Here is a 230,686-nt window from a genome sequence, read left to right as displayed (position 1 = left end):
CCGGCCCAGCTGTCCAGGATGAGGTGGTCGATGTCGGTGAGGGCATCGAGGTCGATCAGGCCGGGCATGAGCAGCGCATCCCCCATGTGCCGTTCCTCGTCCACAGGACCGGTGAAGTCATGGCCCACGAAGTCGATGGTGTGGCCGCTGTAGACCACGCACGCGTTTTCCAGCAGCACGTGATGTCCGTTGTGGTGGCCCAGCACGTAGCGGGCGGTGACCTTTGTGCGCACGTCGTCTCCTGTTTCCTGTCCCGTCCGGACAACTCGTATTACTCTCTGGTATTCCAAACAGTACATTATTTGTGATTTACATCGCATGAATCCTGCTCTAGTCTATTTTGGTATACAAGAACTCCGGAGCAAGCTCCTGATCACGAAACGAGCAGAACCGTTGACCCAGATACAGTCCGTCGAACCAAGTACCGGCAGTCCGCCGCTGCCTCCGGCAACGACGCCGGAAGGCAAAGTGGCGGCACCTGCCGAAGCCCGCTCACTGCTCGCCACCGCATGGATGCGGATCCGACGCAGCAAGGTGGCACTTCTTAGCCTGTGCGTCGTGGTGGCAATCCTGTTGTTCGCCATCCTTGCCCCTGTGCTCAGCGCCATGTCCGGCAACGATCCCTACACGTCCAACACCAGCCCCGAAGTCCTGGACGACTTCCAAACACCCGGGCTGCCCCTCCCCGGGTTCATGTACCCCTCGGCGCAGCATTGGTTGGGTGTGGAGCCCGGACTGGGCCGGGACCTCTTCGCGCGGCTTGCCTACGGCGGCCAGGTCTCCCTGACCATTGCGCTGCTTTCCACTGCAGTCTCCGTGGTCCTCGGCACGGTCCTTGGCGCAGCCGCCGGCTACTTCGGCGGCAAGACAGACGCCATCATCAGCCGGATCATGGACCTGTTCCTCGCGTTCCCGCACCTGCTCCTGGTGCTCTCGCTGACGCCCATCCTGCAGTCACGGCTCCGCGATACCCCGCTGGGCGAAGGCAGCTTCCTGCCCATGGCCTCGCTGGTGATCATCCTGGGCTTCTTCGGCTGGGCCTACCTTGCACGCATCGTCCGCGGCCAGGTGCTGAGCCTCCGCGAGCGCGAATTCGTGGAAGCCGCCCGGTCCTTCGGTGCCTCCCACCTCAGCGTCCTCTTCCGGCAGATCATCCCCAACGTCATGGGAGTCGTCCTTGTGTACGCCACCATGCTGATCCCCACCAACATCTCCGCCGAAGCGGCACTGTCCTTCCTCGGCGTCGGTGTCAAGGACCCCACACCGTCGTGGGGCCAGATGCTCAACGCCGCCCAGTCCGGCAACTGGTACCTCAGCGACCCGTGGTTCCTGGCTGTACCGGGCATCATGCTCATCGTCACCGTGCTGGCCTTCAACCTCCTGGGCGACGCCGTCCGGGATGCGCTGGATCCCAAGTCCTCCCGCTGACAAAGAACCCCGCCGACAAATTCCGCACCATTCCCCGCATCGCCCCACCCTCTACAAGGAGCATCATGAAAACCCCCGCAAGAGCCCTTGCTCTTTCCGTGCTGATTGCCGTGGCAGCCACCGGCTGCGGCGCCGGCCAAAACCAGCCGGGCAACTCCAAGCCCGCGGAGTCCGTCACCGAACTGGCCCCCAATGTGGTCAAGTCCGGCTTCACTTCCAAGGGCGGAAACCTCAACGTCCTGATGTCCTCCGATTTCCAGACCCTGGACCCGGGCAACAGCAACTACGTCCAGACGGCCAACGTCGGCCAGCTGTACTACCGCACGCTCACCATGGCCAAGGAAACAGCGGGCCAGCCGCCAACGGTGGTCCCGGACCTCGCCACGGACACGGGCAAGGTCTCCGATGACGGCCTCAGCTGGACGTTCACCCTCAAGGACGGCGTGAAGTTCGAGGACGGAACACCGATCACCTCCGCCGACATCAAGTACGGAGTGGAACGCACCTTCGCCCAGGATGTCTTCACCCAGGCGCCGCAGGAGTTGAATGCAGCGCTCGACGCCGGCGGGTACAAGGGTCCGTACAAGGATCCTGCCGCTGTGCTTCAGGCTGTTGAAACGCCCGACGAGCGCACCGTGGTCTTCCACTTGAAGAAGCCCTTCGCCGAGTTCCCGGCCTTGGCGTCGCGCTCCAACACGGCTCCGGTCCCCAAAGCCAAGGACACCAAGCTGGACTACACCAACCACCCCGTTTCCTCGGGCCCGTACATGGTGGAGTCCTACAACCGCGGCAAGTCCCTCAAGCTGGTCCGCAATCCGCACTGGGATCCGGCAACCGACCCCAACCGCTCCGCCCTCCCGGACACTTTCAGCTTCTCCCTGTCCACGTCCCAGGCCACCATCAGCCAGCAGTTGCTTGCCGACTCGGACCCCAACGCCATCACGCTCGACTCCAACGGCGCGCTTCAAACCTCCGACTCCGCAAAGCTGGCAGATGCCAAGGTCAAGGACCGCGTAGCTTCGGGCCTGCTGGGCTGCAACGACGTCCTGAGCCTGAACACCCAGAAGATCAAGGACCCGGACGTCCGCAAGGCGATCGCCTTGGCCCTGGACCGCCAGTCCATCCTGGTCCAGTACGGCGGACGCCGCTTCGGCGAGATCACCCAGAGCCCGCTGAACTCCAAGATGCGCGGCTACGTGGAAACGGAGCTGGAACTGGACCCCACCGGCAAGCCCAAGCTCGAGGAAGCCAAGAAGCTCCTGGAAGGCAAGGACTACCCCAAGACCCTGACGTACGGCTACGCCAACAACCGGGACGCCTTCAAGAACACCGGCACAGTGGTCCAGCAGAACCTCAAGGCCCTGGGCATCGACGTGGAACTGGTTCCGATTCCCGCCCCGAACTACTACTCGGTCCTTGCCAGCGAACAGCTCCCGGACATGGGCCGCTCCGGCTGGTGCGGTGGCGCCGACCCGGCGTCGATCCGCACCTCCGCCGACCCTCTGTTGGGACCGAACAATGAGGGCACCAGCTATGGCTTCTCCAACACGTCCCGTTACTTCGACCCCGTTGTGTCCAAGGCAATGTTCGATCTGCGCAACACGGACGGCACCTCCGAGGAACTTGGCAAGAAGTGGGCAGAGGCCTTCGGTTCTGCCTTGAAGACCTACCCGATCGTCCCGCTTATCCGCAGCCACACGAACAGCGTGGTCGGTTCGAATGTCCGCAATGCCCAGGTGGGCTACTTCTTCGGCGGCATCGACCTCTCCATCGTCGGCGTCGAGCAGTAACCGGGCTTTGACAACCATTCGGGCATAGTCCAGAAGGAGAAGCGGGCCGCCTGCCCCGGCGGGCGGCCCGCAACCACCACCATGATGACTTTCATTCTTCGCCGGACCGGATCGCTGGTCCTGCTGCTTGCCGCCGTCAGTTTCATTACGTTCACGCTCTTCCAGCTCGGTCCGTCCGATCCCGCCGCCGCAGCCTGCGGCCAGGAGTGCACTCCCGAACGCGTGGCTGAAGCCCGCGTAGCCCTGGGCATGGACCAGCCATTCCTTATCCAGTACATCGACTACATCCGGGGCTTCTTCTCCTCGCGCATGATCGGCGCTCCGGGAGCCCAGACGCTTTGCGAATGGCCCTGCCTCGGCAAGTCGTTCCAAACCAATGAGAACGTTGCCGACATCATCGGCCGCTCGCTCCCCTACACCTTCTCCATGGCCATCGGCGCACTGGTCCTGTGGACCATCACCGGCGTCGGACTGGGTCTGCTGGCCGCCCTCCGCAAAGGAACGCCGGTGGACAAGTTCATCGTGGGTGCTGCCTCAGTGGGGGTCTCGCTGCCCATCCCGGTCACCGGCTTGTTTCTGCTGCTCCTGTTCGTCAACCAGCTGCATCTTCTGCCGTTCACCACCAACGAAATCAACAGCCCGTTCGGACCGCAGGGTCCCGGAGCCTGGGTGGCCAACTATCTGTTGCCGTGGATCGCCTTGGCTGTCCTGTTCAGCGCCTCTTACATCCGCGTCACCCGAACCAACATGATTGAAACCTTTGGCGAGGACTTCATCAGGACCGCCCGCGCGAAAGGACTGGCACCCCGGACGGTCACGTTCAAGCACGGCGTCCGTGCCGGCATCACCCCGGTTGTCACCATGCTCGGAATGGACATCGGCCTCCTTCTCGGGGGCGCGGTCCTCACTGAACAGATTTTCTCCGTCCCGGGCCTGGGCTTCACGGCAGTGCACGCCGCCATCTCCGGCGACCTTCCAGTCACCATGGCCATCACCATGCTGGCCGCGTTCTTCGTCATCGTTGCGAACGTCGCCGTGGACCTCGCCTACGCCGCCATCGATCCCCGAGTGAGGCTCCAATGACCCAGCTTCAGACCAACACCGCGAGCGCTACTGCCGGAAGTACAGCAACCGCTGCTTTCCTTGAAGTCCACGGCCTCACAGTGAAGTTCCCTACGGATGACGGCGTTGTCTCCGCAGTGAACGGCATGGACTTCGCCCTGGAACGTGGCGAGACCCTGGGCATCGTGGGTGAATCCGGATCCGGAAAGTCCGTCACCAGCCAGGCCTTGATGGGCCTGCTCAAAGGCACCTCCGCGCAGGTGACCGGGCAGGCCATGTTCCAAGGCAAGGACCTGGTGACGCTGCCCGAGTCCGCCATGCGCAAGCTCCGCGGCCGCAACATCGGAATGATCTTCCAGGATCCACTGTCGGCACTGCACCCCTTCTACACTGTGGGCCACCAGATTGCCGAGGCCTACCTGGTCCACAACAAGGCGAGCAAAAAGCAGGCCCGGGCAGCCGCCGTCGACATGCTGGGAAGGGTGGGTATCCCCAGCCCGGAGCAGCGCTTCGACGAGTACCCGCACCACTTCTCCGGTGGCATGCGCCAGCGCGCAATGATCGCGATGGCGCTGATCTGCGAGCCGGAGCTGCTGATTGCCGACGAACCCACCACCGCCCTGGACGTGACTGTCCAGGCGCAGATCCTGGACCTCATGTCAGAGCTCCAGGAGGAAACGAACTCTGCGCTGATCCTCATCACGCACGACCTCGGCGTAGTGGCCGAGGTCTGCGACAACGTGCTGGTCATGTACGGCGGCCAGTGCGTCGAGTCCGGGCCGGTGGACGACATCTTCTACGACACCCGGCATCCATATACCCTGGGCCTGCTCAACTCCATGCCCACGCTGAACAGCGCCGCGGGCCGGCTGAACCCGATACCCGGCCAGCCGCCGTCGCTCCTTGACCTGCCGAAGGGCTGCATCTTCAGCGCACGCTGCCAGTACGCCGAGCTCGTCGGCGACGGCGTCTGCGCCAAGCAGCGCCCGGAGCTGACAATCGACGACGGCCACGGCCAACGCTGCCACTTGAGCGGCCCGCAGATCATCACCATCCGGAATTCGCGTTAGGACCAGCCGTGGAACATGAACCAATTCTCCAGGTGGAGAACCTGCAAAAGCACTTCCCGCTGAAGGGCGGGTTGCTGCCGGGAGCCGCCAAGCGATCGGTCAAAGCGGTCGACGGCGTGTCCTTCAGTCTCGCCCGCGGCCAGACTTTGGGGCTCGTGGGTGAGTCCGGTTGCGGCAAGTCGACCACCGGCCGCATGGTGGCCCGGCTTATGGACCCGACGGCCGGGCGGATAGTGATCGACGGCGTGGACATCAGCCAGTTGCGGGGCCGGGAGCTGTACAACTTCCGCCGCAAGGTCCAGATGATCTTCCAGGATCCTTTCGCTTCCCTGAATCCGCGGCAGAGCGTGGGCACAGCCATTGCCGCTCCCATGGTGGCGCAGAAGATCAACCCGCCTGGCGGCCTTAAGAACCGGGTCAAGGAACTCCTGGACCAGGTTGGCCTGAAGCCGGAACACTACAACCGGTTCCCGCATGAATTCTCCGGCGGGCAACGCCAACGCGTGGGTATTGCCCGGGCCATTTCCCTGAACCCGTCGGTCATTGTGTGCGATGAGCCCGTCTCCGCGCTGGATGTCTCCGTGCAGGCCCAGGTGGTGAACCTCCTGCAGCAGATCCAGCAGGACACCGGCGTTTCCTACATTTTCATCGCCCACGATCTCTCCGTGGTCCGGCACATTTCCCACGAAGTTGCGGTGATGTACCTGGGCAAGATCGTGGAGCAGGGACCCCGCGACGAGCTCTTCCGGAACCCCCTGCATCCCTACACCAAGGCCCTGCTCTCGGCAGTGCCCCTGCCGGATCCAAGGGCTGCCCGGGAACAGGTGAAGATCCGGCTTCGAGGCGACCTGCCCTCTCCTGCCAATCCGCCCAGCGGCTGTGTCTTCCGGACCCGTTGCCCCTTGATCGGGACCCTCCCGGAAGAACAACGCCAGCGCTGCATCAACGAGATTCCAACACCGGCGACGCCCGCCGCGCCGGCCTGCCACCACGCGGGTATGGCCGCAACGGCCCTGGCGGGCGTGAAATAGACGCAGGCAATTGATCCACAACCAAAGGAGCAACCATTGAATACCCTGATCCGTGCCGTCCGCCCGTGGGGGCAAGCGCTCAGCGATGTCACCATCGTCGCGGGAGAAGCAGGCGGCAAGATCACCGGCGTCGAACCTCATGACCCGGACCGCGCCGTTCCAGCCGACGTGACCGTAGTGGAGGGACGCGGACGCTTGCTGCTGCCCTCCTTCTCCGACGTCCACGTCCACCTCGATTCCACCCGGATCGGTTTGCCGTTCCGCGAGCACACCGGCGGTCCGGGTGTGTGGACCATGATGATGAACGACCGGAAGAACTGGCGCAACGCCGAGGTGCCACTGCAGGATCGCGTGAACGACACCCTGGGGAGGATGATCGCGAGGGGCACCACCCGGGTCCGCTCCTACGCACAGGTTGACGTGGACTGCAGGCTGGAACGCTTCGACGCCGTTGCTGCCGCCAAGGAGAAGTTCGCCGGCCAGGCTTCGGTGGACATTATTGCTTTCCCCCAAGCCGGCTTGTTACTGGAGGAAGGGACGGTGGAACTCATGGAGGAAGCGCTCAAGGCCGGCGCCAACGTGATGGGTGGCATTGATCCCTGCACCCTGGACCGGGACCCTGCGAGGCACCTCGACATCGTGTTCGGCCTCGCCGAGAAGTACCAGGTCCCCATTGATATCCACCTTCACGAACCCGGCGAACTCGGCGTCTTCAGCACGGACCTGGTGCTGGAACGGACGCGGGCCCTGGGGATGCAGGGCAAGGTGACCATGTCCCACGCCTACCAACTGGGCAGCGTCAATGAGGCCACCACGCGCAGGCTGATTGACGCCTTCGCAGAGCTTGATGTCTCCCTGGCTTCGGTGGCTCCAGCTGCTGCCGGCCAGTTGCCCATCCCGCTGCTGACCGAGGCCGGGGTACGGCTTGGCCTGGGCGAGGACGGCCAGCGTGACTACTGGTCCCCCTACGGCAACACCGACATGCTGGACCGGACGTGGCAGCTCGCTTTTACCCATGGCTTCCGCAAGGACGAGTTGATCGAGCACTGCCTGGCCATCGCCACCATCGGCGGGGCGAGCATCCTGGACCCCGCCGCGACCCGGCTGAAGGACACGGCCCACCGTCCCGGCGTCGAGGTTGGCGATCCGGCGGAACTGCTCCTGGTGGACGGCGAAACTGTGGCGTCCACGGTGATGGACCGGGGCAGGGACCGCACGGTCATCCACGCCGGCAAGGTAGTGGCCGACCAGCTGGAACTCGTCTAGCCGGCACGAAACCCGCCCCTGACCAAGCTCCCGCCCCGCAAGGGGAAGAAGCCGGACAGGGGCGGGTTTCTTGGTTCGGCCTATTCGGCGCGGGCCGTGGAGGCGTTATCGAGCGGCGTCCACCAGGTCACGGCGGGAGTCACCGTGAAGCGCCGTCCCGTGACTTTGTTGGGCGTGATGCGGATGAACTGGTCCTTTTGCCCTGCCTCCCAGGGAAAGAGCAGGAGCCCGATGGTGTCCAGCACCTCCTGGGTCAGTTTCACGGCCGACGCCTGGCCTTTGACCACCACGCTCCACGCCACGCCGGTTTCGGCGTTGACCCCATCGGCTTCGATGGCCACTGGCGCGTCGCCGAGGGCAGCGTGGAGCTTGGTACCCTCGCCGGTCCGGAACACCATGGTGCCGTGGTCAACCTTGTAGTTCACGGGGAAGATGTCCGGGTGGTCGTCCACCCACACGGCAAGCCTGCCCACTGAGACGCCCCGGAGGAGCTCCCAACATTCGTTGGTTTCAAGGATTTCGGTGGCGGGTGTTGCTGGCTGGTTCGTCCCTGATGAGTTCGTCATAACGCCGAGGATACGCCGCGGGGGTGCGCCCCGACAGGCCCGGCCGGCTCCGGGGCTGACTCGGCTGATCCCACGCTGACCAATGGTCCGCGGATTGCGAAGAATCCAGCACCGGCCAGCACCACAGCTTCCGCGGCAAGCACGCAGAACGTCACCTCCCACCCTCCGGTCACCGCATGCAGCAACCCTGCCAGCAGCGGGCCGAGGGAGGCCAGGGCGAATCCGAAGCCCTGGCTCATGGCCGATCGCCGCCCGGCAGATTGCGGCCCGGCTGACCGGATCACTACCAGGGCCATGGCCAATCCGAAGCCTGCGCTCTGGACAACCCCCAAAACCCCGACGGCGATGAACTGCAGTTCCGTAGGTGCGGTGAGGACTCCCAGGAGGGCAACGGCCACCGACAACCCCAGTCCCGGCGCCATGACCCGCAGGATACGCGGGCGGCTGGCAAGGACCGGGGCCAGCAAACTGGCCGGGAGTCCCGCCAGGCTGAACCAAGCGAGCAATGCCGCAGAGTCGGCTGGCGAAAGACCCCGGGATACCAGGTACACGGCCAGCCACGACGTGATGGCGAAGTACAGCATCGCCTGAAGGCCGAAGAACGCCGTGACAGCCCACGCCGTGCGCTGTCTCCGCAGCGGTGTGGCTGCACCGGAGGCTCCGGAAACCGTACCCGCAGCGGCGGGTGCCGCCGTCGGCCGTCCTCCGGACCGATGGATCAGGAACGCGCCGATCAAAGCGGGCACCGCCCACACCGCGAGGGCTGAGGGCAGGTTTCCGCCAAAGGCCTGCTCCAGGGGCTGAACGAGTCCCGCGCCCAGCGCAGCGCCGAGACCGAATCCCATAGTGCACAGGCCAGTCCACCAGCCGGTGCCGCGATTGGCTTTGACGATCTGCGGTACCAGCACACTTGCGGTCATGATCGCCGAGCCCGCCAGGAATGTACCGGGCAACAGCAGCGCAGGCACCGTCGCACGAACGATCAGGGCCGCAGCCAGTACCAACAGGGCCACCGCAACGGCACGCCCGGTTCCGACCCGCCGGGCCAGCCAAGGCCCGATCGGACCCGAAATACCAAAGGCCAGCACCGGCAGGGTCCCCAGCAGCGGAAGCAGCGCAGGATCCAGCCCAAACACCCCGGGAACCTGGTTCAGCACCCCGGCGACGGTGGTAATGGCCGGCCGGAGATTGATGGAAACCATCACGAGAGCAAGCAACACGAGCCCCGTAGCGAGTCGGCCCCCACTCCCCGAAGGTAGGACACCAGCTCTGCGCCGTTCTTCCACGTCAATCTCCTCATAGCCACTTTGGTATACCAAGTAAGACTATGAGGTGATTGACGGAAAGTAAATGCAGGGAATCGGCGGGATGTAATAAGCGGTCGGTAAATTTTGGGATACCAGTGGGTGCTCAAGGCGCACCGGCCCAAAGGGCCGGAACGCGGCAGCGCGCGTCTAAGGGAGGCACGACCGAGCGCGCAGAGCGTTCTGGCCCTTTGGGCCGCCCACGCGCCCACGGACTGCCCTAGATAGCCTTCCCCGGATTCAGGATCCCCTGCGGATCGAACAACTCCTTGATCCGCCGCTGCAACTCACGCACCGGCTCAGGCTGCTCAAGCCCCAGCCAGCGGAGCTTGTACTGCCCGATCCCGTGCTCGCCCGTGATGGTCCCGCCCATTTCCAGGCCTACCCGGATGGATTCGTCGAGGGCGGCGTTGAGCCGGACCAGTGCGTCGGCATCCGTGGCGGGGTCTACCCGGTCCATCCAGAACGTGGGGTGGAGGTTGCCGTCGCCGGCGTGGGCCACTACTTTGAGGCGGACCTGGAAGCGTGCGGCCATGGCTTCCAGTTCGGCGACAAAGTCCACCAGGCGTGAACGCGGCACCGCGATGTCTTCCCCTACCCTGAACTCGTCGTCGACTTCCACGCCGCGGCTGTTGCGGCGCAGTTCCACCAGCATTTCCGCCTCGGCGCTGGCTTCGGTGGTGACTGTGGCGCCGCCCGCGGCGAGGACCTCCCGGACGACGTCGGCCTCCGCAGCGGCGCCGAAGCCGTCGGTCTGGATGAGGAGCAGGGACTTGCCGCGCTTTTGTAGGTCGCCTCCGTGCAATTCGTCCAATTGCTCAAGGGTCCCGTTGTCCAGGAGTTCCATGATGGCCGGTTGTACCCTCGCCCGGCCAACGGCCAGCACTCCGGCGGCAGCGTTGCGGAAGTCCTGGTAGAACGCAGCGATGGTGTGGACTTCGCACGGGAGGTACTTCAGCCGGACAGTTATCCCGACCACGATGCCCAGGGTTCCCTCGGAGCCCACCAGCAGCGCGGTCAGGTCGTAGCCTGCCACGCCCTTAAAGGTCTGGTGGCCGGTGTGCATGAGCGAACCGTCCGCCATCACGACATCCAGCGCCAGCACGGAATCGCGTGTCACGCCGTACTTGGCGCAGCGCAGGCCTCCAGCGTTCGTGGCCACGTTGCCGCCGATGGTGGACATTTTGTAGCTCGCCGGGTCGGGCGCGTACATGAGGCCGTGCGGGGCGGCGGCGGCGTTCAGCTCGGCGTTGATGACGCCCGGTTCGACGACGGCGGTCTCGTCATCGGGGTTGAGGTCCAGGATGCGGTTCATCCGTTCCAGGCTCAGGACGATGCAGCCTTCGGTGGCGTGCGCTCCTCCCGATACGCCGGTTCCCGCGCCACGGGCGACGATCGGCACGTGATGGGCGGCGCAGCTGCGAACCACGTGCTGGACATCCTCTACGGATTCTGCCCACACAACGGCCAATGGAAGGTGTCGCTCCACTGTGGGCCCTTGGTCGATTGAGTAGACCGTGAGGGTTTCTTCGTCCCGGGCGAGTTGGCGGTCTTCAAGGCCGTTGGCCAGTTCCGCCAGGAAGTCCCTTTGCGCGGCGGTGTGCCGTGCAGTTTCTGTTCCGCCGACTGTGCGGCTCCTGACGCTTTCTCCTGATGTTCCGGCGATAGCCGTTTCGTCCGACAAGACTTTCCCTCCACATGTGCACCGCGGACACGCCAAACCGGCAGTCTTCGCAGTGTTTTCTGTGGTGCCAGTCTAGCCAGACCGGCGTCGGCCGGCACGGAACCTGGCGCCCCCTACCGGCCCGGCACTGCGGTTCCCGGGAGCTCCCAGACGCCGGCCGACGGCCCTTCCGCCCTCAGCCGCACGCCGTCGACGCCGGTTGGTCCGGCCGGTGCCGACGTCACCGTCCCGGACTGGTGCCGTGGCGCGGCCAGCAGGGCCCGCAATTGCGGTTTGGACAGGACAGAGGAATCCATGACGACAGTGGCGTCGCACCTCGCGGCGAAGACCAGCGCTGAGGTCCCGGAGCATTCACGGATGAAGACCAGGGCATCCCCTTGGGCGTGGAGCCATCGGATCCCGCCGTCGCCCAGTGCCGGCAGCTCTTTGCGGAGCCGTCCCAGGGTGGCGTAAGCCGAACGCAAGTCCTTGCCCACCCGCTCCGGGGCGTCCCAGGGCATGGGGGTCCGGGAGTCTTCGCCGTTGAACCCTTCCAGGCCGAACTCATCGCCGGCGAACATGACGGGAACGCCCGGCAGGCAGAAGGCGAGTACTGCGCCCACTTCCGGGCCGCCGTCGATCATGACCGTTGCCGCCCGGGCGGTGTCGTGCGTGTTCAGGGCGTTCATGTTGTTTTGTCGCACACCCCAGCTAAATCCGGCGGACAGATCCTGGTGGGTGGCCAGGAGATCTTCCGCGCCGATCCTGTTTGGCCCTGTTTGGGGGGAGCCGAAGAAGTTCACATCCGGAGCGTCCTTGGCGAGCCAGGACCACAAGGGGCGGGTGAAGTTGGAGTACGTCATGGCACCCTGCCAGTGTTCACCGGTGACATCGGGGGCTGCGTCGGACGTGGACTCGGCCAGCAGGGCGGCGTTCGGGTTGATCTCGCGAACCCGGTCCGCGATGAGCCGGGCTACTTCGTGATTGAGGTCCACGGATCCGAGGCGCCCGGTCATGTTGCCGACGTCGATCCGCCAACCGTCCAGGCTGAATGGTGGCTTGAGCCAGCGCGCCACCACCGAGTCTTCGTCGGTGATGAAGCGTCGGCGCAGAGCATCCGAGGCCCAGTTGAACTTGGGCAGCGACGGCACTCCCCACCAGGACTCGTAGCTGGAACGGTCGGCGCTGAAGTAGTAGTAGCCTGCTTCCTCCGAGCCCGGATCTGCGAGCGCCTTGACGAACCACTCATGCGCAGCGCCCGAGTGGTTCGCGGTGAGGTCCCCCAGGACCTTGATCCCGCGTGCGTGCGCCGCTTCCACCAGCTGCACCAGGGCCTGGTCCCCGCCCAGGAGCGGGTCCACCGAGTCGAAAGTGGATGCGTCGTAACGGTGGTTGGAGCGGGCCGGAAAGAACGGAGTCAGGTACAGGACATCGACGCCCAGCTCCCGGAGGTGATCGAGCTTGCCCGTGATTCCCGGCAGGTCTCCCCCGTAGAACTGAGTAGCTGCCTGCCCGCCCGTCCCGACAACCGGCTCATCCCAGGAACATCCGATGGCCCAATCGGGAACAGGGTGGCCATCTGCCTGCTCCGAGCGGGCGAACCTGTCCGGGAACACCTGGTACATGGTTCCTCGGCGGAGCCACTCCGGCGCCGGGGCAAACGTTGTCGCCCTGAAATCGGCGGCGTCGGACACATCGCGCCGGAAAAGCCCTTGGGCGTTGAGGTTCCAGTAGCTCCGCCCCACCGTGCCGGATACCGCCGTGCCAGATGCCGCCGTGCCAGATACCGCCGTGCCGGCGGGAGCGCCGTCGTCGTGCGCTTCTGTGACTTCCAGCAGGAAGCGGTACTTGGCCACGGGGTTGGCTACCAGCATCGCCGCTTCCCACCATTCCCAGCCGTCGGCCGTGCCCAGCCGGATGGCGGCGTCGTAGCGCGGCTCGCCGTTCGGGACGGACCGGACCCAGACCTTCGACGCCGGACCCCACCCCTGGGGGACGCGTACCCGGAGGCGGACGGTATCGCCAAGGGATACGGACAGAGGGGAGGACGTGGAGACGAAGAGGCTGGAGCCGTCGTGATGCGGAAGCGCGATGGGCATGGTCAGCCTTTCACTGAGCCGGCGGTAAGTCCGCTGACAATGTATTTCTGCAGGAACAGGAACAGCGCCATGACAGGGATGGCCGCGATGACTGCGCCGGCTGCGAAGACTCCCCAGTTCTCCGAACGCTGCTGGGCCACGTAGGAGTAAAGCCCGACGGCGAGTGTCTGACTGTCGGGGTCTGTCAGGACCACGCTGGCGATGACGAATTCGCTGGAGATTCCAATGAATGCCAGCAGTCCCACGACAGCAAGGATCGGTGTCACCAGGCGGAGGATGATGCCGAAGAAGATCTGCACGTGGCTGGCGCCGTCGATCTTGGCGGCTTCGTCCAAGGATTGCGGGACAGTATTGAAGAACCCGTACATGAGATACGTGTTCACGCCCAACGCACCTCCGAGGTACACCATGATGAGGCCCAGTTGGCTGCCGAGCCCCAGGGCCGGGATCACCTGTGAGATGCCGCTCAGGAGCAGGAAGATCGCGACGACGGCCAACAGTTGCGGGAACATCTGCAGCAGGAGCAGCGTCAGCAGGCCCACCCGGCGGCCCTTGAAGCGCATCCGGGAGAAAGCGTACGCGGCCATGGCACCGAGGAACACCGTGGCGGCTGAGGTCACCACCCCCACCACCAGCGTGTTCACGAACCAGCGGCCGAATGGGCGGCTTGGATCGCTGAAGAGAGCCGTGAAGTTGCCGGTGTCGAATCTGGAGAACAGCCCGTTGGAACCTACCAGGGTGCCGTTGGAGTCCAGTGCCGCGGACAATACGTACAGGAGGGGGAACACTGCGAAGATCGTCGTGACGACTCCCACCACATGCCGCCACCCCTTGTCTTTGAACCAAACCCCGAACGGGCGGCGCTTGGGCACCAGCGGCGAGGGGCCGCCGTCGGACGCTGTTTCCTTGCTGGCGGCGAGAGTGCGTACGCTCATCAGTTCACGTCCTCGAGTGCTTTGGTCTGCTTGAAGCTGATGGCCGAGATCGTGGCCACGATGATGAAGATGATGATGGCCAGTGCGCTGGCCAACCCGTAATCACGGCCTGTTCCCTGGCCGAAAGCCACCTTGTAGACCAGGGTGATCAGGATGTCGGTGGCTCCGATGTCGCGATCGGTGTCCGCGAAGCGTGGCCCACCGCCAGTCAGCATGTAAATCACGTTGAAGTTGTTGAAGTTGAATGCGAAGGACGAAATGAGCAGGGGTGCCACGGACACCAGGAGCAGCGGCAGCTTGATGGAGCGGAACACCCGCCAGGCGGAGGCGCCGTCCATGCGTGCGGCCTCGTCAATTTCGGAGGGCAGTGACTGCAGCGCGCCGGTGCAGACGAGGAACATGTACGGGAAGCCGAGCCACACGTTGACCACCAGCACGCTGACCTTGGCCAGGACGGGGTCGGTCAGCCACCCGATGTTCGCACCGCCCAGCAGGGTCTGGTTGAGCCAGCCGAACTCGGGATTCAGGATGCCGGACCATACCAATCCGGAGAGGAAGGCCGGGAACGCGTAGGGCAGGATCATCAGTATCCGGTACACCTTCTTGCCACGGAGGTCCTCACGGTTGAACGTGATGGCCAGGAAGAGGCCCATGATGAAGGTCAGTGCCACCGATGCAATGGAGAAGGTGAAGGTCCAGATAATCACGCCGAGGAGCGGTCCGCGGAGGCTGGGATCGGTGAAGGCGCGGGCAAAGTTGTCCAGGCCGACGTCGATCTTCCAGCCGGTAGCCAGCGTTTCACCCTTGGAATCCGCGAACGCACCTTTGCCGTTGTCGGTGTACTGGGTACCGGTTTCAGTGTCCGTGAAGGTGTCCGTGCCGGCGTCATAGTGCAGGGCGGGCTTGAACTGGTAGGCCGTGCTGCCGTCCGCAGTGCGCAGCGTTCCGTCAGCGGGATCGCTGGAGACCGGGACCGCGATCTTCAGGATCTCCTGTTGATTGGCCACGATCTCCTGGAACTTGAGGGTCTCGTAGCCGGGCAGGGAGTTTGCTTTGCCGGTGGAATCCTTGCCCGCAGCCGTCGCGTCAGCGAGTGCTTGCCCGGTGCTGCCAATCTGCGCTTTCCCGGAGGGGTCCGTGAGCAGCAGGTAGAAATCACTGCCCTTGGTGAGCACGGATGCCTTGTAAGCGGGCGAATCCGGGACACGCTTCTGGGCAGTTAACTGGATGGCGGAGATGGCATCATCCTTGGTGCTGTTGTGGCCATCTCCGTAGTTGGTGAACGCGATGTAGCCGCTGAAAACCACCACCAGGACCTGGAAAACCAGCAGGAACAGCACACCGGGAGCGAGGTACTTGGCGGGCAGCCCACCCTTGCGGAGGTAGATCCAGTTGATGGCAACGACCACCAGGGCGGACACTCCCAGCGCAGCCCACGACTGGCTCAGGAAGAGCATCATCAGCACGTAGACGGCGAAGGCATCCACCAGGCCCAACAGGACAATCTTCAGGATGGTGCCCTTGAGGGAATCGGGGTGGTGCTTGCCCTGCATGCGGCGGGTATTGCCGCGACGCGGCCGGGGCGGTGCGGTGCTGGCGGCGGTTGCCGGGAGTTCTTGGAGGTCTGGGGTTGGCATTGTGGGTCCTTGCGTCAAGCGGATGGCGGCAGGCACGGGCCGGACGGTGGTGTGCCGCCCGGCCCTGGGCAGACCGGTGGAATCACCGGTGCGGGATCAGCCGCCGATCTTGGACTTGATGCTGGCGGCCATCTTGGCCCATGCCTCAGCCGGGTCGCCCTGGCCCTTGATAATGGCAAGCTCCGTAGCTCCCCAATCAGCCCACACTGCACTCATCTCGGGGATGGCAGGCATGGGAACGCCGGTGGCACCGATCTTGCCGAACGCTTCCACCACGGGATCGCTGGCAGCCTTCTCGAAGGAGGACTTGAGGGCCGGCGGACGGCCACCGGCTGCATACATGGAGTCCTGGGCAGATTCCGAGGTGAGGTAGTTGGTGACGAATTCGTTGGTGGCCAAGGCGTTGGCGCTCTTGGCACTGATGAAGAAGCCGTTGACGCCGATGAAAGGCTGGGCGGGTTCGCCACCGGCAGTCGGCAGTTCATCCACTGCGAACTTGATGCCCTTCTTCTGCACGTCCGGAACGTTCCACGGTCCGGTCAGGAAGTACGGGGATTCGCCGGCCAGGAACTTCTCCTTGGCGATGTCGCCGGTGATGTTGGAGTTGATGATCTTCTCGCCGGAATCGCCCCAAGCAGCCAGCTTCTTGGCAAATTCGACGCCGGCGGCGTCACCAATGAGGAGCTGCTTGGCGTCATAGCCACCATCGGCATTCTTGCCGAAGACCTGCGAACCCATGGAGGACTGCAATGGGTACAGGTGGTACGGGTCGCCCTGTTTGGGGTCCATGCCGACCAGGAACGGGAACGTGGCTTTACCGTCAGCAACGGCTTTCTTTCCGTTGGCCACAACTTCGTCCAAGGTGGCGGCTTTGCTGTCCACGATGCCGGTGTTACGAAGGAGCGCGATGTTCTCGATGGCGTACGGGACACCGTAAACAGCCCCGTTGTAGGTCATGGCCGTGATGGAGGAGTCCTGGAACTGGCCGGCCTTGTCGCCGAGTTCCACGGGTGCGATGACGCCGTTCTGGACGAATTTGCCGATCCAGTCATGGGGTCCAACAATGAGGTCCGGCCCCTGTCCGGTGGGCACCTGGGTAATGAAGTCGTCCCGGACCGCTGCGAAGTCCTTGACCACGAGCTTCACTTCGATGCCGGTGTCCGACTTGAATTTTTCGGTGATGTCCTTCAACGCCGGCGAGCGTTCGGCGTCTACCCACATGGTGATGACACCGGCTCCTGACGCTTTGAGGTCGGGCTTTGCGGCTTCGGAGGTGGGCGATGTGGAAGCGCTTCCGCCGCAAGCGCTCAGGGCCAGGGCTGCCACGGCAGAGATGGCTCCCGTGGTGAAAACGCGGCGGGTGGTTCGAGTCTCGAGGGTGTTGTGCACCTTCATTGGTGTCCCTTTCGTTCTTTTTCCTTCGACGGCAGGGGCTCTGGGCCCGGTCGCATCGCCGGTGACATGGCTCACAACTGCAAGCGCTTCCACACACTACAGTGCAATTGCTTCTTTTGAAAAGCGCGCTTGCGAGTCAGCCCGTAAAGAAAGCATCCTTAGGACTGGAAACGTTTACAATTTCGCGCTTTCTCTTCTACGATGACTCCATGTCCGTTGATTCCTTGCTCCAGGTTGCGGCCCACGAGCCGCCTGCAGCCTTCACACAGCTCACCCCGGTCCACGACGCCTCCACGGCTCACGGATGGTGGCGCTCCGCTGTGATTTACCAGATCTATCCACGCTCCTTCCGGGACCTGAACGGGGACGGTGTGGGAGACCTGGCGGGCATCACTGCCGAACTCAGCCAGTTGGCACGCTTAGGGGTCGACGCCGTCTGGCTGTCGCCCTTCTACCGCTCACCGCAGCGGGACGCCGGTTACGACGTCAGCGACTACTGCGACGTAGATCCACTGTTCGGGACCCTGACGGACTTCGATGCCCTTATCTCGGAGGCCAACAGGCTCAACCTCCGGGTCATCGCCGACATCGTTCCCAACCACTGCTCGGACCAGCACGTCGCCTTCCAGGCAGCGCTGGCCGCCGGCCCCAACAGCCCCGAGCGGGATGTTTTCATCTTCCGGGACGGTCTGGGACAAGACGGCAACGAGCCACCCAACAACTGGCAGTCGCACTTCGGCGGACCCGCCTGGACGCGGATCATCGAAGCCAACGGGCGGCCAGGACAGTGGTACCTCCACCTCTTCGATTCCTCGCAGCCCGACTTCAACTGGGACAACCCCGCAGTGCACGCCGAATTCGAACGCGTGCTCCGCTTCTGGCTGGACCGTGGAATCTCCGGCTTCAGGGTCGACGTCGCCCATGCCCTGGTCAAGGCCCCCGGCCTGCCCAACTGGGGTGGCCGGGCTGACGGCAACAGCACGGAAGGCTTCCCCGGCCAGGACGCCCCCATGTTCGGCCAGCCTGCCCTCCACGGGATCTACCGCCGCTGGCGGACCATCCTGGAAGAGTACGGTCCGGACCGCATCCTGTGCGCCGAAGCCAACGTGGACCCGCTCCCGCGCCTGGCCCAATGGGTACGTCCGGACGAAATGCACCAGGCGTTCAACTTCCCCTACCTGCACGCAGGTTTGGACCTCAACCGCCTGCGCCACATCATCACCGACTCCTTGGTCTCGCTGGACGCCGTAGGCGCCCCCAGCACCTGGGTCCTTTCGAACCACGACGTCGTCCGCCACGTCTCACGCTTCGGCTACGACGGCCCTGGTCCCCGTGACGGCGATGGCATCGGCCCTGACGACGTTCAGCCCAACGAACAGCTGGGACGACGCCGGGCTGCCGCGGCCACCATGTTCATGCTCGGCCTCCCGGGCGGTGCCTATCTCTACCAGGGCGAAGAGCTGGGCCTTCCCGATTCCTCCAGCATTCCCGGGAGCCTGCGTCAGGACCCCACCTTCGCGCGAACCGGCGGAGCCAGGATCGGACGCGACGGTTGCCGCGTACCCCTGCCGTGGCGTTCCGCGGAGCCCCATGCAGGATTCGGTCACGGTCGGGACCCCTGGCTTCCCCAGCCCGAGTCCTGGCCCGCACTGGCGAGGGACGCGCAGGAGTCTGATCCGGCGTCGCACCTTAACCTGTACCGGGCGTTGCTGGCGGAACGGGCACGGCTGCGGCTGGGCGCCGGGTCCCTCGCCTGGGTGGAGGACTACTGCACGCAGTCCACACTCGCGTACCTCAACGGGGAAACACTGGTGGTCATGAACGTCGGCGAAGAACCCCTTCCGCTTCCGGCGGGCGAGGTCATCCTGCGCAGTTCCGCGGCGGACGCCACCCATCCATTAGGCTCGGGGGAGACAATCTGGCTGTCAGCCAGCTAACTTTCCCACCAAGGAGCAGCATGACCGGCATCAAGGACGTAGCCGAGCGCGCAGGGCTGTCCGTTGCCACTGTTTCACGGGCCTTGAGCGGGAAGGGCCACGTGTCCCCCGCCAGCCGGGAACGCGCGCGGGCAGCAGCCGCGGAGCTCGGTTTCGTGTTGTCGTACCATGCCTCAAGCCTCGCTTCCGGCCGTACGCACAACGTTGGCCTGGTGGTGCCCTCGGTCCACCGCTGGTTCTTTTCAGCGGTGATCGAGGGCGCTTCGGCAGCCCTCCTCGAAGCCGGCTACGACCTCACCCTGTACAACATCGGTGAAAACCCGGCTCATCGGCACAGCGTCTTCAGTGACTTCCTGCTCCGCAAACGGGTGGACGCAGTGATCGCTGTTTCCCTGGAACTCAGCGAAGCCGAAATCCAGCAACTCCATGCCATGCACCGGCCCATTGTCGGCATTGGCGGCCCCCTTCCCGGGGCTTCGACCATCCGGATCAACGATGCCGCCATCGCAATGCAGGCCACCAATCATCTGCTGGGGCTTGGCCACACCAAGATTGCCCACATCACGGGAAGCGAAACCTACGACCAGGACTTCCAGCTGCCCGGAACCCGCCGCGGCGGTTTCGAAAAAGCAATGAACGACGCCGGCTGCCCGGTCAGGCCCGAATGGATCGTTACGGCGGACTTCACCATCGAAGGCTCCTACGCCGCTGCCCGGCAACTGCTGGCCAGTGCGCCCGAACGGCCCACCGCCGTGTTCGCAGCATCGGATGAGATGGCGATCGGCACCATCCTGGCCGCCCGCGATTTTGGGCTGCGGATTCCCGAGGACCTTTCCGTGATGGGCATCGACGGCCACGACCTGGGGAACGTCATGGGCCTGACCACGATCGACCAGGATGCCAAGGGGCAGGGGGCACTGGCGGTTCACACTCTGCTGGGTGCCATCAATAACGGCCTGGTACTGGAGCCCGAGGACGCCGAACACCCCACCAAACTGGTGGTGCGTACAAGCACGGCAGTGCCCAAGGTGGGCTCAGCCTAAGTTTGGGAGCGGCCTAGGAGAGCTTCCGCTCCATCACGAGCTCACGTTTGGTGGTGTCCTGCGGATAGGGCTTGCTGGCTCCGGTGGTTTCGAATCCGTGGCGTCTGTAGAAGGCCTGGGCGCGGGAGTTGTCCTCATGCACGCCCAGCTCCAGATAGCCGGCCCCGAGCTCGTTTGCCGCAGCTGCGCAGGCCTTCTGGAGAAGCTCGTCAGCCAGGCCCAGCCCACGATGCTCAGCTGCGACGTACACGCTGATGAGCATCGCCTGCAGTGGGCGCTCGGGATCTTGTGGATGCTTGGCCACTACCCGCATCAGGCCACAGAGTCTGGAGCCGTCCTCGCCGCCGTCAGCCACCAGGGTAACGCTGGAATCCCCGGACATGGCAGCGGCTCGTTCCCGCCACTGGCTGTCCGTCTGACGCCGCGCAGCTGCAAGGCTCTCCACGTACGCCATGGGGGTGTCGGCAAGCATCTCCAGCCGGACGTTCTTGAGCAGCAGCCAATCGCCTGTGTGGAGCCTGCGGACCCTAGGCAACTGCTCCGCCCATGAACCGGGCGTAGCGCTGGAGGACCCGAGGCCAGCCCTCGGCATAGGAGGCCCTGGAGGCCGCAGGATCTTCTGCGCCCTCCCAGCCATCGTGGATCAGGCGCACCTCCGTACCATTTTCGACGGCGCTGAACACCACCCGGATCTCGGTGGACCACAAGGGAGTTCCGGCGGGATACCAGCTGGCGTGGAAGGACAGCGGGGGCTGCCAGTCATCAATTGTTCCCCACACGGACGTCCGGCCGTCTTCAGCCGTCTCCAGGATGAGGTTCTCCTCGAACTCAACGTGGGAGCCCGCACCGTAGACGCTTTCCTCTTCCAAGGGCCACCAGAGATGCGGGTGGTCCGTGAATCCTTGGAAGGCGTGGGAGACGTTGCTGGGTACCACGACACAAACGATGAGCGGCTCGAGGTCGTTGCTGCCCTGTTGGGCCGACTCGGGCTCCGACTCGGGGTGGCTGAAGAGGTTTTCCATGACCACCAACTCTACCGGTGGACCGAGCCCAGACGCATTGTGGTCCTGAGGGCCAGTACGTGGGGAAGTTGAAGTGTGTGTTAAATGGAAGAGCCCCAACCGTGGTTGGGGCTCTTCGTTAATGGTTGTCCGGCGGTGTCCTACTCTCCCACACCCTCCCGGGTGCAGTACCATCGGCGCTGTGGGTCTTAGCTTCCGGGTTCGGAATGGGACCGGGCGTTTCCCCCACGCTATGACCGCCGTAACTCTGTTACCCGTCCCGACCCCGCGTTGGTGTGGGGGTGGGTGGGAAGCTTGTGGTTACAACTGTGGTGTTATGTAGTTGTTGTTGTTGTTGGTTCCTGGAACGGTTGTTGTTCGGGAACCACATAGTGGACGCGTGCAGTGTTTTGTGTGTGGTGTAAGTTGTTGGCCTATTAGTACCGGTCAGCTTCACGAGTCTTTAGTCCTCGCTTCCACATCCGGCCTATCAACCCAGTGGTCTGGCTGGGGGCCTCTCACACGTAATGTGTATGGAAATCTCATCTTGAAGCGAGCTTCCCGCTTAGATGCTTTCAGCGGTTATCCCATCCGAACGTAGCTAATCAGCGATGCACTTGGCAGTACAACTGACACACCAGAGGTTCGTCCGTCCCGGTCCTCTCGTACTAAGGACAGCCCTTCTCAAATTTCCTGCGCGCGCAGCGGATAGGGACCGAACTGTCTCACGACGTTCTAAACCCAGCTCGCGTACCGCTTTAATGGGCGAACAGCCCAACCCTTGGGACCTACTCCAGCCCCAGGATGCGACGAGCCGACATCGAGGTGCCAAACCATGCCGTCGATATGGACTCTTGGGCAAGATCAGCCTGTTATCCCCGAGGTACCTTTTATCCGTTGAGCGACGGCCATTCCACAATGTACCGCCGGATCACTAGTCCCGACTTTCGTCCCTGCTCGAGATGTCTCTCTCACAGTCAAGCTCCCTTGTGCACTTACACTCGACACCTGATTGCCAACCAGGCTGAGGGAACCTTTGGGCGCCTCCGTTACTTTTTAGGAGGCAACCGCCCCAGTTAAACTACCCATCAGGCACTGTCCCTGACCCGGATCACGGGCCGAAGTTAGATGTCCAAAGTGACCAGAGTGGTATTTCAACGATGACTCCACCCGAACTGGCGTCCGGGTTTCAACGTCTCCCACCTATCCTACACAAGCCACTCCGAACACCAATACCAAACTATAGTAAAGGTCTCGGGGTCTTTCCGTCCTGCTGCGCGTAACGAGCATCTTTACTCGTACTGCAATTTCGCCGAGTTTATGGTTGAGACAGCGGGGAAGTCGTTACTCCATTCGTGCAGGTCGGAACTTACCCGACAAGGAATTTCGCTACCTTAGGATGGTTATAGTTACCACCGCCGTTTACTGGGGCTTAAATTCTCAGCTTCGCCACAAGTGGCTAACCGGTCCTCTTAACCTTCCAGCACCGGGCAGGAGTCAGTCCGTATACATCGTCTTGCGACTTCGCACGGACCTGATGTCCCCGGAATACTGCCATGGCGGCGAGCCTGTGTTTTTAGTAAACAGTCGCTTCCCCCTGGTCTCTGCGGCCCACACCCGCTCACGGAGAGCAAGTCTCCATCACGGGGCAGGCCCCCCTTCTCCCGAAGTTACGGGGGCATTTTGCCGAGTTCCTTAACCATAATTCTCTCGATCGCCTTGGTATTCTCTACCTGATCACCTGTGTCGGTTTGGGGTACGGGCGGCTAAAACCTCGCGTCGATGCTTTTCTTGGCAGCATAGGATCACCGGATCCCCCCTTACGGGAGTCCCATCAGATCTCAGGAACGTGCTCGAAGCACACAGGAACGGATTTGCCTATCCCTGACCCTACATCCTTAGACCGGGGCAACCATCGCCCGGCCCGGCTACCTTCCTGCGTCACACCTGTTAATACGCTTACCTCCCGGGATCAGGTCCCGCGCTCGGCCAAAACCCACAACACCACAAGGGTGAGCGGGCAGGCTCCGGGCGGTTAGTATCCCCCGCTTGGCATGGGCGGTTTTTCGCCGGTACGGGAATATCAACCCGTTGTCCATCGACTACGCCTGTCGGCCTCGCCTTAGGTCCCGACTTACCCAGGGCAGATTAGCTTGACCCTGGAACCCTTGATCATTCGGCGGACGGGTTTCTCACCCGTCTTTCGCTACTCATGCCTGCATTCTCACTCGTGTAGGCTCCACCGCTGGTTTCCACCGCGACTTCACTGCCCACACGACGCTCCCCTACCACTCCACACCCCTGAACCACGAAGGCTAGGGTACTGTGTGAAATCCACAACTTCGGCGGTGTACTTGAGCCCCGCTACATTGTCGGCGCGGAATCACTTGACCAGTGAGCTATTACGCACTCTTTCAAGGATGGCTGCTTCTAAGCCAACCTCCTGGTTGTCTTCGCAACTCCACATCCTTTCCCACTTAGCACACGCTTAGGGGCCTTAGTTGGTGGTCTGGGCTGTTTCCCTCTCGACTATGAAGCTTATCCCCCACAGTCTCACTGCTGCGCTCTGACTTACCGGCATTCGGAGTTTGGCTGACGTCAGTAACCTTGTAGGGCCCATCGGCCATCCAGTAGCTCTACCTCCGGCAAGAAACACGCAACGCTGCACCTAAATGCATTTCGGGGAGAACCAGCTATCACGGAGTTTGATTGGCCTTTCACCCCTACCCACAGCTCATCCCCTCCATTTTCAACTGAAGTGGGTTCGGTCCTCCACGACGTCTTACCGTCGCTTCAACCTGGCCATGGGTAGATCACTCCGCTTCGGGTCTAGATCACGCCACTACACTCGCCCTATTCAGACTCGCTTTCGCTACGGCTACCCCACACGGGTTAACCTCGCGACGTAACACTAACTCGCAGGCTCATTCTTCAAAAGGCACGCCGTCACAGTAACAAGACTGCTCCGACGGATTGTAAGCACACGGTTTCAGGTACTGTTTCACTCCCCTCCCGGGGTACTTTTCACCTTTCCCTCACGGTACTGGTCCGCTATCGGTCATTAGGAAGTATTTAGGCTTATCAGGTGGTCCTGACAGATTCGCACGGGATTTCTCGGGCCCCGTGCTACTTGGGATACTCTCCAGGCGGCACACAACATTACGGTTACGGGGCTCACACCCTCTCTGGCCGGCCTTTCAAGACCGTTCACCTATGCACGCACTCTCACCTCACTGGCCCGGCAGAACCAGAACGGAAAGTCCCACAACCCCGCCCATGCAACGCCCGCCGGCTATCACACATGGAAACGGTTTAGCCTGATCCGCGTTCGCTCGCCACTACTAACGGAATCACTCTTGTTTTCTCTTCCTGCGGGTACTGAGATGTTTCACTTCCCCGCGTTCCCCCCACGCACCCTATGTGTTCAGATGCGGGTCACACAATCACCATGACAGCGTTGTGCGGGGTTTCCCCATTCGGACATCCTGGGATCAACGCTCGGTTATCAACTCCCCCAGGCTTATCGCAGATTCCTACGTCCTTCTTCGGCTCCTAATGCCAAGGCATCCACCGTGTGCCCTTAAAAACTTGACCACACAAACATGATCAAAAACTTACTCGAGAGAACCACGAGCCACTACGGCCCAAGGTTCATTCATAAGAAATTGCTGTATGGAACACACACACCAAAGCGTGTATGTCCCAGATGCTCGCGTCCACTATGTAGTTCTCAAACAACAACCCCATCAACCAACCCCCCAACCCGCCACAACCCACACACGCAGGCCGCAACACAAAGACCGGAGGAACCGGCTGCAGGAACAAAAGAAACACCAGAAGTGCCCCCCTGCATTGCTGCAAAAAGGTCCTGTTGCCTCAGGACCCAACAGTGCGCCAAACACAACCCCCACCAGCCGCACCCCGGACACGTTCCCAACAACCCACACCCCCACACAAAGCAGGAGCACGAACCGCCGTACTAGCACCAGGACACAACCACGAAAGCCATGCCAAAAAAATGATTCGTTGATATTCCACCCATGAGCACCCACCGCAGAACAAACGCCTGCGCAATGGGCAACACTGACAACAACCAGACACCCCATGCAGGGCACCAATCATTGCAAGCAGCTCCTTAGAAAGGAGGTGATCCAGCCGCACCTTCCGGTACGGCTACCTTGTTACGACTTAGTCCCAATCGCCGGTCCCACCTTCGACGGCTCCCCCCACAAGGGTTAGGCCACCGGCTTCGGGTGTTACCAACTTTCGTGACTTGACGGGCGGTGTGTACAAGGCCCGGGAACGTATTCACCGCAGCGTTGCTGATCTGCGATTACTAGCGACTCCGACTTCATGGGGTCGAGTTGCAGACCCCAATCCGAACTGAGACCGGCTTTTTGGGATTAGCTCCACCTCACAGTATCGCAACCCTTTGTACCGGCCATTGTAGCATGCGTGAAGCCCAAGACATAAGGGGCATGATGATTTGACGTCGTCCCCACCTTCCTCCGAGTTGACCCCGGCAGTCTCCTATGAGTCCCCGGCCGAACCGCTGGCAACATAGAACGAGGGTTGCGCTCGTTGCGGGACTTAACCCAACATCTCACGACACGAGCTGACGACAACCATGCACCACCTGTAAACCGACCGCAAGCGGGGCACCTGTTTCCAGGTCTTTCCGGTTCATGTCAAGCCTTGGTAAGGTTCTTCGCGTTGCATCGAATTAATCCGCATGCTCCGCCGCTTGTGCGGGCCCCCGTCAATTCCTTTGAGTTTTAGCCTTGCGGCCGTACTCCCCAGGCGGGGCACTTAATGCGTTAGCTACGGCGCGGAAAACGTGGAATGTCCCCCACACCTAGTGCCCAACGTTTACGGCATGGACTACCAGGGTATCTAATCCTGTTCGCTCCCCATGCTTTCGCTCCTCAGCGTCAGTTACAGCCCAGAGACCTGCCTTCGCCATCGGTGTTCCTCCTGATATCTGCGCATTTCACCGCTACACCAGGAATTCCAGTCTCCCCTACTGCACTCTAGTCTGCCCGTACCCACTGCAGAACCGGAGTTGAGCCCCGGTCTTTCACAGCAGACGCGACAAACCGCCTACGAGCTCTTTACGCCCAATAATTCCGGATAACGCTTGCGCCCTACGTATTACCGCGGCTGCTGGCACGTAGTTAGCCGGCGCTTCTTCTGCAGGTACCGTCACTTACGCTTCTTCCCTACTGAAAGAGGTTTACAACCCGAAGGCCGTCATCCCTCACGCGGCGTCGCTGCATCAGGCTTGCGCCCATTGTGCAATATTCCCCACTGCTGCCTCCCGTAGGAGTCTGGGCCGTGTCTCAGTCCCAGTGTGGCCGGTCACCCTCTCAGGCCGGCTACCCGTCGTCGCCTTGGTAGGCCATTACCCCACCAACAAGCTGATAGGCCGCGAGTCCATCCAAAACCACAAAAGCTTTCCACCCCCCACCATGCGATGAGGAGTCATATCCGGTATTAGACCCAGTTTCCCAGGCTTATCCCAGAGTCAAGGGCAGGTTACTCACGTGTTACTCACCCGTTCGCCACTAATCCCCCAGCAAGCTGGGATCATCGTTCGACTTGCATGTGTTAAGCACGCCGCCAGCGTTCATCCTGAGCCAGGATCAAACTCTCCGTTGAAGTAAAACAAAATCAAACAGACACAACCACACCCACCGGAAATAACGGCAAACACGGCTGCACAAAATTCGAAACCAGCTGAAAACCAGACCACCACACACGGGGGTGCGCAGCAACCTGGCAAAAATTCAACCAATCAATAAAACAATCGGTATCAACAAACTTGGCACACTATTGAGTTCTCAAACAACAGACACTACCGGCACCACCCACACCCCACAGGGTCCAGGATCGCTCCGGAGCAACTTTCCAAACCTACCGGCTGCTTCCCTCCGAGTCAAATCGGCAAGCTTGACTTGATTTTTCCTTGCGGTTTCTTGTCAGCTTGCGATCTCAACTCGTGGAGCAGCGCGGGTATTAACTATACACACACTCTGCCGGGTTGGCAAAGCCCCTCTCCGATGGACTCCCTGGCCCCAACGAAAGCAGGCAACGCTCCCCCGCCGCAGTGAGGGAGCGTTGCCTGGAAACACCGGTTATGTGAGCGGGCGTCAGGCCCAATCACGCGGGAACTGGAGGAGCGTTACTCAGCCGGCGTGAACCAGGATGCTCCGAGCGGCGGCAGCGTGACGGACAGCGCCGCCGGCTGCCCGTCCGTGCCGGGGGCAGTGGCCTTCAGCGAACCGGCGTTCACCACACCTGACCCGCCATATGCTTCGGCATCGGTGTTCAGGACTTCGGTCCACTCCCCCGCCAGCGGAACACCCAGGATGTATTCCTGGTGCGGACCGCCGGAGAAGTTCACCGCGCAGACCAACGGCTTGCCGTTGTTGCCCCAGCGGATGAAGGTGAGGACGTTATGGTCCGCGTCGCCACCGTTGATCCACTGGAACCCGCCGGCCTCGTTGTCCTTCTCGTAGAGCGCAGGAGTGGCGGCGTACACCTCGTTGAGGTCCTTGACCAGGAGCTGCAGGCCGCGGTGGGCCGGAATGTCCGAGAGGAACCAGTCCAGTCCGTACTGCTCGGACCACTCCGCTTCCTGGCCGAACTCAGTACCCATGAAGATGAGCTGCTTGCCGGGGTGCGACCACTGGTACGCGAAGAAGGCACGAAGGTTGGCCAGTTGCTGCCAGCGGTCGCCCGGCATCTTGCGCAGCATGGAGCCCTTCCCATGGACCACTTCGTCATGGCTGATGGGCAGGAGGAAGTTCTCCGTGAACGCATAAACCAGCGAGAAGGTGATGGTGCCGTGGTGCCACTTGCGGTTGATGGGGTCTTCGGAGATGTACTTCAGGGAGTCGTGCATCCAGCCCATGTTCCACTTCAGGCCAAAGCCCAGACCGCCGTGGTTGGTGGGTGCCGTAACGCCGGGGAATGCGGTGGACTCCTCGGCAATGACGATAGCGCCGGGGTGTGACTTGTAGACCGTCGCGTTGACTTCCTGCATGAAGGAGATGGCTTCCAGGTTCTCCCTGCCGCCGAACTTGTTCGGGCGCCACTGACCCTCCTCGCGGGAGTAGTCGAGGTAGATCATGGAGGCCACGGCGTCCACGCGCAAGCCGTCAATGTGGAACTCCTCCAGCCAATACAGCGCGTTGGCCACCAGGAAGTTCCGGACCTCGCTGCGGCCGAAGTCGAAAATCAGCGTGCCCCAGTCCGGGTGTTCGCCCAGCGCCGGATCGGAGTGCTCGTACAACGGCTGGCCGTCGAACTGGGCCAGGGCCCAGGAATCCTTGGGGAAGTGGGCAGGGACCCAGTCCAGAAGGACGCCGATACCGGCCTGATGGAGCGAGTCCACCAGGAACCGGAACTCATCCGGGTGCCCGAAGCGTGAGGTCGGGGCAAAGTATGACGTCACTTGGTAACCCCATGAGCCGCCGAACGGGTGCTCGGCGACGGGCATGAATTCAACGTGGGTGAAGCCAAGCCACTTCACGTACTCGACGAGTTCCTTGGCAAGTTCCTTGTACCCCAGACCCAACCGCCAGGAGCCCAGGTGGACTTCGTAGACGCTCATGGGCGAGTTGTGCGGATCCCGCTTGGCCCGGGCAGCCATCCAGTCCGCGTCCTTGAAGCGGTAGCTGGCGTCCACTACCCGCGATGCCGTGAGCGGAGGGACCTCGGTCCCGAAGGCCAGCGGGTCGGCTTTCTCGATCCACTGACCCGTCTTGGTCAGGATCTCGTATTTGTAGCACGCCCCTGCTACAACACCTGGAATGAAGAGCTCCCAGACGCCCGAGGACCCCAGCGAGCGCATTCCGTGCGAGCGTCCGTCCCAACCGTTGAAGTCACCCTTCACGCGGACAGCCTGCGCATTCGGCGCCCACACAGCGAAGGAAACACCATCCACGTCGCTCAAGGCGGACCGGTAGTGCTGGACGTGCGCACCCAGGACATCCCAGAGCCGTTCGTGGCGGCCTTCGCCGATCAGGTGCAGGTCAACCTCACCCACAGTGGGCAGGTAGTGGTAGGGGTCATCGATGGTGACGGGTTCGACGTCGTACACCACTTCCAAACGGTAGTCCGGCACATGCCCGGCCTGCAGCGGTTCCAGGACCGCAGTCCATACTCCGTGCGACTCGTGTTCCATGGGGGTGCGGCCCGTCTCCGTCACCACGGTGACGGACTTGGCCAGGTGCTTCACTGTCCTGATGGTCACGTGGCCGTGGTCATCTAGGTGGGCGCCAAGGACCGAATGCGGCGCGTGGTAAGCGCCGGCCGCCACGCGTTCCAAGGTCTCGGAGTCCACGTGCAAGGGAACTCGGGGCCGTTCGGTACGTGCTGAGCCAGTCATGTCATTACCTTCCGCTGTTGCTGCCGCATGCTTGCCGCGGCTTGTGTTGTCGAGGATCCGTCGGGATGCGTTCACCGGTATCGACAACCAGTCGGGCCGGTTACGCAGCTCGTACACCACCTCGTATAAGGCCTTGTCCAGCCACAATGCCACAAAGAGCGGCGACTGGAGGTCAATGGTTCCCGGGGTGACTTCGCTGTACCCCTCAAGGAAGGCGGCAGCACAGTCATCCACCCAGGTCTCCGGTACCTGCGCGTCAGGATTCTCCCTGGTCGCGGCACCGGCGGCGTAGTCGAACGAGCGCAACATGCCGGTGACATCGCGGAGCGGAAGATCAGGGGTGTTCCGCTCGTCGATCGTCCGCAGCGGCTCGCCCTCAAAGTCCAGGATCGCCCAGCGGCCCGGTTGCGCCCCGTTACCGGCAACCCGCAGGATCTGGCCCAGGTGGAGATCACCGTGGACGCGCTGCAGCTGTCCCACGGCCCGGGGCTCCAGGGCCGCCAGCAGTTCTTCAAGGTTTGCGTCATAGGGCCCGACGGCGGACGCCGCCTCAGCCCACGACTGCCGGACCCGCCGGGCAACAGTGGCGATGATGTCCGGGCCCTGCTCCTGGCCGTCATGGGTGCCGAAGGTTTCCGCCAGCCTGGCGTGAACCGTGGCGGTGGCGTTGCCGAGTCCCCGCGCTTCAGCCGTGAAGTCGTTGCCGGCCGCGGCGGCATCAACAGCCAGACGCCAGGCGTCCAGGCCGCCGAGCAGGAATTCGTGCGCGACTGTCAGCTCACCTGTGGCCACTGCACCGTCTTTCGACGCCGGTTCATTCCACGAGCCCGTGATCCAGCCCAGCGTCGCGGGAACCTCGCTGGTCCCTGCAGCGGTCAGCGCCGCACCCAGCTCAACCTCGGGATTCCGGCCGGGCGAAAGCACCCGGAAGATCTTGACGATCGCCGCCGAGTCACCGTCGTCGATAATGACGGACGTGTTGGACTGTTCGCCGGAAAGGACCCGCACGGACACTGGGTTTTCCGGAAGCGGGATGCGGCCACGGGTGAGGTGGCCGCGGGCTGAACCAACATTCCCTTCGCTGCGCATGAGCTGCAGCCACGCCGTGACGAATTCGGAGTCGTAAACGGCGTCGTACACCAAACGAAGGCCCAGTTCCGGATCCGTGTACTCGCCCAAAAGCGCCGAAGGCGCATCCACAAGCGGTTGGCTGTGGAAGCTCAACGGCACCTGGACCACATCGGTCCGGGGACCGCCGTCGGCCGTCCGGTGGGTGACGGCCAGCACCAGGACCTCCAACACAGCGTCGCCGCTGCCCTGAAGTCTGAAGCCGCCCACCTGCTCCAACGCGAAGTCGGGGCTCTTGACCGGGAACCAGCGTTTGCCGGGAAGCCAGGTCCGCAGAAGTCCTTCAATGGAGGGGTTCAAGTTTTCCTTGTTCATCTCATCCTTTGGAGGTCACCACTGGAATCGCCTGGGTAAAAGGCGACGAGGGATTCGAAAATGCCGAGCGTACCCGCAGCCAGTAGAAGCTGTGGCTGCCCAGCATCACGGTCAGGTGACCGTTGTCACCGACGGCCGGGAAAGGCTGGCCGCCAAAAATATCGCGCAAGCCGCGGCCTGCGAACTCGGGAATATCCAACGTTGCCGCGACCGGGTGCTGCGAGAGGTTGAAGACACAGAGAATGGTTTCCGCGTCTTCCCCTTCCGGGTTTCCTGCAGGAAGCTCACGGACGTAGGCCAACACCACCTCGTGGTCGGCCTCGATGTGCCGGAAACCGCCCAAGCCGAATACCGGGTGGTTCTTCCGGACACTAAGGATCTGCCGGGTCCACCGGAGCAGGGAGCCTGAGTGTGCGGCTTCGGCCTCGACGTTGGCCATGCTGTAGTTGTAGACCAGCGACTGGATTACCGGAAGATACAGCTTGCCCGGGTCCGCCGAGGAGAACCCGGCGTTGCGGTCCGGGTTCCACTGCATGGGGGTGCGGACGGCATCGCGGTCATCAAGCCAGATGTTGTCGCCCATGCCGATTTCGTCCCCGTAGTACAGGAACGGGCTGCCGGGCAGGGACAGCAGCAGCGCATTGATGAGCTCGATCTCGGAGCGGGAGTTGTCCAGGAGCGGTGCCAGACGGCGGCGGATACCGATGTTGGCCCGCATGCGTGGATCCGGCGCGTACCAGCCAAGCATGGCCGCACGCTCCTCCGCAGGCACCATCTCCAGAGTCAGCTCGTCGTGGTTCCGCAGGAAAGTACCCCACTGCGCACCCCGCGGGATTTCCGGCGTATCGCGCAGCGTGTCAATGATCGGCGCGGCTTTCTGGTCACGGAGTGCGTAATACAGCCTGGGCATGATCGGGAAGTGGAAAGCCATGTGGCATTCGGGCGCTTCTTCTGTCCCGAAATACTCCACCACTTCGTGCGGAGGCTGGTTGGCCTCCGCAATGATCACCCTGCCCGGATAGTTCGCATCCACCATCCGGCGCAGGTCCTGCAGGAAGGTGTGGGTCGCCGGCAGGTTCTCGCAATTAGTGCCCTCCTCTTCGAAGAGGTACGGAATGGCGTCAGCCCGGAAGCCGTCGATGCCCTGGTCCAGCCAGAACCTGATGACGTCGTAGAGAGCCTCGATGACCTTTGGGTTTTCGAAGTTCAGGTCCGGCTGGTGGCTGAAGAACCGGTGCCAAAAGAACTGCCGACGGATGGGATCGAAGGTCCAGTTCGATTCCTCCGTGTCAACGAAGATGATGCGGGCGTCCTGGTACTTCTCGTCCGTGTCGCTCCACACATAGAAATCACCGTAGGGACCGGTGGGATCCTTGCGGGACTCCTGGAACCAGGGGTGCTGGTCAGACGTGTGGTTCAGCGGAAGGTCGATGATCACCCGGACGCCACGGGCGTGGGCCTCGGCCACCAGCCGTTTGAAGTCGCTGATGGTACCGAATTCGTCCAGCACCGAGGTGTAGTCCGCGATGTCGTAGCCGCCATCGCGCAACGGGGAATGGAAGAACGGCGGCAGCCAGAGGCAGTCAACGCCCAGCCACTGGAGGTAGTCCAGTTTGTCGATCAGGCCTTGGAAGTCGCCGGAACCATCCCCGTTGGCATCCGCAAAAGCCCGCACCAGTACCTCGTAGAAGACTGCCTTCCGGTACCAGAGCGGATCATGCTGGAGGCCGGGGGCGTTCAACTCGAAGGTGTTCTTCGGGGTGAAGTACTGGCTGGGATTCTGCGGAGAAAAACTCACTAAGGCTGCCTCCGGATGCTCAGGACGTGTGCCGGTTCAACGTGGGCATCGAGGCGGACATAGTTGTGCTCGCCCCACCACCAGCTCTGGCCGCTGATGAGGTCGTCAACACGGAAGAGCCCGTCTTCGTTGAGATCGGCCGGGTCAAGGTCCAAGGCCGCCAGATCCAGTGAAACGGTGCTTTCACGGGCACTGTGCGGATCCACGTTGACCACCGTGATCAAGGTGTCCTTGGTACCGTCAGCCAACGTCTTGTGCTTGGAGTAGACGATCGTGGCGTCATCGGTGCTGCGGTGGATGGTCAGGTTCTGCAGGTCACCCAGCGCCAAGTGGTCCTTGCGGATGGTGTTGAGGCGTGTGATGTACGGGGCCAGCGTCCGGCCGGATTCGGCGGCACCTTCCCAGTCCCGGGCTTTGTACTCGTACTTCTCGTTGTCGATGTACTCTTCCGCGCCGGGACGGGCCACGTGTTCGTACAGCTCGTAGCCGGCGTAGACGCCCCACAGCGGGCTGGCCGTCGCTGCAAGGACGGCCCGGATGCGGAAGGCCGCGGGTCCGCCGTACTGCAGGTACTCGGTAAGGATGTCCGGGGTGTTGACGAAGAAGTTCGGACGGAAGTATGCCGGGCTCACGTGGCTGACTTCGTGGAAGTACTCCTCCAGCTCGGTCTTGGTGTTCCGCCAGGTGAAGTACGTGTAGGACTGCTGGAATCCGGCCCTGCCCAAGGCATGCATCATGGGCGGGCGTGTGAAGGCCTCCGCAAGGAACACGACTTCGGGGTTCTTCTTATTGATCTTGCCGATCAGCCATTCCCAGAACCACACCGGCTTGGTGTGCGGGTTGTCCACACGGAAAATCTTGACCCCGTGGCTGATCCACAACTGCACGATGCGCAGGATCTCCTTGGAGAGACCCGCGGGGTCGTTGTCGAAGTTCAGGGGGTAGATGTCCTGGTACTTCTTTGGCGGGTTCTCGGCGTAGGCGATCGAGCCGTCCACGCGGGTGGTGAACCATTCCGGGTTTGACGTGACCCAGGGGTGGTCCGGAGCTGCCTGCAACGCCAAATCCAGGGCCACTTCCAGGCCAAGCTCATTGGCCCGGGCCACGAAAGCGTCAAAGTCCTCGAAGGTTCCGAGCTCCGGGTGGATCGCGTCGTGTCCGCCGTCCTTGGAACCAATCGCCCATGGCGAACCGGGATCCTGCGGCCCCGGAGTCAAGGTGTTGTTACGGCCCTTGCGGTGCTGGACACCGATCGGGTGGATGGGCGGCAGGTAGATGACGTCGAAGCCCATGTCCGCGACGGCGTCGAGCCTCTTGGCCGCCGTGCGGAAGTTGCCGGACGTCCACACCCCGGTGGAGTGGTCCAGGACGGCGCCTTCAGAACGCGGGAAGAACTCGTACCAGGAACCACGCCCCGCCAGGTCGCGCTCCACTTGAAGCGGAAAGCGCTCCGAAACGGTCACCAGCTCGCGGATGGGAAGACGCCCGACGGCGGCCAGCACCTCAGGGCTGAAGCCGGCGCCAAGGCGCTCCTCGGCCGTCTTGGTGGTATCGGAAAGCACGACGGAAGCGGCGCGCAGGGTGCGCTTTTCAGCGCCGGTGCGACCGGCGTCGTCGGCTGCTCCCGCGAGGAGGGCCGCGCCTTCGGCGAGCATCAACTCAACGTCAATGCCCGCGGCGACCTTCACCTCGGCATTGTGGTGCCAGGTGCCGTAGCGGTCATGCCATGCCTCAATGACGAAGGACCAGGCGCCGGTGCCGCTGGGGGTGATCAGGCCCTCCCAGCGGTCCAGGCCCTTCCACTGCTCGCCTTGGGCCGGGTGCAGTCGCACGCGCTGGCGCTCCCTGCCCCGGGGATCGAGAAGCACGGCGGAGACGCCCAGCTGGTCATGCCCCTCTCGGAAGACGGTGGCTCCGACCACCAGATCCTCGCCAGGCAACGCTTTCGCGGGGAAACGGCCACCCTCAACCACCGGCTGCACGGCAGTGATGGGGAACCGCCCGAAGCGAAGGCCGGCGGTGATGTCCGAGGTCGTCTTGGAATTCAGAACGGTGGTGGTTCGCGCAGTTTTCGTCACAACCACGACGTTAGCGACAAAAATCACAGAATGCTAAGCAAACGAGGTTTCTCCTTGACGCAAGATGACTTTTACCTAAAAGAAACCCAATGCAGTTCCGGCTGCCATGGGAGTCCGTTAGTGTGGCGCTCGTGAAGGCTATTCGAAGGTTTACAGTCCGTACCGTCCTCCCCGAGCCCATCCGGCCGCTGGCCCGATTGGCGACCAATTTGCGCTGGTCATGGCACCGGCCAACAAGGGAACTTTTCGCGAGCCTTAACCCGGCTCTTTGGGAGGCCTCGCAGCACGACCCCATCGCTCTCCTGGGATCAATCAGCCGCGAGCAGCTACAGGATCTGGCCAACAACGGCGAGGTAGTGGACCGCGTACAGCACGCCGCAGCCGACCTGGACCGCTACCTCAGCGAACCGCGCTGGTACCAGGGCCTCGGCGAAGATGCACCGGCCTGCATCGCCTACTTCTCCCCCGAATTCGGCATCACCGAAGTTCTCCCCCAGTACTCCGGCGGCCTAGGCATCCTCGCCGGCGACCACCTCAAAGCCGCCTCCGACCTCGGTGTGCCCCTGATCGGCGTCGGGCTCCTCTACCAGGCCGGCTACTTCAAGCAGTCACTGTCCCGCGATGCATGGCAGCAGGAAACCTACCCCGTGCTGGACCCCGATGGTCTCCCCCTGACCCTGCTCCGCCACCCGGCCAAGGACGGCGCCCAAGGCAAGCCGGTGCAGATCTCCCTCCCGCTGCCCAACGGCCGCGAGCTTCACGCGCACGTGTGGCGTGCCGACGTCGGACGCGTTCCGCTGCTGCTGCTGGACTCCAACGTCCCTTCGAACGATGAAGCCGCCCGCGGCATCACCGACCGCCTCTACGGCGGCGGCGGCGACCACCGCCTGCAGCAGGAACTCCTGCTGGGCATGGGCGGGGTCAAGGCCCTGCGCGTCTACCAGGCACTCACCGGCACGCCCGCGCCCGAGGTCTTCCACACCAACGAAGGCCACGCAGGGTTCCTGGGGATCGAACGCATCCAGGAAGCCATGTCCGACCCCAACGAGCCCCTCACCTGGGACGAAGCCCTCGCAGCCGGCCGTGCGTCCACCGTTTTCACGACGCACACGCCGGTGCCGGCCGGGATCGACCGTTTTGAGTCCCTCCAGATCAAGCACTTCTTCGACGCCGGACTGGCACCTGCCGTCCCCACCGAACGCATCCTGGAACTCGGCCGCGAAAACTACGACGGCGGCAACCCCTCCGTGTTCAACATGGCCGTGATGGGCCTGCGCCTGGCGCAGCGCGCCAACGGTGTGGCAAAGCTCCACGGCGTGGTCTCCCGCGAAATGTTCTCCGGACTGTGGCCGGGATTCGACCATTCCGAAATTCCCATCACCTCCGTGACCAACGGCGTCCACGTCCCCACCTGGGTGGACCCGCGGATCTCCTCCCTGGCCCGGCACCAGTTCGGCGCCGAAGCTGAGGCGATGGGACGCTGGGACCTGGCCTACAACGTCAGCGACGAAGACGTCTGGAGCCTCCGGCGCGAACTGCGGGCACAGCTCATCGAGGACGTCCGACGCCGGCTCCGGGCTTCGTGGAAAAAGCGCGGCGCCGCCGATGCCGAGCTCGGTTGGACGGACTCCGTCCTGGATCCGGACGTACTCACCATCGGCTTCGCACGCCGGGTACCCACGTACAAGAGGCTCACCCTCATGCTGCGCGACCCCGCCCGGTTGAAGGCCCTGCTGCTGGATCCGAAGCATCCCATCCAGCTGGTCATCGCCGGCAAGTCACACCCTGCCGACGACGCCGGCAAGAAGATGATCCAGGACCTGGTCCGCTTCACCGACGACCCCGAGGTCCGGCACCGGATCGTGTTCCTGCCGAACTACGACATCGCCATGGCACGCACCCTGTTCCCCGGCTGCGACGTCTGGCTCAACAACCCGCTGCGCCCGCTCGAAGCCTGCGGCACGTCCGGCATGAAGGCCGCCATCAACGGCTCCCTCAACCTCTCCGTCCTGGACGGCTGGTGGGATGAAATGTACGACGGCGAAAACGGCTGGGCCATCCCGACGGCCAACAACGGCGCATCCGCCGACGAACGCGACGACATCGAGGCCTCGGCACTGTACGAGCTCCTGGAAACCCAAGTGGCACCACGCTTCTACGGCACCACCGTCGCCCAGGGCGCAGGAGCAGCAGGCCCGTCCGAGTCCAGCCAGGAAACCGTGCCGACCCACTGGGTGTCCATGATCAAGCACACCCTCGCCAACCTCGGCCCGGCCGTCTCCGCCGAGCGGATGCTGCACGACTACGTCAACAACCTCTACTGCCCCGCCGCCGTCTCCGGACGCCGGGCGGTTGCGGAATCATTCAAGGAAGCCAAGGAGCTCGCAGCCTGGACGTCCAAGGTCCGCAGCGCATGGCCCGAGGTCGTAGTGGAACACGTGGACTCCGTCGGTGTGTCCGAGGAACCCCAGGTCGGCGACAGCCTCCAGGTCAACGCCTACGTCGCCCTGAACAACCTCACTCCGGACGATGTCTCCGTGGAGGTGGCCTTCGGCCGCGCCGAGGAATCCGACGAGCTCGAGGACATCGTAGTGGCGGAACTGGACTCCGTGGAGGACCTCGGCAACGGCCGGCACCTCTTCAACGGCTCCTTGGTCATCAACCGCTCGGGCTCGTTCGGCTACACCGTCCGCGTGTTCCCGAAGCACTCCGCGCTGGCGTCCAAAGCTGAACTTGGGTTGATCGCGAACGCTTAGTCCCAATCACGTCGGTGACCCGCTTTCCCGTTGTTGGGTAACAACGGGAAAGCGGGCCACCGACGTTTTAACAGGGCACAGGGATCTTAGCCTTAGCGAATTCTTGGGGCTTGCTAGCCGCGAATAGCAATAGCGGGATCCTTGCGGCTGGCGACCCAAGCCGGGTAAATGGCGCTCACAATACCGGTAGCCGTACCCAGAAGGATTCCAACCAGCCATAGCCCTGAGGGCAACACAGGTGGCCAGGCCTGGATCCAAGACACAGAAAGCGTCGTGATGGTTCCGATGACCCCGCCTAGAGAACCCGCTGTTATTCCGACGATGAAGCCCTCAAGGATGAAGGATCGGCAAATTAGCCATCGACTAGAGCCGATCGCTCGTCGTAGGGCTATCTCGGCCGACCGGTTTTGGACGGTCAGGTACATCGAGGAAGCCGCAGTGATAATGGCCAGGAGTATGAGAACGAGGGATAACAAAGCGATGAGTGACCCGAGATCATTTGACACACCCTGTCTGATCGACTGAATATCGGACGTGACGTCGACCCTAGCCTTACCAGGGTCGCTCGGCGAGTACGCCAGCGGTGCTACTTGGGCGATCGCCCCCGAAAAGCCCTTTTCGGTTCGAACCTGAATTTTAAGGTCCGCCCTGGAGACTGCACGCATGATGCTGGCGTCTACGAATACAGAGTTGGAGTACTCCGGGAAATTAGTACCGGGATCGAATACACCGACAACCGGTACAAGTCGGTCCTCGATCCATATGCTCGCACCGGCCACAGGCCCAGTTTTCTGACTGAACGGTATGTTGAGCGCCGTTGCTGCCTTCATCGACACCACTGCGAGTGGTCCGGCTCGTGGGTCGTCGAAGGCACTCCGGCTGTTCTGGGGAATCAGCTTGATGTCGAAGTCCTTGAAGTAGTCCTTAGAGGAGGAATGAAGCGACAAGGGCGTTTCAGGTTCGGGGTCGGAAGGTCCAACTCTAGTAATACGTACGTCTGCCGGAACTGCTGAGTACACAAAGGACGCGCCAACTACGTGAGGAACGCGGGTAATGCGGTCTACCCCGGCACGAAGCTCGTCGAAATCATCACGAAGTACAGAAGGACCGTCTCCGACGGTGATGGCCAGCCTTTCCTGTGCCGCGATCGCCAGCCGATTATTGATTGCATTCGAAGTCGTCGAACTAATACCCAGGGCACCCGTCATCCCGCCAATAGCAATCGCAAATGCAAGGATGAGGAGCATTGTTCGGAGGGTCCGGGTGGACAACGCGTTAAGTGCATCACCCCAATCGTCCACGAGGGAACGGACGAAGCAAGACACCCATGACTGCCGCTTTCGCGCCAGTGTAGGCTCTGCGTGGGCCGAAATCTGAGAGGGCCGCTTGGGATGACTATTGGTGCCTACGTCACTCGTGATTCGACCATCTCGAATCTGAATTCGGCGGTCCGCTTGGTTCGCGACCTCGGAGTCATGGGTGATGACAATTACGGTGACACCCTCGGAGTTGAGCTTCCGAAGATATTCAATGATCCGTCTGCTGTTGTTTGAATCAAGATTGCCTGTCGGTTCGTCCGCAAGGATGATCCGCGGTTGCGTCGCAATTGCGCGTGCTATTGCAAGCCGTTGCCGCTCGCCGCCCGACAGGAGCTTAGCTTGGCTCCCGTACTTATGCTCAAGCCCAACGAACTTCAGCGCGTCCAGGGCAATCGCTGCACGCGCATCCATCGGCACGCCCTGGACCCGCAAACCTATAGCAGCATTGCTGATTACGCTTTCGTCACCGAGGACGTTTGAAGACTGGAAAACAAACCCGATCAGATGCAGTCGCATCCTGTCAAGGCTTCGCTCTGAAGCGGATTCGACAACCTGACCACGAATAGCGATACGGCCGGAGCTGGCCCTGTCCAACAGGCCCATGATGTTCAAAAGCGTCGATTTTCCGGAGCCCGAAGGGCCCACAACGGACACGAACTCGCCCGCTTCAATTTTCAGTGAGACGTCAATTAATGCGGAGGACTCGGCACCCGGATATGTGCGCGATATTCCTTCCAAGCTGATGGCCAATGCGTCCTCGGAGCCCGCATCTTTCGCTTTAGGTTTGAGGGCCACTGGCCGCACAATCCTCACGATATCTGGACCTTGTCTCCCTGGCTGAGTTCACCGGAAATTGCGGCAAACCCTCCCCCCGACCGAAGAACAGTGACGGGAACACGTGTAATGGGGGCCTTCGACGTTGCGTTCCCGCCAGAGGCTTTGAGGACGTAGGTCCCTTCGGCATCCTGCCGAATACCAGATAACGGCACCGCGAGGGCCTGGGCCGCACCACCCTGACCAGCCACAGTGACGCTCAAATTGGGAGTAAACAGGACGACATCCGCCCTGTTTACCGGCTCTACCGTCACGGGATGTCCCGCACGTTGGCCATTCCCCGCATCCGTGAATGGGCCTATCCCAGTTATCCGTCCAGTCAGTTGCTTCTCCGATACCCTGACAGTAACCTCCTGCCCAGGTTTGAGTGACTCAGCTTGCTGGATCTCAGCGACAAACTCAACGTAGTTGTCGTCGGTTTGGAACGTGGCGAGAGGGGTTTGGGCCGTGACTTTTTGCCCCATCTCCAGGGCGGTGGATACAGTCACGTTGGCTACGGGGAGTGTAAGTAGCTGCTTGAATGGGATCGACAGCGAGGGGGAAATCGCCCCGTCCGGTGCCAGCTTTTCCGGTGTAGCTCCAAGTTCCGGTTCGCGGCTTGTCTCGGTGGTCTTTCGTCCGCTGCCCAAGGTGAATCCTTCGCTGGCAAAGAAAGAGGACGCAGCTTTCAAGGTCGCGCCGTCTACGTGACCAGTTTCGGGGCTGATGTACCCCATCTGGACAAGCGCCCGTTGGAGAGCCAACACGTCGTCTCCCGCATCTCCTTGCGAAAGATCGCGGTACAACGGGAGCGGACCCGGTAGAACGAAATAGGGCTTGCCAGAAACCACACCCACAAGATCGCCCCACTTTAACGTAGCTCCCGCCCGAAGTGTTTGCCGCACGACAATCGGCTCTTGTCCCTCCAAATCGATGAGTATCGGCACTGTGGGGCCAGCCTTCACAACTCCGGCAAACGTAAGGCGGTCGTCGACGATACGGTTTTCAACCGTCGCATAGACAGGAACTTCAGCCAGAGAATCCTCGGGACGAATAATTTCTGACTGATCAAAGATTCGGCCAGCCACCAGGCCCACCCCAGCGGAAATGATTGCGGTCACTGCCACCAGAATGATCAGCCACCGTCGCGAAAGCCTGCTCAAGCCAGCGGTCGCGATCGCTTTCTCCTGGGGCTGGACATCATTCACTGCATCTCTTTCAACAACTTCTCAGCGGCGTCTACGTACTGCTGGCTCTTCTTCTTGAGTTCCGTAAGTACCGCCTCATCCTGCCTGATGAGCGGCAACTGGTAGCTTGCTTGAATATCACCGAGCGTTTGGGTTAGTCGTACTTCCTGATTGCATTCGGCTTCAATCGTGGCGAGTCGGACGCCCTCAGCAGCGTCCGACTTCGACGGGTTACGCTGATCTATCCTCCCCTGCAGATCAAATGACTGCTGGCTGGACCACTTCGCTTTGGTGGGGTCTTGTCCCGGCGTCAAGCCGGCAGCCGAGATGCAATCGTCCCAATCGCCTTTTGCATCGTTCCAGGCATCAGTTTCTGATGCCATACTCAAACTTTTTAAGGCAATCGCTGCTGCGGCACCACCGTTCATTAAATCGTCTGGCGGAGTAACTTCATCCATCTTGCTCTTTTCACTCGAAAGACACTCGTACCTGGCCTCCCCCCAAGGGCCCGCCTCATCGTGTACCTGGCTCGATTGCGCCTCCTCGCCAATAAGCCGGAAGCCGTACTTCCTCACACGATCAACATTCCATACGCCAAAGTTTCGATTCTCTGGCTCAGGATATGCTGCATTCGGATCATCATTGAAGCCAAACTTCCGCATGCAATTGGTCATGATCACTTCTCTTGCAAGAAGAATTCGAGAACGATCATGGGCTGATATTCTATACGCGTCAACTGGGAATACAATCAGGGAATTTTCGTAATCCAGATTTACTCTTCCAGCTGGGTCCGGGGTGATTGAACTACCAGGGGCCCCGGAACAGGCTGAAACAATCAAAGCGACGCCCAAAGCCAGCGGGCCGACCACACTTCGTGCCAAGCGCACCCTTCGCACAGGAATTCTTCGCGTCACTGTGACGCCTCCAATCTCATCTCTTGCGCCTCGACCGAGCAGCCAGGCCTCCTATCGGACAGCAACTTTGACCTGTCGATACTCTGATCGACAGGTCAAAGCGTGGTGCTACTCGCTCTATGACAAGCGAACAATGGGTTAGGTTCAGCCCCGGTGGAAGCTGCTGATATTGTCGTTCCACGTACCAAGGAAGGGCACATACCAACCCATGGCGCTATAGTCGTTCGCGCTGCCGAAGCCAGCTCCGCCGTAGTTGATGTCCTGCCACCAGGTTACGTAGTAGCCGAAGTTCTTTACCGAACTTGCCTGTTGTCAAACGACCCCATCCAAGTCGAATAGTCAGCTCCGTACGTAGCGCCGCCGTAATCATTGTTTTCATAAAAGATACTGGCATTCGCTGACTGGCTGGCGGTAAAGAGTGCCCCGGCGGACAGCGCGGCCACAGCAGCCACCCGTGTAATCTTTCTCATATCTTGATCCTCATTTGGCTAGTGCGATATGAGGTCAGCAATTGACTCGGCGCGTTCCCCAATACGCAAGTGACGAGGCACACAGTCGCCTCTCCCAAAACGTATTAGCTCAGGATGCTTAAATACAAACTTTCGAAACAAAGAAAAATTCGATCGAAATATTCAATTTTTCGCGTCACGATTAGCTTGCGCGGGCAACTTAACCTTTTATGGACGGTTGTAACAACGCGCGTGGGAACCGATACCCACTACGTCGGTTCCCTGCATGGTCATTCCGGGCGGTTCCTGTCCGGGCGGTGGCCGGCACGGAAGGTACGTCCGCGCAGTTAGTGCTCGAAGACTGCAATGACGGCCAGGTCGCGGCCGGCGTAGCGCTCTGCGTCTTGCAGGATTTCGCACACGACACCGAAGGAGCGGTCAGTGCGGTAGGCCGCGGGGACCTGCCAGATCATCGTGACGGGGCTGCCGTCGTCCTCCGACAGGGCATCCGCAAAGTCGTGGAGGGAGTCGTTCAGGGCATCCAGGTTCACGCCGTAATACTCGGGGAAATCCAGGACTTGGCCGAAGACCTCAAGGACCGCCTGCTTGGTGGTCGCAGGTGGGACCATGACGGTCCTGCGGCCGGCGTCGGACACCTGCTCCTGCAGTTCTTCCAGGGTCCAGGTGTCTGCGGAATAGATCTTCATGGGCTCCTACTTGTCCTCGACGATGAACTTGAACGACTCGTAATGATCCGGCGTGTAGTACTTCGCAGCGTCCTTGCCAACAATGATCCGCCGTGCGCCGCGATCCGACTCTCCCGGGGTGGGCACGGTGTACTCCTTGTAAAAGCCGCCGGACTTCTTGGGCAGCAGGCCCTCGAAATTGCCGAAGTTCACGCCGTCCCGGTCGTAGGGATACGGGCCGCCTTTGGCGATCAGGGCCAGGGTTTGGCGGGCTTCCTTCGGCAGTTGGGAGGCATTGATCGACGGCAGGCCCGACGGGTTCTCCACAGCTGCCGCCGCCGTCGTCCGGCTTGGCACGGCGGCGGGTGAGGTCGGCACCAAGCCTGCGGACGGCGTCGTGGTTTGGACGCCGGCACCTGGTGTGGAAGAGGGCGCCGTCAGCGCGCCTCCACCCACCATCGCGACCACCAGCACGACGACGGCGATCACCAAACCCGCGAATGCCGCGAGTTTGCTGCGGCTGCGGTTCATGCGGAGTTCTCCTGTGTGGTTGGTGCCTACGTGCGGTAAATGTTGATCGTATTGGCTTGCAGGATATCCCGCTCCCCGGAGGCAACCAACGCGCCCTTGCGGCGGTCGTGCAGCACCGACGTGGTGAACCGGAGTTCGAACATGCGCTTGCCGATCCCTGTTTCACTCAGGATCTCCGGAAGCACCATCTTCACGTCCTGGTTGCTGCCGTTCACGACGATCAGGCCACGGATTTCGCTGTCCTCGTGACCCATCAACAGCTGGACCGCACGAACGCCCGGATCGTTCCACCGTGCCGGTGTCATCCGCTTGCCCTTGTCATCAAACCACTGAAGGCTTGAATCGTTGGCCTGGCCCGGAAAGCTCTCGGGCTGGTGCCGAAGGAACCAGCGGCGGAGCCTGACAAGCTCCCGGGTGGTCCGGAACATGGCGTTGGCTTCCTGCGTGCGGCTCCAGTCAAGCCATGCCGTCGGGTTGTCCTGGCAGTAGGCATTGTTGTTGCCCTGCTGGGTGCGGCCGAGCTCGTCCCCGGCCGTGATCATGGGCACGCCGATGGAAATCAGCAGCGTGGCCATCAAATTCCGGATGGACAACGCCCGCGCCGCCACAATGGCCTCGTTCTCGCTGCGGCCTTCCACACCGTGGTTGTAGCTGCGATTGTCGCCGTGACCATCACGGTTCTGCTCGCCGTTGGCCTCATTGTGCTTGCGGTCGTAACTGACAAGGTCTTTGAGGGTGAAGCCGTCGTGGGCCGTGATGAAGTTCACCGACGCGAGCCGGGTGCGGCCAGAGGACGCAAAGAGGTTCGCGGAACCGGCCATCAGCTCAGCCAACGACGCCACCGACCCTCCTTGGCCACCGGCTTCGATGGCCGCGCGGTCCGAAAGCCAGAAGCTGCGGACGCCATCCCGGAAATGGTCATTCCAGTCCGACCATCCCTGCGGGAACCGGCCCGTCTGCCAGCCGCCGTAGCCCACGTCCCAGGGCTCGGAGATGAGTTTGACTGCCGACAACACCGGATCCTCGGCGATGGCCTGCAGGAAGGGGTGCTGGGGATCGAAGGTGTTTCCGGCGTCACGGCACAAGGTCACGGCGAGGTCGAAGCGGAATCCGTCCACGTGGAACTCGTTGACCCAGTAACGCAACGAGTCCAGCGCGAGGTCCACCACTACGGGGTCGCTGAAATCCAAGGTGTTGCCGCAGCCAGTGGTGTCCAGGTAACGGCCATGCGCGTCATGACGGTAGTAGCGTTTCTCCCCGAGTCCCCGGAAGCTCAGCGCCGGCCCGTCAGGACCGGCCTCGGCAGTGTGGTTATAGACCACGTCCAGGATGACTTCGATCCCGGCCGCGTGCAGGAGCTTGACCATGCCCTTGAGTTCGTCCTGAACAGCGTGGGGACCTGCGTTGCGGGCAGCTTCCGTGGCGTAGTCCGAATGCGGGGCGAAAAAGGCCGCGGTGTTGTAACCCCAGTAATTGGTCATGCCAAGGTCCTGGAGGTGCGATTCATCCAAGTGGAAATGGATGGGCAGCAGCTGCACGGCGGTAATGCCCAGCTCGGTGAGGTGCTGGATCATCACAGGGTGCGCCATCCCGGCATACGTGCCGCGGAGGTGCTCGGGAATTTCCGGGTGAAGCATCGTCTGGCCGCGGACGTGGGCCTCATAAATGACCGAAGTCCGCATGGGGGTCCGGGGCGGTTTGTCCTCACCCCAGTCAAAGCCGGTGTCCACGTGGACACTCGTCAGGAACTCGCCATGCTGATCCACGGCGCGACCGTAGGGATCGAGCAGGAGCCGCTGTCCGCCGTCGTCATCCGGGTCCAGCGCCGGAACCGACATGGGCAGCACGTCTTCCAAGGGCGCCGCGCGGAAACCATAGCGCGTGCCCGGAGGGAAGCCGCCCACCAGCCCGAAATGCACGTCGTCTTCGATGTTGGGAAGTATCCGGGCGCGCCACGGTTCGCCCGGCGCTTGGAATACGATCTCCACCCGTTCCAGGTCGGGCGCGAAGACTGCGACGTTTACTTCCTGGTTTTGCGTTCTCTCCGCATCCGTAAGACCGGGCTGGGGCGTGCTCAGTCCGAGGGGTCGTGGCCGCGACGCGTCGACGGCAGCTGCTGTGTCAAAGATAGGCATAACCATTGAAGGCAAGTTTAGTTCCACGCCCGGTATGTGCAGTGCCCGCAGCCCATATGACGACGTTCGAGGCAGCGATTTTGTGTTCCTTGGCATACTGGGAGGCAGAGAAGTGGAGGTTCTATCGTGCGCGTGGCACTCGCCCAAGTCATCTCAGGCCGCGACCTGGCCGAAAACCTGCGTCTCCTGGAGGAGTACGCGCGGCGTGCCAAGGATGGTGGGGCCGGCCTGGTGGTCTTCCCCGAGGCGATGATGCGCGCGTTCGGCAATTCACTGTTGGACATCGCGGAACCTTTGGACGGTCCCTGGGCAGGCCGTGTTCGTGCCATCGCCGAGGAGCTGCAGCTGGTCATCGTGGCGGGCATGTTCACGCCCGGCGCTGCTGCGGAGTCCGGGGCGCCGCGTGTGCGCAACACCCTTCTCGCCACCGGGCCCGGCGTCGACGCCAGCTACGACAAGATCCACCTTTTCGATGCGTTCGGCTTCGCTGAATCGGACACCGTTGAGGCCGGTACAGAACCCGTGACGTTCGACGCCGGCGGCCTCACCTTTGGTTTGGCCACCTGCTACGACATCCGTTTCCCCGCCCTGTTCACTGCCAACGCCCAGCGCGGTGCCGTGGTGAACATCGTTTCGGCGTCCTGGGGAGCTGGTCCGGGGAAGGCCGATCAGTGGCAGCTCCTGGCACGTGCCCGCGCAGTGGACACCACTACGTTCGTCCTCGCCTGCGGCCAGGGTGATCCAGCCACTCAGGGAATTGAAGCCAAGGGTGCCGCCCCCACGGGAGTCGGGTACTCCGCCGTCGTGTCCCCCTTCGGCCAAGTTCTGGAAGCCCTCGAAGGTGAGCCGGGCCTGATCTTCGCCGACCTCGACGCCTCAGTAGTGGACGACGCCCGGCAGAAGCTCCCCGTCCTGGCCAACCGCCGCGACTTCTGACCCTCGCTCACATCCCTAAGGCTTCCCGCCGACGCTCCCTCACATCCCCCGTGCTTCCAGCCGACGCTCCCTCACATCCCCCGTGCTTCACATCGACGCTCACTCACATCCCCCGTGCTTCACATCGACGCTCACTCACATCCCTAAGGCTTCCCGCCAACCCTCCCTCAACTTTTGGCTGTGGGGCCAATGCTGCCTTTGGTCTATTCGCGGTCAGGAATCGAACCGCTAAAAGGCAGGACGCCAGGCGGTCTACGTCCGAGCGATTGGCGCTCAGGCGGGTGGACAAACCGAGGCCGCTGTCGCCGTCGTGATTCCAGAGCGGCCTAAAGGGTGAGAACGTGAGCAAGCATCAGGCTCAAGCACGCGGAACGTGAGCAAGCGACCGGCCCAAACACGCGGAACGTGAGCAAGCGACCGGCCCAAACACCCGGAACGTGAGCAAGCATCACAAGCGGGACGTGAGCAAGCATCAGGCTCAAGCACGCGGAACGTGAGCAAGCATCAGGCTCAAGCACGCGGAACGTGAGCAAGCGACCGGCCCAAACACCCGGAACGTGAGCAAGCGACCGGCCCAAACACGCGGAACATGAGCAAGCGTCGGGCATGCGAAAGGCGGCGGTCGCGTCTGCGACCACCGCCTTGGGCACTGCTTACTGGGCGGAGCGTTGCCTCGACACTTCGTACAGCGAGATGCCGACGGCCATGGATGCGTTGAGAGACTCCATGGCGGAGTCGATCGGGATGGAGACGATCTGGTCGCAGTTTTCGCGCACGAGCCTGCTGAGGCCCTTGCCTTCGGAACCAACCACGATGCAGACCGGTTCGGTGGCGACCGTGAGGTCGGGCAGCGAGACGTCGCCGTCGCCGTCCAGTCCCAGGACGTAGATGCCCATGTTCTTGAACTGCTTGAGCGCGTTGTTGAGGTTCGACGCGCGGGCCACCGGTACGCGGACAGCGGCACCGGCGCTGGTCTTCCATGCGGACGCGGTGACGCCCACGGAACGACGCTCGGGTACGATCACGCCGTGCCCGCTGAACGCGGAGACGGAGCGGATGATGGCGCCGAGGTTGCGGGGATCGGTAATGCCGTCCAAAGCCACGAAGATCGGCGCATTGGAAATGTGCCCCTTCTTCCACTTGGCGAGGGTCTGCTCGGCGAGGTCGTAGGCGTCCTCGTATTCGTACGGCGGGATCTGCAGCACGAGTCCTTGGTGGACGGCGTCCTCTGTCATGCGGTCCAGCTCGGGCTTGCCGGTTTCCAGCAGCGGGATGCCGCGCTCGGCCGCGAGCTTGAGGGACTCCTTGACGCGGTCATCCATTTCAATCCGGATGGCTACGTGCAGTGCCTTGGCAGGGATGCCGGCGCGCAGGGCTTCGACCACGGAGTTACGGCCGGTGACCAGTTCCTCGGTGGCGCGGCCCTTGGGGCCGGAGCGGGCGCCGGCGCCGCCCGCACGTGCCGGTCCGCGCTTGGCGGCCGAGCGTTCAGCGAGCTGCTTGTTCTTGTACGCCTTGTGGTAGGTGCGGTCCTCCGCCTTGGGCGTGGGACCCTTGCCTTCCAGGGCCTTGCGGCCATGGCCACCGGTTCCGGTGGAGGGGCCCTTCTTGTTCTTGACCGACCGGCGACCATTGTTGGCCATGAGATTCCATCCTTGATTTTGTGAGTAAGTCTGGAATCAAGTCTACTGACCCGATGCAATTCGGCCGCAGCGCCCGTTTGTCAGTCGCGTTTGAGGCTCCAGGTGGCCCCGTCCGCACCATCTTCGACGACGACGCCGGCGGCGGCGAGTGTGTCGCGGATCGCGTCGGAGGCTGCCCAGTCCTTGTTGGCCCTTGCGGCAGCGCGGGCCTGGAGCTGTGCGTCCACGAGGACCTTCAGCGCCGCATGCTCACGGCCCTGCACGGCTTCGGGTTGCTTCACTGCGTCCAGCCCCAGCACCTCGGTCATGGACAGCACGCTGTAAAGGGCCGCCTTGGCGCCGTCCAGGTCACCGCTCGCTAGGGCTGTGTTGCCCGCGCGGACGGTTTCGTGCAGCACACCGAGGGCTTGCGGGACGTTGAGGTCGTCATCCATGGCAGCAGTGAACGCGGCGGGCATGTTGGCCTGCGGTGCCACGTCCGCGCCTGACCTGCCGGGAACTTTGGCGGACGCTTTCGAGATGAATCCGTCAATACGTTCGACGGCGGCCGCGGCCTCCTGCAGCGACGTGGGCCGGTAATCGAGCACCGAGCGGTAGTGTGCCTGGCCGAGGTAGTAGCGGACGACCCGGGGTGAGGCGAGGTCGAGCATCTCTGCCGGGCTCACGGTGTTGCCGATGGACTTGGACATCTTTTCGCCCTCGTACGTGACCATGCCGTTGTGCATCCAGAAGTTGGCGAATTCGTCGCCGGCGGCCTGCGACTGGGCCATCTCGTTCTCGTGGTGCGGGAAGCGCAGGTCCAATCCCCCGCCGTGGATGTCGAAGCGCGCACCAAGGTACTTGGTGACCATCGCGGAGCATTCAAGGTGCCATCCGGGACGGCCCGCACCCCACGGCGACGCCCAGCTCGCGGACTCCGGTTCGCCTTCCTTGTAGCCCTTCCACAGTGCGAAGTCGCGGGGATCGCGCTTCCTGCTGACGAACTGGGCTTCAACGTCGGGGGCGCCCTGCATGTCGTCGATGTTCTGCCGCGTCAGGGAGCCGTACTTGCTCCACGAGCGCACGTCGAAGTAGACATCGCCCGAGTCGTCCGGCGCGGGGTAGGCGTGGCCCCGGTCGATGAGGCGCTGGATCAGCGCGTGCATTTCCGGGATGTGTCCGGTGGCCCGCGGCTCGTAGGTGGGGCTTTGGACGCCGAGGGATTCGTAGGCGTTCTCGAATTCCTGCTCGTAGCGGTAGGCCAGGGCCCACCATTCTTCGTTCTGCCGTGCGGAGGGTTCGGCGTCCCAGTCCGGGCCGAACGACTGGGCGGACTTGGCCAGGATCTTGTCGTCGATGTCGGTGACGTTGCGCACCACGGTGACACGGAGGCCACGGAATTCGAGCCAACGGGTCAGCTGGTCGAAGGCGATCGCGGACCGCACGTGGCCCACGTGGGGCATTCCCTGGACGGTGGCCCCGCAGTAGTACACGCTGGCCTTGCCGTCTTCGAGGGGAACGAAGTCGCGGACTTCGGCGGAAGCGGTGTCATAAAAGCGCAGGGTCACCGCTCCAGATTAGCCGATGACGCGGCGTGACCTGCCTACTTGCAGTATTCGCCGATCTTATTGAACTGCACCTTGAGTTTTTCCTGCTGCTCCTGGGTGGCCGCGCCCAGCGACGACGCTGCAGCCTTATCCATGATCGCGGCCATCTCCTTGATGGGGTCGCCGATCTCCGGAGCCAGCTTGTCCGCGATCTGGTGGTAATGCTCAGCGATCTGCTTGGATTGCTGCTGCTGGTTGCCGTCCGGTTTGAAGGCGTCGTTGTTGAGGAAATCGCAGCTGGCTTTCACGTCCATCTTCGGCGTACCGGCACAACCGCCCAGCAGGAGCGCTGCCGCCAGGGCCGCCGGCAGCAGGACAGCGGAACGCACGACGCCGGCACCTGGCTTACGCATGCGGCGCCCCTTTCGCGGGCCCAGGCACTGCGGCGGGTACCTCGTGGCCGGGCATCGGGTAGACCAAGGCTGTGGCGACGGCAGAGATGCCCTCTCCACGTCCGGTGAAGCCCAATCCGTCGCTGGTGGTGGCCGTGACGGTCACGGGAGCGTTGGCGGCTTCGGAGAGGACCCGCTGGGATTCTTCCCGACGCGGAGCAAACTTGGGGCGGTTGGCCACGAACTGCACAGCTACGTTGCCGATCTCGAAGCCGGCAGCACGGACAAGCCGCGCTGCCTCTGCGAGGAGTTTGACGCCCGATGCGCCGGCGTACTCGGGACGGTCCGTACCGAAGTGCGTGCCAAGATCCCCGATGCCGCTGGCGGAGAATAGCGCATCAGCGGCTGCATGGGCGACGCAATCGCCGTCGGAATGGCCGGAGAGTCCCTGTTCGCCTTCCCAGAAGAGGCCACCCAACCAGAGCGGCTGGGGGTCGTCTTCTGGCGCGAAGGCGTGGACGTCCATCCCGATGCCGGTGCGTGGCAGGATCATGTTTTCCGGGGCCACTATCCCTCCACCCAACGAATCCCAAGGGGGCCTTCCAGGAGGCCTTCGGCGATGATGAGGTCCAGCGGCGTGGTGATCTTGAGGGATTGGCTTGCCCCGCGGACGGCGTGGACCGGGACGCCAAGGAGTTCCACCAGCATGGCGTCGTCGGTGACCGCGGCGGCTTGCTTGTCGTCAAAGAGTTCTGCGGCCTCATGTGCCCGCCGCAGGGTGGCGAGTTCGAAGCCCTGGGGGGTTTGGACGGCGCGGAGCTGTTCGCGCGGTGCCGTGCCGGTGACAACCTCGGGGGCTATGGAGGCGTCCTGGACATCCGTTTCTGCGACGGTCTTGATGGTGTCCACCACCGGCATTGCGGGTATGACCGCCTTGGCGCCGGACGACAACGCATCGGCGACCCGCTGGAAGACCCGTTCAGGGGTGAGCGCCCGGGCTGCGTCGTGGACGAGGACGAATTCCGTTCCGTCTTCCAAGGCAGCCAGGGCAGCGCGGACGGAATCCGCGCGGGAGGAACCGCCGTCGACGACTGTGACCTCAGGGCCACCATCCACCAGGTCGACTGTGAAGTCCGCGATGGACTCGCGCAGGACGGTGTCGCCCTTGGGCACGGCTACGCAGATCTGGCGTGCGACGTCGGACGAAACAACTCCGCGCAGGGCGTGCATCAGGATGGTCTCGCCGCCCAGCGGAACCTGGGCTTTGGGCATGCCGTAGCCGAGCCGCTCACCGGAGCCGGCGGCAACCACGATCACGGCCGTGACGGCGCGCTTGGAAGGAATACTCATGGTCACCAGAGTACTGCGAGGCATCAGGGGTGATTTGTGGCAAAAAGAAACCCGGCGGCGCTTTCGCACCACCGGGGCTCAATTCTTAGGAAGCCAAGACCTCGTCAAGAACGCTTGCAGCCTTCTCTTCGTCCGTCTTCTCAGCCAGGGCCAGTTCTGAAATCAGAATCTGCCGTGCCTTGGCCAGCATTCGCTTCTCGCCTGCCGAAAGGCCGCGATCGTGATCGCGGCGCCAAAGATCGCGAACGACCTCTGCCACCTTGATGACATCGCCGGAAGCAAGCTTCTCCAGGTTCGCCTTGTAACGACGTGACCAGTTGGTAGGCTCTTCAGTGAACTCGGCGCGGAGAACGTCAAAAACGTGCTCCAAGCCTTCTTTGCCCACTACGTCCCGGACCCCAACAAGGTCAACGTTCTCTGCTGGAACTTCAATGGTCAGATCACCCTGAGCCACCTTGAGCTTGAGATACATCTTCTCTTCGCCCTTGATGGTGCGCATCTTGATTTCCTCAATTTTTGCTGCACCGTGGTGAGGGTAAACTACTGTCTCGCCGACCTCAAAAACCATGTGGACTTTCCCCTTTCCCGCAGATTAGTCTATCACGATTAAGGCATACGACTGGCACCCAAAGGCCTCCTCACCCGCGCCAATACAGGGAAACAGGCCTTAAACGGGTTCATCCAACCTCTTGACGTATTCGCCGAAAGATGCATCAGGCACCCAGTGTGAGCGGCCGGGCTTCTCCACCGACTCCGCCACAAAGCCCTCCCGAATCCTTGTTTTGGACCGTTTGCCGATAGGCTATGGCTGAAAAAGTTTCCAATGACTCTAGGAGTAGGTGTCGTGCGCATTTCTGCGATGAACACTGTCCAGCGCGGCAAGCTGGCAATTGCGGCCGCTGCAATCGGCGTCGGCCTTCTGTCCGTCACCGGCTGTGGCTTCGTCAACGCCCAGCAGACTTCGCACCAGTATTCGGCTTCAGACGGGGTCAAGGCCGACCTCGGCAAGCTGCAGCTGCGCAACATGCTGATTGTTGCTTCCGGCGAAAACCAGCCTGGCCGCGTCATCGGTGCGGTCTTCAACCAGTCGAACTCCGACGCCACGCTGTCGATCAGCGGCGCCAACGGCTCCCAGACCGAGATCCCGGTCAAGGCAATGTCCGAGACTTATCTCAACGACGCTGCCGACCCCGCCATCCTCAGCAGCGCTGGAGTCATTCCCGGCGGGCTGACTCCCGTGACGATCCGCAGCGGCTCCGACTCCGCCACGATCAACGTCCCGGTGGTTGACGGCACCCTCCCCGAGTACGCCAAGTACCTCCCGAGCCCCAGCCCTTCGGCCAGCCCGAGCGGTTCGGCAACTCCCGGCGCAACGGGCACCGAGACCAGCTCGGCCACCCCGTCGGCTACCTCCACGAGCTCCGCAGCCGGCCACTAAGGGCCCCTGCCAAGAACCACACAAAAGGAAGGGTCCCGCCGCGGCGGGACCCTTCCTTTTTGCCCCCTCTGGAGTTTTTGTACAGATAACGCCCTTTAGAAGGCTTCTAAAGGGCGTTATCCGTACAAAAACTCCGACAGGGGTTACGGCTCGAACTTGTAGCCCAGGCCGCGCACGGTCACCAGGTAGCGCGGCGCTGACGGATCCGGCTCGATCTTGCTGCGCAGGCGCTTCACGTGGACATCCAGGGTCTTGGTATCCCCCACGTAGTCGGAGCCCCACACACGGTCGATGAGCTGTCCACGCGTCAGGACGCGGCCCGAGTTCCGGAGCAGCATCTCCAGCAACTCGAATTCCTTCAAGGGCAGGGAAACCTGCTCGCCGTTGACACTGACCACGTGGCGTTCGATGTCCATCCGGACAGGACCGGCCTGGACTGTGGAGGTGATGAGCTCCTCGGGCTCCCCTTGCCGGCGGAGGACCGCGCGGACACGGGCCACCAACTCGCGGGAGGAATACGGCTTGGTGACGTAGTCGTCGGCTCCGAGTTCGAGCCCCACAACTTTGTCGATCTCCGAGTCCTTGGCTGTCAGCATAATTACCGGGACGCTGGAGCGTTGGCGCAACTGGCGGCACACCTCTGTTCCCGGCGTTCCGGGCAGCTGCAGGTCGAGGAGGACGAGGTCGGCGCCGTTCCGGTCGAACTCCACCAGGGCATCGCTGCCGTTGTCCACTACCTCGACGTCGAACCCCTCTTTGCCCAAAAGATAGGACAGAGGGTCGCTGAAGGACTCTTCGTCCTCCACTATCAAAATCCGGCTCAAGCGCTGGCTCCTTGCTCTCGGGCGCCAGTGGCGCCCCCTTGGTGGTTCACGTGGTGGGGTTGCCGGGCAGCAATTCCAGGTTCGACGGCGGCACCAGCCGTTGCGGGCCCGGACGGAAGCGCCGCCGTGGCAGCCGAAGGCGGGAGGCCGGCGTCGTCGTCCTGGCCTTCCATCTCGGGCAGTCGGATGGTGAAGGTGGAACCCTGGCCGGGCTGCGACCAGACGGTCACTTCGCCGCCGTGGTTGGAGACAACGTGCTTGACGATACTGAGGCCAAGGCCGGTGCCGCCGGTGTGCCGCGAACGTGCTGCGTCGACGCGGTAGAAGCGTTCGAACACCCGTTCCTGGTCCTCGGGCGTCAATCCCTCGCCCTGATCCGTGACGGAGACGGCAACCACGCCTTCCCGGGTCCGGACACCCACGCCCACGCGGGTGTTTTCAGGGGAGTAACGGATGGCGTTGTCGATCAGGTTGCGCAGGGCAGTGACCAGGAGGTCGCGGTCACCGAAGACCAGGGAATCGGAGTGGCCGCCCACCACGATCTGGATGTTCTTGCTCTCGGCGGGAAGCTGCGAACGGTCCACGGCTTCGGTGATCACCGTGTTGATGTCCACAGCGTGGCCCTGCTGGGCGACGTTGGCGCCTTGGAGCCGAGAGAGTTCGATGATGTCCTGGACCAGGGCCGCCAGCCGGCCGGACTCCTTGTGCATGCGCTTGGCGAAGCGGCGCACCGCTTCTTCGTCGTCGGGCGATGCTTCCAAGGCCTCGGCCAGGAGCGAGATCGCGCCGACGGGGGTTTTGAGTTCGTGGGACACGTTGGCCACGAAGTCGTTGCGGATCTCCTCGGTGCGGGTGATCTCGGTCCGGTCATCGGCCAGGAGGACGATATATTCCCAGCCGAGCATGGCGGCCCGTACCTGCACCACGATGGTGCCTTTGCCGAGCGGCCCGCGGGGAAGTTCGTATTGTTCCTCCAGGATCACACCGTCGCGGCGGACCTTGGCGGTCATGTCCAGGAGCTGCTTATGCACTACCGTGTGGCCGCGGACCAGCCCGTAGGCGTAAGCGGCGGGGCTCGCACGGACCACGCCGTCGATCGCGTCGACCACGACGAACGCACGCCCGACGACGGCAAGGACTTCCGCTGCCCCCTCAGGGAGGAGGGGCTCGGCGACGTCGAGGTCCACGATGCTGCGCTGCCGTTCGCTGATCCTGAAAGCGAGCATGCCAAAGACGCCCAGCGACAAGCCAACGAGGCCTGCAATGACACCTATGAGCAACGGATCCACGTGTCCAGCTTATGCTGTGGAATCAGGGCGGAGCATTGATCCGGCGCCAAATGCCGACGGTTCAACTAACGTTCATCTAAAGGTGCCAAACAGTTCACGGGGCCCTGACACAGTTACTGGTTGGACTGCCAATGTTTTTGAAGTCCTGTCCCTTCAGGGGGCTCGGGATTTCCAAGGAAAGGACGCCTTAGTGCGCAAGGTTTTTCAGGAGGAGCTCACCCAGGTAGGTGACGACCTCATCGAGATCTCCAAGCTGGTTCACGAAGCGATCACGAAGGCCACGACGTCGTTCGAAGGCGCCGATGTGGACCTTGCACAGGATGTCATTGCGGCAGATGCCAGGATCGATTTCCTGCAGAACAGCCTTGATGAGCGCGCCATCGACATCCTGGCATTGCAGGGTCCCGTGGCCAGCGACCTCCGCATGATCGTGGGTTCGCTCCGCATGAGCGCTTCCCTGGAGCGCATGGGCGACCTCGCCCGCCACGTGGCCCAGCTGGCCCGCTTGCGCTACCCGGCAACCGTGATTCCTGCTTCGCTGACCCAGACCTTCAAGGCCATGGCCCAGCACGACATCGACATCACCGCGAAGGTCATCGAGCTCCTCGAGACGCGCGACCTTGAAGTTGCCCGCGATATCCTCAAGATCAACATCGCCGTGGACGACCTCCACCTCAGCGTCTTCAAGGCCATTGCCTCCCCCGAATGGAACGAGAACCCCGCCACCACGGTGGATGTTGCCTTGGCCAGCCGCTACTTCGAGCGCTTCGCCGACCACGGCGTCTCGGTTGCCCGCAAGGTCACCTACCTGGTGACGGGCGAATGGCAGCCTGAGGGCTTCTAACGCACCAACCGCAGAACATACGACGGCGGCCGGTCACCTGAGGTGACCGGCCGCCGTCGTTAGTCTGGGGCGAAGAACCGCGAAGCCCTATTTCTTGCCCTGGTTCGCTACCGCGAGGATGGCCTCAGCAGCTGCGTCGGGATCCAGGTAGGTTCCACCGGGCTTGATCGGCTGGAAGTCCTCGTCCAGTTCGTAAGCCAGCGGGATGCCGGTGGGGATGTTCAGGCCGGCGATGGCGTCGTCGCTGATGCCGTCCAGGTGCTTGACCAGGGCTCGCAGGGAGTTGCCGTGGGCCGTGACCAGAACGGTCTTGCCAGCCTTGAGGTCTTCCTTGATGTCCGATTCCCAGTAAGGGAGGAGGCGGACCAGGACGTCCTTGAGGCATTCGGTGCGGGGCAGGGCGTCGCCGAGGTCCTTGTAACGGACATCGTGCGCCTGGGAGAACTCGCTGTCATCGGACAGCGGCGGCGGCGGTGTGTCGTAGCTGCGGCGCCATTCCATGAACTGCTCTTCGCCGAATTCGGCGAGGGTCTGGGCCTTGTCCTTGCCCTGCAACGCACCGTAGTGGCGTTCATTGAGGCGCCAGTCGCGCTTGACGGGGATCCAGCCACGGTCGGCCTTGTCCAAAGCCATGTTGGCCGTGTTGATGGCACGCTTCAGCAGGGAGGTGTAGAGGATATCCGGGAGGATGTTGTTCTCTACCAGGAGCTCCCCGCCGCGTACTGCTTCTTTGCGGCCTTGGTCGTTCAGGTCAACGTCCACCCAACCGGTGAACAGGTTCTTGGCGTTCCATTCGCTGTGGCCATGGCGCAGCAGAATCAGCTTGTAAGTCATGGTTCTCATCCTAGCCGAGGGCTCCGGTGCCCTGCCCGGCGTTACGAACAGCAACGTGGGCTCAGTCACGGTCCATCAGACGCCATCGAACGGGCAATAAGAGACCCAGGGTTGCAGGATAAAGTGGGGCCGTGGTGCAAAAGGCGGAACGGGTGGGCTCTCCCCGCAGTCGGGGCGGCAACCCGTTACGCAAACCGATCGGCAATATTACCCGCGGCACCACCAACCCCAACCGGATGCGGCGGCTGGACCGCTGGCTGGCCGGCCCGCAGGCATGGCGGCTGCGCACCGCCGTCGAGCCTTTGGTAGTGGACCTGGGCTATGGCGCCTCGCCGGCCACCGCCGTGGAGCTTTTCGAGCGGCTGCAGGCCGTCCGCCCGGATGTACAGGTCCGTGGAATCGAGATTGAACCGGAGCGTGTCCGCAGCGCCAAGGCCCTGGAAAGACCCGGACTCAGCTTCTCGGTAGGCGGTTTCGAAGTTCCGGTGCCGGGCAATCCCGTGCTGGTCCGGGCATTCAACGTGCTCCGGCAATATGAAGAAGCGGACGTCGCCGCGATCTGGGCCCTGGTGCAGTCCCGCCTGGCGCCGAACGGACTGTTCATTGACGGCACGTGCGACGAAATCGGCCGCCGTGTCACCTGGGTGGCCCTGGATCCGGAGCGTCCGCTGAGCCTGAGTTTTTCTGTCCGGTTCGGAAGCTTCGAGCTGCCTTCCGAGGTTGCCGAGCGGCTGCCCAAGGCGCTCATTCACCGTAACGTGCCGGGTGAGCCGATCCACGCGTTCCTGCAGGCAATGGACAAGGCCTGGCTGGAGGCGGCGCCGTTGGCTTCGTTCGGCAACAGGCAGCGCTGGACCGGGATGTGCCGTTCACTGCGCGACGCCGGGTGGCCGCTTCAGGATGGTCCTTCGCGGTGGCGCCTTGGAGAAATGACGGTGGCGTGGGACGCGGTGGCGCCCGGCCAGCGCTGATACAGCAGGGGCTGGGTCTACCAGGGTCCGTACGGGCCGACGTTGCGGTTTCCGCCGCTGCCAGCCTCGCGGACTGCCGGCCGGACATCGGCGAGGTAGACGCAGGAGGCTGTGACTGCGGCGATGCCGAAGAGGCCAAGGCTGCCGCCGCCGGTGAGCATCGTCAGTCCACCGATGGCGAGAGCCACGCCGGTGAGGGCCAACCAGAACGTCTTGGTCCGCTTGGAAGCGGCCACAAACAGGGTGGGTCGGTGGCGCAGGCAATCAACGAATGCCCACAGTTCCAAGGCAAGGGCCACCAGTCCCAGGATTATGTAGACCCCGGAGGTGACGTACGCGATCAAGATTTTTCCGTCCACGTCCTCCAGCCTAGCTGTCCAACGCCTTCAGTGCTTGCTCAAGGTCGGACCAGAGGTCTTCCACGTTCTCAATTCCGACGCTCAAGCGGACCAGGTTCTCCGGAACGCTCAGCGGCTCGGCGGTGTGCCGGCGTCGTCGCTCAATCAGCGACTCAACTCCGCCCAGTGATGTTGCCGGGAGCCAGAGCTGCAACGCGCGGACCAGTTCGTCAGCAGCTTCGGCGCCGCTGCGGGTGTTGTCACCGGCGATCTGGATGCACAGGATCGAGCCGAAACCCTTCATCTGGGCCTTCGCGCGCTCATGGCCCGGATCCGTGGGAAGGCCGGGGAACCGGATGGCTTCCACGCGTGGATGGGTGCTGAGCCTTTCAGCGAGCGTGGCTGCGGAGGCCTGCGAGCGCTCGATCCTCAACGCCAGGGTACGCAGGCCGCGAAGAGCCAGCCAGGCCTCGAACGGCCCGGCGATTCCGCCGTGGATGATGCGGTGGTGAAGGAGCGTGGCGCGCAGCTCAGGGTTGGACGTCACCAGAGCCCCGAGGACGACGTCCGAATGCCCGGCCAGGTATTTGGTCACCGAGTGAAGCACGACGTCGGAGCCCAGGCTGAGGGGCTGCTGCACCAGGGGCGTGGAGAAGGTATTGTCCGTGACCACGAGGGCGCCCACGGCGTGGGCGGCATCAGTGAGCGCGCGGATATCTGCGATTCCGAGCATGGGATTGGTGGGGCTTTCCAGCCACAACAGGTCAGCTTTTTTGCCGTCCTCAGGGCTGATCAGGGCCTTCACCGCCTCCGTGTCCGTGATGTCCACGGTGCGGAGTTCCAGGAAGCCTTTCTCCGCCAGCTCCGTGGCCATGACAAGCGAACCTGCGTAGCTGTGGGACGGCATCACCACGACGCCCCCGGCGGGAACCAGGGAGAGCGCCGAACTCACTGCGGCCAGCCCGGATGCGTAAAGCAGTCCCGGCAGGGAGGCGCCTTCAAGTTTGGCCAGCGCGTCCTCGAAGGGGTCCCAGGTGGGGTTGGCGTAGCGGCCATAGCCCCGGTCGCCGTCGCCCAGGCTGCCTGTACCGAAGTATGTGGAGGACAGGACGATGGGTGGATTCACCGGTTCGTCGTGGGCGCGTTCAGGACGACCGGCAGCAACCACAACGGTTTCAGGCGACAATTCGGCGGCGTGCTGATCGGAAAGGCTCATGCTTTCAGCGTAGTCGCGGGGAATGCTGTGGATGAAAGGCATTACGCGCCTTTGCTGTCAGGGAAGCTCGGTAGGCTAGACGCGTGAGTATTCAGAGCACAGGTCTTTTCATCGCGTTCGAAGGCGGGGACGGAGCGGGCAAGTCCACACAGGCCGCCCGGCTCTCCGACGCCCTCGAATCCCGGGGGCTCACCGTACTGCGCACCCGGGAACCGGGCGGCACCCCTATTGGCGAGAAACTGCGCTCCCTTGTGCTTGACCATGGCCACGGCACCATCGATGCCCGTACCGAGGCCCTGATGTTTGCCGCTGCCCGCGCGGCCCACGCGCACCAGGTCATCCGCCCGGCTTTGGCTCAGGGAACGGTGGTCATCACGGACCGCTATGTTGATTCCTCCGTCGCCTATCAGGGTGTTGGCCGCGGCCTGGGCGCTGAAGGCGTTTTGTCCCTCAACGAATGGGCCACCGAAGGCCTCCATCCGCACCTGACGGTACTGCTCGACGTCGACCCCGCCCATGGCCGCCGACGCCGCACCGCAGGGGACACCGCCGAGGACCGGTTGGAATCCGAGCCTGACGAGTTCCATTCAGCCATCCGCCACGCTTTCCTGGATCTGGCCGAGGCCGCACCATCGAGCTATCTGGTCCTGCCGGCCGGCGAGGAAATCGAGGCCTTGGCTGCCCGGATCCTTGAGCGCGTGGAGTCACTGTTGGGTGACCGGGTTCCCGGTTCACGCCAGTGAGCGTCTGGGACGACCTCCAGGGCCAGACCCCGGTTGTCGCACAACTGAAGCAAGCGGCGCAGGGCGACACGGGCCTCACCCACGCGTGGCTCTTCACCGGTCCCCCCGGCTCCGGCCGTTCAAATGCGGCCAAAGCGTTCGCCGCGGCACTGAACTGTGAGCAGGATGATGTCACGCAGCGTGGCTGTGGTGTCTGCGCAGCGTGCCACACCATCCTCGGCGAGACCCACTCCGATGTGACCTTCGTGCGGACGGAAAAAGTCACCATCACCATCGATGAAGCCCGCGAGCTTGTTTCCAAGGCCGGAGACCGTCCGGCCACCGGCCGCTGGCGGATCATCGTGGTGGAGGACGCGGACCGCATGGCCGAGCGCACCACCAATGTCCTGTTGAAGGCCATCGAAGAACCGACCCCGCGCACCATCTGGATGCTGTGTGCCCCTTCGCCGGCCGACGTCCTGGTCACCATCCGTTCGCGCTGCCGTCCGGTGAGCCTGCGGCTTCCGCCGGCTGCCGACGTCGCGGACCTCTTGGTGAGGCGCGACGGCGTCGAGCGCCAGCTTGCGGATCGGGCGGCGCGGGCGGCCCAGAGCCATATCGGCATTGCCCGCCGCCTCGCCCGCGACGCGGATGCCCGGGAGCGCCGCCTGGAGACCGTTCGGATCCCCTTGGGCCTGCGGGGAGTCACGGCCGCTGTGATGATGGCCGAGAAGCTGGTCAAGATCGCCACGGAGGAAGCCAACAGCTCCAACGATGAACGGGACGCCGCTGAGAAAATAGCGCTGCTCGCGAGTCTTGGCGCCCCCGAGTCCGGGACTCTGCCGCCCTCCATGCGCAGCCAGGTCAAGCAGCTTGAGGATGACCAGAAGCGTCGCGCCAAACGCTCCATCACGGACTCCCTGGACCGTACCCTGACGGATCTGTTGTCCTTTTACCGGGACGTACTGATCATCCAATTGGGGAACGCCGTTGAACTGGTCAACGTTGAGCTGAAGGGTGATCTGGAAGAATACGCAGGCCGTTCAACGCCGGAAACCACCCTGGCCCGGATGGACGCCATCAACAAAGCCCGGGTCCGTATCACCACCACCAACGTGGCCCCGCTGTTGGCGGTCGAGTCCATGGCAACCAGCCTCATCCAGCAATAGGAGAACGCATGACGTCCGCACCCCGCCGGCCAGCCGGCAACCCTTCAAGGGACCGGTCTGCCCGGCTGTCTGCGGGTGGTGCCGTTCCTCGGGGGGCTGCACGACGTGGAACCCGCAGCCGCGGGTTCGCGGCGATGTGCGTGGCATTGGCGTCAATGCTGGTCCTCAGCGCCTGCACGGTGCCGTTCCTGCCGGCGCCCACCGCGAAGCCCTCCACCAGCACTGTGGATCCCTCCATCGCGGCCTCGGCCCCCAAGGGCCTGGAGAAGTTCTACTCGCAGTCCGTGGAATGGAGCTCTTGCGGAGACGGACTGCAGTGCGGCAAGATCCAGGTCCCCATGGATTACGCGCAGCCGGGTTCCGCGGAGATAACCCTCGCGGCCATCAAGCTGCCCAGCACCGGAGACAAAAAGGGCTCCATCCTGGTCAACCCCGGGGGTCCCGGGGGCTCGGGGGTGGACTTCATCAAAGATGCAGGCACCACGCACTTCACAGAAAAACTCCGGGCGAATTACGACGTCGTGGGCTTCGACCCCCGTGGCGTGAAGAACTCCGCGCCGGTCAAGTGCATGACCGACGCCGAGCGTGATGCCGCCAGGGCAAAGGTGTTCCGCAAGAACACCGACGAAGGCCTGGCCGCGGCCATAGCGTTCAACAAGTCTTTTGCCGAGCAGTGCGCCCAGCAGACAGGGCCCGTCCTCGGACACATTGATACCGTCAGCGCGGCCAAGGACCTCGACATCCTGCGTGCCGTGGTGAACGACGCCAAGCTCAACTACCTGGGCTTTTCCTATGGGACGTTCCTTGGGTCCACCTACGCTTCGCTCTTCCCGGACAACGTTGGCCGGCTGGTCCTCGATGGAGCGGTGGACCCGTCCATCAGCAATGAGGAGCTGACCGCAGGCCAGGCCAAGGCGTTCGAAAAGGCAATTCACACCTACGTAGCCAGCTGCCAGAAGCAGAACCAGTGCCCTATGAGCGGGTCGGTGGAAAACGGTGTGCAGGAAATCAGGGACCTCATCAGCGCCGTGGACGAGAACCCGCAAACCGCCAAGGACGGCCGGTTGGTTACCGGCAACGACTTCGTCAACGGCCTCATCCTGCCCCTCTACAACGACCAGAGCTGGCCGGCACTGACCCAGGCCCTGGACAGTGCCTTCTCCGGCGACGTTTCGCAGATGATGCGGCTCGCCGACCTTGGCGCGGACCGCGAACCCAACGGAACGTACAGCTCCAACTCCGCTTTCGCTTTCCAAGCCATCAACTGCCTGGACTACCCCATGGTCATGGACACCGCAGGCATGCGTGCGGAGGAGGCCAGGCTCATCCAGGACTCCCCCACGTTCGGTGCATTCTTTGCCTACGGCGGCGTGAACTGCAAGGACTGGCCGTACCCGAACACCCGGACACCGGCGCCCGTCAAGTACAGCGGTGAAGCTCCCATCGTGGTGGTGGGCACCACGGGAGACCCCGCCACTCCCCTGGCGTGGTCGCAGTCGCTGCGCAAGCAGCTCGAGAACGCTTCCCTCGTCACGTGGGAAGGCGAGGGGCACACCGCCTACGGCCGCTCGAACTCATGCGTCAGCTCCGCCGTCGACGACTACTTTGTTGACGGAAAGCTGCCGCAGGACGGCCTCACCTGCTAGAGGTGCCGACGCCCGCTAAAGGTGCCTGGCTTCGCGTTTCTCCACCAGGAGCGGGATCTGCTTGATGGAATCGACGACGGCGGTGGCGCCGGCCGCGCGCAGGGTTGCCTCTGAGTGTGAGCCGGTCAGCACCCCCGCGACGAGTGAGGCCCCCGAACGGACGCCCGAGAGCATGTCCGAGCTGGTGTCGCCCACCACGGCGACTTCGCGCACGTCATCGAGGTCGAGTGCGAGCACTGCGGTGAGGATCATGTCCGGGTAGGGTCGTCCGCGTCCGGCATCCGCCGGGCACAGACTGAGATCGGCCAGGCCCATCCACCCCAATGATTCGAGCACCATGTTCTGGGTGTGGCGTCCGAAGCCGGTGGCCAGGCAGACCTGCATCCCGGCCTCACGCATCCACAAGATGGCGTCTTCCGCTCCGGGAATGGGGCGGACGCCGCCGTCGGCAATCATGTCGTCGTACGCCCGTTCGAAGACGTTGTTGGCACTCCGGGCCACGGCAGGGTCCTCGAACAAGTGGCTGAAAACCGTCATCTTGGAGAAGCCCATGGTGTCCCGGGCATAGCCGAGCATGCTCTCGAAACGGCTGCTGCCCGGTTCAATCCCGTGTTCCACCAGCGCCCGGGACATAGCCTGCCCGGTCCGGCCATCGTCGGTGATGGTAGTCCCCGCCATGTCCACGACCGCCAGCTTCAGCCGGTTGGGTGTGTGGTTGGCGTCCCTGGTCAGTGCGTCCCCGGTCATTGAGCGGCTCCTTCGGCTGTGCTTCGCGGCGAGTGGACCGCGCCGCAGTTGATTCCCCAGCTTCCGGCGAGCGGGAAACCGCAGCCTGAACCGGGCCCGACGCCCGGGTGAACATCCCCGCAACGGCCGCCACCGTGCTCGTTTTGACCCGGGCGCGGTGCCTCTATTACAGTTATGTCTTGCGTGATCGCCCGGGAAACCGGGGATGAACGCGGTGCTTCCTTAGCTCAGTCGGTAGAGCGTTTCACTCGTAATGAAAAGGTCATCAGTTCGATTCTGATAGGAAGCTCAGACAAGGAACCCCCGGAAATCATGTGATTTCCGGGGGTTTTCTTTTGCCCTTAGACGCCTCGGCGATGGTCGAAATATCGAACATATCCGCCAACGGGTCGATATGTTCGAAATATTGATCAAAGGGGGATTTTGAGGTGGCACTGGTACCGCGCTTCTCCAAGCTTCAGGTTCGCCCATGACCCGCCGGAAGACGCTCGCAACCTAGCCGATCAGCGCCCGATACTTGGACCGCCGTGCCTGCAAACCGGGCGCACCCCGCCGCGCCAGGCCTTGAAGCTCGACGGCGATCACCTCACCCATCCGGTGGCAGAACTCCACCGGGGCGGCCGCCGCATCCGGGACTTCCTCCACCACCACGTCCACTATTCCCCGGCCTGCAAGCACAGAGGCAGTGATGCCTTGGCTCTCGGCGAGCGCGGGAGCCTGGGACGTGGTCCTGTGCACGATCGCTGACGCCCCTTCCGGGGGCAGGGGTGCCAACCACGCATGCTGGGCTGCGATCGTACGGTCTGCCGGGAGCAAGGCCAGCGCCCCTCCCCCGGTTCCTTGACCCAGCAGGACTGATAACGTAGCTGTTCCCACTCCGAGGAGGTCGTACAACGAGCGGGCGATCTCGGCGGCGAGCCCGCCTTCTTCGGCCTCCCGGGAGAGGGAGGCCCCCGGTGTGTCGATAACGGTGACCAGCGGCAGCCGCAGTTCCTTTGCCAGACGCATCCCGCTCCGTGCATCCCGCAGCGAGGCCGGTCCCATCGCGTTGTTCCGTTGATGCCCCACCAGCACGCACGAGGTGGCGCCGAATCGGGCAAGGGCCACCAGCATGCCGTGGTCTTTGGTGCCATCACCCGCCCCACGCAGCAACACAACGCTGCCCGCGGCATGCCGCAGGAGTTCAGCAGTGGATGGCCGCAGGGGATCCCGGGAACGGAGGACGGACTCCCAAGCAGTCTGCCCGGCTGCCCCGGCCGTGGCGGACCTGGTGGACGGCAGCGCACCGCCGCCCACCACGTGCCCGGGCTCAAGCAGATCCAGCACCCGCCCAAAGTAGTCCCCCAACCCTTCAGGCGGAACCACGGCGTCCACCAATCCGTGGTCGAAGAGGTTCTCCGCCGTTTGGACACCTGAGGGGAAAGCCTCTCCATGCAGTGCCTCATAGACGCGCGGGCCCAGGAAACCCAGGAGAGCACCCGGCTCGGCAGCAGTCACGTGCCCGAGCGAACCCCACGATGCCATGACTCCCCCTGTGGTCGGATGCCGGAGGTACACCAAGTACGGCAGGCCCGCGGTTCGATGTGCCTGCACGGCCGCCACGATTTCCACCATTCCCAGGAACGCAGGGGTTCCCTCCTGCATGCGCGTCCCCCCGGATGCCGGCATGGCGATGAGAGGCAAGCCCTGTTTGGTGGCGCGTTCGACGGCGGACACCAACCTTTGGGCGGCATCGCGCCCGATGGACCCGGCCAGGAAAGCGAAGTCGGAAACCACGACGGCGACCCGATGGTTCCGTATCCGGCCCTCCCCGGTGAGAACGGATTCGTCGCTGCCGGACTTGCCCCGGGCCGCTGCCAGGTCGGCCGCATACCCGGTGTTTCGGGTCCCGTCGCCTGCCACCCCGCGAACCGGGGCGTCCCACGAAAGGTAGCTCCCGGCGTCGAGCATGTAATCCAGCAGTTCGCGCGCGCCGAGGCGCCGTCGCGTAGCCGTTTCAGTCATCAATGTCCTCCCTCGCGAGCCAGCCCCGGATCTCCTCGTTGTGCTGGTTGAGCACCGGAGGCGCACAATGGGCTCGCCGGGTGGCTTCCGCCCCGGAGACGTTGTCGAAGAAACGCAGCGGCGGTCCGGGCAGCGTGACAGCTCCGAGCACCGGGTGGTCAACGTCGATCAGCAGGCCTTGCGAAGCCAGTTGCGGCCACTCATAGACCTCTTTCAAGGACCGCACCTTCCCGGCGGGAATTCCCGCGCCGGCAAGTTTCGCCAGCAACGGTTCGGCGTCGTAGTCGGCAAACGCTGTTTCGACTACGTCGATCACGTGCATGCGGTTCCGCACCCGATCAGCGTTGGTGGCAACGCCGTCGGCCGTGGGATCAAGGCCAAAGGCGGAGGTGAACGCAGCCCACAGCTTCTGGCTGCCGACACTGATCTGCACACTCCCGTTCCGGCAACGGAAGAGCCCATACGGCGCGATGGAGGGGTGGTGGTTGCCCTGGGCTTCAGGCGACTCCCCCGCAACCGTCACCTTGGTCCCTTGGAAAGCATGGACCCCCACCAGTGATGCCAGTAGCGACGTCCGCACCACCTGTCCACGGCCGGTTTGTTCGCGTTCCAGCAATGCCGCGACCACCCCGTATGCCCCGTACATGCCGGAGAGCAGGTCCGCGATGGGCACCCCCACGCGTTGTGGATCATCGGGTCCCGAGCCCGTCAGCGACATGAGCCCGGCCTCACCCTGGAGGATCTGGTCGTAACCGCTGCGCTGTGATTCGGGACCATCGTGGCCAAATCCGGTGATGGACAGGATCACCAGGCGCGGGTTGATGGCGTGCATGGCGTCGGTGCTGAAACCAAGCCGCTCAAGCACGCCCGGCCGGAAGTTCTCCACCACCACGTCCGCACGTTCCAGTAGTTGGCGCAGGATTGTCCGGCCGTCGTCGCTCTTGAGGTCCAGGGCCAGGGACTCCTTGTTGCGGTTGCAGGAGAGGAAGTAGGTGGCCTGTGGATCGTCCTCGGGGCCGACGAAAGGCGGACCCCACCCGCGGGTGTCATCCCCCGTGCCAGGATTCTCGATCTTGATGACCCGTGCACCGAGGTCGCCCATCATCATGGCCGCATGCGGGCCTGCGAGCGCCCGGCTGAGGTCCACCACGAGCCTGCCGGAAAGCGGGCCGCCGGTGTCCTGAAGCGCAGGTGCCGGTTCGGTCAATGCTGAAGTCATGGGGACGCTCCTTGCAGCTCAGTTGCCCAGGCGGGACAGGAGGACGGCGACGGCGGCAGAGATTCCCCCGGCCAGGGAACCTTCCAGCTCGGGGGCGAAGAAGGGCGAATGGTTGACCGGGACAGGTCCCGGACCGTCGAACACAGCACCCGGCGTACCGCCGAACATCCAGAACACGGAAGGGACGCCAATGGCCGTACCCAGGTGTCCAAAGTCTTCGCTGCCCATCATGGGCGGGGTCACCTCGACAGACTCAGCCCCCAACGCATCTCGCAGTGCCTCCAAAACAGCAGGAACGGCGTCGGGGTCGTTGTAGCACTGCGGGAAGCGGTACAGCTCTTCGATCTTCGGGCCCGGTGCTCCGGAGGCAGCTGCCTCGGCCTCAATGATGCGTCGGACGGCGGTCAGGACCTGGCCTCGGACCTCTTCGTCGAAGGTGCGGATGTTGAGGGTAAACTCCGCGGAAGCCGGGATGATGTTCTCCTTCAGGCCGGCGTGGAAGGTTCCAACCGTTACGACGGCGGACTTCCGGGGATCCAGCTCGCGGGACACGATGGTCTGCAGCCGGGTAACCATGTGGGCTGCCATGACGATGGGATCGATGGAGTCCTGGGGCTGCGAGCCGTGCGACTGCTGTCCGTGGACCGTCACGCGGAGGGAATCGGCCATTGCTGCCACCGGACCGCTGGAAATCGATACTGTGCCCACGGGCCGTGGCATGACGTGCTGCCCGAACACGACCTCCGGGCGGGGAGCCCTGTCCCAGAGCCCGTCCTCCAGCATGGCCAGCGCCCCGGCGGCCGTTTCTTCACCGGGCTGGAAAATCAGCACCAGCGTCCCTGACCAGGCGTCCTGGTTTCCGGCGAGGATTTCCGCAGCTCCCAACAGGCTGGCCACGTGGGTGTCGTGGCCGCAGCCGTGCATCACCGGAACCTCGGAACCGTCCAGCATCCCCGTGTCCGTGCTGGCGTAGTCCAGGCCTGTGGCCTCTTCGATGGGCAGCCCATCCGTGTCCGCGCGGAACGCGACGACGGGCCCCTCACCGTTGCGCAGGATGCCGACCACTCCTGTCCGGCCGCAGCGGAAGTGGTCCGCACCGAGCCGGTCCAGCTGTTCCTCGATAAGGGCAGCCGTGGCGTGCTCCTGCATGGAGAGTTCGGGGTGTGCGTGGAGCCTGCGGTACAGCTCGTGGAGCGCCGTGGTCTGTTCGGTATCGAGCTGGAGGACAGTGGCGGTTTGGGTCATGGTCTTCTTCTTTCTGCTGCGTTCTGACGGTGTGGGGGGCGGCGGCTACTACTCGATGTGGACCGGTGTGGCGGCTGCAACCTGCTTTCCGCGGAAGAACCACGCCAGCAGGATGGTCCCCAGCACGGCGATCGCGGTGGACACCATGGCAAGCGACGGCACCAGGGGCAGCACCACGAAGACGACGACGGCGGACACCACCAGTGCGAACACGGTGGTGCGGGGCTGCTTCATGGAGACGATGGCCTGGACCAGCACCGCGCCGAGGACGGTGGGCAGGACGTACAGCCGGGTAACGGTCAGCACCGACGGCGGAATGACGCTGATGAGCCAGCTGCCCAGGAGGCCGACGAAGATGGTGAGCGAGACCAGGTGCACCACTGCGGCTCCGCAGATGGCAACAACGGCGGCCAGCTCGGCCCGCTTGCTTCCCGGCTTTGCGCCGATGTTGGTTTGGGCAATCAACGCCGCGGGCAGGAGCTTGTTGGAAATATTGCCGATCATGAATGCTTGGTACATAGCTGCAGGGCCGAGGATCGGGAAGTAGGTCAGCGGCTCGACGATCCAGATGATGCCGAATGTTGCGGCGACCGCGGCAAAGGCGATCCAGAGTTGGGCCGGTGCGATGTCCAAGCCGCCGGCGAAGACCAGGTACAAGGGACCGGCCACTGAGATGAGGAGTCCGGCGATCATGGTGATCTGCCCCCAGCGGGACGTGGTCCGGTTGAAGTCCACCATGGCATTCGTGGTGGCTGAGGTGGTGAGGGTGGAGGTCATGATGTTGTTCCTTTCGTGTCCCTGACGGACTCTCAGGCGGCCAGTCCGGGCGCGGCGGCCAGGAAAGCGGCACCAAGGCCAATGACGATTGAGAAGCCCAGGCCCCATTCGCGCAACCAGCTCTTGCCGAGCCGTTTGGCCAGCAGCAAGCAGAGCCCCATGACGGCGGCAGAGACGACGAAGGAGAGGACGTGGATGCCGGACTTGGGAAGTTCCGTGAGGCCAAGGCAGGAGAACGCACCGATCAATGCTGCTGCCGGGACAATCGCCATGGCGGCCGGATTCACCGAACGGATCTTGGCGTCACCCTTACGGAGGATTGGAGTGAGGATGAGGGTGGCCAGCATCCACATGGCTCCGCCGATGCTCATGGCGAAGAAGGCCACCGCGAAGACGCTTTGGGTGTAGCTGGCATCGCCGAGTTTGGCCCCCATGGACCCGGCAGCGATGCCCGCGGCCGAGACGTCGTAAGCTGCGGAGCCGATGAGGCCGATCCTGGAGAGGACCGCCGGTGCGCCGAACAGACCAAGGAGGGCGATGGCTACGAGGGAGACGGCGAGAGAAGGGCCGATCGCCGAAACCGCCCCGGACCGGAACGACGTCCGGATGTCTTGGCTGCTCATCTCCACGGAGGGGGCAGCACGTCGGGCCGCCTTCATGAAGATGACGGACTGGATGATGATGACGCCGAACACGCCTGCAACGCAGATCCAGAGAACCGGGTTGTTGGCTATGGCCAGGATGTCGCTGGAGCTGCCGGCAGCCAACGGCTGCGCTGTCAGGGGCTGAAATGCCTGGGGTTGGAACATGGAAACCTCCGCGTGAAAGCCCCTCCTGCAGTTCCCAACCGGACGACGTTGTGCGGCGCGGGCTACAGCTTGGGGCGGGTCCATGCCCATCGACCGGATCGGCCAGTGGGTTAGCAACACCTTCTGCTATGAGCCGGATCACACACAATAGCTGACGGAATCCGCCAAATATCTGGCCGAAACAGTCAAACGATGCCGCTTGGGTGGGGCGCCCTTCCGGGGTGCGATGTGACTCGGCACACTTTCAGCAAGCGAATATCCAGCAAAGGAGCACCATGTCCAGCACCATTGGCGAGCTGTCCGCCGTCGAACTCACCGCGGCGATCCGCAGCAAGGAAATCTCGGCGCGCGAAGCCCTGGACGATCATCTCCAGCGGATTTCGGATGTGAACCCGGTGATCAACGCCGTGGTGACGTTGGATGCCGAAGGCGCACGTGCCCTGGCGCTCAATGCCGATCAGCTGACGGCGTCCGGGGCCGAACTGCCTCCCCTGCATGGCCTGCCCATGACCCATAAGGACACGAACAACACTGCGGGCATGCGCACCACCCAAGGCTCCCTGGCGTTGCGCGACTTCGTGCCCGACGCCGACGACCTCATCATTGCGCGGCTCAAGTCGGCGGGCGTCGTCAGCACCGGCAAGTCCAACGTTCCCGAGTTCGGAGCCGGATCACACACGTTCAACGACCTCTTCGGAACCACCACCAACCCGTACGCGCCCGCCCTGAGCGCCGGGGGCAGCAGTGGCGGGGTGGCCGCCGTCGTCGCTTCCCGGATCCAGGCGATCGGCGACGGCAGCGACATGGGCGGTTCGCTCCGGATCCCGGCTTCGTTCTGCAACGTGGTGGGCTTCCGGCCGTCGACGGCGGTGATCCCCATGCCGTCCGACGTCAACGCCTATGCGTGGCTGGGAAGGACTGGGCCTATGGCCCGCAGCGTGGAGGACATTGCGTTGTTCATGTCCGTGACCGCAGGCAGTGATCCCCGGGTACCGCACCCCGAAGGGCTGGATCCCAAGGTTTTCCGCTCCAGCTTGGAGACGGACATGCGGGGTGTGCGGATCGGCTGGTCCCGGGATTTCGGGATCGGCGTGCCGGTGGAACCGGAGATCCTGGAGCACCTGGAACGGCAGTTGTCGGTGTTCGCAGACCTGGGTGCGATCGTGGAGGAAGCAACGCCGGACTTCAGCGAGGCTGACCTCGTTTTCGGGAACACCCGGGCCATGGACTTCGCCGCAGGACTGGGCCCGATCCTGGAGCGTTCCGGTGACGTCATCAAGCCGGAAGTGCATTGGAACGTGAACAAGGGGTTCGCGCTGACTGCCCGGGACCTCATCGAAACCACGGCTGCCAGGACTCGCCTGGAACGCAGCGTGCAGGAGTTCTTCGGCCGCTTCGATCTCTTCGCAAGCCCCTGCGCCCAGGTCCTTCCCTTCGACGCTACGCTTCGTTATCCCGACGACGTCGCGGGCGTTGCCTCCGAAACCTACCTGGACTGGATGCGCTCGGCGTGCCTGTTGTCCGCTACGGGGCTCCCCGTCCTCAGCGTCCCCGCCGGCTTCAGCTCCGCCGGGCTGCCCATCGGGCTTCAACTCGCTTCCAACCACTACACCGATATGCAGCTTCTCCGCTATGGGCGCGCCTTCGAGCAGCAGACGGGGTACGCCGCCGTCGCCCCTGTTGTCACAGCAGAACCGGCACGGCTTACGACGGTGAGCGCATGAGCCGACCACCGCGCTTGCGGGCATCGAGCAGGATGGAAACGTCCACGCCAGCGGCGTTCCGGGCCCATTCCGAATCGGTGATGAAGCGATAGAGGGACGACATGTCCTCCACAGTGACGTCGGCCATGATCTGATAGTCGCCGGCAATTGCCGCAGCATAGCGGACAGTGGGGAGCTCCGCGAGGCTCTTGCCCACCGGCTCGACCTGGTGCGGCGACGCCCGGATCCACAGCAGGGCCTCGACACCAAGACCGATAGCGGCAGGCTCAACGATCGCCCGCAAGTGGACCTGGTTGTTGGTCAGCAGCCATTCGCTGCGCCGACGCGCCGTAGCCTCGGAAACACCAACCCGGCGCCCCAGCGCTTCGAAACTCATCCGGCCGTCGGCGCACAGCGCATCGATGAGCTCGTTGTCCTGGCGGCTGAGCTCCTGCCGCGGAACCAGGACGCCCGAATCAGGGGTCAGGGCTGAACGGAATGCCTCTACCCGGTCAGCGGTGAGGATCTCAGGCCGCCAACCTCGGATAGTGCGGAAGTACCGAAGGACGGGATAGCTGGTGGAATCGCGTAAACCAATAGTGGACGGCAACTCATCGGACAGGACGGTGCCCATACGGGACGGTTCGGTGAGGATCTCGGCCACACAGTCGCCGGTTCCCGTGGTGGTGTAGACGAACGTAGTGTCATTGCGCTGCGACAAGGCCTGAGCGGCGGCACGGACCGTTCCAGGCATGCATCGCATCTGCACCAGCACTACAGCGGGCCTGGGGCGAATCCCGACAACGGCCACCGCACCGGATTCCAGCAGCTGCGATCCACGGCGCGCCACTGTCCGCTCGGCCTCCCCGAGCACCGCGGCCATCTTGCGCCACGGGCAGCGGGGGTCCAACTGCAAGGCGGCAACGATCTGCCGTTCCAAGGGGTCAAACAGCACCATGCGCGCTCCGTCCGCTCCGGTTCATGGGTACGGGTCAATTTGACCACGGACTCCCGGAGCGGCGGAGCGCGGCGACGGTCAGCGTTCGGGGCTGAGCACCTTCGAGAACACCGCAGCTCCATTGGCGTTGCGCAGACTCACGGTGAACGAATCATCCGAACCGAGTTCCACATGCCCGAAGAACTGGTTCTCCCCGTTGCGCGGGGACTCACCCGGGAACCGGCCCGCCTTGGAAAACACGACGTCCGGCCCGAAGGTCCCGTCCATGTCGTTCGGGCCGAAGGAGCCGGCGTTGATGGGCCCCGCAACGAACTCCCAGAATGGCTGGAAGTCCTTGAAGGATGCCCGCTCCGGAGAATAGTGATGGGCGGCGCAGTAGTGGACGTCGGCGGTGAGCCACACCGTGTTCTTCACGCCATACTTCTTGAAGGCGCTCAAAACCCCGGCGATCTCCAGTTCCCGGCCCAGCGGCGCACCATTGTCCCGGTTGGACAGGCTCTCCTGGTTCACGGGACCGTCAGGCACCACGATGCCCAAGGGCAGGTCCGCGGCGATGACCTTCCAGGTGGCCTTGGACTGCCGGACTTCCTTGATCAGCCAGTCCACCTGCTCCTGGCCCAGGATGTTGGTGGTGTAGGGCTCCTTGCCGTCGGTGTTCGGCGACTTGTACGTCCGCATGTCCAGGCAGAAGATGTCCAGTTGCGGGCCGCGTGGAATCTTGCGGTAGATGCGTGCGGGCTGGTACTGGCCGGCGTCGTAGGTTCCGGGGCGCCACAGCGCCGCCGAGTCCGCGATCGGCATGTTCTCCTGCCACGCCTGCCGCCCGCGCGCGGCGAGGACGTTGGCGTTGCGTTCGGTATAGCGCGCGTCGTCCAGGACCTGGCCCGGGTACCAGTTGTTGTGCGTTTCGTGGTCGTCCCACTGCGCGATGACCGGCACGTCGGCGAACAAGGAACGCATGTTGGCGTCGAGGGAGTTGTAGCGGTGCCGGCCCCGGAATTCCTTGAGGGTTTCGGCTACTTTGGAGACTTCCTCGGTGACGATGTTGCGCCAGACCTGGCCGTCCTTCTCAATTACTGATTCCGCGATGGGGCCGTCGGCGTAGATGGTATCTCCCGAATGGATGAAGAAGTCCGGCCGCACGTCATGCATGGCCTTGTAACCGCGCATGCCGCCGATCTCCTCGTTGATGCCCCAGCCTTGGCCGGCGGTATCGCCGGTCCAGACGAAGGACTGGGAGGACGACGCCGGCCTGCCGCCTCCGCGGCCTCCCGACGGGTCGCCGTCGTTGGGTTCCTTGTTTCCGGGCGCCGTGCTGAAAGTGCCTTGCCCGGCTTCGCCCATGCCGTTCTCATTCTCAAAGTTCAGCTCCAGCCTGAACCTGGTGCCCGCAGGCAGTCCCTTGGCGTGGATTTTCGCGGTGAAGTCACTGGCTTCCGTGGCCAGGGGTCCACGAATGGTTCGGCTGAACCCGTAGCGTCCACGCAGGAGCTCCCCGGCGTCGTCGATGGCGTTGAGGGTGGCGGTGAGACGTCCGGGTCCTGAGGCGCGCGACCACAGGACGGCCGAATCCGTGGTGACGTCCCCGGTCGCAATGCCCGTGGGGAGCGTGAGTCGCTTGCGGACCAGCGGGATGGCTGCAGGTGCTGCGCCGGCCGGGCCGGCGGCCCCTACGGTGAGGCCGGCCAGCGTAAGGCCGGCGAGGGAGGACTTGACGAGGGTGCGTCGTGAAAAGTCGGTCATGGCATCCACCCTTTCCGGCCGTCATGAACGGAATGTGAGGGTGGGGTGAAGATTTTCGTGGGTTGCCAGTCCTGAAGGGAGCACACCTTGCGGGCCCGGATCCCGGGGTGGGGTGCCGATCTCGACCCCGCCGACCGCCCCTCCTACCCCCGCGAACAGCCAGGCATCGAGACTGGCGCGCACTGGGACTTCCCCGAGCGCCAGCCTGAGAAATGGCCCCGGGAAGCGAAGGCCGGATCGTCCGCTGGCTGCTGCTCGTTGCAGGCGCCGTCGTCGTGTTCAGGTCCCTACGGAAGGTCCGCTCAAGCTGACCTGTCCGCAGGACCCTGAAGGCTAGGTATCTCTTCCTGAATTGCGTGTTGCCCGCGTGGAACTTTCGCGCACAACAAGGGTGGGCGAAATCGGGGTGCGGTCAACCTCCCGCCCCTCCATGGCGCCCAGGAGGACCTCCATGCTCATGTGCGCCAGGGCTGTGAAGTCCTGGCGCACAGTGGTCAGCGGGGGCAGGAAAAAGTCTGAACCTTCGATGTCGTCGAAGCCCACCACACTGACGTCCTCCGGGACACGGATTCCATTTTCGGTCAAGGCCCGTATGAGTCCGAGTGCCGTATGGTCGCTGGCTGCAAAAATGGCCTGGGGAACCTTTCCCTCCCGGACAAGGCGGAGGCCGGTTTCATAGGCCCATCGGGGACTCCAATCGCCCTCCACGCACAGCCCCGGCGGAAGTCCGGCGTCACCCAGGGCTGCCTCCCAGCCGCGCTTACGCACGCGCCCGTCAAACCAGTCCATGGAGCCTGCCAAGTGCGCGATGTCGGTGTGGCCGAGGTCGATGAGGTGCTGGGTGGCGAGCCGGGCCCCGAGTTCCTGGTTTTCCGAGTAGGTGAAGACATTCGGAGTTGATGACGCTCCTGCCGCGATCATCTCCACCGGTACCCGGCAGGAGGCATTCCAGACAGCCGACGCCATGTCGACCAAGGGTGCGACGACGATGATGCCCCCAACGCCGGTGTCGTCCAGAGTGTCCAAGGCCGCCTGCACGGACTCGTCGTAGGGTTTATCCACGCTGATGACTGTTGTGGCATACCCCTTCTTCCGTGCAACGGTTTCCAGGGCCATGAGTGTCCCTACCGGACCGAACCGCGGGGAACCATCAGAGAGCAGCCCGATGGATGTTGACCGGTTGGTGACAAGGGCAGTGGCTGCCCGGTTCCTGCGGTAGCCGATGTCCTTTATGGCCTGCAGGACGCGTTCCCGGGTGGCCGCACTCACGTCCGGGGCGTCGTTCAGGACGCGGGAGACAGTACCAACGGACACGCCCGCAATCTCCGCCACATCGTTGATGGTCGGCTTCCGCCGCAACGTGGCTCCTGTTTGCCCGTTCGCTCCACGTGGAACCGTTATGCCTGACACGCTCTCTCCTGTCCCCACACCGTCCAACCGGGCCGATGCGTACCAATACTACGTGCGCCCGTCCCATCCGGTTACTTCGAAATGGGCGGGGCGTGATGTTTGACACTCTCTACCGTAAACGTTTACGATCGGTTCCGTAAACGTTCACGGAACTCCCGTTAGCGATTACGGTCCGGGTTCACCAAGGATGAAGCGGACCGCCCCCGCAGACTCTTCGGCGTCCACCATCGACGGTTCCGCCGAGAAGGGTCCGTCCGCCCTAACACCGGTTGCAGGCGCGCTCGTTCCCGCCCTCCACCACCACATCCCCTCATAAGCACTGGAGAACAATGATGATCCGCAGGCTTCCCCTCGTGGCTTTGGCCGCTGTCCTGTCACTTTCCGTAGCCTCGTGCAGCAGCTCGGCGGCGAGCACGTCGAACGCACCCGACGCCGGCGTGTCCGAAAAGGCCCAGCAGGCCCTCGACAAGATCAAGGGCCAGGTCCTGAGCAAGGGCCCCAACGGCGAATCCCCCTCCCCGGCATCCGTGTCAGATCTGACGCCGGAGGAGATCGAGAAGATCAAGGCACTCAACGCCAAGGCAGCAATCGTGATGCACTACGGCGGCAACGACTGGGCAACGGCCCAGGTCAACGGCCTCAAGAGTGAATTCGAAAAGCTCGGCATCAAGGTCATCGCGACGACGGACGCGAATTTCAAGCCGGACAAGCAGGTTTCGGATATCGAGACCGTCATGACGCAGGACCCGGATGTCATCGTCTCCATCCCCACGGACCCGGTGGCCACGGCCTCCGCGTACAAAAAGGCTGCGGCTGCCGGCACAAAGCTCGTCTTCATGGACAACGTCCCCCAGGGTCTGACTCCCGGCACGGACTACGTTTCAGTTGTTTCGGCTGACAACTACGGCAACGGCGTCGTCTCCGCTCACCAGATGGCCAAAGCCCTGGGCGGCAAGGGAAAGATCGGCCTCGTGTTTCACCAAGCCGACTTCTTCGTGACCAAGCAGCGACACGAAGGGTTCAAGGAGACTATCGCCAAGGAATACCCCGACATCCAGATCGTCGAAGAAAAGGGCATCGCGGGCCCGGACTTCGCTGGAGACGCACAGGCTGCTGCCAACGCGATGATCAGCAAGTACCCTGACCTGGCCGGCATCTGGGCCGTGTGGGACGTCCCGGCTGAAGGCGTCATGGCGGCGGCCCGCGCGGCCGGCCGGCAGGACCTGAAAATCGCCACGGAAGACCTCGGCAAGAACGTGGCCATCGCCCTGGCCAAGGACGAACTCGTCGTCGGCCTCGGCGCCCAGGTTCCGTTCGACCAGGGTGTCACCGAAGCCCGGCTCGCGGCAGGAGCACTTCTCGGCAAGCAAGCACCTCCGTACGTGGCCCTGAGCGCCCTCCCTGTTGACCACTCGAACGTCCTTGAAGCCTGGAAGCAGGTCTACCACGAGGACGCTCCCAAGGACATCCAGGACTCCTACAAGAAGTAGCCAGATCCTACGGTGCGGGGGCCCAGGCCCCCGCACCGCGCCGAAAGGGCGGGAAATGAACACCGCAGACAATGTCGTCGAGATGCGCTCGATATCCAAGGCCTTCAACGGCGTGTCCGTTCTGAAGGATGTCGGCTTCGATGTCCGCAAGGGCGAGGTCCACGCACTGGCCGGGGGCAACGGGGCCGGCAAGTCCACCCTCATGAAGATCCTCCAGGGCGTCTACCAGACGGATGCCGGAGAAATCCTCATTGGCGGCAAACCGGCCGCCATCAACTCGATCCAGGATGCGAAGTCCGCCGGAATCGGGATGGTTTTCCAGGAATTCACCCTCGTACCCAGCCTTACCGTTGCCCAGAACATCTTCCTTGGCGCAGAGCCGCTCGGCCGGGGCGGCCTCATCGATGACCGCGCCGCGGTGCGACGGGCCAAGGAAGTCTTCGCCGAGATGGAGGTCGACGTCGACGCCGGCGCCCAGGTCTCGCGGCTTGGCACCGCCTATTGGCAGCTGACCGAGATCGCCAAAGCCCTCGCACAGAACGCACAAGTGCTGATCATGGATGAGCCCACGGCAAGTTTGGCCCGGCACGAGTCCGAGGCGCTCTTCGAATTGATCGACCGCCTCAAGCAGCGCGGAATCTCCATCATCTACATCTCCCACCGCATGGATGAGGTGTACAGGTTGGCGGACCGGATCACCATCCTGCGCGATGGAAGGCACCTCTTCACCGAGCCACTGACGGAGGTCACTCCCGAACAAATCGTCGAAGGAATCGTGGGCAAGAAGGTCGAGGGCCAACTTTCCTATCGGGCGCGGAACGATGTGGGCACCGACGTCGAGCCACTGTTGGAAGTGCGCGGGCTGAACGCGGGCCTACGGGTCCGGGACGTTTCTTTCGCACTGCGGCCCGGCGAAATCCTCGGCCTGGCCGGGCTCATGGGCAGCGGGCGGACAGAACTCGCGCGGGCACTTTTCGGCATCGACAAACTGGACAGCGGGCAGGTCCTCATCCGGGGCAGGAAAGTTACCCTGGCATCTCCGCAGCAGGCCATCAACGCCGGTATCGCCCTTGTCCCGGAGGATCGCAGGGCACAAGGCCTCGTCCTGGAACACTCCGTCCAGGACAACCTGCTGCTGCCGCTCCTGAAGCACATTCAGCGTGGCCCCCTTCTTGATGGCGCCAAGGGCAACGAGTTGTCCGCGTCGTTGATCAAGAGGTTCGCAGTCAAGGTCGCCCACCCCCACCGGCCCGTGCGGCTGCTCTCGGGCGGCAACCAACAAAAGGTGGTCATCGCCAAGTGGCTGGGCACCGATCCCGACATCCTGATCCTCGATGAGCCGACGGCCGGCGTCGACATTGGCACCAAGAGCGAAATCCTGGACATGATCCGCGAACTGGCAAGCGATGGCAAAGCCATCATCGTCATCTCCTCCGAGTATCCCGAACTACTCGCGGTCAGCGACCGCGTCCTCGTCCTCAAGGACGGCTCCATCATCCGCGACATCCCCCGCAGCGACATTGCTGACGAGGAATATCTACAACTTGCAGTCCAGGGAGTCTGAACAGTGAGCAAGACAAACACCATCGCGCCACGGGACACCGGGGCACCCCGCAACGTCGGCACCATCCTGAAGGACCTCGACTGGCGGCGCTACGTCATTTACATCGGCTTCGTCGTCGTCTTCCTGATCTTCGCGGTCCTGCTGCGCGACCAGGGATTCATGTCACCGAACAACCTGCTGAACATCTTCCGGCAGACGGCCACCATCACCGTCATCGCAGTGGGCATGACGTACGTCATCGCCTGCGCCGAGATCGACCTGAGCGTGGGATCCGTCGCCGGCCTCTCCAGCGTCTGCACCGCTATGGCCCTGTCCCAATGGGGCCTGGTCCCTGGCATACTTGCCGGACTGGCCGTGGGCCTCGTGGTCGGATCGGTCAACGGCGCACTGGTCAGCCTCCTGGGCATCCCTTCCTTCCTCGTGACACTCGGCATGCTCGGCATTGCCGTGGGCGTCGCGCAGTGGATCACCGCCTCAGCGCCCCAGCCCATCCTGGACGACACCTTCAACGCGGTGTTCGGATCCGGGAACTTCGGACCCATTCCGGGCCTTGTGGTGTGGAGCGGCATCTTCGTAGCCATCGGCGCCGTCGTGCTTAACCGGACCAAATTCGGCCGGCAGGTCCTGGCAACGGGTGGCAACCGCAACGCCTCCGAATTCACTGGCATCAATACAAAGCGCATCAAGTTCCAGGTGCTGCTGATCTCCGGCATGGTTGCCAGTGTTGCCGGAATGCTCTACGCCGGCCGCCTCCAGTCCGGACGGTTCCAGTGGGGCGCCGGTGACGAACTCTCAGCCATCGCTGCGGTCATCCTCGGCGGGACCAGCCTCTTCGGCGGATTCGGCTCCATCATCGGAACCCTTTTCGGCGCCCTGTTGATCGGCCTGATCAACAACGGACTGATCCTTGCAGGCCTCGACAGCAGCCAGCAGCAAGTAGTGCGCGGAGCCATCATCATCCTTGCAGTCGCCCTCGCCCGGAAGAAGTGACAGTCCATGGCCTCCACACCACGTGCCGGGATTATCGGCACAGGATTCATGGGCACAGTCCACTCCCATGCCGTCCTGGCCGCAGGAAGCACGGTCAGTGCAGTAGCCGGGAGTAGTTTGGCCAGTGCCGAGGCCGCTGTGGCCCGATTGGGTGCACAGGCCGCGGCCGGCTCCCCCGAAGCCCTGATTGCCCGCGATGACGTGGACGTCGTCCACATCTGCACCCCAAACGCCACCCATGCGGACCTTGCACGTTTGGCCATCGCCGCCGGCAAGGCCGTCATCTGCGAGAAACCCCTGGCCACCACCATCGAGGACGCCAAGGAATTGACGGACCTTGCAGAACAGGCAAATGTGGTCACCGCCGTGCCCTTCGTCTACAGGTTCTATCCGGCAGTCCGGGAGGCCCGCGAGCGCATCCACAACGGGGAGGCAGGCCGCCTCTGGCTGCTGCACGGATCCTATCTGCAGGACTGGCTGGCAGGTGCAGCGGCAACAAACTGGCGGGTCGACTCCAAGCTCGGAGGAGCGTCCAGGGCCTTCGGTGACATCGGAGTGCACTGGTGCGACCTGATGGAGTTCACCACGGGACACCGCATCTCCAGGATCATCGCCAGTACCAGCCGGGCCCATGAACAACGCGAAAGCCTTGGCCAGTTGTCCCCGGTATCAACTGAGGACGGGGCAACACTGCTCTTCGAAACCGACAAGGGGGCCGCCGGTTCGTTGGTGGTGAGCCAAGTTAGTCCAGGAAGAAAAAACCGCCTCTGGTTCTCTTTCGATGGAACTGCGGCATCGTTCAGCTTCAACCAGGAAACACCAGACACCCTGCACATCGGACGCGTGGATTCCACTTCGCACATTCCTGTGGGGCCGGAGACCCTTTCCACCCCGGGCGGCGGGCGCTACGCCAAGCTCCCTGCGGGTCACCCGCAGGGATACCAGGACAGCTTCAACGCTTTCGTCGCTGACACCTACGCAGCTGTCCAAGGACACGAACCCGAGGGCCTGCCCACCTTCCGGGATGGCCTCCGGGCAGCACTCCTCACGGACGCAGTGGTTACCTCCGCGGCACGACAGTCATGGGTGGACGTTCCCACCGGCAACCTCTTCGATTTTCCCAGCTCTTCTCCGGCAGTTGAAAGGCAAATGCAATGAAACTCGGTTACTGTTCCATCACCTGGGGCGGGGTCGTCGGACACCCGCAAGGCGTGACCAGCGTCAAGGACCTTTTCTACATGACCCACGGATCCATGCGCGACGCCGTGCGTGACATCGCCGCCGTCGGCTATGAGGGCGTGGAGATGTTCGACGGAAACCTGGTCGAATATGTCGACAAGCCGGAGGAACTCAAAGAGATCCTCAGCAGCAACGGAGTCGTGCTGACGAGTGTCTACACGGGGGCCAACTTCATCTACGCCGACATCCTTCCCGACGAGATGCACCGAATCCACAAGGCCGCAGAACTGGCTGCGAACTTCGGAGCTGAACGGCTGGTGGTTGGCGGCGGCGCGCGCCGGGCTGCTGGAACCACCGAACAGGACTATTACCTGCTGGGCCAGGCGCTGGACCGCGTAGCGGACATCGCGGAGAGCTTCGGCCTGTCCGCGAGCTACCACCCGCACCTCAGCACCATCGTGGAGAGCCCGGACGAGCTGGAAAAGCTCATGCCGCTGACCAGGATCGGGTTCTGCCCGGACACGGCGCACCTTGCGGCAGGCGGGGCGGACCCGGCCGCGGTTATCCGCAAGTACTCCGACAGAATCCAGCATGTCCACCTCAAGGACTTCCAACAAGACCCGTTCAACTTCCTCCCCCTGGGCGAAGGTGAGCTCGATTTCCCGGACATCATCGCTGCGATCCGGGAGAGCGCCTACGACAGCTGGCTCATGGTCGAACTCGACAACTACGACGGCGACCCCGCCGAAGCAGCAAAAATCAGCAAGAAATACCTCGAGACACTCCTCTAAGCAATCCTTACGGAAGGACCTGATCCACATGCAAAACCTCAACGTTGGCCTCATTGGTGGAGGCTTCATGGGCAAGGCCCACTCCTTGGCCTATGCCGCCATGCCCATGTTCTTCTGGCCTGCCCCGGCATTGCCGGTCCGCAAAGTCATCGCCGAGGCGAACCCCGAGCTGGCCGCAGAAGCCGCCAGGCGCTTCGGTTTCGAGAACTCGACCTCGGACTGGCGGTCCATCATCGACGATCCCGACATTCACGTCGTCGACATCGCGACGCCGAACCACCTTCACGCCGAAATCGCCATCGCCGCCGCCGAGGCGGGCAAGCACATCATTTGCGAGAAGCCCCTCGCACGCACCGGCGAAGAGTCCAAGGCCATGTATGACGCCGTCAAGGACAAGGACATCGTCCACATGGTCGCCTTCAACTACCGGCGCACCCCAGCCGTTGCACTGGCAAAGAAGTACATCGAAGAAGGTGCCATTGGCCAGATCCTCAGCTTCCGCGGAACCTATCTCCAGGACTGGAGCGCCGACCCGAACTCGCCGCTGTCATGGCGGTTCCAGAAGTCCATCGCAGGTTCCGGCGCGCTTGGCGATATCGCGACCCACGTCATAGACATGGCGCGGTACCTCGTGGGAGAGTTCAGGGCCGTCAACGCAGTCCTGTCGACGTGGATCCCCGAGCGGCCACTCCAATCCGGCGGGGCCGATGCCCTCGGCACCGTGCGCGGCGGAGAGGGCCCGAAGGGCCCGGTTGACGTCGACGACGAAGTGATGACCATGATCCGTTTCGCAAATGGAGCGGTTGGATCGGTCGAAGCCACACGCAACGCGCACGGCAGGAACAACTACATCACCTTCGAAATCCATGGAACCGAAGGCAGCATCGTCTTCAACTACGAGCGGCGCGACGAGCTCCAGGTTTGCTTCGCTTCAGACCAAGCAGACCGTCGCGGGTTCCGGACCATCTACACAGGCCCGGCCCACCCCTACGGTGAGGGGCTGTGGCCCATTCCGGCCCTGGGCATCGGCTATGGAGAGACCAAGATCATCGAGGCCCATGACTTCTTCAAAGCCATCGCCGAAGGCGGAAGCGTTAGCCCCAACTTCGCCGACGGCTACCAAGTCGCCCTCATCGATGACGCGATCGTCGAATCCGCGGCCAAAGAGTCCTGGGTTGAGGTTCCACAAATCACCGATTGATCCCTTTCGGGAGGGACGGCGAAGTTCCGTCCCTCCCGGCCCCTCCGGCCCATCATCAAGGAAACAAGAATGACCAGCCCAACCCACAAAGAGCCCGCAGAAGTGTGGCTCATGCCGGTATTTATCGCCAAAGCAGGACGCGAAAGCGAGCTGCAAGGAGTCCTCAGCTCACTGCAGACGAACAGCCGCAAGGACCAGGGCTGCCTGGAGTACACCGTTTTCGCCGATGGGCAGCAGCCCGGCACCTTCGTCATGTTTGAAGGCTGGGCAAGTGCCGAGGATCTCGAAGCCCACAACCGGCAACAGCATGTGAAGGACTTTGTGGAAGCGGTAAAGACATTGCTGGAAGTGCCCTTCTCAGTGACCACCCTCGCGCCCATCAGGTGAAACGCCAGGTGCCCCGCCCCCGGAAGGGAGCGGGGCACCTGAGTAAGGCGCGGGGCCTAGGCGAAGTCGGAGACTGCCGGGTCCGGGCCGATGCGGCCTTCAGCGCCGCGGTCCAGGCTGTTGATGGCCTCGACGTCGGTGGCGTCCAGCGTGACGTCCAGGGCTGCGAAGTTCTCCTGGATGCGGGACTCCGTGACCGACTTGGGGATCACGACGTTGCCGATGGCCAAGTGCCATGCGATGACAACCTGCGCCGGCGTGGCACCATGCTTGGCTGCGATCTCAGCAATCGTGGCGCTCTCCAGGAGCTCGCCACCCTGGCCCAGCGGGGACCATGCCTGCGTGAGGATGCCCTTGGAGGCGTTGAATTCGCGCAATTCGGCCTGGTTGAAGAAGGGGTGCAGTTCAACCTGGTTGATGGCCGGAACGACGCCGGTTTCATCGATGATGTGCTGCAGGCCTTCCTTGGTGAAGTTGGAGACACCAATGGACTTCACCCGTCCGCGCTTCTTGAGCTCGATGAGGGCCTTCCAGGTATCGACGTACTTCTCCTGCTTGGGCTGCTGCCAGTGGATGAGGTAGAGGTCCAGGGTTTCCAGGCCAAGGCGGTCGAGCGACTTCTCGAAGGCCTCCAGGGTGGATTCGTAGCCCTGGTCCGCGTTCCAGAGCTTGGTGGTGATGAAAATTTCTTCGGCGGAGAGGCCCGAAGAGGCGATGGCACGGCCAACGCCGGCCTCGTTGCCGTAGATCTTTGCGGTATCGATGTGGCGGAACCCGGCGTCGAAAGCCTGGCGTACTACCTTTTCGGCTACATCGTCTTCAACCTGCCATACCCCGTAGCCGAGCTGGGGGATGGTGTTGCCGTCGTTAAAAGTAAGTTCTGGTGACGAAGTCATGGTTGTCATCCTGCCAGCTACCGCCTGGGTCATGGGCCGATTATGACGAAGATCAGCTATCCGCTTAACTTCTTGCATGCAGGGAATAGGGGCGCACGCGTGTAGTTGTCAACGCCTGCCTTATTTCCGGATTACTCCGGATTACTTAGTTTCCGGATCAGGGATTGAGTTGGCGCTCCGCGTCGGCCACCTGCTCGAAGACGGACTCAGCACGGCGCCGCACGGATAATGCACCGACCGGTACAGGACCTACAGCCAGACGCAACATCGCCGCAGCCTCAGCCGTGGTGGCGAGCGAGTTGCCGGCTTTGGACAGCGCCCTGTGCACGCCCGCGAGCGCTCCTGGCACGTCCAGCCCATCGCTGGGCGAGCGCTTTTGCGCCTCTACGCAGATGCTCCGCACCCGTGGGGACAACTCCGCCAGTTCATTGGCGATCTCCACAAGCTCGTTGTAGAGCTGCTCGTCGTCCACGCCTTCAAGGACCTGGTGATAACGGTCTAGCCCGCGATGGAAGCGGTCGTGGGCGCGGCGCCACAGGCCCTTGCCGAGCTCAAGATCGTCCTTCCGTCCCTGCCGGACGGCCCCAAAGAAACCCACCCGCGAACTCAGAGGTACTGGCCCGGGCCGTGGTCGGGATCTTCCGGGCGTCCATTGGAAGCAGCACCCGAAGCCCCGGGCGCAGCAGCCCGCTGCGGTTGCCCGTTTTCGCCAATGATGATGCCCGGCGCGATGACCGTACCCGGGGGCAGCTGCCGAAGCTGCATTTGCGCGGCAGCGTGTTCTTTCGCTGCCTGCTGGGCGGCAATGGCTGCCTGGATGCCATGGAACAGCCCTTCCAACCAGCCCACCAGCTGGGCCTGTGCGATGCGAAGCTCAGCGTCCGAGGGGGCCTTGTCCTCGGGAAACGGGAGGCTGATGCGTTCCAACTCGTCAATGAGCTCAGGTGCCAACCCATCTTCGAGCTCCTTGATGGACCGCTCGTGGATCTCGGCGAGGCGACCGCGCGCTGCATCATCAAGCGGGGCGCTCTTAACTTCTTCCAGAAGCTGACGGATCATCGTGCCGATCCGCATCACCTTGGCAGGCTCGTCCACCAGTTCCTGAAGGTTGCTGGGCTTGGGCTTGACGTCGTTCGCTGCCTCGCCCTGCGGGGATTGCCCGCCATTGGGCGCAGCCGCATCCCCGTCCAGTGTGGTTCCTTCCACGGGAGTGTCGTCCGAAGCCTCATCCGTGGGCTGAATGTCGTTCAGATCGCTCATTAGTTCATACTCTCATGTGCTTCCCGTGAACCTCCGGCCACAGCCGGATTTTGGACTTCGTTCGTAGCGAAACTACAGCTCAGCAGCAGCGGCCCTGGGGATTGCTGTCCTGCCGGTCCATCCGGTCCCGCCAAAACTCGCGTTCGGTCATGGCGGGACCGGCGTGGCCGGAGGCGGTGAAGTGCTCAAGGTATTTCGTGTACGCGTCAGCGCCCATAAGCGAACCCATGTATGCGGCAAAGCCACGAAAGCCCCTGGTGACCGCGTTCATCAGTGGTGCCCCGCTTTGTGGGTGCGCTTGTCAGCAGGCAACGCGTTCCATTCGGCGAGCAGCGCTTTCTCGGCCGGGGTGAGAAGGAGTCCTGCAGGAGCAAACACCTTGGACGGCACGGCAGGATCTTCATGATCCTGTCCCCCACCGGCCCGGATGGCCTTGACGGTGGCGATCAGCGCCGTGAGGATCACGATGATGCTCAAGACAACAAAGATCACCGACAACCATCCCTGAATGGCCGTATTCCGGACGACAGCTTCCATGGCCGCGACGCTCTTGGCCGTGCCGAACTCCGTCTTGCCATCAGCAAGTGCCTTGGAGAATGCCTGGTTGTTGGCGAAATAGCCTACGGCCGGTACCGGGGAGAAGATCTTGTGGAAGCTGGCAGTGATGGTGACGACAGCTGCGAAAGCCAGCGGGACGGCCACGATCCACAGCCACTTGAACGTGCCCCGCTTGGCCACGATGGCCAAGCACACCGCCAGGGCGATGGCTGCCAGCAGTTGGTTGGCGATGCCGAACAGCGGGAACAGCGTATTGATGCCGCCCAGCGGATCCGTCACACCCATCAACAGCACAGCGCCCCAGGCACCCACCATGATGGCCGTGCAGAGCCAGGCACCGGGGCGCCATGAAGCTTCCTTGAACTTGGGAACAAAGTTGCCGATGGAATCCTGCAGCATGAACCGGGCAACGCGGGTTCCGGCGTCCACGGCGGTAAGGATGAAGAGCGCCTCGAACATGATGGCGAAGTGGTACCAGAACGCCATCATGGCGGGACCGCCGATGAACTGCTGCATGATGTGCGCCAAGCCAACGGCCAGCGTCGGGGCACCGCCGGAGCGGGAGATGATGCTTTCCTCGCCCACGTCCTTGGCCGTCTGGGCCAGCACGTCCGGGGTGATGTTCACGTTGGCCAGGCCCAGGCTGTTCACCCAGGTGGCGGCTGACTCCACCGTGCCGCCGGTCAGTGCCAGGGGCGCGTTCATGGCGAAGTAGATGCCGCGGTCAATCGAGATTGCAGCCACGAGCGCCATGATGGCCACGAACGACTCCATCAGCATGCCGCCGTACCCGATGAAACGGGTCTGGCGTTCCTTCTCGATCAACTTGGGGGTGGTCCCCGAGGAAATGAGGGCGTGGAAACCGGACAAGGCACCACAGGCAATCGTGACGAACAGGAACGGGAACAGCGCGCCGGAGAACACCGGGCCGTTCTCGCGGCCCGCGAACTCGCTGAAGGCAGGGACGGTGATTTCCGGCCGCACAACGATGATGGCGAGGGCCAGCATCACGATCACGCCGATTTTCATGAACGTGGAAAGGTAGTCGCGCGGCGCGAGCAGCAGCCACACGGGCAGGATCGCGGCAATGAATCCGTAGATGATCAGTCCCCAGGCGATGGTCACCTTATCCAGGTGGAAGAATGCCGCACCCCACTCGGTACCAGCCACAGCACCGCCGCCGATGATGGCCGCCATGAGCAGCACGAAACCAATGATGGAAACCTCCATCACCTTGCCGGGCCGGATGAACCGAAGGTACACGCCCATGAACAGCGCAATCGGGATGGTCATTCCAACGGAGAAGACGCCCCACGGGCTCTCACCCAGGGCATTGACCACTACCAGCGCAAGGATGGCCACGATGATGATCATGATCAGCAACGTTGCGATCAAGGCCGCTGTACCGCCAATGACTCCCAGTTCCTCACGGGCCATCTGGCCCAGGGACCGGCCGCCTCGACGCATCGAGAAGAACATCACCAGATAGTCCTGCACGGCACCGGCAAACACGACGCCGATGATGATCCAGATGGTGCCTGGAAGGTAACCCATCTGCGCCGCGATGACCGGGCCCACCAAGGGGCCTGCACCGGCGATCGCCGCGAAGTGGTGCCCGAACAGGACGTTCCGGTCCGTGCGGACGTAGTCCTTGCCGTCGGCCTTATACTCGGCGGGCGTAGCCCTTCGGTCATCCGGCTTCAGCAGGTAGCGTTCAATGACCTTGGAATAGAAGCGGTAGCCGATGAGGTAGGTACAGACAGCGGCGAAGACAAACCAGATGGCATTCACCGTCTCGCCGCGAACCAGGGCGAGCATGAACCACGCCACTGCACCGAGCAGCGAAATCGCCACCCAAAGACCGATTTTCGCCGGAGTCCATTTGCGTTCCTCGGCGTCCCGGGCGGAACGGTCCACCGCGGGTGCAGGCAGCGTAGGATCGAGTCCTTCCATGAGTCCGGTCTGGTCAGGGTTCTTGCCCATATCTCCTCCTTGAGAACTGCTGCGCTGCCTTGGCTCGGACGTGCGTCACGGGCAAGTTAGCAATAAGGTTCCCCGGGAAGTGTCCGTACTCACCGCCGGGTCCGTTGGCTGCGCTGAGCGGTAGCCTGCCTGCGGCAAACGGTGGGCCGGTTGTACAGCTAGCTGGCACCAGCGGTGCTTGACCCGCCCTTGCCCAGGCTCTGCACCATGCGGGCTTCGCACAGGTCCAGCCACCGGACTTCGGCCTCTGCCTGGAACACCAGGGAATCGAGCACCAGCAGGAACGCCGTGTCTGCTGAGCGCTGGTTGGCCGAGACCGCTTTGCGCGCCTGGGTGTGCTCCTGCAGCGCCTTGACGGAAACTTCACGCTGGGACTGGATCACCGCAGCGGCATCCACCCCGGGCATGGTCACGGCGAGCGCCAGTTTGATGGCGATCTCGTTCCGCGGCGGATTTCCCCGGTCGACAGCCCCGGAAAACCACGCCGCGACTTCCTCGACCCCAGCGTCAGTGATGCTGTAGATGACGTGCCCGCCGCCGTCGTCGCCGTCCTTGCTGACCAGGCCGTCGCGCTCAAGCCGGTCCAAGGTGGTGTAAACCTGGCCGATGTTCAGCGGCCAGGCGGCGCCGGTCCGGTCCTCGAATTCGACACGCAACTCATAGCCATACCTGGGCTGGTCCTGGAGCAGGGCCAGAAGGCTGTGCCGGATGGACATGGAGCTCCTTGCTGCGGGTTGGCTGGAATGTCAGAGGAGCAAGAGGACCTTGCCCACGTGCTCCCCCGAGTCGAAGTACTCATGCGCTTCGCGGACCTGGTCCAGCGGGAAAGTCTTGGCGACGAGCGGCGTGATACGACCGTCGGTGACCATGGGCCACACGGACTCGCGCACCGCCGTCATGATGATGCCTTTTTCGGCAACCGAACGGGGCCGGAGGGCTGTGCCGATCACGGCTGCACGCTTGCTGAGGAGCTGGCCCAGGTTGATCTCCGCCTTGGCGCCGCCCTGCAGCCCGATGATGATGAGCCTGCCGTACTCAGCGAGCGCGTCGACGTTCTGCTGGAGGTACTTGGCACCCACGACGTCGAGGATAACGTCCGCGCCTTTGCCGCCGTTTTGTGCCTTGAGGCTTTCAACGAAGTCTTCTTCGGTGTAGTTGATGGCGATGTCGGCCCCGAGGAACGCCTTGGCCGTGCCGACTTTTTCATCCGACCCCGCAGTTGCCGCAACTGTGGCACCGTAGGCTTTCGCGAGCTGGATGGCCATGGTGCCTATTCCGCCGGTGGCGCCGTGGATGAGCACCGTCTCTCCGGGTTGCAGCTGGGCCGTCATGATGAGGTTCGAATACACGGTCGCGGCAACCTCCGGCAGGGCAGCTGCGGTGATCAGGTCCACGCCTTCAGGAACGCGAAGTACCTGTTCGGCAGGAACCGCCACCTGTTGGGCGTAGCCGCCGCCGGAAAGCAGCGCCACTACCTTGTCCCCCACGGAGAAGGCCTTGGTAACGCCGGGGCCGAAGGCGGAGATCCGACCGGAAACCTCGAGTCCGGGGATTTCCGATGCCCCGGGCGGCGGTGGATAGAAGCCGCGGCGCTGCTGGACGTCCGCACGGTTCAGGCCCGCAGCAACGACGTCGATCAGTACCTCGCCATCGCCCGGCACCGGGGAGGGGACCTCGCGGACCTCGAGGACTTCGGGCCCGCCCGGCTCTGGGATAAAGACGGCTTTCATGACGAACTCCCGGTTTCTTGCTTGTCCGCCGGCCCCGGGACGGGGACTGGTGGACGTGATGTTTTGGAACAGCCAACTCCCTATGAAACACTACTAGGCGAGGAAGGTTGTCCGAGCGGCCTAAGGAGCTGGTCTTGAAAACCAGTGTGCGGTAACCCCGTACCAAGGGTTCAAATCCCTTACCTTCCGCCAACGAATGCCCCGGGTTCTTCAACCCGGGGCATTTTTGTTGCTTCCAGTACCTGCTCGCCCCCCGCTCCGGGAACCGGCTTCCGGCAGATCATTGAAAGTGTCAGACCCCCGGCATAGTGTTCTGACTGTCTCCACACGACCGACATCAGACGCGGTTTTCATCGCGGAACAACAACAGGAGCCTCACCTATGCCAACCCCTGACATCGCTCCGGGAGCACCTTGCTGGATCGACCTGATGACCTCCGATACCGAACAGGCGAAGTCTTTCTACGGCACCCTTTTCGGTTGGACGTTCGAGACCGGCGACCAGGAGAAGTACGGCGGCTACATCACAGCGTCCAAGGACGGCCGGATGGTTGCAGGGATCATGCAGAAGCAGGAGGACATGGGAGCCATGCCGGATGTGTGGTCCACTTACCTGCGCACCGATGACATCAAGGCAACCACGGAAGCCGCAGCTGCCAACGGCGGCCAGGTGTACCTGGAACCGATGGAGGTTCCCGAGCAAGGCAGCATGGCCATGTACGGTGACTCTTCGGGTGCCTCGATCGGTGCTTGGCAATTCGGGGAGATGAAGGGCTATGAGATCGCAGCCGAGGCCGGCGCTCCAGCTTGGCATGAGCTCCTCTCCAAGGACTACGACTCCGCGGTCGCCTTTTACCAGAAGGTGTTCGGCTGGGAAACGGACGTCATGAGCGACACCCCTGAGTTCCGGTACACCACCCTCGGCTCGGGAGACAACGCACAGGCCGGCATCATGGATGCCTCCGGCTTCCTCCCCCCGCAGGTCCCTTCCATGTGGAGCGTGTACTTCGCGGTGGCGGACACCGATGCCACCGTTGAGCAGGCTGCGGCCTTGGGCGCCACCGTCATGGAACCCGCCGAAGAGACGCCCTTCGGCCGCCTGGCAACGTTGTCCGATCCCACGGGTGCCGTCTTCAAGGTGATCCAGGAGCAGGGCCAGACGGCCTAGACTATGAAAATTCGGGTCCAGCCGGTCTGCCTCCTACCCAGGGGCAGTCCGGCCGGAGCCTCTCATCGTCGGCCTTGGGGGATCGACCGGCGTGGGAATACCTTGTTGGGTCCCTCATCGTTGACCACAGTGCCTTTCCGATCAGGAATCCTGTGCTCCTTCTGGAATGAGGACCAGAATGCTCCACCTTTCAAAGACCCTCAGGGCTGCTGCCGTGCTGACCATGGGATCGCTGGCACTGGCGGGATGTTCGCTCATCAGCAGCGGGGACGCCAAGCGGGATGAATCCGGCAAAGCAACGGAATCGTCCAAAGCAGACGCCTTCAAAGTGAAACTGGGCGACTGCATCGCCAACCCTGATACCCAGGAAGTCGTGGACGTCACCATCATTCCGTGCGACCAGAGCCACGACCTCGAGGCCTACGCCGTCACCAAAATGGACACGTCCGCGTTCCCCGGTGACACCGAAGTGGGCACCAAGGCAGAGGAGTTCTGCGGTGCCCAGTTCGCAACTTTCGTAGGCGTACCCTTCGAAGAGTCCGCCCTGGATGTCACTTTCCTCCACCCCACCAGCGATTCCTGGAAGACCGGCGATCGTGAGATCGTCTGCCTGATCGGCGCTGCTGCTGGAGCCGCAACCACCGGAACCCTCAAGGGCGCGGCCAAATAGGAGCCTCGGTGGCCGGGAGAACCTTCCGGCCACCGATGCGCCACCTCCCATTCATCCGTTCGTGTTCAGCTATGCCCGAGGCAGCTTTACCCCGGAGTAACTTCCGGGCATATCGCCCACTTCACAAGACAGCGGGCGTCGTCCACAGGGCCCCACAGGGCTCCCTAATGAAAGTTAGAGCGGATGCAACATCAATATTGGAAATCAGCTGCGGGAACGGTCCTGTCAGTCGGGTTGCTTGCAGCCCCGCTGACCGCGGCACCCGCGTTCGCGGCGGACGATCCGGCAGCACCCACCGGCACTTCGCCTGTGGTAATCACTGAGGCGTACCTCAGCGGCGGCAGTACCGGCGCCGCCTTCAAGAACAAGTTCGTGGAGCTCTACAACTCCTCGGACACTCCCGTCAGCCTGGCTGGATGGTCCCTGCAGTACAGATCAGCCACCGCCACTACGGCACCTACCGGCATCACTCCCTTGACGGGCAGCATCCCGGCCAAGGGCTACTACCTGGTTCAGGGAGCCACGAACAACGGCAGTTCCACGGCCCCGAACCTCCCCACGCCCGATGTGCAGGCAACCGGCACCCTGAATCCCAGCGGCACCACGGGAACCCTGGTCCTGGCCAAGCAAGCCAACGCGGTCTCACCGCTCCCTGCCGGCTCGGTCACCGGAAACCCCGCCATTGCCGACCTCCTTGGCTACGGCACCTCCAACACCTTCGAGACCGCCCCAGCCAGCGCACCTGCCAGCAACGCAGACGTCAAGAGCCTGAATCGAACCAACGGTGTGGACACCGACTCCAACGCCGCCGATTTCAGCCTCAGCACCACCATCACCCCGACAGGTTCCAACGGCGGAACCCCGCCCACGGACCCCGGTCCGCAGCCCGGCGTCAAGACCATCGCAGAGATCCAAGGCACCGGCACGGCAAGCCCGTTCGTAGGCAGCACCGTCACGACGCGCGGCAAGGTCACGGCCGTCTACGCAACCGGCGGATTCAACGGCTACTACGTCCAGACCCCCGGAACCGGCGGCGACGCCGGCGGGGCGGCCAGGACGGCGTCGGACGCTTTGTTCGTCTACTCGCCTACGACGGCGGCAACGGTACAGCCGGGTGACTACCTGGAACTCACCGGAGCGGTGAGCGAATTCGCCAACCAGACGCAGATCACGGTCGAAGCCGCAGGCTTGAAGAAGCTCAGCGAGGCTGCGCCCGAGGTCAAGTCCACCCCGTTCTCCCTGCCGGCCAATGAAGCCGCCCGTGAGAGCCTGGAGGGCATGCTCGTCGCTCCGCAGGGCGAGTTCACCGTCACGGACAACTACTCCCTCAACCAGTACGGCGAGGTCGGCCTGGCGGCCGGCACATCACCACTGGTGCAGCCGACGGCAGTGGCCACTTACGGTTCGCCGGAGTACGCCGCTGTGGTTGCCGATAACGCCCTGCGGGCCATCAAGCTCGACGACGGCGCGTCCACGAACTTCCTCAAGGACGCCACCACCAAGGCACAACAACTGCCCTACCTGAGCACCTCTGATCCGGTGCGGGTGGGATCGCCGGCACACTTCCGCACCGACGTGATCCTGGGCTACGGCAACAACTCCTGGAAATTCCAGCCACTGGCCGCGCTGACCCCGGCCAACGCGGACTCAGTCCAGCCTGCGTCGTTCACCTCCACCCGGCCCGACGGTCCGGCCAACGTTGGTGGAAACCTTAAACTGGCGTCCTTCAACGTGCTCAATTACTTCCCCACCACCGGTGACCAGCTGAGCGGCTGCGTCTTCTACACCGACCGCGAGGGCAACCCGATTACGGTCAAGGAAGGCTGCAACGCCCGCGGAGCCGCCAACGCGGAGAACTTCGAGCGCCAGCAGGCCAAGATCGTAGCAGCCATCACCAAGTCCGGCGCGGACGTCATATCCCTTGAAGAGATCGAGAACTCGGCACAGTTCGGCAAGAACCGCGACGATGCCCTGTCCAAGCTGGTTGACGCGCTCAACGTCAAGACTCCGGGTGTTTGGGACTACGTGCGGACTCCGGCCAACGCTCCCCCGCTGAGCGATGAGGACATGATCCGCACCGCGTTCATCTACAAGAAGGCCGCTGCCGAGCCCGTGGGCGAGTCCATCATCCACAACGACACCGTGGCCTTCGCAAGTGCCCGCAAACCGCTGGCACAGGTGTTCAAGCCTGTGGGCGCTGCCGACGACAAGAAGTTCATAGCAATCGTGAACCACTTCAAGTCCAAGGGTTCCGCGGCCACCCCGGACGATACCGACAAGGGCCAGGGTGCCTCCAATATCGCCCGCACCAAGCAGGCCGAATCGTTGCTCGCATTCTCCAAGGACCTGCAGGCTTCCAAGGGCACGGACAAGGTCTTCCTCATCGGTGACTTCAACGCCTACGCCAAGGAAGATCCCATCAGCGTCCTGACGGGCGCCGGCTACACCGACCTTGAGGCCGGCACCGGCAAACACTCCTACCTGTTCGGTGGCATGGTGGGTTCGCTCGACCACATCCTCGCTTCCCCGGCGGCTGCGGAAAAAGTCACCGGGACCGACATCTGGAACATCAACTCCGTAGAGTCCGTCGCGCTGGAATACAGCAGGTATAACAACAACGTGACCAACTACTACGCCGCGGACGAATTCCGGGCCAGCGACCACGACCCCGTGGTGGTTGGACTGAACCTGACTCCCGACGCGCCGGCCACCGTTGACCTGCAGTTCCTGGGCATCAACGACTTCCACGGCCGCATCGACACCAACACCGTGCTCTTCGCAGGAACCGTGGAGAAACTCCGTGCCGCTGCAGCACCGGGCGCAACGGCGTTCATCTCCGCTGGTGACAACATCGGCGCTTCCTTGTTCGCGTCGTCAGTGGCGAAGGACCAGCCCACCATCGATGTCCTCAACGCACTGGAGCTGCAGGCTTCCGCTGTGGGCAACCACGAGTTCGACGGCGGTTGGCAGGACTTGCACGAGCGAGTCATCGCGGGAGGAACCAACGCGAAGTTCGCCTACTTGGGTGCGAACGTCTACCAGAAAGGCACCACCACCCCGGTCCTGCCGGAGTACAAGGTACTGGACATGAACGGGATGCGCGTGGCTGTGATCGGCACCGTCACCCAGGAAGTTCCCTCCTTGGTAACTCCGGCCGGAATTGCCGATCTTGAGTTTGGGGACCCCGTGGAAGCCATCAACCGGGTGGCGGCAAAAATCAAGGCTGAGAACCTGGCAGACCTGATCATTGTGGAGAACCACGACGGCGCCGCTTCCGGTACGCCCGAAGGCGCCACTTTGGAACAGGAAGTCGCAGCAGGCGGACCGTTCGCCAAACTGGTCAACGAAACCACTCCTGACGTCGCTGCCATCTTCACCGGCCACACGCACAAGGAGTACGCCTGGGACGCACCGGTCCTGGACGCCAACGGCCAGCCCACAGGCAAGACCCGGCCGATCGTGCAGACCGGCAACTACGGCGAAAACGTGGGCAGCGTGACGCTCACGGTAGACACCGCAAGCAAGTCCGTCACTGCCTACAAGGCCGCTGTGGTGGACCGGACGACCGATACCGCCGAGAGCCTCGTGGCCAGCTACCCGCGGGTGGCGGCAGTGAAGACCATCGTGGACAAGGCCCTTGCCCATGCTGCCGAGATCGGCAACCAGCCGGTGGGTGCAGTGACCGCTGATATCACCACCGCTTTCACCCCGGACCCCGCCGGCGGGGCTCCCAAGCGTGACGACCGCGCGAGCGAGTCCACGCTGGGAAACCTGGTGGCGGACTCACTGGTGGACACGCTCAAGGCGCCTGAACTGGGCTCGGCGGAGATCGGCGTCGTAAATCCCGGCGGCCTGCGCAACGAGCTCTATTACGCACCGGACGGCACCATCACCTACGCCGAGGCCAACGCGGTGCTGCCGTTCGTGAACAACCTCTGGACTACGTCCCTGACCGGCACGCAGTTCAAGACACTTCTTGAACAGCAGTGGCAGACCAACCCGGACGGCACTGTTCCCAGCCGCCCGTACCAGCAGCTGGGTCTGTCCAAGAACGTCAACTACACCTACGACGCCGCCCGCCCTGCAGGTGACCGCATCACCGGCATCTGGGTAAACGGCGCCGTGATCGACCCCGCCAAGCTGTACAGGATCGGCACCTTCAGCTTCCTGGCAACCGGCGGTGACAACTTCCGGGTCTTCAAGGAAGGCAGCAACACCAAGGACACCGGCCTGGTGGACCGTGATGCGTGGATCAAGTACCTGCGCGAACACAACCCGGTGTCCCCGGACTTCGGGCGCCGTTCGGTTGCCGTCGCCAACTCGACGGCGGCCCAGGTGAAGTCCGGTGAGCCAATCACCCTGGCTGTTTCCAAGCTGAACCTGACGTCGATCGGCAGCCCGGCCAACGCCTCGCTGAACGCCGTCTTCGTGGACAGCAAGGGCGCCGCTGTGGCGCTCGGTTCCGTGCCGGTGACGGCAGGCGCGGCAACGGTGAACCTCAAGGTTCCCGCGGCGGCAGCTGCAGGTACCGGCACCCTGGTGCTGACCGCCGTCGAAAGTGGAACGGTGGTGAAGGCTCTGATCACTGTGGCGGACAGCGGACCGCAACCGCCCCAGTGCACCCCACCCACCAAGCCGTCCAAGTGGTACGACATCGCGGGCTGGCTGCGGTATGCCTTCGCCTGGTTGGACTACCAGAAGTGCTTGAGGGGCTGACCACTCCCGGCAAAAGCAACATAAGCAGGGCCCTTCACGCAGCCAGCGTGAAGGGCCCTGCTTATGCGTTCGGGAAGCCTACTTGGTGGCCGGCTCCGGCTCGGCCGTCCTCTCAGCATCCCGCTGCAATTCGGCCTGGAACGCCGCGTAGCGTGCCAGGTGCGCGGGCCGGCGCCGAAGGATGATCCACGCGACCCCCAGAATCACAAACCACACGGGGGTGGCGAGCAAGGCAATCAGGGTGTCCGGCTGGGTGGTAAGGGCCCACAGCACGAAAGCGAAGAACGCGAACACCACCCACACCATCACCACGCCACCGGGCATCTTGAACGCTGACGACTCGTGCAGGTGTGGCCGGCGCTTCCTGAAGGCAAGGTAGCTGGCCAGGATGATCGACCAAACGAACACGAAGCACACCGCGGACACTGTGGTCACCATGTCGAAGGCCTTGCCAACGTCCTGGCCGGCGTACATGAGCACGACGCCGGACAGCAGCAGGACGCAGGACAGGAACAGGGCGTTGCGGGGTACTTTGCGTCCGGAGAGGGCGCCAAACACCTTGGGCGCGTCGCCCTCCTGGGCGAGACCAAACACCATGCGGGACGTGGAATAGATGCCGGAGTTGGCAGAGGACATGGCCGATGTCAGCACCACGAGGTTGACGATGGTGGCCGCTGCGCCGAGGCCTGCCAGGGAAAACATCGCGATAAACGGGCTGTGGCCGGCGGCGAACTGCGTCCACGGAGTGACGGACATGAGGATGATGAGGGCACCGACGTAGAACAGCAGAACCCGGATGGGGATCGAGTTGATGGCCTTGGGGAGGTTCTTCTCCGGGTCCTTGGCTTCGGCAGCGGTGGTGCCCACCAGTTCGATGCCCACGAACGCGAACACGGCGATCTGGAAACCGGCCACGAAGCCCATGAACTCGTTCGGGAAGAAGCCGCCATGGCTCCACAGGTTGGAGAAACCGGCCGGACCGGCGTCGGACTCGAAGCCGCTGAAGATCATGAACAGGCCAACAATGATGAGCGCAGCGATAGCCACGATCTTGATGAGCGCGAACCAGAACTCCGTCTCACCGAAGGCCTTCACGGTGGCCAGGTTCAGGAGCAGGAGAATGCCGATGGTGATGAGTCCCGGAACCCACAAGGGCAGGGAAGGCCACAATTCCTTGGAATAGCCGGCGATGGCGATCACGTCGGCGATCCCGGTAATGACCCAGCAGAACCAGTAGGTCCAGCCGGTGAAGAACCCGGCCCAAGGGCCCAGGAGGTCAGCGGCGAAATCGCTGAAGGACTTGTAGTTCAGGTTGCTGAGGAGCAGTTCGCCCATGGCACGCATGACGAAGAACAGCATGAAGCCGATGATCATGTACACAAAAATGACGGATGGGCCGGCTGCGGAAATGGTCTTTCCCGAGCCCATGAAAAGGCCGGTGCCAATCGCTCCACCGATGGCTATGAGCTGGATGTGGCGGTTGCTGAGCTGGCGTTCGAGATGGGGTGAACCGGCACTCGCGGAAGGATGAATCGTCAAAGGAACTCCGTCGTTCAGGCGGCACAAGGTGCCGCATTGATTCGGGTTCCTCCCCGCTCTGTACGTGGACCTGAGAGTTTCCGCGGGCATGGGCCTGCTTGCACCTTCGGTGAGTCCGGTGTGGCCGGACTGCTTTCCAGAGTTGCCTCGCCGCGGCGGTACATGGGCCTGAGAGATTCCTGGGGAGGGTTTGCTCCTACGGCGCCTGACGGGATGTACCGGCAGGACTCTCCCGCCGCAGATCAAAAGCGCGCACACCCTTGCGGGTGATGCAGCTCACACAGTAACGAAGGCTGGCAGGCAACGCAAGCCTGTGACGGCTAGAGGCCCAGGATGCTGCGGGCGATCTCGTCAGCGTCGCGCAAGGTCCGCTGGCCGCTGGCATAGGCCCGCCCGGAGCGGGGACGGGCTTCGGCGGCAATGGCATTGCCCCACTGCGACGCGGACAACTGCAAGCCCAGAACGTACATGTTTTCCGTGATGGATCCGTTGGCGGCAATGGGACGGTAAGGGTGCGGCTCAACGTCCAGGCCGGTGGTTTGCATGGGCGTCCCCTCCACACTCATCATGATCTTGGTCCGCACCAGGCCGTCGGCCATGAGCTGCTCGAGCAGCGGAGAAATGTTGATGCCCACCCTGTTGGCGGGTGACATCGCTTCGATCAGGGTGCGTGCTTCAGCGGGTCCCTCGTGGACCCAGGGTGACGCCGCCCGGAACACTTTGGCGCCACGATCGACGCTGAACTTGGGGTCCGGTCCCACAAAACTCACGACGCCGGCACGCGCCAAGGCGGCCAGCTGCTCCGAACGCAGCGCAGGAGGTCCGCTGGCCAACCCTTCGACAAACGACTCGAACCAGCCGCGCAGCCCTGCCAGCCAGGACTCGTCGGTGATGCCGCCGTCGGCTACAACGGTCTTGAGGATGGCACGGCCGGTGTGGAGCGCGCCGATGGCCATCTTCACGGGGTCCGATTCGCCCAGCGCCGAACGCCGCGCGTCGTCGTCCAGGTACGCGGTGATCGCAGCATCCAGGTCACGCCGTGACGCGAACGTCCGGCCCGCCAACGGCGCCGCGAGCCCGCGCAGGTTCAAACGCCGTGATGCCGCCACATGCTTTTCAACCAGGACCTCCACGTCGCTTTCCCAGTTTGCCGTGGTGTGGGCATGCGGTTGGAGCGCGTCTTCGAGGTCGGCCAGGAACTGCGCCGGGTCCTTGATCGCGGCCGGCTGGGACCGGGCCAGCGTCGAATAATAGGCCCACAGCGCGTCCCGGTGCAGCAAGGGCCACAGGTCATGGTCGAAGCCGGGCTGGATGCCTGCGGCCCGGAACCGGTCCACTGCGTCCTCGGTCAGGTAGCGCATGGTGATGCTGCGCGGGTAATAGCCCTCCAAACCGGCCTTCGCCCGGTACGGCGTTCCCCTGCGTGACGCGGCGATGATCCTGGGCTCCCGGCCCGAGGCCCGGTACTCCAACACCCCGGCACCGGGAGTTCCGGCTTCAAGGAACTTGCCGCCGCGGCCTTCGGTCAGCTGGCCCATCACATCAAAGAAGTTCAAGCCCATGCCGCGGACAAGAACCGGCTCAGTGTCCGGCACAACCTGCCAGTCAACGTCGGCGGGCGGTGCCGGCGGGAAGTACAGCAGGCCCAACTCGTCAGCTGCGCGCTTGAATGATTTCTGCTCCGGATTCAGCCTTGACTCGATGTGCCCCAGAGCCAGCACCACCGAATCGACGGTGAGCGTGCCGCCGTCGGCCAGTTCGACGTCGAACATCCCGTCCACGGGCCGGGCCGCAACGGCGAGCGTTTCATGGAAGGTGACTTCCACGCCGTCGGGCTTCCGCTCCAGCAACCCGGCCAGGGTTTGGCGCAGGTACCGCCCGTACAGCGCACGGCTGGGGAAGTCGTGGGACTCGAGCGTGGCCAGCTCTGCCTTTTCGGCGTCGTTCAGCCCGGCACCGTCGCGACGCCGGGCCTCGCGCCACTGGTCGAAGGAACCACCCGCCAACGGTGCCGCCAATCCGGAATCCTCGGGGATGAGGGTGGGATAGAACGACTGGGTGTTCATCAGGTAGAGGCGCGACTGTTCCGGCTGCCACACGTGTCCGGAGCCGGCGGGGTACGGATCCACCACATGGATCTGCAGGGTGGCGCCTTCAGCTCTCTTCGCAGCCCAATTCGCGAGCAACCGTTCGAGGACACTGGTGCCCCGAGGGCCTGCCCCCACAAGGGCAACACGGTTGATTTGGGATTTAGCCACGCTCCAGCCTAACTTCTGCGTGACTTGCTTACCGTCGAAGTGTGTTGCTTGGATGGGGCGATGACCACCACAGAAGCTGATCCGTCGCCACTTTCCGGGAATGACACCGCGCCGGCCTCCGGACCGCGCCACGCGGCGGAGTCCGCACCTGAGCCCACGGATGAAAACGCCTGGCTTGAGGACATCCACGGCGAAGAGCAGTTGGCCTGGGTCAGGGAACAGAACGCCCGCACCGAGGAACTGCTCGAAGACGCCGATTACGCGGCGGTCGAGTCCGGCATCCTGGAAGTCCTGGACTCCACGGACCGGATCGCCATGGTCAACAAACGCGGCGATTTCTACTACAACTTCTGGAAGGACCAGGAGCACCCCAAGGGCCTTTGGCGCCGCACCACCTGGGAGAGCTACCTCACCGAGGATCCCGAGTGGGATGTACTGCTCGACGTCGATGCCCTTGCCGCTGCTGAAGGTGTTGAGTGGGTGTTCCACGGTGCCGGTTTCCTCCGTCCTTCGGACGGCGCGGAGTACCGCTTTGCCATGGTTTCGCTCTCCCCCGACGGGGGCGACGCCGACCGCCACCGCGAGTTCGACGTCGAAACGCGAACCTTCGTGGACCCGGCAGCAGGTGGCTTCGACATTCCCACAGCCAAAGGCAACATCAGCTGGTTGGATGCCGACACCCTTCTCGTGTCCAGCACAGCTGAAGGCTTGCCCGCCACGTCGTCCTCCTATGCACGGACCGGCGTCAAGCTTCGCCGCGGGCAGTCGCTAGCGGACGCTGAGCGCCTGTTCGAAATTCCGGAGAACCACATGCTGGCCATGGTGGCGCACGATTCCACGCCCGGTTTCGAGCGGACCTTCGCCGTTGACTACATCGACTTCTACAACCGCAGTACGTGGCTGCTGCGCGACGACTCGTGGGTGGCCATTGACGTGCCTACCGATGTCAACATCAGCGTCCACCGCGATTGGCTGCTTTTCCGACCCCAGGGCGACTGGGAAGCAGCGGGGGTCACGTACCCGGCCGGCTCCCTGCTGGCCGCAGATTTCGAAAGCTACCTGGCTGGCCCGGCTGAGCTGCTGGTCCTGTTCACCCCTGATGCGCACACGTCATTGCAGTCCTGGAGCTGGACCAAGGATTACCTGCTGCTGAACCTCCTCCGGGACGTCTCCTCCGAGATCAGGGTCCTGGATCCGTCGGCTGTTGACGCCTCAGGCTCGTGGGCCTCCACCGTCCTGGACGCCTGCCCTCCCCTGCATGACGTCAATGCCTACGCCGTGGATGATGAGGACGTCTCCGACTCCGGTGCCGGGAACGACTTCTGGTTGGTGGCCACAGGCTTCACGACACCCACCACTTTGACCCGGGGTACGCTTTCGCCTGCAGCAGCGCAGGACACGGCCGACGGTGACGTGGCTGACGGTGGCGTGGTGAGCGGTGGCGTGGTGAGCCGGCACACCGAGGTGAAGCGGTCGCCGTCGTTCTTCAACGAAGCCGCCTACGAGGTCCAGCAGCACTTCGCGGTTTCCTTGGATGGCACCAAGGTTCCGTACTTCCAGGTGGCCTCCAAGGACCTGGTACTGGACGGGGAGAACCCCACCCAGCTCTCCGGCTACGGCGGGTTCGAAGTTTCCCGTACCCCGGCGTACAGCGGGACGATCGGGCGCGCCTGGCTGGAGCGCCGTACTGCGGGCATAGCGTCCGACGACGGGGCTGCCGCCCACTCACGCGGCGGCGTGTACGTGGTTGCCAACATCCGCGGCGGCGGGGAGTATGGCCCCTCGTGGCACCGTGCAGCACTCCAGGAGAACCGTCACCGTGCCTACGAGGACTTCGCCGCAGTAGCCAAGGACCTGATCTCGCGTGGCGTGACCAGTCGTCGTCGCCTTGGCTGCGTGGGCGGCTCCAATGGTGGCCTGCTGGTGGGCAACATGCTGACCCAGTACCCGGAACTGTTTGGCGCTGTCTCCTGCGGTGTGCCCCTCCTGGACATGCGCCGGTACACCAAGCTCTCGGCGGGCTACTCCTGGATTGCCGAGTACGGTGACCCGGATGTGCCGGAACAATGGGATTTCATCCGGACTTTCTCGCCGTACCACCTGCTTCGGGACGGCGTGGAGTACCCCGAAACCTTCATCTGGACAGCAACCTCTGACGACCGGGTGGGGCCGGTGCAGGCCCGGAAGATGGCGGCACGGATGCAGGCCATGGGGATTCCGAACGTCTGGTTCCACGAAGCCCTCGAAGGTGGGCACGCGGGAGCCTCGGACAACCGGCAGGCTGCAGCACTGCAGGCACGGAGCAACCACTTCCTGTGGGTTTCCCTGGCCGGAAGCAACTGACGCCTGTTTCGATGGTTCCCTGCGCACAAGGCCACGCGCACGGCACGAATAGCAGCGGGACATCGAAACGGACACCCGGCTTTGGCGTGTTTTGCGCTGGACGGCAGGTTCTGCGTATCCTTGGTGGGCTAGCAATAGCAAAGGGAGACGTGCCAGAGCGGCCGAATGGGCTTCACTGCTAATGAAGTGTGGGGCACAACTCCACCGGGGGTTCAAATCCCCCCGTCTCCGCGAACAGGCCCCGGTTTTCGAACCGGGGCCTTTTGCGTTTAAGCGAGCCAATGGCCGTGGCAGCGCCCGTGGCGGCGGCCGTGGCAGCGCCAGTGTCAGCACCCGTGGCAGCGCCAGCGACCAAGCCGGGACGCCCGCCGGCAGGGTTCAGGCGCGCTTTGCCCCGGCTGAGGTACCGCTGACCTCGGCTCCTGCGTGACGGTGGAGGGTCAGGCTGTCCACCGTGCTGATGAGCATCAGGACGGCCATGGCGATGAAAGCACCCTTGTATGCCCCCACCTGGTCCGTCCCGAAAAGACCCGTGGCTTCGAAGAGGCGCAGGAACAAAGCTCCCACCGCGATCCCGGCCGCGGCTGCCAACTGAACGAGGGTTGCCGAGATGGCGTTGGCCGAGGGCAGCTGCCCCGGGACGATGTCCGCATATTGCACCGAAGCGTAGGCGGAAAAACCGATGGAGCGGAAGGCGCCGCTGAACAGCAGCAAAGCGAAAATCAGCGGTTCCGGTGTTTGGGCGTCAAGGAACGCGCACAAAGCGAACGTTACGGCGGAAGCGAACGACGCGAAGACAAGCACGGCTTTGAACCCGAAGCGCCTGATCAGTGGCGTGGTGGCAGGTTTGATCCCGATATTGCCGACGAAGACTGCCGCCACCATGACGCCGGCCTTCAGCGGGTCCCAGCCGAATCCAGCCTGGAACATCAGGGGCAACAAGAAGGGGACCGAACTGATGGTCAGCCGGTAGATGAAGCCACCGGTTGAGGTCGCCCGGAAAGTCCTGGTCCCGAAGACGCTGAGGTTGAACAGTGGTACTTTCGCTTTCCCCATCCACCAGACCGCCCCTGCCAAGGACAGCACTCCGGCGGTTACCACCACTACAGCGAGGACATTGGATGCGTGGCCGCCCAAGGTTTCCAGCCCCACCACCAACGCCCCGACGCCAAGGGTGGTCAGCATCAGCCCGAACCAGTCAAGGCGGCGCTTTCCATCGAATTGCGTCCGAGGCACCAGCCGAAGTGCAGCGATGAAGGCTGCCAGGCCCAGCGGGATGTTGATGAGGAAGATCCAATGCCAGGAAAGGAACGTTGTGAGGGCGCCACCGACCATCGGCGCAAGTACCGGTGCGAGGAGCCCGGGCCAGACCAGATAGGCCGTTGCCCGGAGGAGCTCGGATTTCGGCGTACCCCGCAGGACCACCAGTGTCCCGACAGGAACCATCATGGCCCCGCCCATCCCTTGGGCCACCCGGCTGAGTGTGAGCATGGTCAGGTCGGTGCTCACGGCGCAGAGCAGGGAAGCAATGGTGAAAACGGCTATGGCCAGGCAGAAGATCCGGCGAGCGCCGAACCGTTCAGCGAGCCAACTGCTCAGTGGGATTCCCATCGCGACCGTCACCAAGTAGGCCGTCATGGTGATGTTGATGTCGGCCGGTGCGACTCGGAAGTCGGACGCAATGCTCGGAATAGCGGTGGTCAGGATAGTCCCGTCAAGGAACTCCATGAAAAACGTCGCGGCCACCAACAAGGCCAAGCGGGGACGCCAACTGGTCTCACTGGCTTCTTCGATGCCTGCGCTGGGTCTTATGGTCATGGCTCCGGTCCAAGTTCGTCGCTGGTGCTCCACGAAGGCAGCAGGGGGCGTTTCCTCGATCCTATAGACCTGATGTGGGAGCGATCACAAAATGACGCTTTCCTACCTTCCGCTACCCCGCTTGCGCCAATGCAAGCGGGAGGACCGCTGCTGCGCCTGCCTGCCGCAAAGCCCGCGCCGATACCGTCATCGTCCAGCGGCTGTCGACCAGATCGTCCACCAACAACACAGGCTGGCTCCCGATATCGGCCAGGGCCTGGGAAAGTTCAGGCGCGACCACCAGCCGGTCCCACACGCCGGCGAGCCTGTAGGCGCTGTTGCCGCCACGCGCGCCGGTTGGACCACCGTGAGCGGGCTGGAGCTGCCCCAGGTACGGCATTCTGCCTATTCCGGCTATCCCCTGGGCCAGGGAATCCACGAGTTGCGGTTTGCTTCGCGACGGGATGCTGACGACGGCCACCGGGCGTCCGACGCCGCTCCACGGCGTTCCACCCTCGGCGCCTGACCACTCCCTCAGGACCTGCACGCATGCCTGCAGCATCCCCGGATCCACGGCCCGGTCCGGCGCACCGGCAGCAAACAGTTCACGGAGGGCGCCGCCCCAGCCCAGGTCTGTCAGCCTGGCCAGCACACGTCCCTCTGCAACGCTTTCGTCGGGTTTGATCTTTCCCTTGACGGCAACACCGAGCCGGTCCATTCCGCTGGGCCATTGAAGGCGCGGCTCTATTGCGATTCCTGCTCGGCGAAGAGTCTGGCCTGCCGCTTCCACCGCCGAGTCCGCCACATCCACGGGGAACCATCGGCCCGCACAGTTGTCACAACGTCTACAGGCGGCAGCAGTTTCATCATCAAGCACCGAGGTGATGTACTCCATCCGGCAACCGGCCGTGTCCTGGTAGACCACCATGGAATCCTGCTCATCCACCCGCGCCTCGGCAATGCGCGCATAGCGTTCGGCGTCGTAATTCCATGGCCGGCCGGTTGACCGCCAACCGCCGCCAACGCGCTCGACGGCACCATCCACCGCCAAAACCTTCAAGAGCAATTCCAGTGGCGTCCGGCGAAGGTCCACGCGGGCTTCCAATGCGACGGTGGACATGGCTGTGCCGGCATCGCCGAGGACAGCCAGCACGGCAGCTGCCTTCTCCTCGGACGGCATGGATGCTGTAGCGAAGTATTGCCAGATCTCGCGGTCTTCCGACCCAGGAAGGAGCAGTACATCGGCATTGGCGGCGCCACGGCCCGCGCGGCCGACTTGCTGGTAGTAGGCGACCGGTGATGATGGCGCCCCAAGGTGGATCACGAAGCCGAGGTCGGGTTTGTCGAAGCCCATGCCCAGGGCAGAGGTTGCCACCAGCGCCTTCACCTGATTGTCCTTGAGCAGTTGCTCTGCCCGCTCCCGGTCAGCGGGATCGGTCCTGCCTGTGTAAGAGAGCACGTTGTGTCCGGCTCCGGCAAGCAACCGCGCAGTGTCCTCGGCCGCAGAGACGGTGAGCGTATAAATGATGCCGCTCCCCGGCATGTCTGCAAGGTGGGTCAGCAGCCAGCCCAGCCGGTCCTTGGAGTCGGAGAGATTAAGGACCCCAAGACGCAGCGACTCCCGCCCCAAGCCCCCGCGGATGGTCAGCACTCCTGCGCCGAGCTGCTCTTCAATGTCATGGACCACCCTGGAGTTGGCAGTAGCAGTGGTTGCCAGGACTGGAACGGTCTCCGGCAACTGGGCGATGAGGTCGGAGATGCGGCGGTAATCGGGCCGGAAGTCGTGTCCCCAGTCGGAAATACAGTGGGCTTCGTCGATCACCAGAAGCCCTGTCCTCCGGATAAGCTCCGGAAGCTGGTTCTCCCGGAAGGACGGATTGGTCAGGCGCTCGGGAGACACGAGGAGAACGTCGACCTCGTCTGCCGCCAACTGGGCCAGGACTGTGTCCCATTCAAGGGCGTTGGCGGAATTGATGGCCACAGCACGGACACCTGCACGCGCAGCGGCGGCCACCTGGTCACGCATGAGCGCCAGCAGGGGTGAGACGATCAGGGTTGGTCCGGCTCCCCTGCGGCGCAAGAGCAAGGATGAAACGAAGTAGACGGCGGACTTTCCCCAGCCGGTGCGCTGGACCACGAGTGCCCTTCGGCCGGCATCCACCAAAGCCTCGATCGCTTCGAACTGGCCATCGTGGAACTGCGCCTCAGGGTGGCCTACAAGTTCGCGAAGGCAAGCCAGCGCCTCCTGCTGGGTTGTCGGTTGCACGGGAGCGGCAGTGTTTGGGGAGTTGTTGGCCATGACCCCAGTATTCCAGTCGCCCCTGACAGCAAGACCGGAGCAGATCAGCTATGTGGATAAACAGCCGGTGGATGACTGCTATCCACATGGGGAGGCCCCCGGTTCATGCCGTGCTGGGTAGCCACAGTAGGATTGAGCCCGTGACTAGCGAGCAGAACAAGACATTCGACCTCTCGGCATCCTTCAAGGCGTACGACGTCCGGGGGATCGTGGGTGAATCCATCACGTCTGAAATCGTCGAGGCAGTCGGCGCTGCCTTCATCGACGTCCTGGGCCTTGAGGGCGAAACTGTCCTGGTCGGTGGCGACATGCGTCCTTCGTCACCGGAGTTCAGCCAGGCCTTCGCCAACGGCGCGGCCACGCGTGGGGCCAATGTACAACTCCTGGACCTGATCTCCACCGATGAGCTCTACTACGCATGCGGCGCCCTGAATGCAGCCGGCGCCACGTTCACCGCCAGCCACAACCCCGCCGAATACAACGGCATCAAGATGGCCAAGGCCGGCGCCCAACCCATTTCTTCCGAAAGCGGATTGAAAGAGATCCAGGCACTCGCGGAGCAGTACCTGAACGCAGGCACCATCCCGTCCGCAGCGACGCGCGGCGAGATCGGTGTCCATGATGTCTTGAAGGACTACTCCGAGTACCTGCGCAAGCTGGTGGACCTTTCCGGTTGCCGGCCGCTGAAGATCGTGGTCGACGCCGGCAACGGCATGGCCGGCCTCACCACCCCTGCCGTCCTGGGAGACAAGTTGCTCCCGGCCCTGCCCTTCGAGATCATCCCGCTCTACTTCGAACTGGACGGTTCCTTCCCGAACCACCCCGCCAACCCGCTGGAACCGGAAAACCTCCGCGATCTCCAGGCGGCGGTCGTCAAGCACGGCGCGGACATCGGCCTGGCGTTCGACGGCGACGCCGACCGCTGCTTCGTGATCGACGAAAAGGGCGAGCCCGTGTCCCCGTCGGCCATCACTGGCATGGTTGCCCGCCGCGAGATCGCCCGGGCACGGAAGGCCGGGGAAGAAACTCCAGTCATCATCCACAATCTCCTGACCTCAAAGGCCGTTCCCGAACTCGTGGCAAAGGACGGCGGCCGTGCCGTCCGGACCCGTGTGGGGCACTCCTTCATCAAGGCCGTCATGGCGAAGGAAGGTGCGGTCTTCGGCGGGGAGCACTCCGCGCACTTCTACTTCAGGGACTTCTGGAACGCAGACACCGGCATGCTCGCAGCCATGCACGTACTCGCTGCCCTCGGAGAGCAGGACGGCCCGCTCTCCGAACTCGGCCGCCAATACGAACCCTACGTTTCGTCGGGCGAAATCAACTCCGAGATCGAAGACAAAGCCGGCGCCGTAGAGCGTGTCCGCGTCGACTTTGAAAGCGAAGACATCGAGATCGACCACATGGACGGCAGCACCTTCACCGCGAAGGACGGCAGCTGGTGGTTCAACCTCCGCCCGTCCAACACCGAGCCCTTCCTGCGGTTGAACGCCGAGGCCAAGGACCAGCCCACCATGGAGAAGATCCGCGACCGCGTCCTGGCGCTGGTACGCGGCTAGGCTTACAGCCGTGACGCAGCTTTCGCCCGAGGAACGGACCTCTCCCGAATCCGAATTGGCCGCTGTCGTGGCCGAGGCCTTGAAACTGGCCGACGCTCAATTGGTCCTCAACAAGAGCTTCGCCCCGTTCGTCTTCATGCTCGACGCTGAGGGCGCCGTCCACCGCGGCGAGGTCCCCCAGGAAATCCGGGGGACCATGCCCTCGGACCCGGAGGTGTCCGTTAAGCTGACCGTCGATCTCTTTTCGGGCTATGCCGAAAACCTCTTCGCGATGGTCGCTGTATTGGATCCGGAGTCGGGCAAGAACGAGGACACGCTCCACCTCTGGGCCGAACACCGCAGTGGCATTGCCCAGCTCATCCGGGTGGACTTCACCCGCAAGAAATTCCTGAAGCACCCCACATTCAGCGAACCCCGGGTCGAGGCCCAGGCTGCCCACCTGTGGAATGGCGAAACGGCCTCACCCGCGGAGGAATGGTGGCACCAAGGACTTTCGGAGCAGGCCATCCAGGATGTTTTCAAGCTTGTGGGTGTCGCAGTTCCGTTCGCCGAGGATCAGCTGTCCAGGAACGGCGGTCTGGCCCCGTACGGGATCACCACCGACCTCGCCGGCGAGTTGGGGCATCACATGGCCTACCATGAGGCCAACGCAGACGGCGAAGTAGATTCTGCGGAGTCCGTTCAGATGATGGCCGAGGGCTTCCGCAACAAAAAAGACACGCTGAGGGGAACCTGCATCCTGTCAGACGTTCTGGTTCAGGTTGAAGACGGTGGGGCCGTGGACGCAGTCCGACTGCACATCGAACACTCCGAAGGACTGTCCATGAACATCTTGAAGCCGTACGAGATTGACGGGCAATCCAGAGCGGTCATTTTCGGTGATTCGGCGGTTATCCCTACCGACGCCCAGGTGTGGTCAGTATGAGCGAACAACCAAACGACAGCACCCTGCCGGAAGAATCGGAAGAATCAGCCCAGGACCGCGAGCTCCGGGAGACCCTGGGCACTGGCCTCGGAACCGCCCAGGAGCATCTCCAGCAGAATGGCGGCTTCTTCCCCTTCGGCATCACGCTCGGGAGTGATGGCGAACTCCGGATCGTCATGGTGACTCCCGGGGAACCTGACGAGGATGGCCAGGTAGATGCCGGTCAGATGCTGACCGATCTTCACGAACTCTTGCGCCAAGGCCGGGATGAATACCGTGCGGTTGCCATCGTCAGCGATGTCAGTTTGCCCGAACATGGTTCAGACGGCATTCACGGCGCGGCGGAGCACCGTGATGGTGCTGTCCTGGCCGCCATCATTCCGTATGTCCCGGGAGCTGAGGGATTTACCTTCGCTGCCATGGAACCGGACACCCACGAGCCATCCATCTGGGTGGACTAGACCTACGATCTAGACTGATTCCATGAAAATCAACGCCTTCGCAGATGTGAGCCTTCGGGCCATCATGGTGTTGGCCGCAGCTCCCGAGGGTGCACTGCTGACCACCCAGGCAGTGGCAGATGCTGTTGGAACTCCGTACAACCACGTCAGCAAGGCCATGGTCCGCTTGCGTTCACTTGGGCTGATCGACGTCGAACGAGGCCGGCTGGGTGGGTCCCGGTTGAACGAAGCCGGGCGGAAAGCCACTGTGGGCGAGGTGCTGCGCCATTTGGACAGCCGGCAGGACCCGGCAGAGTGCCAGTCCCCCACCAAGAACTGCCCCCTCATCACCGAGTGCGGACTCCGTCACGCCATGACGCGCGCCAGGGAGGCGTTCTACCGTGAGCTCGATGCGGTGGTCATCTCATCCCTTCCCCACGCCCGGCAGATGAACCCGGTGTTCCAGTCAATCGGTCTTCGGCCTGAGATCCGGATGCCTGCAGCGCAGTAGCGGCCCATAGCCTCGCGCAAAAGGCCTTCACGGAGCCTCCCGCTTCATAATTTGCACATGATTTCTACGAGGTGTAGAACTTGGAGTAATACATGCATTCGAAATGCGTGTATTTATCCGGCCGGACAGAAGGCCCGGCCTCAACCGCCAGGAGAACCATGCTCTCGGAAAAATTCCGTCCCGTTATTGAAGCCACCCTGCCATTGGTCGGATCCCGGATAGGCGAAATCACCGCGGATTTCTACAACCGCCTCTTTACCGCGCACCCCGGACTGTTGGACGGCCTGTTCAGCCGCTCCAACCAGCGTTCAGGCGAACAACAGAAGGCACTTGCCGGGAGCATCGCCGCTTTCGCCTCGCACCTGCTCACTAACCCGGACTCCCTGCCCGAGAAGGTCCTCTCCCGCATCGCTCACAAACACGCTTCCCTGGGCATCACCGAGGAACAGTACGACGTGGTCTACAAGCACCTGTTCGCAGCAATCGCGGCGGATCTGGCCGACGTCATTACCCCGGAAATTGCCGAGGCCTGGACCGAGGTCTACTGGCTCATGGCCGATGCCCTGATAAAGCTCGAGAAGGACCTCTACGCTAGCCAGGCAAACGACCGGATGTGGATGCCGTGGCGCGTGGTCTCAAAGGAACCCGCGGGCAAGGATTCCATTACTTTCACCTTGGAACCCGCGGATGAAACCCCGGTCACCGAAGCCAAACCGGGCCAGTACGTCAGCGTCAAAGTGACGCTCGCCGACGGCCTCCGACAGGTCCGTCAGTATTCGCTGTCCGGCGATGCCGGCACCAGCCGGATTTTCACCACCAAGCTCAACGACGGCGGTGAGGTGTCCACCGTCCTGCATGCCGACGTCGAACCCGGTGACATCCTGGAAATCTCGAATCCCTATGGTGAGATCACCCTCAAGGATGGCGAGGGACCGGTGATTCTCGCCTCGGCAGGCATCGGCTGCACTCCCACCGCATCCATCCTGCGTTCACTCGCCGAATCCGGCACGGATCGCGAGGTCATCGTGCTCCACGCCGAAAAGGCCATGGACAACTGGGCACTCAGCGGCCAGATGACCCAGGACGCATCCAGGATCGACGCCAAACTCGAGCTCTGGCTGGAGACGCCGCACGCCGGAGCCAAGGAGGGATTTATGTCCCTTCGCGAAATGGACCTGCCGGCTGACGCGTCACTTTACCTCTGCGGCCCGCTCCCTTTCATGAAGTCCATCCGCGACGAAGCAATCGACGCCGGGATTCCGGCCACCCGGATCCACTACGAAGTCTTTGGACCGGACGTCTGGCTCGCAAACTAACGCCGGACCGCCAGGGAAACTTGCAGCCCAGGGACTCCAGCACCAAGCACGACGGCGGCCCGCCACCTTTCCAACGAAAGGTGACGGGCCGTCGTCGTTCACTTAAGAACGCCGTTGTTCCTAAGAGGTCTAGCCCAGACGGGTCTTGAGGCCGTCCAGCTCGGACTGCAGTGCCGCCGGGAGTGACTCGCCGAAGTTGGCGAACCATTCCTCGATGGATGCCAGCTCGGTTGCCCACTCTGCAGGGTCGACGCGCACCGCGGACTCAACCTCAGCCGGAGTCATGTCCAGGCCTTCGAGATCGATGGACTCGCCGGTCGGAACGAAACCGATCGGAGTTTCCACAGCGTCGGCCTTGCCTTCGAGGCGCTCGATGGCCCACTTGAGCACACGGGCGTTGTCGCCGAAGCCAGGCCAGGCGAAGCCGCCTTCAGCCGTGCGACGGAACCAGTTGACCAGGAAGATCTTGGGCAGCCGCTCCGGGTTGGCCTTGGCAGACAGATTAACCCAGTGGTTCAGGTAATCGCCTGCGTCGTAGCCGATGAACGGGAGCATGGCCATGGGATCGCGGCGCACAACGCCGACTGCACCGGCGGCAGCAGCAGTGGTTTCCGAGGACAGCGTGGAGCCCATGAAAATGCCGTTGGACCAGCTGCGGGCTTCGGTCACCAGGGGGATGGTGGTCTTGCGGCGGCCGCCGAACAGGATCGCGGACAGCTCCACGCCTTCCGGGCTGAAGTATTCTTCGGCCAGCATGTCGATCTGGTCGATCGGCGTGCAGAAGCGGGAGTTGGGGTGCGCTGCCGGGGTATCGGAGTCCGGAGTCCAGGACTCGCCACGCCAGTCGGTCAGGTGCGCCGGAGTTTCCTCGGTCATACCTTCCCACCAGACGCCTCCGTCATCTGTCAGGGCAACGTTGGTGAAGATGCTGTTGCCCTTGGCGATGGCGCGCATGGCGTTGGGGTTGGTGCCCCAACCGGTGCCGGGTGCGACGCCGAACAGGCCGGCCTCGGGGTTGACGGCGCGGAGTTCGCCTTCCTTGCCGAAGCGCATCCAGGTGATGTCGTCTCCGAGGGTCTCGACCTTCCAGCCCTTGATGGTGGGATCCAGCAGGGCGAGGTTGGTTTTGCCGCAAGCGGAGGGGAACGCAGCGGAGACGTAGTAGGTCTTCTGCTCGGGGGAGGTCAGCTTCAGGATGAGCATGTGCTCGGCGAGCCAGCCTTCATCGCGGGCCATGACCGATGCGATGCGCAGTGCGTAGCACTTCTTGCCGAGGAGGGCGTTTCCGCCGTAGCCGGAGCCGAAGGACCAGATGGAGCGCTCTTCGGGGAAGTGGACGATCCACTTGTCCGGGTTGCAGGGCCAGGCGACGTCGGCCTGGCCGGCTTCCAGAGGTGCGCCCAGCGAGTGGAGGGCGGGAACGAAGAACGCGTCGGTCTGGGTAATGCGGTCCAGGACGTCGGTGCCGATGCGGGCCATGATGCGCATGGAGGCTACGACGTAGGCGGAGTCAGTGATCTCGACGCCGAATTTGGGGTCCTCTGCGTCAAGGTGGCCCATGACGAACGGGATGACGTACATGGTGCGGCCACGCATGGAGCCGGCGAACAGGCCGCGCAGCTTCTGCTTCATCTCGGCCGGAGCCATCCAGTTGTTGGTGAAGCCTGCGTCGCGTTCGTTTTCGGAGCAGATGAAGGTCTGCTCTTCCACGCGGGCAACGTCAGCGGGGTCGGAGAACGCCGCGAAGGAATTCGGGAACGTTTCCGGGTTGAGCCGCTTCAGCGTGCCGGCCTCGACGAGTTCGTCGGTGAGCTTCTTGTTTTCTGCTTCGCTGCCATCAACCCAGTGGATGCGGTCCGGCTGTGTCAGCTCGGCAACTTCCTCAACCCAAGCCAGCAGGCGTGCATGCGTAGTAGGTGCCTTCTCAAGCAGCGGCAGTCGCGCCAGATCGCCCATTGCGGTTCCCTTCCTCGGGTTCAGTGGTGTGTCCTAAACGATAGGGGCCGCGGACCAGACCATTCCCCTGTCAGACATCGGACATCCACCTACTCGAAAAGTAAAAACCCCTAAAAATCAACGATTCGGATTGAGGACTCGGCGATTTAAGTGACTAAGGTCACGTAGACCGGTCTAGTTGCGCAGATTACAGCTTTTCGATTTGGAACTTCACATGAACTTCTGTAAAGTTTATTGAGGTTCGAGGGGGTCAGAGAAACAGACCGCCGAGAATCACGCGAAATGCGCCCATAGCTCAGCTGGATAGAGCGTCTGTCTACGGAACAGAAGGTCAGGGGTTCGAATCCCTTTGGGCGCACAAATCAAGACCCGCACCGGTTCGCCGGTGCGGGTCTTTTTTATGCCCGGAACAGCGGCAGGCGAGCCGTCCCGAAAACCGCAAGGGCCGCCGTCGGGCTTCTTCAGAAGATTCGACGGCGGCCCTTGGCATCCGCTCAAGCGTCCGGAATAAACGGCAACGGCGGTGCGTACACGCGCCGCCGGGCCTTGGGGACCTCATGGACAGGGGCCGCGCGGCCCACAAGGTTGGTCAAAGTACCCAGACGCTCCACCGTCAGGCTCACAACATCGCCTCGTTCCAGCGGCGGCGGGGTCATGGCCCCGTACCATCCCCAAAATTCAGCCAGGCAGCCGCCCCCGCTGGTCCCGGATCCCAGGATGTCACCGCGACGGACCCAGGTTCCCCTGCTGGCGTAGGCCACAAGCTCCGCGAAGGTCCACGCCATGTTGGCCAGCGAATCCGTGGCAAGAACCCGTCCATTGACAGAAACGCTCATGGAGAGATTCAAGAAGCCGTCAGAAGTAACGTCGGCGAGTTCATTCTTGGTCACGAAGACCGGGCCCAGGGACGTGGCGGTGTCCTTGCCCTTGGCCGGCCCCAGCCCCACGGTCATCTCGCCGCGCTGAAGATCCCTTGCGGACCAGTCGTTCAGGATCATGTACCCGGCGATGTGCTCCGCGGCTTCCTCCACCGAGAGGTTGTAGCCGTCCGCACCAATGACCGCCGCAACCTCCAGCTCAAAGTCGAATTGCCCGGTACCTGGAGCCATCGCGACCGTGGCGTTGTGTCCGGTCACCGCGTGCGGGTTGGTGAAATAGAACGACGGCGCGTCATACCAGGCGGAGGGAATGCCCTTCCCTGCGGCTACTGAACGCAGGGCTCCGACGGTGTGCTGCTCGAAGGTGATGAAGTCCCGGATGGTCGGAGCCACGACGGGAGGCAGCAGTTCCACCGCCGCGAAATCCAGGGGCTCACCCTCCGTTGCTGTCCAGGGGCGGTCCAGCACGTCGAAGGCATCGAGCCCTGCCGGGTACAGGCGGCCTGACACCAAGTCGTCGTCGGCTTGACCAAGACGCGGTACGCCGTCAATGAGGAGTCTGAAGAATTTCACGCGGCCGCCCCGGAATCAAGAATGGCTACAGCACGGGTCCAGCCGGCGGAGGCTCCATGGATCTTCACCGGGAAGCACGAAATGTTGAACCCGGTGGCCGGGAGCGCTTCCAGATTGTGCAGTTTCTCGATGTGGCAGTAACCGATCTCCATCCCGGCTTTGTGGCCTTCCCAGATCAACGTGTTATCGCCGGATTCCGCATACCGCTTGGCGGTGTGGATGAAGGGGGCGTCCCAACTCCAGGCATCGGTGCCGGTGACGCGGACGCCCCGGCTGGTAAGGAAAAGAGTGGCTTCGCGTCCCATCCCGCAACCCTTGGAAAGGTAATCGTCAAAGCCGTACCGGGTGCCGGCAGAGGTGTTGACCACCACGATGTCTCCCGGGACCAGCTCGTGCCCGATCCGGTGAAGCTCGGCCTCGACGTCGGCGGCCGTGGCAACGTAGCCGTCTTCGAATCCACGGAAGTCCAGTTTCACCCCGCGGCCGAAGCACCACTCCAAGGGAACTTCGTCAATGGTGATGGCGCGCGCTCCCCCGTCCATGGTGGAAGCGTAATGATAGGGAGCATCCAGGTGTGTACCGGTATGGGTCGTGGCACTGATGCGCTCAATGGCCCAGCCTTCTTCCCCTGGAAGGTCCTCTTCGCCCATCCCCGGAAAGTAGGACACCAGGTCCTTGGCCGTTTCCTTGTGGGTGTAGTAGTCAATATGCGGCGTCATTCCGGGTGGATCAGAGGCGATACCGGCTCGGAGGCTGACGGAAAGGTCTATCAGGTCAGGCATTCTTGATGGATTCCTTCTCAAAATGGAAGTCGGTTGCGGAGTTGTCCGTGGAGGCGCCGCGGTGGGTATGGGGAAGGAGCAGCATGAGGGCAGCACCGGCCAGGAACACTGCTCCGGACAGGATCAGCCCGGTCGAGAATCCCCAGGAGGCTGCAATCCCACCCATCGCCAGGGGTGCGAACGCCGCCACTCCGCGTCCGATGTTGAAGCAGAAACCGGCGCCGGTGGTACGGATCCTGGTGGGGTACAGCTCCCCGAGGTACGAACCAAAAAGTCCGGCAAAGGTCATGAAGAAGGCGTACAGCGGTCCCATCCACAAGAGGACCGACTGGTTGGTGACCAGGCCGTACAGCGGCATCAACAGTCCGGTGCCGGCCAGGGAGAGCAGGATGGCGTTGCGCCTGCCAATCCGGTCGGCGATCCAGCCGAACACTATGTAGCCGGCAAACATGCCCAGGTTGAGGACGGTCATGAAGAGGCTGACCTGCCGGGGATCGAGGCCCCGCTCGGTGGAGAGGTAGCTGGGCATCCACGTTGAGGCTCCGTAGAAACCTACGAATGCGCAGACTGCCACCACGGTGGCGATGACTGTGCGGCGGCGATAAGTACCGGTGAAGAGTTCTTTGACGGTGACGTTGCCCTTCTGTTGCCGTGCGCGTTCTTCCAGCCAGGCCCTGGATTCGGGGAAGAAGAACACAACCATGAGCAAGGGCAGCAGTGCCGACAAACCGGTAACCAGGAAAAGGAGCCGCCAATCGGGCATGAAAGCGCCTGCAATCAGCGCCGCGGCCGCCCCGCCCAAGGGGTAGGCGGCCAGCACGAACGCCACGGCCCGCCCCCTTTGTTCGGCGGGCCAGGTCTCCACAATGTACGTGGACAGCACTGACCAGACTCCGCCAAGGCCTATGCCGGCCAGGAAGCGGAGGGCGACGAACACGCCATAGTTCGGCACCACGAAGAGCGCCGACGTCAGGGCAACGAACACCGCCATGGAGCCGATGAGCGCGATGCGGCGGCCGCGGTTGTCGGCCACCCACCCGGTCACGACGCTGGAACAACCCATGCCAAGCAGCGTGGCGGTAGCCAGGAGGCCGCCGGCAACCGGGGTCAGCTTCAGTTCGGCACTGATGGCCGGCAGCGCGAACGACAGCACTGCGATTTCCAGTGCATCAAACAGATAAATGATGAACGACCCAACAAGGATGAACCACTTGGTTCCACGTTTCATGGGATCCCTTTCGATGGGGGCATCGTTGCCCGGAACAGAAAGAGAACTTTGACACCCGTTCAGTTTCTGCTGGAATAGAATTTATACACCCATTCAATTTGTGTCAACGCTCACAGCTCCGACCAGCAAGGAGGCCGATAAGGTGGGACTCATGTCCACGGAAGTACAGGGAAATACCGCCGGAACCCGCCGCCGGGAGCAGATCTTGGATGTCGCGGTGGAAATGTTTGCCAACCGCGGCTTTGAAAGCACCACCATGCGGGCGGTTGCGGAGGAAACCGGCACAACGGCACCCCTGGTGATCTACCATTTCGCCACCAAGCTGGAGCTCTACAGGGCCGTCTTCGCCCGGTACCAGTACCTCAATGAGGAACGCCGCCGGCAGGTCCTCGCGTTGGATCCTTCGGCGGCCGACGCCGTCGAACGCATTGTGGACGCTTTCCTGATGCCGACCCTGAAAGCGCAGGAAACCGCGGACGGAAAGCTGTTCGCCCGCCTCGTCCTTCGGGAGGCCTCGGACCCGTCAGCCCACGACCGCGGAATCCTTGCCGAATACTTCGATCCCATGGCCAGGGACTTCATCCAGGTGATGCGCAAAGCCCTTCCGGACAAACCACCGGGGTTCCACGAGTGGGCCTATATGTTCGGCGTGGGCGCACTGACCGGCACCGCACTCCCCCACCGCATCGCTTCCCTGTCGGAGCTGCCGAACATCAACGACTTCCGCTACGACTACCTCCGGACAGTCCTCGTCGACGGCTGGCGCGGCCACTGACCCGCGAAGCTGAGCCGCGCCGTTAACGGCAAGGGCCGCCGTCGTACTTCCGGTGAAAGCACGACGGCGGCCCTTGGGTGGAGTGCGTTACTCGCCGACAGCCTCGCTGATTCGGCGGCGAATGCCATCGAAATGCCGGTTGAGCAGCTCAGCGGCCGCTACCTTGTCCCCGGCGGCAACGGCGGCGTAGATGTCGCGGTGCATCGCTGCGGTTTTGACGAGGTCCTCGTTGCCCGGGCCGATCTCCACGTGGATCTTGCGGTAGACCTTCCAAAAGACGCCCATGAGGTTGATGAGGAGCTCGTTGTTGAGGGGTTCAAAAAGGCGTCGGTGGAACTCGGCGTCGGCGGCAACGAAGTTCTCGCCGGCTCCTGCCAATTCCTCCATCTGCTTGACCGATTCTTCGATGGACGCCAACTGCTCCTTGGTCATCACGTCCATGGAGGAACCAATCAGTCCCGACTCAAGGGCCTGGCGTACGTCCACCAACTGCAGCGCCTCGAGTCCCTGGTGACGCAGCGAGAGCCTGCCGCGGAAGGTCAGCCCATCGGCGAGCGCGTCGAAGTTGCTCGGCGCGACGAACATCCCGAACCCGTGGCGGATTTCGATGACGCCCAACGCCTGGAGCACCTTCAGTGACTCACGGAGGGTGTTGCGCCCAACGCCGAGGGCTACCGACAGTTCGCTTTCCGTGGGCAAGGGATCGCCGGCCTCAAGCTCGCGCTCAAGGATCAATTCCATAATGTCCGACTGCAATGCGCGCAGCCGGGCCTGTGCGCTGAACCGCGCCTGCGGAACCACACCGGAAGTTGTCATGGCTTTCTCCTTGCCGTGCACCGGCCCCAAGTGTTTGAAGTGGTGCGGTGTTAATATTGAGGCGAGCTTAGCGCTCACCACAGAATGAGTAGCTCGCAACATACAATATCGGATGTCCCACCTCCCTGATAGACATGGAGTGCGATTTCCCCGGATATCCCTGAGATTTCCGCCACGAACCGGCCGTAGCCGGATAACCGCAAGGCGCGCGGACTGCGCCCCGGCCGCTTAATCTCACTTGACGTTCCGCTGTGACCGCCCTTACAGTTTCCATACGAGCATCGGACGTCCTACATCCGATAACCCACGAAACTCGAATGGTGAGGCACCCTATGAGCAAGACGATCCAAAGCCCGCCGCTGGTCAACGATGCCAGCCGCCGGAACTTCCTGAAGCTGAGCGGCGCAGTTGGTGCAGCAGCCGCCTTCACGGCAACCCTTTCTGCGTGCGGCGGCGCTGCCAGCACCACGACCGGCAACGCAACGAACACAGCTGCAGTGAACAAGGACCTCATCATCGAGGCAGGCATTTCCTATGCACTCTCCACAGGCTTCGACCCCCTGAGCTCCTCGGGTGCGACCCCGATGGCAGCCAACCTGCACATCTTCGAAGGACTCATCGAGCTGCACCCGGCTACCCGCCAGCCGTACAACGCCCTGGCGGCAGCGGACCCCAAGAAGGTCAACGACACCACCTACCAGGTGACCATCCGCGACGGCGCGAAGTTCCACGACGGCTCCCCCGTCACCACCGAAGACGTTGCCTTCTCCTTCACCCGCGTCATGGACCCGGCGAACAAGTCCCTCTTCTCCCAGTTCATCCCCTTCATCCAGGCCGTGAAGCCGCTGGATGAGAAGACGGTTGAATTCACGCTCAAGTACGCTTTCCCGGGCTTCGGTCCACGCATCTCCGTAGTGAAGATCGTCCCCAAGGCCCTCGCCACCGACCTGAAGGCCTTCGACGCCAAGCCGGTCGGCTCGGGCCCCTACAAGCTGGTCTCCGCCGTCAAGGACGACAAGATCGTCTTCGAGGCATTTGCCGACTACAACGGCCCCAAGCCCGCCCTGGCAAAGGGCATGACCTGGCTTCTCCTTTCCGATGCAGCAGCACGCGTCACCGCCGTCCAGTCCGGCCGAGTCCAGGCAATCGAGGACGTTCCGTACCTGGATGTCGACGGTTTGAAGTCCAAGGTGAAGGTCGAATCCGTCCAGTCCTTCGGCCTGCTGTTCCTCATGTTCAACTGCGCCAAAGCACCGTTCGACAACAAGCTGGTCCGCCAGGCCCTGCACTACGGCCTGGACAAGGAAGCCATCATCAAGAAGGCACTGTTCGGCAACGCCAAGGCAGCCACGTCCTACTTCCAGGAAGGCCACCCGGATTACGTCAAGGCCAAGAACGTCTATGGCTTTGATACCTCCAAGGCCGCGGACCTCCTGAAGCAGGCCGGCGTCACCAACCTGGAATTCGAGCTGCTCACCACGGACACCGCCTGGGTCAAGGATGTGGCCCCGCTGATCCTCGAATCCTGGAACAAGATCCCCGGTGTCAAGGTGACGGTCAAGAGCCTCCAGTCCGGTGCTTTGTACAGCGACCGCGTGGGCAAGGGCGACTACTCCGTGGTCGCAGCACCCGGCGACCCCTCAGTCTTCGGCAACGACGCGGACCTCCTCCTGAGCTGGTTCTACTCCGGCGCAACCTGGATGGACAAGCGCGCGTTCTGGACCACCCCGGAGCGCATCAAACTACAGGACCTCATGGACAAGGGCTCCCAGGCCTCCGGTGATGCAGCCAAGAAGATCGTGGGCGAAATCGTGGACATGGTCTCGGACGAGGTTCCCCTGTACCCGGTCTTCCATCGCCAGCTCCCCAGCGCCTGGGACGAGAAGAAGCTCAACGGCTTCCAGCCTCTGCCCACCACCGGCCTGTCCTTCATCGACGTCGGACGCACGGCCTAAGCACCCCTCGCGTTGCGGGGCCTGCTCTGCGGCCTGAAACCCCCACAGAGCCCGCAGAGCAGGCCCCGCAACCAGCACCACCAACCTACCGGAGAACAAATTGGTCACGATATTGCGTCTGCTTGGCCGCAGGCTTGCAGCATTGCCATTGATGATCCTGGGCATCACGTTGCTCGTCTTCCTCGTCCTGCAGGCCGCTCCCGGAGACCAGGCAAGCTCCGCCCTCGGTGACGGCGCCAGCGAAGAAGCGAAGCAGCAGTACCGCCAGGACAATGGCCTCAACGATCCCCTGGTCCTGCAGTACTTCCGATTCCTCGGCAAGCTCCTGCAGTTCGACCTTGGCACCACCACCCCGCCGGCCAAGTCCGTGGCTTCCATGATCGGCTCGGCTTTCCCACTGACGCTCCAGCTCACTTTCCTGGGCGTCCTCATCGCCATCGTGCTCTCGCTGGCGTTCGGCATCCTCGGCGCGCTCTACCGCGACAAGTGGCAGGACCAGTTGGTCCGCGTCTTCTCCATCGCCGCGATCGCCACGCCCTCGTTCTGGTTGGGCATCCTGCTCATCCAGTGGTTCGCGCTCGGCGAGAACCCGATGTTCCCCTCGGGCGGAATTGCGACGCCGGAGTCCGGCTTCGGCGGTTGGCTCAACTCGATGGCCCTCCCGGCCCTCGCCCTCGGCATTCCCGTGTCCGCCTCGCTGATCCGCGTGGTCCGCACCTCGATGGTGGAAGAACTGGACCGCGACTACGTCCGAACCGCCATCGGCAATGGTGTCCCCTACCGTGAGGTCGTCTCCAAGAACGTCCTCCGCAACGCTCTCGTCACCCCGGTGACCGTGCTGGGACTGCGCGTCGGCTACCTGCTGGGCGGCGCCGTCGTGATTGAAATGATCTTCGCCCTGCCCGGCATGGGCCAGCTGATCCTCAACGGCATCACCAACCTGGACGTCAACCTGGTCCAGGGCGTGGTGCTCACCATCTCCGTCACCTTCGTTCTGGTGAACATCGTGGTGGACCTTCTTTACCTGCTCATCAACCCCCGAATCAGGACGGTATAGCTCATGCGCAGCAAGCTCGCAGAACGGCTAAGTGCCCCGGGCATTCGTTTCAAGGCCCTGCCCTGGGGCTCCCGTATCGCCCTGCTCTTCCTCATCGTGATTGTCCTGGCCGCGGTCTTCGCGCCGGTCATTGCCCCGCACGATCCGCTGGAAACCTTCATTCCAGCCACACCGCCCGGCGCCGAGCACTTCTTCGGTACCGACCGCCTAGGCCGCGACATCTTCTCCCGGCTCCTGTTCGGCGCACAATCGTCGCTGATGATCGGCCTCGGTGCAGTGGCTCTGGCCATCCTCGCCGGCGCTCTCCTGGGCTCCTTCGCGGCGACCTCCAGCAAGTCCGTGAACGAAATCATCATGCGGCTCATGGACATCCTCATGGCGTTCCCGGGCATCGCCCTGGCCGCCGTGCTGCTGGCAGCATTCGGCAACTCGGTCCCGACCATCATCATCGCGATCGCCATCATCTACACCCCGCAGCTGGCCCGCGTGGTCCGCGCCAACGTGCTGGCACAGTACGGCGAAGACTACGTCCGAGCCGAACGGGTGATCGGTGCCGGACGCTTCTACATCCTGGTCAAGCACATCGTCCGCAACACCGCCGCTCCGGTGCTGGTGTTCGCTACGGTCATGGTGGCAGACGCCATCATCCTGGAAGCTTCCCTGTCCTTCCTCGGCGCCGGCGTGCAGGATCCCGCCCCGTCGTGGGGCAACGTGATCTCCTACGGACGCAATCTGGTGCTGTCCGGCGGCTGGTGGGCCACCACCTTCGCCGGCCTGACCATCCTCCTGACCGTTCTGTCCCTGAACATCCTCGCCGAGGGCCTCACGGATGCGATGGTGAACCCGAAACTCCGCCGTGCGCCCGTAGTAAAGGACGACGACGGATCCGCCGCAGTTGTGGCCGTTGACACTGAGGTGGCAACCTCAGTTGCCCAGCCTTCGGTGGTTGAGGAACATGAGCTCGACGGCGTCCTTGCGGCTTCCGGTGACGGATCCGCTTCTGATGTGGCCACTTCAGCCGTGCTCACCGACGTCCGACTCGCAGCCGCGAACCCACACCTCCTGCTGGACCGTGAGCTGGAACTGCTCGCAGCCATCGAAGCGAAGCGCACCGACCGCCTCCCCCAGGTTTCGGCCGGCGCACGCAACGTCCTTGAAGTGAAGAACCTGTCCATCCGTTTCCCGGGCCGCTTCGGCGACATCGCGATCGTGGACAACGTGTCTTTCACCGTCCGCGAAGGCGAAACGATGGGCCTGGTGGGCGAATCCGGTTGCGGCAAGTCCATCACCTCGCTGGCCGTCATGGGCCTTCTTCCCAAAACAGCCCAGGTCACCGGTTCCATCATGTTCGACGGTAAGGAACTCCTGGACGCCAAGACGCAGCACAGCAATCCCAAGGCGTACGAGGGCCTCCGCGGTGAGCAGATTGCCATGGTCTACCAGGACGCCCTGAGCTCCCTGAACCCGTCCATGAAGATCAAGGACCAGCTGGAGCAGCTCACCAAACGCGGCGGACGGAAGACGCCCACCGAGCTCCTTGAAATGGTGAAACTGGACCCTGTCCGGACCCTCGCCAGCTACCCGCATGAGCTCTCCGGCGGCCAGCGTCAGCGTGTGCTGATCGCCATGGCCCTGTCCCGTTCGCCGAAGATCGTGGTTGCCGACGAGCCCACGACAGCCTTGGATGTCACCGTCCAGAAGCAGGTTGTGGATCTCCTCAACGAACTGCGCGAACAGCTCGGCTTCGCGATGGTATTCGTCAGCCACGACCTCGCGCTGGTGGCTTCCTTGGCGCATCGCATCACCGTCATGTACGCCGGCCAGGTGGTGGAATCCGCACGAGCCTCCGAACTCCTGCAAAACCCCAAACACGAGTACACCCGGGGTCTGCTGGGCGCCGTCCTTTCCATTGAGGCCGACGCCGTCCGGCTGCACCAGATTCCCGGCACCGTCCCGTCGCCCCGGGACTTCGCAACGGGCGACCGCTTCGCGGCCCGCTCACTGCGACCCGACGCCGATCCCCACCAGAAGCTGGTCCTCACCACGGTTTCTTCGGTTGACTCCGCAAACGGTGACGATGCCGACCACTACTGGGCCAGCCACTTGAAGGAGGACGCGAAATGAGCGAGTCAACCGGCAAGCCGGTCATCGAACTCAAGGACGTCAAGGTCTACCACCACGCACGGACCGGTGGCCTGTTCCGGCCGAACATCGTCAAAGCCGTGGACGGCGTGGACTTCACCATCAGCCGCGGCGAAACCGTGGGCATCGTCGGTGAGTCCGGCTGCGGCAAGTCCACGCTCGCGTCAGTGCTCGTGGGACTGCAGCCGCCGACGTCGGGCCAGGTCATGTTCCACGGAAAGCCTGCCATCAAACGGAACGCCGCCATGCGCAAGCAGTTCGGCCGCTCCGTCTCCGTGGTCTTCCAGGACCCGGCAACGGCACTGAACCCGCGCATGACCATCCAGGACATCCTCACGGATCCTTTGCAGATCCACGGCATTGGTAACGCGTCATCACGCGCCGCCAAGGTCAAGGAACTGTTGGCGCTGGTTGGCTTGCCGCAATCGGCAGCCGAAGTAACGCCGTCGCAGGTTTCCGGCGGCCAGCGCCAGCGTGTGGCGATCGCCCGCGCACTGGCCCTGGACCCGGACATCATCGTGGCGGATGAGCCGACGTCGGCCTTGGACGTTTCAGTCCGTGCGCAGGTCCTGAACCTGCTGTCCGACCTGAAGACCCAGCTGAACCTCGGCATGGTGTTCATTTCGCACGACATCCAAACCGTCCGGTACGTCTCGGACCGCATCTGCGTCATGTACTTCGGCAAGATCGTCGAGCAGGGCACAGCCGCGCAGGTCTTCGACAACCCGAGCAACGACTACACCAAGAAACTGCTGGGCGCCGCGCCGAGCCTGCTTCACATCTAGTTTTTCCCTTCACAAGTTACAAACAACGGAGAATTCTGTGTCCACTCAGTTCCAGGGCGTCATCCCCCCGGTCATCACCCCCCGCCACGCTGACGGCAGCATCGACACCGCGTCGCTGAAAAACGTCACCAAGCACCTGATCGACGGCGGCGTGTCCGGCCTCTTCGTCCTGGGCTCCTCCGGCGAAGTCCCGTACCTCAGCAACGACGAGCGTGAGCTGGTGGTCTCCACCATCGCCGACGCCAACGCCAGCGCGGTTCCGCTGATCGTGGGCGCCAACGAGCAGACCACCAACCGCGTGATCGAAGAAGCGCGCAAGGTGGTTGACCTGGGCGCTGACGCGATCGTAGTCACCTCCATGTACTACGCAATCGGCAACGCAGCGGAAACCGAAACGCACTTCCGCAGCATCCACGCCGCCATCGACAAGCCGATTTTCGCTTACGACGTCCCGGTCCGCACGCATTTCAAGCTGCCCACCGACCTCCTGGTCCGCCTCGGCCGTGACGGCGTCATTGCCGGTGTCAAGGATTCCTCGGGCGACGACGTTTCCTTCCGCCAGCTGCTCCTCGCAGCCAAGGACATCCCCGACTTCGACATCTTCACCGGTCACGAAGTTGTGGTGGACGGCGCCCTCCTGGGCGGCGCGCAAGGCGTTGTTCCGGGCCTTGGCAACGTTGACCCGGCAGGCTACCGCCGCCTGTTCGACGCCGCGCAGGCAGGCGACTGGGCAGGTGCGGCCCGCGAGCAGGACCGCTTGGCCGACGTCTTCGAGATCGTCTACACCCCCAACGGACGTGTCTCCGGCGGTGCCGCCGGCCTGGGTGCCTTCAAGACCGCGCTGCAGGTGATGGGCGTGATCGAGTCCAACACCATGAGCTCGCCCATGCTGTCCCTGAATGAATCCGAGACTGCTGCGATCCGCGAAATCCTTGAACGGAACGGGCTGGTCTAAGCATTCATGACCGCTCCCCTAGCCCAAGCGACCCACGTGATCGGCGTTGACCTCGGCGGCACCAAAACCGCTGCCGGGGTTGTTGACTCCACTGGTGTTGTGCTGATGTCGGAGACCATTCCGACGTTGAACCGGGCAGGTGGTGAAGCGATCCTCGACGCCACCTCTGCGCTGATCGCGGGCTTGGTGGAGCGCGCTGCCGACGCCGGACATACCGTGTCCGGCGTCGGTGTCGGCTCCGCAGGGGTTATCGACGCCGCTTCAGGGACCGTGGTGTCGGCAACGGATGCCATCCTCGGCTGGGCTGGGACGGCGCTTGCCGCAGGCTTGTCGGCGCGCCTCGGCCTGGGCGTGCGTGCCGTCAACGACGTCCACGCCCATGCCCTCGGCGAAGCCTGGCTGGGTGCCGCCGCGGGATCGTCGAGTTCCCTCATGGTGGCCTTCGGGACCGGCGTCGGAGGCAGCTTTGTCCTGGACGGCACCCCTGTTCTTGGCCACCGGTTTGTCGGCGGGCATGTAGGGCACTTCGCTTCGCCTTACGCCACGTTCGACGGCGTTCCCCTGGCCTGCGTCTGTGGCGCTGCCGGGCACGTGGAGGCGATCGCTTCCGGACCTGCCATCCACGAGTCCTACCTCCGCTTGGGGGGTTCTGCCCTGGATGCCGCTGACACCCGTGGCGTGTTCGCGCTGGCCGAACCTGACAGCAACGCCGAGGGAGCCACCGCGAGCACCCTCGCGGCGGCCCAAGCCGTTGAACTCGGCGCTGCCGCCGCCGGGCAAGCCGTCGGTGGCCTCATCAATATCCTGGACCCTGAAACCGTCGTGGTCTCCGGCGGCCTTGCCGACGCGGGCGGCCTCTGGTGGAAACCCATGGAGATTGCCTTGCGCCGGGAACTGCTCTCGCCGCTGCTTTCCGTGCCGGTAGTCCGGGCAACCCTCGGCAACAGCGCTGCCATTGTTGGTGCTGCGAAACTCGTCCTTCAGTAAGGAAGACATCTTGATCCTCACTCCAGCAGGCCTCGAAGGCCTCCGTGCCCAACTGATCGTCTCCTGCCAGGCCTACCCGGGCGAGCCCATGCGCGATCCCCGGACCACCGGGCAGGTGGCCGCTTCGGCCGTGATCGGCGGGGCTGCGGCGATCCGTGTCCAGGGGTTGGCCGACGTGCAGTTCACGCGCACCGCCGTCGAGGTCCCTGTCATTGGCTTGTGGAAGGACGGCCACGACGGTGTCTTCATCACTCCCACACTGCGGCACGCCCTCGCTGTGGCCAATGCCGGTGCACACGTTGTAGCCATTGACGGGACACGGCGTTCCCGACCGGATGGGCTTTCCCTCGCCGGGACCGTTGCCGGAATCCATGCGGAATCCCATGCTTTGGTCATGGCTGATTGCGGTTCGTTCGACGACGCCGTCGCCGCCGTTGAGGCGGGCGCGGACCTGATCGGGACCACCTTGGCCGGCTACACCGGCGAGCGCCCCAAGACCGACGGGCCGGACCTGGAGCTCCTGCAACGGATCGCTTCTGCCGGCTTGGGAAAGCCCTTGATCGCCGAGGGCCGCATCCACACCCCCGCCCAAGCCCGCCAAGCCCTCGACGCCGGCGCCTTCGCCGTGGTTGTCGGGACCGCCATCACCCACCCGGCCAGCATCACGGGCTGGTTCAAGGGTGCGATGCACGCGTAGCTGCATTTTCTGCTGGATCATTCCGTGGACCCACCCTGTGTGTGCCCCGCATGGCGCGGGTTACCCCGCTCGGGACGGCGATGATCCAGCAGAATCTCCACGGACCTGTCCCCAGGACGTCTCCACCGGCCTGTCCAGCGCCTGTCCGTACTGGGACCACCCGCCGACAAACAGCTTGCCGCGGCCCATTCCCAGGTGCTCCATCATCAGCAGGTTGTGGCAGGCAGTCACCCCGGAGCCGCAGTAGGAAATGGTGTTGTCTGCGGAGTTGATGCCTGCCCGTTCGAAGTTTGTACGGATCCGGAGTTCGGGCAGCAACTGCCCGGATGGGTCGAGGTTGCCGCGGCAAGGGACGTTGACGGCTCCGGGAATGTGGCCCGGACGAGGATCGATGGGGTCCTGTTTGCCCTCGAAACGGTCACGGTTCCTGGCATCCACCGTCACGTACCTCCCGGAAGCAGCGTCCGAGATATCGGCGAGATGGCCCGCCGGCCATGCCCGGGCCGTGAAGTTCCCTCGCGGCCTTGGCGCGGTTTCATCGGTGACTCGGCCTGGATGGGAGTCCATCCCTCCCTGCAGGACCGCTGCCTTGTGCCCCGTCGACCTGAGCATCCACACGAGCCTGGCCGCGATGACTCCACCGGCGTCGTCGTAGGCAACTACTGTGTCCGCGTCATTGATACCGGCGGCCCGCATCCCCTCGGCGAACACTTCGGGATCGGGCAGCGGGTTCCGCCCGGCCTCAGGGGACGCCGGACCGGATAGCCAGCGGTCCAGATCGATGAACACCGCGCCAGGGAGATGCCCGCGCAAGTACTCGTCCTTCCCGGACGAGCCGTCGAGATACCATCGGGTGTCCGCCAGGACGATGCCCTCACGGCGCCCCGCACACCACTTCCAATCAACAAACGGCCTCAGGTGTTCGTTCATGTTCGGCAGCCTAATCAATCAATCCATATTTTGAGATATGGATATCAATATATGGACAATGCAAAACTCCTTCCCTCACAACGCCAGCGGAGCGGTTGTAGGCTTTCCCCATGACTGCCGAGAGCTCCCGCGAATACGACGTAATAGTGATCGGCGCAGGCGCCGTTGGGGAAAACGTGGCGGACCGGGTGGTTCGGGGCGGCCTCTCGGCAGTGATCATTGAAAGCGAATTGGTTGGCGGCGAATGCTCGTATTGGGCCTGCATCCCCTCCAAGGCACTTCTCCGCCCCGGCAGCGTCCTCCATGCCGCCCAGGGAATTCCGGGTGCGACGGAGGCCGTTACCGGGACAATTGATGCCAACGCAGCTTTGAAGCACCGGGACTGGTTCACCAACAATTGGCAGGATGGCAGCCAGGTTGAATGGCTGGACAGCGCCGGCATTGACCTGATTCGCGGGCGCGGCCGGATAACCGGCCCCCGCGAGGTTCACGTGGATGGGCTTGACGGCAACAGCTACGCCCTCAAGGCCCACCACGCCGTAGTGGTCGCCACCGGCTCGAAGCCCACCGTCCCGGGCATCGAAGGCCTGCAGGACGTACCTTTCTGGACCACCAGGGAGGCCACAGCAGCCAAGGAAGTCCCGAAGCGGTTCGTCGTCCTCGGCGGCGGCGTGGCCGGTGTCGAACTGGCCCAGGCATTCGCCCGCTTGGGTTCCAACGTCACGCTGGTGGCGCGGGGGCGGTTGCTGAGCAGCTATGCGGAGGAAGCAGCGAACCTGGTCCTGGCCGGCCTTCGCGCCGATGGCGTCGCGGTCCACCTCCATAGCGACGTCCACAAGGTGGAGAAGAACGACGACGGTTCCATCACCGTGGCGCTCGACGGCAAAACACTCGTTGCCGACCAGCTGCTGGTCGCCTCTGGACGGCATCCCGCCCTGGCCAGTCTGGGCTTGGAAAGCGTTGGCCTTGAAGCCCGGGACGGCAAAGCGCTCCGGCTCACGACGGATGCCAGCGGGCTCGTCGAGGGCCCATCCGGCGGCGAAAGCAACGGACCGTGGCTCTATGCCGCCGGAGACGCTGCCGGAAAGGTGCTCCTGACACACCAAGGCAAATACGAAGCGAGGGCAACAGGGGACGCCATCGTGGCCCGGGCCAAGGGCGAACTGAAAGGCAGTCCGCAGCCGTGGAGCCCCTGGGCGCATACCGCCAATGATCACGCGGTGCCCAGCGTCGTCTTCACCGACCCCGAGGTTGCGTCCGTGGGTCAGGGCCTTGAGCAGGCACTCCTGCAGGGCAAGAACGTTACGGGGGTAGAACTTCCCATCAACGTCAGCGGCTCACAGTTGTACTCCCCGGACTACAAGGGGTGGGCCCAGATTGTGGTGGATGAGGACAGGAAGGTGATCCTGGGAGCGACGTTCGCAGGTCCCGGCGTCGCCGAACTCCTCCATTCGGCGACGATCGCCATCGTTGGGGAGGTGCCGCTTGACCGGCTCTGGCATGCGGTTCCGTCGTATCCGACCATCAGCGAGGTATGGCTGCGGCTTATGGAAAAATATGGCCTCTGATTCTTATTTGAACTGACCAGTCAGTTCAGTTAGACTTTCAGCAGACAACAGTTCTGCGAAAGGCTTCATTGTGCTGTCCGTACAGCAACTCCAGATCAACGGCCGCCGGGACGATCTCCTCCCGGCAACCTCGCTCCAGGTGCACCGCGGCGAACTCCTCCTGGTTGCAGGGGAAGGCCAGGACCAGCGGACCGCCCTCGCTTTGGCCCTGAGCGGCCGCATGAAGCCCAGCAACGGCGTCCTCAGCTGGGACAACACCACCAAAACAAAGAAGATCAGGCTTGCCAGCGCCCTGGTGGACTCCCCCGGAGTCAACGAACCGGAGCAGCACCTCAGCGTCCGCGACCTCGTCACCGAAGACCTTTCCCTTATCCCGCGACGCTACCGCGGTGCGCTGCTGAGCAAACCCTGGCTCAAAGTGAACAGCTTCGAGGACATCGCCGGCCTCTGGATCGAACAACTTCCCGCCGGCCGACGCCTTGAACTGCTGACGGCCCTCGCCCTGGCAGACCCTGCCACGGACCTCCTGGTCATCGACTCCCCCGACCGACACAGCGCGGATCCTGAGACCTGGTTGCCCCGGCTCCAGGCATTGGCGTCCGACGCCGGGCGGCCGCTTGCCGTCGTCGCCGTCGTCGGTGCCCTCCCGGACAACTGGACGGGCGCCGCAGCCGTGATCGGCAACTCAGTGACCCATCCCCCTGAACGGGAAGCGGAGCCCGCGCCGGCACCGGCCGAGCCGGCCGCCGTCGTCGAACCGGCGGTCGAACCCAAAGCCAAGCACGCCGCCGGCGCAACGCCGGACGTGACCGAAGAACCTGAAACCGAAAACCTCCAAAGGACTGCAAAGTGACTGTTCTGCGGCTTGCCCGCTCCGAACTCAAGCGCATGACCGGCGGGCTCCTGCCCAAGCTGACCATCCTCGCCCTGACCATGGTTCCGTTGCTGTACGGCGCCGTGTACCTGTACGCGAACTGGGATCCGTACGGCAACCTGAACCAGATCGACGCTGCCTTGGTGGTCGAAGATACCGGAGCGACGTCGAAGGACGGCACCGAGCTGCAGGCCGGCAAGAAGGTGGCCGACAGCCTGGAAGAAGGCCATGTCTTCAACTGGAAGCAGGTCTCCAGCGCGGAAGAAGCCGACGCCGGCGTCCGGACGGGCGAATACGCCTTCGCATTGCGGATCCCCAAGGATTTCTCAGCAAACCTGGTCTCGCCCGGCAGCTTCGACGCCGCAAACCAGGCCATGCTGCACGTCACCACCAACGACGCCAACAACTACCTCCTGAGCACCATCGTGGACAAACTCACCACTGCCGTGCACTCGACGGTGGCCAAGGAAGTAGGCGAGGAAACGGCCAACCAGCTCCTCACCGGTTTCGGCACCATTCACGCGTCGATCGTGAAGGCAGCCGACGGCGCGTCCGAGCTGGCCACGGGCGTCGGAAAACTCAGCGACGGCGCCGCGACCCTCCACACGGGCACCGGCCAGCTGGTCACCGGCGCGGATCAGCTCGTGTCCGGCCAAACCCAGCTGCGGGATGGCGCTGTGCAACTGAACACGGGTGCCGGCCAGCTGAGTTCCGGCCTCACGGAATTGAAGAACAAAACCGCCACTTTGCCTGCCGATTCGCAGAAACTCGCGGACGGTGCAGCCCAGGTGGCCGCTGGAAATGCGGAGCTGAACGCCAAGGTCCAGGAGGTCGTCGGACAGTTGGACGCCGCCGACAAGGGCCTGCGCAACCGCGTCGTGGAGTCGAACGCACGGCTCGTCACGGCGGGCGTGCTGACACAGGAGCAGGCCGATAAGGTCCTGGCAGATTTCGATGCCGCCGCAGCATCCAGCCCGGTCACCGATGCCAAGGCGAAGATCTCCGGTGATGCGGCCAAGATCCAGCAGCTCTCGGACGGTTCGGCAGCAGTGAGCGCAGGCGCCCAGAAGCTTGCCGGCGCCACGCCGACGCTGACCGATGCCATCTCGCAGGCTGCGGCTGGTGCCGGGCAGCTGAATTCCGGCGCAGCAACCCTGGCCGCCGGCCAGCAGACCGCTTTGGACGGCGCAGTAAAGCTCGACGACGGCGCCCGCCAACTGGACGACGGCGCGGGACAACTTGCCAGTGGTGCAGTGACCGCTTCCGATGGCTCGCACACGCTGGCCACGGAGCTCGCCAAGGGTGCGGGTGAGATCCCCAACCCGAACGATGAACAAAAGAGCAACGTCTCCAAGGTCATCGCCGACCCCGTTTCGGTGAACAACGTCTCCCAGGCGAAGGCAGGTTCCTACGGCGCTGGATTGGCGCCCTTCTTCCTGACCTTGGCCCTGTGGATCGGTGTCTTCATGCTGGTCCAGGCCATGCGGCCAATCACCCAGCGGGCCCTGGCGTCGAACGCCCCCGCCTGGAAAATCGCCGTCGGAGGCTGGCTGCCGTTCTTCGTGGTCTCGGTGCTGCAGGCCACCATCCTCACCCTGGTGGTGGACCTCGGACTTGGCTTGAATCCGGCCCATCCGATCGGGATGTGGCTGTTCATGCTGGCCGCGGTGATGGCGTTCAGTGCCAGCATCCAGGGCATCGTGGCGCTGATGGGTACGCCCGGCAAGTTCGTTGTGCTGATCCTGCTGGTCCTGCAGCTGGTCTCCTCCGGTGGTACCTTCCCCTGGCAGACCACCCCCATGCCGCTTCATGTGGTGCATGAGGTCCTGCCCATGGGTTACGTCGTCACTGGCATGCGGCACCTGATCTATGGCGGTGAACTCAGCATGATCTGGCCGACGGTTCTGGGCCTGCTTGGATACACTTTGCTCGGAGCGGCGCTGTCCACCCTGGCAGTCCGCAAGCACAAGATGTGGACCCTGAAGACCCTGAAGCCGGAGATCGCAGTATGAGCACCACCCAGCCATCCGATTCCGGCGATACCGGAAAGAAATTGCGCCCGGGTCGCACCAACGCCACCAAGCAGCGCCTGTTCGAAGCGTCCATGGAGCTGATCGGCGAACGTGGTGCAGCGGGAGTGACGGTTGACGAGATCGCGGCCGCCGCAGGAGTGTCCAAGGGGACTGTGTATTACAACTTCGGCAGCAAGTCGGACCTGATCGCGCAGCTCCTGCGGCACGGCGTGGACATCATGCTGGTCAGGCTCCAGGACGTCCAGGGGCAAAGCAGTGATCCGCTGGAATCCATGAAGAACATGGTGGCACAGGCCATGGAATTCATGGACGACTACCCGTCCTTCGCCCGGCTGTGGGTCAGCGAAAACTGGCGGACACCCGGCGAGTGGAGCGCTGTGTTCACCGAACTCCGCGCAGAGCTGCTGGCCGTGATCGGTTCCGCAGTTGAGCGCGTCGCCGCCGGCTACAAGGTTGACCAGAGCATTGTCCGAGGCAGCCTGGAAGCAGCCATCTTCGGGGCCATCTTCGTGGTGGGCCTGGACCGGCAAACGTACAACCCGGAGCGGACCCGCGAGCAAAGCGTGGCCGCAGTGATGACCATCATGCACGGCTACGTGATCAAGTAGCTTCAAGCACGTTGTGAGGCCCGGTCTGCGTGGCATGACGCGCTCATAGCCTGCTCAGCGGGCCCCGCAACGGTATGCAACTGCAATGTACGACGGCGTGGCGCGGCCACATGGTCGGCGATGATTAACCTCATGCGTCACATGGGGAACAGCGGGAAGCTTGCGGTGGTGGCCGCCTTTGTGTCCCTGGGACTCTTGGTCATGGCCGCCGTCGTGCTCGAGGAATTGGTGCTGTACCTGTTCCTGGGCAGCGTGCTGCTCTGCTACCTGGCTTCCCTGGTCCAGGTCTTCAACCGGCGGCGGTACTTTGTGATCCTGCTGGGCGCCATCGGAACGAGCCTGTTCATCGGCTGCAGCATCGCCTTCCTGCGGATGTGGGGCATCGCGTTCACCCAGGATGCCAACGCTTTGGGCAGTGCGGTGAGCACCAAGGACTCTGACATCTATTTCTACTTAGCGGTGGCCGCCGGGGTGGGAACACTGGCCGTCATGTTCCTCGGAGCCGTGGTGCCTTCGTTTGGTTCGCGGGCTGCAGCTCCCGCGAAACGGCCCGTCCCTGCGGCAAGGAAACGGCCGGCAGGGCGCACGCCAACTTCCCGCCAGGCGACGCAGTCCAAGCGTCCGGTTGTGCCGGCCCAACGCCCCGCGGGCACTGCAAAGCCGGCTGCCCCTAAGCGCCCCGCACCATCCCGGACGCCGACCACGGCAGCCAAGCGGCCGGCGTCGAACGCTCCAAACCAACGCAAGGCAGCGCCCAAACGCTAACGCCCCTGCGTTGCGAGGCCCGCTCTACGCGCTTACGCCAGGTTTAGACGCGCAGAGCGGGCCCCGCAACGGGAACATCCGGGCGTTTCCGTGGGATTCCCAGCACCGCCGTCGCGACGCCGAGTAGCAGGATCAGGCCACCCATGACTTCGGCGGGCGTGGGAATTTCGTTCAGGACCAGCCACGCAGCCGTCATGCCCACCACCGGAACCAGCAGCGTAAAAGGCACGACGTCGGAGCTCGGGTACAGCGACAACAGCCGGTTCCAGATGCCGTAACCCACCAACGAGGCAAACACCGCCGTGTAGACCGCGCTCAGGATCGTGGCCGGCTGGAGATCGGTGAGCGTGCCCCACACGACCCCGGGCCCGTCCACCAGCAGCGACAACCCGGCCAACGGCAGCGGCACCACAGCGCCGGACCACACCACCAGCCCCAGGCCCGATGCAGCTTTGGAATGACGCGCCACCACGTTCCCCACGGCCCAGGACAATGCCGCCGCGAGCACAATCATGAGCGGCAGCACGGGCGCCACGGCACTGCGTCCCAGCGCCACGACGGCCAGGCCTGCGATACCGAGCGCCACACCGGCCAGTTGCCTCCGGCTTGGCTTTTCGCCAAGGAAACGCGCGGCGAGCAGCACCGTAAACAGCACCTGCGCCTGCAGTACCAGGGACGCCAGGCCTGCAGGCATCCCCAGCGCCATGCCGAGGTACAGCAGACCGAACTGCCCGGCACTCATGAAGAGTCCGACGCCGATAATCGCCTTCCAGCCGACGTCCGCTTTCCGGATGAAGAAGATGAAAGGAAAGACCACCAGGAGGAAGCGCATGGCCACGAAGAGCAGCGGCGGGACGTCCCGGCCGTTCGTGTGGAGTCCGAGGTCGATTGCGACGAAGTTGATGCCCCAGAGGACGGCGACAAGCACGGCAAGGAAGGAGTGGCGAAGGTTCACAAGTACACTCTGACGCCCTTTTCCTTGAAGCACCAGCGTTGAATTCAGCAATAAACCAAGTAGATTTGCTTCATGATCGATATCTCGGCTTTGCGCGCACTGGTCGCCGTGGAACAGCACGGTTCCGTAGTGGCTGCCTCGGACGTCATGGGCTACAGCCCCTCAGCGGTTTCCCAGCAGATCAAGAAATTGGAGAAGCAGACAGGCGTGGCCGTCCTGGAGCGGAACGGCCGTGGAGTGCTGCTGACTGAGCGGGGGCTGGCGCTGGCAGGGTACGGCCGGCGGATCATGGGCGAACTTGAGGAACTCCAGGCAACCCTCCTCGCCGATCCCGCCAAACCGTCTGGGCTGCTGCGGTTGGTGGCTTTCTCCACGGCCTGCCGGGGCCTGGTAGGACCGGTCCTCGGACGAATGGCGGCCGCACATTCCGCGCTGGACATCACCGTCCTGGCGGAGGATCCCCGGGAAGCCGTGCAGCGGGTGGCATCGGGCGAAGCCGAACTGGCGGTGGTCCACAACTGGAACTCCGTTCCGCTGGTGATACCGGATAACGTCGTGCACGAGGACCTGTGTGTCGACCAGGCCGATGTCCTGGTCAACAGCACGCACCCGCTTGCGGCGCGTACCGCCGTCGAGCGTGAGGACCTGCTGGACGAGACGTGGATCAGCACCCCGGCAGGAGCCATCTGCAATGAGGCTCTTTTGCAGATCTTCGCCGGACTGGGCCGCGTCCCGGACATTCGCGTTTACGATCCCGATTTCTCTACCCACATCGCCATGGTCGAACAGGGGGTGGCGATTGCGCTGGTGCCCCGCCTGGGCAGGCCTACCCTGCCGCCCGGCGTGGTGGCCATTCCCGTGGTCAGGCCTGCCCAGCAGCGATCCGTGGGAATCGTGTACAGGAAGACCATGACGGCCAGCCCCAACATCCGGCACGTTGTCCGCTTGCTGCGTGAAGTGGCCGCTGAGGAATTGACTGAATAGCGGCAGCTAGTGGCGGGGCACAGTGAAGTGCGTCAGCCGCGCATCCTGCCCGTCGAGCTCAGCCCAGGACTTTTCCGTTTCCATGACCGTCAACGCGCTGGTTGGGTAGCGGGTGGCGGCATCCATGTAGGCGTCGTGATCCGAATCCCGGGAGGCCAGGTGCATGGCGAGATCCTGCACCCCCGGCATGTGCGAGATAACCATGAGCGTTGTCACCGTGTCCGGCACGTGGTTGATGACCGTCAGCATGCGGTTGGCCGAGGCGGAATACAGGCCGTCCTCAAGTTTGGGCGTGGGCGCCTTCTCGCCGAGCTCGTCGCACACCCAGGTACAGGTCTGGCGCGTCCTCAGGGCTGAGGAGCAGAGGATGAAGTCCGGAACAACACCGTTTTCGAGCAACCACTTGCCGGCCAGCGGCGCCTCGCGGTGTCCGCGTTCCTCCAGTGGACGCTCATGATCCGGCACACCCGTGGGCCAGTCGGCCTTGGCATGGCGCATGATCACAAGCCGCTTGATGTGGTGGTCACTCATAGATCAACCCTATCCGTCCCCTTGACCGTGGAGGCCAATTCTCACTGGCCGGACAACGCGAAAGCGCCCGCCCTGGAGGGCGGACGCTTTCGCAGTCAAAAGATTAGATCGAGTATTCCGGAGCGGCCCAGACGATGACCTCGGGGTGCTCGTAGAAGCGGTAACCCTGTCCACGGACTGTACGCACGGTGTTCGCCAGGCGGCCCAGCTTGGAGCGGAGGCGGCGGATGTGGACGTCGATGGTGCGCTCGTTCGGCACCTCTTCGGCGTTGCGCCACAGGCCTTCCAGCAGCTCGTCGCGGCCCACGGTGCGGGTGCCGTTTTCGACGAGGTAGTTGAGAAGCTCGAACTCCTTGAACGTCAGGTTCAACGACTCGCCATCCAGGTGCACTTCGCGACGGGCAAGATCGATCAGCACGCCTGAGGGGCGGGCTTCCTGCTGCGGAGCCGGACGTGCCGCTTCCGCACGCTGGCGGGAGGCTACGGTGGGGTCGCCGAAGGTGGAACGCACGACGTCGAGCGCGGACCCGGGTGCCCCGGCGGGAGCGACGGCCACGGCCGCGTAGCTCTCGGCGCCTGTCACCAAGGACTGCGCGTAGGCACGGATTTCCTGGGCCAACTTGGCAATGGAGGTTCCAGCCGCAGCTGCGGTCTCTTCGTCAATACCCATGTAGAGCACGAAACCGCGGGCTACGTTGTCGTTGGCGACGGGGCGCAGCCTGTCCGACTGGGCGATCACCGGGGTGGGCGCAGTCATGGGTGCCGGCTCGGCGGCAGGTACTGCACGCAACTGGCCGTAGGAGTTGGGGTTGTAGCCCTGCGGCACGTACCCGGGAGCCTGCTGGCCGGCGCCTTGCTGGGCGGGGGCGTAGCCGGGGCGGTTGCCGAAACCGGGGCGGAGCCCTGCGTTCGACGCGGCCTTGTTGGCGTTACGGACGGAGATGTGGACGTATCCAGATGCAACTGACATGGAGTGCTTACCTCAAAAGTGAATAGCCGTCATCGCGGCTTCGAATGCTGAATGTCCCCGCAATGAGTTTGGGGAGGGGCGCCCAACGCTGGGCTAGGGGGCGAATGCCTGAAACTTCTTGGGGTGGAAAGTTAGGCTTGCATTCGACAACAGCGGTCATCATGGCCAGCGGGTGTGCTGGACCAGGTTGCTGCGGCTGCAGGTGCTGTTGAGTTCTTGTTCACATTGGAAGTGTGCAACGTAACAATGGCAACACGCAAGTAACAAAGCGCCGAACCGTCCACATTTTGAGACGTAGAGGTCTATTGTGCTGCAAATCACAATTCCGTGGACCCCTAAAATGAACGCCATTTCATTCGTTGCGAGGAAGAAATATTAGCCTTCCAGTGAATTTTCTTCGGCTGATCGGGCATGATTCGCACTCTCGTGTTCGCGATCGCAGCTGATTCGGAATCTCACGTTCTGAAACACTTGTTGTCCAATCGTCGGCCGGCAACTTCTCGAATTTTTTGTCCGGAATCTGGTAGAGACGGCGAAATCGTCCCCCGTTTCAGGACCAAGTGCCACCCCGGGCCGGGTCCCACCTCGCTAGTGTTGACTTCACAGCGTCTTCACAGGACCGGCAAAGCGCTGGCAAACCAGCAGAACAGAGAGTTGTCCCATGGCCTCCTCGCACTCCATGACCAACAACCTTCCCCAGCTCACCCATCCTGACGGGTCCCCCATCCGTGCACTGGTGGTGGACGACGAACCCAGCCTTGCCGAACTCATGAGCATGGGCCTCCGCATGGCCGGCTGGTCCGTAGCCGTGGCTGCCGACGGTCCCGGGGCGGTAAAGCTTGCCAAAGAATTCCGACCCGACGTGCTGGTGCTCGATGTCATGCTGCCCGGTTTCGACGGCGTCGAGGTCCTCAACCGCATCCGTGCTTTCGCCCCGGAAGTTCCCGCCCTGTTCCTCACCGCCAAGGACGCCGTCCAGGACCGCATCGTTGGCTTGGCGGCCGGGGGCGACGACTACGTCACCAAACCTTTCAGCATGGAAGAAGTCCTCCTCCGCCTCCACCGGCTGGTCCAGCGTTCCGGCGTCGCTGCCATGGACACCGCCGAACTGGTGGTGGGAGACCTGACCTTGAACGTGGACACCCGGGAGGTAACAAGGGCCGGCGAGGACATCACCCTCACCGCCACGCAGTTCGAACTCCTGCGCTACCTCATGGAAAATCCCAAGCGCGTCGTCAGCAAGGCCCAGATCCTGGACCGCGTCTGGGACTACGACTTTGGCGGCCAGGCCAACATCGTGGAGCTCTACATTTCGTATCTCCGCAAGAAGATCGAGGCGAACCACCCACCCATGATCCACACCATCCGTGGTGCCGGCTACGTCATCAAACCCGCGGACTAGGCATTGGGCACCCTTTCAGGAGTTGCCAGGAGCTCCCGGCGCAGCTGGCTCAATCCCTCCACCTGGCATTTGCGCACCCGCCTGGTGCTGGTAGCCATGGCCTTGCTGGTAGCAATCTGCAGCGCCGTCGGAATCGTCAGCTACGCCTCCATGGACGCGGTGTTCAACAAGCAACTGGACCAGCAGCTTCAACAGGCCTCCAGCCGCGCGAACGAGTTCGGCAGGCCGCCGTCGAGCTTTCCGAACGCACCGTCCGGGAGGCCGGATCCGCTGGAGGCCCGCGGCCAGGCCGCCGGGACGCTGAACGCCCGGATCGACGGATCAACTGTTCGGAGTTCAGGCCTGATCGACGCCCAGGGCAAGAGGGTCTCCCTTTCGGACGCTGACGAGCAGGTACTTCTGACACTCCCCCGGGACAGCCGCCCTGTGGACCGTTCCCTGTCCAACGGCGACTACCGCCTGGTGGCCGTGACAACAAACTACGACGACGTGATCGTGACGGGTCTGCCGCTGGCGGACAAGCAGACCGCCGAGGCGTCCCTGGTCTGGACCATGGTGCTGGTATCGCTGGGCGGTCTGGTGGTGATCGGCCTGGTTGGCACGGTGATTATCCGGCGAACCATGCGGCCGCTTGAGCAGCTCTCCGAAGTCGCCACCAAGGTTTCACGCCTCCCTCTCGACGCCGGCGAGGTGGCACTTGCGGTGCGGGTCCCGGCGTCGGCCTCCCATCCCGGCACTGAAGTAGGGAGCGTCGGCTACGCCCTGAATCAGATGCTGAACAACGTATCCAGCGCGCTGGAGGCCCGGCAGGAAAGCGAAACCAAGGTGCGGCAGTTCGTCGCCGACGCCTCCCATGAACTGCGTACCCCGCTGACCGCCATCCGCGGCTACACCGAGTTGCTGCGGATGACCGAAAACTTCACGGACGACGGCAGGAAGTCGCTGGCCAGGGTCCAAAGCCAGTCCGAGCGCATGACCACGCTGGTCGAGGACCTCCTGTTGCTTGCACGGCTGGATGAAGGCCAACCGGTCAAGGTCACCGATGTGGACCTGACCCAGCTTGTGGTTGAGACAGTGAGCGACGAGAAAGTCATGGCCCCGGACCACATCTGGCAGCTCTCGTTGCCTGATGAACCCATCACCGTCCGCGGCGATGCCACGCAGCTCCACCAGGTGCTGGCCAATCTGCTCTCGAACGCCAGGAAGCACACAGATCCCGGAACTACGGTTGTCACCGGCGTGATGCTCTCGGCCGACGGCAGTGCAGTGGTGACCGTGACGGACAACGGGCCCGGCATTCCGGACGATTTCCAAGGCCGGATCTTCTCCCGCTTTGCCCGGGCCGACGCAGCGCGGTCGGGGTCGGAGGGGACGTCGGGGCTGGGCCTGTCGATCGTGGAATCCATAGTGGAAGCGCATGGTGGAAGCGTCGAAGTGACCTCCCGTCCGGGTCGTACGGAGTTCGCCGTGAGGCTTCCAACCGTGAGCGGCGGACAACTGTAACGATCCCGGCAAGGCGACTCACCGTCGTCGTGATCTCTGTTACCTAAATGTGACTTCTGCGGAAACCTCCTGTACCGTCGAAAGGGTGGGTCGCCCCAACTGGCCCGCATCCGGGATGCGCCGAGCTCTGCCACTTCCCGGAGTCCGTACTTTCTCCGAGGCAGAGACGGGGGACCCAGAGTCTCCGGGCCCAGGCATTTATTGCCGGCCCTTGGGGTGAAGCCGCAGCGTGATGCGCGGCCGGATGACCTCATCCGAACCCGACAGCTAACTCCGCAGGCGCTGAGAGGTAATCACACATGTCTGAATTTAACGATCAGACGCGCCCTTCCGCGCGTCACCGCGACCATAACGACAACCCGTCGACCAAGTCGCAGTCAGTCCTCAAGAAGGCAGCCCGTGACGGCAAGTCCGGTGCACGCATGTCCGTAGTAGCCGGCGTTATCGCCGCTGCACTGGGCGTTGCATCGCTCGGAACCGCCGCCAACGCAGCTCTTACTCTCCCTGAGGCAAGCCGCGTGGCCGAAGCCCGGACCGCCGCCGAGGCCAGCAACAACAAGGCCGCTGAGGAAGCCGCAGCAGCCAAGAAGGCCGCAGCTGAGAAGGCTGCCGCCGACAAGGCCGCAGCTGACAAAGCCGCCGCCGACAAGGCCGCAGCTGACAAAGCCGCCGCCGATAAAGCCGCTGCAGATCAGGCCGCCGCCGCACAAGCAGCAGCCGACCAGGCCGCCGCAGAAAAGGCTGCCGCCGAAAAGGCCGCCGCTGACGCTGCCGCAAAGCAGGCAGCCGACGCCGCTGCTGCCGCCGCCGCAGAAGCCGCAGCCGCCGCAGCTGCTCCCAAGGCTGTGGATGACCCCGCTGCTGCCAAGGCCTACGCCGCCAGCATTCTGGGCAGCTACGGCTGGAGCGCCGCCGAAATGACGGCACTGAACACGCTGTGGGAGAAGGAATCCAACTGGAAGACCACTGCCACCAACGCCTCCAGCGGCGCCTACGGCATTGTCCAGTCCCTTCCGGCCGGCAAGATGGCTTCTGCCGGCGCTGACTGGCAGACCAACTACCAGACCCAGATCAAGTGGGGCCTGAACTACATCAAGGAACGCTACGGATCCCCGTCAGCTGCCCTGGCCTTCCACCTGGCCAACAACTGGTACTAAGCCAAGCTGTTTGATTGCCGCCCCGGCTTCCGCCGTTTGCCTCAGTTCTTACTGGAGCGGATGGCGGAAACCGGGGCGGCTTCTTTCGTTTTCACAGGTGCTTGCCGGGGCTCACAGTAGTGTCACAGCTTCCGCCTAAAGCGTTCATAATCTGATCCTTCATTCTGGATCCATGACCATCACGGATCCAGGGACCGTAGTCCACCACCCGCAGGACCCGGGCGTGGGCGTCCCCGCCCGGGTTCCTGTCCTGGACCTCACCGTGCCCGTCTGCGACGAGGAAGCGCGGCTAGAGGCGAACCTCCGCCGGTTGCACAGCCACCTCATGGAGTCACTGCCGCACGCGTTCCGGATCACTGTTGCCGACAACGCCAGTACGGACGGTACGCTTCGGATAGCCGAGCGCCTGGCCCGGGAACTGCCCGAACTTCTCGTCGTCCGATTCCAGGACAGAGGCCGTGGGAACGCACTCCGCCAGGTCTGGCAAAACTCGCCGTCGCCCATTCTGGCCTACATGGAAGCCGAGCTGCCGGCGGACCTTTCCGCTTTGGCACCCTTGCTGGCCCCGCTGCTCTCCGGGCACTCGGATGTCGCTGTCGGCACCCGGCTGTCACCGGCCTCGCACACGAACCTGAGCCCGCAGCGGCAGATCATTTCCCGCAGCTACAACGCCCTGCTGCGGACCCTCATGGGCGCCCACGTCTCCGATGCCCAGTGCGCTTTCAAAGCCATCCGGGCCGACGCCGCACGCAAGCTCCTCCCCTACATCAAAGACGACCGCTGGTTCTTTGACACTGAACTCATGATCGACGCCGAGCTCTGCGGTTTGCGCGTCCACGAGGTCCCCGTGGACTGGACTGACGATCCCAACTCAAGCGTCGACGTCGTACGGACAGCCTTTGCCGATCTGCGCGGTATGGCGCGGTTGATGCGCGACCTCGCCCGGGGACGGGTCCCCGTCCGTGAGCTTAGGAGGGAGCTCGGTGCGGTGGCGGAAACGGGAAGCGGTATTCCCGGCAGAGTACTTCGCGCCCTGGGGTGGGCTGCGGTCTTCGTCGTTGTGGTCCTGCTGACGTCCAATCCCCTCGGTTTATTGCCGGGCGCCCTGACCGCGCTGGTTCTGACGGGATCGGCCGCCCGGGTGGCCGCAGGGTTACGCGTCGTCCTGCGCGGGCAGAAGTCCGCCCACCGTCCCCACAGCATTGAGCTGCCGCAGGCCAGGGCACAGTAACGGGCGTCTATTCTTCAGGTTCCGCCTCAACCGCGCCACGGACGGCTGCGATGGACGCTGCAACGTCCCCGGCGTCCGTGGTCCAGTTGCTCACCGAGATCCTGAGGATTTCCCGGCCGCGCCAGGAAGATCCGGACATCCACACCGCCCCCTCGGCCATGAGCCGCTGCGTGATCCTGTGGGTCCGGTTATCGCTGCCGAAGCTCACAGAGACTTGGGTGAACACCACATCATTGAGGATCTCAACCCCAGGGATAGCGGCCAGGCCTTCCGCCAACGCCCGTGCGTTCGCTGCGAGCCTGTCCACCATGGCGATCACACCGGAGCGGCCCAGCTGCCGCAACGCAGCCCACACCGGGATACCGCGTGCGCGGCGGGACATCTCAGGAACCTTCTCCAACGGATCCCCCAGGCCTGTTTCCGTGGCGATCAGGTAGCTGGTGTGGACACTGAACGCGCGGCGGAGGGATTCCGGCCGCGAGACGATCGCCAATCCGCAGTCATAGGGAACGTTCAGGGTTTTGTGGGCATCCGTTGCCCAGGAATCTGCCTCCTCGACGCCGGCCAGCCTCGGCCTCAGGGTGGGGCTGACGGCTGCCCACAAACCAAAAGCACCATCAACATGGACCCACGCTCCGCGGTCGTGGGCCACCGCGATGGCTTCTTCCATCGGGTCGAAAGCGCCTGAGTGCAGGTTGCCCGCCTGCAGGCAGACCAGCGACGGTCCGGGCTGCTCATCCATGGCCGCAGCCAAAGCTTCGGGAACGATCCTTCCCTGCCGGTCCGCTTCAACAGGGACGCATGCTCCCAAACCCAGGTACCGCAGCGCCAGGTCCACGGCGGCGTGGCGCTCCCTGCCGGCAAAGGTGGTGATGCGCGGCCCACCGTTGAGTCCCAACGATTCCAGGTCCCAGCCTGCCTCATCCATCAAAAACTGTCGTCCCGCTGCCAGGCCCACGAAGTTGGCGGTGGTGGCACCGGTAGTGAATCCGACGTCGGACGTTGCCGGAAGGTGGAGAAGGTCCAGCAGCCAGGCAGCCGCGGATTCCTCGATGGCGGCCGCCGCCGGTGTGGCGAAGCGGAGTCCGGTGTTCTGGTCCCATGCCGACACGAGCCAATCGGCGGCCATGGCTGCGGGCAGGGTCCCGCCCATGACCCATCCGAAGAACCGGCCGGACTGGATGGCCATGAGGCCGGGTTCAGCCAAAGCGGCGAGTTCATCCACTACCTCGGCGGCATCGGTGGCCTCATCAGGCAGCCGCGGCAGGATGCTTTTAGCCACCTGGTCGGCGTCGGACGAAGGACGGACAGGGCGGGTAGGCACTGACGTGAGCCAAGCACCGGCATGGACCATGGCCCGTTCCAATGCAGCACCGTAAGCCTCCGGCATCGCAGACATGCGCACAGCCTACGCCCGGTTAACGGGCTGGAACAGTACGAATTGAAAGCTAGAGGGTCAGCGTCAGGAGGTGGCCGCCGTCGTCATCCTTCACGACGGTGACCGTCACGGCTGAGTAGTCCAGGATCCGCCACATGCCAGGCTCAAGGCCGCCGCCTGCGTCGCCCACCACAACAGTCCGCATCCCCGCGGCCCGCGCAGCCGCGATACCTGCCGGTGCGTCTTCGAAAACCACGACGTCGGCCGGCTCGGCTCCCAGCAGCGCGGCCGCTTTGAGGTAGCCCTCCGGATGCGGCTTGCCCCGGGTGACGGACTCTGCGGTGACGGTGGTGGACGGCATGGGGAGCCCGGCGGCCTGCATGCGGATTTCTGCCAGGATGCGGTCTGCGGAGGTAACCAACGCAATGGCCTCGTCCGGCAGGCCAGCCAAGAGCGCTTCGGCGCCGGGCAGCGCGATCACACCGTCCGTCCGGGACCGCTCCATTGCACCGAGCTCGGCAGTCAGCGCCTCCATGTCGGAACCCGCGGGAGCATAGCGGCGCACAGTATCGCCTGCCTGGACGCCGTGGGACGTGCGGAGGATCTCGTCGAAGTCCAGGCCATAGCGTTGGGCGAACTCCAGCCACACCTGTTCCACGATGGCCGTGGAATCGACCAGGGTGCCGTCCATGTCGAAAAGGACGGCACGGGCATTCAGCACCGGCGGGGAGGCAGGCTCGGCAGGATGGCTCATGGTTCCATCCTGCCGCACCCGCGGGACGTGGTGCTGCTGTGTGACTTAGCCGTTCGGCCGCTGCGGCAAGTACTGGAGGGCCCACTTGTTTCCGTCGGGGTCGGCGAAGTACACAAAGTGGCCCCAGTCCTGGATGTCGACATCGCTGACGTCCACGCCGTTTGCCTTGAGCTGATCGTGGGCTTTGTTGATGTCGCTCACCACCACCTGCAGGTTAGGGGCGGTACCTGGAGGAGCATCTGACAAGCCCTCGCCGATAGCGATGGAGCAGGCCGAACCCGGCGGGGTCAGTTGCACGAAGCGAATGCCGTCCATGGGACGCTCGTCAAAGTCGGCGTTGAAACCGACCTTGTTGACGTAGAAATCCTTCGCGCGGTCGACGTCGGACACAGGGACAAATACCAGTTCAAGTTTCCAGTCCATGCGCCACAGGCTAACGGGGCCGCCGGGAAACCGGTAGGGGTGTGAGTCAGCCAGCCACGCCGTAGAGGCGGTCGCCGGCGTCGCCCAGGCCGGGCACGATGTAAGACTTTTCGTTGAGTTTCTCGTCGATCGAGGCCAGGACGATCTTCACGTTGGCGTCGGACAGCTCTTCTTCAAGCTTGGACAGGCCTTCGGGGGCTGCGAGGAGGCAGATGCACGTGACATCCGAGGCGCCGCGCTTGAAGAGGAACTTGATGGCTTCCCGGAGCGTACCGCCGGTTGCCAGCATGGGATCCAGGACAAAGATCTGCCTGCCTGTGAGGTCCTCGGGGAGGCGCTCGGCGTAGGTGATGATATCCAGTGTTTCTTCATCGCGGGCCATGCCCAGGAAACCGACCTCGGCCGTGGGAACCAGCTTGGTCATGCCCTCCAGCATGCCCAGCCCTGCGCGCAGGATGGGGACCACCAGCGGCGTGGGCTTGGTGAAAGCCGTGCCGATGGTCTTGGTGACGGGGGTCTCGATCTCTACTGGCTGGACCTTGACCTCGCGGGTGGCTTCATAAGCCAGCAAGGTGACCAGTTCTTCGGTGAGTTGCCGGAAGACCGGTGAAGGGGTGTTCTTGTCCCGCAGAACGGTGAGCTTGTGAGCGACCAGCGGGTGGTCCACGACGAGTGTGCGCATCCCCCAAAACTATCATTGAGACATGAGCGCCACCGAGCCGTATCACGCAGGACACCTGGCCTGGATGGGCCTTGCCCTGGACGAAGCCCGGTTGGCGTTGAAAACCGACGACGTCCCGATCGGCGCCGTGGTGCTGGGGCCCGACGGCGTCGTGCTGGGTTCCGGACGCAACGAACGGGAGGCGCACGGTGACCCGACCGCCCATGCCGAGGTGGTGGCGATCCGCCAGGCGGCCGCCGCGCTGCAACGGCACGCGCTTGAATTGGGCGAAGGCGGCGACGGTTGGCGGCTCGAGGACTGCACCCTGGTGGTCACCCTGGAGCCGTGCGCCATGTGTGCCGGGGCGATCGTCCTGGCCCGCATTCCCCGCGTCGTTTTCGGCGCGTGGGACGAGAAAGCAGGAGCGGCGGGATCCGTGTTCGATATCCTCCGCGAGCGCCGCCTCAATCACTGGGTGGAGGTCTACGCCGGGGTCCGCGAGCAAGAATGTGCGGCGCTCCTCAAGGACTTCTTCGCCTCGCATCGCGCTCCGGCAGGACACGCTCCGGCGGAACACGCTGTAGAGCACCGCCCATCCTGATCCCTTCCTTCACGGGAGCAAGCCATGACAGTTTCGTTCAATCACACCATCGTTTACGCCACGGACAAGCAGCGATCCGCAGAGTTCCTTGCCCGGATCTTCGGGCTCCCGGCACCGAAGCCCATGTGGTCCTTCGTCACGGTGTCCTTCGAGAACGGCGTGACACTGGATTTCCTGGACGCGGACGGGGACATCACACCCCAGCACTATGCCTTCCTGGTCAGTGAAAAAGAGTTCGACCAGATCTTCCTCAGGATCACCGCAGAACACGTGCCCTACTGGGCCGACCCTGCACGTTCCCGCGGGCAACAGATCAACCACAACGACGGCGGCCGCGGCATCTATTTCGCGGACCCCGACGGACATTTCCTGGAGGCGATCACCCGGCCGTACGGTTCGGGCTGATGGTGCCCTACCGCCCTGCCGCCGCGTCCAACGCGTCGATCCGCACCTGACGTGATGCCGGGGAGTCCAGGCTGAACGAACGGAAATCGCCGAGTTCATCGCGGATCCAGGCCTCCACCTCGGCGATCCGTTGGCTCACAGCTGCAGTGGGAGCGTCAAAAGTCCACGCCGCGATCCGTTCCTTACCGGGATCGTATTGCCATAGTCCGATGATCCGCCCGCGATCCAGGATGGGGTGGTCCGGCAGGTCGGCCTGAAGTGCCAGCGTGGTGTCCAGGACCTTCTTTCCCTTGTCCTCATCGGCGAACATGTCCCCCGAATTGCGCCTGTGGAGGACCAATGAGTCTGTGCCTGCCAACAGCTGGATTTGTTCGTCACCCGGCTCTTCGAAGTCCGCCAAACGCTCGACGTCGGAAGGCAGCATCCAGAGCACGTCTCCACTGGCCGTGGTCACCTCCATGGCACCAATGGAGGCGAGCGCTGCCTTGCTCTGGGCCACCGTAAAGGCAGTGAACCACTGGGTCTGCTTGAACGTCGCTCCCCCGGTCCAGCGCAAGTACCGTTCCAGCAGCAGGCGGCGGGCGCCGTCGTCGTCCATATCGCTGGGCGGCAGGCCCCAATTCGTGTAGGCGTAGCGCTGTTGGTCCAGGCGGCCGTTGACCGGGACGCGACGGATGCGGCCTTCCGCCTGCAGTAGCCCCAGGGCGGTGGGCAGCGTGGTGGAGGCGCCCTTCTTCTTGCCTTCCTCACCCAGGCTGCGGACCGAATCGCCCAGCACGTCCCTGAGTTGTTTGGGGTCCATTGGCTCACTGGACTCTTTGAGGGCGTGTTCCACTTCGCCCTCCAGGAGGGTGATCTCGCCACGTTCCACGCCGAGCCGTGCCAGCACCTTGAACGGGGCAATCGCGGCGTCGCGGCCGATCTGGAGAGCCCACGGGTAGTCACTTTGGCCCAGGACATACGTGCATCCGCGGGCGGTCGGGAGTTCGTGGATTCTGAGCGCCCTGACGTCCTTGTCAGCTTGTTCGCGACTGGTTCCTGCCCTGGCGAACAGAGTCAGGTACGGGTTGGCGCCGCCTACGGATCGGGCCCAACCGGCGTGGTCCAAGACTTCCTCTGAGGTTTTGCCTTGGAGCGAACCGTCCAGGCCCTGCTTGTGCCAGGCCCAGGCCCGGAGCCGTTCAGGGGTCAGGGTGTCTGCGGCAGGCGCGATGCTGGTCATGGCCCCATTCTGCACCCGGTTATCAGGGCGAAGCTGTCACGGCTTTCAAAACAATCGCAGCAGTGTTGTCCCAGCCCGAAAGGTTGTCGCGGGCCCGGATGGCGTTTTCATGCCAGGACCCTTGGATTTCGACGTCCGTCAGCCAGCTCCGGAGAGTGTCCGCGAGAGCTTCCCGGATATCCCACGCCGCGCCCGCTCCGGTACCGCCCAGTGCCTCCACTGCACCTGTCCCTTGCCGGACAAGGACCGGGACACCATGTGCCAACGATTCGGTCACCACCATCCCAAAGGACTCGGAGTGCGAAAGCAGGACGCTGAGGTCGGCTTGGTGCCACTGCTCTTCGAGTGCGGTGCCGGTTAGCTCGCCGGTGACACGGATGCGGTTTTGCAGCGCGTGATGTTCGACGGCGGCCCTCACCTCGGCCGCGTACGCCGGGTCAGCTTCCTCCGAACCGATGAGCGCTGCGGTCCAGGGCAGGTCCTTTATCTGGCTCAGGGCCTCTACCAAATGTGCTTGGTCCTTGTTGGGCAGCAACGCCGCGACAGCAACGATGTGCTTGGGCTGTGAACCTGCGCTGAGGTCTGCTGGTTCCGCGCCGGGGGTGGCCACCGCTATGTCCAGGGAGCCGTGTTTAGCCTGCAATTCAGCGGCGGAGTGGAGGCTCGGGCAGATAATCCCGGTCGCGGCCGCCAACGCCTTCGACTCAAGGTCACCGTGCTCCGCCAATGCCATGTGCGAGAGGATCCAGACCTTGGTTCCGGCTTTGACCGCGCCGGCGATCTCCTCCGGAGCCCCACTCGCTACCAAGCCGTCGGCAATCACGGTGGTGCCGCCGTCGAGCGCTTGCGCGAACCGCTGCCGGTCCGCCGGGCTGCCAACCGGCCAGTCGCCGTCGACGGTTACCGTCTCAACCGAGGCGCCGAGGGCCGTCAGGTGCTCGGCGAGTTTGGCGTTGTATTTGTTGCCGCCGGAGCCGTGCCTGACGTTCCCCGGAACCAGGAAGCGGATGTGCACTTACTTGGCCGGAAGCTCCAGCGAGTAGCCCGCCCAGGCGTCGGGGTTCTCGCGAAGGACGACATCGATGCCAGCGAGCGCGGGCCCGTCTTCGGTGTCCTGGATCCGGGTGGCCATGGCGTCTGCGATGTGCTTTGCGAGTGCCTCGGTGGTGGAAAGTTTGCCCTTGAACGCGGGGTGTTCGTCCAGGTTCTTGTAGTTCAGGTCTTCAAGGATTTCCTCGAGGATGCCGCCTGCTGCGCCGATGTCCAGGACGATTGCGTCGTCGTTGAGGTTCTGGCGGCGGAAGCTGACTTCGGCAACGAACGTGGCCCCGTGGAGGCCCTGCGCCGGGCCGAACGCTTCACGGGGAAGGCTGTGGGCGATCATGAAATGGCGTCGGACGGTCAGGCTGAACATGTACTAATCCTCCGGGTTTGGGTACGCGACCACATGGCAGAAACCGCCGGGCCGTTCGAACAACTTAACAAGTGTGGTGGGCAGGTTCTGGAACTGACATTCGCTGCTGAGGAACGTATCGAACAGCGGATCCTTGAGCTGGTTGACCGCTTCCTGAAGCCGCTGGGCGTTGGTGCGCCGGTGCCTCCTGGGGAGAGCGACGGCGCCCACCTGGCTGGAGCGGATGTTCAGCCTGCGGGCGTGGAAGTCCTCGCCGAGCGGGAGCGTCACTTCCTTGTCCGCGAACCAGGAAAGTTCGATGACGTCCGAATCATCACCGGCCAGTTGCAGGCTCAGCTTCAGGCCGTCGTTGGAGGCGGAGCAGTGGAAGACGATGTCGTTGTCGTTGGCTGCGTCCTCAGGCTCGGCGAATTCGATGCTGAGCTTTTCGGCGAGGTTGCGCTTCTCCGGGTCGGCATCCACCAGTTGCAGACGGCCCAGCGGATACTTCCGCAGGAGCGTCGCCAGGACGCCACCCACCAAGCCACCACCGACGACGGCGACCCGGTCTCCCAGCCTCGGTCCGGCTTCCCAGAGGGCATTGATGGCAACCTCGACGATGCCGGTCAGTACGGCGCGGCGGGCCGGGACGTCCGCGGGGATAGCCGTGAGCTGGCTGGTGGGAACGATGTAAAAGTCCTGGTGCGGGTGGAGGCTGAAGACAGTCTTTCCCCGCCATTCCTCCGGGCCCTCTTCGACGGTGCCAACGCTCAGGTACCCGTACTTCACCGGGCCGGGGAAGTCGCCTTCCTGGTGCGGAGCCTGCATCAGATCGGCGACCCGCTCCGGGACGCGGCCTTCATGGACCACGCGCTCGGTTCCGCGGCTGACTCCTGAGTACAGCGTCCTGACCAGGGCTTCTTCCTTTTGCCTCGGCGGCAAGGACTCAGGGCGTAGTTCGCCATCGCCTGACTTGGTGACCCAGTAGGCGTGGGCTTCGTGCACTTGATCGCGAGGAATAGTCATGATGCTTATGAATCTATCGGTGGGTTGCTTCGGATGGAAGTTGACCTTGTTTCGCGGGGCTTGGGGTGGTTCTGCCGACGGCTTCCCGCGGGCCCGTTTTGGGGAACCGGCCCCGACTCCGGTACCCTATTTCAGTTGGTGACGTGTCCGAGCGGCCGAAGGTGCAACACTCGAAATGTTGTTTGGTGTAAAAGCCAACGTGGGTTCAAATCCCACCGTCACCGCCAATGAAAACCCCCGGGAAACCGGGGGTTTTCTGTATTCTCAGCGTCTTTGTGGTGTATTTTTCGAGCAGTGGTCGTCCACCAATAAGCCATTTCGGAAAGGCCACTGCCGCCATCGAAACAAGGGGAATCCACATGCGTCGACGCATCGTGTTGGCCGCATTGGCGGTCTTCTGTGCGGGAATGGCCACATCCTGCGCCGGCTCCGCTCCTCTTCAGTTGGATGCCGGCACCACAACTGTCGAGTACAGCTTCCGCGACAGCTCCGTCCCGCCCCAGTACCACCGCAGCTACGTGATCAAAGCTTCGAAAAACGAGGCATCCATCACCGTGGACTCATATGGCGACGTGCTGGGCCAGGAAACCAGTGTCATGCCGGCTGATACGTGGACCCAGGTCTTGGACTCGGCAAAAACCCTGCCCTCCCGTGCCGCCAAGATCAGCGAACCCCAACCCGGTTGCACGGGAGGCACGGGATCGAAAATCACCATCCGGGACAGCGGCGGGGAGCGCTACTCCAAGTCAGTTGAAAACTGCGGTGGCCGATCCGACCAGCCTCTGACCGAGACCGCGGGCCTCCTTGAAGCCCTGTTCGACATGGACAAACTGCTGAAAACCGGCAAATAGCGCGTCGAGGGGCGAGGTTTCGGGACTTTCGTGAAGGCAAAGAGCCGGGATCTAACCCTTCGCCGCGGCCAGGAGTAGATTTAGGCCGGATGCCGCATGGCACCCTCGGAACCTCACGGACCGTGGAGGCGGCAATGGCCAGGTCATCACAGCAAAAAGGCAAAAGCACGGACTACGAGTTCGTCACCGTGTGGCGAGTGGCCGGCACACGTGAGGAAGTCGTGGACATCCTCGGCGACGCCGGAACCCTCACCGAGTGGTGGCCGTCGGTCTACCTCACTGTCACACCGGTAGCCCGAGGAGGCCCCGACGGCGTGGGTGCTTCCTTCGACCTCTACACCAAGGGATGGCTCCCCTACACCTTGCGGTGGCGGCTCACCATCACCGAACCGGTCACCCTTGACGGCTTCGCACTCACAGCCAAGGGCGACCTGAACGGAACCGGCCGCTGGACGTTCGAAACCGACGGCCCCGAAGTTGTCATCACCTACGACTGGCGCGTCAGCACAGCCAAACCGCTACTACGCAGACTGAGCTGGCTTCTGAAACCGGCCTTCTCCGCCAACCATCACTGGGCCATGGCCCGAGGTGAGGAAAGCTTGAAACTTGAGCTTCGCCGTCGTAGGTCCACAGCCGATCCGGCCCGCGTCCCGGCACCGCCGGGTCCGACCTTCACTCCGCGGCGCAAAGCAACGCCCGGGCAAAGCAGTTGACATTCTTTCAGCTCGCCCTGATCTCGGCAGCGGCCCTCTTGGGGCCGCTGCTCGCGTTGCCACGGAAATGGCATTTGCCTGTTGTCCTGGGCCAATTGCTGGCGGGCATCGTCATTGGCCGGACAGGCCTGCAGGCAGTGGACCCCGGGGACCCTGCGTTTACGTTGATGGCCGATGTCGGCTTCGCGCTGATCATGTTCGTTGCCGGCACGCACGTCCCTATACGGGACAAAGCGATCAGGGCCGCCGTGGGCGGCGGCGCGACCAGAGCGGGGGCCGCGGCACTACTGGCCGTCGTGACGGGTTTGGGGATCGCTGCCGTTTTCGGAACCGGCCATGCGCCCGTGTACATCGTGTTGCTGGCGTCGTCTTCGGCCGCCTTGGTGCTGCCGATCGTCGATTCCTTGGGACTGCGCGGACCGAAGGTACTGACCATGACCGCCCAGGTGGCGATAGCCGACATAGCCTGCATCGTGGCACTCCCCCTGACGGTCGATCCGCCCAACGCGGGCCGCGCAGCTCTGGGCGCCGCCGCGGTAGCGGTCAGCGCGCTGCTCCTGTACGTCATCCTCCGCGCCTTGGAACGCCGCGGCACACGCGGCCGCCTGCACGACGTTTCCGAAGACAGAAAGTTCGCGCTGGAGCTACGAATCCAGTTGACCTTGTTGTTTGCCTTGGCAGGTCTGGCCGTTTTTGGGCACGTGTCCGTGATGCTGGCCGGCTTCTCCTTTGGCCTTGTCGTGGCAGCCGTGGGTGAACCCCGGCGGCTTGCCCATCAGCTTTTCGCAGTGAGTGACGGTTTCCTGGGACCGATCTTCTTCGTATGGCTTGGCGCGTCCTTGAACCTGAACGACCTCGGATCGAACCCCCAAATGATTCTCCTGGGCCTCTGCCTTGGCGCGGGCACCCTTTTGGTTCACGCCGCCATGCGGCTCCTTGGACAGCCTCTGCCGCTGGCCGTCCTCTCGGCATCCCAACTCGGCGTTCCCGTGGCGGCCGTAACCATCGGCGCACAGTCGCACCTTCTTCAACCGGGCGAGGGCGCGGCGATGCTTTTGGGCGCGCTCATCACCATTGCGGCCAGCGCAATCGCGGGGCGGACGGCAGCCGCCGCCCAAGACGCGGCAGCGAACCCATCCGGGACCAGACCGGCGTCGAACTCCCGATAGAATCGAAGCCGTTGCCGTCCACGTCGACAAGCCAACACAAGCAAGAAGAAAGGGAGGACCCGTGCGCACTTCACAGCCCCGGGCACCCTTCCACGCCTTGCGGTCCGGCGCGATCGCGCTGGTCATCCTTGGCTTGGCTGCCGGAGCCCACGTCATTGGCGGCGGATTGCTGCCTATGGCCCCGGTGCTCCTGGCCTTGCTCGCGCTGACGGCGCTGGCCACCACGCTGGCCACCCGGTTCCGGCTGAACGCCGTCACCATGGCAGCGCTGCTTGGCGCAGGACAACTCGCACTCCATGAGGCTTTCACTGCCCTCGGGCCCGTTGCTGCCGACTCACCAGGAACAGCCCACCACCTCGGCAACGAATCACTGAACCCTGCCCTGCAAACGGTGACAGAACATACCCACGAGCTTGGTTCCACCGTGGGCGTCCTGATGCTGATGGCGCACGTCGCGGCTACCCTGGAGTCTGCCCTGGTCCTGGCCAAGGGCGAGGATGCGCTCTGGCAGCTGGCCGCGTGGCTCCGACCGCTGGTTGCCCTGCCCACGCTGCTGTTCAGGCCCGACGCCGGTGCGTCTCCTGTCGCAGTAGGCGCACCTGACGTTTTCATCCCCCGCCCCTGGCGGAACCTAAGGCAAGACAGCCGCCGCGGCCCGCCCGCCGTCGTCGTCCTTAGCTAGTTCCGCCCGGCACCCAAGCTGCAAAGCACCAATGCTGCAAAGCCAGCAAACGCCTTTGCACGGTGACGGGCTCCCAAACCCGTACCCCAGCGCCCCCTCACTTGGCGCACCCGAAAGGCAACCCCATGAAGAAGTCCTCGCTTCGCCGTACCCTGTCCGCTACCGCCGTTGCCGGTGGAACCGCTGCCCTGATGATGGCCGGTATCGCAGGGGCGTCGGCCCACGTCGGCGTCGACCCCAACAAGACCGCGGCAAACTCCTACGCTCTGTTGACGTTCAGCGTTCCCCACGGCTGCGGCACGTCCGGCACCACCAAGATTGCCATCAGCCTCCCCGAGGAACTGACCGACGCAACCCCCACCGTCAACCCGAACTGGAACGTGGAGAAGGTGACGGAAAACCTCGCCGAGCCCAAGAAGCTGGACGACGGCACGTCCATCACCAAGCGCACCAGCCAGATCGTGTACACGGCCAAGGCGCCACTGGATCCGCACATGCGCGATGCCCTGGTCCTCTCGGTGAAGCTGCCTGACGCTGCCGGCAAGACCATCTACTTCCCCACGTTCCAGACGTGCGAAACGGGAAAGACGGACTGGATCGAGATTCCAAAGGACGGCCAGAGCGAGGATGACCTGAAGTCGCCCGCTCCGGCCATCGCCATCACCCCGGCGGACGCTGCGGGAGACCACCACGCTGCCGCCAGCGTCTCCACCGAGCAGGCGTCCTCGGTAACCGACGACGGGTCGCAGACCCGGAGCTGGGCCGGCCTGATCGCAGGCATCGCGGGCCTCGGACTCGGTGGCGCGGCGTTCTTCCGCAGCCGCTCGGCCAAGCCCGCCGCAGTGAAGGCAGACACCAAGTAAATCAGTGCAGGTGGCGCCCGGAAGATCACGATCCGGGCGCCAATCTGCCCTGTAACCCGTGGCTGAATTGACTAGCGCCACCGCCGAAGCAAGGCTGGTGCCCATGTGGACTCAGCGCATCAAAACCGGTCTTGTGACGACGACGGCGGCCGCCTCGCTGCTGCTTCTTGCGGCTTGCGGGCCAAGCCCCAGCCCGGCGGAATCAAGCAGTGCCCCGCCAAGTTCTTCCACTCCATCGGCATCGTCGACGTCGGCCTCCCCCTCCGCGACGGCCTCCACGACGCCTTCGCAGTCTCCCACCCCGACCACCACGTCCGCGCCTCCTGCAGCCGTTGGACAGTGCAAGGCCGCAAGCCTGACTGCGGCCACCGATGCCACTGGTGGCGGAGCTGCCGGCAGTGTCTACGAGAAGCTGATCCTGACCAACTCGGGAACGGCTCCGTGCATTGTTGAGGGCTTCGCCGGGGTATCCCTGACGGCAGACGCCAATGGCGAACCGATCGGCGAACCGGCGACCCGCGAAACCACCACCCCGGTGACCAAGATCGAGCTGGCTCCGGGCAAGTCGGCGTGGGCGGAAATCCGCTACACGCAGGCGGGCAACTACGGCGACTGCACCAAGGTTCCTGCGGCCGGGCTGCGCATCTACCCGCCGAATGACACTGCCTCGCTGTTTGTCGCCGAACAGCACGATGCGTGCAGCAACGCCGGGATCAAGCTGCTGACAGTCACTGCCTTCCAGGCTGTTTGACCGCTCCCCCACGGTTCCGGCTTATTCTGTCGGAGCCGTGGGGCATGATGGATGAATGCAGGAGCCGCAGACGTCCGTTGGCGCCATCAGCCGTTTCAGCCAGGCAACCAGGGAATGGTTCCTCGGCGCTTTTTCCGAGCCCACGCCTGCGCAGGACGGCGCCTGGAATGCCATCTCTTCGGGTTCCCATGCCTTGGTCGTAGCGCCCACCGGATCCGGTAAAACGCTCGCCGCCTTCCTGTGGGCCCTGGACAGACTCCACGCAACCCCCACTGACACGCTGCCCGGGCTGGAGAGCGTGCCGGCGAACGGCAAGGGGCGGGCCAAGCGTCCGAAAACCAAAACACGCGTCCTCTATATCTCACCGCTTAAGGCGCTGGGTGTCGACGTCGAACGAAACCTCCGGTCACCGCTGATCGGCATCACGCAGACCGCCAAGCGCTTGGGATTGCCGGCACCACTGGTGACGGTGGGCGTTCGCTCCGGAGATACGACGGCGGCGGATCGCCGCACGCTGCTGACCAACCCTCCGGACATCCTCATCACCACCCCGGAATCCCTGTTCCTTATGCTGACGTCCCGTGCCCGGGAGACGCTCAGCGAAGTGGACACCATCATCATTGACGAAGTGCACGCCGTTGCGGGTACCAAGCGTGGGGCACACCTGGCTGTCTCCCTTGAGCGCTTGGATGCGTTGCTTCCCAAACCCGCGCAGCGCATCGGGCTCTCTGCCACGGTCCAGCCCCGCGAGTTGGTGGCCCAGTTCCTGGCCGGCCAGGCTCCCGTCGAAATCGTCGCTCCGCCGTCAAAGAAGAACTGGAACCTCACGGTCACTGTGCCTGTGGAGGACATGTCGGACCTGCAGGGTGCTGCCGGAGCGTTCGATTCCGGCCCTGCGTCAGGGCTGCAACCGCAGGCGTCGATCTGGCCGCATGTGGAGGAACAGATCGTGGATCTGGTCCTGTCCAAGCAATCCACCATTGTCTTTGCAAACTCCCGACGCCTTTCGGAACGCCTGACGGCCCGCTTGAATGAGATCTATGCCGAACGCCAGTTGATGGCAGTGGGAGGTGGGGAATGGGCGGCCCCCGAGTCCAACGCGGGCGAGCCCAACCCTGCCGTTCCGGCCTCCACGTCAACCCCCGCGCACATGATGGCCCAGGCAGGCAGTACCACCGGCGCGGATCCTGTCCTCGCCCGCGCCCACCACGGCTCGGTTTCCAAGGACCAGCGCGCCATGATCGAGGACGACCTCAAGTCGGGCAGGCTGCGTTGCGTCGTTGCCACGTCCTCCTTGGAACTGGGCATCGACATGGGTGCCGTGGACCTCGTGATCCAGGTGGAATCGCCGCCGTCGGTAGCCAGCGGACTGCAGCGCGTGGGACGTGCCGGCCACCAGGTGGGCGAGATCTCCGAAGGCGTGTTGTTCCCCAAGCACCGGGCTGACCTCCTGCACACCAGCGTCACCGTCGAGCGGATGCTCAGTGGCCAGATCGAGCGGCTGAGCATACCTACCAATCCTTTGGACATCCTGGCCCAGCAGACGGTCGCAGCCACGGCATTGGGAAGCATCGACGTCGAAGAGTGGTTCAGCACGGTGCGTCGTTCGGCGCCGTTCGCCAGCCTTCCACGCTCAGCGTTCGAGGCCACCTTGGACCTGTTGGCAGGCCGCTACCCCTCGGACGAATTTGCTGAGCTCCGGCCACGCATCATCTGGGATCGGCACGCAGGAACCATCGAAGGCCGGCCCGGCGCCCAACGCCTGGCGGTAACCTCCGGCGGTACCATCCCGGACCGTGGCCTCTTTGGCGTCTACATCATCGGCACAGAAGTTGAGGGCTCGTCCTCCCCGGCCAGTGCGGACGGCAGTGAACCCACGGCCTCTGCCCGCGCAGCGAAGGGCGGACGCCGCGTCGGCGAGCTCGACGAAGAGATGGTGTACGAGTCCCGGGTAGGCGATGTCTTCGCCCTCGGTGCCACCAGTTGGAAGATCGAGGACATCACCCACGATCGCGTGCTGGTCTCCCCCGCTTTCGGCCAGCCCGGGAAGCTTCCTTTCTGGAAGGGTGATTCCCTGGGCCGTCCTGTTGATTTGGGCAAAGCACTGGGCGCCTTCATCCGGGAACTCTCAGCTGCCGATGATGCCCCCGCCATGGAACGCTGCCAAGCCAGCGGCCTGGATGCCTTTGCCGCCAGCAACCTGCTGCAATACCTCCGGGAACAAAAGGAAGCCACGGAAATCGTTCCCAGTGACCGGACCCTGGTGGTGGAGCGTTTCCACGATGAACTCGGAGACTGGCGGGTGGTCCTGCACAGCCCCTTCGGCATGCCGGTCCACGCCCCGTGGGCCCTCGCCGTCGGACAACGCCTGCAGCAACGCTACGGCCTGGATGGCTCGGCCATGGCCGCTGACGACGGGATTGTCCTCCGCGTGCCCATGATGGAAGACGAACCACCCGGAGCTGAGCTGTTCCTCTTCGACCCCGAAGAACTTGAACAGATTGTCACGGCAGAGGTCGGTGGCAGCGCACTGTTCGCCTCACGATTCCGCGAGTGCGCCGCCAGGGCCCTGCTCCTCCCCCGGCAGAATCCCGCAAAGCGTCAACCCCTGTGGCAGCAACGGCAGCGCTCGGCCCAGTTGCTGGATGTCGCCCGGAAATACCCTTCTTTCCCCATCGTGCTCGAAACGGTGCGGGAATGCCTGCAGGATGTTTACGATCTGCCGGCGCTGAAAGACATTGCAGCATCCGTGGAGCGCCGCGAACTACGGATCGTGGAAACCACCACCCAGCAGCCCTCGCCTTTCGCAAAGTCACTCCTGTTCGGATACGTAGCCCAGTTCCTCTACGAGGGCGACTCCCCCTTGGCCGAGCGCCGGGCTGCCGCCCTTGCACTGGACTCGACGCTGCTCAACGAACTCCTGGGCCGCGTGGAACTGCGCGAACTCCTGGACGCCGCGGTCATCGACGCAACCGAAATGGAGCTGCAACGGCTTGCACCGGACCGCCGGGTCCGTGGGATGGAAGGAGTCGCTGACCTGCTGCGACTCCTCGGCCCACTCAGCATCGACGAGGTGGCCGAGCGGCTGCAAGGGATGGAACAGCCGGAGGCTTCACTGCAACCGGCCACGCCGGACCAGCCGCTGGACCATCCGTTGGACCCGGACGATCCGGACCACGTTGAGGAAACACCTCCGGCCGCTCCCCACGGCACAGTGTTCGACGCCGAATCCCACCTCGCTGCGCTGCAGAAAGCCAACCGCGCACTCAAGGTGACAATCGGCGGCGTCGAACGCTTTGCTGCGGTGGAGGACGCGGCCCGGCTCCGCGACGCCATCGGTGTCCCGCTGCCCATGGGCGTTCCGCTGGCCTTCATCGAACCGGTCAGCGATCCCCTGGGCGATCTCGTTTCCCGCTACGCCCGCACCCACGGGCCCTTCACAGCCGCGGAGGCAGCATCGAGGCTGGGTCTGGGCGTCGCTGTCGTCAATACCGCCCTGAAACGCCTGGCCGGGGATGGCCGCGTGGTGGAAGGCGAGTTCCGGCCGCACGCTGTGGCGGAGCAGCCCACCGAAGCCGTTGAACCGGAACTGATGACCCTTGATGCACCGCCCTCCAGCGAGTGGTGCGATGCCGAGGTCCTCAGGAAGCTCCGGCGTCGTTCCCTCGCCGCGCTGCGCGCCGAAGTGGAACCCGTGGACACAGCAGCCTACGGACGGTTCCTTCCTGCATGGCAGAACGTGACCACCCCCGGAAAGTCCCGCAGCCAGGCGCTCCGCGGACTCGACGGCATCATCACGGCCGTGGACCAGCTCTCCGGAGTACCCATCCCGGCGTCCGCGTGGGAACCGCTGGTGCTGGCGAGCCGCGTGGCTGACTACAAACCAGCCATGCTCGATGAACTGATGGCGGCCGGTGAACTCCTCTGGTCCGGGGCCGGGTCGCTGCCAGGAAACGACGGCTGGATCAGCCTGCACGTGGCCGATTCCGCAGAACTGACCCTCAACCCCGCACCTGACTTTGAACCGGGCGACGCGCAGCAGCGGCTCCTGGAACACTTCAGCGCCGGAGGCGGCTACTTCTTCCGGCAACTTACCGAAGTGGCAGGGGGCATGGACGCAGTACTCAGCGACGACGCCGTCGTGACGGCCCTGTGGGACCTGGTGTGGGCCGGCCGCGTCACCGGAGACACCTTCGCCCCCGTGCGGGCCATGATCTCCGGCGGCAAGACAGCCCACCGGCAAGTTGCCAAGGCCCCCAGGGCGAGGACTCCGCGGATGAGCAGGCTTGGCCGCTCGCACGGGACCGGACTGCTGGGCTCGCCCGGTCTCACCGGCGGACGCTACGGCTCGGTTAGCGGCGGCGTTGCACCGGCACCACCCTCGGCTGTGGGCCGGTGGTCGGCGTTGCCTGCGCCCGAACTGGACTCCACCATCCATGCCCGGGGCACCGCTGAGCTGCTGCTAGACAGGTACGGTGTGGTGACCCGCGGTTCGGTCATGTCGGAGAACATCATCGGCGGCTTCGGCCTCATGTACAAAGTCCTTGCACGGCTCGAAGAAGCCGGGCGGTGCCGCCGCGGTTACTTCATCGAGCACCTCGGAGCGGCCCAGTTCGCCGTCCCCGCGACGGTGGACCGGCTGCGGTCATTCACTGAAGACGCCCGCATCTCCAAGGCGGAGCCCGTTGCCCTTGCACTGGCCGCAACCGATCCCGCGAACCCGTACGGTGCAGCGCTCCCTTGGCCGGCCCTGTCCGTCGACGCCGGGTCCGGCCACCGGCCCGGACGCAAGGCGGGGGCGCTGGTGGTCATGGTCGACGGCGCCCTGGTCCTTTACGTCGAACGCGGCGGCAAGACGCTGCTCACCTTCAACCAGGAAGAGCCCGTGTTGGCTGTTGCCGCCCAGGCGCTGGTTGATGTGGTGCGTCGCGGAGCCGTAGACAAGCTCTTCATGGAGAAAGTCAACGGCCACGACCTCCTGGACACCCCGATTGCCGCTGCTTTGGCGTCCGCGGGGGCCTACTCCACTCCGAAGGGACTACGGATCCGTGCCTGAAGGCGATTCCATTTGGCGGGCCGCCAACCGGCTCAACGAGGCCTTGGCGGGCAAAGTCATCACAGCTTCCGACTTCCGCGTGCCCCGTTTCGCCACCCTCAACCTGACTGGCTGGACCATGACCGAAGTGGTCCCCAGGGGCAAGCACCTGCTCATGCGCTTGACCGGCCCCGTTGACGACGAGCCCGGTGCCAGCAGGAAACCCCGGGCACTGACCATCCACTCCCACCTCAAAATGGAGGGTAACTGGATGATTTACCCGCCGGGTGGTCGATGGACCAAGCCGGGCCACACGGCACGTTGCGTCCTTCGCACGGCAGTTGCCGACGCGGTCGGGTTCTCCCTGGGCATCCTGGAAGTCGTGCCCACCGCCGAGGAAGACAAGATCGTGGGACACCTCGGCCCCGACCTCCTGGGGCCGGACTGGGACGAGGAAGAAGCCCTGCGCAGGCTGAAGGCCGAGCCGGACGTTACGGTCGGCTTCGCCTTGCTGGACCAACGGAAACTGGCAGGGATCGGCAACATTTACCGCTGCGAGGCATGCTACCTTTCGGGCATCCACCCGGCCCTGCCTGTCGGAGAAGTCCCGGATCTGGCCAAGACCGTCAACGACGCCAAACGCCTCCTGGGCGAAAACCTTGGACCTGGCCGCCGGACCACTTTGGGCCCACGAGCCCTGCGTCCCGGTTACTGGGTTTACGGCCGGGAACGCCAACCCTGCAGGCGATGCGGCGCCACGATCCGCCGTGGCCTGCTGTCAGGACCGGACGGAACCGAAGAACGCGACATCTACTTCTGTCCGCGCTGCCAACCCGCTCCCTAGAAGCCGGCTGCCTGGAGACCAAGTCCCTGGAGATCGGCTCTTGCCAGCCCACTTCCCGGACACCTGGCCGTGAAACCGTGGCCCGGCCGGAGACGTCGGAGTCGCCCCGGCCGGGCACAGCGGCAACCGCCGCGACGGCGCCGCGCCCCATGCAAACCCCGCCGACTACTCCAGGAAGCTCCCCAGCCGCCCCAGCAATAGTCGTCGGATCCGCGCTGGCTGCGCGTCGCCGTCGGACGTTTTCTACACCGTCCGCCACCATTTCTGGTTGGCGGACCCGGCGCAATCCCATAACTGCAGGCGTGAACCATTCGACCACGACCAGTCGGCTACGTCCACGCATTTGTTCGCCTGGGGGTTCACCAGATCTCCGGCAGAGTTCAGCACGAACTGCTGCGCGGCGTTTCCGTTGCACGTGGCCAGCTGGACGCGGGCGCCGTTACTGGTGGAACCCCAGGCCACGTCCATGCATTTGCCCAACGACTGCACCGTGCCGTTGGAAGCGAAGGTCCATTGTTCGGAGGCAGCCGCCTCACAGTCCCACAGTTGCAGCTGGGCACCGTCGGTGGCCTGGCGTCCGGCAACATCGATGCATTTGCCCGCGTAGCCCTGGATCCTGGCACTGGCGGGAGCCGCTGACGGAGCCGCAGCGAGCTCGTACACACGGACGTAGTCGACCAGGAGCGACTGCGGAAAAGTGGTGCCTGAATCCGGCGCTCCGGGCCAATAACCACCCACGGCCAGGTTCAGCAGCAGGAAAAAGTTGTGGTCGAATACCCATGGCCCGGGTGTGTTGGCCTTGGTCTTGTGTGAGTACGGGACCCCGTCGATGTACCAAGTGATTGAATCCGCCGCCCAATCCACGGTGAACGTGTGGAAAGCGTCCCCCAACGCGGCACCGTGCGGCAAGGTGTAGCTGGCGTTGGCGGCGTTTGCACCTGAATACCCGGGACCGTGGATGCTTCCCCACGTTGTCCCGGGTTCCTTGCCGACGTTTTCCATGACGTCGAGCTCGCCGCTGTTGGGCCAGCCATCAGTGAAAACGTTGTCGCCCAACATCCAGAACGCGGGCCACATTCCTTGTCCTTTGGGCAGTTTGAGCCGGGCTTCGAACCGGCCCTGGGTGCGGCTGAACTTCCCCGCCGTCAAGAGGCGCGCGGAGGTGTACTGACATGCCCCGTAATGGCATTGATATCCGGCCGGGTTTTCCCGCCGCGCGGTGATGGCAAGGTTGCCCTGCCCGTCGGCGGCGGCGTTCCGCGTGCTGGCGGTGTAGTACTGAAGTTCGCCGTTACCCCACCCCGATCCTCCGGTGTCGTGGACCCATTTGGCGGAGTCCGGAGCTGTTCCGGCGGGTCCGTTGAATTCATCGCTCCACACCAACGCCCCGGGAGCCGGCATGCCGGCCGCTGCCAGCGCCGGCGGTTCAGGAGCGATGAGTGTCGCTGAGACGGCCAGTCCGACGATGACCACCACCAAAGGCATGAGTCTTCGCTTCATGGTTGCCACTCTGACCGTCTTTTCGCCACGCACGCAAGGCTTTTTGTAGCGACACGCAAAACGTCACTGCGAGGAAATATTGCGCGCGAAATTACTTATCAAGTCCGTAACGGCGACGAAATGTGAGCGGGCGAAAGTGGGATAAGGACAGGTAAATTCCGTTCGCAACGTATTTCCTTCCTCTGAGCATCGACGATGCATGCTCCAGGCGCGTCAGCCGTGTCTTCCCAACTTTCGCCTAGCGGCGTCCGGACAGACTGACGTGCCTTTGCCTTTTCCCCAGCAGTTACCCGGAGGCTAAAAATGGGCATTCGTAAGCAGATTTTGGTAAGGATCCTTGCCGTCCTGGTGGTTTCCTTTGGATTGATCTACATCAGTTGGCGCTGGTCGGGCACCGTTGCGTGGGACGCATGGTGGATTTCCCTGCCCCTCGTTGCGGCGGAAACGTACAGTCTGGGCGAATCGGCGTTGTACGCGGCCACCATGTGGAATGCACGACGGCGCCCGCCTCCCCCTCCTGCCCTGCCGGGCAGGACCGTGGACGTTTTCATCGCCACCTATAACGAGCCGCTCGACCTCGTCCTCAGGACGGCCATCGCGGCCAGAGACATGGAATATCCGCACGAAACGTGGATCCTGGACGATGGCGACCGCAGCGACTTCGCCACGGCAGCCCGGCAGATCGGCGTCGGATACATCAGGCGGGGCCCCGAATGGGATGGCCGGCAGCGGTTCGCCAAGGCAGGCAACGTCAATAATGCCCTCTCCATGACCACCGGTGAATTCGTGGCCATTCTGGACGCGGACCAAGTCCCGGAACCCCGGTTCCTGGACCGTGTCCTTGGCTACTTTGATGCCGGAGAGGTGGCGTTCGTCCAGACGCCGCAGCACTTTTGGAATGTTCCGGACCGTGATCCCCTGGGCAGCCAGGCGGAGCTGTTCTACGGACCTATCCAGCAAGGCAAGGACGGGTGGGATGCGGCGTTCTTCTGCGGTTCCAATGCTGTCCTGCGCAGGGAAGCCCTCATGGCCCTGGGCCTGACGCGTTACACCCGGACCGCCACCGAACATACGTGGAGCGCCCTGCGCAGGGGTCGCACCCGGTTGCAGGATCTCCTTGGCGAGCTGGGCAGGCGGCATCCGGCGGCCATGCCGGTGGTTGAGCAGGCGCTGGAGGCGATCACCCGCGCGGAACATCAGGTCCGCAGGGGCGATGTCCTGGCGGAAATCACCTTCGAACTCCGCGTCTCCTTCCATGCTGCGGCGTTGGGGAACCCCGATGCCATGGACGATGTGGTGCCTGAACTTGATGCGGTGCTGGAATCGGTGGATGTGGCGCACACGGACCAGGCACTTGCCATCCACCCGATGGACACCACCACCATCACCGAAGACATGGCAACCGCCATGCACCTTCACGCCATGGGATGGGGAAGCGTCTACCACCATGAAGTGCTGGTGCACGGGCTGGCCCCGGAGGACGTGTCCACCATGTTGTCGCAGCGCCATCGCTGGGCAGCCGGCACCATGCAGGTGTTCTTCAAGGACAATCCGCTGTTCCTTCGCGGCCTGACGTTGGCACAGCGCCTCATGTACCTGGGCACCATGACCAGTTACCTCAACGGCTTCGCCGCCTTGAGCTACATTGCGGCGCCGGTGGTTTTCCTGGTCGCGGGAACCTACCCCCTCACGGCTAGCCCCGTGGTCTTCTTCTGTTTGTTCCTGCCGTTCTTCATTTCCTGCCAGCTGCTCTTCCAGGTGGCGGGCAACGGAGCCAAGGGTCTCTGGCGCGGCCAGCAGTGGTCCTTTGCTCTTTTCCCCACGTGGATCGCGGCGACGTGTTCCGGCGCGGCAGCCGTCTTTCTGGGCAAACACCTGGCGTTCTCGGTCACTGCCAAAAGCAAACAGGCCACTGGGCGCGGTTTCCAGCACGTCCGGCTCCAGATCGGGGCCATGACCGTCTTGGTTTTGTGTTCGGGCATAGGGATAGCCAGGGCAGCGACCGGCGAAGCTCCCCTGTACCCCACCCTCATCACCCTTGCCTGGGTGGCCTTGGACCTGGCCCTTTTGAGTGTGGTGATCGGCGCCGCAAGGTACCGGGGTCCCGGAGATGACCTGAAGGATCCCATGCCCGTCCCCAGGGAACTCGTTGAGGTCCTCGGGCCGGATTCCGCTGGAGCCCCGCACAGCGCAGGGCCACACACCTGAGCACCGCACATCACAACGCCGCACAGTGAGAGCTGACCGGCTACCTTTCCCCACGACCGCCGTTCCAACCCCCAGCCAGGAGCGACCACCATGTCCACACTTTCCCGTGTCCACAACATCATCCCCACATCACTGGCGCACGTCGACCTGACCCTCACCGGTGCTTTGAACGCGGCAACCGTTCAGGCCATCCGGCAGGACTCAGCCAAGGCAGCAACCGACGGGCCCGTGCTGGTCCTGCTCGACGTGACCGCAGTGACCACCATCGGCGCGTCCGGCGTCGTCGGTCTTCTGGAGGTGCTGCACTTCCTGCGCGCCCGCGGAGGGGATCTTCGCCTTTTCGGTAACTCCCCGGCGCTCGAAACCACCCGCCTCCAGGCCCATCTGGGGCAAGTCGCCCGTGTCTACGAGAACCGCGAGGAAGCCGTAGACGGTGGTCGGACACTCGTGCGTGCACGCCGCCTGACGTCCAGGTTCGCCTGGCTCAACGTGTTCACCCGACGTCCACGCACTCTTGGTTGGGGCTGACATGGCCCGGACATTAGTGTCTCCGCCACGGCCGCCGCGCCAGAAGCCGGCTCCGCCTTCCTTCACTGGCCATCCTGACCGCAAACGGAGGCGTGCAAGCCTTCTTGTTCCCGTCGTGGTGACAGCACTGGCCGCCACCGGTTTGGGGTTCGCTTCCAGGGAAGTGGTCCCCATCGTCCAGGCGTTGTCCTTGTGCAAGGCCGCGGATGCGGCATCCATCATTCCCAAAGATGGCGTGCTTCTGGGGGTCAACCTGGATTGGGATTCAGAGACCTTGGCCGAACACCGCGCAAACCTCGGCCATGATCCCGCGGTGGTGGTCCAGTTCTCGGACATCCCCTACGACGACGAGACGTGGTCCCACACCACGAACGCCGTCACCCAGGTCCGGGCAACGGGCGGTGCGCTGCTCCTGACCCTTGAGCCGCACGGCGGCCTGGCGACCATGAGCGATGAGGTGATCGCGAAATTGGCCACAGACTTGCGGGCCATCAACGATCAGGGGACGCCCGTCGTCGTGCGTTTTGCGCATGAGATGAACGGCTCCTGGTACTCGTGGGGCCAGCAGCCGATCCACTACGTGGAGGTGTTCCGGAAGGTGGCGGCAGCCATTCATTCCCAAGCCCCCGGCACCTCCATGATGTGGGCGCCCAACTACGGCGGAGGCTATCCGTTCACGGGTGGCCAGTTCGCGGCCCGTCCGGGCACCCCGGACTTTGCCGCGCTGGACACCGACCACGATGGCACGCTCACGATGTCCGATGACACCTACGCTCCCTACTATCCGGGGGATGACGCCGTGGATTGGGTGGGCGTCTCGCTGTATCACTGGGGCAACCAGCGGCCTTGGGGCAACAACGACATTGCCGAACCGGGCAAGTTCCTGGCCATGCTCACGGGCACGTACAGCGGCACAGCAGGTAACGACAGTGCCGTGCCGGATTTCTACCAGGTATACGGTGTGGACCATAACCGCCCCGTGGCCATCCCGGAGACCGCAGCGATCTTCACTCCTGCCCGCAGCGGGGCCTCCGAGCTGGACGTCAAGCAGGCATGGTGGCGCCAGGTCTTCTCCGCCGAAACCCACCAAAAGTATCCGCAGTTGAAAATGATCAACTGGTTCGAGTGGAAGAAGTACGAGATCGAGATTAACGACGACGTCGACTGGAGGAGCGCAGGATCGCCCACCATCCGTGAGGCGCTGGCCCGGGACCTGCCGGACTGGTTGCGCTACGGCGAGGACTTGGGGGCGTGCCGCTAAGCGGGAGGTCTGCCCTCATACGCCTGGGGTTGGCCAGCCATCCCCGTCCGCAAAACCCGTGGACTCCCGTTCGACGATTCTGAATCCGGATTTCACGGTTTTAGGCGCCGCCTTAGTGTCTTTTTCCTGGATCCGGTTGACGAGCAGGGCAACGGAGGTATCGGCGATCTCGTCCCTGCCGGGATCAACGCTGGTCAGGGACGGGAGCGAAAAACGGCCTTCATCGAGGTTGTCGAACCCAATGACGGCAACGTCGTCGGGAACCCGCAAGCCGTCCTGGGCAAGGGCGCGCAGCACACCCAGTGCGAGGGTGTCGTTGAGGGCAAACACGGCGTCGAAATCCACATTGCCTTCGCGGAGCCGCCGAATGGCGGCCACACCTGTTTCCCGAAGCCAGGTACCGCCCCGGACCACAAGCCGGGGATCCACACCGATACCGGCGTGCTCCAGCGCCTGACGGTAGCCACGCTCGCGCAGGTTCGCCGAGCTCGCTTCATCGGCCGGCTGTTCAGGCGCCCCGACAAGCGCAATCCGGGTCCTGCCAATACCGAGCAGATGCTCGACGGCTGCCCTTGCTGAGGAGGTGTTGTGCATTGTCACGTGATCGGTGGGACCCCCGAAGATCCGTTCACCAAGGAGAACCAAGGGGTCATTCGTAGCGAGAACATCAACGTCCTGCTGACCGATTGCAGCGGGACTGAAAAGCAACCCGTCGATGAACCGCATCTGGCCGCCTGAGAGCGTTGCGATTTCCAGGTCACGGTTTCCGTTGGTTTGCTCAATGACTACACGCAGGCCGCGTTTGGCAGCGGCGCGGATTACCGAATCAGCCAGTTCCGCAAAGTACGTCTCGCGAAGGGAAGGAACCGCGAGACCGATGACACCCGTCTTACCGGAACGGAGTCCGCGGGCCGACAGGTTGGGCCGGTATCCCATCTCGTCGACAAGTCGTCTGACCCGGAGCCGGGTTTCGGGGCCGACCTTCGGGTTGTCGTTGAGGACGTTGGAGACCGTCTTGATGGAGACTCCTGCCGCGCGCGCAACGTCATGAATCGTCGGATTCACATTCATCCGCGTCCTTCCCACCCCGCAGGATCTCCGACTGGGGCACTGCCTAGATCATAGCTCTGAAGCACTTTCCGGCTTTTCCTTGACGGTCCATCACGGACGGCCCTAGCATGAGGTTCAACGTTGTACCCACCCAGTGATCTCCCTGCGAAATCAGACGTGCTGCCCGGAAGCAGCCAGAGGTGGCGGAAAACTGCCCACAAGTCGCCCGCCCTGCCTCCTTTTGCACTCCAGGTACAACGTTGTACATGGGCGACCATGACTGCGCTGGCGATTCCTGGTCGCAGAACATCGATACGAAGGAGTATGCAATGCCGAAGAAACGTCTTAGGGCTGCGGCAGCGATCGCTGCATCAGTCGTGGCCCTTGCCGGCTGCTCAAACGGAGGAGGAAGTGCTTCGACCAACACCGAGGTTCCCACTGACAAGCCGATCACGCTCACGGTGTGGAGCTGGGATGGAACGGTCAAGGAAGCTGTCGCAGGATTCGAAAAGCTCCACCCGAACATCACGGTCAATGTAGTGAACGCAGGCTCGTCGACCGATGAGTACACCGCCCTGGACAATGCCATCCAGGCAGGATCCGGGGTACCGGACATCGCAATGTTCGAATACTTCTCCCTCCCGCTGTTCGCGATTCCGGGAAAACTCACTGACCTGTCGGAGTTTGGGGCCAAGGACCTTGCCTCTGATTACGTTGAGGCAGCCTGGGGCAACGTCACGATCGATGGCAAGCCGTACGGCTTGCCATCCGACTATGGTCCCGCAGCGATGTTCTACAACCAGTCGGTGCTTGCCCAGGCCGGAGTCACCGCGCCTCCGGCAACGTGGGACGAGTTCTATCAGGCAGCCAAGAAGGTGCGCGCACTGGGCGGTGACCACTACATCACCAATGATTCTGCAGACATCTTCGTACTTATGTCGCTGATGTGGGAGGGCGGCGGCCGACCGTTCAAGGTTGACGGAACGAACGTCACGATTGATTTCAAAGACCCTGGCAGCAGCCGTGCCGTAGCTTTCTGGCAGAAACTCCTGGACGAAGACCTCGTCAACACGAAGATCACCAACTGGTCCGACGATTGGAACCGCGGACTGAACGAGGGAACCCTGGCCACGCAGCTCATCGGTGGCTGGTTCACATCAACTCTTCCCGAACGGGCACCGAATGCGGCCGGTAACTTCCGAGTGGCACCGCTTCCCCAGTGGGAGGCCGGGCAAACGTCCGGTGCCGAAAATGGCGGCAGCGCCATGGCTATCCCGGCGGCCGCCCAAAACAAGGCAGCTGCGTACGCCTTCCTCAAGTACTTCACGCATGGTGACGGCCTCCAGTCCCGAATTGATGCAGGCGCCTTTGTCCCGAATCTCTCGAACCTCAACAACGAGAAGTTCCTGAGCACCACCAACCCGTTCTTCGGCGACCAGAAGTACAACCAGGTCCTTGCTGATGCGTCCAAGAACGTGGCCACTGGCTGGCAGTACCCACCATTCTTCGGCTGGGCACGCACCAGCTACGAGGACGTATCCGCTCCCCTCTATGACAGCAGGCAAGGAACTCTGGCAGAAGTCCTGGAGACCTGGAAGCAACGCAGCATCGCCTACGGCAACGAACAAGGATTCTCGGTCCGTTAGTGGTCTCCGGCGCCGCGGGGGCATGCATGCTCCCGCGGCACCGGACCTATCCCGTTACACCAGATGAAACATGAAAGCAGGGCCTCCATGAGCCGACAGCTGCTCACCCAAGACACATCGGTTTCAGACGTGGTAGCCGATCACCAAACTCTCCGAAAACCAAAACGCAGGAACATTGGACTGGCATTCATTGCGCCTTTCAGCGTGTTGTTCCTCTTCGTCTTCATTGTCCCCATTGGCTACTCGGCCTACATCAGCCTTTTCCAGAACAAGCTGATCGGTGGGAAGGTCTTTATTTGGTTCGACAACTACATCAAGCTCTTCCAGGACAGCCAGTTCTACGACGGCGTGATCCGGGTGGTGCTCTTCACCGCAATCCAAGTCCCCATCATGCTGTTCAGCGCCATTGCCCTGGCACTGGCGATCGATTCCCTGCGGCTTCACGGTTCAAGGTTCTTCCGCATCATTGTGTTCCTTCCCTACGCCATTCCCGCGATCGTTTCCACCCTGATGTGGGGATTCATGCTTGGCATCCGGTACGGACTCATTGGAAGCCTCAACAAGGCAGCAGGCACCGATTTCAATCCATTCGCACCTGAGACGACCATGGTTTCCATCGGCGTCATGGTCACCTGGGGCTTTACGGGTTACAACATGCTGATCTTCTATGCGGCCCTCCGGGCCGTGCCCCGTGAGCTCTACGAAGCCGCAGCAATCGACGGAGCCTCGGAGTTCCAGATAGTCAGGCACATCAAGCTACCTGCATTGCGGAGCTCTCTCATCGTCACGATCATCTTCTCGATTATCGGTACCTTCCAGCTGTTCAATGAACCCAACATTCTCACCACTTTGGTTTCCAACAGCGGCATCACGTCCTACTACACACCGAACATGTACGCCTACAGCCTTGCTTTCACTGGTGCCCAGCAGGGATACGCGGCGGCACTTGCCCTGGTCATGGCCGTCTTCACCATCGCCATCGCCTACGCAGTTCAAATCAAGGGAATGAAGAATGCCTTCAACAAGTAGCCCCGCCACATCCGCAAGAGCCACCACCATGCCGTCCCCAAGGCCATCCCTGCAACGCCCGCGCAGGCTGTACACGTTGGCGAACCCGAGAAAGAGCCTCACGCTGACCCTCGTGACCGGGCTGTTCGCGTTGTACTGCATTGTGCCCATGGCCTGGTTGGTCATCAACGCCACCAAGTCGCAACAGGACTTCGTGTCCTCTTTCGGGCTTGGCTTCGGTGGCCGCTTCGCGTTGTGGGACAACGTAGTCCAGGTTTTCACGTTCCAGGACGGAATCTTCTCGCGCTGGCTCCTCAACACCGTCCTGTACGTGGTGGTTGGTGCCGTGGTGTCCACATTCCTGGCAGCGTTGGGCGGCTATGCGCTCGCTAAACACGATTTCATTGGCAGGCGTGTCTTTTTGCTCGTCGTACTGGGGTCGATTTCGGTTCCCGGCATCGCCCTGGCCATCCCCCAGTTCCTGCTCTTCGCCCAGCTTGGGATCACGAATACACCGTGGGCCATCCTCATTCCGTCCTTCATCAACCCGTTTGGTCTTTACCTGATGTGGGTGTTTTCGGACCAGGCAGTGCCCACCGGGTTGATCGAGGCCGCCCGTATTGATGGTGCCGGAGAATTTCGCATCTTCCTGCGGATCGCCTTCCCCCTGCTGGCCCCCGCCACAGTTACGGTGCTGCTGTTTTCCTTCGTGTCCATCTGGAACAACTACTTCCTACCGCTGATCATGCTGAAGGACCCGGCGTGGTATCCGCTCACGATCGGAATCAACCAGTGGAACAAGCTCGGCTCCACCGCTGGAAACGGCGAGTTGATCCAGAATCTGGTGATTACCGGCTCGCTGCTCATGATCATTCCGCTGATCGTCGCGTTCCTCAGCCTTCAGCGCTACTGGCAGTCCGGCCTCTCGATGGGTGCCATCAAGGACTAGGCTCACGCAGCGGCTGCGGCCTCCACGGCTTCCGTGGGGGCCGTTGCCTTTGGCCGCTCCGGGAACATGAACTTCGGCAGCAGGACCTGCACGATCGGACCGATGGCCAGGGCGTAGACCACGGTGCCCGCTCCCACGGAGCCGCCCAGCAGGAACCCCACAGCCAGGACCACTACTTCGATGCCGGTGCGGACCAGTCGCACGGACCACCCGGTGCGCCGGACAAGGCCGGTCATGAGCCCGTCACGCGCGCCGGGACCCAAGCGGGCTCCGATGTAGCAGGCGGAGGCGATGCCGTTGAGGATCACGGCGCCGGCCAGCATGGCGATCTGCCCGCCGAGGTGCGAGAACGACGGGATAAGCCAGAGTCCAAGGTCTGCGAAGAGGCCCACCAGGACCGCGTTGGCGATGGTACCGATGCCGGGCATCTGCCGGAGCGGGATCCAGAGCAGGAGAACCAGGAAGCTGACCGCGATGACCACTACTCCGATGCTGAGGCCGGTCTTCTGGGACAGGCCTTGGTGGAACACATCCCAAGGGTCCAGCCCAAGGCCGGCCCGGATGAACATGGCCAGGGAAATGCCGTACATTGCCAGGCCGATCAGGAGTTGAGTGATTCTGCGGGTCATCATGTTCTCCATCCTCCAAGAAAACTGGCCTTGTATTCCATAGCCAGTTTGGAATACTGGTCTTATGGCTCCCTCACTGAATCCCACCGCCCTCCTCCGCCTCCTGGGGCAGTGGAACGCCGGCGTCCTGCCCGCCTACCGCGAGCTCGCCGACGTCGTGCGTTTACTCGTGATGGACGGTCGCATCCCGCTGGACGTCGCGCTGCCCAGCGAGCGGGCACTGGCCCAGTCGCTGGGCGTCAGCCGCACCACCGTGACGGCCGCGTACGCGAGCCTCCGGGAACAAGGATTCCTCACGGCCGGGCAGGGCAGCCGCGGGCGGACCTGCATCCCCTTCCGCTCGACACCGGCGAGCATGCCTGGCCTGGCCGCACCGGAGGGTATCCTCGACTTGGCCTACGCCTCCTTGCCCGCGGCGGGTGAAGCAGTGCACCGGTCCTTCGCGGAAGCACTCACCGAGCTGCCGGCGCTCCTGCCGGGCTTCGGTTACGACGCCGTGGGCGTAGCGGCCCTTCGCGAGGCGATCGCGGACAAATACTCGGCAGAAGGCGTGCCCACCACCCCTGACCAGATCCTTGTCACTTCCGGGGCGCAGCATGCGCTGAACATCGTCCTGCGCACCCTGGCGGGCAAGCAGGACCGGGTCATGGTGGAACACCCCAGCTACCCCAACGCACTGGATGCCATCCGTGCCGCAGGATGCCGGATCCTCCCGGTCGCCTTGCCTGCGGGAACCTCTCCGGCGTGGGACATCGACGCCATGGTGGCCATGATGAACCACCAGCGGCCCGCGATGGCCTACCTCGTTCCGGACTTCCACAACCCGACCGGGCGCATCATGTCCGATCTGCAGCGCCGGCGACTGGCCCGCGCGGCCGCGTCCGCGGGGACGGTGCTGGTTGTTGATGAGACGCTGCGCGGGTTGAACCTCGACGGCGTCCGCACAGCTCCGATGTCCGCCTTCAGTCCCGCCGTGGTTTCCATCGGCTCGCTCAGCAAGTCGCATTGGGCGGGCCTGCGGACCGGGTGGATCCGGGCGGACGAGGACCTCGTCGCCCGATTCATAGCGACCCGCACCGTCATGGATCTGGGTGGCCCCGTGGTTGAGCAACTGGCGGCGGCGCGCCTGATCAGGTCGTTCTCCGATCCCCTGGACGCACGCCTCGAGGAGCTGCGCCATAACCGGGAATCACTGTTGCGACTCCTGGGGCAGCAATTGCCCGAGTGGGAGGTGGAAACACCCAAGGGTGGATTGACTGTTTGGTGCCGGCTGCCGAGTCCATGCAGCACCGCCCTGACGGTATTGGCACCTGACTTCGGCGTGCGCCTGGCCGCCGGTCCGCGCTTCGGCGTGGGAGGCGCGTTCGAGCACTACCTGCGCGTGCCCTACACCTTGCCCCCGGCTCAGTTGGAGATTGCCGTCGGTGCCCTGCGCGCCGCCCAGGACAAGCTCGACGCAACACCCCAGCTCCGCCGCACGCTCAAGACCGGGCCGGCCACCGCCGTCGCGGTCGCCTAGTGGGCCGCGCGGGTTGCTGAACCCATCCGCTGCTTGGCCGTGTTCGTGCCGGGGCCGATGGGAACCTGCGTTGTCGCCTTGGCCAGGCCGAACAGCGGCATGCCGTTGTACACCACTTCGATGCCGGACGCGGGAACCTGGTACGTCTCGTGCCAAACGCCAACGTCGCCGCTGCCCGCGATCTCCTTCATGAACTTCCGCCAGGGCCCAAGGTGGGGCGAGTCCCGGTCCGCCGCGAACCGCCGCAGGTGTTCCGGGCTTTCCCAGTAGCTCAGGATGATGGTGGTGCGCCCAAACCACTGTTCGCTCCCGAGCAGGCCGGCGTCGGGGTTGGTGGCGAGGTGTTGCATCATGGCGGGCATGGCCGAGGCAACCTTGGCTACCTGGCCCATCTTCCACCACTTGTTGGCCCGCATGCCGATGAGGAAGACCGTGACGTCGCTGCGGCCGATGTCCGCGGTGAAGCGGCCGGGAAAGACTTTTTGTGCCATGACATTCCTTCGCTTTGTGGACTCTCAGATCCGGTTTCGTAACAACGTTATGAAACGATGTTATGAAACAATGGAAGGCATGGCAAGACCCATCGTTCATGACCATCTGGTCCAGCAAAGACTCCTGGCCGTCACGGCCGAACTCGTCGACCGCGAGGGCCCCGCCCGCGTCACCCTGCGCGACGTCGCCACGGCAGCGGAAACGTCAACATCGGCCATCTACTCGCTTTTCGGCGGCAAGGCCCAGCTGCTGCAGGCAGCCATCGACGACGGCTTCCGCTCCTTTGGCGGATCCCAGCGCCAGGCGGCTCCGGGCGGCCTGCTGGACCTTGGCCGGGCTTACCGGACCTGGGCCCTGGACCACCCGGCGCTGTATCGGCTGATGTTCGGCGGCGCGCTGGCGGCGTACGTTGAATGCACTCCGACGCCGGAAGTCGCCTCCGACTCGATGCTTCCCCTGGTGGAGGCGGTCACCTCCGCGCAGGAAGCGGGAAGGCTCCGGGCCGGAGACCCTACGGTGGTGGCGATGGCTATCTGGGGCCAGGTCCACGGCCTGGTGGGCCTGGAACTGGCCCGGATGAATGCGCCGGAAACCAACTGGGCCGGCATTTACGAAGCCGCCCTGGAATCGGTGGCCCGCGCCTGGGCCCCGTAATCCCCGGACAGGGGAACCCAGGCACCCAGGCAGGGGAACCCTACGCGTACACCTTCTCCAGGAAGGCGCCCCAGGTTTTCGCGGTCAGCTCCGCATCTCCGGAACCACTGAAATCGTGCACGGTCATCCCCACCGGGGCCCCGAAAACGTTGCGGCCGAAGAACCGGTACATGGCATCCGCCGTCCGCAGGCCGAGGAAGTTCTCATCAGAGAAGTCCACCTCGCCGCTCAGCCGCCCAACGCCGTCGAGCTCCAGGTCAACAGCAGTCCCGGCAGCGGTGCCGTCGACTCCCAGGGCCTTCTTCAACTGCACGAAACCATCCGGCACCTGCGACGCCGCCGGCGCCTGGATGTCCGTGAACGTCACCGGCTTGCCGTCGAAGTACTGCAGGTACTGGCCCAGGGTGTGCAGGTAGAAGCGGGTGTGCTTGCTGGCGCCGTCGTACTGCTCATCCCAGTTGTCGGCGAAAATCCCGCTGTGGACGTAGTGCAGCTTGGCGCGGCCACCTTCCAACGGCTCCAGGACGTGTTCCAACTGGTTGAACCAGCCGTCGGGGCCCTCCATCCGCGACACCAAATGAGTGGGGTACTCCTCCACCGTTTTCTCCGCGGGCCACTGGTCCGTGGGGAACATCCAGGCCGCTGTGTCGGCAGTGACGGCGTTCCAGACGCGTTCGGGCGTGCCGGGCAGCTCGGTGTCCGCCACGATTTCGAATTTACGGTTGTCAGTCATTGCATTGGTCCTTATCTGCCGGTTTTTCCGTTTGCGAGGGGGTCTTCAGTGCGGGGTGGAGGACGACGACGAGCCGGTGCTTGCGCCCGCCGCCCGCCACTGCGGCAGCACCGCCGTCGTGGTACTTGTCCACGAGGCGCGTCACCGCCACCCCAAGTTCTTCCGCGAACGCCGCGCGTTCAGCGGCGGAGCGGAAAGTGATTTCGCCGTCGATGGCGAAGCTGGCCAGCTTCTTCCTTGCCAGGGCCGCACCGGAGATGAGCTTGCCCATCTCCTGGACGGTGCGGGAGGCGAGCGCCAACAGCCAGAACGCCGAGAAGCGGTCGGAGAACCGCCGCGGGTCCGGTGCGACGGAAGCCAGGGCAACGGGCGAGATCAGGTAGGAGGCCGCCGTTGCGCGCAGGACCCGTTCCGTGACGTTGCCTTTGCGCCGCTCCTCCACCAGCTCCACCAAGCCGTGGCGTTCCAGGGCTTTGAGGTGGTAGTTCACCTTCTGGCGGGGCAGCCCGACTTTGGCAGCCAGTTGCGTGGCCGACGCCGGCTCGACGAGTTCCCGGAGGATCCGCGTCCGGATGGGGTCCAGCGAAGCTTCCGCCGCCGCCGGGTCCTCAATCACTTCGATGTCCAACATGCTTACAGTATGACCACCGACAACTTTTATTGTCAAGAACTTTTTTATGTTCGGAAGCTGCATCTGTTGTGGGGCCTCCTCTGCGCGCTTTCAGCCACGAATTGGACGCAAAGCAGGCCTCACAACGCAGGCAAAGTAGAATTGCCCGGTGATGCAATCCCCCCTCCCCGTGCGCGACGGCGTGAACGCGACCCGCCTCCGCCTCCCGGACGAAGGGCCCTGGGTCACCGCGATGGACTACATGATGCACCGCTGGGGACACATCGACCCCCAGGGCATCGAGGACCGGTTCGATGCCGGCGAAATCGTGGGCGAAGGCGGCGTACCGCTGACCCGCAGCACCAAGCTGGAGGACCACACCTTCATCTGGTACTACCGCACCCTGCCCCCGGAAACCCGGCTGCCCGTGGAGATCAGCATCCTCCACCAGGACGAGCACATCCTCGTGGTGGACAAACCGCACTTCCTCCCCACCACCCCCGGCGGAACCTACATCCAGGAATCCGCCCTGGTCCGGCTGCGGAACCTGCTGGATCTCCCGGACCTCATCCCCATGCACCGGCTGGATCGCATGACTGCCGGCCTGCTCCTGCTCTCCACCAACCCGGAGACGCGCGGCAAGTACCAGGTCCTCTTCGAGAAGCGCCAGGTCCAGAAGGGATACGAGTGCGTGTCCGCCGCGACACCTACCGCAGGTTTTCCCGCCGTCGAATTTCCCGCAACCGTCCGCAACCGGATGACCAAGTCCCGCAGCTACCTGCTGGCCGAAGTCATCGACGGCGAACCGAACGCGGAAACGCGCATAGAGCAGGTAAGGACGTTCGACGCCGGCCCCCGGCAGCACGCGCTGTACCGGCTGGAGCCGCACACCGGCAAGACACACCAACTGCGGGTACACATGGCTTCGCTCGGACTGGGCATCGTCAATGACGCCTTCTATCCGGACCTGCTGGACAAAGCCCCGGACGACTACAGCAAGCCGCTCCAACTCCTGGCACGCGGCATCACCTTCGTGGACCCCATCACCAAGCAGCCCGTGGAATACCGGAGCCAGCTGGAACTCAGCGAAGCCCACCCCTCTTAAAGCAACCCGGGGCAGCCGGCGTCAGGCGTCGAACACGGACCGGAAGACCGCCGTCGTGTCCTCGGAGAACAACACGAACTCCACCAACTCCAGCGGACCAGCGGCCGTATCGCGTTCCGCTGACGACGCAAACGACCCGACGGCGTCGAACGCCACCTCGGCAACCTGGCGGGCGTCCCATCCATAGATTCCGGCGCTGATCGCAGGGAAGGCGACGGACCGGGCACCAAGTCCGACCGCCACCTTCAGGCTTTCGCGGAAGCAGGATCCAAGCAATGCCGGATCAGTTTCTCCGGCATGCCGGTTGGGGCCCACCGTGTGGATGACCCAACGTGCCGGAAGCCGGAAGCCAGGCGTCGCGACAGCCGCGCCAACCGGCAGCCCGCCGGGCAATTCCGCGTGCCTCAGCCCCCGGCACGCATCAAGCAGGTCCGGACCGGCGGCCCGGTGAATGGCCCCATCCACTCCCCCTCCACCGAGCAGCGACGAATTGGCTGCATTGACGATTGCGTCCACTGAACGCGTTGTGATGTCACCGTGCAGGATGTCGATGCGCATGCCCACAGTCTCGCGCCCGCGCGGCGGGGTCGGCAAGTGCGGTACCTTGTGCCCATGGACATCACTGCCCCGGAGACATGGGGATCCGCTATCTACCTGTGGATCGTCCCCATTGTGCTGGGCGATGCCATCTTCCCGCCCATCCCCTCCGAAATGGTGGTCATCACCGGTGGAGCGCTCGCAGCCGATGGACACGCCAACTTCTGGCTGATTCTTTTCCTGGCCGCTTTCGCCTCCTGGCTCGGGGACATGGCGGTCTTCCTGCTGTTCAAACGGCGGATCAGCCATGTCCTGGACCGCTGGTCATGGGGCCGCCGGGTCCACCGCGGAATCCACGAGGCCATCGCCAAAGCCGGCCGCTCCTCCACCTACGGCACCATTATCGGCGCGCGCTTCATCCCCGGCGGCCGGCTCGCGACGTCGGCCGCAGCAGGAATTGCCAACGTTTCGGTCCGCGGATTCGGATTGTGTGCAAGCCTGGGCGGAGTCCTGTGGGCTGTGTGGCAGGTGGGTCTGGGCTACTTCACCGGCTCCACCACCAAGCTGCCGTTTTGGGCCAGCTCGCTTATCGGCGTTGGTGTGGGCCTGGTGATCGGCGTGGTTGTTGGCCTGATCGTCACCCGGCGGCGCGGGACCCGCTCCCCCGTGGACGAACCGTTCGACGGCGACGCTCCCGGCGACGTAGCGCGGCCCGAAGAGGGCCTGCAGCCCTAGACAGGCGACCAGCGGCCCCGGTTCCGGCGCAGCACGTACAGGCTGCCGGTCACCGCAACACGTTCGACGGCGTCACGCATCATCGCAGCCGACGTCCGGGCCTCGTCGTTCTCACCCGAATAGTCCCGGGCATCCACCATGAAACGAAGGCTGATCTGCGGGACGCCGCCCACGATATCCAGCTGGTTCGCTTCAACGTGGTGGCGGGTTTCCAAGGCTTCGACCGCTGCGGCCATGACGGACTCAGGAGCGTTGCCCGGCTTGAGGCCAGTGATCTTCAACTTGGTCTGGAACGACGGCATCCCACCACCCTAACGCCCTCCCGTGGCCCGCTTAAGCAGGAATGCTCCCCCACCAGGAAGTGAGGGAGCATTCCGGTCCGGCGGCTGCCTAGCCGGTGTTGCGCAGGCCGGCTGCCACGCCATTGACCGTGATGAGCATGGCCCGCTGAAGCCGCTCGTCGATCTCGGCACCGGAGACCGACTCCTCGCGTACGCGGCGGAGAAGTTCCACCTGCAGGTAGCTGATCGGATCCAGGTACTGGTCGCGGATTTCCAGGGAACGCTTCAGCGTCGGCTGGGCGTCCAGCAACTCCATCTCACCGGTGAGCCGTTCAACCTCAGCCACGGTGAGTTCGTACTCGTCACGGATCATGTGGAACAAGCGGTGCAGTTCCTCAGGGACCAAGGAGGAAACGTAGTGCCCCGCAATCTCCATGTCCGTCTTGGCCAAAGTCATTTCCACGTTCGAAATAACTGAACGGAAGAAGTGCCAACGGTCCATCATTTCAACGAGTTGTCCGGTGTTCCCGGCCTCGCGCGCAGCCTTCAACCCTGAGCCCACACCGAACCAGCCCGGAACGATCTGCCGGGACTGCGTCCACCCGAAGACCCACGGAATGGCACGGAGCCCGCCAAGTCCTGCCCCGGAATCCGGACGCTTGGAAGGACGTGATCCGATGTTCAGGGACCCCAGCTGCTCCACCGGGGTGGAGGCGAGGAAGTAGGCAGGAAGGTCGGGATCGTCAATGAGCTTGCGGTACCGGGCAAACGCGGCGTCGGAGATGGTCTCCATGACGTTGGCGTAGCGCTCGCGCTCGTCTTCGGAGGTACGCGGAGTGCGGTGGAGCGCCGAACCCTGCATCACCGCCGCCAGGGACAGTTCAAGGTTCTCGCGGGCCAGTTCAGGAAGCGAGTACTTGTCCGAGATGACCTCGCCCTGCTCGGTGAACTTGATCTCTCCTTCGAGCACACCGTTCGGCTGGGCCATGATGGCGTCGTAGGTAGGTCCACCACCACGGCCAACCGAACCGCCGCGGCCGTGGAACAAGCGCACCCGCACGCCATGCTTCGCAGCAATGTCGCGCAGCTTGCGCTGGGTCTTGTGGATCTCCCACTGGCTGGTCATCACGCCGGATTCCTTATTGGAGTCCGAGTACCCGAGCATGACTTCCTGGATGTCGCCGCGGAGGCGGACAAGTTCGCGGTACGAAGGATCGGACAACAGCTGGTCCACGATCTCCGCCGAAGCACGCAGCTCTTCCACGGTTTCCAGCAGCGGAGCAAAACCGATCTTGGCGTGGGGCTTGGCTCCGAAGAGGTCGAACAAGCCGGCCTCGCGGGCCAGCACAGCTGCGGCCAGGACGTCGTCCGCGCCGCGGGTCATGGAGATGATGTAGGTTTCCACCACGTCCGGGCCATAGGTGTGCAGTGCTTGGCGGATGCTCCGGAAAACGTCGTACGTGCCATCTGCCGTGCCCTCGAGCTTGATCGGGTGGCCGGAGAGGGGCCGGCGTGACGCGAGCTCCGCACCGAGAAACGCAAACCGTTCCTCGCGGGTCAGCTCGCCGTACGGCTTTTCGGTACCGAGGCGGTCCACAAGCTGTCCGACGGCGTCATGGTGGTAGTCGGCGTGCTCACGGATGTCCAGGGTGGCCAGGTGGAGGCCGAAGGCGGCGATGGCCCGGCGAACGCGCGCAAGGGCACCATCGGCCACCAGTCCGGCCGAGTGGTTCCGCAGGGAATCCTCGAGCAAGCCGAACTCTGCCAGCAGCTCGGACGTGGTGGCGTAATCGCGGCCCGGTTGGTGGTGCGTGGAACCGGAAACCCGGCGGCCCGTGTTGATCAGCTTCGCTTTGATGCAGGTCAGCTTGAGCCGGTACGGCTCCTGCGCATTCAGTTCAAGGATGCGCTTATCCAGGCCCGGCAGGTTCTTCAGGTCCTCGGTGATGGAATCAAGCAGCGCTTGGTCGGCACCGAAAAGGGCCGTGGAGTTGGACAGGACCGAAATGAGCTCATCGATCAGGGCAATGCTGATCCGCACGGCATTCTGGTTCTGGAGCTGCAGGATCTCGCGGGTCACGGCAGCCGTCACATTCGGGTTGCCGTCGCGGTCTCCACCAATCCAGGAACCAAAACGAAGAGGGGCAGCCGCTGCGGGCAGCTTCACGCCGTGTTCCTCGAGGAGCTCGGACAGGTCAGTCAGCATCTCCGGCATCGCATCGGTGAGGATGCTGTTCAGGTAGTAGATGGCATTGCGCGCTTCATCCACCGGAGTGGGGCGCACTTGGCGGAGTTCATCCGTCTGCCACATCTGGTCGATGATTTCGGCAAGCTGGCGGTCCTGGCGGCGCCTCGCCGAGGTGCCTTCCTCCGTAGCTTCGGCCAGGACATCAGAGAGCTTGCGGACCTTGTCCAGCACAGAACGCCGCGAAGCCTCCGTGGGGTGCGCCGTGAAGATGGGACGCACATCGAGTTCATTGATGACGTCCTGGAGAACCTGCGGGCCTGCCTGCCCGGCGATCTCGGACACGGCCTTGGCCAGCCAGCCATCCTTTTCCTGACGGGTGCGGAGTCCCCGGACGCGGTGCACTTGCTCGGCCGCATTGCTGAGGTGGAAATAGAACGCAAAGGCGCGGACCAGATCCGTCGCCTGGTCCAGTGGCAGGGAGGCGAGCAACTCGCGGACCTGGGCTACGACGTCGTGCGCGCTCCATGGACCCGTCGCATCCGCGCCGCCCCGCGCGGCTTCCTTCGATTCCTTGGTCAGCAGACGCACCTGCTCCACGAGCTGGAGCAATTCCGGACCGTGCTGCCGAACCAGCGACTCCCCCAGAAGAGTCGAAACGCGACGCACGTCGGCCCGCAGTTCTGCAGCGAGGTCGGTGTCTTGATGGGCAGTGTGAACCATGGATACATACCTTCGGGGTCAGGTTTGGCCCGTACACTGCGCTGGATACTGTGAGCCGGATTACTGTTGTTTCCTACGGGATCTTACCCGGCCCCGACCCCAGCAAAGAATGCGTCTCAAAATTTGGCACGGGCTTCTACTCCCGTCCGTAACGCACTATGGCCGGGCTCCGCGACGACCACCGGGTCCCAACCCGGTTGGTTCGAGCTCGTTCCAGCCAGCCTGCCGGACTGCAATCAGTCACACGGCTCCCCGGAGCATCTGCCCGGCCGCGTACTGCCTCATGGCGTGCTCCAGGAGCTCGGGCGCGTAGGCACTGTTGGCACCAAAGCGGGCATTGACTTCCAAAACCACAGGGCGCCCGTCGGGCATTCGACGGATGTCGATGGCAGCGGCGCCCGTGAGCCCCAACGCCTCAGTCGCTGCCGCTGCCGTCCTGGCCACGTCGGGCGCCATCGACGCTTCCAGTCTCTTGAGCGGGACCACGTTGTCCGAACGTCCGCGGGTGAGCTTGGATTTCTCCAGGACCACCACAAGGGTGTCGTGGTCATGGCCTGCTCCATCTCGGTGAACCATTGACGCGTATCCGGTTCCGGAGGCACAGCGTTGAACAAGCCAGGAGTCATCCAGGGAACGCCAAAACCGTTCGGCGTTCCGGCCGCCGTCGCTGTGTCTTGTCAACACCCGCGCCTCCCGGCCACCACGCGAAACCCTTGGCTTCACCACCAGGCATCCGCCCATCCTGGCCATGGCCTCGTTAACGGAGCTGAAGTCCCCCGGCAACCCGAAATCGGGAACTCCCACCCCCGCGGTGGCAAGGCATCCCATCGTCAGGTATTTGTCGTGCGCGATGGACATCGGAGCCGGATCGGCGATCAGCACCTCCACCCCGGGTGCGAAGCCTTCCCGGGCAACCGAGGCGTTGAGCAGCTCCGCATTCACCGTAGGGATGACCAACTCGATCCCGTGGGCCGCCACGAGTCCGCGCAGCTCCCACAAATACGCCGGTGCGTCGACTGGCGAAACCACCGCCAAAGCATCTGCCGCCGAAGCGTGGATCCGCCGCATGTCAACGCCCAAAACCCAGTGTCCTTGGTCCCGCAACTGACGGGACAAAGAAAGCCCGGCTGAACCGCCAACGCCTGTTACCAACACCCGCACCATCGCAACTCCCCTCAGTACTCGCAGGCAAAGTTGGCCGGCGTGAGCCCCGTGCCGCTGAGGGAGTACCTGAGCACTCCGCCGGTATTGGGCACTTTGGGGGCGGACTCCAGATGGAAGTGGAGGTCGCTCCTCTGGACTGAATCCGTTACACAGGAGACAGCATTGGAACTTGCTGCCGAACACGACCAACCATCAGGAGCCGCAACGGACCTGGCTTGGATCAGGTCACCGTTTTCCAGCGCAATGACGACTTTGCCGTTTCCCAGGGGTTGTGTGCCTGACGCGGTGAAAGCGATATCCCAGCTTGAAACGCTGGAAGTCTTCGCGCCGTTCCGATCCGTCGTAGTGACCCATTTCGCTGAACCGCCGACAACGGCCAGCGACGTCGAAGGCGGCTTGGGCGCGGTGGCGGCGGACGGCGTCGGCACCGGAGCAGGCGTCGCCACCGGTTCGGGGGAAGTGACGGGTACCGGTTGCTCTTCCACGGGAGCAGGGGCAGGTGTGGGCGCGGTAGTGGGTGTAGGTGGGAGCGGGGGTGTGAAGGGCCATGGACTGGGATCCACATGCACAGCGCCGGTTTCAAGGGCCCGGGGCTCCAATGAAGCATCGGGCGAAATGAGGTCGACGATTCCCACGGCACCGAGCACCAATCCAACGGCGGCAGCAGTGGAGAGGGCCATGACCGCCGGCTGCGCAAGCGCAGGTACGGCAAGGAAACCCTTGACCGGCAGAATCCCGCCCAGCATCCCAAGTCCGGCACCTTTCCCCACCCATGCTGCAAGCGGGATGCCCGTGATCAAGGGCAGAAGGACGGCACGCATGGTTCCTTGGACATCGTTCAGCTCGGCGAGGGCTGCCGTGCATTTTGCACAGCCGCGCAAGTGTCCGCGGACTTTGGCCTCGGCACCGCTGGAGAGGCCGCCGCGAATGAAATAGCCGAGCTTCGTGACAAATTCCGCGCAGGCGCCCTCGGCTTTTTCGTCAAGGTGGAACTGCAGGTACTGTCTCCGCAGACCTTCACGGGCTCGTACGGCCAAAGCGGAAACGGCGTTGGCCGACACTCCCAGTATTGGCGCAACAGCCGCCGGTTTCATGCGTTCAACGTCCAGGTACCACAGGACTGCCTGCCACCGTTCCGGCAATGAGCGGAACGCCCGGGCCACCGTGCTCGACTCGAAAGCCTGGACGGCGGCATCGGGCTCGGCCATGGTCTGGTCCAGCACCGAATCATCCCCGCTGGGAACAACCCTGCTGCTCTTACGATTCTGCTGATGCGACAACCGGGTCACCGTGGACAACAGATATGCCCGGAAGAATGTGTCCGGGCCTTTGCCGGCCACCAGGCTCTGAAGAACTGACTGGAAGGCCTCGGCCACGACATCTTCAGCATCGCTCGGATTATCCACATTGCGCTTGGCAACGGTGGAGGCAATGGCTACGTGGCGCTCATACAGGTGGTTAAAGGCCGACATATCCCCGCTGCGGACCAGCTCAATCAGATGTCCATCGTCGTTGACTCCGCGGTTTGATTTGTTGCTCGAGCGTGACCGCCGTGCCATCTAAGCGCCCCCAAAACGTAATGAACCCTGCCCATACATATGAAGTGGGGGTCGCCCGGGAGTCGTGACGCGAATTTGTCCACAATGTTTACCAACGATCTCTTGGAGCTGTTTCGTCACGAAACGCCCGAAAAGTGCACTGCTCGAATATGACATCGTTCCGCACAAAATCACTGGGCGAATGCACCTTTGCGCGGCACCTTCTGCTGCGCAGATGGCAGAGCACCAGCTATCAGGCCGGCTGGCGTTTCCGCTCGGATTGGTTTCAGCCGGAGGTCCGCTCCGTGGTGACATCCCTCGCCACAAGCGCGGCGGTTCCGGCAACCTCAGCAAAATCCCTGGGCGCCGCCAGGGCGAGGAACGGCGTGAGCATCGGCGAGACCATGACGGATTTCAGGGCACTTTTTACTGCGGCCAAACAATCCCTGGACATCGATGCCCTCCAATCACTGGCAGAAGGCTGGGCGGAAGTTGCTGAGACGGCCCCGCCCATTTCCTGCACCGACGTGTACACGGGCCTGGCCAGCAAAGCCCATTTTCAGCGACGCATCCATGAAGTGTCCGGGATCGCCACTGAATGCCAGGGGGCACACGCACTGGCCGTCATCTCGGTTCCCGGCCCGCAGGAAACCCGCAGTCATTGCTGGACGTTGCTGGCCCTCATAGGGGAAGTCGTCAAGGCGCAACTGGGTGGAACAGGCGCCACAGCCATGTACTTGGACTCCGCTGTCCATGTTCTCTTTCCGCTCAGTGAAGGCAACCTCGCCCGGGTGATGAAATGCAGAACAGCCATGGAGGAGGTCGGTGACGGCGCCCTCAGGCCGTCGCGCATCAAGTTCTATCCACTGGCAGGAGGGACGGCGGCAGTATCAACGGCCGTCCCCTCCAAAGCCCCGGCGGTCTCTTTCTTCGAATCGAACTAAGACCCGGGTTCCATCGCGTCATGAAATGCGCGGTACGGCCACTCACCCTCTGATGGATCGTTCCCGGGCTCTCCGGGGATCGACCATCAAACGCGGCTCGCGCTGGCATGGGTTGGGGGCCAGCGCGAGCCGTTCCAACGCCATGTGCCGGAGACAGGAATTCGGGGAATGCCGCAGCCCGGTGCATGGTTGAGGAAAGTGCACCAACGCACCACCGCCAGCCAAGGAGAGCCATGAGTTCATCTGCCACAGCAACCGACCCGCGGATCGCCCGATGGGAGCGGTTCCGTGAGGGCCGTAACTCAGCGCTTGCCACAGGGCATGGCTGGCTGACCCTGACCTCCTTCCAGTGGCTGGCCGAAGAACCGTCCGAGGTCGAGCTCGCGCCCGGGCTCTGGTCCACTGACGGAACAACAGCATTTCTGACTGCCAGCGCCGCAGACGGCCTCACATTGGTGGCCAGCGGTGACAAGGTGGACGGCACCATCAGCGCGGTCTTGGAAGACGAAGAATCCCTGATGTGGGTCCAGTACGGAGGCGCAGACGGCAAGCAGGTAGTGGTTGAGCTGGCCATGCGTGCCGACAAGTACGCCATCCGGACCCGGGATGACGCATCTCCGGTCCTCACAGAGTTCACGGGCGTGCCGACCTACGACTACAACCCTGACTGGGTGGTCACTGGCCGCTTCGAGCCGTATGAAGAACCCCAGGACGTCCCCATCGGAACGGCCAACCCCCTGGTGGACGGCGTACACCGTTCCGTGGGCGAGGTTGTTTTCCACGTCCCCGGCATCGGGCACGGGATCCGGCTCCATGCCGAGGCGGAGAAGCTCGGCGCGCTCAACGTCACGTTCCACGATGAAACCAATGGCGACACAACGGACGAGTGGCGCAAGGTCTTCATTCCCCGGCCCCGGCCTGACGGCTCGGTGGTGATCGATTTCAACCGTGCCATCAACTACCCCAGCGCCTTCACCCCATACGGCACCTGCCCCATGCCCGTCCGGGGAAATTCGATCGACGTCCGGGTGGAGGCCGGTGAGAAGGTCCCCCAGGCCTAGGCAGCCCCGGCTCCGGCCTGGGCCTAGGCGATAGCAGAAACGCCCGTCACGGCGCGGCCAACGATCAGCGAGTTGATCTCATAGGAGCCTTCGTAGGTGTAGATTGCCTCGGCGTCAGCGAAGATCTTGGCCATCCGGTAATCGGTGACGATCCCGTTCCCGCCCAGGATGGAACGGCCCCGCGCCACGGTTTCGCGCATCCGCGCACTGCAGTAGGCCTTCGCGAGCGCCACTTGGGCCATATCCGCACCACCGTGCCGGAGACCCTGCGCGTCAGTGAAGATATCCTCCTGCAGTTGGGCTATGCGGACCATCATCCCCATGCTGGCCACCGCGTTACCGAGCATTTCCACCAGGTGCTGCTGGATGAGCTGGAACCTGGCCAGCGGCTTTCCAAACTGCAAGCGCTCGACGGCGTACTGCCGGGCGACGTCGAAGGCGGCCAACTGCTGGCCTACCGCCTGCCAGGCGACCATGATTCGGGAGCCGCGCAGAAGGTGGTTGGTGTCGGCAAAGCTGCTGATGCCTGAGAACCTGTCTGCCTCGGCCACTTCCACGTCCCTGAAGACGATGTCGGCGTTCTGCACGGTCCGGAGTGCGATTTTGTTCTCGATCCGGCTCCTGGTGATGCCGGGCAACGAAGCGTCCACGATGAATGCCCGCACGGCTCCGTCGGCTTCGTCCTTCGCCCATACCAGCATGTAATCGCAGAACGTCCCGTTGCCGATCCAGCGCTTGGCGCCGTTGAGCACCCAGTAGTCGCCGCCGTCGGACGCTGGGCGTGCCACGCGGCGGGCCGTGGTTTCCATGCCACCGGCGACGTCGGAACCGTGGTCCGGTTCGGTGAGCGCAAAGGCGCCTGTGGTGCGGAGGTTCGAGGCGTCGTCGAGGTAGCGGTCCTGCTGGGAGTCGCTGCCGAAGTCGTACAGGGACTCGACGAAGAGATCGTGGTGGACCATGAAGAAGGTGGCGATCGAGGTGTCGACGCGCGTCATCTCCGCGATGACCAGGCCGGCGAAAAGATGGGTATACCCTCGCTGGGCCGGCGCGCTGAGCCGCAGCGCGGCGAGTTTCGGCAGGATATGCTCCGGAAATTCCGCTTTCTCCCACCATTGCCCGGCGTACGGCGCGATCTCGGAGGCGAGAAACGCCCGGAGTTCGTTGAGTTTCCGCTGTTCCTGGACGCTCAGGAGCGACTCGAAGTCGAAAAAGTCCGCTGTGGGAAGATCCGCTGCTGACGCCTGGGTGCCACCTGAGGATCCCGCCGTTACCGGTGTGCCGCTGTAGTCGCCCATCATTTGATGCCCATCCGGATGGCCCCATCCAGGCGGATGGTTTCACCGTTCAACATGGCGTTTTCCACGATGTGCGCGGCCAGGTTGGCGTATTCGGCAGCCCGGCCCAGGCGTGCGGGGTGCGGGACCTGCTGGCCCAGCGAGTCCTGGGCCGCTTGGGGAAGTCCGGCCATCATGGGTGTTTCAAAGATGCCCGGGGCAATGGTGTCCACCCGGATCAGCGAGCGCGCCAGCTCGCGCGCCAGCGGCAGCGTCATGGCAGCCACCGCTCCCTTGGAGGCGGCGTAGGCGGGCTGGCCGATCTGGCCTTCGAAGGCCGCCACGGATGCGGTGTTGATGATGACGCCGCGTTCGGGACCGCCCAGCCCGGTGGTCACCGGTTCTGTTTCCACCATGGCAGCAGCTGCCAGCCGGATCACGTTGAACGTGCCGATGAGGTTTATTTGGATCACTTTGTTGAAGGTCTCCAAGGGCAGGACGCCGTCCCGGCCGAGGACTTTTCCCGGCGTTGCGATACCGGCGCAGTTGACCACGATGCGCAGCGGCCCCAGTGATGTCGCCGCGTCCACGGCGGCCTGGACCTGGGCCTCGTTGGTGACGTCCGCAGGAGCGAAGACCGCCTTGCCTCCGCTGCTCCCGGCGTTGAGTTCCGCCGCGTAGGCCTCGCCTGCGGACTGGGGCAGGTCCACCAGGACTACTGATGCTCCGGCGTCGAACAGGCGCTTTGCGGTGGCAGCGCCCAAACCTGAAGCTCCTCCAGTGACCAGCGCCACCGTGCCGTTGATGTCCATCCATCCTCCTTGATGCAGAACCCAAATCCGTTAATGCATGTTAACTGGAATTGTGAGCCAGTGCACACCCGGTCCCCGGATAGGCTGTTCCCATGCCCGTGCACGATGCCCTCGACAACCAACCGCTCCCCACCCCGGATGATGCCGATTGGGCCGGCCGCGCCGACCAGGCAGCCCGTTCCGTGACCCGCAGCTTCGGGCGGCGGCTGCTCTTCCTGCCCGGCACACACATCGGCGCCATCAGGATCCCGGGGAACACGATCCGCAGCCTGCTGGGCCCCTGGCACTACTGGTGGCAGGCGCATTATGTGGATTGCCTGGTGGACACGGGTCGCCGGGAGCTCGCCAGGAAAACAAGGTTCGACGGCGGCTCCCGCCCGAGCGCCGGAAGGCTCGCTTCCCGGCTGGTCACCACTATCCGGCTAAGGAACCTGTTCAGGTTCGAGAACCACTACTACGACGACATGGCATGGCTCGCCCTGTCAACGCTCAGGCTCGAAAGGCTCGCGGAAGAGACCCGGAAACCGGGGCGCCGACGCAACGCGTACATCCAAAAACGGTTGACGCTGCAGTTCGATTCTGCGTCCACTGACGATCTGGGCGGCGGGACGTTCTGGAGTACCAAGAGGGACTTCAAGAACACTCCTGCTACCGCACCCGTAGCCCTGTATTTCGCCCGGACCGGCCGCCGCGAGCGGGCACAGGCCCTGGTGGGATGGCTCAATTCCAGGCTGCTTCATCCTGAACGCGGCGTTTATCAGGACGGGATCCGGATCAGGAACGGTGAACCCGTCCTGGAGGACGCCGTGTACACCTACAACCAAGGCCCGGTTCTTGGGGCGCTGCTGGAACTCGGCGGCCCGGTCAACCTTGAACGGGCAGCGCAGCTGGTGGCGGCCGTTGACCGGGAGTTGACGGTTCCCGGCACCCGGGTGATCCGAGGCGATGGAACCGGCGACGGCGGCCTGTTCACCGGGATCCTGGTCCGTTACCTCGCTTTGGCGGGACGGGACGAACGGCTTCCCCTGGAGGCGCGCACGGTTGCCCGCGAACTGGTCCTCGCCACCGCCGGGGCCTTTTGGACAGGCCGCCGCGAAGCACCGGAGCTGGTGCGCGGCACGCCGACAGGACACACTCCGTTGCTCTTCTCTCCCAACCCCCTGAGTCCGGCGACCGAGACCTATCCGGCGGGTGCCGCCGTCGAACTTTCCACCCAACTGCAGGCCTGGATGACTTTCGAGGCCGCCGCCACGCTTTAGACGGCGGGTTTCGGGGGTGTTGCCGGCTTTTTCTTTTGCGGATAAGGCGTTTCGTGGCGGGACAGCATGTCCACGAACCCGGCGATTTTGCGCGCCCGGGTATCGGCCCGTTTAACCAGGTTGGTGCGGTGGATCAGGGCGAAGCGGTTCTGGGACGTGAGGACGTCGAACATGGCCTGCGCCTCAGGATCAGCAGCGATGGCAGCGGCGAGGTCGTCCGGAACCACGGAGTCGGCAGGGCCGGCGTAGGCAGCCTCCCAGCGGCCGTCGGCTTTCGCAGCGTCGACGGCGGCGCGGCCGGCGTCGGTCATCCTGCCCTCGGCTTCGAGCCGGGCAATATGGCCTACATTCCGCGCGGACCAGATGCTGCGGCGACCCCGCGGGGTCATGCGCTGGAAGTAGCTTTCGGCGTCCCGGCTCCTGGACTGCCCGTCGATCCAACCGAAACACAGGGCCTCGTCCAGGGCGGCGTCGTAGTCCAGTTCCGTGACGTTGCCGCCCTTTTTGTGCAGGATCAACCACACGCCAGGGCTCTCTGCTGCGTGTTCAGCCAGCCAGGCGCGCCAGGCCGTGCCGTCTTTGACTACCAATTCCTCAAGCTCAATGGGCATGGTCCCATTCTGCTGGTGAAAGCGCGGGACCCGATACGGGCACGCGGAATAGGCTTGGAACGACGCCCAGAACCTGGAGGACCAATGTTGCGCGCACGCCCCATCCATTACACGTCCCGTCCGGAACAGTGGTCTGTACTCATGCGGGCCCTGGGTTTGGTGGTGACCGTCGAGGACGGTGACTGGTTGGAGTTCGACGCCGGTTCCGGGCGCGTCGCCCTGGGGCGTGTGGAGCACGGACACCCCCTGGATGGCAGCACGGTCTTCAGCGTCGAGGCAGGAGACCTGGAAGAGTTCGCGCGGCGTACCGACGACGACGGCACGCAGGCCGAAGTCCACCATGGCCCCGACGGGCCTGCCGTCCGGATCTCGTCGGACGACGGATTCGAGTTCTTCGCCTTCCCGGCCACGCGTGCCGCTGATGGCTCCTGGGCCACGTCCGCCGACGCTGATCCCGCCCTCACTGTCGTGGCGACCTGGGTCAGCCCGCTGGTGGCCCTGGCCGCCGGCGACCTCCGGAACATCGGCGCACGCCCACGCGCAGACGACGACGAATCGGCCTCCTTCACCACAAAGAACGGCGGCGTCCTGCGGGTTATCCACGGCGCGGACAGCACCAACGGCGACCTCGCGTTCGAATACGACGGCGACCTGGAACCCTTGCTGGGACGGCTGAAGGCAGCGGACATCGAGGCGAGGATCAGCGAGGACGTCCTGTACGTGGCCAATCCGGATGCCGTGGGCGGTTCCGCGCCGGCGTCGATTGTGGTGGAGAAGGCCCCCGGCTCCCATCCGTAATACAGCCGAGAGCGTAACGGCCCCGGCAACCGGAATGCCTCCACGGAACTTCGGCCGGGGATGCGGTAGAACTTAACCATGAGCGTACGTACACCGGACCCGTATCCAGGCTGGCTTTCTGATGAGGACCTCTTCGAAGCCCGCGGCCGCCTCCCCATGGTCTACGTGGAGGCCGTCCCCGTCCGGCTGGATCCGCTCGGATACGTGAACGAGGTTGGCACGCTCCTGCAAGGCGACGCCGACGGCAACATGGTGCGCTACCTCGTCTCCGGCCGCGTCCTCTACCGCGAAACCATCCGCGCGGCGCTTCTACGGCACATGGAAAAGGACCTCGGTCCCCTGGCCTTCCCGCAGCTGCCCATCAGCCCCGTTCCTTTCACCGTGGCCGAATACTTCCCGGCGCCGTCCCAGACAGGCTTCACGGACGACCGCCAGCACGCGGTTTCCCTCGCCTATGTCATCCCGGTGACCGGAGAATGCGATCCGCGCCAGGACGCCCTGGAACTGACCTGGATGACGCCTCAGGAAGTGCTGAGCGAGAACGTCCAGCAGGAATTCGACGGCGGCCGGGGCAACCTCGTGCGGCAGGCTTTGGCATTCTCGGGCGTGATCCTCTAGCGGGTCCCGGCCCCGGCAGCAGCGCGTCTTTGTAGACTGGACGGCGGACCCCAAGAGAACCAAAGGACTTCCGATGACTCACAGCCCAGCCACACAGCAGTACAGAGAGAAGCAGGCTGGGGACCTGCGGCCCGGGGATTTTGTGTTCCCACCCGGTGACGGGCCGGCCCAGGAAATCGTCAGTATCGACGTCGAGAACGATGACTACGGCGTCGCCGCTTTGCTGCGCCTGGCAATGGACGACGGCGGCACGGTGCGGATCGCTGTCGCGTCCAGTGTTCCTGTGGGTGACGGGGCTCCGGCCGACTCAGGCGCGGACGCCGGCGACGCCGGCACGGCCGACTCGCCCGGGCCCGACTCCGGCACCGCCGACTCCAGCACCACGGACTCCAGCACCTCCTCCGAAGCCGACGCCGATGCTCCCGCCGGACCCGCCGTCGTCGTGCCTCCACGCCCTGAAACGCCGCCCGCCTACACCGGACCGAGTGCTGAAGAACTCGCGCTCATTCCCGAACCCGAAGGAACCCCGGAATCTGTGGTGAGCGCCGCCGCGGCCAACCACAAGGGCAAAAACGGCGTGCAAGTGCTCGCAGACCGGCTCGCGAAGGGCATCAACACCAAATCCGGAAGCTGCCTCCGGGACCTCAGCAACCTCGCATTCGATCTGTGCATTGTGCTGCGGGATCCGGACCACGCTTTGGAGGTCGCGGATCTGCTGAACGTTCTGCCGTTCGATGGAAACCTGGACCGGTGGGCGTCGATCGAGCGTGCTTTGGCGTTGTCCAGTTTCATCTGCCGCGAGGCCGGCCAGCCTGAACGCGCCGCCGTCTACGAGAAGCTGCTCCGGGCACCGGAGTCCCAGGAAGAGGACCCGTTCAAGGCCCGGATCAACGCCAGGGTGCGGCAGCGCTCGCTCAACGAACCCAACCTTTATGACAAGGAAATCTTCCGCGCGATCGACAACGGCAACCACGAAGCCGAACGCGAATGGCGCTTCCTGCGCCTCGAAGCGCTGATGTTCCTGCGCGCCCACGGCGGGTCCAAGACCATTGGCGAGGACGAGCTGGCCCGAAGGATCGCAAACGAACTGGAATCGGTCCGCGCCTAAGCCGTTTTCCGGGAAATTCAAGACCTGTTATGTGGGCGCCAACGGCGGTAGATTCGGGGCCATGACGAACAATCTGAGCGTTGTGGTTAATGCCGATGCGCAGCAGGTTTGGAACATGCTGCGCGAACCGTCGTTGGTTGCCCAATGGCACGGTTGGGAAGCCGACGATCTCGCCGACGAAATCAAGCAAATCTACTTCAACACGGACGTTGTGGAAGGACCCGATCACACCAGCCTCACCGTCAACGGCGGGGACATCTTTGAACTGCACCCCGTCTCCGGCGGCACGGAAGTAAGAATCACCAGGGTCGCCCTTGACCACGATTCCGAGTGGGCTGACTGGGACGAGGACATCACGCAAGGCTGGCTCACGTTCCTGCACCAGCTGCGCTTCGCCCTGGAGCGGCACCCGCACGGGCACCGGCGGACGCACTTCGTCTCGCTGCCGGGCAAAGGCGGCCCCGCGATCGAGAAGCTGGGGCTCGGAGATTTGCCGCCCGTTGGGGAGGAGTACTCACTCACTCTCGCGACGGGTGAGAAGATCTCCGGCAAGGTCTGGTTCAAGAGCCGGCACCAGGTTGGCCTCACCGTCCACAGCTACGCCGAGCACGGAGATGGGCTTTTGATCGTCGCCGAGCAGCTGCCAATTCCGGAGAAAAGGCCCGACGGCGGCTCCATGGTGATTGCCTCCACGTACGATCTGGGGGCCCACACCTTGGCGGACATCCGGTCGTCGTGGGACAACTGGAAAGCTGAAAACTACGGGTCGTAGCCTTACCCGGGCAGGTTACCCACGGTAAAGCTGGCACACTTGGTAGCGTGCCAGCTTCAGTTCCTGCTCCTGCTTCTTCCCCTGCGCTGCCCGGTTTGTCCGATCGGCAATCCGAGTTCTCCTTCTCGGTGGGCACGCGCCTGACTGAGACGTGCTCGCCGTCGGACGCTCAAGTAGACGCCAACGGCGGCGCCTTCCTGGGCCGCACCGGGACCATCACCACGCCGCACGGGACCATCCAGACGCCCACGTTCATCGCCGTCGGGACCAAAGCCACCGTCAAAGCGGTGCTGCCTGAGTCCATCGCCGAGCTCGGCGCCCAGGCCGTCCTTGCCAACGCCTACCACCTGTACCTGCAGCCCGGCCCCGAAATCCTCGACGCCGCCGGCGGGCTGGGCGCGTTCATGAACTGGTCCGGGCCCACCTTCACCGACTCCGGCGGATTCCAGGTGATGAGCCTGGGCTCGGGGTTCAAGAAGGTCATCGACATGAAGAACGTGGATTCTTCCGGCCCCGATGACGCCGTGGCTCCCGGCAAGGAGCGGCTGGCCCACATTGACGATGACGGGGTCTGGTTCAAGTCGCACCTGAACGGGGACCGGCACCGCTTCTCCCCCGAGATCTCCATGCAGGTCCAGCACCAGATCGGCGCGGACATCATGTTCGCCTTTGACGAGCTCACCACGCTGCAAAATTCGCGGGCGTACCAGGAAGAGTCACTGGAGCGGACCCGTTTGTGGGCGCTGCGGTGTTTGGAAGAGCACGCTTCACTGACCGCGTCCCGCGTGGGCAAGCCGTACCAGGCACTGTTCGGCGTGATCCAGGGCGCCCAGTATGAGGACCTTCGCCGCAAGGCTTGCCAGGACCTCGGTGCCATGCCCTTCGACGGCTACGGAATCGGCGGTGCGCTGGAGAAGGAGAACCTGGGCACGATCGTCCGCTGGTGCAACGAGGAACTTCCGGAGGACAAGCCGCGGCATCTGCTGGGCATCTCCGAGCCGGACGACATCTTTACGGCCATTGAGAACGGCGCCGACACGTTCGACTGCGTCTCCCCCACCCGCGTGGCCCGGAACTCCGCGTTCTACACTCCGTTCGGGCGCTTCAACTTGTCGGGAGCCCGCTACAAGACGGACTTCGGACCCCTCCAGGACGGCTGTGACTGCTACACGTGCGTGAATTACTCCCGCGCGTACATCCACCACCTGTTCAAGGCCAAGGAAATGATCTCGGCAACGCTGATCTCCATCCACAACGAGCGATTTGTTGTGAAGATGGTGGACGATGCCCGCCTTGCCATCGAATCCGGGGACTTCTTTGAGTTCAAGGCCGAGACGCTGGGGCGCTACTACTCGTAGGCCGGGGTTGCGCTCGCTCCCGGCCCGACGCCCGCTGGCGCGCTCCCGCTGGCGCGCCGAGATCGCGAGACCGGTGCCAAATCGCTAGTCCGGTTCCAAATCGCTGGAGCTGAGCCGCGACCTCGCACAGCTCCCGCGTCGTCGGCATGACTACAGCGATCTCAAGCGTTTTCCACATAGCGGCAGCAGGGGCTGTCTTGGGGCGGACGCGCAGCCAAGGCTGGTTACATGAGCCAGAAACTTATGCCGACCCTCCCCCAGCTGGGAACACTGTGGCGCACACAGCAAGTCAACGAACTGGGACTTGGTTCACGCGCAATCGCCGGATTGGTCCGGAAGGGTGAGCTTCTCCGTGTACGCCAGGGATGCTACGTCCGAAAGGCGGCGTGGGACAAACAGCCCGTCGATGCCCGCGGTAAACAACTGATTCACGCGCATGCTCACGGAACTCTCGTCACGTCCAAAGGGGACTTCGTCTACAGCCATACTTCTGCGGCCCGCCTGCACGGCTTGTTCCTATGGAACGTGGACCAGCTGATCCATGTCATTCTTCCCACCAACCCCTCCAGCGGCCGGCTTGGCAAGGATGTTCGCGGCCACAGGCTGCGGTTGCCGGCCTCCCAGATCGTCACCGTGGAGTACCTACCCGTAACGGACCTGGAACGAACGGTGGTGGACTGTGCCATGACCCTGAGCTACCCGCAGGCCCTGATCATCATGGATCATGCGCTTCGGCTCGGAGCCGACAGGCTTCTCATGATGGCGTGCGCCGGTGCCTCAACGGGACGCCGAGGAGTCACGACCCTGCGGAGATGCTTGGCCAATGCTGACCCCGCCTCCGAATCCGCAGGTGAGACGCTGTGCCGTGATCTCCTCCAGCGGCTCAAGTTGCCGATGCCCGAGTCGCAGGTAGAGGTGCAAAGCCGGGTCGGCCGCTACCGGATGGACTTTGCGTGGAAGAAGGAGAAGGTGGCCCTGGAGTTCGACGGAGAGGTGAAGTACTTCAAGTACGCCCGTACGGATCGTGTGATCTTCGAGGAACGACGCCGGGAGAAAGCACTCGTCGAGGACGGCTGGTTCTTTATCCGGGTGGAGTGGCGGGACCTGTTTCAGGAGCAGGAGTTCAAAGCGCGCGTCCTGAAGGCCCTCCGTCGGTGAGCTCAACGCCGGCCGCGAGGACCGCCGTCGTGCTGGTTCGCGAGATCGCCTGGACTGCGCGGGAAGCGGGATCTGTGCGAGATCGCCGCTCGTGTCCGGCGATCTCGCACAGCCCCAGCGTCCGCAGCGCTGTTCCGGCGAACTCAGCTAACTCCGTAGCTCGGCTCGCGCTTCTTGATCCAGCCGACAACCAGCACGGTGACCGGCACGAACAGGAACTCCACGGCGGTCTTGTAGACGAAGCCCACCAGGACGTAGTTGACGAACGAGCCGGCGTCGGTGATGCCGATGACCGACGCCGCGATGCTGCAGAAAATCAGGGTGTCCACGAACTCGCCCACCACCGAGGAGCCCATGAGGCGTGCCCACAGGCTCTTCTCACCCGTGCGTGCCTTCATCTTCACAAGGATCCACGAGTTGATGGTCTGGCCGGCCAGGAAGGCAAGCAGCGACGCGAGCACGATCTGCGGCACGGGGCCGAGTGCGCCCTCGATGGCGGCCTGCTTGGCGGTTCCGTAGTCGTCGTTGAAGCCGGGAAGGATGATGATCACCCAGTAGCAGAGGGATGCGAACACCGAGAGGGCAAAGGAAGTGATGATGGCCTTGCGTGCCACTTTGAAGCCGTAGACCTCGCTCATGACATCGCCCAGGATGTAGGCCAGCGGGAACAGGAAGAACCCGCCATCGGTGATGATCGGCCCGAGCACCACACCCTTCGAGGCGCCGATATTGGACAGGATCAGCACCACGGCCATGACGGCAAGCATGATGCCGAAGTACGGTGATCCGATCGAGGCGAAGCGGGGTGCAGGCTTGCTCAGCGTGCTGGAGCCGGAGGGCGAGGGCATGGGTCATCCATTTCGTAGTGGTTCGCGCAGGCATCCTGTTCCGAGGAGCCCCGCTGTATTAGCACTGGGGTGGTGGGGCATGCAGCCGGCACCTCCATCATTCTCCCACCCCCTTCAACCAAACCCTCCCTCACACCCCACCCCCTTCAACCAAACCCTCCCTCACACCCCACACCCCCTCATCTTTTGAACACGTTCAAGAATGTGCCATACTCATTTCTGAACACGTTCAAAATTTCCGTCAGGAGCACCGCATGGCCGCGAAAAGTGAGCAGACCCGCCAACTGGTGGCCGACGTCGCGCTGAAGATGTTCCGCGAGGTCGGCTTTGAAAAAACCACCATGCGCGCCATCGCCCAGGAAGCCGGGGTGTCGGTCGGCAATGCGTACTACTACTTCGCATCCAAGGATGAACTGGTCCAAGAGCTATACATCCAGGTACAGGATGAGCATGCAGTTGCCGCAGCGCAGGCACTCGAAAATGTCCAAGACCTCGCGGGCCGGCTCAAGGCGGTCCTCCACACCGGAATTGATGTCATGGCGCCGTATCACCAATTCGGTTCCGACTTCATCTCAACTGCCATCCGGCCGACGTCGCCCGTCAACCCGTTCGGCCAGGCGTCCACCGCCGCCCGTGACGCTTCGCTCGCGATCTTCCGTTCCGCCGTTGAGGGTTCCTCCCCCGCGGTCGCTAAGAAATTGCGCGCCGATCTGCCCGAATTGCTGTGGCTGGCATACATGGGCGTCGCGTTGTTCTGGGTTTACGACAAATCCGCGGGCCAACGCCGCACGCGAAAACTGATCGACGGTGCGGCACCGCTGGTGGCTCGTGGTTTGTCGCTCGCGAAAATTCCCGGGGTGAGCAAGGTGTTTGACGACGTCCTGGGACTCGTCCGCAGCGTGAAGGAGGACTCGTGATGACCCGGACCGTGGTGATCGCGGGCGCGAGCGGCTTCATCGGCAGCTACTTCCGACGGCGGTTTGCTGATGAAGGATGGCAGGTGCGGACGGTTGGACGCGGCCCTTCGTCAGACGCGCAATGGAACGACGACGGCGCCATCACCAAGGCGCTGGACGGCGCCGAACTGCTGGTGAACCTCGCCGGACGATCCGTGAACTGCCGCTACGACGAGCGCCACCGTCAGGAAATCCTGGACTCCAGGGTTCTGACCACACGGGCATTGGGCCGGGCCGTCGCTGCATGTGACGAGCCGCCCAGGACCTGGATCAACTCAAGTACCGGCACCATTTATCGGCATGCCGAGGACCGTCCGCAGTCAGAGATCGCAGGCGAACTGGGCAGCGGGTTTTCCGTGGACGTTGCCCGGGCATGGGAAGACGAGTTGGCGTCGGCTGTTGTGCCGGAGACCCGTAAGATTCCGCTCAGGATTGCGATCGTGCTGGGTCCCGGCGGCGGGGTCATGACTCCTTTCCGGAACCTTGCGCGGCTGGGTTTGGGTGGGCACATGGGGCCAGGAACGCAGAAGTTCAGCTGGATCCATGTGGAGGACCTGTTCCGGACAGTGTTGTTTCTCCACGCCAGGCCTGAACTGAGCGGCCCGGTCAATGCAGCGTCGCCCTACCCGGTGGACAATCGGGAGCTGATGGCACTGGTTCGGCGGAGCCTTGGTATTGCGTTTGGCATCCCGACGCCGTCGTGGCTGCTCGAGGCTGGCTCTGTTCTCATTCGGACCCAGACCGAGCTGGTGCTGAAGAGCCGGTGGGTGGAGCCCCGGAAACTGCTCGACGCGGGGTTCGCATTTGAATACCCATCGTTGGCCGGTGCGCTCAACGAGATCGCCACAGGGCGCCCCAAACCCTCACTCACGTAACCACCCCGTCCCCCAAACCCTCACTCACCAAACCGCCCCATCCGCCCAACCCTCACTCACCAAACCGCCCCATCCGCCCAACCCTTACTCACCAAACCGGGAGCAACTATGAACGATGACAGTTGGGCGGACGAGTCCGAGTACGGACTGGTGGCGCCTGGGTCGCGGAATAGCTGGCGATACGGATCGAAAGACCGGGTAGTGATCGGAGGCGGAGGCCTCGCTGTCGGCGTCGCGGTGGCGCATCTGACTTTCTGCCTGTTGCTTGCAGTCCAGTCACCGGGGGGCTGGGCCCTCGTCTTCTTCATTTACAGCCTGATTCCAGTGTGGGCTATCGGTGTTTCCGCGGGATCTCTGCTCGGCCTCGTCCTGCGACGCATCACCAACCAATGGATCCACGTGGCGGTCTTTTTCCTCGCCCCGTTGCTCGTCTGCGCGCCATTCGGCGGGCTCTCCCCGAACGGCGCGATCTTCTTTTCAATGTCCATAGCCAGTGCAGCTGGCTTCGGACGGCTCGCAATCTGGAAGCTCGTTCGCATCAATAGGCCCCTCCCGATCATGGACGGATGGATGTGAGCAAGCGTCCCCACCAAACCCAAGGGATGTGAGCAAGCGTCCCCACCAAACCCCCGGGATGTGAGCAAGCGTCCCCACCAAACCCTAGGGATGTGAGCAAGCGTCCCCACCAAACCCCCGGGATGTGAGCAAGCGTCCCCACCAAACCCTAGGGATGTGAGCAAGCGTCGGTTGTACCCGGAACGGGGCCCCCTCCACCGCATCCGAAACCTAAGGAAGTGTTAGGAAATCCCCTCCCACGTTGGTTGTGCCGTGCATCACCCATAGTTTGGAATACGTCCTCTTCACCCCAAGAGGGCCTTTCTTAGTCGACGAAGAGCCATGCGCAAGGACGCCATGAGCACGAGCTTCATGGACAGAACGAACTCATGCAAGACACGGCTGCCGCATGCGCAGCCGCCAGGAAGGTTCATTGATGAGCACCCAACAAGCTGCACCTCTGAGCGAAGCCGCCCAGACACGCAAGGCAGTGAGCAACATCCTCAAAGGCTCCGCGGGCAACCTCGTGGAGTGGTTCGACGTATACGTTTACACCGCATTTGCGGCGTATTTCCAGTCGCACTTCTTCAACTCCTCGGACGATCTCCAAGCCGGCCTTGAAGCGATGGCCGTGTTCTCGACGTCGTTCCTCATGCGCCCGATCGGTAGCTGGTTCTTTGGTCGCTACGCCGACCGCAAGGGCCGTAAAGCCGCGCTTACTCTCAGTGTGACCATGATGTCCGCCGGCTCGTTCGCCATTGCGATCATGCCGACCCAGGACGTCATCGGTCTATGGGCCATGATCCTCCTGGTCTTCATCCGCATGGTCCAAGGCTTCTCGGTGGGCGGCGAGTACGGAACCAGCGCCACCTACATGTCCGAGGCTGCTACGGCCAAACGCCGCGGCTTCTTCTCCAGCTTCCAGTACGTGACGCTGATTGGCGGCCAGATGCTGGCACTCCTGGTGCTCGTGATCCTGCAGAACACCATGAGCAAGGAAGACCTGACCGCGTGGGGTTGGAGGATTCCGTTCGCGATCGGCGGCGTGGCCGCACTGGTGGTGCTCTGGCTGCGACGCTCCATGGAGGAGACCCTCTCTGCCGATCAGCTGCGCGCTGCGCACATCAAGGTTGAAGGCGAAGCCCAGCCGGGCACCATGAAGCTCCTGTTCACCAAGCATTGGAAGCCGCTGCTGATCTGCATCGGCATCACGCTCGGCGGCACGGTTGCCTTCTACACATACACCAACTTCATCCTGAAGTTCATGAACGATACGTCCGGTATAGCCAAGACGGACACCTCCGTGATCAACTTCTGGGCGCTGTTCATCTTCATGCTGCTCCAGCCCGTCTACGGCATGCTTTCGGACAAGATCGGCCGGAAGCCGCTGCTGATCTGGTTCGGTGTGACGGGCGTTCTGTTCACGTGGCCTTTGCTCTCGGCGCTGGCCGGGACCAAGGATCCGTTCGTGGCATTCCTGCTGATGTTCGGCGGCCTGTTGATGGTGGGTGGCTACACGTCCATCAATGCCTTGGTGAAGGCCGAACTCTTCCCGGCATCCATCCGTGCGCTCGGTGTGGGCCTCGGCTACGCGATCGCCAACTCGCTGTTCGGCGGTACGGTTCCGCTGATTGGTGCAGCTTTGCAGAAGTCGGACCAGGTGGACCTGTTCTTCACCTACGTCACGGCGGCCATCTTCATCTCGCTGCTGGTGTACATCTTCGCGCTGAAGAACAAGAAGCCGACGCACTTGGATGCGGAGCAGGGCCACGCGTTCAAGGCCCGGGCCACTGCAGACGACGACGGCGACAAGAAGGATCGCGTCAACGCCTGACTTGGCTGCCTCTTGGGGCCCGCTCTGCACTCTTTGGATACTCCGAAGGGCGCAGAGCGGGCCTCACAACGTTAAGCTCTAGTAGCGAACCCAACCAGCGAACCCAACCAACGAACCCGACCAACGAACCCACCAGCGATCCCCGCTCAGCGAACCCCCGAAGGACTACACCGTGCATGTGCTCATCGTCGAGGATGACGACGCCATGGCCTCAGCCTTGAGCGCCGCCGTCGCCTCTGCCGGGCACAAGCACACCCGGGTTTCCCGCGGCGAGGACGCGCTCCTGGCCCACCGTCAGCACGAGGTCATCCTGCTCGATCTGGGCTTGCCGGACCTTGATGGCCTGGACGTCCTCAGGAAACTCCGCCAGGTCACGCAGATCCCCATCCTGATCCTGACGGCCCGCGATGACGAGCGGAGCGTGGTCCTTGGCCTTCGCTCGGGCGCCGACGATTATCTGGTGAAGCCCGTGAAACTCGTGGAATTGCTGGCCAGGATCGAGGCGGTGACGCGCCGGACCAACCGCGGGGGCCAGGCAGCACCACACACTATCGCCCTCGGTGAGCTGGAGGTCGACCTCGACCGCCGTGTGGCATCGGTCGGCGGCAAGCAACTGGCCCTCACCGCCACGGAGTTCGACCTCCTGGGCCTGCTGGTCAGGCATGCGGGCTCGGTGGTCACCCGGGAACAAATCCTGGACGCGCTCTGGGGCGACGCGTTTCTTGCGCACTCCCGGTCGTTGGACGTGCACCTGACCGGTCTCAGGTCCAAGCTGCAGCTGCCCGGCTTCATCATCAATGTCCGAGGCGTCGGCTACCGCGTCGAGCAGCCGTGAAACTCCGGGTCCTGGGCATCCTCAGCCTGCTGGTGGTGGTGATTGTGGTGACGGTGTCCAGCGTGATCCTGACGTCGGCCAGCCGGGAGCTCACGCAGGAGCTGCAGATCAACAGGGTCGCTGCCCTCAACCGCTTCGCCCAGCTGGCCAGTGATGCCCTGGAGGACAACAACACAACTCAACTGCAGCGTGAAATGGACCGCTACGCCGAGCTTTACGGCGAAGGAATACTGATCCACATGCAAGGCCAGAGCATCCATTCCGGCGGCCTTCGCGACGATCAACCGGAGGTCATGGACGCGCTCGGCAGGGCAAGCCTGAACCTGAGCGACACAACGCTCAGTCCAATCCGCGCCTTCGGGACGGGCAACGAGATCATCTCAAGGTCCTTCGGCACGGCCAGCCAGGTTCTCGGTGAAGTTGTCATGGAGGTGAACCTCGACGCCGCCCGCCAGAAGCTACGGGAGCGGTGGCTCGTCGTCGTCGTTGCCGCCGTGGCGCTTGGCGCGCTGCTCCTGCTGGCCGCTGCCCGTATCACCGGCTGGGTTTTGCGCCCGGTCCAGCGCCTCAGCAAAGCCGTCCACGAGCTCGAAACCACCGGCGCGACCACCCAACTGCCTGAAGCCGGGCCGCCTGAGCTGCGCGAACTCAGCCGCTCCTTCACCACCATGGCCCATGCCGTGAGCGAGAGCATGGAATCCCAACGGCGACTCATCGCCGACACCTCGCACCAGCTCCGCAATCCGGTGGGGGCGTTGCGGTTGCGGATCGATCTGCTGCAGCTCGCCTTGCGATCGGAACCGGAAAAGGCCGCCGCTTCGGGCGTCGTCGCTGAACTTGAGCGCGTGGAGGAAATGCTCGACGGCGTGCTGAAGCTGGCCACCGCGGAACATCGCGCCTCTGCCGGGGCTGCCCGCGGGGATCAGGAAACGGGACACCAGCGCCTGACGGTCATCGACCCTTTTCCTGTCCTGCAAGGTGAGGCGGAACGGGCCACGCCCTCTGCCCTTCAGGCAGGTGCCACGATCACGCTTCTCGAGCCTGTCCGGCCCATCACCATCGCCTGCAATCCGGAAGAACTTGCGCATATGGTGGGCGAGCTTCTGGCCAATGCCGTCAAATACGCCCCAGGTTCCCACATCACGGTGGCGACCGAACCCACCCCGGGTGGCACCGCCGTCGTGGTTTCCGACGACGGTCCCGGCCTCCCCGCCGATCAGCTCGCCGCGTCAACCACCCGGTTCTGGCGGGCGCCGCAGCACAGCAAGATCCCCGGCAATGGCCTGGGCATGACCATTGTGGAACGGTTGGCCGAAGCGAACGGAGCAAGGTTGGTGCTGGAACCCCGCGTGCCGCACGGGCTGACAGTGCGCCTCGAGTTTGTGCACCCGCAGGGCGGTTCCGATGCCTGAAAGCCGCACAGTGACGCGAAGGAATGCCATAAGGGCAGCTGTGTCGTTCGGCCTGCTGGCGTCAACGGCTGGCTGCTCCGCGGAGGAACGGCCGCAGGAACTCACGGTGGCCGGTGGCGAATCGGGCGGCTTCTACCTTGAGTTCGCCACCCTCCTGGCGGACCTGCTGCAACGGGAACGGATCGCCAACAAGGCGCGGGCACTGACCACCGGCGGGAGCCTCGAGAACATCCAGCGGGTGCTGTCCGGCGAGGCGACCTTCGCCGTCGCACTCGCCGATGCGGCAGCCCAACCCGCCGCGAACAGCCACAGCGAAGGACGCCTGATGGCTTTGGGGAAGGTCTATCAGAACTACGTGCACTGCATTGTGCGGGAGGACAGTTCGATCCGGTCCTTCGCGGACCTCGCCGGCAAGACCGCGGGGGTGGGCGAAGTCGGTTCGGGGACCACCCTCACCGCCGGAAGGATCATCGCCGCAGCGGGGCTGGCACCGCAGTCCGCCACGCCGGACCGGTCCTTGAAACAGGTCAACCTTGGCTTGAACCAGGCGATCGCGGCCCTTGCCGACGGTTCGATCGACGTCATGATCCAGTCCGGAGGGGTTCCGACGGCGCCGATCGCCGCGGCTGCGCAGGACCTTCGCGTGCGGCTTCTTGATCTCTCCGAACTGATTCCGGCAACGCGAGCACAGTCAGGCTTCTTCTACGACCGGGTCCTCATCCCCGCCAACAGTTACGGGGACGCGCCCGCCGTCTGGACGGTGGGGGTCGCCAACCTTCTCCTGTGCCGGAGCGACCTTGTCGACCACGTTGTCCGGCAGACCGTCGAACTTTTGGTGGAGCAGGCCCAGGACCTGGTTCCTAAGTCCAGCGCAGGGGTCCAGTTCCTCAGTCCCGAAACGCTGATCAACACTGCCGGGGTGCCGCTGCATCCGGCCGCTGAGGCCGCTTACCGGGCGTTGCACGGCTAGCCCCGTTTAGGAGTCAAACCGGAGCAACTGCCAAAATGAAGTCATGACTTCTGCCGTTGCCCCTGCCATTGCCCTGACCATCGCCGGCTCCGAAGCGACCGGTGGCGCCGGCGCCCAGGCCGACCTCAAGACCTTCCAGGAACTCGGAGTGTTCGGCATCGCGAACCTCACGTGCATCGTTTCCTTCAACCCGCAGGACAACTGGAACCACCGCTTCGTGCCAGTGGACCAGCAGGTCATCGCGGACCAACTGGAAGCCACGACGGCGGCATACGGCGCCGCTTCCGGCGCACCGTCGGTTCTGGATACCGTGAAGATCGGCATGCTTGGAAGCCCGGCAACCATCAGCACGGTGGAGAAGGCTTTGACGGACGGCTCGTTCAAGCACGTGGTGCTGGATCCGGTGTTGATCTGCAAGGGCCAGGAACCGGGCCACGCGCTGGACACCGACCAGGCTTTGAAGGCACAAATCCTGCCGCTGGCTACCTTCGTGACGCCGAACCATTTTGAAGCCGAGTCGCTGTCCGGGCTCACCATCACGGACGAAGAATCGCTGAAGGCTGCTGCCATCCGCATCCACGAAATCAGCGGCGCGGCAGTCCTCGCCAAAGGTGGGGTGCGGCTGGAAGGCCCGGACGCCGTCGACGTCTACTACGACGGCGACACGCTGGAAGTCCTGCGGGCTCCGAAGGTGGGCGAGGTTGCCGTGTCGGGCGCCGGTTGCTCGCTTGCCGCTGCTGTGACCGCGGAGTTGGCAAAGGGCGCAACCCCGGTGGAAGCAGCCCGCACGGCCAAAGTTTTCGTGACGGCGGGTATCAAGAACCGCGTGGCCTCGGGGGCGCCGTTTGATGCCCTGTGGCAGGGCGGCGCGCTGAGCTAGCGCCTCCCTGCGTGCGAGAGGCTAGCGCCTGCGTACGAAAGCCAAGCGCCGGCGCGCGAAAGAGCCGCCCTGGAAAGCCTTCCGGGGCGGCTCTTCTTTTGCAGGCGCTTAGCGCGAGACTTTGCCCATGAGCGAGGCAATAGGTCGCAGGAACAGTGGCCTGGCAAGGAACCAAGCGGCCGCCGTGAACACGATCGATGCTGCGAAGATGGCGAATCCCCACCAGCTGTAATCGTTGTTCGAGGCGTACATGTGGTTGAGGTTGTTCAACGCACCGGTGGCCAGCACCAGGGTTACGTGGACGATGACGAAGGCTACGAAGTAGATCATCACCGGGAAGTGGATCTTGCGGGCCAGTTCGATCGGGTAGAACTTGTTGATCGCGGCTTTCTTGGGCCATGCCCCAGACATCCGGATGCCCGTAATGATGGCCAGCGGGGCGGCGATAAAGACGGTGATGAAGTACGTCAGCAGCTGGAGGCTGTTGTAGTTGTTCCAGCCGTTTTCCCCCGGCCAGTTCAGGGAGGCGTACTGCAGGCCGGCCGAGACGGCGTTCGGGAAGACGTCCCAGTTGGTGGGAACAATCCTCAACCATTGGCCTGTGGCGAAGAGGAGCACGATGAAGATGATGCCGTTCAAAACCCAGAGGGCGTCCAGCGTCAGGTGGAACCAAAGGTCCAAACTGATTTTGGCGGGTGGGTTCTTTGTCTTGATGAGGCCCTTGTTGTTCCGGGTCCAGTACGCCGGCGGGCGAGTGGTGGTGCGCACCTGCCAGCCAGAACGGATGATCAAAACGATGAAGAACATATTGAGGAAGTGCTGCCAGCCAAGCCAGGCCGGGAACCCCGTGGGCGTGCCGTCGGGGATTGCGGAATGGCCGGGGTAGTCCGTCAGGAACTGCTGGACCGGCTGAAGGGTCCGAAGCCATTGCGCAACGAGCACGAGGATCAGTGCCACCACCAAAGCTCCTGCGGTGACGACGACGGGCTTGAACCACCTGTTCGACGTGATCCCGGACGACTTGCTTGAAACGGACATCAGGCCGCGTTCCTCTCTGGCTTGGTTGGCTGCGACCAGTTGGCGCTATATAGCGATTCAACCAGTTGCAGCCCGACGGTGAAAACGGCACCCGGGTTTCGGGGCGTCCGACGTCAAAAATCGCAGCATTCGGATACATGCCGCAATATGTATTTCTAGAACAGACTTCCAGAATTATTTCCTTTCACTCACTGGTCCGTCAAGGTTCGCTGTTCGCTATGTGGATTATTCCGGGGGTAGGATTCCAGAAAATAGGCAGTAGACACACCGGTCTTCGTTCTGACTGAGGGAGGAGCCCCACGATGGTCCGCAAGACCTCCGAAGTTGCCAGCAACGCGGGCTCCTGGCAGTGGACCCGGACGGCGGCTACGCAGCGCACCTTGCTGGACGCGGCGGCCGGGGTATTCGTGGAACATGGATTCACCAATGCCAGCATCTCGGACATTGTTTCCCGCGCAGGATCGAGCGTAGGCAGCCTCTACCACCACTTCGGCGGCAAGACCGAGCTGTTCCTTGCCCTGTGGAACGACTACCAGAATGAACATGAGCGACTGGTGGCTTCTGCAGTGGCCAAGGCACGCAAGGCAGGCGAGACAGACCCGCTGGCACTGTTCAACGTGGGCAGCCGCAGCTACTTCGACTACACCTGGAAGCACCGGGAACTGGAGAGGGTGTTCATTGAGGGCGACACTCCCCCGGGCTTCGAGGTTTTGCGGCGCGAGCGCGGACGCGAATGGGTCCGGCAGAACTCGGTCCTGCTCGGCGCCAGCGACGACACCCTCGGTCGATTGACGGTAGCGGTGATCACGGACATCGTGACTGTTTCGGGGCAGGAAGTGGCGTTGAGTGCCTCAAAGCGTGAGGCGGACGAGGTTGTGGGTGCGGCGGCCGAGCTGGTGGGCCGCTTGGTCCGCTGAGGCTCGGCCCTTAGTTGCCGTGAACGGCTTCCTGGGCAGCTCGCCTCGACCTGGTGATGGCCAATCCGACGACGCTACCTGCGGCGGCGAGGAAGAAGACCAGAACCAGCAGCGGTCCCGTCATCCCCGGGAAGAGCGGGCTACCACCCGTCAGGAAAATCGAGGCCAACAAACCCACCATCGACAGGCCGAATACGAGCGCCAGTGCTCTCTGCAGGCGGCTTTGCCTCATCAACAGTGACTCGCTTGTAGTGGCCATAAGTGGAGTCTATCCGGCTTCTCCACGGGTAGCTGCTCTGGGGGTAGTCGATGTCGCTGTACAGCGACAGAGGGAGGTTTCTCCATGGATTCCTCACCCGGCAGCCAACTGGAGTGCAGTGCGAGTAGACAAGCAGTCGCTTCGATGAGTCGTGAGAACATCATTGAGTGACCGACAGTACTTCGCTTGAACTGCCGCCCCTGTACGAGTCCTTGACCTGGCTTACCCCGCTCTCCGAAGAACGTGCTGCACACCTTGTGGCATTCCTGACCGACCCGGCGCCGGCTGAGGTTCTGGACATGGGGTGCGGATGGGGTGAACTGCTTCTTCGGGTCTTGGACTCGGCCCCGCAGGCTCGTGGACGCGGAGTGGACAGTGCTTCCGTGTTCATCAACCGGGCCAGGCAACAAGCCTTGGCTCGTGCACTGCTTGAGAGAGTGACTTTTGATTCAGTGCCCGGGCTGGAAGCCCAGGATCGGCCCGCAGACGCGGTCATCTGCATCGGTGCGAGCCAGATCTGGGGACCGCCGGTAGAGGACGCGCAGCCGCTTGACTACGCCGCAGCCCTGCGGGCCCTTCGGGCTTTGGTGCTGCCCGGCGGAAGGCTCGTCTATGGCGAGGCAATCTGGTCAGCAGCACCTCATCCCGCGGCCACCGCACCACTCGCTGGGCGTGATGACGAGTACCTGACAGAACATGCGCTACGCGATCAGATCAGGGCTGCTGGTTTCGAGGTAGTGGACCACGACCAGGCAAGCGTTCAGGAGTGGGACGTCTTTGAGGCCGGGTATCGCGACAGGTTCACCCGCTGGCTGGAAGCACATGATGCCGACCACCCCGCGGCAGAGCACGTCCGCGCGAGACATGAGGAACAGCGCGCTGCATATGAAGAAGGCTACCGAGGCGTGCTAGGGATGGCGTATTTCTGCTTACGGGGTTAGAAGTCCAGCAGACTGACGAGCAAGTCCATGCGTTCTGTGGCGGGAAGATCATCAACCGGATCTTGCCCAATCATCGACAACAGGGTCTGAGTTCATCCGTGCGGCCGCTGACCTGTCAGGCGTCCAAGTCCATGTTGGATGCCCGTCGATTACGGGCGCAACGTATCGATACCTGATCATGCAGTCCACGAGTAAGTATCCCTGGAGCCTCCAGCGATAGCATGCCGAATTCGACACCCCGCCCCGGTGAAGATTCCGGGTGTGCAATGATTCAGGTCATGGGGAACACGTTGAAGACGTTCTTCTTACGCTTCACGCCCCAGAGGCGCACTGATCCGTCCGCCCTCATAACAGCCACAGACTGTTGTACTTTCAAGATGTCAACGTCTTTTGGGTAGTCCTCTTTGGTGTGCGCGGCAAACTCTGCGGCGAATCGCTGGTTGATGAGGGGTGCAAGCTCTTTCTGCTTCCGCCACCCGTAAATGGAAAATGCCACGAACAGCGCGAATGAGATGAGCCTTAGGCTGAACCACGGAAGGTCCGGGACATCCGAACCCCCGAAAGAATCGATACCCCACAGAATCCAGAACACCAGGAAGGAAGCTGTGGCCAAGGTGCTGGCCGTTCTCGTTCTTTTAGCCTCGGGAAAGGCAACTGTAAAAGCGGTGTTGCCTTCATTCATAAGACGCCCCCGTATCGCCAAAAGACTCTGACGATAGAGTAACGCGGCGGGAGCCGGAATGCAGCACAGCTTGTCTACGCCCAGTTGAACTTGGTCACTTGGCCGCATCCCGGCCGGTAGATGTGTCCGGGTAACGATCTTTCACCGGACGCCGGGAGCCCCGTTGAGTGTTGTGCCTGACTCCAGCTGGGGAACGCTTTCGTCGTGGAGGATCACCGCAACGACGGTCTCGGTAGCATGCTCCGCAACGGGATCCTTCACGGTGCACCTTCCTACTGCCTCGTTGTGCAGTTTTTTCCAGGCTTCGATGAAGTCCGCGATCAAGTTTTGCCCACCCGACGCTTCCCTTAGCAGACGCCTTTAGATCCACCGGCCCTCTGCCAGGTCAGACCAGAACTCGATGCGATGCGGGGATGATTCTCGGTCAGCAGTGTTGAAGAACTCTCTTTGAAAGTAGGAGGCGAGATCGCTGCCGTAGTAGATGACATCAGTTTGATACACGGAAAAAACCGGGCTGCCGGCGGGTGCAGGAGCTGCGGGCATGAAACGGTGCGAATAGATCGGGACGAGGACAGGCACCGTGCGCAATCGCTGACGTGCCGCTGGGAGGGCTTCCTCAACTTCGGTTGGCCGCTCGCCCCATTCCTCAGGCCAGAAAGCACTCTCCCGAACGTCAAACAACACGCCATCGCGCGGCCAGTCGAGCCTCTTCTGAATTCCGACGGGGTCGCCCAGCCAATCAACCCAGCCAGGGCCTATAGGCATCGCCAGACTCAAAAACCGCGCATGATCAGGACTGAACTCGAACGAGAACTGCTCTTCAACATCCTCGAGCTGCCATGGCGATAAGCCCGGAGCCAGAGGAACCTTGGCCGCATAAAGCACCTCTAGGGCTTCTTCAACAAGAGAACTCACGCAATAAATCTAGCCGTAGGGTTACTCGTTCCAGTTCAACACGTCACGCTGCCAGTCGTGGTTCGAGTGCCGTCATGTATCGAGAAATTACTGCGACGGACTTCCGGAATGTCCACGGCAGTAATGCTCCCGCAAGCATCGGTCCCTTAACGGACGCCGAGAAGTGTGAATGACTTCCAGCCAGTTGGGATGATTTCCGCGGTTAGTGGACCGAAGGGGGAACTTCCGTGGTGTCGCAGGATCAAATACGCGAAGCGCTCTATGACCTCATACAGTTGCGTCGTCCATTAGCCGAGTTGTCAGCTCGATTGTTGACGTTTGAATGGTCTTCCCAAGAGGAGCTAGCCACTGCTTTCGCTCAGGATATCGGCCATGCCCTTGACGAATTCTGGGCTGGGAAGATCAGTGCAGATGATCTTTGCGCATGGGCGGAGGAGCTGCAGGGACGCGAAGATATTGCACTGAACCCGCAGGAACGCGATTTCTTGGCAGATGCACTCTTCCAGCTGTCCACGCCCGAGCTTTGCGGTCCCGCCGATGACGTGGGCTTACCACGTCTTCACACGTTCAGCAGCGGGACCACCGCGAACCTGGTGCGCGATTGATCAAAAGCTGGTCACCCTGCCACCTCTTTAGCATTGAGGACAAACCATTCCAATTAGTCGCCCGCATGGCAGCGGAGACTCCGATTCCGAACGCTGCTGAGCAAGCGTCACCCCCAAACACCCGGAACGTGAGCGAGCGTCCAGCCAAAACACGCGGGACGTGATAGAGCGTGGGGGTCAGCGCTCGGAGTGCGCCGCCAGGAAGGAGTAGACCTCGGTCTCGTCCACGCCCGGGAACGCGCCCGGAGGCATGGCGGCAAGCAGGTGCGAGTGGGCCCGGGCGGAAGGCCATGCGTTGCCGGCCCACTCGTTCGCCAAAGAAGCCGGGGGCCTCTTGCAGCAGTTCGGGTCCGGGCAGTTGGATGTGGCACGGGCAGTCGTTTCCCGGCCGCGGAACCACTTCACGTGCTGGTAGGGCACCCCGATGCTCAAAGAAAATTCACCGGCTGCCGAGCGCTCCGTCCGGGCCGTGCACCAGTACGTGCCCGACGGCGTATCCGTGTACTGGCTGTAGGCGCTGAACTTGTCCGGCACATCGAAAACGGCCCGGGATGTCCACGCTTTGCACGACGGTTGGCCCTCGATCGCCCCGGTGTGGTCCTGCGGGAAGGTCACGCCATCGTTCTCGTAGGCCTTGTAGATGATGCCCGACTGGTGGGTTTTCTGAAAGTGCGTGGTGATGCCCAGGTGCTTGGTGGCCAGGTTCGTGAACCGGTGCGCGGCGGTCTCGTAGGACACAGCGAAGGCGTCGCGGATGTCCTCCACAGCGATTTCCTTGGCGGCCTTGGCCTTTTGGAGGAACTCCACCGTGGCCTGCTCCGGCAGCAGCAATGCCGCAGCGAAGTAGTTAGTGGCCACCCGCTGCGCCAGGAAGTCCCCATAATTCCGCGGAGTTTCATGCCCCAGGACATAGTGACCCAGCGCCTGAAGCAGTACTGAGCGGGGGTCGTGATCCTGGCGCTGGTTCTGCGTCAGATAAATTCTGCGGTTCTTCAAATCGGTCACGGACCGCGTCGAGTGCGGCAGATCGCCCACGTGATGGAGGGAGAAACCAAGGTTCTCGGCGATGTCAGCAATGACGTGCTGGCTGAGCGGGCCGGTGGTGTACCCGACCCCTTTGAGGACCTTCTGTGCCTCGGCTTCATACTCGGGGAAATAGTTACCGCGCTCACGCATCATGGCACGCAACTCGCCGTTCGCGCGGCGGGCCTCTTCCGGCGTCGCGACTTGCTCGTTGAGTTTGCGTTCGAGTTCCTGAAGCAGCCCCACCTGCGACTCCAGAACATCCAGCGGAAGCCGCGAGCTGATGCGGATTTTGGGCAGGTTCAGCGACTCGTAGAGCGGTCCGCGCTGGTACCGTTCCAGCTCGATTTCCAAGGCAGCGCGACGGCTCGGCGGCTCCGCCCCGAGCAGTTGGTCGATGCTCACGTTGAGGGACGCAGCGAGCTGCTGAAGCAGCCCCAGTTTGGGTTCGCGCTTGCCGTTTTCGATCAGGCTCAGCTGGCTTGGCGCGGTCCCGACGGCGGCACTCAGGTCATCGAGCGTCAGTCCCGCCTGCTTGCGCAGATGGCGCACGCGGCGGCCAAGGCTGATGACGTCCAGTTCGGGGGACGCAGGGGACAACGACGGCGACGCGACTTCGCGGTTCCAGCTCACAGGCGACATTTCTTGAGAATACGCGAAGAAGTGCATTTCTTTCCATAGTTTTCCTCTAGCAACCCTCTCGGAAGTGCAGAAAAGTAGGTCTTACGAAAAAGAAATACAGACCCGGGTAAGCCGGCCGATGCAGCAAAGGTGCAGCGGAGGCCGGCCCGGGCACCACAGAGGAGATCAAGATGACCGCTTCATTTGAACCCGCAGAGCAGTCCGCAGAGCAGCAGGCAGCAGCGCTGGAACTCGAATGGTCCGCCAACCCGCGGTGGGAAGGCGTCACCCGTGATTACTCGGCTTCCGACGTCGTCCGCCTCCGTGGCCGCGTCTCCGAAGAGCACACCCTGGCCCGCCGCGGTTCCGAAAAGCTCTGGAAGCAGCTCACCGAGGAAGCTCCCACCGGCGGCTACACCAACGCCCTGGGCGCCCTAACCGGTAACCAGGCTGTGCAGCAGGTCAAGGCCGGCCTCCGCGCCATCTACCTCTCCGGCTGGCAGGTCGCCGCCGACGCCAACCTGTCGGGCCAGACCTACCCGGACCAGTCCCTGTACCCGGCCAACTCGGTGCCGCAGGTTGTCCGCCGCATCAACAACGCGCTGCTCCGTGCGGACCAGATCGAGTATGCCGAAGGCGTCAAGACCGTTGAAGACTGGCTGGTCCCGATCGTCGCCGACGCCGAAGCAGGCTTTGGTGGCCCGCTGAACGCCTACGAGCTCATGAAATCCATGATTACCGCAGGTGCCTCGGGCGTTCACTGGGAAGACCAGCTCGCTTCGGAAAAGAAGTGCGGCCACCTGGGCGGCAAGGTGCTGATCCCCACCCAGCAGCACATCCGGACCCTGAACGCAGCCCGCCTGGCAGCCGACGTCGCCGGTACCCCGACGGTGGTCATCGCCCGCACCGACGCCGAAGCAGCAACCCTGATCACCTCCGACGTTGACGAGCGCGACCAGGAATTCATCACCGGCGAACGTACCGCTGAGGGCTTCTACAAAGTCCGCAACGGAATCGAACCCTGCATCGCCCGCGCCAAGGCCTACGCACCGTACTCCGACCTCATCTGGATGGAGACCGGCACCCCGGACCTGGAGCTGGCCCGCAAGTTCGCCGAATCGGTCAAGGCCGAGTTCCCGGACCAGATGCTCTCCTACAACTGCTCCCCGTCCTTCAACTGGCGCAAGCACCTGGACGACACCACAATCGCCAAGTTCCAGCGCGAACTCGGTGCCATGGGCTTCACGTTCCAGTTCATCACTTTGGCCGGCTTCCACGCCCTGAACTACTCGATGTTCGACCTCGCCCACGGTTACGCCCGTGAAGGCATGAGCGCCTACGTCGAGCTCCAGGAGAAGGAATTCGCCTCCGAGTCCCGCGGCTACACCGCCACCAAGCACCAGCGCGAAGTCGGCACCGGCTACTTCGACGACATCGCAACCGCGCTCAACCCGAACGCATCCACCCTCGCACTGGTCGGATCGACCGAAGAGGGCCAATTCCACTAATCAAGCGCCCAAAGGTGAGCTGTTCGCTGAGCTCACCGGAAGGCACGACGGCGCTTGTCGCCTCCGGCCTGCGGACCGGTACCGCTCTGCCTGCTATTCCCCACGTCCCGGTTTCGACCTCGCTGAGCGAGGACGGACCGGGATGCAGGGCCCCTTTTACGCAGGCTGCCGCGGCACCGGCTCCTTGGCCTAGTGCCCACGCGACCCAAGCACCGCCGTCGAACATTTGCTTCTCATAGGAGAGATTGAAATGAACAGCTTCACTGACAACTTCACTATCAATGGCATCACTATCACCGCGCAGCCCATTTGCCGGCAGAACGAGGTTTTGACGCCGGATGCCCTTGAGTTCATTGGCAAGTTGCACAGGGCTACGGCGGATCGTCGTCAGGAGCTGATGCAGGCGCGGCATGCCCGCCGCAACCAGATTTCCGGTGGCCAGGATCCGCGGTTCCTGCCGCAGACCGAGGCCATCCGGAACGACCCGTCCTGGCGGGTCGCTCCCCCGGCACCGGGTTTGGAGGACCGCCGTGTTGAGATCACAGGACCGGTGGACAAGAAGATGACCATCAACGCCCTGAACTCCGGCGCGAAGGTGTGGCTGGCCGACATGGAGGACTCCTCCACGCCGACGTGGCGCAACGTCATCCAGGGCCAGCTGAACCTGACCGACGCGTTGGAGCGCCGGATCGATTTCACCTCTCCCGAGGGCAAGGAATACAAGCTCAAGGCGGCCGAGGATCTGCCCACCATCGTGGTCCGTCCCCGTGGCTGGCACCTGCCGGAGAAGCACATGCTGATTGACGGCAAACCCATCGCCGGCGGAATCGTGGACTTCGGACTGTTCTTCTTCCACAACGCCCGCCGCTTGCTGGCGCAGGGCAAAGGCCCATACTTCTACCTGCCCAAGATCGAGAACCACCTCGAGGCACGGCTGTGGAACGACATCTTTGTCCTGGCCCAGGATCTGCTCGGCATCCCGCAGGGCACCATCCGCGCCACGGTGTTGATCGAGACCATCACGGCAGCGTTCGAGATGGAAGAGATCCTCTACGAACTGCGGGACCACGCAGCTGGTTTGAACGCCGGCCGCTGGGACTACATCTTCTCCCTGATCAAGAACTTCCGGACCCGCGGACCGCGTTTCGTGCTCCCGGACCGCGGCCAGGTGACCATGACCCAGCCGTTCATGCGGGCCTACACCGAGCAACTGGTCCGGGCCTGCCACCGCCGCGGTGCCATGGCGATCGGTGGCATGGCTGCCGCTGTTCCCAACCGCAAGGACGAGGCCGCCAACACCGCCTCGTTCGAGAAGGTCCGTGCGGACAAGACCCGTGAAGCCAACGACGGTTTCGACGGCTCCTGGGTTGCCCACCCGGACCTGGTGCCGGTGTGCCGCGAAGTGTTCGACTCAGTTCTCGGAGACCGCCCCAACCAGCTGGACCGTTCCCGCGAGGACGTCACCCCGGATGACCGTGCGCTGATCGACATCTCCACCACCGAGGGCACCATCACGGAGGCCGGGGTACGCCTGAACATCGAGGTAGGCATCCGCTACATCGAGTCCTGGCTGCGGGGCAACGGCGCTGTGGCAATTCACAACCTCATGGAGGACGCCGCCACCGCCGAAATTTCGCGGTCCCAGCTGTGGCAGTGGATCCACTCCCACGCCATCACCGACCAGGGCGACATCATCAGCCGTGAATGGGTAGAGGACATGTTGGACGAGGAATTCGCCCGCCTGGAACGCTTCGATGGGGATCGCTTTGCAGATGCCCGCGCCATCTTCGAGGAAGTCACCCTGGCTGAGGAATTCCCCACCTTCCTGACCATCCCCGCCTACGCCCGTTTCCTCACCGAGGCCCGTGAAGAGGCCACGGAAGAGGAACTCGTCGCCGCCTAGCTGCACTGTACTGGTCGTCGACACGCCAAGCCCCGACGCTGGGCTGCCTGCACTCTTCGCAACAAGTGACCCCGATGGTCGGGGAGGCAGCCCAGCAACGGGGCTTTTCCATGCTCAAAGCCCTCCGGATTCGATGGTTCGCTGCACACCATGCCGTGCGCACGGCATCCTGTGCAGCGAACCCCCGAATCAGCCGCTGGAGGGGCCCAGCCGGCCCGGCCCGGCCTCTAGCGCTGCCGGGCCACCCAGCGCACGGACAACGTGGTGCACACGCAGAACGCGAGCACCGATCCGAGGATCACGAAGAGCGGACCCGTCCAGCCGTCGGTAACACTGTGCACGTATCCGACAACGGTGGGCGCCAGGGCAGCAAAACAGTAGCCAACACCCTGGACCACGGCGGACATCTTTCCTGCGGCGGCCTGCGAGCGGGCGAACTTGATGATCGCAATGAAAATCACCGTGATTCCACCACCTTGGGCAACGCCTCCCAGCGAGGACCACAACCACCAGAAGCCCGGTGCCAGCAACAAGCCAACGGGAACGGTCAGCCACATCGCACTCAAGGTGACCGCAACCGTCGTCGTACTGGTGAAACGGGCCAGGAGCGGAACGCCCAGGCCGCCCACAATCGCGAAGATCTGGAAGAGCGAGGAGCCCGCGCCGGCCTCGGCCGTGCCCATGGCGAGTTCGTCGGACAGGAAGCTTGGCAGCCACGCGGTGACGCCGTAGTAGGAGAACGCCTGGCCGGCGAAACCGAGCGTCAGGCCGACGGTCAACCAGCCCACCCCCGCAACGGGTCCCGAACCTGAAGGAACGGCAGCCTCAACCGCGGCTGGGACAAAGGCCCGGCGCGTACCCACTGTGGGCACCCAAAACAGGATTGCCGCCAAGGCCAGCAGCGCGCTGGCAGCCAAGGAAAGCCGCCACCCCACCAGCTCGGCCAGCGGAGCCGTGGCTACGGAGGTGAGGAACGAACCGATGTTCAGGGCCGCGGTGTAGACGCCCATCGCTGTCGCTTGCCGGCGGGGAGCGAAGTCGCGGCGGATGATCAGCGGCACGGCGATGTTGCCGATGGTGATGGCCACGCCAATGACCACTGTGCCGGCCATGACCAGGGCGCCACCGCCGCTGGAACGGATCACCACACCGGCCAGCACGCCGAGCAACGTGAGCATGACGGCGAATTCGGCGCCCAGCCGGCGTCCGGCCAACGAAGCCAACGGCGAAGCCAGGGAGAAGCAGAGCACGGGGATGCCTGTCAGCAGTCCGAGTTCAACCGGGGAGAAGCCAAGGTCCTGTCGGAGCAGATCCACTACGGGCGCCACGGCGACGAACGGTCCGCGCATGTTCAAGGCAATCAGCCCTATGCAGGCGAGGATCAGCCAGCCTCGGGGAACTTTGGCGAGGAACTGGCTCATGGTGCGGACCGGAAAGGGACAGGAAGCGTTTTCATCAGTTTCATTGCTATCACGCTCCCGGCCGCCCCACGGCATCCATGAAGGCCTAGCCCGTCGCTTGGAGTGTGGCCTCAATCACCGCAGGCGAGAGAACGTACTGGGTCACCATCTGGCTGGCACCCAGGATCGCGGAGCGGTCTCCGGCCATGGAAATGCCGATCCGAAGATGCGTGGTGGCCAACGGCAACGACCGCCGGTAGACCACTTCGCGGATTCCGGCCACCAGGTGTTCGCCGGCCTCCCCCACGCTGCCGCCAATGATGATCATGGAGGGGTTGAGCAGGTTGACCACGGTTGCCAGGACATCTCCGACATCGCGTCCGGCCTGTCGCAGCGCCTGGATAGCCTGGAGGTTTCCCTCGCCCACGAGCCGCAGGACATCGGCGCCGTTGGTGGCTTCCAGCCCCTGCGTTTGCAGTTGATGCGCGACGGCGGGACCGGAGGCGAGCGCTTCAAGGCACCCGTAGTTGCCGCAGCGGCAGAGGACGTCGTCGCCACGTGGCACCCGGACGTGGCCGAGGTCGCCGGCGGTGCCGTTGGCACCCCGCTGCAGCTCACCACTGCTGATGATGCCCGCACCGATGCCGGTGGCCACCTTGATGAACAGGAAATTGTCGTGGTCCGGCCAGTAGGCGGTCCGCTCCCCCAGGGCCATGATGTTGACGTCGTTGTCCACCAGTACGGGAACAGGCAGCGAGCGCTGAACGTAAGTGACGACGTCGAATCCGTCCCAGCCCGGCATGATCGGCGGCTTCACGGGCCGTCCGGTGTCATGCTCCACGGGCCCGGGGAGGCCGATGCCTATCCCGGCGAGGTCGCCCGGTTCCCGCCCGGCTTCGGCAAGCAGCTCCCGGCCTGCTGAAACCACGCGGCCCAGCACTACCTCGGGACCGTCTGCGACTTCCTGTCCCAGCCGGCGCTCCGCCAGGATGCTGCCCCCGAGGTCGGTGACGGCAACAATCACGTGGGTCGCTCCGACGTCGACCGCCAGCACGACGCGCGCGGCCGGGTTGAAGGCAAAGCGCGACGGCGGCCTGCCGCCGCTGGAGCTTGCCTCACCGGCCGGGCCGACCAGCCCGGAGTTGATCAGGGCGTCGATGCGGGAAGCGACGGTTGAGCGGGCAAGTCCGGTGGTGAGGGCGAGTTCGGCGCGTGTCCGGGCTTGGCCGTCGCGGAGAAGTTGGAAGAGATCGCCAGCGCGCGACAGGTTGCCGGCCTCTAAGACCATGGTGTTTCCGGCGTCGTTTCCGGGTGCTGGAGTCATGCATTTAGTGAAGCACGATTGCTTATGCATGTCATGCAATGAAAGTTTGTCGGCCATATTTCAACTTTTGCTTGACGATCGACAAAAGTCCCCCTAGGTTGTGATGAGCAGCACATCACGACGCTCGATGTCAGGGATCCACAGCATCGATCCCTCCCGTTCCGCTCATGCGCCAGTCCGCTTACGAAGAGGTAACTGAACTTGTCCAGCCCTACAGACGCCACCCGAATCCTGGGTGTTGGCATCCTCGGCGCCGGCCCGGTCACCCAGGCCATCCACCTGCCATCCTTGGCGCGTTTGGACCACATCCTGTCTGTCCGCCACATCATGGATGTCGACCCCAAGGTGGCTGAGTCCGTTGCCGCCCGCGTTGGCGCCACCCACAGCACCAGCATCGACGCCCTTCTGGGTGACCCGGACGTGGACATCGTGGCCATCTGCAGCCCCCACCAGTTCCACGCCGAGCAAGTCATCGCAGCATGCCACGCCGGCAAGAAGGCTGTCCTTTGCGAGAAGCCCTTCGCCATGAACGCCGAAGAAGCTGCCCGCATTTCGGCGGTCAGCGCGGAAACCGGAGTACCGATCATCGTGGGCGCCATGCACACCTTCGATCCCGGCTGGCTCGCCGCCCGGAACAACTGGGGCGAACTTCCGGAGAAGGCACACACGATCCGTTCCTCCATCGTCCTCCCGCCCAACTCACGGTTTGAGGACTTTGCCACAGAGATCATCACCCGTCCCGCCGGCGGTGCCCCCGACTACTCGGACCCCGAGGTCATCAAAGGCGCACTCCGCGGCGGGGTCATGGGGCTCGCCATTCACGACCTCCCCTTGATCCGCAGGTTCACGCCGGACTTCAAGGACATCGAAGTGCTTGAAGCACGCCATGTCCGCCCGTTCGGCTACGTCATCTCCCTCCGGACCCCCACCCGGACCATTGAGCTCCGCGCAGCTATGAACAACACCTGGAAGCCCGAATGGAGCTTCGAAGCCCTGTCCGACGACGAGTCCCTCCGCATCGACTTCACCCCGTCGTACGTCCAGGCCGGCTCAGCGGTGGCAACGTTCTCCCGCGGGTCGCAGAAAACCATCCTTGGCCCCTTTGAGCACAACGGTTACGAAGGCGAATGGCGCGAACTCGCGGCCCTCGCCGCCGGCACCAAGCAGCCGCCGTCTGCCCAAACCCTGATTGACGACCTCACGTTCGCGTTGGACATCGCCGAGGCCACGGTGGCCACCCTTGATCGCCGGACGGTAGTACAGCCCGCAGTCTCCGAAGGAGTCCACGCATGAGCGCCGCCGCCTTCGAGCACTACACAGTCCAGGCCACACCCGAGGCGCAGAAAGCAGGCGCCGTTGCCTTGGCAGTGGCTTCCCTGCCCGAATCGTTCGGCCCGGCCATGGATGAGAACAGCGCCGACGTCCAGGTCATCGCCGGACAGCCCGGCTGGACCCGGCACGCCGTGGAAGCCATCAGTGCGGGAGCCCGCGGCATCGTGGTGGTCAACCCTTCACCCGAAAACGTCAACGAGCTCACAGAGACGGCAGCACGGCACAAATCGGCCGTGGTCCTCGACCAACGTTGGGCGTCCAACCCGGCCACCGCGGCAGCCGAGGACGCAGTCCGGTCCATGGCCGGCCGCGCCGTAGTCCTCGACGTCGTCGCCACCGCTCCGGTGGGAACCGACAGCGGCGCGTTGCTCGCGGACCAACTTGCCGCCGTCGTGCGTCTCACCGGACCGCTGGGAAACCTCAGGCTCCTGGACCGCAGGCCGCACGGCTACACCGCGACGGCGGTACTCGCCAACGGCGCACCGGTGGCCCTGCAGGGCATCCTTTCCAACGCCCGGCCCGCAAGCGTCACCATCACCATGCTGACAGACGACGGCGGCGCCGCCGTTTCGCTGCCGGATCCGGTGGCTGCCTGGCCGGCCACCGTGAAAGTCACCGGTCCGCACGGTGAACTGCTTCTGCCAACGATCTACGAATCCGCTCACCGCGCCACCTGGCGCCGGCTCAAGGAACACCTCGACGCCGGCACCCTCCCCTCGGATCTGCAGCAGTTCGCTGCGGTTTCGGAATCCATCGCAACCCTCACCTGAAACACCAGCACCTCCGTTCCACCAGCCATTCAGTATCCGTTGCCCTACTCAAAGTTGAGCTGGACCGGCAAACCAACGCACAGCGTCGCCGGTCCCGAAAGGAATCACTATGAATGTTCAGTCCGCAGCCACCCGGTCCTTCTCCCGCCGCAATTTCCTCGGCCTGTCCGCGGCGGCCGCTTCCGTGCCGCTGCTGGCAGCCTGCGGCGGAGGCTCGGCTACCCAGGGCGGAGGTGGCGGCGCCGGTGGAACGGTCAAGTTCTGGGACATGCCGTGGGCCACCCCCGCCTACAACGAATCCGCCAAGAAGATCGCAGAAGGCTTCTCCGGCGCGAACAACGCCAAGGCCAACTACCAGATCATCCAGTGGAACAACTTCTACCAGACGTTCTCCTCGGCCATCGCTTCCAAGACCGGCCCGGCCGTTTCCACCGGCGGCGGCTTCCAGGCCTTCCAGTTCGAGCAGCAGGGCCAGATCGCGTACGCCGACAAAGTCATTGAAAAGCTGAAGTCCAACGGTCAGTTCGATGACTTCCTACCCGGCGTGCTGGACCCGTTCAAGTCCGACAAGGGATACGTCGCCGTGCCGTGGCAGTTGGACATGCGCGTGTTCTGGTACCGGAAGTCCCTGTTCGAGAAGGCGGGCGTGTCGCTGCCCACCGACTGGCCGTCCCTGCTTGAAGCCGGCAAGGCGCTGAAGAAGGTCGGCGCGTTCGGCTTCGCCACGGGCGCCGGTTCGGGCAACAACTACGGCAACCACTCGATGATCATGATGATGGTCAACAACGGCGGCGGTGTCTGGAACAAGGACGGCGAGCTGGACCTCCTGAACGACCGCAACGTGGAAGCCATCGAATTCGTCCGCGAGCTTGTCTCCAACGGCATCGTGGATCCCGCAGCCGTCAGCTACACAACGGACAACATGTCAGCACAGTGGAAGGACGGCAAGGCCGGCTTCGGCCTGTTCCAGGTCAACGTTCCGCAACGCGTCGGCGACACCTCCGGAGACCTGCTGGTGGCCGACCCCATCACCGGTCCGCACGGTGACAAGGCAACCATCGTGTTCCCGAACAACATCATGATGTACAAGAACACCCCGTCGCAGGAAGCCTCGGAAGAGTTCCTTGTGTACTACCTGGGCCAGCTCAAGGAACTGTGGAAGCAGAAGCTCATGTCCGCACTGCCCGTCTTCAAGTCGATCACCGAGCTGCCCGAGTTTGCCGACGACCCCAACAACGTCAAGATCGTCAAGGACTGGCAGCCGATCGCCAAGACCTTCGCAGCCCAGGGCAGCACGCTCAACGCAAACCTCGCAGCCCTTGACGGCGGCCAGGCGCTGAACCAGTTCAGCCAGTCGATCCTTACCGGCCAGGCAGCTGATGCCAAGAGCGCCCTGCAGGCCTTCCAGTCCGGCCTCGAATCGGTCTTGAAGAAGTAGAACGGTACCTCTGCCATGTCATCAACTACTGCAACATCGGGCCTGTCCCGGGCCCGCCGGGGAGTGGCCCCCGGCGGCTCGGGGGCCGGCCCCGGCAAACGCAAGAGCAAACTCAGCGCGCAGACCACCCGTACTTTCTTCTGGCTGTTGCTGCCTTCGGTGGTGCTGCTGGTCCTGATCCACGGCTACCCGCTGATCCACGCCGCGGTACAGGCCACCCACGACGGCGACCTCCTCCAGACGGGCAACTTCGTGGGCGGCGAGAACTTCGCCAGCGTCCTGTCCTCCCCCGCGTTCTGGAAAGCTGCACAGTTCACGCTCTGGTTCACGATTGTCGGAGTCTTCGGCTCCTGGCTGGTAGGACTGGGCCTGGCCCTGCTGCTGCGGACCAGGATCCCCGCAGGCAATACCTTCAAGGTCCTCTTGCTCCTGCCGTGGGTAGTGCCGATCGTCGTCTCCTCCACCGCCTGGAACTGGTTGGTGGCCACCCCCGACAGCCTGATCCCGTCGATCTTCCGCGGGCTGGGACTGGGGACCCCGCTGTTCCTGGCCGACCCCACACTGGCATCCATCACCGTGATGGTGTTCAAGGTCTGGGTCTCTTTCCCCTTCATGATGATGATGATCTCCGCGGCCCTGGCCTCGGTGGACACCACCGTCTACGAAGCGGCCAGCATGGACGGCGCCTCCAAGTGGCAGCAGTTCACGCAGATCACGCTCCCGCTGATCGCCCGCTCCACGTACATCTCATGGATCCTCATGACGATCTTCTGCGTCAATGACTTCCCGACCATCTACCTGCTCACCGGCGGCGGCCCCGTCAGTGCCACCACCTCCTTGGTGGTCCTTGCCTACCGCACGGTCTTCCAGGACTTCGCCACCGGCCCCGGCGTCGCCATCGCCTTCCTGATGACCATGACCCTGGTGGTCATTTCCGTCATCCTGTACCGCCAGATCCGAAAGTCGAGCGTCGAATAATGAGCACAGTACTTCACGCCCACCCCGAATCCGGTCCCGCCCTGGGTATCACCGATTCCGGAAAAACCCGCCGGGTGCTCTCGGAAGCCGGTATGCGCGGACGCTGGTGGAGGTTCGCCCTGATCCTGGCCATCACGGTGATCGTCCTGGTCCCCATCATGGTCACTGTGGTCCTTGCCTTCACTCCCGGAGCCAACAGCACCGCCACCGGGTTTACTTTCGAGAACCTGGCCAACGTGTTCAACGGGACGCTCGCCGCCACCTGGCTGCAGAACAGCCTGGTCACCACGCTGTCCACTGTCCTGGTTTCGGTCGCGGTGGCCGCTCCCGCCGGCTACGTCCTCTCCCGCGGACGTTCCAAGGCAGTGTCCGGTTACTCACTGCTCCTGTTCGTCATGCAGTCCCTGCCGATCATCACTTCCGTGGTCCCCCTCTTCATCCTCTTCGCTGCCATGGGCCTGGTGGACAACCTCCTGGGCATCACCATCATCTACGTCGGTTCCACCATGACCGTGGCTACCTGGATGATGGCCGCCTACTTCGACTCCATCCCCATCAGCCTCGAAGAAGCCTCCTGGATCGATGGCTGCTCAGTCTTCGGATCCTTCACCAAGGTGGTGCTCCGCAACTCACTGCCGGGCATCCTCTCCACCGCGATCTTCGCCTTCCTGCTCGCCTGGAACGATTACCTGGTTGCCATCGTGTTCCTCCGTTCCAACGAGATCTTCACCCTGCCCATGGGTGTCCAATCCTTCTTCCAGCAAAACGCGACTGACTGGACATCCGTCATGGCCCTGGCCGTGGTCATGATGCTGCCGCCGATCATTGTTTTCGCCACCCTGAACAAGTACTTCAGCGTCGGCGGAATCGGCGGCTCCCTGGCCGGCCGCTGATTAGACTGGCGCCAAGTCCCCGAACTCCCGGAAAACCACTCCCGAAAAGGAAACCCATGTCTTACTCACTCCAGCTGTACACCCTCCGCAACGCCATCCAGGAGGACCTGCCTGGAACCATCAGGAAGGTCGCTGAGATCGGCTACACGCAGGTGGAGCCGTACAACTTCGTGGCCACAGCTTCGGAACTCGGCAAGGCTTTGAAGGAGAACGGCCTGACCGCTCCGTCCGGTCACGCCCCGCTCCTGTCACAGGACCAGGACGAAATTTTCGCTGCCGCCAAAGAGCTGGGCATCACCACCGTCATCGATCCGTTCCTCCCGGCTGAGCACTGGCAGGATGCGGAAACCATCCAAGGCACGGCAGCCAAGCTCAACGCCGCCGCGAAGAAAGGCGCCGAGTACGGCATCCGGGTTGGTTACCACAACCACGCCTGGGAGCTACAGTCCACCGTCGAAGGCACCACTGCGCTTGAATACTTCGAAGGACTGCTGGATCCGGAACTCGTCCTCGAGGTAGACACGTACTGGGCAGCCGTCGGAGGCCAGGACCCCGTCGAATTGCTGGCCCGCCTGGGTGACCGGGTCAAGCTCATCCACATCAAGGATGGCCCCGGCAACACCGACACCAAAGCCCAGCAGCCCGCCGGCCAGGGCACCATTCCGGTGCTGGATGTCATCGCAGCTGCCAAGTCCCTGGAAGTGGGCGTGGTGGAGTTCGACGATTATTCGGGCGACATCTTCGAAGGAATCACGGAGAGCCTCGCATTCCTCAACGCAGAATCGGCAGGGGCCAAGGCATGAGCTTCACACCCTCAACCCGCAAGGGCCCCGTAGGCGTCGCCGTCATCGGCGCGGGCAACATCAGCAAGCAGTACCTGGATAACCTCACCACCTTCCCGGACGTCAAAGTCCTGGTGATCGCCGACCTGTTCGAAGAGGCAGCCAAGGCCCGCGCCGAGGAATACGGGATCGCCGAGTTTGGCGCGCCGGAGCTGGCACTGAACCATCCCGACGTCGAAATCATTGTGAACCTGACCATTCCTGCGGCGCACGTCGAGGTAGCCACCGCTGCCGTCAACGCGGGCAAGCACGTATGGACTGAGAAGCCGTTCTCGCTGGACCGTGAATCCGGTCTGGGCCTCCTCAAGGCCGCAGATGCAGCGGGAATCCGCCTCGGAACCGCACCGGACACGTTCCTGGGTGCCGGCCTGCAGACCGCGCGCCGCATCATTGAACGCGGTGACATCGGCACGCCACTGACCGGCATGACTACGTTCCAGACCCCGGGTCCGGAATCCTGGCACCCGAACCCGGCCTTCCTGTTCCAACACGGCGCCGGCCCGCTGTTCGACATGGGTCCGTACTACCTCACGGCCCTGATCCAGACCTTCGGCTCCGTCCGCAAGGTGGCCGCCGTCGGCTCCTCCGCCAAGGCCACCCGCGTCATCGGTTCCGGACCCAAGGCCGGCGAGGAGTTCGCCGTCGAGGTTCCCACGCATGTGTCCGCGATGGCGCAGTTCGAAGGCGGACAGTCCAGCCACAGCGTGTTCTCCTTCGAGTCGCCGCGCCTCCGGATGGGCTTCGTGGAAATCACCGGCACTGAGGCGACCCTCTCACTGCCGGACCCGAACTATTTCGACGGCGAGCTGAAGCTCTGGCGTCCAGGCGCGGAAGAACCCGAGATCATCGCCGCAACCGGCCCCGCCAACGGCCGCGGCCTGGGTGTGCTGGACATGGCCCGTGCGCTTCGGGCCGGAACTCCGCACCGCGCCACCGGCGATCTGGCCTACCACGTGTTGGACAGCATGGTCTCGATCGCCGAGTCCGTGGAATCGGGCACGTTCGTGGATGTCACCAGCAACGCGCCGGCCTCGGCGGCAGTCCCTGAGGACTGGGCTCCCGAAACCGCCACACTCTAAGTCCGCAGCAACAGCGAGGAACCTGACCATGAGCACGCCCACACACTCGTCCCTGCCTTCCGACAGGCTGGCTTCCCGCGAGGATAAGGCCCCCTTGGGGGTTGCCGCCATTGGCTATGCCTTCATGGGGAAGGCCCATTCGAATGCGTGGCGGAATGTGGCCAGTTTCTTCGACGTCCCGGCCTTCGAGCAGAAAGTGCTCGTTGGCCGGGACGCCACCCAGGTGGCCGAGGCCGCTGCCAAGTACGGCTGGGCCGAATCCGCCACCGACTGGCGCTCCGTGATTGAACGCGATGACATCCACATCATCGATATCTGCGCCCCGGGCTGGATGCACGCGGAAATCGCCATCGCCGCCCTTGAAGCGGGCAAACATGTGTTGGTGGAGAAGCCGCTGGCCAACACATTGGGTGAGGCCGAACTGATGACCGCCGCTGCCGCGAAAGCCCGCCAACGCGGAGTGCAGTCCATGATCGGCTTCAACTACCGCCGCGTCCCCGCCCTTGCACTGGCCCGCGAACTCATCGCCGAGGGCCGCCTCGGCACCGTCCGCCACGTCCGTGCCGCCTACCTCCAAGACTGGCTCTCCGACGCGCAATCCCCCATGACCTGGCGCCTCCGTAAGGAAACCGCCGGTTCCGGCGCGCTCGGCGACATCGCTTCGCACGCGATTGACCAGGTCCTGTTCCTTCTGGGCGATGCCGTTACCGAGGTCTCCGGCCGCCTGCAGACGTTCGTGGACCGACGCCCCGGAACCTCTGATCCCGCAAGCGCCATGGAGGATGTCACGGTCGACGACGCCGCCTGGGCAACGCTGACGCTCGCCTCCGGAGCAATCGCCTCCGTTGAAGTCAGTCGCGTGGCCACGGGCCAGAAAAACTCCCTCAAGCTCGAAATCTACGGCGATAAAGGCACCATCCTGTTTGACCTCGAGGCACTGAACGAACTCGGCTTCCTGGACGCCACCGTCCCGGTCCGGGAGCAGGGCTTCCGACGGATCCTGGTCAACGAGCCCGTTCACCCCTACCTTGAAGCATGGTGGCCGCAAGGCCACATCATCGGCTGGGAACACACCTTCACCCACCAGATCCGGGACTTCCTCCTTGCCGTTCGCGACGGCAGCCAGCCATCGCCGTCGTTCGAGGAGGGCCTGAACGTCCAGCACATCCTCGCCGCCGTTGAAGAGTCCGCAGCCGCCAAAAGCTCACTGATCCAGTTGCACGCAAACCCTACCGAAGGAGCCTGACATGCCCCGCCCGTACACCCTGTTCACCGGCCAGTGGGCCGACCTCCCCTTCGAGGAAGTCGCGCGCCTTGCCTCGGGCTGGGGCTACGACGGCCTGGAAATCGCCGTCTCCGGAGACCACTTGGACGCCTGGCGCTGGGACGAACCCGGCTACGTCGAGTCCAAACTCGCCATCCTGGACAAGTACAACCTCAAGGTCTGGGCCATCTCCAACCACCTCAAAGGCCAAGCCGTCTGCGATGACCCCATCGACTTCCGCCACGAGGCGATCGTTGGGTCCAAGGTGTGGGGCGACGGCGACCCCGAAGGCGTGCGCCAACGCGCTGCCGAAGAAATGAAGCACACCGCCCGCCTCGCAAAAGCGCTCGGCGTGGACACCGTGGTGGGGTTCACCGGCTCCTCCATCTGGCAATACGTCGCCATGTTCCCGCCTGTCCCGGAGAAAGTCATCGAGGCCGGCTACCAGGACTTCGCCGACCGCTGGAACCCCATCCTGGACGTCTTCGACGAATGCGGGGTCCGCTTCGCCCACGAAGTCCACCCGAGTGAGATCGCCTACGACTACTGGACCACCGTCCGGACCCTCGAAGCGATCGGACACCGGCCAGCTTTCGGCCTGAACTGGGACCCGTCGCACTTCATGTGGCAGGGCATCGATCCCGTGTCCTTCATCTGGGACTTCAAGGACCGGATCTACCACGTGGACTGCAAGGACACCAAGCTCCGCCCTACGGGCCGGAACACCGTCATGGGCTCCCACTTGCCGTGGGGCGACCCGCGCCGCGGTTGGGACTTCGTCTCCGCCGGACGCGGCGACGTGCCTTGGGAATCGTCCTTCCGCGCCCTGACCGCGATCGGCTACGACGGACCCATCTCCGTGGAATGGGAAGACGCCGGCATGGACCGCCTGCACGGCGCCCCCGAAGCCCTTGCAGCGCTCAAGAAGTTCGATTTCCCCGCCTCCCAGACCAGCTTCGACGCCGCCTTCAGCCAGGACTAACCCTCCGGAGTTTTTGCACAGCTGACGCCCTTTAGAAGCCTTCTTGAGGGCGTTACCTGTACAAAAACTCCCATCAAAGTGGCAAGGAGCCAACCGTGATCCGCACCCTTCAACCCGGCCAGCGTTGCGAGGTGCGGATCGCGTCGGTCACGGGCCACAGCGAAACCCTCTACGCCACTGACCACATTCTCCTCGAAGCCCCGAACTGGACCCTGGACGGTTCAGCCCTCATCCTGAACGGAGACGGGAAACTGTGGCGTCTTGACACTTCCACTGCGAAACTGACCCAAATCCCGCTCAGTGGCATCCCCGACCTCAACAACGACCACGTCCTGGCGCCGGATGGCACCGGCATCTTCCTCTCCGCCAACGACGGCCATATCTACCGTGGACTGCTCAAGGGCGGCCCTGCCACCCGCATCACCGAGGACGACGGCTCCTTCCATTTCCTCCACGGCGTCAGCCCCGACGGCAAAGAACTCGCGTACGTCGGAATTGAGGCCGGCGACTTCAAGCAGCCCGGCAAGCTCATGACCATGGCGTCCGACGGCGGCGCTGCCGCCCGGGTCGACGTCGGTTCGGGCCACTGCGACGGACCCGAATACTCGCCTGACGGGCAATGGATCTACCTGAACACGGAGTCGTTCTCAACAACTCCGGGGCATGCCCAGCTTGCACGGATCCGACCGGACGGCAGCGACTTTACTCAGCTGCTGAAGTCCGACACCGTCGACTGGTTCCCCCACCTGTCCCCGGATGGCCACTACGCCAGCTACATCCGGTTCCCCGGCGGTACCGTTGGACACCCCGCTGACTTGCCCGTCGACGTCGTGCTTGTTTCGACCAGGGACTGGACCACCCCACTCCAAGCATGGCCACTTTACGGTGGCCAAGGTACCCTCAACGTCAACAGCTGGTCGCCGGACTCCGCGCGCTTTGCGTATGTGGCGTACCCGCTCACTGACTCTGCAAAGGACTAACTACGTGACCCTAAGCAACGGTACTTCCGACGGAACCATCCGCTGGGGCATCCTCGGCACCGGATTCATAGCCGGGCTGCAAACGCAGGATTTGAAGGAGAACGGCTTCACTGTCCAGGCGGTGGGTTCGCGTTCGGCAGAGTCCAGCAGGTCCTTCGCGGAAAAATTCGGGATCGCCACCGCGCATGGCAGCTACGAAGACCTGATGGCCGACCCCTTGGTTGACGTGGTCTACATCGCCACGCCGCACCCCTTCCACCACGCGAACGCCCTCTTGGCCTTGAACGCCGGCAAGCACGTGCTGGTGGAAAAGTCGTTCACCATGAATGCCCGTGAAGCCCGGGACATTGTAGGACTCGCGGAATCAAAGGGGCTCGTGGCGCTCGAAGCCATGTGGACCCGTTTCCTCCCGCACATGATCCGTCTCCGGGAAATCATCGCCGCAGGCACCATCGGCGAAGTCCGCAAGGTGGTGGCCAGCCACAACCAGAACCTCCCAAAGGACCCGGCACACCGCCTCAACAATCCCGCCCTGGGCGGCGGCGCACTGCTGGACCTGGGGGTCTACCCGGTCTCCTTCGCGTTCGACATCCTGGGCACGCCGGCCTCGATCAGGGCCAGCGCTGCCATGACTGCTACCGGCGTCGACCGCCAGACTGCGGCGGTTTTCGATTACGACGGCGGTGCGCAGGCGATCGTCGACTGCGAACTTGACGCAGCAAGCGCCAACCGGGCCATGGTGATCGGAACCGAAGGCTGGATCGACGTCGAACACACCTGGTACAACCCTGTCCCCTTCACCGTTCATGCGGCCGACGGTTCCGTGGGTGAGCGCTACGAGCAGCCCGTGAACGGTCGCGGCATGCAGTTCCAGGCAGCTGAGCTGGAGCGCCTGGTCCGGGAAGGTTCCACCGCAGGCACCATCCTTCCGCCGGACGAGAGCGTTGCCGTCATGGCTGCCATGGATGAGATCCGCCGCCAGATCGGGCTGAGCTACGACGCTGATGCCGCCCCGGAAGGAAACCACCGTGACTGAATCCCCACGCCTCGCCGAGCTTCGCCGGCAGGAAGAAGAACTGGTCTTTGCTTCGTTCGATCACCATGACGCCTGGCGCCTTGGTTCGTTGATCGCCAATCATGCCATCAGTTCGGAGTTCGGGGTTGCCATCGACATCCGCCGGCACAACATCGTGCTCTTCCGCTGCGTCCTGCCCGGCGCCACGGCGGACCAGGAAGAGTGGATCCGCCGGAAGTCAGCTTCGGTGCTGCGTTTCGAGCACAGCACGGCACTGTTGACCGAGCTGTTTGCCTCCCGTACCCACAGCCCCCTGGGCAACGGGTGGCTGGCCCACGAGGACTACACCCTGGCGGGTGGTTCCTTCCCTCTCCGCGTGCGTGGTGCAGGTGTGATCGGGGCTGTGACGGTGTCCGGCCTCAGCTCCGACGAGGACCACCAACTGGTGGTCGATGGCATCCGGAACTACCTGAAGACGGTCGGGGTTTAGGGGCAGCAGGGCTCGAACCCGGCCAGGGCTGGTTTGGCCTCACCGCCCCTTCAGCACATAGCGCCTTTCGGGACGTCCGACGCCGTACTTGAGTCGAACGTCCAAGGCGCCTTCGTCGTGGAGGTACTCAAGGTAGCGGCGGGCACTGACACGGGAGGTCCCGAGTTGTTCTGCAAGCTCAGCGGCTGACAAATCACCCGGTGCTGATTTCAACGCGGACTCCACCAGTTCCAGGGTCTCCACGCTGCAGCCCTTCGGCAGGGTCCGCTCGGAAACACCCAACCCAAAGACCCTGTTCACGTCGGATTGTTCAGCCTCGACCTTGGAAGCATCCAGCCCCTGGTAGGCGCTGAGGTAGTGCTCCAGCCGTTCCTGAAGATCGGACTGGGAAAAGGGCTTGATCAGGTAGTGGACGATGCCGCCGCGGAGGGCTTTGCGCACGGTCTCAACCTCGCGGGCTGCACTGATCACCAGCACGTCGAGGTCCGGGGCAACGTCCCGCAACTGGTGCATGAGGTCCAGGCCGTTGATGTCCGGGAGGTGGATGTCCAGGAGCACAAGATCGGGTTGCAGCCT

At 63.5% G+C, this 230,686-nt stretch carries 195 protein-coding genes, 5 tRNA genes, 3 rRNA genes and 2 riboswitches (2 of these 205 only partly in view); of the genes, 110 read left to right on the top strand and 93 right to left on the bottom strand.

Annotated elements, in window-relative coordinates; translation table 11 throughout:
- Positions 1-233: the 5' end (the start) of a chlorohydrolase family protein gene (locus HMI60_RS08345; RefSeq protein ID WP_193590940.1), read on the bottom strand. 1,234 nt of this gene lie to the left of the window's left edge; the window shows 233 of its 1,467 coding nt (coding positions 1-233); it begins with the start codon at positions 231-233; the stop codon falls past the left edge of the window.
- 160 nt (positions 234-393) lie between these two features.
- On the opposite strand from HMI60_RS08345, the gene HMI60_RS08340 reads away from it, so the two are divergent.
- The 6 genes from HMI60_RS08340 to HMI60_RS08315 all read left to right on the top strand — a co-directional run bounded on the left by HMI60_RS08340 (position 394) and on the right by HMI60_RS08315 (position 7,647).
- Positions 394-1,428, top strand: coding sequence for an ABC transporter permease (locus tag HMI60_RS08340; RefSeq protein ID WP_209783734.1), 1,035 nt, complete (start codon positions 394-396; stop codon positions 1,426-1,428).
- Positions 1,429-1,493: 65 nt separating this feature from the next.
- Positions 1,494-3,218 (top strand): ABC transporter substrate-binding protein, encoded by a 1,725-nt coding sequence (locus tag HMI60_RS08335; protein ID WP_110506123.1) that lies wholly within the window; start codon positions 1,494-1,496, stop codon positions 3,216-3,218.
- Between the two features lie 81 nt (positions 3,219-3,299).
- Positions 3,300-4,301: an ABC transporter permease gene (locus tag HMI60_RS08330; RefSeq protein WP_055974226.1), complete on the top strand. Its 1,002-nt coding sequence runs from the start codon at positions 3,300-3,302 to the stop codon at positions 4,299-4,301.
- Positions 4,298-5,350: an ABC transporter ATP-binding protein gene (locus HMI60_RS08325; protein WP_193590939.1), complete on the top strand. Its 1,053-nt coding sequence runs from the start codon at positions 4,298-4,300 to the stop codon at positions 5,348-5,350. The genes HMI60_RS08330 and HMI60_RS08325 overlap by 4 nt, the downstream gene beginning before the upstream one ends.
- 8 nt (positions 5,351-5,358) lie before the next feature.
- Positions 5,359-6,381, top strand: a complete 1,023-nt coding sequence (locus HMI60_RS08320; protein ID WP_018779868.1) for an ABC transporter ATP-binding protein — start codon at positions 5,359-5,361, stop codon at positions 6,379-6,381.
- A gap of 36 nt (positions 6,382-6,417) precedes the next feature.
- Positions 6,418-7,647: an amidohydrolase family protein gene (locus tag HMI60_RS08315; RefSeq protein ID WP_055974230.1), complete on the top strand. Its 1,230-nt coding sequence runs from the start codon at positions 6,418-6,420 to the stop codon at positions 7,645-7,647.
- 80 nt (positions 7,648-7,727) lie between these two features.
- On the opposite strand, the gene HMI60_RS08310 is transcribed toward HMI60_RS08315, so the two are convergent.
- The 7 genes from HMI60_RS08310 to HMI60_RS08280 all read right to left on the bottom strand — a co-directional run bounded on the left by HMI60_RS08310 (position 7,728) and on the right by HMI60_RS08280 (position 17,246).
- Positions 7,728-8,213 carry a pyridoxamine 5'-phosphate oxidase family protein gene (locus HMI60_RS08310; protein ID WP_193590938.1) on the bottom strand — a complete coding sequence of 162 codons (486 nt, stop codon included), beginning with the start codon at positions 8,211-8,213 and terminating at the stop codon, positions 7,728-7,730.
- Positions 8,210-9,433, bottom strand: a complete 1,224-nt coding sequence (locus tag HMI60_RS08305; protein ID WP_193590937.1) for an MFS transporter — start codon at positions 9,431-9,433, stop codon at positions 8,210-8,212. The genes HMI60_RS08310 and HMI60_RS08305 overlap by 4 nt, the downstream gene beginning before the upstream one ends.
- Positions 9,434-9,737: 304 nt before the next feature.
- A complete protein-coding gene (locus tag HMI60_RS08300; RefSeq protein WP_193590936.1) occupies positions 9,738-11,201 on the bottom strand; it encodes an FAD-binding oxidoreductase in 1,464 nt (487 codons plus the stop codon).
- A gap of 113 nt (positions 11,202-11,314) precedes the next feature.
- Positions 11,315-13,279 carry a glycoside hydrolase family 13 protein gene (locus tag HMI60_RS08295; RefSeq protein WP_193590935.1) on the bottom strand — a complete coding sequence of 655 codons (1,965 nt, stop codon included), beginning with the start codon at positions 13,277-13,279 and terminating at the stop codon, positions 11,315-11,317.
- Positions 13,280-13,281: 2 nt separating this feature from the next.
- Positions 13,282-14,214: a sugar ABC transporter permease gene (locus tag HMI60_RS08290; RefSeq protein ID WP_039239841.1), complete on the bottom strand. Its 933-nt coding sequence runs from the start codon at positions 14,212-14,214 to the stop codon at positions 13,282-13,284.
- The gene (locus HMI60_RS08285; protein WP_193590934.1) at positions 14,214-15,851 is read right to left on the bottom strand and encodes an ABC transporter permease subunit; all 1,638 of its coding nucleotides are present in this window, start codon (positions 15,849-15,851) and stop codon (positions 14,214-14,216) included. The genes HMI60_RS08290 and HMI60_RS08285 overlap by 1 nt, the downstream gene beginning before the upstream one ends.
- 96 nt (positions 15,852-15,947) lie before the next feature.
- The gene (locus HMI60_RS08280; RefSeq protein WP_193590933.1) at positions 15,948-17,246 is read right to left on the bottom strand and encodes a maltose ABC transporter substrate-binding protein; all 1,299 of its coding nucleotides are present in this window, start codon (positions 17,244-17,246) and stop codon (positions 15,948-15,950) included.
- A 209-nt stretch (positions 17,247-17,455) separates the two neighbouring features.
- Here HMI60_RS08280 and HMI60_RS08275 point away from each other — a divergent pair, with 209 nt between their 5' ends.
- Both HMI60_RS08275 and HMI60_RS08270 read left to right on the top strand, forming a co-directional pair.
- Positions 17,456-19,183 (top strand): glycoside hydrolase family 13 protein, encoded by a 1,728-nt coding sequence (locus tag HMI60_RS08275; RefSeq protein ID WP_227453683.1) that lies wholly within the window; start codon positions 17,456-17,458, stop codon positions 19,181-19,183.
- Positions 19,184-19,203: 20 nt separating this feature from the next.
- Positions 19,204-20,226 carry a LacI family DNA-binding transcriptional regulator gene (locus HMI60_RS08270; RefSeq protein WP_193590932.1) on the top strand — a complete coding sequence of 341 codons (1,023 nt, stop codon included), beginning with the start codon at positions 19,204-19,206 and terminating at the stop codon, positions 20,224-20,226.
- A gap of 13 nt (positions 20,227-20,239) precedes the next feature.
- Here HMI60_RS08270 and HMI60_RS08265 read toward each other — a convergent pair whose 3' ends face one another.
- The 8 genes from HMI60_RS08265 to HMI60_RS08230 all read right to left on the bottom strand — a co-directional run bounded on the left by HMI60_RS08265 (position 20,240) and on the right by HMI60_RS08230 (position 34,944).
- The gene (locus HMI60_RS08265; RefSeq protein ID WP_227453682.1) at positions 20,240-20,761 is read right to left on the bottom strand and encodes an N-acetyltransferase; all 522 of its coding nucleotides are present in this window, start codon (positions 20,759-20,761) and stop codon (positions 20,240-20,242) included.
- Positions 20,754-21,248: an SRPBCC domain-containing protein gene (locus tag HMI60_RS08260; RefSeq protein ID WP_026267458.1), complete on the bottom strand. Its 495-nt coding sequence runs from the start codon at positions 21,246-21,248 to the stop codon at positions 20,754-20,756. Before HMI60_RS08260 ends, HMI60_RS08265 begins: the two co-directional genes overlap by 8 nt.
- Positions 21,249-21,375: 127 nt before the next feature.
- Positions 21,376-21,492, bottom strand: a 5S ribosomal RNA gene (rrf, locus tag HMI60_RS08255).
- 151 nt (positions 21,493-21,643) lie between these two features.
- Positions 21,644-24,821: ribosomal RNA gene (locus HMI60_RS08250) — 23S ribosomal RNA — on the bottom strand.
- A 545-nt stretch (positions 24,822-25,366) separates the two neighbouring features.
- Positions 25,367-26,885, bottom strand: a 16S ribosomal RNA gene (locus tag HMI60_RS08245).
- Together the 16S, 23S and 5S rRNA genes form the textbook arrangement of a ribosomal RNA operon.
- 523 nt (positions 26,886-27,408) lie before the next feature.
- On the bottom strand, positions 27,409-31,062 hold the full coding sequence (locus HMI60_RS08240) for a 1,4-alpha-glucan branching enzyme (RefSeq protein ID WP_193590931.1): 3,654 nt from the start codon (positions 31,060-31,062) through the stop codon (positions 27,409-27,411).
- A 1-nt stretch (position 31,063) separates the two neighbouring features.
- Entirely contained in the window at positions 31,064-32,860 is a 1,797-nt protein-coding gene (gene treS / locus HMI60_RS08235) for a maltose alpha-D-glucosyltransferase (protein ID WP_018777880.1), read from the bottom strand.
- Positions 32,860-34,944 (bottom strand): alpha-1,4-glucan--maltose-1-phosphate maltosyltransferase, encoded by a 2,085-nt coding sequence (locus HMI60_RS08230; RefSeq protein WP_193591153.1) that lies wholly within the window; start codon positions 34,942-34,944, stop codon positions 32,860-32,862. The genes treS and HMI60_RS08230 overlap by 1 nt, the downstream gene beginning before the upstream one ends.
- Positions 34,945-35,069: 125 nt before the next feature.
- Between HMI60_RS08230 and glgP the strand changes: the two genes are divergently transcribed.
- Complete coding sequence (gene glgP, locus HMI60_RS08225) at positions 35,070-37,694, top strand: alpha-glucan family phosphorylase (RefSeq protein WP_179128366.1); 2,625 nt, start codon at positions 35,070-35,072, stop codon at positions 37,692-37,694.
- A gap of 113 nt (positions 37,695-37,807) precedes the next feature.
- On the opposite strand, the gene HMI60_RS08220 is transcribed toward glgP, so the two are convergent.
- The 6 genes from HMI60_RS08220 to glgX all read right to left on the bottom strand — a co-directional run bounded on the left by HMI60_RS08220 (position 37,808) and on the right by glgX (position 45,734).
- The gene (locus HMI60_RS08220) at positions 37,808-39,808 is read right to left on the bottom strand and encodes an ATP-binding cassette domain-containing protein (protein WP_193590930.1); all 2,001 of its coding nucleotides are present in this window, start codon (positions 39,806-39,808) and stop codon (positions 37,808-37,810) included.
- A gap of 14 nt (positions 39,809-39,822) precedes the next feature.
- Positions 39,823-41,034, bottom strand: coding sequence for an efflux RND transporter periplasmic adaptor subunit (locus HMI60_RS08215; protein ID WP_193590929.1), 1,212 nt, complete (start codon positions 41,032-41,034; stop codon positions 39,823-39,825).
- On the bottom strand, positions 41,031-41,687 hold the full coding sequence (locus HMI60_RS08210) for a hypothetical protein (RefSeq protein ID WP_144027620.1): 657 nt from the start codon (positions 41,685-41,687) through the stop codon (positions 41,031-41,033). The genes HMI60_RS08215 and HMI60_RS08210 overlap by 4 nt, the downstream gene beginning before the upstream one ends.
- Before the next feature lie 1,036 nt (positions 41,688-42,723).
- Complete coding sequence (locus HMI60_RS08205; protein ID WP_018777887.1) at positions 42,724-43,083, bottom strand: barstar family protein; 360 nt, start codon at positions 43,081-43,083, stop codon at positions 42,724-42,726.
- A 6-nt stretch (positions 43,084-43,089) separates the two neighbouring features.
- Complete coding sequence (locus HMI60_RS08200) at positions 43,090-43,593, bottom strand: ribonuclease domain-containing protein (RefSeq protein ID WP_193590928.1); 504 nt, start codon at positions 43,591-43,593, stop codon at positions 43,090-43,092.
- A gap of 26 nt (positions 43,594-43,619) precedes the next feature.
- Positions 43,620-45,734 carry a glycogen debranching protein GlgX gene (glgX, locus tag HMI60_RS08195; protein WP_110505077.1) on the bottom strand — a complete coding sequence of 705 codons (2,115 nt, stop codon included), beginning with the start codon at positions 45,732-45,734 and terminating at the stop codon, positions 43,620-43,622.
- 120 nt (positions 45,735-45,854) lie between these two features.
- Between glgX and HMI60_RS08190 the strand changes: the two genes are divergently transcribed.
- Positions 45,855-46,664, top strand: coding sequence for a carbon-nitrogen hydrolase family protein (locus HMI60_RS08190; protein WP_018777890.1), 810 nt, complete (start codon positions 45,855-45,857; stop codon positions 46,662-46,664).
- A 653-nt stretch (positions 46,665-47,317) separates the two neighbouring features.
- On the opposite strand, the gene rlmB is transcribed toward HMI60_RS08190, so the two are convergent.
- The 6 genes from rlmB to HMI60_RS08160 all read right to left on the bottom strand — a co-directional run bounded on the left by rlmB (position 47,318) and on the right by HMI60_RS08160 (position 52,143).
- On the bottom strand, positions 47,318-48,307 hold the full coding sequence (gene rlmB / locus HMI60_RS08185) for a 23S rRNA (guanosine(2251)-2'-O)-methyltransferase RlmB (RefSeq protein WP_193590927.1): 990 nt from the start codon (positions 48,305-48,307) through the stop codon (positions 47,318-47,320).
- An 80-nt stretch (positions 48,308-48,387) separates the two neighbouring features.
- Positions 48,388-49,854, bottom strand: a complete 1,467-nt coding sequence (gene cysS, locus HMI60_RS08180; RefSeq protein WP_039239789.1) for a cysteine--tRNA ligase — start codon at positions 49,852-49,854, stop codon at positions 48,388-48,390.
- A 35-nt stretch (positions 49,855-49,889) separates the two neighbouring features.
- Entirely contained in the window at positions 49,890-50,246 is a 357-nt protein-coding gene (locus HMI60_RS08175; protein ID WP_055973300.1) for a hypothetical protein, read from the bottom strand.
- On the bottom strand, positions 50,239-50,778 hold the full coding sequence (gene ispF / locus HMI60_RS08170; protein WP_039239826.1) for a 2-C-methyl-D-erythritol 2,4-cyclodiphosphate synthase: 540 nt from the start codon (positions 50,776-50,778) through the stop codon (positions 50,239-50,241). Before ispF ends, HMI60_RS08175 begins: the two co-directional genes overlap by 8 nt.
- A gap of 14 nt (positions 50,779-50,792) precedes the next feature.
- On the bottom strand, positions 50,793-51,575 hold the full coding sequence (gene ispD, locus HMI60_RS08165; protein WP_039239785.1) for a 2-C-methyl-D-erythritol 4-phosphate cytidylyltransferase: 783 nt from the start codon (positions 51,573-51,575) through the stop codon (positions 50,793-50,795).
- A gap of 85 nt (positions 51,576-51,660) precedes the next feature.
- A complete protein-coding gene (locus HMI60_RS08160; protein ID WP_011690592.1) occupies positions 51,661-52,143 on the bottom strand; it encodes a CarD family transcriptional regulator in 483 nt (160 codons plus the stop codon).
- Between the two features lie 291 nt (positions 52,144-52,434).
- Here HMI60_RS08160 and HMI60_RS08155 point away from each other — a divergent pair, with 291 nt between their 5' ends.
- A complete protein-coding gene (locus HMI60_RS08155; RefSeq protein WP_018777897.1) occupies positions 52,435-53,013 on the top strand; it encodes a hypothetical protein in 579 nt (192 codons plus the stop codon).
- A gap of 143 nt (positions 53,014-53,156) precedes the next feature.
- On the opposite strand, the gene HMI60_RS08150 is transcribed toward HMI60_RS08155, so the two are convergent.
- Positions 53,157-53,837, bottom strand: a complete 681-nt coding sequence (locus tag HMI60_RS08150) for a response regulator transcription factor (RefSeq protein WP_020608526.1) — start codon at positions 53,835-53,837, stop codon at positions 53,157-53,159.
- Positions 53,834-55,117, bottom strand: coding sequence for a cell wall metabolism sensor histidine kinase WalK (locus HMI60_RS08145; RefSeq protein ID WP_227453717.1), 1,284 nt, complete (start codon positions 55,115-55,117; stop codon positions 53,834-53,836). Before HMI60_RS08145 ends, HMI60_RS08150 begins: the two co-directional genes overlap by 4 nt.
- Before the next feature lie 199 nt (positions 55,118-55,316).
- Between HMI60_RS08145 and phoU the strand changes: the two genes are divergently transcribed.
- Entirely contained in the window at positions 55,317-55,970 is a 654-nt protein-coding gene (gene phoU / locus HMI60_RS08140) for a phosphate signaling complex protein PhoU (protein WP_018777899.1), read from the top strand.
- Positions 55,971-56,057: 87 nt separating this feature from the next.
- Here the strand turns inward: phoU and HMI60_RS08135 are convergent, their stop codons facing one another.
- A complete protein-coding gene (locus HMI60_RS08135) occupies positions 56,058-56,804 on the bottom strand; it encodes a phosphoglyceromutase (RefSeq protein WP_193590926.1) in 747 nt (248 codons plus the stop codon).
- A gap of 131 nt (positions 56,805-56,935) precedes the next feature.
- Here HMI60_RS08135 and HMI60_RS08130 point away from each other — a divergent pair, with 131 nt between their 5' ends.
- Positions 56,936-57,775: a hypothetical protein gene (locus tag HMI60_RS08130; protein ID WP_018777901.1), complete on the top strand. Its 840-nt coding sequence runs from the start codon at positions 56,936-56,938 to the stop codon at positions 57,773-57,775.
- Positions 57,776-57,792: 17 nt separating this feature from the next.
- Here HMI60_RS08130 and HMI60_RS08125 read toward each other — a convergent pair whose 3' ends face one another.
- Both HMI60_RS08125 and HMI60_RS08120 read right to left on the bottom strand, forming a co-directional pair.
- Entirely contained in the window at positions 57,793-58,134 is a 342-nt protein-coding gene (locus HMI60_RS08125) for a DUF2516 family protein (RefSeq protein WP_018777902.1), read from the bottom strand.
- 10 nt (positions 58,135-58,144) lie between these two features.
- Complete coding sequence (locus tag HMI60_RS08120) at positions 58,145-59,329, bottom strand: PLP-dependent aspartate aminotransferase family protein (RefSeq protein ID WP_193590925.1); 1,185 nt, start codon at positions 59,327-59,329, stop codon at positions 58,145-58,147.
- 83 nt (positions 59,330-59,412) lie between these two features.
- Between HMI60_RS08120 and tmk the strand changes: the two genes are divergently transcribed.
- The 3 genes from tmk to HMI60_RS08105 are packed head-to-tail and all read left to right on the top strand — an operon-like array spanning position 59,413 to position 62,866.
- Positions 59,413-60,072, top strand: a complete 660-nt coding sequence (tmk, locus tag HMI60_RS08115) for a dTMP kinase (protein WP_039239777.1) — start codon at positions 59,413-59,415, stop codon at positions 60,070-60,072.
- Positions 60,069-61,220: a DNA polymerase III subunit delta' gene (locus HMI60_RS08110; RefSeq protein ID WP_193590924.1), complete on the top strand. Its 1,152-nt coding sequence runs from the start codon at positions 60,069-60,071 to the stop codon at positions 61,218-61,220. The genes tmk and HMI60_RS08110 overlap by 4 nt, the downstream gene beginning before the upstream one ends.
- Before the next feature lie 8 nt (positions 61,221-61,228).
- Positions 61,229-62,866 (top strand): alpha/beta hydrolase, encoded by a 1,638-nt coding sequence (locus HMI60_RS08105; protein WP_193590923.1) that lies wholly within the window; start codon positions 61,229-61,231, stop codon positions 62,864-62,866.
- Positions 62,867-62,881: 15 nt separating this feature from the next.
- On the opposite strand, the gene HMI60_RS08100 is transcribed toward HMI60_RS08105, so the two are convergent.
- Positions 62,882-63,613 carry an HAD family hydrolase gene (locus HMI60_RS08100; RefSeq protein WP_193590922.1) on the bottom strand — a complete coding sequence of 244 codons (732 nt, stop codon included), beginning with the start codon at positions 63,611-63,613 and terminating at the stop codon, positions 62,882-62,884.
- 216 nt (positions 63,614-63,829) lie between these two features.
- On the opposite strand from HMI60_RS08100, the gene HMI60_RS08095 reads away from it, so the two are divergent.
- Positions 63,830-63,902: transfer RNA gene (locus HMI60_RS08095), tRNA-Thr, on the top strand.
- Between the two features lie 206 nt (positions 63,903-64,108).
- Here the strand turns inward: HMI60_RS08095 and HMI60_RS08090 are convergent.
- From HMI60_RS08090 to HMI60_RS08070, 5 genes are read right to left on the bottom strand one after another with little or no spacing between them, the layout of a single operon-like run.
- On the bottom strand, positions 64,109-65,617 hold the full coding sequence (locus HMI60_RS08090; RefSeq protein ID WP_193590921.1) for a carboxyl transferase domain-containing protein: 1,509 nt from the start codon (positions 65,615-65,617) through the stop codon (positions 64,109-64,111).
- The gene (locus HMI60_RS08085) at positions 65,610-66,836 is read right to left on the bottom strand and encodes a CaiB/BaiF CoA-transferase family protein (RefSeq protein ID WP_193590920.1); all 1,227 of its coding nucleotides are present in this window, start codon (positions 66,834-66,836) and stop codon (positions 65,610-65,612) included. The genes HMI60_RS08090 and HMI60_RS08085 overlap by 8 nt, the downstream gene beginning before the upstream one ends.
- Before the next feature lie 18 nt (positions 66,837-66,854).
- Entirely contained in the window at positions 66,855-68,081 is a 1,227-nt protein-coding gene (locus HMI60_RS08080) for an amidohydrolase (protein WP_193590919.1), read from the bottom strand.
- 48 nt (positions 68,082-68,129) lie between these two features.
- A complete protein-coding gene (locus HMI60_RS08075; protein ID WP_193590918.1) occupies positions 68,130-68,858 on the bottom strand; it encodes a hypothetical protein in 729 nt (242 codons plus the stop codon).
- A gap of 32 nt (positions 68,859-68,890) precedes the next feature.
- Positions 68,891-69,667 (bottom strand): DUF5058 family protein, encoded by a 777-nt coding sequence (locus HMI60_RS08070; protein ID WP_018777912.1) that lies wholly within the window; start codon positions 69,665-69,667, stop codon positions 68,891-68,893.
- A 275-nt stretch (positions 69,668-69,942) separates the two neighbouring features.
- Between HMI60_RS08070 and HMI60_RS08065 the strand changes: the two genes are divergently transcribed.
- On the top strand, positions 69,943-71,391 hold the full coding sequence (locus tag HMI60_RS08065) for an amidase family protein (RefSeq protein ID WP_110505063.1): 1,449 nt from the start codon (positions 69,943-69,945) through the stop codon (positions 71,389-71,391).
- Here the strand turns inward: HMI60_RS08065 and HMI60_RS08060 are convergent.
- From HMI60_RS08060 to HMI60_RS08050, 3 genes are all read right to left on the bottom strand, one after another.
- Positions 71,372-72,328 (bottom strand): Lrp/AsnC family transcriptional regulator, encoded by a 957-nt coding sequence (locus HMI60_RS08060; protein WP_193590917.1) that lies wholly within the window; start codon positions 72,326-72,328, stop codon positions 71,372-71,374. The genes HMI60_RS08065 and HMI60_RS08060 overlap by 20 nt on opposite strands.
- Before the next feature lie 78 nt (positions 72,329-72,406).
- Positions 72,407-74,071 carry an alkaline phosphatase gene (locus tag HMI60_RS08055; protein ID WP_193590916.1) on the bottom strand — a complete coding sequence of 555 codons (1,665 nt, stop codon included), beginning with the start codon at positions 74,069-74,071 and terminating at the stop codon, positions 72,407-72,409.
- Positions 74,072-74,404: 333 nt separating this feature from the next.
- On the bottom strand, positions 74,405-75,481 hold the full coding sequence (locus HMI60_RS08050; RefSeq protein WP_193590915.1) for a LacI family DNA-binding transcriptional regulator: 1,077 nt from the start codon (positions 75,479-75,481) through the stop codon (positions 74,405-74,407).
- Between the two features lie 329 nt (positions 75,482-75,810).
- Here HMI60_RS08050 and HMI60_RS08045 point away from each other — a divergent pair, with 329 nt between their 5' ends.
- The 7 genes from HMI60_RS08045 (at position 75,811) to HMI60_RS08015 (ending at position 83,083) form a co-directional block, all read left to right on the top strand.
- Positions 75,811-76,971 (top strand): substrate-binding domain-containing protein, encoded by a 1,161-nt coding sequence (locus HMI60_RS08045; RefSeq protein ID WP_018777917.1) that lies wholly within the window; start codon positions 75,811-75,813, stop codon positions 76,969-76,971.
- A gap of 55 nt (positions 76,972-77,026) precedes the next feature.
- Complete coding sequence (locus HMI60_RS08040; RefSeq protein WP_193590914.1) at positions 77,027-78,535, top strand: sugar ABC transporter ATP-binding protein; 1,509 nt, start codon at positions 77,027-77,029, stop codon at positions 78,533-78,535.
- Positions 78,536-78,538: 3 nt separating this feature from the next.
- Positions 78,539-79,525 carry an ABC transporter permease gene (locus HMI60_RS08035; RefSeq protein ID WP_079581516.1) on the top strand — a complete coding sequence of 329 codons (987 nt, stop codon included), beginning with the start codon at positions 78,539-78,541 and terminating at the stop codon, positions 79,523-79,525.
- Between the two features lie 6 nt (positions 79,526-79,531).
- Positions 79,532-80,683 carry a Gfo/Idh/MocA family protein gene (locus tag HMI60_RS08030; protein WP_193590913.1) on the top strand — a complete coding sequence of 384 codons (1,152 nt, stop codon included), beginning with the start codon at positions 79,532-79,534 and terminating at the stop codon, positions 80,681-80,683.
- Positions 80,680-81,495 carry a sugar phosphate isomerase/epimerase gene (locus HMI60_RS08025; protein ID WP_079581517.1) on the top strand — a complete coding sequence of 272 codons (816 nt, stop codon included), beginning with the start codon at positions 80,680-80,682 and terminating at the stop codon, positions 81,493-81,495. The genes HMI60_RS08030 and HMI60_RS08025 overlap by 4 nt, the downstream gene beginning before the upstream one ends.
- Before the next feature lie 28 nt (positions 81,496-81,523).
- Positions 81,524-82,696 (top strand): Gfo/Idh/MocA family protein, encoded by a 1,173-nt coding sequence (locus HMI60_RS08020; protein WP_039239753.1) that lies wholly within the window; start codon positions 81,524-81,526, stop codon positions 82,694-82,696.
- 69 nt (positions 82,697-82,765) lie between these two features.
- Complete coding sequence (locus HMI60_RS08015; protein WP_018777923.1) at positions 82,766-83,083, top strand: putative quinol monooxygenase; 318 nt, start codon at positions 82,766-82,768, stop codon at positions 83,081-83,083.
- A 56-nt stretch (positions 83,084-83,139) separates the two neighbouring features.
- Here the strand turns inward: HMI60_RS08015 and HMI60_RS08010 are convergent, their stop codons facing one another.
- The 7 genes from HMI60_RS08010 to HMI60_RS07980 form a co-directional block, all read right to left on the bottom strand.
- Positions 83,140-83,979 carry an aldo/keto reductase gene (locus HMI60_RS08010; protein ID WP_055973260.1) on the bottom strand — a complete coding sequence of 280 codons (840 nt, stop codon included), beginning with the start codon at positions 83,977-83,979 and terminating at the stop codon, positions 83,140-83,142.
- Between the two features lie 157 nt (positions 83,980-84,136).
- On the bottom strand, positions 84,137-84,577 hold the full coding sequence (locus tag HMI60_RS08005) for a hypothetical protein (RefSeq protein ID WP_018777925.1): 441 nt from the start codon (positions 84,575-84,577) through the stop codon (positions 84,137-84,139).
- 8 nt (positions 84,578-84,585) lie between these two features.
- On the bottom strand, positions 84,586-85,239 hold the full coding sequence (locus HMI60_RS08000) for a bacterial proteasome activator family protein (protein ID WP_039239748.1): 654 nt from the start codon (positions 85,237-85,239) through the stop codon (positions 84,586-84,588).
- A 79-nt stretch (positions 85,240-85,318) separates the two neighbouring features.
- Positions 85,319-85,510 carry a YbdD/YjiX family protein gene (locus tag HMI60_RS07995; RefSeq protein WP_018777927.1) on the bottom strand — a complete coding sequence of 64 codons (192 nt, stop codon included), beginning with the start codon at positions 85,508-85,510 and terminating at the stop codon, positions 85,319-85,321.
- Positions 85,510-87,780 (bottom strand): carbon starvation CstA family protein, encoded by a 2,271-nt coding sequence (locus HMI60_RS07990; RefSeq protein ID WP_193590912.1) that lies wholly within the window; start codon positions 87,778-87,780, stop codon positions 85,510-85,512. Before HMI60_RS07990 ends, HMI60_RS07995 begins: the two co-directional genes overlap by 1 nt.
- A 158-nt stretch (positions 87,781-87,938) precedes the next feature.
- Positions 87,939-88,496 (bottom strand): PadR family transcriptional regulator, encoded by a 558-nt coding sequence (locus HMI60_RS07985; protein WP_018777929.1) that lies wholly within the window; start codon positions 88,494-88,496, stop codon positions 87,939-87,941.
- 30 nt (positions 88,497-88,526) lie between these two features.
- Complete coding sequence (locus HMI60_RS07980) at positions 88,527-89,510, bottom strand: NAD(P)H-quinone oxidoreductase (RefSeq protein WP_039239742.1); 984 nt, start codon at positions 89,508-89,510, stop codon at positions 88,527-88,529.
- A gap of 101 nt (positions 89,511-89,611) precedes the next feature.
- On the opposite strand from HMI60_RS07980, the gene HMI60_RS07975 reads away from it, so the two are divergent.
- From HMI60_RS07975 to HMI60_RS07960, 4 genes are all read left to right on the top strand, one after another.
- Positions 89,612-89,702 (top strand) — tRNA-Ser (locus HMI60_RS07975).
- A 189-nt stretch (positions 89,703-89,891) separates the two neighbouring features.
- Positions 89,892-90,677 carry a VOC family protein gene (locus HMI60_RS07970; RefSeq protein WP_018777931.1) on the top strand — a complete coding sequence of 262 codons (786 nt, stop codon included), beginning with the start codon at positions 89,892-89,894 and terminating at the stop codon, positions 90,675-90,677.
- 178 nt (positions 90,678-90,855) lie between these two features.
- Positions 90,856-91,347: a septum formation family protein gene (locus tag HMI60_RS07965; RefSeq protein ID WP_193590911.1), complete on the top strand. Its 492-nt coding sequence runs from the start codon at positions 90,856-90,858 to the stop codon at positions 91,345-91,347.
- A gap of 183 nt (positions 91,348-91,530) precedes the next feature.
- On the top strand, positions 91,531-96,063 hold the full coding sequence (locus tag HMI60_RS07960; RefSeq protein WP_193590910.1) for an ExeM/NucH family extracellular endonuclease: 4,533 nt from the start codon (positions 91,531-91,533) through the stop codon (positions 96,061-96,063).
- 78 nt (positions 96,064-96,141) lie between these two features.
- Here the strand turns inward: HMI60_RS07960 and cycA are convergent, their stop codons facing one another.
- Both cycA and HMI60_RS07950 read right to left on the bottom strand, forming a co-directional pair.
- Positions 96,142-97,602, bottom strand: a complete 1,461-nt coding sequence (gene cycA / locus HMI60_RS07955; RefSeq protein WP_018777934.1) for a D-serine/D-alanine/glycine transporter — start codon at positions 97,600-97,602, stop codon at positions 96,142-96,144.
- 146 nt (positions 97,603-97,748) lie between these two features.
- Positions 97,749-97,847: riboswitch (glycine riboswitch) on the bottom strand.
- Between the two features lie 75 nt (positions 97,848-97,922).
- On the bottom strand, positions 97,923-99,860 hold the full coding sequence (locus HMI60_RS07950; protein ID WP_193590909.1) for an FAD/NAD(P)-binding domain-containing protein: 1,938 nt from the start codon (positions 99,858-99,860) through the stop codon (positions 97,923-97,925).
- A 60-nt stretch (positions 99,861-99,920) separates the two neighbouring features.
- On the opposite strand from HMI60_RS07950, the gene HMI60_RS07945 reads away from it, so the two are divergent.
- Together HMI60_RS07945 and HMI60_RS07940 are read left to right on the top strand one after the other, a co-directional pair.
- Positions 99,921-102,203, top strand: a complete 2,283-nt coding sequence (locus tag HMI60_RS07945) for a prolyl oligopeptidase family protein (protein ID WP_193590908.1) — start codon at positions 99,921-99,923, stop codon at positions 102,201-102,203.
- A 143-nt stretch (positions 102,204-102,346) separates the two neighbouring features.
- Positions 102,347-102,434: transfer RNA gene (locus HMI60_RS07940), tRNA-Ser, on the top strand.
- 147 nt (positions 102,435-102,581) lie between these two features.
- Here the strand turns inward: HMI60_RS07940 and HMI60_RS07935 are convergent.
- Together HMI60_RS07935 and HMI60_RS07930 are read right to left on the bottom strand one after the other, a co-directional pair.
- A complete protein-coding gene (locus HMI60_RS07935) occupies positions 102,582-104,021 on the bottom strand; it encodes an MFS transporter (protein WP_193590907.1) in 1,440 nt (479 codons plus the stop codon).
- Positions 104,022-104,133: 112 nt separating this feature from the next.
- On the bottom strand, positions 104,134-106,299 hold the full coding sequence (locus HMI60_RS07930; protein ID WP_079581526.1) for an ATP-dependent DNA helicase RecQ: 2,166 nt from the start codon (positions 106,297-106,299) through the stop codon (positions 104,134-104,136).
- Between the two features lie 140 nt (positions 106,300-106,439).
- Here HMI60_RS07930 and HMI60_RS07925 point away from each other — a divergent pair, with 140 nt between their 5' ends.
- From HMI60_RS07925 to HMI60_RS07905, 5 genes are all read left to right on the top strand, one after another.
- The gene (locus tag HMI60_RS07925; protein ID WP_193590906.1) at positions 106,440-107,858 is read left to right on the top strand and encodes a phosphomannomutase/phosphoglucomutase; all 1,419 of its coding nucleotides are present in this window, start codon (positions 106,440-106,442) and stop codon (positions 107,856-107,858) included.
- A 10-nt stretch (positions 107,859-107,868) separates the two neighbouring features.
- A complete protein-coding gene (locus HMI60_RS07920; RefSeq protein ID WP_193590905.1) occupies positions 107,869-108,783 on the top strand; it encodes a hypothetical protein in 915 nt (304 codons plus the stop codon).
- Complete coding sequence (locus HMI60_RS07915) at positions 108,780-109,244, top strand: hypothetical protein (RefSeq protein ID WP_039239729.1); 465 nt, start codon at positions 108,780-108,782, stop codon at positions 109,242-109,244. Before HMI60_RS07920 ends, HMI60_RS07915 begins: the two co-directional genes overlap by 4 nt.
- Before the next feature lie 22 nt (positions 109,245-109,266).
- Entirely contained in the window at positions 109,267-109,734 is a 468-nt protein-coding gene (locus HMI60_RS07910; protein ID WP_018777942.1) for an Rrf2 family transcriptional regulator, read from the top strand.
- A 158-nt stretch (positions 109,735-109,892) separates the two neighbouring features.
- Positions 109,893-111,050, top strand: a complete 1,158-nt coding sequence (locus HMI60_RS07905) for a globin domain-containing protein (protein WP_193590904.1) — start codon at positions 109,893-109,895, stop codon at positions 111,048-111,050.
- Positions 111,051-111,179: 129 nt separating this feature from the next.
- On the opposite strand, the gene HMI60_RS07900 is transcribed toward HMI60_RS07905, so the two are convergent.
- Entirely contained in the window at positions 111,180-113,006 is a 1,827-nt protein-coding gene (locus HMI60_RS07900; RefSeq protein WP_079581529.1) for a phosphoenolpyruvate carboxykinase (GTP), read from the bottom strand.
- A gap of 284 nt (positions 113,007-113,290) precedes the next feature.
- Here HMI60_RS07900 and HMI60_RS07895 point away from each other — a divergent pair.
- Positions 113,291-113,364 (top strand) — tRNA-Arg (locus HMI60_RS07895).
- A gap of 136 nt (positions 113,365-113,500) precedes the next feature.
- On the opposite strand, the gene HMI60_RS07890 is transcribed toward HMI60_RS07895, so the two are convergent.
- From HMI60_RS07890 to HMI60_RS07880, 3 genes are read right to left on the bottom strand one after another with little or no spacing between them, the layout of a single operon-like run.
- The gene (locus HMI60_RS07890; protein ID WP_193590903.1) at positions 113,501-114,457 is read right to left on the bottom strand and encodes a fumarylacetoacetate hydrolase family protein; all 957 of its coding nucleotides are present in this window, start codon (positions 114,455-114,457) and stop codon (positions 113,501-113,503) included.
- The gene (locus HMI60_RS07885) at positions 114,454-115,239 is read right to left on the bottom strand and encodes a cyclase family protein (RefSeq protein ID WP_189076124.1); all 786 of its coding nucleotides are present in this window, start codon (positions 115,237-115,239) and stop codon (positions 114,454-114,456) included. The genes HMI60_RS07890 and HMI60_RS07885 overlap by 4 nt, the downstream gene beginning before the upstream one ends.
- Positions 115,232-116,467, bottom strand: coding sequence for an MFS transporter (locus HMI60_RS07880; RefSeq protein ID WP_079581532.1), 1,236 nt, complete (start codon positions 116,465-116,467; stop codon positions 115,232-115,234). Before HMI60_RS07880 ends, HMI60_RS07885 begins: the two co-directional genes overlap by 8 nt.
- A gap of 151 nt (positions 116,468-116,618) precedes the next feature.
- On the opposite strand from HMI60_RS07880, the gene HMI60_RS07875 reads away from it, so the two are divergent.
- Positions 116,619-117,242, top strand: coding sequence for a TetR/AcrR family transcriptional regulator (locus tag HMI60_RS07875; RefSeq protein WP_193590902.1), 624 nt, complete (start codon positions 116,619-116,621; stop codon positions 117,240-117,242).
- Positions 117,243-117,329: 87 nt separating this feature from the next.
- Here the strand turns inward: HMI60_RS07875 and HMI60_RS07870 are convergent, their stop codons facing one another.
- The gene (locus HMI60_RS07870; RefSeq protein ID WP_018777949.1) at positions 117,330-118,058 is read right to left on the bottom strand and encodes a FadR/GntR family transcriptional regulator; all 729 of its coding nucleotides are present in this window, start codon (positions 118,056-118,058) and stop codon (positions 117,330-117,332) included.
- Positions 118,059-118,390: 332 nt separating this feature from the next.
- Here HMI60_RS07870 and HMI60_RS07865 point away from each other — a divergent pair, with 332 nt between their 5' ends.
- The 7 genes from HMI60_RS07865 to HMI60_RS07835 all read left to right on the top strand — a co-directional run bounded on the left by HMI60_RS07865 (position 118,391) and on the right by HMI60_RS07835 (position 126,636).
- On the top strand, positions 118,391-120,013 hold the full coding sequence (locus HMI60_RS07865) for an ABC transporter substrate-binding protein (protein ID WP_370584101.1): 1,623 nt from the start codon (positions 118,391-118,393) through the stop codon (positions 120,011-120,013).
- A 100-nt stretch (positions 120,014-120,113) separates the two neighbouring features.
- Positions 120,114-121,070 (top strand): ABC transporter permease, encoded by a 957-nt coding sequence (locus tag HMI60_RS07860; RefSeq protein ID WP_035733684.1) that lies wholly within the window; start codon positions 120,114-120,116, stop codon positions 121,068-121,070.
- A 3-nt stretch (positions 121,071-121,073) separates the two neighbouring features.
- A complete protein-coding gene (locus HMI60_RS07855; protein WP_039239723.1) occupies positions 121,074-123,194 on the top strand; it encodes a dipeptide/oligopeptide/nickel ABC transporter permease/ATP-binding protein in 2,121 nt (706 codons plus the stop codon).
- On the top strand, positions 123,191-123,997 hold the full coding sequence (locus HMI60_RS07850; protein WP_018777953.1) for an ABC transporter ATP-binding protein: 807 nt from the start codon (positions 123,191-123,193) through the stop codon (positions 123,995-123,997). The genes HMI60_RS07855 and HMI60_RS07850 overlap by 4 nt, the downstream gene beginning before the upstream one ends.
- A gap of 37 nt (positions 123,998-124,034) precedes the next feature.
- Positions 124,035-124,952 (top strand): dihydrodipicolinate synthase family protein, encoded by a 918-nt coding sequence (locus tag HMI60_RS07845; protein WP_193590900.1) that lies wholly within the window; start codon positions 124,035-124,037, stop codon positions 124,950-124,952.
- Between the two features lie 6 nt (positions 124,953-124,958).
- The gene (locus HMI60_RS07840; RefSeq protein WP_193590899.1) at positions 124,959-125,939 is read left to right on the top strand and encodes an ROK family protein; all 981 of its coding nucleotides are present in this window, start codon (positions 124,959-124,961) and stop codon (positions 125,937-125,939) included.
- Positions 125,940-125,949: 10 nt separating this feature from the next.
- Positions 125,950-126,636: an N-acetylmannosamine-6-phosphate 2-epimerase gene (locus HMI60_RS07835; RefSeq protein WP_110505024.1), complete on the top strand. Its 687-nt coding sequence runs from the start codon at positions 125,950-125,952 to the stop codon at positions 126,634-126,636.
- Positions 126,637-126,696: 60 nt separating this feature from the next.
- Here the strand turns inward: HMI60_RS07835 and HMI60_RS07830 are convergent, their stop codons facing one another.
- On the bottom strand, positions 126,697-127,566 hold the full coding sequence (locus HMI60_RS07830; protein WP_193590898.1) for a sulfurtransferase: 870 nt from the start codon (positions 127,564-127,566) through the stop codon (positions 126,697-126,699).
- A 110-nt stretch (positions 127,567-127,676) separates the two neighbouring features.
- Between HMI60_RS07830 and HMI60_RS07825 the strand changes: the two genes are divergently transcribed.
- The 5 genes from HMI60_RS07825 to HMI60_RS07805 all read left to right on the top strand — a co-directional run bounded on the left by HMI60_RS07825 (position 127,677) and on the right by HMI60_RS07805 (position 133,414).
- Entirely contained in the window at positions 127,677-129,134 is a 1,458-nt protein-coding gene (locus HMI60_RS07825; RefSeq protein WP_193590897.1) for an NAD(P)/FAD-dependent oxidoreductase, read from the top strand.
- A 70-nt stretch (positions 129,135-129,204) separates the two neighbouring features.
- Entirely contained in the window at positions 129,205-129,987 is a 783-nt protein-coding gene (locus tag HMI60_RS07820) for an ABC transporter ATP-binding protein (protein ID WP_193590896.1), read from the top strand.
- A complete protein-coding gene (locus HMI60_RS07815) occupies positions 129,984-132,020 on the top strand; it encodes a YhgE/Pip domain-containing protein (RefSeq protein ID WP_193590895.1) in 2,037 nt (678 codons plus the stop codon). The genes HMI60_RS07820 and HMI60_RS07815 overlap by 4 nt, the downstream gene beginning before the upstream one ends.
- Positions 132,017-132,649, top strand: a complete 633-nt coding sequence (locus tag HMI60_RS07810) for a TetR/AcrR family transcriptional regulator (RefSeq protein WP_018777961.1) — start codon at positions 132,017-132,019, stop codon at positions 132,647-132,649. Before HMI60_RS07815 ends, HMI60_RS07810 begins: the two co-directional genes overlap by 4 nt.
- 132 nt (positions 132,650-132,781) lie before the next feature.
- A complete protein-coding gene (locus HMI60_RS07805; protein WP_227453681.1) occupies positions 132,782-133,414 on the top strand; it encodes a hypothetical protein in 633 nt (210 codons plus the stop codon).
- Between the two features lie 43 nt (positions 133,415-133,457).
- Here HMI60_RS07805 and HMI60_RS07800 read toward each other — a convergent pair whose 3' ends face one another.
- Positions 133,458-134,369: an EamA family transporter gene (locus HMI60_RS07800; protein WP_193590893.1), complete on the bottom strand. Its 912-nt coding sequence runs from the start codon at positions 134,367-134,369 to the stop codon at positions 133,458-133,460.
- A gap of 72 nt (positions 134,370-134,441) precedes the next feature.
- Between HMI60_RS07800 and HMI60_RS07795 the strand changes: the two genes are divergently transcribed.
- Positions 134,442-135,353, top strand: a complete 912-nt coding sequence (locus HMI60_RS07795; protein ID WP_079581543.1) for a LysR family transcriptional regulator — start codon at positions 134,442-134,444, stop codon at positions 135,351-135,353.
- 6 nt (positions 135,354-135,359) lie between these two features.
- Here the strand turns inward: HMI60_RS07795 and HMI60_RS07790 are convergent, their stop codons facing one another.
- Positions 135,360-135,884: a histidine phosphatase family protein gene (locus HMI60_RS07790; protein WP_039239709.1), complete on the bottom strand. Its 525-nt coding sequence runs from the start codon at positions 135,882-135,884 to the stop codon at positions 135,360-135,362.
- Positions 135,885-135,987: 103 nt separating this feature from the next.
- On the bottom strand, positions 135,988-136,854 hold the full coding sequence (locus HMI60_RS07785) for a winged helix-turn-helix domain-containing protein (RefSeq protein ID WP_018777965.1): 867 nt from the start codon (positions 136,852-136,854) through the stop codon (positions 135,988-135,990).
- A gap of 661 nt (positions 136,855-137,515) precedes the next feature.
- Between HMI60_RS07785 and HMI60_RS07780 the strand changes: the two genes are divergently transcribed.
- The 4 genes from HMI60_RS07780 (at position 137,516) to HMI60_RS07765 (ending at position 142,147) form a co-directional block, all read left to right on the top strand.
- A complete protein-coding gene (locus HMI60_RS07780; protein WP_018777966.1) occupies positions 137,516-138,256 on the top strand; it encodes a response regulator transcription factor in 741 nt (246 codons plus the stop codon).
- 3 nt (positions 138,257-138,259) lie between these two features.
- Complete coding sequence (locus HMI60_RS07775; RefSeq protein WP_039239705.1) at positions 138,260-139,759, top strand: cell wall metabolism sensor histidine kinase WalK; 1,500 nt, start codon at positions 138,260-138,262, stop codon at positions 139,757-139,759.
- Positions 139,760-139,867: 108 nt separating this feature from the next.
- Positions 139,868-140,055, top strand: a riboswitch (cyclic di-AMP (ydaO/yuaA leader).
- Between the two features lie 3 nt (positions 140,056-140,058).
- A complete protein-coding gene (locus tag HMI60_RS07770) occupies positions 140,059-140,916 on the top strand; it encodes a hypothetical protein (RefSeq protein ID WP_079581546.1) in 858 nt (285 codons plus the stop codon).
- 172 nt (positions 140,917-141,088) lie between these two features.
- Complete coding sequence (locus HMI60_RS07765; protein ID WP_193590892.1) at positions 141,089-142,147, top strand: glycosyltransferase; 1,059 nt, start codon at positions 141,089-141,091, stop codon at positions 142,145-142,147.
- A gap of 7 nt (positions 142,148-142,154) precedes the next feature.
- On the opposite strand, the gene HMI60_RS07760 is transcribed toward HMI60_RS07765, so the two are convergent.
- From HMI60_RS07760 to upp, 4 genes are read right to left on the bottom strand one after another with little or no spacing between them, the layout of a single operon-like run.
- The gene (locus HMI60_RS07760) at positions 142,155-143,546 is read right to left on the bottom strand and encodes an aminotransferase class V-fold PLP-dependent enzyme (protein ID WP_193590891.1); all 1,392 of its coding nucleotides are present in this window, start codon (positions 143,544-143,546) and stop codon (positions 142,155-142,157) included.
- 49 nt (positions 143,547-143,595) lie between these two features.
- A complete protein-coding gene (locus HMI60_RS07755) occupies positions 143,596-144,279 on the bottom strand; it encodes an HAD-IA family hydrolase (RefSeq protein WP_193590890.1) in 684 nt (227 codons plus the stop codon).
- Between the two features lie 45 nt (positions 144,280-144,324).
- Entirely contained in the window at positions 144,325-144,702 is a 378-nt protein-coding gene (locus HMI60_RS07750; RefSeq protein ID WP_018777972.1) for a VOC family protein, read from the bottom strand.
- Positions 144,703-144,748: 46 nt separating this feature from the next.
- Positions 144,749-145,384 carry a uracil phosphoribosyltransferase gene (gene upp / locus HMI60_RS07745; protein ID WP_018777973.1) on the bottom strand — a complete coding sequence of 212 codons (636 nt, stop codon included), beginning with the start codon at positions 145,382-145,384 and terminating at the stop codon, positions 144,749-144,751.
- 22 nt (positions 145,385-145,406) lie between these two features.
- Here upp and HMI60_RS07740 point away from each other — a divergent pair, with 22 nt between their 5' ends.
- Entirely contained in the window at positions 145,407-145,964 is a 558-nt protein-coding gene (locus HMI60_RS07740; RefSeq protein ID WP_193590889.1) for a nucleoside deaminase, read from the top strand.
- 24 nt (positions 145,965-145,988) lie between these two features.
- Positions 145,989-146,369 carry a VOC family protein gene (locus HMI60_RS07735; protein WP_193590888.1) on the top strand — a complete coding sequence of 127 codons (381 nt, stop codon included), beginning with the start codon at positions 145,989-145,991 and terminating at the stop codon, positions 146,367-146,369.
- A 7-nt stretch (positions 146,370-146,376) separates the two neighbouring features.
- Here HMI60_RS07735 and HMI60_RS07730 read toward each other — a convergent pair whose 3' ends face one another.
- The 4 genes from HMI60_RS07730 to HMI60_RS07715 are packed head-to-tail and all read right to left on the bottom strand — an operon-like array spanning position 146,377 to position 150,010.
- Positions 146,377-147,591 carry a DNA glycosylase AlkZ-like family protein gene (locus HMI60_RS07730; protein WP_189076137.1) on the bottom strand — a complete coding sequence of 405 codons (1,215 nt, stop codon included), beginning with the start codon at positions 147,589-147,591 and terminating at the stop codon, positions 146,377-146,379.
- Positions 147,592-147,613: 22 nt separating this feature from the next.
- Positions 147,614-148,606, bottom strand: a complete 993-nt coding sequence (locus HMI60_RS07725) for a glycosyltransferase family 4 protein (protein WP_193590887.1) — start codon at positions 148,604-148,606, stop codon at positions 147,614-147,616.
- Positions 148,607-149,005 (bottom strand): 6-carboxytetrahydropterin synthase, encoded by a 399-nt coding sequence (locus HMI60_RS07720; protein WP_018777978.1) that lies wholly within the window; start codon positions 149,003-149,005, stop codon positions 148,607-148,609.
- 3 nt (positions 149,006-149,008) lie between these two features.
- Positions 149,009-150,010 carry a zinc-binding alcohol dehydrogenase gene (locus tag HMI60_RS07715; RefSeq protein WP_193590886.1) on the bottom strand — a complete coding sequence of 334 codons (1,002 nt, stop codon included), beginning with the start codon at positions 150,008-150,010 and terminating at the stop codon, positions 149,009-149,011.
- 137 nt (positions 150,011-150,147) lie between these two features.
- Between HMI60_RS07715 and HMI60_RS07710 the strand changes: the two genes are divergently transcribed.
- The 9 genes from HMI60_RS07710 to HMI60_RS07670 all read left to right on the top strand — a co-directional run bounded on the left by HMI60_RS07710 (position 150,148) and on the right by HMI60_RS07670 (position 160,918).
- Positions 150,148-150,237 (top strand) — tRNA-Ser (locus HMI60_RS07710).
- A gap of 132 nt (positions 150,238-150,369) precedes the next feature.
- Positions 150,370-150,861 (top strand): hypothetical protein, encoded by a 492-nt coding sequence (locus tag HMI60_RS07705; protein WP_193590885.1) that lies wholly within the window; start codon positions 150,370-150,372, stop codon positions 150,859-150,861.
- Between the two features lie 134 nt (positions 150,862-150,995).
- Positions 150,996-151,574, top strand: a complete 579-nt coding sequence (locus HMI60_RS07700) for an SRPBCC family protein (protein WP_193590884.1) — start codon at positions 150,996-150,998, stop codon at positions 151,572-151,574.
- Positions 151,571-152,743, top strand: coding sequence for a cation:proton antiporter (locus HMI60_RS07695; protein WP_193590883.1), 1,173 nt, complete (start codon positions 151,571-151,573; stop codon positions 152,741-152,743). Before HMI60_RS07700 ends, HMI60_RS07695 begins: the two co-directional genes overlap by 4 nt.
- Positions 152,744-152,804: 61 nt before the next feature.
- Positions 152,805-153,425 (top strand): hypothetical protein, encoded by a 621-nt coding sequence (locus tag HMI60_RS07690; protein WP_193590882.1) that lies wholly within the window; start codon positions 152,805-152,807, stop codon positions 153,423-153,425.
- Between the two features lie 125 nt (positions 153,426-153,550).
- Positions 153,551-154,288 carry a YcnI family protein gene (locus HMI60_RS07685; RefSeq protein WP_193590881.1) on the top strand — a complete coding sequence of 246 codons (738 nt, stop codon included), beginning with the start codon at positions 153,551-153,553 and terminating at the stop codon, positions 154,286-154,288.
- Positions 154,289-154,391: 103 nt separating this feature from the next.
- Positions 154,392-155,039 (top strand): DUF4232 domain-containing protein, encoded by a 648-nt coding sequence (locus HMI60_RS07680; RefSeq protein WP_193591151.1) that lies wholly within the window; start codon positions 154,392-154,394, stop codon positions 155,037-155,039.
- A 55-nt stretch (positions 155,040-155,094) separates the two neighbouring features.
- A complete protein-coding gene (locus tag HMI60_RS07675) occupies positions 155,095-160,095 on the top strand; it encodes a DEAD/DEAH box helicase (RefSeq protein WP_193590880.1) in 5,001 nt (1,666 codons plus the stop codon).
- Positions 160,088-160,918, top strand: coding sequence for an Fpg/Nei family DNA glycosylase (locus HMI60_RS07670; protein WP_193590879.1), 831 nt, complete (start codon positions 160,088-160,090; stop codon positions 160,916-160,918). The genes HMI60_RS07675 and HMI60_RS07670 overlap by 8 nt, the downstream gene beginning before the upstream one ends.
- A gap of 243 nt (positions 160,919-161,161) precedes the next feature.
- Here the strand turns inward: HMI60_RS07670 and HMI60_RS07665 are convergent, their stop codons facing one another.
- Positions 161,162-162,418 (bottom strand): glycoside hydrolase family 16 protein, encoded by a 1,257-nt coding sequence (locus HMI60_RS07665; protein ID WP_193590878.1) that lies wholly within the window; start codon positions 162,416-162,418, stop codon positions 161,162-161,164.
- Positions 162,419-162,721: 303 nt separating this feature from the next.
- On the opposite strand from HMI60_RS07665, the gene HMI60_RS07660 reads away from it, so the two are divergent.
- The 3 genes from HMI60_RS07660 (at position 162,722) to HMI60_RS07650 (ending at position 166,415) form a co-directional block, all read left to right on the top strand.
- Positions 162,722-164,626 (top strand): glycosyltransferase, encoded by a 1,905-nt coding sequence (locus HMI60_RS07660; protein WP_018777989.1) that lies wholly within the window; start codon positions 162,722-162,724, stop codon positions 164,624-164,626.
- A gap of 90 nt (positions 164,627-164,716) precedes the next feature.
- Positions 164,717-165,154 (top strand): STAS domain-containing protein, encoded by a 438-nt coding sequence (locus HMI60_RS07655; protein WP_193590877.1) that lies wholly within the window; start codon positions 164,717-164,719, stop codon positions 165,152-165,154.
- A gap of 1 nt (position 165,155) precedes the next feature.
- A complete protein-coding gene (locus tag HMI60_RS07650; RefSeq protein WP_193590876.1) occupies positions 165,156-166,415 on the top strand; it encodes a glycoside hydrolase family 26 protein in 1,260 nt (419 codons plus the stop codon).
- 15 nt (positions 166,416-166,430) lie between these two features.
- Here HMI60_RS07650 and HMI60_RS07645 read toward each other — a convergent pair whose 3' ends face one another.
- Positions 166,431-167,486 (bottom strand): LacI family DNA-binding transcriptional regulator, encoded by a 1,056-nt coding sequence (locus HMI60_RS07645; RefSeq protein ID WP_193590875.1) that lies wholly within the window; start codon positions 167,484-167,486, stop codon positions 166,431-166,433.
- A gap of 308 nt (positions 167,487-167,794) precedes the next feature.
- Here HMI60_RS07645 and HMI60_RS07640 point away from each other — a divergent pair, with 308 nt between their 5' ends.
- The 3 genes from HMI60_RS07640 (at position 167,795) to HMI60_RS07630 (ending at position 171,068) form a co-directional block, all read left to right on the top strand.
- The gene (locus HMI60_RS07640) at positions 167,795-169,111 is read left to right on the top strand and encodes an ABC transporter substrate-binding protein (RefSeq protein WP_193590874.1); all 1,317 of its coding nucleotides are present in this window, start codon (positions 167,795-167,797) and stop codon (positions 169,109-169,111) included.
- A gap of 87 nt (positions 169,112-169,198) precedes the next feature.
- A complete protein-coding gene (locus HMI60_RS07635; protein ID WP_144027627.1) occupies positions 169,199-170,140 on the top strand; it encodes a carbohydrate ABC transporter permease in 942 nt (313 codons plus the stop codon).
- 28 nt (positions 170,141-170,168) lie between these two features.
- The gene (locus tag HMI60_RS07630) at positions 170,169-171,068 is read left to right on the top strand and encodes a carbohydrate ABC transporter permease (RefSeq protein WP_196802764.1); all 900 of its coding nucleotides are present in this window, start codon (positions 170,169-170,171) and stop codon (positions 171,066-171,068) included.
- Positions 171,069-171,070: 2 nt separating this feature from the next.
- Here the strand turns inward: HMI60_RS07630 and HMI60_RS07625 are convergent, their stop codons facing one another.
- Positions 171,071-171,700 (bottom strand): YitT family protein, encoded by a 630-nt coding sequence (locus HMI60_RS07625; protein ID WP_193590873.1) that lies wholly within the window; start codon positions 171,698-171,700, stop codon positions 171,071-171,073.
- A gap of 61 nt (positions 171,701-171,761) precedes the next feature.
- On the opposite strand from HMI60_RS07625, the gene HMI60_RS07620 reads away from it, so the two are divergent.
- Positions 171,762-173,216: a PLP-dependent aminotransferase family protein gene (locus tag HMI60_RS07620; RefSeq protein ID WP_079581566.1), complete on the top strand. Its 1,455-nt coding sequence runs from the start codon at positions 171,762-171,764 to the stop codon at positions 173,214-173,216.
- Here the strand turns inward: HMI60_RS07620 and HMI60_RS07615 are convergent.
- Positions 173,213-173,707: a DUF4188 domain-containing protein gene (locus tag HMI60_RS07615; RefSeq protein WP_018777998.1), complete on the bottom strand. Its 495-nt coding sequence runs from the start codon at positions 173,705-173,707 to the stop codon at positions 173,213-173,215. The genes HMI60_RS07620 and HMI60_RS07615 overlap by 4 nt on opposite strands.
- Before the next feature lie 79 nt (positions 173,708-173,786).
- On the opposite strand from HMI60_RS07615, the gene HMI60_RS07610 reads away from it, so the two are divergent.
- Positions 173,787-174,362 carry a TetR/AcrR family transcriptional regulator gene (locus HMI60_RS07610; protein WP_227453678.1) on the top strand — a complete coding sequence of 192 codons (576 nt, stop codon included), beginning with the start codon at positions 173,787-173,789 and terminating at the stop codon, positions 174,360-174,362.
- 40 nt (positions 174,363-174,402) lie between these two features.
- On the opposite strand, the gene HMI60_RS07605 is transcribed toward HMI60_RS07610, so the two are convergent.
- The gene (locus tag HMI60_RS07605) at positions 174,403-175,095 is read right to left on the bottom strand and encodes an SRPBCC domain-containing protein (protein WP_055976859.1); all 693 of its coding nucleotides are present in this window, start codon (positions 175,093-175,095) and stop codon (positions 174,403-174,405) included.
- Complete coding sequence (locus HMI60_RS07600; RefSeq protein WP_193590871.1) at positions 175,088-175,726, bottom strand: helix-turn-helix domain-containing protein; 639 nt, start codon at positions 175,724-175,726, stop codon at positions 175,088-175,090. The genes HMI60_RS07605 and HMI60_RS07600 overlap by 8 nt, the downstream gene beginning before the upstream one ends.
- Before the next feature lie 151 nt (positions 175,727-175,877).
- Between HMI60_RS07600 and HMI60_RS07595 the strand changes: the two genes are divergently transcribed.
- A complete protein-coding gene (locus HMI60_RS07595) occupies positions 175,878-176,810 on the top strand; it encodes an RluA family pseudouridine synthase (RefSeq protein ID WP_193591150.1) in 933 nt (310 codons plus the stop codon).
- Between the two features lie 21 nt (positions 176,811-176,831).
- Here the strand turns inward: HMI60_RS07595 and HMI60_RS07590 are convergent, their stop codons facing one another.
- Positions 176,832-177,368: an O-acetyl-ADP-ribose deacetylase gene (locus tag HMI60_RS07590; RefSeq protein ID WP_193590870.1), complete on the bottom strand. Its 537-nt coding sequence runs from the start codon at positions 177,366-177,368 to the stop codon at positions 176,832-176,834.
- A gap of 54 nt (positions 177,369-177,422) precedes the next feature.
- Between HMI60_RS07590 and HMI60_RS07585 the strand changes: the two genes are divergently transcribed.
- Complete coding sequence (locus HMI60_RS07585; RefSeq protein WP_035733737.1) at positions 177,423-178,082, top strand: DedA family protein; 660 nt, start codon at positions 177,423-177,425, stop codon at positions 178,080-178,082.
- Here HMI60_RS07585 and HMI60_RS07580 read toward each other — a convergent pair.
- The 4 genes from HMI60_RS07580 to HMI60_RS07565 all read right to left on the bottom strand — a co-directional run bounded on the left by HMI60_RS07580 (position 178,079) and on the right by HMI60_RS07565 (position 183,994).
- Positions 178,079-178,384: a hypothetical protein gene (locus HMI60_RS07580; protein ID WP_018778005.1), complete on the bottom strand. Its 306-nt coding sequence runs from the start codon at positions 178,382-178,384 to the stop codon at positions 178,079-178,081. The genes HMI60_RS07585 and HMI60_RS07580 overlap by 4 nt on opposite strands.
- An 88-nt stretch (positions 178,385-178,472) precedes the next feature.
- On the bottom strand, positions 178,473-181,271 hold the full coding sequence (ppc, locus tag HMI60_RS07575; protein WP_110504971.1) for a phosphoenolpyruvate carboxylase: 2,799 nt from the start codon (positions 181,269-181,271) through the stop codon (positions 178,473-178,475).
- A gap of 240 nt (positions 181,272-181,511) precedes the next feature.
- Entirely contained in the window at positions 181,512-182,351 is an 840-nt protein-coding gene (locus tag HMI60_RS07570; protein ID WP_227453677.1) for an ATP-grasp domain-containing protein, read from the bottom strand.
- A gap of 95 nt (positions 182,352-182,446) precedes the next feature.
- Complete coding sequence (locus HMI60_RS07565) at positions 182,447-183,994, bottom strand: sigma-70 family RNA polymerase sigma factor (protein ID WP_193590868.1); 1,548 nt, start codon at positions 183,992-183,994, stop codon at positions 182,447-182,449.
- A gap of 149 nt (positions 183,995-184,143) precedes the next feature.
- On the opposite strand from HMI60_RS07565, the gene HMI60_RS07560 reads away from it, so the two are divergent.
- Positions 184,144-184,917: a hypothetical protein gene (locus HMI60_RS07560; RefSeq protein ID WP_193590867.1), complete on the top strand. Its 774-nt coding sequence runs from the start codon at positions 184,144-184,146 to the stop codon at positions 184,915-184,917.
- A gap of 233 nt (positions 184,918-185,150) precedes the next feature.
- Positions 185,151-185,978, top strand: coding sequence for a DUF1684 domain-containing protein (locus HMI60_RS07555; RefSeq protein WP_018778010.1), 828 nt, complete (start codon positions 185,151-185,153; stop codon positions 185,976-185,978).
- A gap of 23 nt (positions 185,979-186,001) precedes the next feature.
- On the opposite strand, the gene HMI60_RS07550 is transcribed toward HMI60_RS07555, so the two are convergent.
- Together HMI60_RS07550 and HMI60_RS07545 are read right to left on the bottom strand one after the other, a co-directional pair.
- Positions 186,002-187,273: an acyl-CoA dehydrogenase family protein gene (locus HMI60_RS07550; protein ID WP_020608528.1), complete on the bottom strand. Its 1,272-nt coding sequence runs from the start codon at positions 187,271-187,273 to the stop codon at positions 186,002-186,004.
- Positions 187,273-188,064: an SDR family NAD(P)-dependent oxidoreductase gene (locus tag HMI60_RS07545; protein ID WP_018778012.1), complete on the bottom strand. Its 792-nt coding sequence runs from the start codon at positions 188,062-188,064 to the stop codon at positions 187,273-187,275. The genes HMI60_RS07550 and HMI60_RS07545 overlap by 1 nt, the downstream gene beginning before the upstream one ends.
- Positions 188,065-188,156: 92 nt before the next feature.
- Here HMI60_RS07545 and HMI60_RS07540 point away from each other — a divergent pair, with 92 nt between their 5' ends.
- Positions 188,157-189,323: a glycoside hydrolase family 76 protein gene (locus HMI60_RS07540; protein ID WP_193590866.1), complete on the top strand. Its 1,167-nt coding sequence runs from the start codon at positions 188,157-188,159 to the stop codon at positions 189,321-189,323.
- Here HMI60_RS07540 and HMI60_RS07535 read toward each other — a convergent pair.
- Entirely contained in the window at positions 189,320-189,934 is a 615-nt protein-coding gene (locus HMI60_RS07535; RefSeq protein ID WP_193590865.1) for a YdeI family protein, read from the bottom strand. The two genes, HMI60_RS07540 and HMI60_RS07535, sit on opposite strands and share 4 nt — an antisense overlap.
- Before the next feature lie 84 nt (positions 189,935-190,018).
- Here HMI60_RS07535 and HMI60_RS07530 point away from each other — a divergent pair, with 84 nt between their 5' ends.
- The 6 genes from HMI60_RS07530 (at position 190,019) to HMI60_RS07505 (ending at position 195,746) form a co-directional block, all read left to right on the top strand.
- Positions 190,019-190,732: a hypothetical protein gene (locus HMI60_RS07530; RefSeq protein WP_193590864.1), complete on the top strand. Its 714-nt coding sequence runs from the start codon at positions 190,019-190,021 to the stop codon at positions 190,730-190,732.
- 78 nt (positions 190,733-190,810) lie between these two features.
- Positions 190,811-191,350, top strand: a complete 540-nt coding sequence (locus tag HMI60_RS07525) for an NUDIX hydrolase family protein (protein WP_018778016.1) — start codon at positions 190,811-190,813, stop codon at positions 191,348-191,350.
- Positions 191,351-191,423: 73 nt separating this feature from the next.
- A complete protein-coding gene (locus HMI60_RS07520) occupies positions 191,424-192,458 on the top strand; it encodes a DUF6707 family protein (RefSeq protein WP_193590863.1) in 1,035 nt (344 codons plus the stop codon).
- Between the two features lie 61 nt (positions 192,459-192,519).
- A complete protein-coding gene (locus HMI60_RS07515; RefSeq protein WP_055976891.1) occupies positions 192,520-193,230 on the top strand; it encodes an SRPBCC domain-containing protein in 711 nt (236 codons plus the stop codon).
- A gap of 47 nt (positions 193,231-193,277) precedes the next feature.
- Complete coding sequence (gene tgt / locus HMI60_RS07510) at positions 193,278-194,588, top strand: tRNA guanosine(34) transglycosylase Tgt (protein ID WP_193590862.1); 1,311 nt, start codon at positions 193,278-193,280, stop codon at positions 194,586-194,588.
- Positions 194,589-194,816: 228 nt separating this feature from the next.
- On the top strand, positions 194,817-195,746 hold the full coding sequence (locus HMI60_RS07505; protein ID WP_193590861.1) for a type IV toxin-antitoxin system AbiEi family antitoxin domain-containing protein: 930 nt from the start codon (positions 194,817-194,819) through the stop codon (positions 195,744-195,746).
- A gap of 143 nt (positions 195,747-195,889) precedes the next feature.
- Here the strand turns inward: HMI60_RS07505 and HMI60_RS07500 are convergent, their stop codons facing one another.
- Positions 195,890-196,594 carry a queuosine precursor transporter gene (locus HMI60_RS07500; protein WP_018778021.1) on the bottom strand — a complete coding sequence of 235 codons (705 nt, stop codon included), beginning with the start codon at positions 196,592-196,594 and terminating at the stop codon, positions 195,890-195,892.
- 254 nt (positions 196,595-196,848) lie between these two features.
- Between HMI60_RS07500 and HMI60_RS07495 the strand changes: the two genes are divergently transcribed.
- The 8 genes from HMI60_RS07495 to HMI60_RS07460 all read left to right on the top strand — a co-directional run bounded on the left by HMI60_RS07495 (position 196,849) and on the right by HMI60_RS07460 (position 204,911).
- Positions 196,849-197,511 carry a TetR/AcrR family transcriptional regulator gene (locus HMI60_RS07495; RefSeq protein ID WP_193590860.1) on the top strand — a complete coding sequence of 221 codons (663 nt, stop codon included), beginning with the start codon at positions 196,849-196,851 and terminating at the stop codon, positions 197,509-197,511.
- Positions 197,511-198,425 (top strand): TIGR01777 family oxidoreductase, encoded by a 915-nt coding sequence (locus HMI60_RS07490; RefSeq protein WP_193591149.1) that lies wholly within the window; start codon positions 197,511-197,513, stop codon positions 198,423-198,425. The genes HMI60_RS07495 and HMI60_RS07490 overlap by 1 nt, the downstream gene beginning before the upstream one ends.
- Positions 198,426-198,533: 108 nt before the next feature.
- Positions 198,534-199,001 carry a hypothetical protein gene (locus HMI60_RS07485; protein ID WP_110504954.1) on the top strand — a complete coding sequence of 156 codons (468 nt, stop codon included), beginning with the start codon at positions 198,534-198,536 and terminating at the stop codon, positions 198,999-199,001.
- Positions 199,002-199,416: 415 nt separating this feature from the next.
- Positions 199,417-200,814 (top strand): MFS transporter, encoded by a 1,398-nt coding sequence (locus tag HMI60_RS07480; protein ID WP_193590859.1) that lies wholly within the window; start codon positions 199,417-199,419, stop codon positions 200,812-200,814.
- A 172-nt stretch (positions 200,815-200,986) separates the two neighbouring features.
- Entirely contained in the window at positions 200,987-201,649 is a 663-nt protein-coding gene (locus tag HMI60_RS07475; RefSeq protein ID WP_018778026.1) for a response regulator transcription factor, read from the top strand.
- Positions 201,646-203,061, top strand: a complete 1,416-nt coding sequence (locus HMI60_RS07470; protein ID WP_193590858.1) for a HAMP domain-containing sensor histidine kinase — start codon at positions 201,646-201,648, stop codon at positions 203,059-203,061. The genes HMI60_RS07475 and HMI60_RS07470 overlap by 4 nt, the downstream gene beginning before the upstream one ends.
- A complete protein-coding gene (locus HMI60_RS07465) occupies positions 203,054-204,031 on the top strand; it encodes a TAXI family TRAP transporter solute-binding subunit (protein ID WP_193590857.1) in 978 nt (325 codons plus the stop codon). Before HMI60_RS07470 ends, HMI60_RS07465 begins: the two co-directional genes overlap by 8 nt.
- A gap of 43 nt (positions 204,032-204,074) precedes the next feature.
- The gene (locus HMI60_RS07460; RefSeq protein ID WP_193590856.1) at positions 204,075-204,911 is read left to right on the top strand and encodes a hydroxymethylpyrimidine/phosphomethylpyrimidine kinase; all 837 of its coding nucleotides are present in this window, start codon (positions 204,075-204,077) and stop codon (positions 204,909-204,911) included.
- Between the two features lie 108 nt (positions 204,912-205,019).
- Here the strand turns inward: HMI60_RS07460 and HMI60_RS07455 are convergent, their stop codons facing one another.
- Positions 205,020-205,949 (bottom strand): cytochrome b/b6 domain-containing protein, encoded by a 930-nt coding sequence (locus tag HMI60_RS07455; RefSeq protein ID WP_193590855.1) that lies wholly within the window; start codon positions 205,947-205,949, stop codon positions 205,020-205,022.
- 302 nt (positions 205,950-206,251) lie between these two features.
- Here HMI60_RS07455 and HMI60_RS07450 point away from each other — a divergent pair, with 302 nt between their 5' ends.
- Entirely contained in the window at positions 206,252-206,866 is a 615-nt protein-coding gene (locus tag HMI60_RS07450; RefSeq protein WP_193590854.1) for a TetR/AcrR family transcriptional regulator, read from the top strand.
- Between the two features lie 10 nt (positions 206,867-206,876).
- Here HMI60_RS07450 and HMI60_RS07445 read toward each other — a convergent pair whose 3' ends face one another.
- Positions 206,877-207,125, bottom strand: a complete 249-nt coding sequence (locus tag HMI60_RS07445; RefSeq protein ID WP_193590853.1) for a hypothetical protein — start codon at positions 207,123-207,125, stop codon at positions 206,877-206,879.
- Positions 207,126-207,292: 167 nt separating this feature from the next.
- Here HMI60_RS07445 and HMI60_RS07440 point away from each other — a divergent pair, with 167 nt between their 5' ends.
- Positions 207,293-208,066: a cyclopropane-fatty-acyl-phospholipid synthase family protein gene (locus HMI60_RS07440; protein ID WP_193590852.1), complete on the top strand. Its 774-nt coding sequence runs from the start codon at positions 207,293-207,295 to the stop codon at positions 208,064-208,066.
- A 271-nt stretch (positions 208,067-208,337) separates the two neighbouring features.
- Here the strand turns inward: HMI60_RS07440 and HMI60_RS07435 are convergent, their stop codons facing one another.
- Both HMI60_RS07435 and HMI60_RS07430 read right to left on the bottom strand, forming a co-directional pair.
- Positions 208,338-208,748, bottom strand: coding sequence for a hypothetical protein (locus tag HMI60_RS07435; protein ID WP_193590851.1), 411 nt, complete (start codon positions 208,746-208,748; stop codon positions 208,338-208,340).
- Positions 208,749-209,108: 360 nt separating this feature from the next.
- Positions 209,109-209,663: a hypothetical protein gene (locus HMI60_RS07430; RefSeq protein ID WP_039239649.1), complete on the bottom strand. Its 555-nt coding sequence runs from the start codon at positions 209,661-209,663 to the stop codon at positions 209,109-209,111.
- 227 nt (positions 209,664-209,890) lie between these two features.
- Between HMI60_RS07430 and HMI60_RS07425 the strand changes: the two genes are divergently transcribed.
- Positions 209,891-210,268: a hypothetical protein gene (locus HMI60_RS07425; protein WP_039239648.1), complete on the top strand. Its 378-nt coding sequence runs from the start codon at positions 209,891-209,893 to the stop codon at positions 210,266-210,268.
- A gap of 177 nt (positions 210,269-210,445) precedes the next feature.
- Here the strand turns inward: HMI60_RS07425 and HMI60_RS07420 are convergent, their stop codons facing one another.
- The gene (locus tag HMI60_RS07420; protein WP_020608529.1) at positions 210,446-211,960 is read right to left on the bottom strand and encodes an XRE family transcriptional regulator; all 1,515 of its coding nucleotides are present in this window, start codon (positions 211,958-211,960) and stop codon (positions 210,446-210,448) included.
- 143 nt (positions 211,961-212,103) lie between these two features.
- Here HMI60_RS07420 and aceA point away from each other — a divergent pair, with 143 nt between their 5' ends.
- Entirely contained in the window at positions 212,104-213,420 is a 1,317-nt protein-coding gene (gene aceA / locus HMI60_RS07415) for an isocitrate lyase (protein ID WP_018778036.1), read from the top strand.
- A gap of 250 nt (positions 213,421-213,670) precedes the next feature.
- Entirely contained in the window at positions 213,671-215,323 is a 1,653-nt protein-coding gene (aceB, locus tag HMI60_RS07410) for a malate synthase A (protein ID WP_193590850.1), read from the top strand.
- A 227-nt stretch (positions 215,324-215,550) separates the two neighbouring features.
- Here aceB and HMI60_RS07405 read toward each other — a convergent pair whose 3' ends face one another.
- The gene (locus HMI60_RS07405; RefSeq protein WP_110504932.1) at positions 215,551-216,744 is read right to left on the bottom strand and encodes a CynX/NimT family MFS transporter; all 1,194 of its coding nucleotides are present in this window, start codon (positions 216,742-216,744) and stop codon (positions 215,551-215,553) included.
- Positions 216,745-216,829: 85 nt separating this feature from the next.
- Positions 216,830-218,047 carry an ROK family transcriptional regulator gene (locus HMI60_RS07400; RefSeq protein WP_018778039.1) on the bottom strand — a complete coding sequence of 406 codons (1,218 nt, stop codon included), beginning with the start codon at positions 218,045-218,047 and terminating at the stop codon, positions 216,830-216,832.
- A gap of 201 nt (positions 218,048-218,248) precedes the next feature.
- Here HMI60_RS07400 and HMI60_RS07395 point away from each other — a divergent pair, with 201 nt between their 5' ends.
- The 12 genes from HMI60_RS07395 to HMI60_RS07340 all read left to right on the top strand — a co-directional run bounded on the left by HMI60_RS07395 (position 218,249) and on the right by HMI60_RS07340 (position 230,110).
- Complete coding sequence (locus HMI60_RS07395) at positions 218,249-219,340, top strand: Gfo/Idh/MocA family protein (protein ID WP_193590849.1); 1,092 nt, start codon at positions 218,249-218,251, stop codon at positions 219,338-219,340.
- A complete protein-coding gene (locus tag HMI60_RS07390) occupies positions 219,337-220,149 on the top strand; it encodes a hypothetical protein (protein WP_193590848.1) in 813 nt (270 codons plus the stop codon). The genes HMI60_RS07395 and HMI60_RS07390 overlap by 4 nt, the downstream gene beginning before the upstream one ends.
- Before the next feature lie 109 nt (positions 220,150-220,258).
- Positions 220,259-221,587, top strand: a complete 1,329-nt coding sequence (locus HMI60_RS07385) for an ABC transporter substrate-binding protein (RefSeq protein ID WP_018778042.1) — start codon at positions 220,259-220,261, stop codon at positions 221,585-221,587.
- Between the two features lie 15 nt (positions 221,588-221,602).
- A complete protein-coding gene (locus tag HMI60_RS07380; protein ID WP_018778043.1) occupies positions 221,603-222,565 on the top strand; it encodes a carbohydrate ABC transporter permease in 963 nt (320 codons plus the stop codon).
- Entirely contained in the window at positions 222,565-223,458 is an 894-nt protein-coding gene (locus HMI60_RS07375; protein WP_018778044.1) for a carbohydrate ABC transporter permease, read from the top strand. Before HMI60_RS07380 ends, HMI60_RS07375 begins: the two co-directional genes overlap by 1 nt.
- A 56-nt stretch (positions 223,459-223,514) precedes the next feature.
- Positions 223,515-224,261: a sugar phosphate isomerase/epimerase gene (locus tag HMI60_RS07370; RefSeq protein WP_193590847.1), complete on the top strand. Its 747-nt coding sequence runs from the start codon at positions 223,515-223,517 to the stop codon at positions 224,259-224,261.
- Positions 224,258-225,379 (top strand): Gfo/Idh/MocA family protein, encoded by a 1,122-nt coding sequence (locus HMI60_RS07365; RefSeq protein ID WP_055976951.1) that lies wholly within the window; start codon positions 224,258-224,260, stop codon positions 225,377-225,379. Before HMI60_RS07370 ends, HMI60_RS07365 begins: the two co-directional genes overlap by 4 nt.
- Positions 225,380-225,407: 28 nt before the next feature.
- Positions 225,408-226,625: a Gfo/Idh/MocA family protein gene (locus HMI60_RS07360; protein WP_018778047.1), complete on the top strand. Its 1,218-nt coding sequence runs from the start codon at positions 225,408-225,410 to the stop codon at positions 226,623-226,625.
- 1 nt (position 226,626) lies between these two features.
- A complete protein-coding gene (locus tag HMI60_RS07355; RefSeq protein ID WP_055976956.1) occupies positions 226,627-227,625 on the top strand; it encodes a sugar phosphate isomerase/epimerase in 999 nt (332 codons plus the stop codon).
- Between the two features lie 95 nt (positions 227,626-227,720).
- Positions 227,721-228,605: a biopolymer transporter Tol gene (locus tag HMI60_RS07350; protein ID WP_193590846.1), complete on the top strand. Its 885-nt coding sequence runs from the start codon at positions 227,721-227,723 to the stop codon at positions 228,603-228,605.
- A gap of 4 nt (positions 228,606-228,609) precedes the next feature.
- A complete protein-coding gene (locus tag HMI60_RS07345) occupies positions 228,610-229,641 on the top strand; it encodes a Gfo/Idh/MocA family protein (protein ID WP_193590845.1) in 1,032 nt (343 codons plus the stop codon).
- The gene (locus tag HMI60_RS07340; protein WP_018778051.1) at positions 229,634-230,110 is read left to right on the top strand and encodes a heme-degrading domain-containing protein; all 477 of its coding nucleotides are present in this window, start codon (positions 229,634-229,636) and stop codon (positions 230,108-230,110) included. Before HMI60_RS07345 ends, HMI60_RS07340 begins: the two co-directional genes overlap by 8 nt.
- Before the next feature lie 39 nt (positions 230,111-230,149).
- Here the strand turns inward: HMI60_RS07340 and HMI60_RS07335 are convergent, their stop codons facing one another.
- Positions 230,150-230,686: the 3' portion of a response regulator gene (locus HMI60_RS07335; protein ID WP_018778052.1), read on the bottom strand. It continues 132 nt past the right edge of the window; only the last 537 of its 669 coding nucleotides appear in the window; its start codon lies off the right edge, out of view; its stop codon occupies positions 230,150-230,152.

Source organism: Paenarthrobacter sp. YJN-D, assembly GCF_015040335.1.
GTDB lineage: Bacteria > Actinomycetota > Actinomycetes > Actinomycetales > Micrococcaceae > Arthrobacter > Arthrobacter nicotinovorans.
Note: the sequence above shows the minus strand (reverse complement) of the source record. Positions and strands in the feature narration are given on the sequence as shown.

What these genes read in the sequence shown, in the direction of transcription:
- HMI60_RS08075 (WP_193590918.1), bottom strand. Translation starts at nt 68,858, where the DNA reads ATGACCTCCACCCTCACCACCTCAGCCACCACGAATGCCATGGTGGAC.
- HMI60_RS07450 (WP_193590854.1), top strand. Translation starts at nt 206,252, where the DNA reads ATGGTCCGCAAGACCTCCGAAGTTGCCAGCAACGCGGGCTCCTGGCAG.
- HMI60_RS07500 (WP_018778021.1), bottom strand. Translation starts at nt 196,594, where the DNA reads ATGCCCTCGCCCTCCGGCTCCAGCACGCTGAGCAAGCCTGCACCCCGC.
- HMI60_RS07400 (WP_018778039.1), bottom strand. Translation starts at nt 218,047, where the DNA reads ATGACTCCAGCACCCGGAAACGACGCCGGAAACACCATGGTCTTAGAG.
- HMI60_RS07665 (WP_193590878.1), bottom strand. Translation starts at nt 162,418, where the DNA reads ATGAAGCGAAGACTCATGCCTTTGGTGGTGGTCATCGTCGGACTGGCC.
- ppc (WP_110504971.1), bottom strand. Translation starts at nt 181,271, where the DNA reads ATGGTTCACACTGCCCATCAAGACACCGACCTCGCTGCAGAACTGCGG.
- HMI60_RS08280 (WP_193590933.1), bottom strand. Translation starts at nt 17,246, where the DNA reads ATGAAGGTGCACAACACCCTCGAGACTCGAACCACCCGCCGCGTTTTC.
- HMI60_RS08290 (WP_039239841.1), bottom strand. Translation starts at nt 14,214, where the DNA reads ATGAGCGTACGCACTCTCGCCGCCAGCAAGGAAACAGCGTCCGACGGC.
- HMI60_RS07650 (WP_193590876.1), top strand. Translation starts at nt 165,156, where the DNA reads ATGGCCCGGACATTAGTGTCTCCGCCACGGCCGCCGCGCCAGAAGCCG.
- HMI60_RS07560 (WP_193590867.1), top strand. Translation starts at nt 184,144, where the DNA reads ATGACATCGTTCCGCACAAAATCACTGGGCGAATGCACCTTTGCGCGG.
- HMI60_RS08260 (WP_026267458.1), bottom strand. Translation starts at nt 21,248, where the DNA reads ATGGAAAACCTCTTCAGCCACCCCGAGTCGGAGCCCGAGTCGGCCCAA.
- glgX (WP_110505077.1), bottom strand. Translation starts at nt 45,734, where the DNA reads ATGGTTATGCCTATCTTTGACACAGCAGCTGCCGTCGACGCGTCGCGG.
- HMI60_RS07830 (WP_193590898.1), bottom strand. Translation starts at nt 127,566, where the DNA reads ATGAACGAACACCTGAGGCCGTTTGTTGATTGGAAGTGGTGTGCGGGG.
- HMI60_RS07865 (WP_370584101.1), top strand. Translation starts at nt 118,391, where the DNA reads ATGAGCAAGACGATCCAAAGCCCGCCGCTGGTCAACGATGCCAGCCGC.
- upp (WP_018777973.1), bottom strand. Translation starts at nt 145,384, where the DNA reads ATGCGCACACTCGTCGTGGACCACCCGCTGGTCGCTCACAAGCTCACC.
- HMI60_RS07505 (WP_193590861.1), top strand. Translation starts at nt 194,817, where the DNA reads ATGAGCCAGAAACTTATGCCGACCCTCCCCCAGCTGGGAACACTGTGG.
- HMI60_RS07885 (WP_189076124.1), bottom strand. Translation starts at nt 115,239, where the DNA reads ATGCCTGACCTGATAGACCTTTCCGTCAGCCTCCGAGCCGGTATCGCC.
- HMI60_RS07900 (WP_079581529.1), bottom strand. Translation starts at nt 113,006, where the DNA reads ATGGGCGATCTGGCGCGACTGCCGCTGCTTGAGAAGGCACCTACTACG.
- HMI60_RS07605 (WP_055976859.1), bottom strand. Translation starts at nt 175,095, where the DNA reads ATGACTGACAACCGTAAATTCGAAATCGTGGCGGACACCGAGCTGCCC.
- HMI60_RS07700 (WP_193590884.1), top strand. Translation starts at nt 150,996, where the DNA reads ATGGCCAGGTCATCACAGCAAAAAGGCAAAAGCACGGACTACGAGTTC.
- HMI60_RS07850 (WP_018777953.1), top strand. Translation starts at nt 123,191, where the DNA reads ATGAGCGAGTCAACCGGCAAGCCGGTCATCGAACTCAAGGACGTCAAG.
- HMI60_RS08295 (WP_193590935.1), bottom strand. Translation starts at nt 13,279, where the DNA reads ATGCCCATCGCGCTTCCGCATCACGACGGCTCCAGCCTCTTCGTCTCC.
- HMI60_RS07550 (WP_020608528.1), bottom strand. Translation starts at nt 187,273, where the DNA reads ATGGGCGACTACAGCGGCACACCGGTAACGGCGGGATCCTCAGGTGGC.
- HMI60_RS08100 (WP_193590922.1), bottom strand. Translation starts at nt 63,613, where the DNA reads ATGACCGGGGACGCACTGACCAGGGACGCCAACCACACACCCAACCGG.
- HMI60_RS07530 (WP_193590864.1), top strand. Translation starts at nt 190,019, where the DNA reads ATGTTGCGCGCACGCCCCATCCATTACACGTCCCGTCCGGAACAGTGG.
- HMI60_RS07525 (WP_018778016.1), top strand. Translation starts at nt 190,811, where the DNA reads ATGAGCGTACGTACACCGGACCCGTATCCAGGCTGGCTTTCTGATGAG.
- aceA (WP_018778036.1), top strand. Translation starts at nt 212,104, where the DNA reads ATGACCGCTTCATTTGAACCCGCAGAGCAGTCCGCAGAGCAGCAGGCA.
- HMI60_RS07680 (WP_193591151.1), top strand. Translation starts at nt 154,392, where the DNA reads ATGTGGACTCAGCGCATCAAAACCGGTCTTGTGACGACGACGGCGGCC.
- HMI60_RS07625 (WP_193590873.1), bottom strand. Translation starts at nt 171,700, where the DNA reads ATGATGACCCGCAGAATCACTCAACTCCTGATCGGCCTGGCAATGTAC.
- HMI60_RS07445 (WP_193590853.1), bottom strand. Translation starts at nt 207,125, where the DNA reads ATGGCCACTACAAGCGAGTCACTGTTGATGAGGCAAAGCCGCCTGCAG.
- HMI60_RS07600 (WP_193590871.1), bottom strand. Translation starts at nt 175,726, where the DNA reads ATGTTGGACATCGAAGTGATTGAGGACCCGGCGGCGGCGGAAGCTTCG.
- HMI60_RS08275 (WP_227453683.1), top strand. Translation starts at nt 17,456, where the DNA reads ATGTCCGTTGATTCCTTGCTCCAGGTTGCGGCCCACGAGCCGCCTGCA.
- HMI60_RS08000 (WP_039239748.1), bottom strand. Translation starts at nt 85,239, where the DNA reads ATGAGCGATCTGAACGACATTCAGCCCACGGATGAGGCTTCGGACGAC.
- HMI60_RS07765 (WP_193590892.1), top strand. Translation starts at nt 141,089, where the DNA reads ATGACCATCACGGATCCAGGGACCGTAGTCCACCACCCGCAGGACCCG.
- HMI60_RS07795 (WP_079581543.1), top strand. Translation starts at nt 134,442, where the DNA reads ATGATCGATATCTCGGCTTTGCGCGCACTGGTCGCCGTGGAACAGCAC.
- HMI60_RS07915 (WP_039239729.1), top strand. Translation starts at nt 108,780, where the DNA reads ATGAGCGAACAACCAAACGACAGCACCCTGCCGGAAGAATCGGAAGAA.
- HMI60_RS07965 (WP_193590911.1), top strand. Translation starts at nt 90,856, where the DNA reads ATGCTCCACCTTTCAAAGACCCTCAGGGCTGCTGCCGTGCTGACCATG.
- HMI60_RS07910 (WP_018777942.1), top strand. Translation starts at nt 109,267, where the DNA reads ATGAAAATCAACGCCTTCGCAGATGTGAGCCTTCGGGCCATCATGGTG.
- HMI60_RS07705 (WP_193590885.1), top strand. Translation starts at nt 150,370, where the DNA reads ATGCGTCGACGCATCGTGTTGGCCGCATTGGCGGTCTTCTGTGCGGGA.
- HMI60_RS07810 (WP_018777961.1), top strand. Translation starts at nt 132,017, where the DNA reads ATGAGCACCACCCAGCCATCCGATTCCGGCGATACCGGAAAGAAATTG.
- HMI60_RS08135 (WP_193590926.1), bottom strand. Translation starts at nt 56,804, where the DNA reads ATGACTTACAAGCTGATTCTGCTGCGCCATGGCCACAGCGAATGGAAC.
- HMI60_RS07935 (WP_193590907.1), bottom strand. Translation starts at nt 104,021, where the DNA reads ATGACCATAAGACCCAGCGCAGGCATCGAAGAAGCCAGTGAGACCAGT.
- HMI60_RS07620 (WP_079581566.1), top strand. Translation starts at nt 171,762, where the DNA reads ATGGCTCCCTCACTGAATCCCACCGCCCTCCTCCGCCTCCTGGGGCAG.
- ispF (WP_039239826.1), bottom strand. Translation starts at nt 50,778, where the DNA reads ATGATCCTGCCACGCACCGGCATCGGGATGGACGTCCACGCCTTCGCG.
- HMI60_RS07545 (WP_018778012.1), bottom strand. Translation starts at nt 188,064, where the DNA reads ATGGACATCAACGGCACGGTGGCGCTGGTCACTGGAGGAGCTTCAGGT.
- HMI60_RS08325 (WP_193590939.1), top strand. Translation starts at nt 4,298, where the DNA reads ATGACCCAGCTTCAGACCAACACCGCGAGCGCTACTGCCGGAAGTACA.
- HMI60_RS07370 (WP_193590847.1), top strand. Translation starts at nt 223,515, where the DNA reads ATGTCTTACTCACTCCAGCTGTACACCCTCCGCAACGCCATCCAGGAG.
- HMI60_RS07435 (WP_193590851.1), bottom strand. Translation starts at nt 208,748, where the DNA reads ATGAATGAAGGCAACACCGCTTTTACAGTTGCCTTTCCCGAGGCTAAA.
- HMI60_RS07520 (WP_193590863.1), top strand. Translation starts at nt 191,424, where the DNA reads ATGACTCACAGCCCAGCCACACAGCAGTACAGAGAGAAGCAGGCTGGG.
- HMI60_RS08020 (WP_039239753.1), top strand. Translation starts at nt 81,524, where the DNA reads ATGCAAAACCTCAACGTTGGCCTCATTGGTGGAGGCTTCATGGGCAAG.
- HMI60_RS08030 (WP_193590913.1), top strand. Translation starts at nt 79,532, where the DNA reads ATGGCCTCCACACCACGTGCCGGGATTATCGGCACAGGATTCATGGGC.
- HMI60_RS07875 (WP_193590902.1), top strand. Translation starts at nt 116,619, where the DNA reads ATGTCCACGGAAGTACAGGGAAATACCGCCGGAACCCGCCGCCGGGAG.
- HMI60_RS07990 (WP_193590912.1), bottom strand. Translation starts at nt 87,780, where the DNA reads ATGGGCAAGAACCCTGACCAGACCGGACTCATGGAAGGACTCGATCCT.
- HMI60_RS08085 (WP_193590920.1), bottom strand. Translation starts at nt 66,836, where the DNA reads ATGACTTCAGCATTGACCGAACCGGCACCTGCGCTTCAGGACACCGGC.
- HMI60_RS07685 (WP_193590881.1), top strand. Translation starts at nt 153,551, where the DNA reads ATGAAGAAGTCCTCGCTTCGCCGTACCCTGTCCGCTACCGCCGTTGCC.
- HMI60_RS07855 (WP_039239723.1), top strand. Translation starts at nt 121,074, where the DNA reads ATGCGCAGCAAGCTCGCAGAACGGCTAAGTGCCCCGGGCATTCGTTTC.
- aceB (WP_193590850.1), top strand. Translation starts at nt 213,671, where the DNA reads ATGAACAGCTTCACTGACAACTTCACTATCAATGGCATCACTATCACC.
- HMI60_RS08025 (WP_079581517.1), top strand. Translation starts at nt 80,680, where the DNA reads ATGAAACTCGGTTACTGTTCCATCACCTGGGGCGGGGTCGTCGGACAC.
- HMI60_RS07645 (WP_193590875.1), bottom strand. Translation starts at nt 167,486, where the DNA reads ATGAATGTGAATCCGACGATTCATGACGTTGCGCGCGCGGCAGGAGTC.
- HMI60_RS08285 (WP_193590934.1), bottom strand. Translation starts at nt 15,851, where the DNA reads ATGCCAACCCCAGACCTCCAAGAACTCCCGGCAACCGCCGCCAGCACC.
- HMI60_RS07870 (WP_018777949.1), bottom strand. Translation starts at nt 118,058, where the DNA reads ATGACAACTTCCGGTGTGGTTCCGCAGGCGCGGTTCAGCGCACAGGCC.
- HMI60_RS08070 (WP_018777912.1), bottom strand. Translation starts at nt 69,667, where the DNA reads ATGTTCCAACCCCAGGCATTTCAGCCCCTGACAGCGCAGCCGTTGGCT.
- HMI60_RS08065 (WP_110505063.1), top strand. Translation starts at nt 69,943, where the DNA reads ATGTCCAGCACCATTGGCGAGCTGTCCGCCGTCGAACTCACCGCGGCG.
- HMI60_RS08175 (WP_055973300.1), bottom strand. Translation starts at nt 50,246, where the DNA reads ATGCGTAAGCCAGGTGCCGGCGTCGTGCGTTCCGCTGTCCTGCTGCCG.
- HMI60_RS07590 (WP_193590870.1), bottom strand. Translation starts at nt 177,368, where the DNA reads ATGCGCATCGACATCCTGCACGGTGACATCACAACGCGTTCAGTGGAC.
- HMI60_RS08105 (WP_193590923.1), top strand. Translation starts at nt 61,229, where the DNA reads ATGACGTCCGCACCCCGCCGGCCAGCCGGCAACCCTTCAAGGGACCGG.
- HMI60_RS07840 (WP_193590899.1), top strand. Translation starts at nt 124,959, where the DNA reads ATGACCGCTCCCCTAGCCCAAGCGACCCACGTGATCGGCGTTGACCTC.
- HMI60_RS07960 (WP_193590910.1), top strand. Translation starts at nt 91,531, where the DNA reads ATGCAACATCAATATTGGAAATCAGCTGCGGGAACGGTCCTGTCAGTC.
- HMI60_RS08080 (WP_193590919.1), bottom strand. Translation starts at nt 68,081, where the DNA reads ATGACCCAAACCGCCACTGTCCTCCAGCTCGATACCGAACAGACCACG.
- HMI60_RS07970 (WP_018777931.1), top strand. Translation starts at nt 89,892, where the DNA reads ATGCCAACCCCTGACATCGCTCCGGGAGCACCTTGCTGGATCGACCTG.
- HMI60_RS07660 (WP_018777989.1), top strand. Translation starts at nt 162,722, where the DNA reads ATGGGCATTCGTAAGCAGATTTTGGTAAGGATCCTTGCCGTCCTGGTG.
- HMI60_RS07595 (WP_193591150.1), top strand. Translation starts at nt 175,878, where the DNA reads ATGCAATCCCCCCTCCCCGTGCGCGACGGCGTGAACGCGACCCGCCTC.
- HMI60_RS07490 (WP_193591149.1), top strand. Translation starts at nt 197,511, where the DNA reads ATGACCCGGACCGTGGTGATCGCGGGCGCGAGCGGCTTCATCGGCAGC.
- HMI60_RS07495 (WP_193590860.1), top strand. Translation starts at nt 196,849, where the DNA reads ATGGCCGCGAAAAGTGAGCAGACCCGCCAACTGGTGGCCGACGTCGCG.
- HMI60_RS07390 (WP_193590848.1), top strand. Translation starts at nt 219,337, where the DNA reads ATGAGCGCCGCCGCCTTCGAGCACTACACAGTCCAGGCCACACCCGAG.
- HMI60_RS07780 (WP_018777966.1), top strand. Translation starts at nt 137,516, where the DNA reads ATGGCCTCCTCGCACTCCATGACCAACAACCTTCCCCAGCTCACCCAT.
- HMI60_RS07540 (WP_193590866.1), top strand. Translation starts at nt 188,157, where the DNA reads ATGCCCGTGCACGATGCCCTCGACAACCAACCGCTCCCCACCCCGGAT.
- HMI60_RS07460 (WP_193590856.1), top strand. Translation starts at nt 204,075, where the DNA reads ATGACTTCTGCCGTTGCCCCTGCCATTGCCCTGACCATCGCCGGCTCC.
- HMI60_RS08155 (WP_018777897.1), top strand. Translation starts at nt 52,435, where the DNA reads ATGAACACTGTCCAGCGCGGCAAGCTGGCAATTGCGGCCGCTGCAATC.
- HMI60_RS07630 (WP_196802764.1), top strand. Translation starts at nt 170,169, where the DNA reads ATGCCGTCCCCAAGGCCATCCCTGCAACGCCCGCGCAGGCTGTACACG.
- HMI60_RS08120 (WP_193590925.1), bottom strand. Translation starts at nt 59,329, where the DNA reads ATGAGCCTTTCCGATCAGCACGCCGCCGAATTGTCGCCTGAAACCGTT.
- HMI60_RS07730 (WP_189076137.1), bottom strand. Translation starts at nt 147,591, where the DNA reads ATGACCAGCATCGCGCCTGCCGCAGACACCCTGACCCCTGAACGGCTC.
- HMI60_RS07635 (WP_144027627.1), top strand. Translation starts at nt 169,199, where the DNA reads ATGAGCCGACAGCTGCTCACCCAAGACACATCGGTTTCAGACGTGGTA.
- ispD (WP_039239785.1), bottom strand. Translation starts at nt 51,575, where the DNA reads ATGAGTATTCCTTCCAAGCGCGCCGTCACGGCCGTGATCGTGGTTGCC.
- HMI60_RS07720 (WP_018777978.1), bottom strand. Translation starts at nt 149,005, where the DNA reads ATGTTCAGCCTGACCGTCCGACGCCATTTCATGATCGCCCACAGCCTT.
- HMI60_RS08210 (WP_144027620.1), bottom strand. Translation starts at nt 41,687, where the DNA reads ATGACCAATTGCATGCGGAAGTTTGGCTTCAATGATGATCCGAATGCA.
- HMI60_RS07365 (WP_055976951.1), top strand. Translation starts at nt 224,258, where the DNA reads ATGAGCTTCACACCCTCAACCCGCAAGGGCCCCGTAGGCGTCGCCGTC.
- HMI60_RS07360 (WP_018778047.1), top strand. Translation starts at nt 225,408, where the DNA reads ATGAGCACGCCCACACACTCGTCCCTGCCTTCCGACAGGCTGGCTTCC.
- HMI60_RS08240 (WP_193590931.1), bottom strand. Translation starts at nt 31,062, where the DNA reads ATGAACAAGGAAAACTTGAACCCCTCCATTGAAGGACTTCTGCGGACC.
- HMI60_RS07930 (WP_079581526.1), bottom strand. Translation starts at nt 106,299, where the DNA reads ATGGCCAACAACTCCCCAAACACTGCCGCTCCCGTGCAACCGACAACC.
- HMI60_RS08010 (WP_055973260.1), bottom strand. Translation starts at nt 83,979, where the DNA reads ATGACTTCGTCACCAGAACTTACTTTTAACGACGGCAACACCATCCCC.
- HMI60_RS07385 (WP_018778042.1), top strand. Translation starts at nt 220,259, where the DNA reads ATGAATGTTCAGTCCGCAGCCACCCGGTCCTTCTCCCGCCGCAATTTC.
- HMI60_RS07760 (WP_193590891.1), bottom strand. Translation starts at nt 143,546, where the DNA reads ATGTCTGCGATGCCGGAGGCTTACGGTGCTGCATTGGAACGGGCCATG.
- HMI60_RS08205 (WP_018777887.1), bottom strand. Translation starts at nt 43,083, where the DNA reads ATGAAGATCTATTCCGCAGACACCTGGACCCTGGAAGAACTGCAGGAG.
- HMI60_RS08090 (WP_193590921.1), bottom strand. Translation starts at nt 65,617, where the DNA reads ATGACTGAAACGGCTACGCGACGGCGCCTCGGCGCGCGCGAACTGCTG.
- HMI60_RS07355 (WP_055976956.1), top strand. Translation starts at nt 226,627, where the DNA reads ATGCCCCGCCCGTACACCCTGTTCACCGGCCAGTGGGCCGACCTCCCC.
- HMI60_RS08200 (WP_193590928.1), bottom strand. Translation starts at nt 43,593, where the DNA reads ATGAACCGCAGCCGCAGCAAACTCGCGGCATTCGCGGGTTTGGTGATC.
- HMI60_RS07515 (WP_055976891.1), top strand. Translation starts at nt 192,520, where the DNA reads ATGACGAACAATCTGAGCGTTGTGGTTAATGCCGATGCGCAGCAGGTT.
- HMI60_RS07755 (WP_193590890.1), bottom strand. Translation starts at nt 144,279, where the DNA reads ATGAGCCATCCTGCCGAGCCTGCCTCCCCGCCGGTGCTGAATGCCCGT.
- HMI60_RS07770 (WP_079581546.1), top strand. Translation starts at nt 140,059, where the DNA reads ATGTCTGAATTTAACGATCAGACGCGCCCTTCCGCGCGTCACCGCGAC.
- HMI60_RS07640 (WP_193590874.1), top strand. Translation starts at nt 167,795, where the DNA reads ATGCCGAAGAAACGTCTTAGGGCTGCGGCAGCGATCGCTGCATCAGTC.
- HMI60_RS08045 (WP_018777917.1), top strand. Translation starts at nt 75,811, where the DNA reads ATGATGATCCGCAGGCTTCCCCTCGTGGCTTTGGCCGCTGTCCTGTCA.
- HMI60_RS07675 (WP_193590880.1), top strand. Translation starts at nt 155,095, where the DNA reads ATGCAGGAGCCGCAGACGTCCGTTGGCGCCATCAGCCGTTTCAGCCAG.
- HMI60_RS08015 (WP_018777923.1), top strand. Translation starts at nt 82,766, where the DNA reads ATGACCAGCCCAACCCACAAAGAGCCCGCAGAAGTGTGGCTCATGCCG.
- HMI60_RS07740 (WP_193590889.1), top strand. Translation starts at nt 145,407, where the DNA reads ATGAGCGCCACCGAGCCGTATCACGCAGGACACCTGGCCTGGATGGGC.
- HMI60_RS07555 (WP_018778010.1), top strand. Translation starts at nt 185,151, where the DNA reads ATGAGTTCATCTGCCACAGCAACCGACCCGCGGATCGCCCGATGGGAG.
- HMI60_RS07485 (WP_110504954.1), top strand. Translation starts at nt 198,534, where the DNA reads ATGAACGATGACAGTTGGGCGGACGAGTCCGAGTACGGACTGGTGGCG.
- HMI60_RS07995 (WP_018777927.1), bottom strand. Translation starts at nt 85,510, where the DNA reads ATGAACGCGGTCACCAGGGGCTTTCGTGGCTTTGCCGCATACATGGGT.
- HMI60_RS07480 (WP_193590859.1), top strand. Translation starts at nt 199,417, where the DNA reads ATGAGCACCCAACAAGCTGCACCTCTGAGCGAAGCCGCCCAGACACGC.
- HMI60_RS07785 (WP_018777965.1), bottom strand. Translation starts at nt 136,854, where the DNA reads ATGTCAGTTGCATCTGGATACGTCCACATCTCCGTCCGTAACGCCAAC.
- HMI60_RS07880 (WP_079581532.1), bottom strand. Translation starts at nt 116,467, where the DNA reads ATGAAACGTGGAACCAAGTGGTTCATCCTTGTTGGGTCGTTCATCATT.
- HMI60_RS07825 (WP_193590897.1), top strand. Translation starts at nt 127,677, where the DNA reads ATGACTGCCGAGAGCTCCCGCGAATACGACGTAATAGTGATCGGCGCA.
- HMI60_RS07735 (WP_193590888.1), top strand. Translation starts at nt 145,989, where the DNA reads ATGACAGTTTCGTTCAATCACACCATCGTTTACGCCACGGACAAGCAG.
- HMI60_RS08040 (WP_193590914.1), top strand. Translation starts at nt 77,027, where the DNA reads ATGAACACCGCAGACAATGTCGTCGAGATGCGCTCGATATCCAAGGCC.
- HMI60_RS07905 (WP_193590904.1), top strand. Translation starts at nt 109,893, where the DNA reads ATGCTCTCGGAAAAATTCCGTCCCGTTATTGAAGCCACCCTGCCATTG.
- HMI60_RS07580 (WP_018778005.1), bottom strand. Translation starts at nt 178,384, where the DNA reads ATGCCGTCGTTCCAGACCAAGTTGAAGATCACTGGCCTCAAGCCGGGC.
- HMI60_RS07615 (WP_018777998.1), bottom strand. Translation starts at nt 173,707, where the DNA reads ATGGCACAAAAAGTCTTTCCCGGCCGCTTCACCGCGGACATCGGCCGC.
- HMI60_RS07375 (WP_018778044.1), top strand. Translation starts at nt 222,565, where the DNA reads ATGAGCACAGTACTTCACGCCCACCCCGAATCCGGTCCCGCCCTGGGT.
- HMI60_RS07585 (WP_035733737.1), top strand. Translation starts at nt 177,423, where the DNA reads ATGGACATCACTGCCCCGGAGACATGGGGATCCGCTATCTACCTGTGG.
- HMI60_RS08270 (WP_193590932.1), top strand. Translation starts at nt 19,204, where the DNA reads ATGACCGGCATCAAGGACGTAGCCGAGCGCGCAGGGCTGTCCGTTGCC.
- HMI60_RS08310 (WP_193590938.1), bottom strand. Translation starts at nt 8,213, where the DNA reads ATGACGAACTCATCAGGGACGAACCAGCCAGCAACACCCGCCACCGAA.
- HMI60_RS07380 (WP_018778043.1), top strand. Translation starts at nt 221,603, where the DNA reads ATGTCATCAACTACTGCAACATCGGGCCTGTCCCGGGCCCGCCGGGGA.
- HMI60_RS07405 (WP_110504932.1), bottom strand. Translation starts at nt 216,744, where the DNA reads ATGAGCCAGTTCCTCGCCAAAGTTCCCCGAGGCTGGCTGATCCTCGCC.
- rlmB (WP_193590927.1), bottom strand. Translation starts at nt 48,307, where the DNA reads ATGGCCAACAATGGTCGCCGGTCGGTCAAGAACAAGAAGGGCCCCTCC.
- HMI60_RS07945 (WP_193590908.1), top strand. Translation starts at nt 99,921, where the DNA reads ATGACCACCACAGAAGCTGATCCGTCGCCACTTTCCGGGAATGACACC.
- HMI60_RS08060 (WP_193590917.1), bottom strand. Translation starts at nt 72,328, where the DNA reads ATGGTGCTGTTTGACCCCTTGGAACGGCAGATCGTTGCCGCCTTGCAG.
- HMI60_RS07610 (WP_227453678.1), top strand. Translation starts at nt 173,787, where the DNA reads ATGGCAAGACCCATCGTTCATGACCATCTGGTCCAGCAAAGACTCCTG.
- HMI60_RS08160 (WP_011690592.1), bottom strand. Translation starts at nt 52,143, where the DNA reads ATGGTTTTTGAGGTCGGCGAGACAGTAGTTTACCCTCACCACGGTGCA.
- HMI60_RS07715 (WP_193590886.1), bottom strand. Translation starts at nt 150,010, where the DNA reads ATGACTATTCCTCGCGATCAAGTGCACGAAGCCCACGCCTACTGGGTC.
- HMI60_RS07455 (WP_193590855.1), bottom strand. Translation starts at nt 205,949, where the DNA reads ATGTCCGTTTCAAGCAAGTCGTCCGGGATCACGTCGAACAGGTGGTTC.
- HMI60_RS08335 (WP_110506123.1), top strand. Translation starts at nt 1,494, where the DNA reads ATGAAAACCCCCGCAAGAGCCCTTGCTCTTTCCGTGCTGATTGCCGTG.
- HMI60_RS08330 (WP_055974226.1), top strand. Translation starts at nt 3,300, where the DNA reads ATGATGACTTTCATTCTTCGCCGGACCGGATCGCTGGTCCTGCTGCTT.
- HMI60_RS07790 (WP_039239709.1), bottom strand. Translation starts at nt 135,884, where the DNA reads ATGAGTGACCACCACATCAAGCGGCTTGTGATCATGCGCCATGCCAAG.
- HMI60_RS07420 (WP_020608529.1), bottom strand. Translation starts at nt 211,960, where the DNA reads ATGCACTTCTTCGCGTATTCTCAAGAAATGTCGCCTGTGAGCTGGAAC.
- HMI60_RS07565 (WP_193590868.1), bottom strand. Translation starts at nt 183,994, where the DNA reads ATGGCACGGCGGTCACGCTCGAGCAACAAATCAAACCGCGGAGTCAAC.
- HMI60_RS08055 (WP_193590916.1), bottom strand. Translation starts at nt 74,071, where the DNA reads ATGACCGACTTTTCACGACGCACCCTCGTCAAGTCCTCCCTCGCCGGC.
- HMI60_RS07805 (WP_227453681.1), top strand. Translation starts at nt 132,782, where the DNA reads ATGCGTCACATGGGGAACAGCGGGAAGCTTGCGGTGGTGGCCGCCTTT.
- HMI60_RS07750 (WP_018777972.1), bottom strand. Translation starts at nt 144,702, where the DNA reads ATGGACTGGAAACTTGAACTGGTATTTGTCCCTGTGTCCGACGTCGAC.
- HMI60_RS07980 (WP_039239742.1), bottom strand. Translation starts at nt 89,510, where the DNA reads ATGAAAGCCGTCTTTATCCCAGAGCCGGGCGGGCCCGAAGTCCTCGAG.
- HMI60_RS07985 (WP_018777929.1), bottom strand. Translation starts at nt 88,496, where the DNA reads ATGTCCATCCGGCACAGCCTTCTGGCCCTGCTCCAGGACCAGCCCAGG.
- HMI60_RS07465 (WP_193590857.1), top strand. Translation starts at nt 203,054, where the DNA reads ATGCCTGAAAGCCGCACAGTGACGCGAAGGAATGCCATAAGGGCAGCT.
- HMI60_RS07655 (WP_193590877.1), top strand. Translation starts at nt 164,717, where the DNA reads ATGTCCACACTTTCCCGTGTCCACAACATCATCCCCACATCACTGGCG.
- HMI60_RS07535 (WP_193590865.1), bottom strand. Translation starts at nt 189,934, where the DNA reads ATGCCCATTGAGCTTGAGGAATTGGTAGTCAAAGACGGCACGGCCTGG.